This is a genomic window from Mycobacterium simiae, from assembly GCF_010727605.1.
GTDB classification, from domain to species: Bacteria; Actinomycetota; Actinomycetes; order Mycobacteriales; family Mycobacteriaceae; genus Mycobacterium; species Mycobacterium simiae.
This window is the reverse complement of sequence record NZ_AP022568.1, coordinates 3440004-3669817: the sequence shown is the minus strand read 5'-3', so window position 1 is coordinate 3669817 and position 229814 is coordinate 3440004. Positions and strand designations below refer to the sequence as shown.

At 65.6% G+C, this 229814-nt stretch carries 221 protein-coding genes, 1 tRNA gene, 5 pseudogenes and 1 riboswitch (3 of these 228 running past the window's edge); of the genes and pseudogenes, 113 read left to right on the top strand and 114 right to left on the bottom strand.

The annotated features are described in order from the left end of the window. Positions 1–7, bottom strand: partial view of a vWA domain-containing protein gene (locus tag G6N33_RS17280; protein ID WP_101528099.1) — the 5' portion only. 1988 nt of this gene lie to the left of the window's left edge; the window shows 7 of its 1995 coding nt (coding positions 1–7); it begins with the start codon at positions 5–7; the stop codon falls past the left edge of the window. Further along, a protein-coding gene (locus G6N33_RS17275; RefSeq protein WP_061556919.1) for an ATP-binding protein crosses the window boundary here: on the bottom strand, positions 1–1385 show its 5' portion. Its footprint begins 1 nt before the window's first position; only the first 1385 of its 1386 coding nucleotides appear in the window; it begins with the start codon at positions 1383–1385; the stop codon is cut by the window's left edge — 2 of its three bases fall inside, at positions 1–2. Before G6N33_RS17275 ends, G6N33_RS17280 begins: the two co-directional genes overlap by 8 nt. Positions 1386–1437: 52 nt before the next feature. Then, the gene (gene purH, locus G6N33_RS17270) at positions 1438–3033 is read right to left on the bottom strand and encodes a bifunctional phosphoribosylaminoimidazolecarboxamide formyltransferase/IMP cyclohydrolase (RefSeq protein WP_044508043.1); all 1596 of its coding nucleotides are present in this window, start codon (positions 3031–3033) and stop codon (positions 1438–1440) included. Next, entirely contained in the window at positions 3030–3677 is a 648-nt protein-coding gene (purN, locus tag G6N33_RS17265) for a phosphoribosylglycinamide formyltransferase (protein ID WP_044508045.1), read from the bottom strand. Before purN ends, purH begins: the two co-directional genes overlap by 4 nt. A gap of 83 nt (positions 3678–3760) precedes the next feature. Further along, the gene (locus G6N33_RS17260; protein ID WP_408632735.1) at positions 3761–5140 is read right to left on the bottom strand and encodes a cell division protein PerM; all 1380 of its coding nucleotides are present in this window, start codon (positions 5138–5140) and stop codon (positions 3761–3763) included. A gap of 48 nt (positions 5141–5188) precedes the next feature. Next, on the bottom strand, positions 5189–6043 hold the full coding sequence (locus G6N33_RS17255) for a DUF5336 domain-containing protein (protein WP_044508048.1): 855 nt from the start codon (positions 6041–6043) through the stop codon (positions 5189–5191). A gap of 284 nt (positions 6044–6327) precedes the next feature. Between G6N33_RS17255 and G6N33_RS17250 the strand changes: the two genes are divergently transcribed. Beyond that, positions 6328–7176 carry an LLM class F420-dependent oxidoreductase gene (locus tag G6N33_RS17250; RefSeq protein WP_101528098.1) on the top strand — a complete coding sequence of 283 codons (849 nt, stop codon included), beginning with the start codon at positions 6328–6330 and terminating at the stop codon, positions 7174–7176. 4 nt (positions 7177–7180) lie between these two features. On the opposite strand, the gene G6N33_RS17245 is transcribed toward G6N33_RS17250, so the two are convergent. From G6N33_RS17245 to sucC, 3 genes are read right to left on the bottom strand one after another with little or no spacing between them, the layout of a single operon-like run. Further along, a complete protein-coding gene (locus G6N33_RS17245) occupies positions 7181–8719 on the bottom strand; it encodes an acetyl-CoA acetyltransferase (RefSeq protein WP_044508050.1) in 1539 nt (512 codons plus the stop codon). A 60-nt stretch (positions 8720–8779) separates the two neighbouring features. After that, positions 8780–9682 (bottom strand): succinate--CoA ligase subunit alpha, encoded by a 903-nt coding sequence (sucD, locus tag G6N33_RS17240; RefSeq protein WP_044508052.1) that lies wholly within the window; start codon positions 9680–9682, stop codon positions 8780–8782. 12 nt (positions 9683–9694) lie between these two features. After that, positions 9695–10858, bottom strand: a complete 1164-nt coding sequence (gene sucC, locus G6N33_RS17235; protein WP_044508054.1) for an ADP-forming succinate--CoA ligase subunit beta — start codon at positions 10856–10858, stop codon at positions 9695–9697. 265 nt (positions 10859–11123) lie between these two features. Between sucC and G6N33_RS17230 the strand changes: the two genes are divergently transcribed. Together G6N33_RS17230 and G6N33_RS17225 are read left to right on the top strand one after the other, a co-directional pair. Then, positions 11124–12218 (top strand): M23 family metallopeptidase, encoded by a 1095-nt coding sequence (locus tag G6N33_RS17230; RefSeq protein WP_408632734.1) that lies wholly within the window; start codon positions 11124–11126, stop codon positions 12216–12218. A 1-nt stretch (position 12219) separates the two neighbouring features. After that, the gene (locus G6N33_RS17225; RefSeq protein ID WP_231382463.1) at positions 12220–12804 is read left to right on the top strand and encodes a hypothetical protein; all 585 of its coding nucleotides are present in this window, start codon (positions 12220–12222) and stop codon (positions 12802–12804) included. Here the strand turns inward: G6N33_RS17225 and pcrA are convergent. Then, entirely contained in the window at positions 12801–15170 is a 2370-nt protein-coding gene (pcrA, locus tag G6N33_RS17220) for a DNA helicase PcrA (RefSeq protein WP_044508059.1), read from the bottom strand. The two genes, G6N33_RS17225 and pcrA, sit on opposite strands and share 4 nt — an antisense overlap. Before the next feature lie 347 nt (positions 15171–15517). Here pcrA and G6N33_RS17215 point away from each other — a divergent pair, with 347 nt between their 5' ends. The 3 genes from G6N33_RS17215 to G6N33_RS17205 all read left to right on the top strand — a co-directional run bounded on the left by G6N33_RS17215 (position 15518) and on the right by G6N33_RS17205 (position 17823). Next, the gene (locus G6N33_RS17215) at positions 15518–15790 is read left to right on the top strand and encodes a chorismate mutase (RefSeq protein ID WP_044508060.1); all 273 of its coding nucleotides are present in this window, start codon (positions 15518–15520) and stop codon (positions 15788–15790) included. A 109-nt stretch (positions 15791–15899) separates the two neighbouring features. Further along, positions 15900–17564, top strand: coding sequence for a glucose-6-phosphate isomerase (pgi, locus tag G6N33_RS17210; RefSeq protein WP_044508062.1), 1665 nt, complete (start codon positions 15900–15902; stop codon positions 17562–17564). A gap of 118 nt (positions 17565–17682) precedes the next feature. Continuing rightward, positions 17683–17823 carry a hypothetical protein gene (locus G6N33_RS17205; protein WP_231382464.1) on the top strand — a complete coding sequence of 47 codons (141 nt, stop codon included), beginning with the start codon at positions 17683–17685 and terminating at the stop codon, positions 17821–17823. A 13-nt stretch (positions 17824–17836) separates the two neighbouring features. Here G6N33_RS17205 and G6N33_RS17200 read toward each other — a convergent pair whose 3' ends face one another. From G6N33_RS17200 to cobF, 4 genes and pseudogenes are all read right to left on the bottom strand, one after another. After that, on the bottom strand, positions 17837–18586 hold the full coding sequence (locus G6N33_RS17200) for an SDR family oxidoreductase (RefSeq protein ID WP_101528096.1): 750 nt from the start codon (positions 18584–18586) through the stop codon (positions 17837–17839). Positions 18587–18628: 42 nt separating this feature from the next. Then, a complete protein-coding gene (locus G6N33_RS27525; RefSeq protein WP_231382670.1) occupies positions 18629–19096 on the bottom strand; it encodes a zinc finger domain-containing protein in 468 nt (155 codons plus the stop codon). A gap of 201 nt (positions 19097–19297) precedes the next feature. Then, positions 19298–19492 (bottom strand): annotated as a pseudogene (locus tag G6N33_RS27520) (DNA-formamidopyrimidine glycosylase family protein); the annotation flags it as partial. Positions 19493–19538: 46 nt separating this feature from the next. After that, positions 19539–20288, bottom strand: a complete 750-nt coding sequence (gene cobF / locus G6N33_RS17190) for a precorrin-6A synthase (deacetylating) (RefSeq protein WP_044508067.1) — start codon at positions 20286–20288, stop codon at positions 19539–19541. A gap of 125 nt (positions 20289–20413) precedes the next feature. On the opposite strand from cobF, the gene G6N33_RS17185 reads away from it, so the two are divergent. The 4 genes from G6N33_RS17185 to G6N33_RS17170 all read left to right on the top strand — a co-directional run bounded on the left by G6N33_RS17185 (position 20414) and on the right by G6N33_RS17170 (position 24531). Beyond that, positions 20414–21319, top strand: a complete 906-nt coding sequence (locus G6N33_RS17185) for an AurF N-oxygenase family protein (RefSeq protein ID WP_044508069.1) — start codon at positions 20414–20416, stop codon at positions 21317–21319. A 197-nt stretch (positions 21320–21516) separates the two neighbouring features. Next, the gene (locus tag G6N33_RS17180; RefSeq protein WP_408632800.1) at positions 21517–22530 is read left to right on the top strand and encodes a DUF4873 domain-containing protein; all 1014 of its coding nucleotides are present in this window, start codon (positions 21517–21519) and stop codon (positions 22528–22530) included. A 257-nt stretch (positions 22531–22787) separates the two neighbouring features. Continuing rightward, the gene (locus G6N33_RS17175) at positions 22788–23561 is read left to right on the top strand and encodes an STAS domain-containing protein (RefSeq protein ID WP_231382465.1); all 774 of its coding nucleotides are present in this window, start codon (positions 22788–22790) and stop codon (positions 23559–23561) included. Between the two features lie 103 nt (positions 23562–23664). Further along, the gene (locus tag G6N33_RS17170) at positions 23665–24531 is read left to right on the top strand and encodes an LLM class flavin-dependent oxidoreductase (protein WP_044508073.1); all 867 of its coding nucleotides are present in this window, start codon (positions 23665–23667) and stop codon (positions 24529–24531) included. A gap of 13 nt (positions 24532–24544) precedes the next feature. On the opposite strand, the gene G6N33_RS17165 is transcribed toward G6N33_RS17170, so the two are convergent. Next, the gene (locus G6N33_RS17165) at positions 24545–25354 is read right to left on the bottom strand and encodes an enoyl-CoA hydratase/isomerase family protein (RefSeq protein WP_044508075.1); all 810 of its coding nucleotides are present in this window, start codon (positions 25352–25354) and stop codon (positions 24545–24547) included. A 75-nt stretch (positions 25355–25429) separates the two neighbouring features. Here G6N33_RS17165 and G6N33_RS17160 point away from each other — a divergent pair, with 75 nt between their 5' ends. Next, a complete protein-coding gene (locus tag G6N33_RS17160; protein WP_044508077.1) occupies positions 25430–26344 on the top strand; it encodes an SAM-dependent methyltransferase in 915 nt (304 codons plus the stop codon). A gap of 27 nt (positions 26345–26371) precedes the next feature. On the opposite strand, the gene G6N33_RS17155 is transcribed toward G6N33_RS17160, so the two are convergent. Together G6N33_RS17155 and G6N33_RS17150 are read right to left on the bottom strand one after the other, a co-directional pair. Then, on the bottom strand, positions 26372–28303 hold the full coding sequence (locus G6N33_RS17155; RefSeq protein ID WP_044508079.1) for a fumarylacetoacetate hydrolase family protein: 1932 nt from the start codon (positions 28301–28303) through the stop codon (positions 26372–26374). Continuing rightward, entirely contained in the window at positions 28300–30564 is a 2265-nt protein-coding gene (locus G6N33_RS17150) for an ATP-dependent DNA ligase (protein ID WP_044508081.1), read from the bottom strand. Before G6N33_RS17150 ends, G6N33_RS17155 begins: the two co-directional genes overlap by 4 nt. 129 nt (positions 30565–30693) lie before the next feature. On the opposite strand from G6N33_RS17150, the gene G6N33_RS17145 reads away from it, so the two are divergent. The 6 genes from G6N33_RS17145 (at position 30694) to ku (ending at position 37686) form a co-directional block, all read left to right on the top strand. Then, positions 30694–32220, top strand: a complete 1527-nt coding sequence (locus G6N33_RS17145; protein ID WP_044508082.1) for a mannitol dehydrogenase family protein — start codon at positions 30694–30696, stop codon at positions 32218–32220. Further along, positions 32217–33062, top strand: coding sequence for an HAD family hydrolase (locus G6N33_RS17140; RefSeq protein ID WP_044508084.1), 846 nt, complete (start codon positions 32217–32219; stop codon positions 33060–33062). Before G6N33_RS17145 ends, G6N33_RS17140 begins: the two co-directional genes overlap by 4 nt. Before the next feature lie 34 nt (positions 33063–33096). After that, on the top strand, positions 33097–34509 hold the full coding sequence (locus G6N33_RS17135; protein WP_044508086.1) for a mannitol dehydrogenase family protein: 1413 nt from the start codon (positions 33097–33099) through the stop codon (positions 34507–34509). Continuing rightward, positions 34506–35414, top strand: a complete 909-nt coding sequence (locus G6N33_RS17130) for a carbohydrate kinase family protein (RefSeq protein ID WP_044508088.1) — start codon at positions 34506–34508, stop codon at positions 35412–35414. Before G6N33_RS17135 ends, G6N33_RS17130 begins: the two co-directional genes overlap by 4 nt. A gap of 75 nt (positions 35415–35489) precedes the next feature. Continuing rightward, complete coding sequence (locus G6N33_RS17125; protein ID WP_231382467.1) at positions 35490–36566, top strand: GGDEF domain-containing protein; 1077 nt, start codon at positions 35490–35492, stop codon at positions 36564–36566. A gap of 184 nt (positions 36567–36750) precedes the next feature. Beyond that, entirely contained in the window at positions 36751–37686 is a 936-nt protein-coding gene (ku, locus tag G6N33_RS17120; protein ID WP_044508092.1) for a non-homologous end joining protein Ku, read from the top strand. 5 nt (positions 37687–37691) lie between these two features. On the opposite strand, the gene pstA is transcribed toward ku, so the two are convergent. Genes pstA through pstS form a run of 3 tightly spaced genes read right to left on the bottom strand, consistent with a single transcriptional unit; the run spans position 37692 to position 40709 of the window. Continuing rightward, entirely contained in the window at positions 37692–38540 is an 849-nt protein-coding gene (gene pstA / locus G6N33_RS17115) for a phosphate ABC transporter permease PstA (protein WP_101528116.1), read from the bottom strand. Between the two features lie 53 nt (positions 38541–38593). Then, positions 38594–39610 (bottom strand): phosphate ABC transporter permease subunit PstC, encoded by a 1017-nt coding sequence (gene pstC, locus G6N33_RS17110; RefSeq protein ID WP_081662067.1) that lies wholly within the window; start codon positions 39608–39610, stop codon positions 38594–38596. Further along, positions 39597–40709, bottom strand: coding sequence for a phosphate ABC transporter substrate-binding protein PstS (pstS, locus tag G6N33_RS17105; protein ID WP_044508096.1), 1113 nt, complete (start codon positions 40707–40709; stop codon positions 39597–39599). The genes pstC and pstS overlap by 14 nt, the downstream gene beginning before the upstream one ends. Positions 40710–41207: 498 nt before the next feature. Here pstS and G6N33_RS17100 point away from each other — a divergent pair, with 498 nt between their 5' ends. From G6N33_RS17100 to G6N33_RS17085, 4 genes are all read left to right on the top strand, one after another. After that, the gene (locus G6N33_RS17100; RefSeq protein WP_044508098.1) at positions 41208–41999 is read left to right on the top strand and encodes an SDR family oxidoreductase; all 792 of its coding nucleotides are present in this window, start codon (positions 41208–41210) and stop codon (positions 41997–41999) included. 24 nt (positions 42000–42023) lie between these two features. Then, positions 42024–43100 (top strand): NAD(P)H-dependent amine dehydrogenase family protein, encoded by a 1077-nt coding sequence (locus G6N33_RS17095; RefSeq protein WP_044508100.1) that lies wholly within the window; start codon positions 42024–42026, stop codon positions 43098–43100. A gap of 134 nt (positions 43101–43234) precedes the next feature. Beyond that, positions 43235–44464: an Nramp family divalent metal transporter gene (locus tag G6N33_RS17090; RefSeq protein WP_044508102.1), complete on the top strand. Its 1230-nt coding sequence runs from the start codon at positions 43235–43237 to the stop codon at positions 44462–44464. 459 nt (positions 44465–44923) lie between these two features. Beyond that, positions 44924–45244 carry a DUF732 domain-containing protein gene (locus G6N33_RS17085; protein WP_044508105.1) on the top strand — a complete coding sequence of 107 codons (321 nt, stop codon included), beginning with the start codon at positions 44924–44926 and terminating at the stop codon, positions 45242–45244. Positions 45245–45255: 11 nt separating this feature from the next. Here G6N33_RS17085 and G6N33_RS17080 read toward each other — a convergent pair whose 3' ends face one another. Then, positions 45256–45639 (bottom strand): hypothetical protein, encoded by a 384-nt coding sequence (locus G6N33_RS17080; RefSeq protein WP_044508107.1) that lies wholly within the window; start codon positions 45637–45639, stop codon positions 45256–45258. A 161-nt stretch (positions 45640–45800) separates the two neighbouring features. Here G6N33_RS17080 and G6N33_RS17075 point away from each other — a divergent pair, with 161 nt between their 5' ends. The 4 genes and pseudogenes from G6N33_RS17075 to G6N33_RS17060 form a co-directional block, all read left to right on the top strand. After that, entirely contained in the window at positions 45801–46865 is a 1065-nt protein-coding gene (locus G6N33_RS17075) for a poly-gamma-glutamate hydrolase family protein (protein ID WP_044508109.1), read from the top strand. A 23-nt stretch (positions 46866–46888) separates the two neighbouring features. Further along, on the top strand, positions 46889–47713 hold the full coding sequence (locus G6N33_RS17070) for an LLM class F420-dependent oxidoreductase (protein WP_081662068.1): 825 nt from the start codon (positions 46889–46891) through the stop codon (positions 47711–47713). 54 nt (positions 47714–47767) lie between these two features. Beyond that, a tRNA-Arg gene (locus G6N33_RS17065) sits at positions 47768–47843 on the top strand. Between the two features lie 110 nt (positions 47844–47953). After that, positions 47954–48142 (top strand): annotated as a pseudogene (locus tag G6N33_RS17060) (helix-turn-helix domain-containing protein); the annotation flags it as partial. 303 nt (positions 48143–48445) lie between these two features. Here G6N33_RS17060 and G6N33_RS17055 read toward each other — a convergent pair. The 5 genes from G6N33_RS17055 to G6N33_RS17035 all read right to left on the bottom strand — a co-directional run bounded on the left by G6N33_RS17055 (position 48446) and on the right by G6N33_RS17035 (position 52624). Then, complete coding sequence (locus tag G6N33_RS17055) at positions 48446–49312, bottom strand: NAD(P)-dependent oxidoreductase (protein WP_044508112.1); 867 nt, start codon at positions 49310–49312, stop codon at positions 48446–48448. Positions 49313–49357: 45 nt separating this feature from the next. Further along, entirely contained in the window at positions 49358–50533 is a 1176-nt protein-coding gene (locus G6N33_RS17050; protein ID WP_044508114.1) for a thiolase family protein, read from the bottom strand. After that, on the bottom strand, positions 50533–50949 hold the full coding sequence (locus G6N33_RS17045) for a Zn-ribbon domain-containing OB-fold protein (protein ID WP_044508115.1): 417 nt from the start codon (positions 50947–50949) through the stop codon (positions 50533–50535). The genes G6N33_RS17050 and G6N33_RS17045 overlap by 1 nt, the downstream gene beginning before the upstream one ends. A 31-nt stretch (positions 50950–50980) precedes the next feature. Beyond that, positions 50981–51778, bottom strand: a complete 798-nt coding sequence (locus G6N33_RS17040) for an SDR family NAD(P)-dependent oxidoreductase (protein ID WP_044512349.1) — start codon at positions 51776–51778, stop codon at positions 50981–50983. 120 nt (positions 51779–51898) lie between these two features. Then, on the bottom strand, positions 51899–52624 hold the full coding sequence (locus tag G6N33_RS17035; protein WP_049919360.1) for an SDR family NAD(P)-dependent oxidoreductase: 726 nt from the start codon (positions 52622–52624) through the stop codon (positions 51899–51901). 419 nt (positions 52625–53043) lie between these two features. Between G6N33_RS17035 and G6N33_RS17030 the strand changes: the two genes are divergently transcribed. Further along, complete coding sequence (locus G6N33_RS17030; RefSeq protein ID WP_044508119.1) at positions 53044–53655, top strand: TetR/AcrR family transcriptional regulator; 612 nt, start codon at positions 53044–53046, stop codon at positions 53653–53655. A gap of 21 nt (positions 53656–53676) precedes the next feature. Here G6N33_RS17030 and G6N33_RS17025 read toward each other — a convergent pair whose 3' ends face one another. From G6N33_RS17025 to G6N33_RS17015, 3 genes are all read right to left on the bottom strand, one after another. Next, on the bottom strand, positions 53677–54828 hold the full coding sequence (locus G6N33_RS17025) for a DUF427 domain-containing protein (RefSeq protein WP_231382469.1): 1152 nt from the start codon (positions 54826–54828) through the stop codon (positions 53677–53679). Between the two features lie 151 nt (positions 54829–54979). Further along, the gene (locus G6N33_RS17020) at positions 54980–55747 is read right to left on the bottom strand and encodes an SDR family oxidoreductase (protein WP_044508122.1); all 768 of its coding nucleotides are present in this window, start codon (positions 55745–55747) and stop codon (positions 54980–54982) included. A 99-nt stretch (positions 55748–55846) separates the two neighbouring features. Further along, on the bottom strand, positions 55847–56458 hold the full coding sequence (locus tag G6N33_RS17015; protein WP_044508124.1) for a TetR/AcrR family transcriptional regulator: 612 nt from the start codon (positions 56456–56458) through the stop codon (positions 55847–55849). Positions 56459–56571: 113 nt separating this feature from the next. On the opposite strand from G6N33_RS17015, the gene G6N33_RS17010 reads away from it, so the two are divergent. Beyond that, positions 56572–57420, top strand: a complete 849-nt coding sequence (locus G6N33_RS17010; RefSeq protein WP_231382470.1) for an SDR family NAD(P)-dependent oxidoreductase — start codon at positions 56572–56574, stop codon at positions 57418–57420. Between the two features lie 5 nt (positions 57421–57425). Here G6N33_RS17010 and G6N33_RS17005 read toward each other — a convergent pair whose 3' ends face one another. The 7 genes from G6N33_RS17005 to G6N33_RS16975 all read right to left on the bottom strand — a co-directional run bounded on the left by G6N33_RS17005 (position 57426) and on the right by G6N33_RS16975 (position 63906). After that, a complete protein-coding gene (locus G6N33_RS17005; protein ID WP_044508126.1) occupies positions 57426–58553 on the bottom strand; it encodes an acyl-CoA dehydrogenase family protein in 1128 nt (375 codons plus the stop codon). A 1-nt stretch (position 58554) separates the two neighbouring features. Then, a complete protein-coding gene (locus tag G6N33_RS17000) occupies positions 58555–59196 on the bottom strand; it encodes a nuclear transport factor 2 family protein (RefSeq protein ID WP_044508127.1) in 642 nt (213 codons plus the stop codon). Then, on the bottom strand, positions 59193–60833 hold the full coding sequence (locus tag G6N33_RS16995; RefSeq protein WP_101528095.1) for a class I adenylate-forming enzyme family protein: 1641 nt from the start codon (positions 60831–60833) through the stop codon (positions 59193–59195). The genes G6N33_RS17000 and G6N33_RS16995 overlap by 4 nt, the downstream gene beginning before the upstream one ends. 27 nt (positions 60834–60860) lie before the next feature. After that, positions 60861–61628, bottom strand: a complete 768-nt coding sequence (locus G6N33_RS16990; RefSeq protein WP_049919011.1) for an enoyl-CoA hydratase-related protein — start codon at positions 61626–61628, stop codon at positions 60861–60863. A 70-nt stretch (positions 61629–61698) separates the two neighbouring features. Further along, positions 61699–62382, bottom strand: a complete 684-nt coding sequence (locus G6N33_RS16985; RefSeq protein ID WP_231382672.1) for an SDR family NAD(P)-dependent oxidoreductase — start codon at positions 62380–62382, stop codon at positions 61699–61701. Between the two features lie 55 nt (positions 62383–62437). After that, positions 62438–63076, bottom strand: coding sequence for a TetR/AcrR family transcriptional regulator (locus tag G6N33_RS16980; RefSeq protein ID WP_044508131.1), 639 nt, complete (start codon positions 63074–63076; stop codon positions 62438–62440). A 2-nt stretch (positions 63077–63078) separates the two neighbouring features. Next, positions 63079–63906: a MaoC/PaaZ C-terminal domain-containing protein gene (locus tag G6N33_RS16975; RefSeq protein WP_044508133.1), complete on the bottom strand. Its 828-nt coding sequence runs from the start codon at positions 63904–63906 to the stop codon at positions 63079–63081. Positions 63907–64019: 113 nt separating this feature from the next. On the opposite strand from G6N33_RS16975, the gene G6N33_RS16970 reads away from it, so the two are divergent. The 10 genes from G6N33_RS16970 (at position 64020) to G6N33_RS16925 (ending at position 73446) form a co-directional block, all read left to right on the top strand. Beyond that, positions 64020–65081: an LLM class flavin-dependent oxidoreductase gene (locus G6N33_RS16970; protein WP_231382473.1), complete on the top strand. Its 1062-nt coding sequence runs from the start codon at positions 64020–64022 to the stop codon at positions 65079–65081. Then, entirely contained in the window at positions 65078–66577 is a 1500-nt protein-coding gene (locus G6N33_RS16965; protein ID WP_044508137.1) for a class I adenylate-forming enzyme family protein, read from the top strand. Before G6N33_RS16970 ends, G6N33_RS16965 begins: the two co-directional genes overlap by 4 nt. Further along, positions 66574–67740: an acetyl-CoA acetyltransferase gene (locus tag G6N33_RS16960; RefSeq protein ID WP_049919013.1), complete on the top strand. Its 1167-nt coding sequence runs from the start codon at positions 66574–66576 to the stop codon at positions 67738–67740. The genes G6N33_RS16965 and G6N33_RS16960 overlap by 4 nt, the downstream gene beginning before the upstream one ends. After that, a complete protein-coding gene (locus G6N33_RS16955; protein ID WP_044508141.1) occupies positions 67737–68132 on the top strand; it encodes a Zn-ribbon domain-containing OB-fold protein in 396 nt (131 codons plus the stop codon). The genes G6N33_RS16960 and G6N33_RS16955 overlap by 4 nt, the downstream gene beginning before the upstream one ends. Continuing rightward, positions 68129–68527 carry a nuclear transport factor 2 family protein gene (locus G6N33_RS16950; protein ID WP_044508142.1) on the top strand — a complete coding sequence of 133 codons (399 nt, stop codon included), beginning with the start codon at positions 68129–68131 and terminating at the stop codon, positions 68525–68527. Before G6N33_RS16955 ends, G6N33_RS16950 begins: the two co-directional genes overlap by 4 nt. Positions 68528–68787: 260 nt before the next feature. After that, on the top strand, positions 68788–70806 hold the full coding sequence (locus G6N33_RS16945) for an alpha-ketoacid dehydrogenase subunit alpha/beta (RefSeq protein ID WP_049919365.1): 2019 nt from the start codon (positions 68788–68790) through the stop codon (positions 70804–70806). Continuing rightward, positions 70803–71036 carry a lipoyl domain-containing protein gene (locus G6N33_RS16940; protein WP_044508146.1) on the top strand — a complete coding sequence of 78 codons (234 nt, stop codon included), beginning with the start codon at positions 70803–70805 and terminating at the stop codon, positions 71034–71036. Before G6N33_RS16945 ends, G6N33_RS16940 begins: the two co-directional genes overlap by 4 nt. Beyond that, complete coding sequence (locus G6N33_RS16935; protein WP_044508148.1) at positions 71033–71884, top strand: enoyl-CoA hydratase/isomerase family protein; 852 nt, start codon at positions 71033–71035, stop codon at positions 71882–71884. Before G6N33_RS16940 ends, G6N33_RS16935 begins: the two co-directional genes overlap by 4 nt. A 6-nt stretch (positions 71885–71890) precedes the next feature. After that, complete coding sequence (locus G6N33_RS16930; RefSeq protein WP_044508150.1) at positions 71891–72691, top strand: enoyl-CoA hydratase/isomerase family protein; 801 nt, start codon at positions 71891–71893, stop codon at positions 72689–72691. A 2-nt stretch (positions 72692–72693) separates the two neighbouring features. Next, positions 72694–73446: an enoyl-CoA hydratase/isomerase family protein gene (locus G6N33_RS16925; protein WP_231382474.1), complete on the top strand. Its 753-nt coding sequence runs from the start codon at positions 72694–72696 to the stop codon at positions 73444–73446. Between the two features lie 2 nt (positions 73447–73448). Here G6N33_RS16925 and G6N33_RS16920 read toward each other — a convergent pair whose 3' ends face one another. Both G6N33_RS16920 and G6N33_RS16915 read right to left on the bottom strand, forming a co-directional pair. Continuing rightward, positions 73449–74651 carry an acyl-CoA dehydrogenase family protein gene (locus tag G6N33_RS16920; RefSeq protein WP_044508155.1) on the bottom strand — a complete coding sequence of 401 codons (1203 nt, stop codon included), beginning with the start codon at positions 74649–74651 and terminating at the stop codon, positions 73449–73451. Between the two features lie 2 nt (positions 74652–74653). Continuing rightward, positions 74654–75466, bottom strand: a complete 813-nt coding sequence (locus tag G6N33_RS16915; RefSeq protein ID WP_044508157.1) for an enoyl-CoA hydratase-related protein — start codon at positions 75464–75466, stop codon at positions 74654–74656. Between the two features lie 101 nt (positions 75467–75567). Between G6N33_RS16915 and G6N33_RS16910 the strand changes: the two genes are divergently transcribed. Together G6N33_RS16910 and G6N33_RS16905 are read left to right on the top strand one after the other, a co-directional pair. Beyond that, a complete protein-coding gene (locus tag G6N33_RS16910) occupies positions 75568–76764 on the top strand; it encodes a cytochrome P450 (protein ID WP_044508159.1) in 1197 nt (398 codons plus the stop codon). Beyond that, positions 76761–77558, top strand: coding sequence for an enoyl-CoA hydratase/isomerase family protein (locus G6N33_RS16905; protein ID WP_044508161.1), 798 nt, complete (start codon positions 76761–76763; stop codon positions 77556–77558). The genes G6N33_RS16910 and G6N33_RS16905 overlap by 4 nt, the downstream gene beginning before the upstream one ends. Here the strand turns inward: G6N33_RS16905 and G6N33_RS27515 are convergent. Next, positions 77521–77736, bottom strand: a pseudogene (locus tag G6N33_RS27515) (SDR family oxidoreductase); the annotation flags it as partial. The gene G6N33_RS16905 and the pseudogene G6N33_RS27515 overlap by 38 nt on opposite strands. Positions 77737–77853: 117 nt before the next feature. Here G6N33_RS27515 and G6N33_RS16900 point away from each other — a divergent pair. From G6N33_RS16900 to G6N33_RS27510, 4 genes and pseudogenes are all read left to right on the top strand, one after another. Beyond that, complete coding sequence (locus G6N33_RS16900; protein WP_044508163.1) at positions 77854–78672, top strand: SDR family NAD(P)-dependent oxidoreductase; 819 nt, start codon at positions 77854–77856, stop codon at positions 78670–78672. Positions 78673–78674: 2 nt separating this feature from the next. Further along, complete coding sequence (locus tag G6N33_RS16895; protein WP_044508165.1) at positions 78675–79223, top strand: nuclear transport factor 2 family protein; 549 nt, start codon at positions 78675–78677, stop codon at positions 79221–79223. After that, positions 79220–80167 (top strand): SMP-30/gluconolactonase/LRE family protein, encoded by a 948-nt coding sequence (locus tag G6N33_RS16890; RefSeq protein WP_044512356.1) that lies wholly within the window; start codon positions 79220–79222, stop codon positions 80165–80167. The genes G6N33_RS16895 and G6N33_RS16890 overlap by 4 nt, the downstream gene beginning before the upstream one ends. 356 nt (positions 80168–80523) lie before the next feature. Then, a pseudogene (locus tag G6N33_RS27510) lies at positions 80524–80811 on the top strand (adenylate/guanylate cyclase domain-containing protein); the annotation flags it as partial. Positions 80812–80825: 14 nt separating this feature from the next. On the opposite strand, the gene G6N33_RS16880 reads toward G6N33_RS27510, so the two are convergent. Continuing rightward, positions 80826–82121 (bottom strand): amidohydrolase family protein, encoded by a 1296-nt coding sequence (locus G6N33_RS16880; RefSeq protein ID WP_044508167.1) that lies wholly within the window; start codon positions 82119–82121, stop codon positions 80826–80828. Positions 82122–82237: 116 nt separating this feature from the next. On the opposite strand from G6N33_RS16880, the gene G6N33_RS16875 reads away from it, so the two are divergent. After that, the gene (locus tag G6N33_RS16875; protein ID WP_044508169.1) at positions 82238–82456 is read left to right on the top strand and encodes a hypothetical protein; all 219 of its coding nucleotides are present in this window, start codon (positions 82238–82240) and stop codon (positions 82454–82456) included. Between the two features lie 10 nt (positions 82457–82466). Here G6N33_RS16875 and G6N33_RS16870 read toward each other — a convergent pair whose 3' ends face one another. From G6N33_RS16870 to G6N33_RS16845, 6 genes are read right to left on the bottom strand one after another with little or no spacing between them, the layout of a single operon-like run. Beyond that, entirely contained in the window at positions 82467–83606 is a 1140-nt protein-coding gene (locus G6N33_RS16870; protein ID WP_044508170.1) for an acyl-CoA dehydrogenase family protein, read from the bottom strand. Between the two features lie 2 nt (positions 83607–83608). After that, positions 83609–84652, bottom strand: coding sequence for an acyl-CoA dehydrogenase family protein (locus G6N33_RS16865; RefSeq protein ID WP_044508172.1), 1044 nt, complete (start codon positions 84650–84652; stop codon positions 83609–83611). Positions 84653–84654: 2 nt separating this feature from the next. Further along, a complete protein-coding gene (locus tag G6N33_RS16860; RefSeq protein WP_044508174.1) occupies positions 84655–85854 on the bottom strand; it encodes a cytochrome P450 in 1200 nt (399 codons plus the stop codon). A gap of 46 nt (positions 85855–85900) precedes the next feature. Beyond that, on the bottom strand, positions 85901–86350 hold the full coding sequence (locus G6N33_RS16855; RefSeq protein ID WP_044508176.1) for a VOC family protein: 450 nt from the start codon (positions 86348–86350) through the stop codon (positions 85901–85903). Then, positions 86347–87639, bottom strand: a complete 1293-nt coding sequence (locus G6N33_RS16850; protein ID WP_231382476.1) for a CoA transferase — start codon at positions 87637–87639, stop codon at positions 86347–86349. The genes G6N33_RS16855 and G6N33_RS16850 overlap by 4 nt, the downstream gene beginning before the upstream one ends. Then, positions 87546–88784, bottom strand: coding sequence for a CaiB/BaiF CoA transferase family protein (locus tag G6N33_RS16845; protein WP_081662070.1), 1239 nt, complete (start codon positions 88782–88784; stop codon positions 87546–87548). Before G6N33_RS16845 ends, G6N33_RS16850 begins: the two co-directional genes overlap by 94 nt. A gap of 105 nt (positions 88785–88889) precedes the next feature. Here G6N33_RS16845 and G6N33_RS16840 point away from each other — a divergent pair, with 105 nt between their 5' ends. The 4 genes from G6N33_RS16840 to G6N33_RS16825 are packed head-to-tail and all read left to right on the top strand — an operon-like array spanning position 88890 to position 93642. Beyond that, a complete protein-coding gene (locus tag G6N33_RS16840) occupies positions 88890–90095 on the top strand; it encodes a cytochrome P450 (RefSeq protein ID WP_044508179.1) in 1206 nt (401 codons plus the stop codon). 60 nt (positions 90096–90155) lie between these two features. After that, positions 90156–91376 carry a CaiB/BaiF CoA transferase family protein gene (locus G6N33_RS16835; RefSeq protein ID WP_044508182.1) on the top strand — a complete coding sequence of 407 codons (1221 nt, stop codon included), beginning with the start codon at positions 90156–90158 and terminating at the stop codon, positions 91374–91376. Positions 91377–91429: 53 nt separating this feature from the next. Then, on the top strand, positions 91430–92287 hold the full coding sequence (locus tag G6N33_RS16830) for a mycofactocin-coupled SDR family oxidoreductase (protein WP_044508184.1): 858 nt from the start codon (positions 91430–91432) through the stop codon (positions 92285–92287). A 14-nt stretch (positions 92288–92301) separates the two neighbouring features. Then, positions 92302–93642, top strand: a complete 1341-nt coding sequence (locus tag G6N33_RS16825; protein ID WP_044512361.1) for a phosphotransferase — start codon at positions 92302–92304, stop codon at positions 93640–93642. Between the two features lie 64 nt (positions 93643–93706). Here the strand turns inward: G6N33_RS16825 and G6N33_RS16820 are convergent, their stop codons facing one another. Genes G6N33_RS16820 through G6N33_RS16785 form a run of 8 tightly spaced genes read right to left on the bottom strand, consistent with a single transcriptional unit; the run spans position 93707 to position 102460 of the window. Then, entirely contained in the window at positions 93707–94921 is a 1215-nt protein-coding gene (locus G6N33_RS16820) for a cytochrome P450 (protein WP_044508186.1), read from the bottom strand. Between the two features lie 22 nt (positions 94922–94943). After that, complete coding sequence (locus tag G6N33_RS16815) at positions 94944–96062, bottom strand: thiolase family protein (RefSeq protein ID WP_044508188.1); 1119 nt, start codon at positions 96060–96062, stop codon at positions 94944–94946. Continuing rightward, entirely contained in the window at positions 96059–96289 is a 231-nt protein-coding gene (locus G6N33_RS16810) for a hypothetical protein (RefSeq protein WP_044508190.1), read from the bottom strand. Before G6N33_RS16810 ends, G6N33_RS16815 begins: the two co-directional genes overlap by 4 nt. After that, positions 96279–98378, bottom strand: a complete 2100-nt coding sequence (locus G6N33_RS16805) for a CoA transferase (RefSeq protein WP_101528094.1) — start codon at positions 98376–98378, stop codon at positions 96279–96281. Before G6N33_RS16805 ends, G6N33_RS16810 begins: the two co-directional genes overlap by 11 nt. Positions 98379–98410: 32 nt before the next feature. Then, the gene (locus tag G6N33_RS16800; protein ID WP_044508194.1) at positions 98411–99496 is read right to left on the bottom strand and encodes an acyl-CoA dehydrogenase family protein; all 1086 of its coding nucleotides are present in this window, start codon (positions 99494–99496) and stop codon (positions 98411–98413) included. Then, a complete protein-coding gene (locus G6N33_RS16795; RefSeq protein WP_044508196.1) occupies positions 99486–100679 on the bottom strand; it encodes an acyl-CoA dehydrogenase family protein in 1194 nt (397 codons plus the stop codon). The genes G6N33_RS16800 and G6N33_RS16795 overlap by 11 nt, the downstream gene beginning before the upstream one ends. Then, positions 100676–101986 (bottom strand): amidohydrolase family protein, encoded by a 1311-nt coding sequence (locus G6N33_RS16790; RefSeq protein WP_231382477.1) that lies wholly within the window; start codon positions 101984–101986, stop codon positions 100676–100678. Before G6N33_RS16790 ends, G6N33_RS16795 begins: the two co-directional genes overlap by 4 nt. Positions 101987–102028: 42 nt before the next feature. Further along, positions 102029–102460: an SRPBCC family protein gene (locus tag G6N33_RS16785; protein WP_044508198.1), complete on the bottom strand. Its 432-nt coding sequence runs from the start codon at positions 102458–102460 to the stop codon at positions 102029–102031. Between the two features lie 72 nt (positions 102461–102532). Between G6N33_RS16785 and G6N33_RS16780 the strand changes: the two genes are divergently transcribed. The 4 genes from G6N33_RS16780 (at position 102533) to G6N33_RS16765 (ending at position 107237) form a co-directional block, all read left to right on the top strand. Continuing rightward, positions 102533–103429 (top strand): enoyl-CoA hydratase/isomerase family protein, encoded by an 897-nt coding sequence (locus G6N33_RS16780; protein WP_044508200.1) that lies wholly within the window; start codon positions 102533–102535, stop codon positions 103427–103429. A 75-nt stretch (positions 103430–103504) separates the two neighbouring features. Continuing rightward, the gene (locus G6N33_RS16775) at positions 103505–104416 is read left to right on the top strand and encodes an SDR family NAD(P)-dependent oxidoreductase (protein WP_231382478.1); all 912 of its coding nucleotides are present in this window, start codon (positions 103505–103507) and stop codon (positions 104414–104416) included. Positions 104417–104436: 20 nt separating this feature from the next. Next, on the top strand, positions 104437–105876 hold the full coding sequence (locus tag G6N33_RS16770; RefSeq protein WP_044512366.1) for an aromatic ring-hydroxylating oxygenase subunit alpha: 1440 nt from the start codon (positions 104437–104439) through the stop codon (positions 105874–105876). A gap of 773 nt (positions 105877–106649) precedes the next feature. Beyond that, complete coding sequence (locus G6N33_RS16765; RefSeq protein WP_049919018.1) at positions 106650–107237, top strand: DUF732 domain-containing protein; 588 nt, start codon at positions 106650–106652, stop codon at positions 107235–107237. A gap of 71 nt (positions 107238–107308) precedes the next feature. Here the strand turns inward: G6N33_RS16765 and G6N33_RS16760 are convergent, their stop codons facing one another. Further along, positions 107309–107719 carry a cupin domain-containing protein gene (locus tag G6N33_RS16760; protein WP_044508205.1) on the bottom strand — a complete coding sequence of 137 codons (411 nt, stop codon included), beginning with the start codon at positions 107717–107719 and terminating at the stop codon, positions 107309–107311. Positions 107720–107734: 15 nt separating this feature from the next. After that, positions 107735–108502 (bottom strand): SDR family oxidoreductase, encoded by a 768-nt coding sequence (locus G6N33_RS16755; RefSeq protein WP_044508207.1) that lies wholly within the window; start codon positions 108500–108502, stop codon positions 107735–107737. A gap of 517 nt (positions 108503–109019) precedes the next feature. Between G6N33_RS16755 and G6N33_RS16750 the strand changes: the two genes are divergently transcribed. From G6N33_RS16750 to G6N33_RS16710, 9 genes are all read left to right on the top strand, one after another. Next, the gene (locus tag G6N33_RS16750) at positions 109020–109421 is read left to right on the top strand and encodes a GNAT family N-acetyltransferase (RefSeq protein WP_231382480.1); all 402 of its coding nucleotides are present in this window, start codon (positions 109020–109022) and stop codon (positions 109419–109421) included. Between the two features lie 58 nt (positions 109422–109479). Then, positions 109480–110952 carry an MFS transporter gene (locus G6N33_RS16745; RefSeq protein WP_231382481.1) on the top strand — a complete coding sequence of 491 codons (1473 nt, stop codon included), beginning with the start codon at positions 109480–109482 and terminating at the stop codon, positions 110950–110952. Between the two features lie 181 nt (positions 110953–111133). Further along, the gene (locus G6N33_RS16740; RefSeq protein WP_231382482.1) at positions 111134–111514 is read left to right on the top strand and encodes an MmpS family transport accessory protein; all 381 of its coding nucleotides are present in this window, start codon (positions 111134–111136) and stop codon (positions 111512–111514) included. Next, complete coding sequence (locus G6N33_RS16735) at positions 111511–114447, top strand: MMPL/RND family transporter (protein ID WP_044508213.1); 2937 nt, start codon at positions 111511–111513, stop codon at positions 114445–114447. Before G6N33_RS16740 ends, G6N33_RS16735 begins: the two co-directional genes overlap by 4 nt. Before the next feature lie 670 nt (positions 114448–115117). Further along, a complete protein-coding gene (locus G6N33_RS16730) occupies positions 115118–115888 on the top strand; it encodes an SDR family NAD(P)-dependent oxidoreductase (RefSeq protein WP_044508214.1) in 771 nt (256 codons plus the stop codon). A gap of 115 nt (positions 115889–116003) precedes the next feature. Next, positions 116004–116534, top strand: a complete 531-nt coding sequence (locus G6N33_RS16725; RefSeq protein WP_231382483.1) for a cupin domain-containing protein — start codon at positions 116004–116006, stop codon at positions 116532–116534. An 86-nt stretch (positions 116535–116620) separates the two neighbouring features. Continuing rightward, positions 116621–117508 carry an aldo/keto reductase gene (locus G6N33_RS16720; protein ID WP_044508216.1) on the top strand — a complete coding sequence of 296 codons (888 nt, stop codon included), beginning with the start codon at positions 116621–116623 and terminating at the stop codon, positions 117506–117508. A gap of 24 nt (positions 117509–117532) precedes the next feature. Continuing rightward, positions 117533–117928 (top strand): Rid family hydrolase, encoded by a 396-nt coding sequence (locus tag G6N33_RS16715; RefSeq protein WP_044508219.1) that lies wholly within the window; start codon positions 117533–117535, stop codon positions 117926–117928. Next, positions 117925–118590: a nitroreductase family protein gene (locus G6N33_RS16710; protein WP_044508221.1), complete on the top strand. Its 666-nt coding sequence runs from the start codon at positions 117925–117927 to the stop codon at positions 118588–118590. Before G6N33_RS16715 ends, G6N33_RS16710 begins: the two co-directional genes overlap by 4 nt. A 70-nt stretch (positions 118591–118660) precedes the next feature. Here the strand turns inward: G6N33_RS16710 and G6N33_RS16705 are convergent, their stop codons facing one another. The 6 genes from G6N33_RS16705 to G6N33_RS16680 form a co-directional block, all read right to left on the bottom strand. After that, on the bottom strand, positions 118661–119584 hold the full coding sequence (locus tag G6N33_RS16705) for an NADP-dependent oxidoreductase (protein WP_232069435.1): 924 nt from the start codon (positions 119582–119584) through the stop codon (positions 118661–118663). Between the two features lie 2 nt (positions 119585–119586). Beyond that, on the bottom strand, positions 119587–121020 hold the full coding sequence (locus tag G6N33_RS16700; RefSeq protein ID WP_044508223.1) for a dihydrolipoyl dehydrogenase family protein: 1434 nt from the start codon (positions 121018–121020) through the stop codon (positions 119587–119589). A 103-nt stretch (positions 121021–121123) separates the two neighbouring features. Continuing rightward, positions 121124–121609 carry a hypothetical protein gene (locus tag G6N33_RS16695; RefSeq protein ID WP_044508225.1) on the bottom strand — a complete coding sequence of 162 codons (486 nt, stop codon included), beginning with the start codon at positions 121607–121609 and terminating at the stop codon, positions 121124–121126. Positions 121610–121694: 85 nt separating this feature from the next. Continuing rightward, positions 121695–122117, bottom strand: a complete 423-nt coding sequence (locus tag G6N33_RS16690; protein ID WP_044508227.1) for a cupin domain-containing protein — start codon at positions 122115–122117, stop codon at positions 121695–121697. A gap of 27 nt (positions 122118–122144) precedes the next feature. Then, a complete protein-coding gene (locus G6N33_RS16685) occupies positions 122145–123065 on the bottom strand; it encodes an NADP-dependent oxidoreductase (protein WP_044508228.1) in 921 nt (306 codons plus the stop codon). A 492-nt stretch (positions 123066–123557) separates the two neighbouring features. Next, positions 123558–124043, bottom strand: coding sequence for a hypothetical protein (locus G6N33_RS16680; protein WP_044508231.1), 486 nt, complete (start codon positions 124041–124043; stop codon positions 123558–123560). A gap of 178 nt (positions 124044–124221) precedes the next feature. On the opposite strand from G6N33_RS16680, the gene G6N33_RS16675 reads away from it, so the two are divergent. The 3 genes from G6N33_RS16675 (at position 124222) to G6N33_RS16665 (ending at position 130424) form a co-directional block, all read left to right on the top strand. Beyond that, the gene (locus tag G6N33_RS16675; RefSeq protein ID WP_044508233.1) at positions 124222–124518 is read left to right on the top strand and encodes a hypothetical protein; all 297 of its coding nucleotides are present in this window, start codon (positions 124222–124224) and stop codon (positions 124516–124518) included. 258 nt (positions 124519–124776) lie between these two features. Next, positions 124777–127542 carry a helix-turn-helix transcriptional regulator gene (locus tag G6N33_RS16670; RefSeq protein ID WP_101528092.1) on the top strand — a complete coding sequence of 922 codons (2766 nt, stop codon included), beginning with the start codon at positions 124777–124779 and terminating at the stop codon, positions 127540–127542. A 74-nt stretch (positions 127543–127616) separates the two neighbouring features. After that, positions 127617–130424: a helix-turn-helix transcriptional regulator gene (locus G6N33_RS16665; protein ID WP_044508239.1), complete on the top strand. Its 2808-nt coding sequence runs from the start codon at positions 127617–127619 to the stop codon at positions 130422–130424. A 134-nt stretch (positions 130425–130558) separates the two neighbouring features. On the opposite strand, the gene G6N33_RS16660 is transcribed toward G6N33_RS16665, so the two are convergent. Beyond that, the gene (locus G6N33_RS16660; protein ID WP_155945905.1) at positions 130559–130807 is read right to left on the bottom strand and encodes a hypothetical protein; all 249 of its coding nucleotides are present in this window, start codon (positions 130805–130807) and stop codon (positions 130559–130561) included. Between the two features lie 402 nt (positions 130808–131209). Between G6N33_RS16660 and G6N33_RS16655 the strand changes: the two genes are divergently transcribed. From G6N33_RS16655 to G6N33_RS16635, 5 genes are all read left to right on the top strand, one after another. Further along, positions 131210–133486 carry a LuxR C-terminal-related transcriptional regulator gene (locus G6N33_RS16655; RefSeq protein WP_044508242.1) on the top strand — a complete coding sequence of 759 codons (2277 nt, stop codon included), beginning with the start codon at positions 131210–131212 and terminating at the stop codon, positions 133484–133486. 269 nt (positions 133487–133755) lie between these two features. Then, positions 133756–134286, top strand: coding sequence for a YkgB family protein (locus G6N33_RS16650; protein WP_081662344.1), 531 nt, complete (start codon positions 133756–133758; stop codon positions 134284–134286). Positions 134287–134792: 506 nt separating this feature from the next. After that, positions 134793–135056 (top strand): tryptophanase, encoded by a 264-nt coding sequence (locus G6N33_RS16645; protein ID WP_231382486.1) that lies wholly within the window; start codon positions 134793–134795, stop codon positions 135054–135056. Positions 135057–135098: 42 nt separating this feature from the next. Beyond that, complete coding sequence (locus tag G6N33_RS16640) at positions 135099–136334, top strand: thiolase family protein (protein WP_101528091.1); 1236 nt, start codon at positions 135099–135101, stop codon at positions 136332–136334. 386 nt (positions 136335–136720) lie between these two features. Next, on the top strand, positions 136721–137512 hold the full coding sequence (locus G6N33_RS16635; protein WP_155945906.1) for a hypothetical protein: 792 nt from the start codon (positions 136721–136723) through the stop codon (positions 137510–137512). A 91-nt stretch (positions 137513–137603) separates the two neighbouring features. Here the strand turns inward: G6N33_RS16635 and G6N33_RS16630 are convergent, their stop codons facing one another. The 9 genes from G6N33_RS16630 to G6N33_RS16590 form a co-directional block, all read right to left on the bottom strand. After that, positions 137604–138182, bottom strand: coding sequence for a DUF421 domain-containing protein (locus G6N33_RS16630; RefSeq protein WP_081662074.1), 579 nt, complete (start codon positions 138180–138182; stop codon positions 137604–137606). Positions 138183–138229: 47 nt separating this feature from the next. After that, positions 138230–138658: a Rid family hydrolase gene (locus tag G6N33_RS16625; RefSeq protein WP_044508247.1), complete on the bottom strand. Its 429-nt coding sequence runs from the start codon at positions 138656–138658 to the stop codon at positions 138230–138232. Between the two features lie 202 nt (positions 138659–138860). Beyond that, positions 138861–140228, bottom strand: a complete 1368-nt coding sequence (locus tag G6N33_RS16620; RefSeq protein ID WP_044508249.1) for an NAD(P)/FAD-dependent oxidoreductase — start codon at positions 140226–140228, stop codon at positions 138861–138863. A 75-nt stretch (positions 140229–140303) separates the two neighbouring features. Beyond that, on the bottom strand, positions 140304–140744 hold the full coding sequence (locus tag G6N33_RS16615) for a DUF5709 domain-containing protein (RefSeq protein ID WP_044508250.1): 441 nt from the start codon (positions 140742–140744) through the stop codon (positions 140304–140306). Continuing rightward, entirely contained in the window at positions 140744–142459 is a 1716-nt protein-coding gene (gene ctaD, locus G6N33_RS16610; RefSeq protein ID WP_044508252.1) for an aa3-type cytochrome oxidase subunit I, read from the bottom strand. Before ctaD ends, G6N33_RS16615 begins: the two co-directional genes overlap by 1 nt. Before the next feature lie 47 nt (positions 142460–142506). Then, positions 142507–143595, bottom strand: a complete 1089-nt coding sequence (tal, locus tag G6N33_RS16605; protein WP_101528090.1) for a transaldolase — start codon at positions 143593–143595, stop codon at positions 142507–142509. A 60-nt stretch (positions 143596–143655) separates the two neighbouring features. Then, positions 143656–144213, bottom strand: coding sequence for a peptide-methionine (S)-S-oxide reductase MsrA (gene msrA / locus G6N33_RS16600; RefSeq protein WP_044508256.1), 558 nt, complete (start codon positions 144211–144213; stop codon positions 143656–143658). After that, positions 144210–144671, bottom strand: coding sequence for a peptide-methionine (R)-S-oxide reductase MsrB (gene msrB, locus G6N33_RS16595; protein ID WP_044508257.1), 462 nt, complete (start codon positions 144669–144671; stop codon positions 144210–144212). The genes msrA and msrB overlap by 4 nt, the downstream gene beginning before the upstream one ends. A gap of 69 nt (positions 144672–144740) precedes the next feature. After that, the gene (locus G6N33_RS16590) at positions 144741–145511 is read right to left on the bottom strand and encodes an SDR family NAD(P)-dependent oxidoreductase (protein ID WP_044508258.1); all 771 of its coding nucleotides are present in this window, start codon (positions 145509–145511) and stop codon (positions 144741–144743) included. Positions 145512–145872: 361 nt separating this feature from the next. On the opposite strand from G6N33_RS16590, the gene G6N33_RS16585 reads away from it, so the two are divergent. The 5 genes from G6N33_RS16585 (at position 145873) to G6N33_RS16565 (ending at position 149081) form a co-directional block, all read left to right on the top strand. Then, positions 145873–146541, top strand: a complete 669-nt coding sequence (locus G6N33_RS16585; RefSeq protein WP_044508259.1) for a TetR/AcrR family transcriptional regulator — start codon at positions 145873–145875, stop codon at positions 146539–146541. Between the two features lie 149 nt (positions 146542–146690). Beyond that, positions 146691–147164, top strand: a complete 474-nt coding sequence (locus G6N33_RS16580; protein WP_155945907.1) for a hypothetical protein — start codon at positions 146691–146693, stop codon at positions 147162–147164. Between the two features lie 97 nt (positions 147165–147261). Then, positions 147262–147861 (top strand): GNAT family N-acetyltransferase, encoded by a 600-nt coding sequence (locus tag G6N33_RS16575; protein ID WP_044508264.1) that lies wholly within the window; start codon positions 147262–147264, stop codon positions 147859–147861. Between the two features lie 56 nt (positions 147862–147917). Continuing rightward, positions 147918–148607 (top strand): TetR/AcrR family transcriptional regulator, encoded by a 690-nt coding sequence (locus tag G6N33_RS16570; RefSeq protein ID WP_044508266.1) that lies wholly within the window; start codon positions 147918–147920, stop codon positions 148605–148607. A 120-nt stretch (positions 148608–148727) separates the two neighbouring features. Continuing rightward, a complete protein-coding gene (locus tag G6N33_RS16565; protein ID WP_044512380.1) occupies positions 148728–149081 on the top strand; it encodes a DUF732 domain-containing protein in 354 nt (117 codons plus the stop codon). 47 nt (positions 149082–149128) lie between these two features. Here the strand turns inward: G6N33_RS16565 and G6N33_RS16560 are convergent. Next, positions 149129–149317: pseudogene (locus G6N33_RS16560) on the bottom strand (globin domain-containing protein); the annotation flags it as partial. A gap of 456 nt (positions 149318–149773) precedes the next feature. Here G6N33_RS16560 and G6N33_RS16555 point away from each other — a divergent pair. Next, positions 149774–151000: a sensor domain-containing phosphodiesterase gene (locus tag G6N33_RS16555; protein ID WP_049919019.1), complete on the top strand. Its 1227-nt coding sequence runs from the start codon at positions 149774–149776 to the stop codon at positions 150998–151000. A 27-nt stretch (positions 151001–151027) separates the two neighbouring features. On the opposite strand, the gene G6N33_RS16550 is transcribed toward G6N33_RS16555, so the two are convergent. Further along, entirely contained in the window at positions 151028–152524 is a 1497-nt protein-coding gene (locus G6N33_RS16550; RefSeq protein WP_044508269.1) for a potassium/proton antiporter, read from the bottom strand. A 183-nt stretch (positions 152525–152707) separates the two neighbouring features. Between G6N33_RS16550 and G6N33_RS16545 the strand changes: the two genes are divergently transcribed. Further along, positions 152708–153406 carry a potassium channel family protein gene (locus G6N33_RS16545; protein WP_044508270.1) on the top strand — a complete coding sequence of 233 codons (699 nt, stop codon included), beginning with the start codon at positions 152708–152710 and terminating at the stop codon, positions 153404–153406. Between the two features lie 27 nt (positions 153407–153433). Here G6N33_RS16545 and G6N33_RS16540 read toward each other — a convergent pair whose 3' ends face one another. Beyond that, positions 153434–154918: a DUF4185 domain-containing protein gene (locus G6N33_RS16540; protein WP_408632733.1), complete on the bottom strand. Its 1485-nt coding sequence runs from the start codon at positions 154916–154918 to the stop codon at positions 153434–153436. A gap of 391 nt (positions 154919–155309) precedes the next feature. Between G6N33_RS16540 and G6N33_RS16535 the strand changes: the two genes are divergently transcribed. From G6N33_RS16535 to G6N33_RS16520, 4 genes are all read left to right on the top strand, one after another. Then, a complete protein-coding gene (locus G6N33_RS16535) occupies positions 155310–156683 on the top strand; it encodes an MFS transporter (RefSeq protein ID WP_044508272.1) in 1374 nt (457 codons plus the stop codon). 228 nt (positions 156684–156911) lie between these two features. Beyond that, positions 156912–158147 (top strand): acetyl-CoA acetyltransferase, encoded by a 1236-nt coding sequence (locus G6N33_RS16530; protein ID WP_044508274.1) that lies wholly within the window; start codon positions 156912–156914, stop codon positions 158145–158147. A 3-nt stretch (positions 158148–158150) separates the two neighbouring features. Next, positions 158151–159677 carry a carotenoid oxygenase family protein gene (locus G6N33_RS16525; RefSeq protein WP_044508275.1) on the top strand — a complete coding sequence of 509 codons (1527 nt, stop codon included), beginning with the start codon at positions 158151–158153 and terminating at the stop codon, positions 159675–159677. Positions 159678–159714: 37 nt separating this feature from the next. Beyond that, positions 159715–160200: a VOC family protein gene (locus G6N33_RS16520; protein WP_408632732.1), complete on the top strand. Its 486-nt coding sequence runs from the start codon at positions 159715–159717 to the stop codon at positions 160198–160200. A gap of 3 nt (positions 160201–160203) precedes the next feature. Here G6N33_RS16520 and G6N33_RS16515 read toward each other — a convergent pair whose 3' ends face one another. From G6N33_RS16515 to G6N33_RS16495, 5 genes are all read right to left on the bottom strand, one after another. After that, on the bottom strand, positions 160204–160638 hold the full coding sequence (locus G6N33_RS16515; RefSeq protein WP_044508280.1) for a membrane protein: 435 nt from the start codon (positions 160636–160638) through the stop codon (positions 160204–160206). Between the two features lie 76 nt (positions 160639–160714). Then, positions 160715–161188 carry a type II toxin-antitoxin system Rv0910 family toxin gene (locus G6N33_RS16510; RefSeq protein WP_044508282.1) on the bottom strand — a complete coding sequence of 158 codons (474 nt, stop codon included), beginning with the start codon at positions 161186–161188 and terminating at the stop codon, positions 160715–160717. Between the two features lie 4 nt (positions 161189–161192). Further along, positions 161193–161378: an antitoxin gene (locus tag G6N33_RS16505; protein WP_044508284.1), complete on the bottom strand. Its 186-nt coding sequence runs from the start codon at positions 161376–161378 to the stop codon at positions 161193–161195. A gap of 85 nt (positions 161379–161463) precedes the next feature. After that, positions 161464–163869: an HAD-IC family P-type ATPase gene (locus G6N33_RS16500; protein WP_044508286.1), complete on the bottom strand. Its 2406-nt coding sequence runs from the start codon at positions 163867–163869 to the stop codon at positions 161464–161466. Further along, positions 163866–165458: a serine hydrolase gene (locus G6N33_RS16495; RefSeq protein WP_044508287.1), complete on the bottom strand. Its 1593-nt coding sequence runs from the start codon at positions 165456–165458 to the stop codon at positions 163866–163868. Before G6N33_RS16495 ends, G6N33_RS16500 begins: the two co-directional genes overlap by 4 nt. A gap of 44 nt (positions 165459–165502) precedes the next feature. On the opposite strand from G6N33_RS16495, the gene mug reads away from it, so the two are divergent. Continuing rightward, complete coding sequence (gene mug / locus G6N33_RS16490) at positions 165503–166093, top strand: G/U mismatch-specific DNA glycosylase (protein WP_044508288.1); 591 nt, start codon at positions 165503–165505, stop codon at positions 166091–166093. On the opposite strand, the gene G6N33_RS16485 is transcribed toward mug, so the two are convergent. Then, the gene (locus tag G6N33_RS16485) at positions 166061–167179 is read right to left on the bottom strand and encodes an MBL fold metallo-hydrolase (RefSeq protein WP_044508289.1); all 1119 of its coding nucleotides are present in this window, start codon (positions 167177–167179) and stop codon (positions 166061–166063) included. The genes mug and G6N33_RS16485 overlap by 33 nt on opposite strands. A gap of 5 nt (positions 167180–167184) precedes the next feature. Then, positions 167185–167916 carry an enoyl-CoA hydratase gene (locus G6N33_RS16480; RefSeq protein ID WP_044508291.1) on the bottom strand — a complete coding sequence of 244 codons (732 nt, stop codon included), beginning with the start codon at positions 167914–167916 and terminating at the stop codon, positions 167185–167187. 26 nt (positions 167917–167942) lie between these two features. Here G6N33_RS16480 and G6N33_RS16475 point away from each other — a divergent pair, with 26 nt between their 5' ends. Beyond that, positions 167943–169445, top strand: a complete 1503-nt coding sequence (locus G6N33_RS16475) for an acetyl-coenzyme A carboxylase carboxyl transferase subunits beta/alpha (protein ID WP_044508293.1) — start codon at positions 167943–167945, stop codon at positions 169443–169445. Here G6N33_RS16475 and G6N33_RS16470 read toward each other — a convergent pair. After that, on the bottom strand, positions 169391–169969 hold the full coding sequence (locus tag G6N33_RS16470; RefSeq protein WP_101528089.1) for a TetR/AcrR family transcriptional regulator: 579 nt from the start codon (positions 169967–169969) through the stop codon (positions 169391–169393). The two genes, G6N33_RS16475 and G6N33_RS16470, sit on opposite strands and share 55 nt — an antisense overlap. A gap of 111 nt (positions 169970–170080) precedes the next feature. Here G6N33_RS16470 and G6N33_RS16465 point away from each other — a divergent pair, with 111 nt between their 5' ends. From G6N33_RS16465 to G6N33_RS16445, 5 genes are all read left to right on the top strand, one after another. Continuing rightward, a complete protein-coding gene (locus tag G6N33_RS16465) occupies positions 170081–171220 on the top strand; it encodes an FAD-dependent oxidoreductase (RefSeq protein ID WP_044508295.1) in 1140 nt (379 codons plus the stop codon). 172 nt (positions 171221–171392) lie between these two features. Then, positions 171393–172103 carry a two-component system response regulator PrrA gene (gene prrA / locus G6N33_RS16460; RefSeq protein WP_101528088.1) on the top strand — a complete coding sequence of 237 codons (711 nt, stop codon included), beginning with the start codon at positions 171393–171395 and terminating at the stop codon, positions 172101–172103. Positions 172104–172117: 14 nt separating this feature from the next. Further along, on the top strand, positions 172118–173458 hold the full coding sequence (locus G6N33_RS16455) for a sensor histidine kinase (protein WP_061557015.1): 1341 nt from the start codon (positions 172118–172120) through the stop codon (positions 173456–173458). Positions 173459–173541: 83 nt separating this feature from the next. After that, positions 173542–173805, top strand: coding sequence for a DUF2630 family protein (locus G6N33_RS16450; protein ID WP_044508297.1), 264 nt, complete (start codon positions 173542–173544; stop codon positions 173803–173805). 2 nt (positions 173806–173807) lie between these two features. Beyond that, positions 173808–175373 carry a phytoene desaturase family protein gene (locus tag G6N33_RS16445; protein WP_044508298.1) on the top strand — a complete coding sequence of 522 codons (1566 nt, stop codon included), beginning with the start codon at positions 173808–173810 and terminating at the stop codon, positions 175371–175373. Between the two features lie 5 nt (positions 175374–175378). Here G6N33_RS16445 and G6N33_RS16440 read toward each other — a convergent pair whose 3' ends face one another. Together G6N33_RS16440 and pdxH are read right to left on the bottom strand one after the other, a co-directional pair. Further along, positions 175379–176671, bottom strand: coding sequence for a citrate synthase (locus G6N33_RS16440; RefSeq protein ID WP_044508299.1), 1293 nt, complete (start codon positions 176669–176671; stop codon positions 175379–175381). A gap of 230 nt (positions 176672–176901) precedes the next feature. Further along, positions 176902–177528 (bottom strand): pyridoxamine 5'-phosphate oxidase, encoded by a 627-nt coding sequence (gene pdxH / locus G6N33_RS16435; protein WP_044508300.1) that lies wholly within the window; start codon positions 177526–177528, stop codon positions 176902–176904. Between the two features lie 116 nt (positions 177529–177644). Here pdxH and G6N33_RS16430 point away from each other — a divergent pair, with 116 nt between their 5' ends. Continuing rightward, on the top strand, positions 177645–178766 hold the full coding sequence (locus G6N33_RS16430) for a citrate synthase 2 (protein WP_044508301.1): 1122 nt from the start codon (positions 177645–177647) through the stop codon (positions 178764–178766). 123 nt (positions 178767–178889) lie between these two features. Continuing rightward, positions 178890–179348: a VOC family protein gene (locus tag G6N33_RS16425; RefSeq protein ID WP_044512385.1), complete on the top strand. Its 459-nt coding sequence runs from the start codon at positions 178890–178892 to the stop codon at positions 179346–179348. Here the strand turns inward: G6N33_RS16425 and G6N33_RS16420 are convergent. Next, entirely contained in the window at positions 179345–181027 is a 1683-nt protein-coding gene (locus G6N33_RS16420) for an FAD-dependent oxidoreductase (RefSeq protein ID WP_044508302.1), read from the bottom strand. The two genes, G6N33_RS16425 and G6N33_RS16420, sit on opposite strands and share 4 nt — an antisense overlap. A gap of 17 nt (positions 181028–181044) precedes the next feature. Further along, a complete protein-coding gene (locus G6N33_RS16415) occupies positions 181045–182070 on the bottom strand; it encodes an AurF N-oxygenase family protein (RefSeq protein ID WP_044508303.1) in 1026 nt (341 codons plus the stop codon). Positions 182071–182309: 239 nt separating this feature from the next. On the opposite strand from G6N33_RS16415, the gene serC reads away from it, so the two are divergent. Then, entirely contained in the window at positions 182310–183434 is a 1125-nt protein-coding gene (gene serC / locus G6N33_RS16410) for a phosphoserine transaminase (protein ID WP_408632731.1), read from the top strand. 134 nt (positions 183435–183568) lie between these two features. After that, positions 183569–184366: a septation protein SepH gene (gene sepH / locus G6N33_RS16405; RefSeq protein WP_044508304.1), complete on the top strand. Its 798-nt coding sequence runs from the start codon at positions 183569–183571 to the stop codon at positions 184364–184366. Here the strand turns inward: sepH and G6N33_RS16400 are convergent, their stop codons facing one another. The 3 genes from G6N33_RS16400 to G6N33_RS16390 are packed head-to-tail and all read right to left on the bottom strand — an operon-like array spanning position 184367 to position 185956. Then, entirely contained in the window at positions 184367–184654 is a 288-nt protein-coding gene (locus tag G6N33_RS16400) for a DUF2537 domain-containing protein (RefSeq protein WP_044508305.1), read from the bottom strand. A gap of 46 nt (positions 184655–184700) precedes the next feature. After that, complete coding sequence (locus G6N33_RS16395) at positions 184701–185528, bottom strand: TrmH family RNA methyltransferase (protein WP_044508306.1); 828 nt, start codon at positions 185526–185528, stop codon at positions 184701–184703. Further along, positions 185525–185956 (bottom strand): Rv0880 family HTH-type transcriptional regulator, encoded by a 432-nt coding sequence (locus G6N33_RS16390; RefSeq protein WP_044508307.1) that lies wholly within the window; start codon positions 185954–185956, stop codon positions 185525–185527. Before G6N33_RS16390 ends, G6N33_RS16395 begins: the two co-directional genes overlap by 4 nt. A gap of 126 nt (positions 185957–186082) precedes the next feature. On the opposite strand from G6N33_RS16390, the gene G6N33_RS16385 reads away from it, so the two are divergent. Next, positions 186083–186358 (top strand): DUF2530 domain-containing protein, encoded by a 276-nt coding sequence (locus G6N33_RS16385; protein ID WP_044508308.1) that lies wholly within the window; start codon positions 186083–186085, stop codon positions 186356–186358. Between the two features lie 33 nt (positions 186359–186391). Here G6N33_RS16385 and G6N33_RS16380 read toward each other — a convergent pair whose 3' ends face one another. After that, positions 186392–187348 (bottom strand): DUF3027 domain-containing protein, encoded by a 957-nt coding sequence (locus G6N33_RS16380; protein WP_101528087.1) that lies wholly within the window; start codon positions 187346–187348, stop codon positions 186392–186394. A 99-nt stretch (positions 187349–187447) separates the two neighbouring features. Here G6N33_RS16380 and G6N33_RS16375 point away from each other — a divergent pair, with 99 nt between their 5' ends. Beyond that, a complete protein-coding gene (locus tag G6N33_RS16375) occupies positions 187448–189100 on the top strand; it encodes an MFS transporter (protein WP_155945990.1) in 1653 nt (550 codons plus the stop codon). A 55-nt stretch (positions 189101–189155) separates the two neighbouring features. After that, positions 189156–189644, top strand: coding sequence for a DUF2771 domain-containing protein (locus G6N33_RS16370; protein ID WP_044508310.1), 489 nt, complete (start codon positions 189156–189158; stop codon positions 189642–189644). Positions 189645–189728: 84 nt separating this feature from the next. On the opposite strand, the gene G6N33_RS16365 is transcribed toward G6N33_RS16370, so the two are convergent. From G6N33_RS16365 to G6N33_RS16355, 3 genes are all read right to left on the bottom strand, one after another. Further along, positions 189729–190733 (bottom strand): glutathione S-transferase family protein, encoded by a 1005-nt coding sequence (locus G6N33_RS16365; protein WP_044508311.1) that lies wholly within the window; start codon positions 190731–190733, stop codon positions 189729–189731. 13 nt (positions 190734–190746) lie between these two features. Next, complete coding sequence (locus G6N33_RS16360; protein ID WP_044508312.1) at positions 190747–192732, bottom strand: acyl-CoA dehydrogenase family protein; 1986 nt, start codon at positions 192730–192732, stop codon at positions 190747–190749. A gap of 85 nt (positions 192733–192817) precedes the next feature. Beyond that, positions 192818–193228 carry a cold-shock protein gene (locus G6N33_RS16355; protein ID WP_044508313.1) on the bottom strand — a complete coding sequence of 137 codons (411 nt, stop codon included), beginning with the start codon at positions 193226–193228 and terminating at the stop codon, positions 192818–192820. Between the two features lie 163 nt (positions 193229–193391). Here G6N33_RS16355 and G6N33_RS16350 point away from each other — a divergent pair, with 163 nt between their 5' ends. The 4 genes from G6N33_RS16350 to G6N33_RS16335 all read left to right on the top strand — a co-directional run bounded on the left by G6N33_RS16350 (position 193392) and on the right by G6N33_RS16335 (position 196539). Further along, entirely contained in the window at positions 193392–193796 is a 405-nt protein-coding gene (locus tag G6N33_RS16350) for a YccF domain-containing protein (RefSeq protein ID WP_044508314.1), read from the top strand. Beyond that, complete coding sequence (gene moaA, locus G6N33_RS16345) at positions 193793–194884, top strand: GTP 3',8-cyclase MoaA (protein ID WP_044508315.1); 1092 nt, start codon at positions 193793–193795, stop codon at positions 194882–194884. Before G6N33_RS16350 ends, moaA begins: the two co-directional genes overlap by 4 nt. Continuing rightward, on the top strand, positions 194877–195164 hold the full coding sequence (locus G6N33_RS16340; protein WP_044512389.1) for a MoaD/ThiS family protein: 288 nt from the start codon (positions 194877–194879) through the stop codon (positions 195162–195164). Before moaA ends, G6N33_RS16340 begins: the two co-directional genes overlap by 8 nt. A 208-nt stretch (positions 195165–195372) precedes the next feature. Further along, positions 195373–195588: riboswitch (cyclic di-AMP (ydaO/yuaA leader) on the top strand. Between the two features lie 9 nt (positions 195589–195597). After that, positions 195598–196539: a transglycosylase family protein gene (locus G6N33_RS16335; protein ID WP_163771557.1), complete on the top strand. Its 942-nt coding sequence runs from the start codon at positions 195598–195600 to the stop codon at positions 196537–196539. A gap of 26 nt (positions 196540–196565) precedes the next feature. Here the strand turns inward: G6N33_RS16335 and G6N33_RS16330 are convergent, their stop codons facing one another. The 4 genes from G6N33_RS16330 to G6N33_RS16315 form a co-directional block, all read right to left on the bottom strand. Next, complete coding sequence (locus G6N33_RS16330) at positions 196566–196991, bottom strand: molybdenum cofactor biosynthesis protein MoaE (RefSeq protein ID WP_044508318.1); 426 nt, start codon at positions 196989–196991, stop codon at positions 196566–196568. Continuing rightward, a complete protein-coding gene (locus tag G6N33_RS16325; RefSeq protein WP_044508319.1) occupies positions 196988–197470 on the bottom strand; it encodes a MogA/MoaB family molybdenum cofactor biosynthesis protein in 483 nt (160 codons plus the stop codon). The genes G6N33_RS16330 and G6N33_RS16325 overlap by 4 nt, the downstream gene beginning before the upstream one ends. Then, positions 197467–197895, bottom strand: a complete 429-nt coding sequence (moaC, locus tag G6N33_RS16320; protein ID WP_044508320.1) for a cyclic pyranopterin monophosphate synthase MoaC — start codon at positions 197893–197895, stop codon at positions 197467–197469. The genes G6N33_RS16325 and moaC overlap by 4 nt, the downstream gene beginning before the upstream one ends. Before the next feature lie 113 nt (positions 197896–198008). After that, positions 198009–198209 carry a hypothetical protein gene (locus G6N33_RS16315; RefSeq protein ID WP_163771555.1) on the bottom strand — a complete coding sequence of 67 codons (201 nt, stop codon included), beginning with the start codon at positions 198207–198209 and terminating at the stop codon, positions 198009–198011. 123 nt (positions 198210–198332) lie between these two features. Here G6N33_RS16315 and G6N33_RS16310 point away from each other — a divergent pair, with 123 nt between their 5' ends. Together G6N33_RS16310 and G6N33_RS16305 are read left to right on the top strand one after the other, a co-directional pair. After that, on the top strand, positions 198333–200585 hold the full coding sequence (locus G6N33_RS16310) for a helicase-associated domain-containing protein (RefSeq protein WP_101528626.1): 2253 nt from the start codon (positions 198333–198335) through the stop codon (positions 200583–200585). A 9-nt stretch (positions 200586–200594) separates the two neighbouring features. Continuing rightward, positions 200595–202244 carry a DNA repair helicase XPB gene (locus tag G6N33_RS16305; protein ID WP_044508322.1) on the top strand — a complete coding sequence of 550 codons (1650 nt, stop codon included), beginning with the start codon at positions 200595–200597 and terminating at the stop codon, positions 202242–202244. A 76-nt stretch (positions 202245–202320) separates the two neighbouring features. Here G6N33_RS16305 and G6N33_RS16300 read toward each other — a convergent pair whose 3' ends face one another. Continuing rightward, positions 202321–203466: a thiolase family protein gene (locus G6N33_RS16300; protein WP_044508323.1), complete on the bottom strand. Its 1146-nt coding sequence runs from the start codon at positions 203464–203466 to the stop codon at positions 202321–202323. Positions 203467–203480: 14 nt separating this feature from the next. Beyond that, positions 203481–203906, bottom strand: coding sequence for a Zn-ribbon domain-containing OB-fold protein (locus tag G6N33_RS16295; protein ID WP_044508324.1), 426 nt, complete (start codon positions 203904–203906; stop codon positions 203481–203483). A gap of 243 nt (positions 203907–204149) precedes the next feature. Between G6N33_RS16295 and G6N33_RS16290 the strand changes: the two genes are divergently transcribed. From G6N33_RS16290 to G6N33_RS16275, 4 genes are read left to right on the top strand one after another with little or no spacing between them, the layout of a single operon-like run. Further along, entirely contained in the window at positions 204150–204956 is an 807-nt protein-coding gene (locus G6N33_RS16290) for an ABC transporter permease (protein ID WP_081662078.1), read from the top strand. Beyond that, entirely contained in the window at positions 204953–205690 is a 738-nt protein-coding gene (locus G6N33_RS16285) for an ABC transporter ATP-binding protein (protein ID WP_044508325.1), read from the top strand. Before G6N33_RS16290 ends, G6N33_RS16285 begins: the two co-directional genes overlap by 4 nt. Positions 205691–205695: 5 nt before the next feature. After that, positions 205696–206700 (top strand): ABC transporter substrate-binding protein, encoded by a 1005-nt coding sequence (locus tag G6N33_RS16280; protein ID WP_081662079.1) that lies wholly within the window; start codon positions 205696–205698, stop codon positions 206698–206700. A 21-nt stretch (positions 206701–206721) separates the two neighbouring features. Next, positions 206722–207015, top strand: a complete 294-nt coding sequence (locus G6N33_RS16275) for a putative quinol monooxygenase (protein ID WP_044508326.1) — start codon at positions 206722–206724, stop codon at positions 207013–207015. Between the two features lie 6 nt (positions 207016–207021). Here the strand turns inward: G6N33_RS16275 and G6N33_RS16270 are convergent, their stop codons facing one another. Then, on the bottom strand, positions 207022–208005 hold the full coding sequence (locus G6N33_RS16270) for an LLM class F420-dependent oxidoreductase (RefSeq protein ID WP_044508327.1): 984 nt from the start codon (positions 208003–208005) through the stop codon (positions 207022–207024). A gap of 100 nt (positions 208006–208105) precedes the next feature. Between G6N33_RS16270 and G6N33_RS16265 the strand changes: the two genes are divergently transcribed. The 4 genes from G6N33_RS16265 (at position 208106) to G6N33_RS16250 (ending at position 212845) form a co-directional block, all read left to right on the top strand. Further along, positions 208106–208348, top strand: a complete 243-nt coding sequence (locus tag G6N33_RS16265; RefSeq protein ID WP_155945908.1) for a hypothetical protein — start codon at positions 208106–208108, stop codon at positions 208346–208348. Positions 208349–208752: 404 nt separating this feature from the next. After that, positions 208753–209760, top strand: coding sequence for an AraC family transcriptional regulator (locus G6N33_RS16260; protein WP_044508329.1), 1008 nt, complete (start codon positions 208753–208755; stop codon positions 209758–209760). Positions 209761–210241: 481 nt separating this feature from the next. Further along, a complete protein-coding gene (locus G6N33_RS16255; protein WP_456299199.1) occupies positions 210242–211786 on the top strand; it encodes a GMC family oxidoreductase in 1545 nt (514 codons plus the stop codon). Positions 211787–211993: 207 nt separating this feature from the next. Then, positions 211994–212845: an alpha/beta fold hydrolase gene (locus G6N33_RS16250; protein ID WP_044508331.1), complete on the top strand. Its 852-nt coding sequence runs from the start codon at positions 211994–211996 to the stop codon at positions 212843–212845. Between the two features lie 241 nt (positions 212846–213086). Here G6N33_RS16250 and G6N33_RS16240 read toward each other — a convergent pair whose 3' ends face one another. Further along, on the bottom strand, positions 213087–215231 hold the full coding sequence (locus tag G6N33_RS16240) for a 3-hydroxyacyl-CoA dehydrogenase NAD-binding domain-containing protein (RefSeq protein WP_044508332.1): 2145 nt from the start codon (positions 215229–215231) through the stop codon (positions 213087–213089). Between the two features lie 9 nt (positions 215232–215240). Next, positions 215241–216452 carry an acetyl-CoA C-acetyltransferase gene (locus G6N33_RS16235; RefSeq protein WP_044508333.1) on the bottom strand — a complete coding sequence of 404 codons (1212 nt, stop codon included), beginning with the start codon at positions 216450–216452 and terminating at the stop codon, positions 215241–215243. Positions 216453–216752: 300 nt separating this feature from the next. Here G6N33_RS16235 and G6N33_RS16230 point away from each other — a divergent pair, with 300 nt between their 5' ends. Next, positions 216753–217943, top strand: coding sequence for a pyridoxal phosphate-dependent aminotransferase (locus G6N33_RS16230; protein ID WP_044508334.1), 1191 nt, complete (start codon positions 216753–216755; stop codon positions 217941–217943). On the opposite strand, the gene G6N33_RS16225 is transcribed toward G6N33_RS16230, so the two are convergent. Genes G6N33_RS16225 through G6N33_RS16210 form a run of 4 tightly spaced genes read right to left on the bottom strand, consistent with a single transcriptional unit; the run spans position 217912 to position 220502 of the window. Continuing rightward, on the bottom strand, positions 217912–218364 hold the full coding sequence (locus G6N33_RS16225; protein ID WP_044508335.1) for an SRPBCC family protein: 453 nt from the start codon (positions 218362–218364) through the stop codon (positions 217912–217914). The genes G6N33_RS16230 and G6N33_RS16225 overlap by 32 nt on opposite strands. Positions 218365–218405: 41 nt before the next feature. After that, on the bottom strand, positions 218406–218861 hold the full coding sequence (locus tag G6N33_RS16220) for an SRPBCC family protein (RefSeq protein ID WP_044508336.1): 456 nt from the start codon (positions 218859–218861) through the stop codon (positions 218406–218408). 58 nt (positions 218862–218919) lie between these two features. Continuing rightward, complete coding sequence (locus G6N33_RS16215; RefSeq protein WP_044508337.1) at positions 218920–220053, bottom strand: CaiB/BaiF CoA transferase family protein; 1134 nt, start codon at positions 220051–220053, stop codon at positions 218920–218922. A 5-nt stretch (positions 220054–220058) separates the two neighbouring features. Further along, positions 220059–220502 (bottom strand): SRPBCC family protein, encoded by a 444-nt coding sequence (locus tag G6N33_RS16210; protein ID WP_044508338.1) that lies wholly within the window; start codon positions 220500–220502, stop codon positions 220059–220061. Positions 220503–220566: 64 nt separating this feature from the next. On the opposite strand from G6N33_RS16210, the gene G6N33_RS16205 reads away from it, so the two are divergent. Then, positions 220567–222282: an alpha-keto acid decarboxylase family protein gene (locus G6N33_RS16205; RefSeq protein WP_044508339.1), complete on the top strand. Its 1716-nt coding sequence runs from the start codon at positions 220567–220569 to the stop codon at positions 222280–222282. A gap of 1 nt (position 222283) precedes the next feature. Here G6N33_RS16205 and G6N33_RS16200 read toward each other — a convergent pair whose 3' ends face one another. The 5 genes from G6N33_RS16200 to G6N33_RS16180 all read right to left on the bottom strand — a co-directional run bounded on the left by G6N33_RS16200 (position 222284) and on the right by G6N33_RS16180 (position 226328). Beyond that, the gene (locus G6N33_RS16200) at positions 222284–222463 is read right to left on the bottom strand and encodes a (2Fe-2S)-binding protein (protein ID WP_044508340.1); all 180 of its coding nucleotides are present in this window, start codon (positions 222461–222463) and stop codon (positions 222284–222286) included. Between the two features lie 16 nt (positions 222464–222479). Beyond that, a complete protein-coding gene (locus tag G6N33_RS16195; RefSeq protein ID WP_044508341.1) occupies positions 222480–223103 on the bottom strand; it encodes a hypothetical protein in 624 nt (207 codons plus the stop codon). Further along, positions 223100–224575 carry a FadD3 family acyl-CoA ligase gene (locus G6N33_RS16190; protein WP_081662080.1) on the bottom strand — a complete coding sequence of 492 codons (1476 nt, stop codon included), beginning with the start codon at positions 224573–224575 and terminating at the stop codon, positions 223100–223102. Before G6N33_RS16190 ends, G6N33_RS16195 begins: the two co-directional genes overlap by 4 nt. A gap of 53 nt (positions 224576–224628) precedes the next feature. Beyond that, positions 224629–225819, bottom strand: a complete 1191-nt coding sequence (locus tag G6N33_RS16185; protein WP_044508343.1) for an amidohydrolase family protein — start codon at positions 225817–225819, stop codon at positions 224629–224631. Positions 225820–225905: 86 nt separating this feature from the next. Continuing rightward, positions 225906–226328, bottom strand: a complete 423-nt coding sequence (locus G6N33_RS16180; RefSeq protein WP_044508344.1) for a lipoprotein LpqH — start codon at positions 226326–226328, stop codon at positions 225906–225908. Positions 226329–226435: 107 nt separating this feature from the next. Between G6N33_RS16180 and G6N33_RS16175 the strand changes: the two genes are divergently transcribed. Together G6N33_RS16175 and G6N33_RS16170 are read left to right on the top strand one after the other, a co-directional pair. Further along, positions 226436–227182 carry an enoyl-CoA hydratase/isomerase family protein gene (locus G6N33_RS16175; RefSeq protein WP_044508345.1) on the top strand — a complete coding sequence of 249 codons (747 nt, stop codon included), beginning with the start codon at positions 226436–226438 and terminating at the stop codon, positions 227180–227182. Positions 227183–227259: 77 nt separating this feature from the next. Beyond that, positions 227260–227616: a hypothetical protein gene (locus tag G6N33_RS16170; protein ID WP_408632799.1), complete on the top strand. Its 357-nt coding sequence runs from the start codon at positions 227260–227262 to the stop codon at positions 227614–227616. Here the strand turns inward: G6N33_RS16170 and G6N33_RS16165 are convergent. Next, positions 227532–228233, bottom strand: coding sequence for a TetR/AcrR family transcriptional regulator (locus tag G6N33_RS16165; RefSeq protein WP_044508347.1), 702 nt, complete (start codon positions 228231–228233; stop codon positions 227532–227534). The two genes, G6N33_RS16170 and G6N33_RS16165, sit on opposite strands and share 85 nt — an antisense overlap. Positions 228234–228418: 185 nt before the next feature. Here G6N33_RS16165 and G6N33_RS16160 point away from each other — a divergent pair, with 185 nt between their 5' ends. Continuing rightward, a complete protein-coding gene (locus G6N33_RS16160; protein ID WP_101528628.1) occupies positions 228419–229714 on the top strand; it encodes a cytochrome P450 in 1296 nt (431 codons plus the stop codon). 18 nt (positions 229715–229732) lie between these two features. On the opposite strand, the gene G6N33_RS16155 is transcribed toward G6N33_RS16160, so the two are convergent. Further along, positions 229733–229814: the 3' portion of a cytochrome C oxidase subunit IV family protein gene (locus G6N33_RS16155; RefSeq protein WP_044508350.1), read on the bottom strand. It continues 200 nt past the right edge of the window; the window shows 82 of its 282 coding nt (coding positions 201–282); the start codon falls outside the window, past its right edge — the gene reads right to left on this strand; its stop codon occupies positions 229733–229735.

Here is a 229814-nt window from a genome sequence, read left to right as displayed (position 1 = left end):
TAGCCATAAACCGTTTGGCCCTCCCCGGAGACCTTGTCGATGCGTTTGGCCAAATACAGCGCCTCCAACGCCAGCTCCAGCGCCGCGGCGCGTTCGCCCTCGGATTCGGCGTGCAGCCGGTCGGCGATCTCCTCTACGACGGGCAGTCCGGGAACCGCGGCGAGGACGTCCTTGGCCGAGATCCGTTCGCCCGTCGTCACCGCCGAGCCGCCCTCGACGGCCGCCACCAGGGAGCCGACGTCGATGCCGCCGAGCGCCCGGGACGCGGTGTCGGCGGTGGCGCGGCGCAACAGGTGCTCGAGCACCGCCTGTTCGCGGCCTTCTTCACCGGATTCGAATTCCAGCTTGCCGCGCAGCACGTCGATCACGGTGCCCAGGTCGACCACCCGCGCCACCGGGTCACTCTCGCCGAGTACGGCACCGCGGTGGCGGGCGGAGGCAGCGACCGTTTCGGCGGCGGCGATGGCGAACCGCGCCGACACCCCGGAGCGCTGATCGACCGAGTTGGATTCCCGCAAATAGCGGGCAAACCGGGCGATCACCTGCGTCAGGTAATCGGGGACCTGTGCGGTCAAGTGCGCTTCCTGCGTGATGACGCCCACTTCGGCGTCGAGCTCCAGCGGGTAGTGGGTGCGGATCTCGGCACCGAACCGGTCCTTGAGCGGGGTGATGATGCGGCCGCGGTTGGTGTAGTCCTCGGGGTTGGCGCTGGCGACCACCAGCACGTCGAGCGGCAGGCGCAGCGTGTAACCGCGGACCTGGATATCGCGCTCCTCCATGACGTTGAGCATGGACACCTGGATGCGCTCGGCCAGGTCGGGCAGTTCGTTGACCGCGACGATGCCGCGGTGCGCGCGAGGGATCAGCCCGTAGGCGATGGTCTCGGGGTCGCCGAGGCTGCGTCCCTCGGCCACCTTGATCGGGTCGATGTCGCCGACCAGATCGGCGACGCTGGTGTCGGGGGTGGCCAGCTTCTCGGTGTATCGCTCGCTGCGGTGCCGCCATTCCACCGGGAGGTCGTCGCCCAGGGTGGCGGCCCGCCGGATCGACTCCGGCGTGATCGGCGTGTAGGGGTGCTCACCCAGCTCGGCGCCCCCGATCACCGGTGTCCATTCGTCGAGCAAGCCGACCAGCGCGCGCAGCAGCCGCGTCTTGCCCTGTCCGCGCTCACCCAGCAGTACCACGTCGTGCCCGGCGATCAGCGCCCGCTCCAGCTGCGGCAGCACGGTGTCCTCGAAACCCAGGATCCCGGGCCAGATGTCGTCACCCTCGGCCAGCGCAGTCAGCAGATTTTCGCGTATTTCCTGCTTGACTCCACGTTCACGATGACCGCTGGCGCGCAGTTCACCGACGGTGCGGGGCAGATTGCTCGGTGATGTCACCACTCCAAGTTACGCGCCGTCCACCCGCGTCACCCAGTGAGCGGTTCCGTGAGCTTCAGTGAGCAAAGTGACGGGCCCCGGTGAGGTATACGGTGACGCCGGCCGCGGCGGCCGCCGCGGTCACCTCGTCATCGCGCACCGAGCCGCCGGGATGCACGATCGCCCTCACGCCGGCGCGTGCCAGCGTCTCCAGCCCGTCGGGGAACGGGAAGAACGCGTCGGACGCGGCGACCGCGCCACTGACTCGGTCGGTGCCGCCCGCATTTCCTCTTTCGACGGCCAGCCGGGCCGCGTCGACTCGGTTGACCTGCCCCATGCCCACACCGATCGTGGCGCCACCGGAGGCGATCACGATCGCGTTGGACTTCACCGCCCGGCAGGTACGCCACGCAAAGACCAGATCGCTCAGGGTGGCCGGGTCGGCGGGCGATCCGGTGGCCAATGTCCAGTTCACCGGGTTGTCGCCGTGCGCGTCGAGCTGGTCGCGCTGTTGCATTAACAGTCCCCCGCTGACCGGCCGCACCTCGGAGCCGCCGGCCAGCGGCTCGGAGGCGACCAGCACCCGGATGTTTTTCTTGCGGGTCAACACCTCGATGGCCTCGGGCGCATACGCCGGCGCCACGATCACCTCGGTGAAGATGGTGCTGACATACTCAGCCATCTCCAGGCTGACTTCGGTGTTGGCCGCGATCACGCCACCGAAGGCGCTGAGCGGATCGCACTCGTGGGCCTTGCGGTGTGCGTCGGCGACCGACACCGACGAGATCGCAATGCCGCACGGGTTGGCGTGTTTGATGATAGCCACACAGGTCTCTTCGTGATCGAACGCTGCGCGCCAGGCGGCGTCCGCATCGGTGAAGTTGTTGTAGGACATCTCTTTTCCGTGCAACTGTTCGGCCTGCGCCAGCCCCGGCCACGCGCCCGGATCGACGTAGAGTGCCGCCTGCTGGTGCGGGTTCTCGCCGTAGCGCAGGGTTGCCGAACGCCGCCAGCTGTGGCCAAGCCAGCGCGGAAAAGTCGTCTCCGGATGCTCGGGCGCCAGGGTGGTCTCCATCCAGCTCGCCACGGCGATGTCGTATTCGGCGGTGTGCGCAAAGGCCAGCGCCGCCAGCTTCTTACGCTCGGCGAGGGTGAATCCGCCGTTGCGCGTCGCGGCCAACACGCCGTCATACCCGAGCGGGTCGACCACCACCGCCACGCTGGGGTGGTTCTTCGCGGCCGCCCGCACCATCGACGGTCCGCCGATGTCGATCTGCTCGACGCATTCGTCGAGGCCCGCCCCCGAATCGACGGTCTGGGTGAACGGATACAGGTTGACCACGACCAGCTCGAAGGCCGCGATGCCCAGCTCCTCGAGCGCCGCGGCGTGCTCCGGCTTGCGCAGGTCGGCGAGCAGACCGGCGTGCACCCGCGGGTGCAGGGTCTTGACCCGGCCGTCAAGCACCTCCGGGAATCCGGTCAACTCCTCCACCGGAGTCACTGCAATCCCTTTGTCGGCAATGGCTTTCGCCGTGGACCCGGTGGAGACGATCTCGACACCCGCCGCGCTCAGCCCCTGGGCGAGTTCGACCAGGCCGGTCTTGTCGTACACGCTGATCAACGCGCGGCGAATCGCTCTCTTCGACTCGTCGGTGTGCACGGGGGTATTCATCCCAGGGTCGCCTTCCGTCCGATCGTGGCCGTTCTTTCGACCACCGTCACGCCGCGCGTCGCGATCGCGGCCACCACGTCCACCAGCAGCCGCCGCTCGACGACCTTGATGCGTTCGTGCAAAGTCTCCTCGGTGTCGCCGTCGAGCACCGCAATGGGTTCCTGCGCCAAAATCGGCCCGGTGTCCATGCCGGCGTCAACCAGGTGCACCGTACAGCCGGTGACCTTGACACCGTAAGCCAGCGCGTCGGGAACGGCATGAGCTCCCGCGAACGCAGGCAACAGCGCTGGATGCGTATTCAAAGTTCGTCCAAAGTATCGTGAAAGAAACTGCGGCCCAAGGATCTTCATGAATCCTGCCGAGACGATCAGATCGGGCGCATGCGCGGCGGTGGCCTCGGTGATGGCGGCGTCCCACGCTTCGCGGCTCGAAAAGTCGCCGAGCCGCACGGTGTAGGTGGGCACCGACGCGGCCGCGGCGATCTCGGCGGCCCGGCAATCGCGGTCCACGCCGACGGCGACGACGCGCGCCGGGAAATCATCGACGGCCGCGGCCAGCAGGGAACTCAGCAGCGATCCGGTGCCCGATGCCAGCACCACCAGTCGCGCCGGCGCACTGGGGGGTACGTGCAGCGGTTCGACCACATCGCGAGCCTACTAATGACCATGCCGGACCGACGATACGACCGGCCGGACGCCGGGTGGCCGGCCGCCGCGAGGCCGTTCAGCTAATCCTCGGTCTCGTGTTCGGCGATGCGCCGCTCGGAGTCGGCGGGTTGGTCGGATTCCGCGGGTTGGTCGGATTCTTCGGGCACCGGATCTTCGGCGTGGCCGGGCTCGTGAAAGTCGGGTTCTTGAAAGCCGGGCTCGTGAAAGTCGTGGGGCACCGATTCGTCGACGCCGGGCTCATCGAGGATGGGCTCCTCAACGGGAGACGCCGCCGGGCGCTTCTGTCTGGGACGGCGGGGCCGGCGCCTGATTCCGCCGGTCATCACCACCGTGATCGAGCCGATCACCGCGAACCAGAAGAAGGTGCCGATCCACAGCGCACCCTGGTCGACGCCCACCTCGCCGAAGTTGCCCAACCGCCCGCTGCCGCCCAGGGCCAAAAGCGACATCACCGAGGCGCCGGCCGCGGCGGCGGCGAGCAGCTTGAGCAGCGCGGGAACCGGAGGAAGGGGGTGCCGGGCGCATTGCTGACCGACGGCCACACCCGAGCACGCCCCCAGAATCAGCAGCGCCACCCACACCGGTCCCAACGGCGGCGTCGGGGCTGCCGCCAAGATGGGCAGCGCCGGGATGTCACCGCCGAACACGGTGAACGAGCTGAACGTCGCGAACCCGAGATGGGCGCTGGATCCGACCGCGACCGCCGACGTGCCGACGATGACGTTGGGTGCGTATAGCACCGCGAGCACAGTCAGGCTGAACTGCCCGAAGATGGAATCGGTGATGCCGAACAGGTCTTGCATCGTCGACCAGTGCACGACCAGCGATCCGGCGGTCACCAAGCCCGACAACCCAGTCAGCGCCAATACGCCGGCCGTGGCCGCACGCAATGAATCGCCCAGCCACCAGGGCAACGATGCCGCCGCCAGTGCCCGTCGACCGACCCGAGAACCCACCCCGATCGCCGCACCCGCAGCGTGCACCGCCAGGACACTGACGAACGCGCGCAGCGCGCTGGGCGTCTGCAGCTCAGTCAGCACCGTCGAGGCGTCGTGAATCACCGCCAGCGCGATCGCCGCTATCAACAGCGGCCCGCCCAGCGCGGACGCGACAACCCATCGGATCACCAGCCACGAGGAGTACCGGGTGGTGGCGCGCGCGGTGGTACGCGCGGTCGCCCAGACCATCAGCAGGATTGGCAGCAGCGGCAATACACCCAGCTCGCGGCCGCCAATCGAGATCGGTACCGCGTGCACGCCCAGCCAGATGCTGGCGATCGCCCCCAGCGCGCCGGTCATGTCGCTGTTGGCGATCAGCAGCTGCAATAAGGTGACCGCGGCGATGACCATCAGGGCCAGGACAGCCGGGCCGAACGCGACCCGGACGAGGTCCCGCGCCTGGCGGGCACCCGCTGCCCGGTTGTCCTCGCTTTCTGACACCGTTTTCACTTCTGGCGCACGGGCCCGACGAGGCGCGAGAGCCCTCGGTTAGGCCGGGGCCGGTCCAGAGGGAGACGAGGGCTGGTCGCCACCTTGTTCGGGCGTTCCGCCGGCAGCGGGCGGGGGGCTGAAGCTCGGGAACCCGGTCGGCGGCGTCGACGGACCCTGGTGGCCTGCCGCCGGCTGGGGCCCCGGCTGCGCGGATTGGGCGCCGAATCCACCGGTCGTCGGGATCGCACTCTGTGTCGGAGCGCTCGAGGAGTATCCGCCGTATTGCGACCCATAGCTTTGTGGGTTGTGCTGCTGCGGACCTTGTTGGCCGTAGTAGCCGCTGTGCTGCTGCTGTCCCCCGTACTGCTGGCCGTACTGACCGTATTGGCCGTACTGCGCGTACGGGTCGTACTTGGGCCGCGGCGGCGGCGGGGTGATGACGCCGGCGTCCAACAGCAGCACGACGATGGCGGCGATGGCCTGCAGGACACTGCAGGCGACCAGCGGCCACATGGCCCAGCCGACCGCGAATCCGGCCGGGGTGTTGATGACTTCCGAAATCGACAGCAGTGCCCCGAGCGTGGCGATGGCCGCGACAACGCCCGCGTAGTTCTTCGCCTTGGGCAACAGGCTCAGCGCCGCGAGCAGCGTGGCCAGGACGGCGACCAGGACCGCGGTGCCTGCGTCACCGGCGCGTCCACCGGAGGCCGGGCCGAGGTCGGCGCTGAGCACGAACGTGGGCCCGAAGTTCAGCAGGTACACCGCCAGACCGAGCACCACCACCGCGATGTTGACGTAGAGGGGAAGCTTGCTTTCCCCGTCGTCGGTTTTCGCGAACGACGGTGTGGCGCCTGGGTAGGAGCCGCCTGGCTGCGCTTGCGGATAGCCGGGATTCCCGGGCGAGTAGGTCATGACTCCTCCTGTTGCTTCCAGTGCCTTCAAGACCTCGTCGGGCGCGACGTCACTGCTGCAGTGCGACGCCGTGTCTGCAGGGCTCGCCCGTCGGTGACGCCAGGGCGTGCCCGCGTTTGCGTTACGCGCGACCGATCAACCACGCTAGCGCACGTTCGAGCGGGTGCGCGGGAGCGACCGGCCCCTAGGCGCGACCAGGAGCGATCGTCTCAGCGGCCCGTCTGCGGGTCGACGTAGCGGGGGCCGCTTGCTCCACAGAGGTAGAACACGTTCTAATTCTGTGCATGGATTACGGGCTCGTGCTTTTCACCAGTGATCGGGGCATCGCCCCGGCGGCCGCGGCCAAACTCGCCGACGACCATGGCTTCACAACGTTCTACGTGCCAGAACACACTCACATCCCGATCAAGCGCGAGGCGGCCCATCCCACGACGGGCGACGAATCGCTGCCCGACGACCGCTACATGCGCACGCTGGACCCGTGGGTCAGTCTGGGCGCGGCGTGCGCGGTCACCTCGCGGGTGCGACTGTCCACCGCGGTCGCGCTGCCCGTCGAGCACGACCCGATCACGCTGGCGAAAAGCATCGCCACCCTGGACCATCTGTCCGGCGGACGGGTCAGTGTGGGCGTCGGGTTCGGTTGGAACACCGACGAACTGGCCGACCACAACGTGCCGCCGGCGCGCCGGCGGACCATGCTGCGCGAGTACCTGGAAGCCATGCGGGCGCTGTGGACGCAGGAAGAAGCCCAATACGACGGCGAGTTCGTCAAGTTCGGTCCGAGCTGGGCCTGGCCGAAGCCGGTGCAGTCGCATATCCCGGTGCTGGTGGGTGCGGCGGGCACCGAGAAGAACTTCAAGTGGATCGCGCGCAGCGCCGATGGCTGGATCACCACGCCGCGTGACTTCAACATCGACGAGCCGGTGAAGTTGTTGCAGGACACGTGGGCCGCGGCCGGCCGCGACGGCGCCCCCCAGATCGTCGCGCTGGACTTCAAACCGGTGCCTGAAAAACTGGCACATTGGTCCGAACTCGGGGTGACCGAGGTGCTGTTCGGTCTGCCGGACAAGCCCGTAGACGAGGTCTCCGCCTACGTCGAGCGGCTGGCGGGCAAGCTGGCTGCCCTGGTGTAGACGCTCAGGCCAGCGCGGCCCGGTTGTTCTCCGCGTTGTCCTTGGCTGTCGACCGCACCACGATCGGCGCGCCGAGCGGCTCGCCGTCGCTGAGTAGCCCTACCAAATCGGGGTCCTCGGTCAACGCCAAGAAGCGGCTGCCGTCGTCGTCGAGGCGCCCGATGATGAGCCCGGTGCGTACCGGCCAGTCGTAGCGCACCGTATAGGTCTCGATGGTTGCCCGGCCGTCGGCCTTGACGGTCACCGGCATCTTGGGACGCGCAGCGACCTCGGCGCGCAGGGCGGCGCTGTTGTCGGGCTTGAAGTTGACCGGCGTGGTCGAGTACACGCCCACGGAGTACTTGCTCATGATCCCGCCATTGGCCGCGACCAGGCCGAATTGTCCTGGCAGGTCCCGCATTTCGCTGACCGTCTCGGCAATGGCGTGCAGTGAGTAGTTGTTGCCCGGTCCCCCGAAGTACGGCAGGCCGCCGGTGAGCGTCAGCCCGCGCGGGTCGTCGGTGGCCAAACCGATCCCGTCGCAGAAGTTGAACACCGGCACCGGGAAGCAGCTGTAGAGGTCGAAGGTGGCAATGTCGTCGATGCCGACACCGGCGCCCGCGAGCGCCTCGCGTACCGCCAGCACCGAGGCCGAGTTGTGGGTCAGGTCGAGGCGGTCCAGCAGCGGCTGGTCCACCATGTCGGCGTGGCCGTGCAGGTACACCCAACGCTCGTCGGGCACGCCCAGTCGGCGGGCGGCGGCCACCGACATCAGCAGCGCGGCCGCACCCTGGTTGACCTGGTCACGGGCCACCAGCAGTCGCGGGTAGGGATCGCAGATCATCCGGTTGGACGCGGTCACGGTGATCAGTTCGTCGACGGTGCGCTCCACCGGGGCCGACGCGAACGGGTTCTTCGCCGCCACCTTGGTGAACGGGGCGAAGAGCTCGCCCATCCGGCGGCGGTAGTCCGCGACGCTCAATCCCAGCCGGCTGCGGCGCGCATTTTCCAGCAGCGCGTACTGGGCGGGCGCCCCGACGAGGCCATGGGCGACGGTGTAGTCGTCGAACAGGCCCTCGTAGCCGAACCCCCGGTCCTCGAGGGAACCCTCGACCGTCTCGGAATGGTCCGGCTTCTCGCGGTCGGCGAAATACCGGATGCTGGAAGTGTTTTCGGAGCCGAAGATCATCACGACCTCCGCCCCGCCGGCGGCGATGACACCGGCGAACTCGGTGACCAGATGTTGTGGACCCTGACCGCCGATGGGCTCGAGAATCGCCCGCGCCGGCGCGGCACCGATGCGCTGAGCCACCGACCGTGGGTAGTTCGTCGACTTGCCCATCGGCGCCGGGGTGCGCCCGGACAGCTCGAACTGCCGGATCGCGGCGACGGTGTCGATGGCGGCGGCTACCGCGGTGACGTCCGCCCCGCAGTCATGCAGGGCAGCCCGGGCGGCCTCGGTCGCTAGCTCCACTGACGACATCCCGCGATAGCCGGAGTCCTCGATGCGCTCGGTGAACTGCCCCACCCCGACGACGACGGGGGTGTTCGGGTCGAGATTCATAGACCAACTATCTACCGCAGAGTCGGGGCCCCGGCCAAATCGAGGCCCCGCGCGGCGGGCCTACAGGTTCTGCAGGATTTCCCGGGCCAGCTCCGCGGTCTCCGACGGCGTCTTGCCCACCTTGACCCCCGCGGCCTCCAGCGCCTCCTTCTTGGCGGCGGCGGTGCCCGACGAGCCGGACACGATGGCGCCGGCGTGGCCCATCGTCTTGCCTTCCGGGGCGGTGAATCCCGCGACGTAGCCGACGACCGGCTTGGACACGTTGGCCTTGATGTACTCGGCGGCCCGCTCCTCGGCGTCACCGCCGATCTCACCGATCATCACGATGACCTTGGTGTCGGGGTCCTTTTCGAACGCCTCGATGGCGTCGATGTGCGTGGTCCCGATCACCGGGTCGCCACCGATACCGATCGAGGTGGAGAAGCCGAAATCGCGCAGTTCGTACATCATCTGGTAGGTCAGAGTGCCCGACTTGGACACCAGCCCGACTGGACCGGAGCCGCTGATGTTAGCCGGGGTGATGCCGGCCAACGCCTCGCCCGGCGTGATGATGCCGGGGCAGTTCGGCCCGATGATCCGTGTCTTCGGGCCCTTCTCGAGGTTGTAAGCCCAGGCATAGGCGCTGTCTTGCACCGGAATTCCTTCGGTGATGACCACCAGCAGCGGAATCTCGGCATCGATGGCCTCGATGATCGCGTCCTTGGCGAACTTCGGCGGCACAAAGACAACCGACACGTCGGCGCCGGTCTCCTTCATCGCCTCGGCAACCGAGCCGAACACCGGCAGCTCGACGTTCTTGCCGACCGGGTCCACGTGCGACACGGTGGTGCCCGCCTTGCGGGCGTTGACGCCGCCGACCACCTGGGTGCCGGCCTTGAGCATCAGTGCGGTGTGCTTGGTCCCTTCGCCGCCGGTGATGCCCTGGACGATGACCTTCGAGTCTTTGTTCAAAAAGATCGACATGGCTTGGCTCCCTTACTTGTTCGCCAGCTCGGCGGCTTTGTCGGCGCCAGCGTCCATGGTCTCGGCCTGGATCACCAGCGGGTGGTTGGCTTGGGCAAGGATTTGACGGCCCTCGTCGACGTTGTTGCCGTCGAGCCGCACCACGAGCGGCTTGTTGGCCTCGTCACCGAGCATGTTCAATGCGGTCACGATCCCGTTGGCGACGGCGTCGCAGCTGGTGATGCCGCCGAACACGTTGACGAAGACGCTTTTGACCTGCTTGTCGTTCAAAATCACGTCCAGCCCCGCGGCCATCACCTCCGCTGAAGCGCCGCCGCCGATGTCCAGGAAGTTGGCCGGCTTCACCCCGCCGTGCTTCTCACCGGCGTAGGCCACCACATCGAGCGTCGACATCACCAGACCCGCGCCGTTACCGATGATGCCGACCGAGCCGTCCAGCTTGACGTAGTTGAGGTCGTGCTCCTTGGCCTTGAGCTCCAGCGGGTCGGTGGCGTCGCGATCCTCGAACTCGGCGTGACCGGGCTGACGGAAGTCGGCGTTGGCGTCCAGGGTGACCTTGCCGTCCAGCGCCAGGATTTGGTCATCCGGGGTCCGCACCAGCGGGTTGACCTCAACCAGGGTGGCGTCCTCGGCGACGAAGAGCTCCCACAGTTTCTGGATGGTCACCGCGGCGGCGTCGAGCACCTCGGCCGGCAGGTGGCCCTGCTCGGCGATGGAGCGGGCGAATGCGAGGTCGACGCCCTTGACGGCGCTCACCGGAACCTTCGCCAACCGCTCGGGCTTGGTGGCGGCCACCTCTTCGATTTCCATACCGCCCTCGACGGAACACATCGCCAGGTAAGTGCGGTTGGCGCGATCGAGCAGGAACGAGACGTAGTACTCCTCGGCAATCTCACTGGCCTCGGCGACCAGCAACTTCTTCACGATGTGGCCCTTAATGTCCAGGCCGAGGATGTTCTTGGCGTGCTCGTAAGCGTCGTCGGGCGTCGCGGCGTATTTGACGCCGCCGGCCTTGCCCCGGCCGCCAACCTTGACCTGCGCCTTGACCATCACCGGCGCCCCGACTTCGGTCGCGATCTGCTTCGCACCCTCGGCGGTGTCGGTTACCCGCCCGGGCGAGGTAGGTACGTTGTGCTTAACGAACAGTTCTTTCGCTTGATACTCGAAAAGGTCCATGAACTCACTGTCTTCGCTCGAGTTGTTTGCAAGGCCTACAGCTGGGCGACGCCGGATTCGGCAACTCGCACGGTGGAACTTTATCCACCCCGTAAACGGGTCCCACCGCCGCATCCACCGATGTGGCTCAGGTCACGAGACGCCGGGTGGGCGTTAAACGTGATCCAGTTCACAATCCGGCTGCGAGGTTGCCAGCCGGTTCGCTCAACGGATACCGTCTCAGGGTCCAGATAACGTTATGGTCACGATACGAGGACATTCCAGGTTGTCCCAGCACAGTCTTGTTCGTTCTCCTGCGTCGTCGGGAGCTGGTCGTCACCACCGCGACCGCTGGACTCAACCTCACCGCAACGAAGTCACCGAGATCCTGCCGCTGGACGGCTTCGACTTCGACGACCTCGAATTCGTGGACTCAGTCGAGCTCGCCGAGCTGGACCTTAGTAACGACTCACCTTTTGACTACGAAGCCCGGGTGCTGTTGGCGCCGGAGCTCGACGACCTGCACGCAATCGACGACCTGACCCCGCTGCGACTGGTCGCCCCCACCTCCGCGGCCGGCGGCGGGGTCGCGCTGCGGATCGCCGACACATTCGACGTCGACTCGCGGCCCACCGACGTGGCGACAACGGACGTTTTCGGCGTGACGCGGCGCGGCGGGCAGCACCGCAAGCAGCCGACCAGCGCAGCCCGCGGCCGCCTGCTGATCTCGGCGATGGCCGCCGGTGCGGCGGCCGCCGCCGCGCACACCGCGACCAGCCACTCCGACACCACCAACGCCGAGACGGTGCTGACCGCCAACGCGTCGGCGCTGACCGGCGGGTCCAGCGGCAACCCCGCGCGGGGCGCGCAGGTGGTCGCCGTGCAGCCGACCGGCAGTGCCGCGCTGCACAATCAGGAACTCGCCAAGGGTGTTGCCTTCGCCAACGACCGCGCGCAGCGCGAGGCGCGACTGCAACAGCCCCTGTATGTAATGCCCACCCACGGGATCTTCACCTCGAACTTTGGCTATCGGTGGGGCGTCCTGCATGCCGGCATCGACCTGGCCAACGCGATCGGCACACCAATCCTCGCGGTGTCCGACGGCGTCGTGATCGACGCTGGTCCCACCGCTGGCTACGGCATGTGGGTCAAGCTGCGTCACGCCGACGGCACGGTCACCCTGTACGGCCACATCAATACCGCGCTGGTCAGTGTGGGCCAGCGGGTGATGGCCGGCGATCAGATCGCCACCATGGGCAACCGGGGCAACTCAACCGGTCCGCACCTGCACTTCGAGGTGCTGCAGGGCGGCACCGAGCGGATCGACCCGGTGCCTTGGTTGGCCAAGCGGGGACTTTTCGTCGGCAATTACGCTGGTTGAGGTGACTGCGCCAAACCACCCTGCGGCCTCCGAGCCGCCGTCTGAACCACGAACACGGATCATCAGGCGCGCCCCGACCGGGCCGCTGCCGACCATCCCGGAGTCGCCGACCACCCACATCCCGCGAGTAGTACCCGGCCAGCCAGACACCCGGGCGGCCGCGCGTGCCGACTCGGCGGGCGGTCCGGTCGATGACCCGGTGTCGCGGACAAGAATCGCCGCCTGTGCGGTCAGCATCGTGAGCGGCTGGGCCACGTCGGTGGTGGCCACCGATCTGATTGCCGGCTGGTGGCAAACCGATCGGCTGTTCTGCATTGCTGTCGCGTTCCTGGCGCTGGTATTCGCTTCGACCACGATTTCCGGCGTGATCATGCTGCTGCGGGAACGTCCGGTAGGACGCCACCTGATTACGGCGGGTGCGGTGGTCGCAATCCTGACCTACGGCGGCGTGTTCATTGCGGGAGCCCACGTCGCGTGGATCGTCTACACGCTGTGGGTGTTGCCGGTCGCGAGTGTGGTGCTCGCATTTTTTCCGGAAATCAGGGCGCGAGCAGGAAGAATCACCGGACGAGTGGGGCGTCGCTAGAGCTTGCTCAGCGGCGCGTGGTTGTGCATCAATTTGACCCGGCCAGAACTACCGAAGTCGATCAGCGACATCGCCGATTCGCCGACGCCGGAAACCTCTTCGACCCGGCCCAGCCCATACTTGTCGTGGGTCACCCGATCGCCGGGCGCCAATACCAGCAGTGGGCGCTTGCTCGCGCCGGAGCGGGTGGGCGCGACGCGCGGCGTCCCGAACCGTCCAGCCCCGCTCACCGGTGCGCTGTAGGACGGCGTCGGCGCGGTGCGCCGCCATTCGATCAGTTCTTGTGGGATCTCTTGCAGGAAGCGCGATTCCGGGTTGAGCATGGGTTGGCCCCAGGACGACCGCACGATCGCCCGGCTCACATACAGCCGCTGCCGGGCGCGGGTGATCCCCACATAGGCCAGCCGCCGCTCCTCGCAAAGTTCGGTGGGATCGTCGAGGGCCCGCATGTGCGGGAACATGCCGTCCTCCCAGCCGGTGACGAACACCACCGGGAATTCCAGCCCCTTCGCGGTGTGCAACGTCATCAGTGTCACCACGCCGGCCCCGTGTTCGGGAATCTCATCGGTGTCGGCGACCAGTGACACCCGCTCCAAAAATGCGGCCAGCACCCCCGTCTCGGGTACATCCTCATCCTCGGGCGCCTGCCCGGACTCGTCGAGCGCCGCATTGTTCGCCTGATCGATGCTGAATTCGTGTGCGACACTGACGAGTTCGTTCAGATTATCCAGGCGGGCCAATTCTTGCGGATCAGTCGAGGACTCCAGCTCCCGACGGTATCCGGTGCGCTCCAGCACCGACTCGACCAGATCGCCGAGGTCGTCGTCGAGGCGGCCGCGCAATTCGTCGAGTAGTTCGACGAAGCCCGAAATCGCCTTTACCGCGCGGGAATTGAGCATCGGCACTTTGCCTTCAGCGGCCGCCACCAGCGCGTCGGCGAAGCTGGCGCCGGTGTTTTCGGCGTAGACCGCCACGCACGCCTCGGCGCGATCACCGATCCCGCGCCGCGGGGTGTTCAGGATCCGCCGCATGCTGACCGCGTCGCCGGGATTGTCCAGCACCCGCAGGTAGGCGACGATGTCGCGGATCTCCTTGCGCTCGTAAAAGCGCACTCCCCCGACGACCTTGTAGGGAATGCCGGCGCGGATGAAGACTTCTTCCAGCGCCCGCGACGAGTTATTGGTGCGATAGAAGACCGCTACATCGTTATAGGTGATTTCGCCGCGTTCTGCGAGGGCGTCAATTTCTTCAGCGACGAACCGCGCTTCATCGTGTTCATTGTCGGCGACATAACCGACAATCAACTCGCCTTCGCCCGCATCGGTCCACAACCGCTTCTCGCGGCGTCCCGAGTTGCGGGCGATCACCGAATTGGCGGCCGACAGAATGTTCTGCGTCGAACGGTAATTCTGCTCGAGCAGAATAGTGGTGGCGTCGGGGTAGTCGCGTTCGAATTCTTCGATATTGCGAATGGTGGCGCCGCGGAACGCGTAGATCGATTGATCGGCGTCGCCGACCACGCACAATTCGGCCGGCGGGACCTCGTGGTCTGGCGCGTGATCTGGCGCGTCGGCCCTCGAGTCGGTGGACCGGCTGTCGGTGCGTCCGACCAGCTCCCGCACCAGGACGTACTGGGCGTGGTTGGTGTCCTGGTATTCGTCGACCAGGACGTGGCGGAAGCGGCGCCGGTAGTACTGGGCGATCTGCGGGAACGTCTGCAACACCGCGACGGTTTCACCGATCAGGTCGTCGAAGTCGAGCGCGTTGGCCGCCCGCAGGCGCCGCTGGTATTCGGCGTATACCGAGGCGACCGTGCGGGCCAAGTCGTCAGAATCATCTGTGAGATTGGACACGGCCCGGTCCGGATCGATCAACTCGTTTTTGAGGTTGGAGATCGCGACCGACAGCAGGCGCGGCGAGTACCGCTTGATGTCCAGACCCATGTCCCGGCCGATCATCTGCAGCAACCGCCGCGAGTCGTCGGCGTCGTAGATGGAGAAGTTGGAATTGAGCCCGTCGATCAGCGAGGCCTGGTTGCGCAGGATCCGCACACACGTCGAGTGGAACGTCGACACCCACATCGCGCGAGCGCGGTTACCGACCAGTCTGACCACGCGTTCCCGCATCTCGGCGGCGGCCTTGTTGGTGAAGGTGATGGCCAGGATCTGACCCACGCCGACCCCACGCGCGGCGATCAAGTAGCCGACGCGACGAGTCAACACCGCTGTCTTCCCGGAGCCCGCACCCGCCACGATCAGCAACGGCGAACCTTCGTGTACTACGGCTTGACGCTGTTGGGGATTGAGCCCCTCGAGCAGCTGCTCTACCTCAGCGCTGGTATCGGCGCCGGTTGCGTGCACAGTCATGTCTGTCTAAATTTACCGCTAACGTCCGACGACAAAGCTGCAGGCCGTGGCCGCCCGAGAAGGTGAGCCAGTCGAACTCGTCGTTTTGCTCCCGCGTGTCCGCCGCTGTGGCACACTCTTAGCATGGACAATGCACAGCTCCATCGCCGCCTCTCGATCCTCGAGTGGCGCCGCCGATTTCTCCATCGGTACCGTCCAGCGGTGCCCATGGTCTAGCTGTGATTGTTAGAGCCCTGCGGTCCGCCTTCGGATTCAGGGCTTGAACTTTTTACGAGCCGGATAACGTTTTCAAGCCGAATAACGAACAAGAGCCAAGAAGAACCGCAAAACAACACGGGGGTGTAGGGATGAGCGTCGAGATGATCGACATTGAACAGTTGGCGAACATTGAAGAGTTGCGCCTCGAGATCGACCGCCTGGACGCCGAGATCCTCGCCGCTGTCCGCAAGCGTGCCGAAGTCTCTCGGGAGATCGGCCGGGCCCGGATGGCTTCTGGCGGCACCCGTCTGGTGCACAGCCGGGAAATGAAGGTCATCCAGCGCTACAGCGAGCTGGGGCCGGAGGGCAAGGACTTGGCAATGCTGTTGCTGCGTTTGGGCCGCGGCCGCCTCGGACACTAAACCACCCTCGATATCCGGGATCTCGCACCGCGAATTCTGTTTTGCTGCGCCAAATCGGGCTGTCCGCCAGCGCTGGCTCGGCGGCGTGAGTCGGCACTAGGGTCGATTCATGACCTCCGTGCTCAACATCCCTGACATCACCGCCACACCGGCGTGGGACGCCCTACGTAGGCATCACGAACAGATCGGTAAAACCCACCTCCGCCAGTTTTTCGCCGAGGACCCGGATCGCGGCCGCGAACTCACTGTCACGGTCGGTGACCTGTACATCGACTACAGCAAGCACCGGATCACCCGCGAGACGCTGCGGCTGCTGCTGGACCTGGCCCGCGCGGCCAATCTCGAAGAGCGCCGGGATCAGATGTTTTCCGGGGTACACATCAACACCTCGGAGGATCGCGCGGTGCTGCACACCGCGCTGCGGCTGCCCCGCGATGCCGAGCTGATCGTCGACGGCCAAAACGTCGTCGCAGATGTGCACCAGGTGCTCGACGCGATGGGGGACTTCACCGACCGGTTGCGCAGCGGCGAATGGACGGGCGCCACCGGCGAGCGCATCCGCACCGTGGTCAACATCGGCATCGGCGGGTCCGACCTGGGGCCGGTGATGGTGTACCAGGCTTTGCGTCATTATGTGGACGCGGGGATCTCGGCCCGCTTCGTCTCCAACGTCGACCCCGCCGACCTGATCGCCAAACTGGCCGACTTAGATCCCGCCACAACGCTTTTCATCGTGGCCTCCAAGACGTTCTCCACGCTGGAGACGCTGACCAACGCGACGGCCGCACGCCGCTGGCTGACCGAGGCCCTCGGCGACGCCGCAGTCGCCAAGCACTTCGTGGCCGTATCGACCAACAAACGTCTGGTCGCCGACTTCGGCATCGACACCGACAACATGTTCGGTTTCTGGGATTGGGTGGGCGGACGCTACTCGGTCGACTCGGCGATCGGGCTGTCGCTGATGGCCACGATCGGCCGACAGGGTTTCGCGGATTTCCTGTCTGGTTTTCACATTGTCGACGAGCATTTCAAAACCGCTCCGCTGGAATCCAACGCCCCTGTCCTGCTTGGTCTTATCGGCCTCTGGTATTCCAATTTCATGGGCGCGCAATCCCGCGCCGTGCTGCCGTATTCCAACGACCTGGCCCGATTTGCCGCGTATTTGCAGCAGCTGACCATGGAGTCCAACGGCAAATCGACGCGCGCCGACGGCAAGCCCGTCACCACCGATACCGGTGAAATCTATTGGGGCGAGCCAGGAACCAACGGCCAACATGCCTTTTACCAGCTGTTGCATCAGGGCACCCGGCTGATACCGGCTGATTTCATCGGATTCAGCCAACCCACCGACGACCTGCCCACCGCCGAGGGCACCGGCAGCATGCACGATTTGTTGATGAGCAATTTCTTCGCGCAGACCCAAGTGCTGGCATTCGGCAAGACCGCCGAGGAAATCGCCGCCGAAGGCACCCCCGCCGCGGTGGTACCGCACAAGGTGATGCCCGGCAATCGACCGTCGACTTCGATTCTGGCCGACCGGCTTACGCCCTCGGTGCTGGGCCAGTTGACCGCGCTGTACGAGCACCAGGTCTTCACCGAGGGCGTGGTCTGGGGAATCGATTCGTTCGACCAATGGGGGGTGGAGCTGGGTAAGACGCAGGCCAAGGCCCTGCTGCCGGTACTGACCAGCGACACCTCCCCCGCGCCGCAGTCCGACAGCTCCACCGATGCCCTGGTCCGCCGCTACCGGACCGAGCGAGGCCGAGTGAGCTAGTCGCTCAACTAGTGTCGCTCAGCATGTCGGAGCCCACTCGCCGCACGACCGTGCGCCGGCATTCCACGGTGGCGGCCTGCGGGTCACACAGGTCAACCGCATTGGACGTTTGAACCTGGTGAGCCAGGCCAGCCGCGTCCCCGTGTTACGCGACCTCACCGACGCATACGTCATCGGATTGCTCAAGCTCCGCCTGGCGACCAACGGAAAACCCGAATCCACCTCCGACGCCGCGTATTACCCGCCTACCCGCCACTGACCTTGCCGGGGGCTCAGGCGAACGGCTTGGTCAGTCGCGGCGGCAACACCCGCATCAGCTGGACCAGCGGCGCCCACGGCCAGCGCGGCACCACCGCCCGACCGGGCTCGCGTTCGATGGCGGCAACCATGGCCTTGACGCCAGTTCCGTTGTCCACCATCAGCATTGTGCTCGTCGATTTGGCGGTCATCTCCGACTCGATATAGCCCGGTTCGATCACCGTGACCTTGATCGGCCCCTTGGCGTACTCGGCGCGCAGCGACTCGCCCAGCGACCGCAGTCCCGCCTTGCTCGCACAGTAGGCGGCCTTGACACCCGGGACGCCGGTGTTGCCGAGCACCGACGAAATGAGTACCAGGTGGCCCGCGCCGGCCTTGGCGAAAATTTCTAGCGCCGACTCGATCTGCACCAGCGCGGCCACCAGATTGGTCTCGATGGTCGCCCTGTTGGCCCACAACTTGCCGGAGCCCAACACCGCTCCCTTGCCGATGCCGGCGTTGACGATGAGGCGATCGATGCCGCCGAGCTCGTCGCGGAGCTCGGCGAACACCTTGGGCACCTGTTCGTGGTCGTTGACGTCCAACGCGGCCACCGCAATCTTGATGTTTGGATGCCGTTGCGAGAGCTCAGCTTTCAGCTCGTCGAGCCGATCGGTCCGACGAGCACACAGCGCCAGGTCGCGACCTCGGGCCGCGAAGGAATGCGCCATCCCGGCGCCCAGCCCGGAACTGGCACCGGTGATGAGGATCTTCTGGCGAATCATCCGGGCAGCATATCGACAGGTGTCAAGTCCAGCGACCCTCGGCTACTTGAGCAGCCGCGACATACGCCGATCGGCCAGGATCTTGCCGCCGGTCTGACACGTAGGGCAGTACTGAAAAGACTTGTCGGCGAACGAGACTTCCCGCACGGTGTCCCCGCAGATCGGGCAGGGCAGCCCGGCGCGCGCGTGCACCCGCAACCCGGAGCGCTTTTCGCCCTTGAGCATCGCGGCACCCTGGCCGACGGAGCGGTTCACCGCGTCGGTCAGCACCGCGATCATCGCATCGTGCAGTGTGCTGACCTGTTCGCCGGTGAGTTTGCCGGCGGTGGCGAACGGCGAGATCTTGGCAACGTGCAGGATCTCGTCGCTGTACGCGTTGCCGATGCCGGCGATCACCTTCTGGTCGGTGATCACGGTCTTGATCCGCCCGCTGTTGCCGGCCAGCAGCCCGCCCAGGTCCTCGGCGCTCAGGTCCAGGGCGTCGGGCCCCAGGGCGGCGATGCCGGCCACCTGTTCGGGGTCGCGAACCAGCCAGACCGCCAACCGCTTCTGAGTGCCTGCCTCGGTGAGGTCGAAGCCGGGCGCCTCGCCGGGCGCACCCAGGTGGACGCGCAGGGCAATGGGCCCCTTACCGGGACGCAACGGAGCCGCGGTCAACTTGTCCGACCAGCGCAGCCAGCCCGCCCGCGATAGGTGCGCGATCAAGAGCAGATCTCCGGCTTGCAAGCCCAGGTACTTGCCCCACCGGTTGGCCGCGGTAACGGTCAGACCGTGCAGGTCGCTGATCGGCGGATCGAAGGTTTTCAGCACCGACAGTGCCGCGACATCGACACGGCCGATGGCCGATCCGACGGCATGGCGCCGCAGGTGGTCGACCAGCGCTTCGATCTCGGGTAGTTCGGGCACACCTTCAGTTTGCCGATCGCGACTGCGCAGTGTCCATCGGCGCTGATCACGCACGCAGTAAATAGATATCCATGATCCAGCCGTGCCGGGCGCGGGCGTCCGCGCGCAACGCCGCGATGCGTGGTCCCGCCTCGCCGACGGTGCCCGCCACCAGCAGTTCGTCGTCGGTACCAAGGTAGGCACCCCACCAGATCCGGGTGTCGGGCGGACAGGTCGCAAACGCGCAGTCCGCGTCGAGCATCACCACCGCCGCGTCGGTCAGCCCGTGTACGCGCAACTGCCGGCCGGTGGTGATCAGAACAGGCTCACCGACGTCGTTGAGCGGGATGCGGTGGCGCGCCGTCAGTGCCTGAATGGCGGTGATGCCCGGGATGACGTCGAAGGTGAAGTCGACCTCGGCCGCGGCCGCTTCGAGAATCCGTAGCGTGCTGTCGTAAAGCGACGGATCGCCCCAGGCCAGAAAGGCACCCACGCCGTCGGGCCCCAGCTCGGTCGCGATGGCGGCGGCCCAGATGCGGGTCCGCGCCGCATGCCAGTCACGGACTGCGTCGCGGTAATCGGTCTGCCGGTCACCGGGGTTCACGCGCTTCGGGTCGGGCAATTCCACGAAGCGATAGCCCGGCTCGCGGATGAAGCGCCTGCAGATCTTTCGGCGCAGTCCCACCAGATCGCTTTTGTCCTCGCCCTTGTCCATCGCGAAGAACACCTGGGTGTCGTTGAGCGCCTCGATCGCCTGGATGGTCACATACTCGAGGTCCCCGGCGCCGATGCCGATCACGTGAATATGCCGACCCACGGCCGCCTCCTAATGGTTGCTGCTCACCACATTGCCGAATCGCAATCTCGAGCACCTAGCCGGGGCCAAAAGTACCCAGTACCATGGGTACCGTCTGGACTCACTTCGACGAGGAGGAGCGGCGTATGACCACCGCGGTGAGACCGAGTGGGCCGAGCCGGGAGGAGTTCTCGGAGCGGCTGCTCAAGGGCTCGGTGAAGAAGTCCTACGAACCGGTCGTCGACATCGACTGGGATGCCCCGCTGGATCCGGACAAGTTCTACCTTCCGCCCCGGCTCGTCTCGCTCTACGACACGCCAATGTGGGACGAGATGACCCGAGAGCAACAGATCGAGCTGTCGCGTCAGGAATTGGTCAACACCCTCTCGGCCGGAATCTGGTTCGAGAACATGCTCAATCAATCGTTGTTGCGCACGATCCTGCACGAGGACCCGACGAGCCGGTCGACGCATTACAAACTGACGGAGCTGGGCGACGAAACCCGGCACATGGTGATGTTCGGCAAGGCCATCGAGCGCATCGGCGCCAAGCCGGTACGCCCGCGTCTGTTACACAGGTGGATCATCAACAGCCTGCCGCTGGCTTTCCAGCGCGGTTCGATGTTGTGGATCGCCGCTTTGATCGGCGAGGAAATCTTTGATTCGCTGCAACGCCAGATGATGGACGATCCGGAATTACAGCCAATCATCCAGCGCCTCATGCGGATTCACGTCACCGAGGAGGCCCGGCATATCCAGTTCGCCCGCGACGGAGCCCGCAAGCGGGTTCAGACGATGCCGCGATTCAACAAATGGTTCATGGCGAACATCAACGGCCTCGGCGGATACTTTTTCCGTTTCCTATTCAGCAACCCGATTCCCTACGCCCGGACCGGACTGGACCCGCACCGGGCGCGAGCGATGGCGCGCCGCAGCCCGCACCGCCACGAGATACAACGGGCCGGGTTCGCCCCGCTTGCAGCCTTTTTGACCGAGATCGGACTGCTCGGCCCGATCGCACGTCGCAGCTGGAAGCGCACCAGGTTTCTGTGAGCTCGGCGCAGGTCATTGTCCTAGGCGCCGGCGCGCAGCAGATCGCGAATGAGCTGACCTCGGCCGGCATCGTCGACGTCGCGGTTCTGGATGCGGAGCCGACCTCCTCGGTATTCGACGAAGCGACTGACAGCTGGACCCTGAGTACAGCGGCCGGAGAGGTCCGGGCTGGTGTCGTCGTCACGACGGCGCCGCCATTGACGGCGTGGATCCCAGACATAGCCGGGCGCAACGACTTTCACGGCACATCATTTCACGCGGCGCAGTGGTGCGCCGATTTCGACCCAGCCGGCAAGCACATCGCGGTTATCGGCGCCGACTCGATCACCGCCGACCACCTCGAACGGCTTACCGCCGCGGCGGCGGTCACCGTGTTCGCACACCCGCCGCGGCGGATTGTCGCCGAGCTGGCATCACCGACCACCCGGGTGGCGCGCTGGCTGACCCGACGTACCCGTGCCGCACTCGGCACCACGCCGTTGCGTCCGGCGCTGGTGGCCGCGCCGATCAGCGCGATCACCCCGCGGGGCATCCGCACCGGCCTGGCCGCCCCGGGCGTCGAGCACCGCGTCGACGCCATCATCTTCGGCACCGGGTTCACCGTCTCTGACCAGGCCGGCGAACTCGTCGGTGCCGGTGGGGTTCGCATCGCGGCGAGCTGGCGCAACGGCGCGGAGCCCTTCCTCGGTATCGCCATCCACGGTTTCCCCAACTATTTTTGCCTCGCGCGACCCGAGATCGATACGCAGACTCGCTACATCGTCGAATGCGTGACGCTGATGAAACGCAGCGAGAGCACCCGCATCGAAGTTCTGGGCAGCAGCATGCAGGTGTTCAATGAGCGCGCCCACCTGCGGCCCGCGTTCCCGGCGAACCGCCTGGTCAAAGCGTTCGACTTGTCCTCTGCTGCCCCCACCGACCAGGAGGTCTACGACGGAGCGGCAACGCTGACGGTCGAGGGCGCCACGGTGCCGGTGCGTGTGCGACTCACCGGCCGGTTGGATCCGATCGACGGCCGCTACCACTGGCAGGGAACGCTGTTCGATTCCCCCACCCATCCCGTGCCCGACGAGCTGCTCAAGCAGAATCGCGCGGCTACGCTGACCGTCGGCGACCGGAGCGCGGCCGCGCGCATCGTCGAACGCACACCTTGGGGAACGCACTCGATTGCCGGTGTCGGCGCTCCCCCGTACGCCATGACCCACGCCTGAGCACTCCGACATCTGCGATCTGGTGGCATCCGGCCCCCGTGAACTAACGTGAGAAGTCTCTGCCGCCGGGGGGCGGTTCCGCATTTGATTTACCGGGCCGGAATTCGAGGAGCAGATGATTGAAAGCCGTATCGTGACCTTCACTTTCTATTCCGCACGCTAGGATTCGCGTGCCCTAACCGTGTTTAGGACACGCGCGTACAAATCGCTGCATCGCGCGATGCGATAAGCAGAGATAATGTCCAAGACGGAAAGGAGTGCCGAGCGTGAGTGCGGTAGCCGAGTCGCCAAGCTCGCTGGCCGTCGCGACCCGCACGGATGAGTCCGTTGCGGTGTTGACGGTCGGCGGTCTGCTCGACGCCAGCAACTCCGGGGCGTTGCGCGACAGCATCCGGAAGGCCACCCTGCAGAAGCCCTCGGCCGTGATCGTCAACATCAACGGTCTCAAGGTGCCCGCCGAATCGGCGTGGTCGGCCTTCATTAGCGCGCATTTGCAGCTCAGCACCGAAACGAGGCTTCCGATCGTGCTGGTCAGCGCCGATCGCACCGCCCGCGAGGCGATCACCCGCAGCGAGGTCGCCCGCTTCATGCCGGTGTATCCGACCGAGAAAAGCGCCATGAAAGCGCTCGGCCGGCTGATCCGGCAGGCCCTTCACCGCGCCGACGCCGAGCTGCCCGCGAACCTGACCAGCCTCCGAGAGTCGCGCAGGTTGGTGCGTGAGTGGCTAACCGTATGGAAGCAGCCCGGACTCATCCCAGTTGCCCTGGTGGTCGTCAACGTGTTCGTGGAGAACGTGCTCGAGCACACCGGAAGCATCCCGAAGATGCGCATCGAAACCGACGGCGTCACGGCCACCATTGCGGTATCCGACGAGAGCACCGCTGCTGCCGTACGGCTGCCATCGCCGGACAAAGGCATCGACGTGTCCGGGCTGGCGATCGTCGACGCGTTATCACGCGCCTGGGGCAGCACTCCGACTTCGTCGGGTAAGTCCGTTTGGGCCGTCATCGGCCCGGAAAATCAGCTTTAAGTCCGCTCCTTTCCCCTTCGTCTTATTGTGTGGGACCCCACTCGCGCGCCAAACTAGAACACGTTCTAGTCTCGTGTGACGGCCCCACAGGAAGGCGGATGACGTGCGATTCACCTACGCCGAGGCGATGACCGACTTCAGGTACTACATCCCGCTGGCCCAAGCGGCCGAGGCGGCCGGGTACCACGCGATGACGATCGCCGACAGCATCGCCTACCCCTTCGAATCCGACTCGAAGTATCCCTACACGCCCGACGGCAATCGCGAGTTCCTGGACGGCAAAGAGTTCATCGAGACCTTCGTTCTGACAAGCGCGTTGGGCGCCGTCACCACGAAGCTGCACTTCAATTTCTTCGTCCTCAAGCTGCCCATCCGGCCGCCGGCCTTGGTGGCCAAGCAAATCGGCTCGCTGGCCGCGATGACCAACAACCGGGTCGGTTTCGGCGTCGGCACCAGCCCATGGCCCGAGGACTACGAACTGCTCGGTGTCCCGTTCGGCAAACGCGGCAAGCGCATGGATGAATGCATCGAGATCATCCAGGGACTCACCACCGGCGACTACTTCGAGTTCCACGGCGAGTTCTACGACATTCCCAAGACGAAGATGACACCGGCGCCAACCGAGCCGATCCCGATCCTCATCGGCGGGCACGCCGACGCGGCGCTGCGCCGCGCGGCCCGACTGGACGGCTGGATGCACGGCGGCGGGGACCCCGAGGAACTCGACGAACTTCTCGTCAAGCTCAAACAATTCCGCGAGGAGGCGGGCAAGAGCGGGCCGTTCCAAATCCACGTCATCTCGGCCGACGCCTATACCGTGGACGGCATCAAGCGGCTCGAGGACAAGGGTGTCACCGACGCCATCGTCGGCTTCCGCATTCCCTACATCAAGGGCAAGGACACCGAGCCCCTGCAGGACAAGATCCGCAACCTTGAGATGTTCGCCGAGAATGTGATCGCGAAACTCTAAGCAACACAGGGTTTTACAGGGGATCCCAGCTGGGCGCGCGCTTCTCGCGGTGCGCGCGGGCCGCCTCGGCCGGGTTGTTGGTGAAGCCGCTGAGGATCTGAGTGCGGTTCTCCATCTCAATCGCATGCCGCAGGCTGGGTGCATCGAGTGCCGCGTTGAGACCGATTTTGGTCTGCCATACGCCGTAGGCGTTGTTGCCCGCGATCTCGCGGGCTTTGCGCAGCGCCGCCGCCATCAGCTCGTCCGGCGCGACCACCTCGTGCACCAGCTTGATGCGGTATGCCTCGTCCGCGTCGATGATGCGACCCGTCAGCATCAGCTCGCGCGCCACCCCGGCGCCGACGATTTTCGGCAGCAGATAGCTGGTGCCCATGTCCATCGACGAGAATCCGGCCTTGATGAACACCGAGCCGAACCGGGCCTGCTCGGAGGCCACCCTGATGTCGCTGACCAGCGTGAAGGCCAAACCCCCGCCGACGGCAACGCCGTTGACCGCCGCGATCACGGGGATGTCCAGTTCGTAGATTCGGGTGTAGAGGCCGGCCAGCCGGACCTGCGCGTCGTAGTTGACCTTGAACGGTGGCGTCGTCGGACTGGCCGGCCGGGTCCAGGCCTGGCCGGTGCCGCTCAGGTCGGCTCCCGCGCAGAATCCCCGGCCGGCGCCGGTGATGATCGCGACACGGTGTTGACCGCCGCTCAGCGTGTCGAGGGCGCCCTCAACGCCGTCGATCAGCGATCCGTCGATCGCGTTCAGACGCTCGGGCCGGTTCAAAGTGATGCAAGCGATGTTGTCCTCGACGGTTTCGAATTTCACTGCAGGCATATCGAAACCGTATGCGACGTCGTTGTTTACCGGTGAGGCATACCGTGTTATCGACTCGAGAACAAAGGAGAATCCATGCCACGAACCGAACGCGACACGTGGGATGCGGCCACCAGCGTCGGGGCCACCGCCACCATGGTTGCTGCCGCGCGGGCGGCCGCCACCAAACGTCCGCACCCGGTCATCAACGATCCGTTCGCCGAACCCCTGGTACGTGCCGTCGGCATCGATCTGTTCAACCGGTTGGCGGCGGGCGAACTGGACTTTGACAACGACCAGGAGTTGGGCCTGCCCCGGATGACCGACACGTTCGCCGCCCGCGCTCGATTCTTCGATGACTACTTCGCCCAGGTCACCGGGGCGGGCCTGCGGCAGGTCGTGATCGTCGCGGCCGGGTTGGACAGCCGCGCCTACCGACTCTCCTGGCCTGCCGGGACGACCGTGTACGAGATCGACCAGCCCGAGGTGATCGATTTCAAGACCGCGACACTGGCCGACATCGGCGCGACACCCGTCGTCGAGCATCGCCCGGTCGGCATCGACCTTCGCGACGACTGGCCGACTGCGCTGCGGGCCGCCGGGTTCGACGCCACCCGGCCCACCGCCTGGCTCGCCGAGGGCGTGCTCATCGGCTTTTTGCCGCCGCAGGCCGAAGTTCGGTTGCTGGACAACATCATTTCGCTGAGTGCTGCCGACAGCCGACTGGCCGCCGACTACGGATCGCTCACCGGAACCTCGGACGAGGCTCGGGAGCAGGCCGAGAAAATGTCCGAGGGTTGGCGACGCAATGGATTGGATCTCGACATCGCCGAACTGACCTACCCCGGTGAGCACACCGACGTCGCCGCGCATCTGAGTGACCGCGGGTGGGACGTGCTGCGGTTCCGGCTGCCGGAACTCTTCACCGCCGCCGGGCTGGCGGAGCTGGTGGCGGCCGATCAGCGGGGCGCAAGTGCCGCAATCAACTTTGTGACCGCCGTCCGCAGGTAGCCCACTGGCGCCCTCGACCGGCGCCGCTCAGCTGCGCTTGGCCAGCCATTCGGCCTGCATGACCAGCAATGCCATCGTCTCCAATTTCGGTGTCTGCGGGTCAAGTTCCCGGTAGCGCTGATAGACGTTGACCACCACTCGCTCGGCGTCTAGCCAGTCTGCATACTCACCCAAGTCGATGGCGTCGGCGGCCTCGGCCCACGACAGTCCGCGACGATGCGCGTCCTCGGCCTGTTCGGCGACATGCACGAGATAGCCACGGACCGCACGGATTCCATCGGGGTCGGTCACCGGGCCGGGTCCGGGCACCACCGTCGGCGCGTCCAACGCGATCATCGCGTCGCAGGCGGCAACCCAGTTCGCGATCGGCCCCGCCCACACGATCGGGGTGCAGCCGATGAACAGCAGATCCCCGCCGAACAGCACACCCGCATCCGGGACGTGCACCACGGAGTCGGCGGCCGTGTGCGCGGGCCCCAGGTTGCGCACATCGACGCGTCGGCCGCCGATCTCGAGCGACAGCTCGCGCTCGAACGTCTGATCGGCGTTGCGTAGCCGGATGCCACTGAAGTCGAAGGGCCCGAACCGTTCCCGCGTGTACGGCGTCGCGATGGGGCCGAGATTCCCGGTCTGCACCAGGGCCAGCATCGCCGGTGCCATCCCGTGTTCGATCTCCTCCGCGGTGCCACGGGCGGCGATGATCCGCACCGACGGATCCAGCAGCTGGTTACCGTGGGTATGGTCGCCGTTGGAATGGGTGATCACCGCGTCGGTGATCGGCGTCTGCGCGGTGATCGGCCCCATCGCGGTGAGCATTTCGCGGGTTAACGACAGGTCGAAGAGCGTATCGACGAGCAGCGCGGCGCCGTCACCGGCGATCAGCCCGGCGTTGCTCCAGCCGTAGCCTCCGTCCGGCAGCGTCCACGCCCACACCCGCTCGCCGACCCCGTGCAGGCCGCGCGTGTAGGGCACCCGAGCGGGTGCCCGATTGAACCGAGCCGGTGCGGGCGGTGCCGCCGGATTGGGCCGCGCGGCCAGGCGGTGCGGCGGGCTGCTCGCCCGAACCGTCTGCCGGGTCTCCCCCAATCCCTGCACCCGCAGTGTGACGACATCACCATCGCCAAGCCAGCCCGGGAAGGCCTCCGGTTCGGTGAGGCTGAGATGCTCGACGAGCGTGCAGGTGGGCACCGTGCCGGAGCCGATCACGTCACCGGGCACCAGTGGCACGCCGCGCGAGACATAGGAGATGACTTCGGCGAAACTCCAATCCATTTGCGCGGTCGATCCTGATCCGATCACTCTGTCGTTGACCAGTGCGCTCACCTGCAGGTCCAGCTTGCCGTCCCGGTGAAGCGGTCCGAGTTCGTCGGGCGTCACCAGGTAGGGGCCGAGGGTCACGCCACTGTCCTTGCCCTTGCCTTGCCCGATCGCCAACTGGCCTTCCAGCTGTTGCAGATCGCGTGCTGACCAGTCGTTGAAGATGGTGTAGCCGATGATCGCCTGCTCGGCTTCGGCCACGGTCAGGTCTTGGCCGCACGTTCCAATGATCGCGGCGATCTCCAACTCAAAGTCCTGCCACGCGCTCCCGGGCGCTGCCGACACATCGTCGTAGGGCCCGAAAACCGTTGCTGGACAGGCGAAATAGAATGCAGGGATGCGATACCAAGTATCGCTGAGTACCCGCGAGCCACCCATGGCGGCTTGACAGTTGCGCATGTGGTCCAGAAAGCACAGCGAATCCCGGATCGACGGCGGCCGCGGTATCGGGGCCAGCAGGGTGACGTCACGCAGCCGCACGGGAGCGGCACCCAGGGCCTGCTCGCCGGCCGCACGCAACCCGTCGCCGCCTCGGGCCACCAGGTCGAGCAGCGTCACTCCGGCCGGCGCCGGGTGGATCGCGTCACCGGACAGCACACCAGTCCGCTCGCCGTCCAGCCCTCGGAATGTCACCCATTTCATTCGCGCACCACCTCGCTAGGTTTCTTGTCCGGGCGCATCCCACGCCAACTCGGTTGGCGCAGCCGATTATCCGGGGTCCATTCGCTGTAGCGAACCTCGCCCACCAGAACCGGCTCGACGAAGGTCACGCCCTTGGCGTCGCGGGTCGGCAGTCGCGCGTCGAAGGGCGACTCGTCGGTATGCAGCGGTGCCAGCGCCTTTTTGAGGTTGGCCAGATCGCGTTCGGTGAAGCCGGTCCCTACTCGGCCAACGAAGCGCAGCCCACCTTCGCTGGGAATGCCTACCATCAGCGATCCGATGCCGCTGCTGCGCCCGCCTTCTCCGGCTTTCCAGCCGCCGATGACGACTTCCTGTGTGTTCCAATGCTTGTCTTTGATCCAGGACGCCGATCGTCGGCCAGGCTGATAGGTCGAGTCGCGCTTCTTGGCGACCACACCCTCCCAACCCTGGGCGAGGGAATGTTCAACAGCGTCGGCGCCGTCCCCCGGCAGCAACTCGGGAACTATGAGATTGCTTGCGCTGGATAGTGTTTCCAGCAGTTTCCGGCGGTCGGAGTACTTCGCCCGTAGCAGCGAACGGCCGTCGAGGTAGATCACGTCGAACGCCCAAAATTCGACGCGGCTGCTGCGGCCGCGGTTCTGCATCGCATGAAAACTGGGCACGCCGGATTTGTCCAGCACCACCGCCTCGCCGTCGAACACGACGTGATGGTCGGCCAAATCGTCTGCCAGCGACTGCAATTGGGGATATTCCCCGGTGACGTCGCGACCGCTTCGAGACCGCACCCGCACGGCGCCGTGATCCGTCTCGACCAGCAGCCGGTAACCGTCCCATTTGCCTTCGAAGGCCCATTGGCTTGCCTTGAGCTTCGCCACCGAGCCGTGCGTTGCGAACATCGGTGCAATCTCCTCGAACTCGAAGACATGCTGGTCCTTCATCCGGTGCGCCAGCCACTGGTCACCGTTGGTCTGGATCAGCGCGTACCGTCCCGAAATCCGGGTGCCGCGCAGATTCACGATGACCTCGTCGTCGCGGAACTTCTCGGCATCGTAGGTGCCGGCATCCCAAATGACGACCTTGCCCGCGCCGTACTCGCCGTTGGGGATGATGCCCTCAAAGGAGCCGTATTCGAGCGGATGGTCTTCGGTGTGGACCGCGAGGTGATTCACCGAGGTGGTCTCGGGCAGGTTCTTCGGCACCGCCCATGACACCAGCACCCCGTCGCGTTCCAACCGGAAATCGTAATGCAGCCGGCGGGCATGATGCTCCTGGATGACAAAGGTATTGCCTTGACCTGCAACAGGTTTGGCTTGGGGAACCGGTTCCGGGGTTTTCGACGCATCGCGCATGCTGCGGTATTTGGTCAGTCGGTCTGCGATCGGTGCTCCGATTTCTGAGGCATCTAGCGGTGCGAGCAGATCGCCGTCGCGAGCGACCCGGTCGAGCACCTCGTCGTAACGCAGTTGGCGCAGTTGCGGATCCTCGAGTTCCTCCCAGGTGCGCGGTGCGGCCACCGTCGGATGTTGGCGGCCGCGCAGCGAGTACGGCGCGATAGTGGTTTTCGAGCCGTTGTTCTGGCTCCAGTCCAGGAACACCTTGCCGGTACGCAGACTCTTGGTCATTGTCGAGGTCACCAGCTTGGGCATCGCCTTTTCCAGCTGCTGCGCAATGCGTTTCGCTAGCACGCTGGCACCGCCACTGCTCACCGGCTCGTCCAGCGGGGTGTAGAGATGCAATCCTTTGCTGCCGCTGGTCAACGGAAAGGTGGTCAACCCGATATCGGTGATCAGCTCCCGTACGGCGTGGGCGACCTCGCAGAGGTGCGTCATCGTCACGCCCTCGCCCGGATCTAGGTCGAAAACCAATCGTGTTGCCGGACCGGGCTTGCGCTCCTCGGCCTTACTTCGCGTCCACTGCGCGACGAACCGCCACTGCGGCACGTGCACCTCCAGGGCAGCCTGCTGGGCGATCCAGGCCAGGCCGTCCACGCTGTCGATGATCGGATACGTGGTGGTCCCGGATCGGTGCGTGACGCTGGCGCGGGTCAGCCAGTCCGGCGCCGACGATGCCAGTTGCTTTTCGAAAAACGAGTCCTCTTCGACGCCGTTGGGCCAACGTTTGCGGGTTGCGGCGCGGCCGGCGATGTGCGGAAGCATCACGTCGGCGATGCGGATGTAGTAGTCGAAAACGTCGCGCTTGGTGGTGCCGGTCGCCGGATACAGCACCTTGTCCGCGTTGGTGAGCTTCACCCGTGGTGCCATGGTGTCAACCTACGCGTTTCACCCGTGTTACGACCCTGACCTGTAGGTACGCGGTCGAGCCTATTTTTTCGCTGTGAGATCGACCACGACGCGTTTAGATCGACCCCCGACCCTGGGCACAGGAAGGCAATGTTTGATGTCATCCCCTCCCCCTGGCGTTCAAAAAGCAGCGTCCCTCTCAGCGAGGCGACCCTGCAATTACATGCAAACCGAGTCGACGTGCCCACGTACGACAGGTCGGCCCTGTACCGGGGGGTGGTGCACATCGGCGCCGGCAACTTCCACCGCGCGCACCAGGCCGTCTACTTTGACGACCTGGCCCGCTCGGGTATCTCAAATCGCTGGGGCGTCACCGGCGTAAGCCTGCACTCTCCCGACGTCAAGGATCTGCTGTCGGCCCAAGACGGGCTGTACACCGTGGTGCAGCGCGGTCACGACCGCCAGACCGCCCGCGTCGTCGGATCGATCGGCGCGGTTCACTACGCACCCAACGATGGCGCCGCGGTCCGCGCCGCCTTGGCCGATCCCCAAACCCGTATTGTCAGCCTGACCATCACCGACAACGGATACTTCCTGAACCCGGTCACCAACGAATTCGACGCCGATCACCCCGATGTGCGTGCCGATCTGATCACCTCCGGTGGCTATGCCACCGCGTGGGGCTATTTGGCCGATGCACTCGAGCGCCGCCGCCGCGCCGGCGTCGCGCCGTTCACCGTGCTGTGCTGCGACAACATCGCCGGCGACACCCAGCCGGCCAGGACGGCGCTGGTGTCCTTCGCCGCACTGAAGGATCCCCGGCTGGCCCGCTGGATCGACACCTATGTCGCGTTCCCGTCGACGATGGTCGACCGGATCACTCCCCAAACGTCGAAGTCGGAGCGCAAATTCGTGGAGCAAGCCTTCGGGGTCGCCGACAAGTGGCCGGTCGTCACCGAGCCACATCGCCAGTGGGTCATCGAGGACTCGTTCAGCAACGGACGGCCACCGCTGGAAGAGGTCGGCGCCGAATTCGTCGCCGACGTGCGCGACCACAAGTTGATCAAGACGCGGCTGCTCAACGGAACCCATATTGCGCTGGCCTGCCTGGCCACGCTGGCTGGCTACCAGCGCACCGACGAAGCGATGCGCGACGACGTCATCTTCGCCTACGTCGAGAAGCTGCTTGGCGACGAGGTTCAGCCACTGCTGCCCGCCGTCCCGGGGATGAATACGCCCGAATACCGGGGCACCTTGCTCGAGCGGCTCAGCAATCCGCGAATGAGCGACCAGCTGTCGCGGCTGGCCCGGCGCGGCACCAACAAGATCGCGACGTTTGTGCTGCCCTCGCTGCAGGAGGCGATCGCGCAGGGCCGGCCGCACACATTGCTGATGCTGGCCGTCGCCGGGTGGGCCCGCTACATGCGCGGGCACGACCTGAGGGGCCGCAAACTTCGCCTCGAGGACTCACAGGCCATCCCGGTGGCTAGGTTGGCCAACATGGCACGCCGCAACCCGGACCCGCTGCTGGGCCATGAGATGTTCGCCGAGTTGCGCGGGGTGCGCGGTTTCGCCGAGCGGCTGGGCGCCATGATCGCCGACATCGACGAGCGCGGGGTGGTGCCCACCCTGCGGGAGGCATTGCGCAATGGCGAGCGAGAGTTGGTGGCGCGATGAGCGACGGCCTGACCTTCGTACGGGCATTCGACCCGGCGCCCCTCACGACCCTGCTCTGCGACGCCGACGACAACCTATTTCCCTCGGAGCGGCCCGCATTTGAGGCATCGACCGAGGTGACGAACCGCTTCCTGGCCAGGTTCGGCGTCCGCGCACCGCTCAGCTCGGAGGAGTTGCGCAAGCGCGCGGTGGGGAAGAATTTCCGGACCACCGCCCTCGACCTGGCGGTGCAGTGCCAGGTGCCGCTGGAGCACGGTCTGGCCGAGGGGCGACCGGGAGCGGTGGTGGCGCCGGCCGGCGCCGACGCGTTGTCCGCCGAGGAGCTCGAGCGGTGGGTGCGCGACGAGCGGGAGCGGGTGACCGCGCATCTAGGGGTCACCCTGACGCCCGATCCGCAGGTGTTGGAGCCGCTGCGAGACCTGGCCGCGCAATACGCTCTGGCCGCCGTCAGCTCCAGCGCCACCAAGCGGCTACGCGCCTGCTTTGCCGCTACCGGCCTGGACGCGCTGATCCCCGAGGCGGCCACCTTCAGCGCCGAGGATTCGCTTCCAGTGCCGACCAGCAAGCCCGACCCGGCGGTGTATCTGCATGCGGGCCAGGTGCTCGGTGTCGATGCCCATCAGGGTCTGGCCATCGAGGATTCGGTTGCCGGCGTGACGTCCGCGGTCGCCGCCGGTTATGCCACCGTCGGTAATCTGATGTTTGTGCTGCCCGACGAACGGGATTGCCGCCGTGACGAATTGGTTGCGGCGGGCGCGGTCGCCATTACCGATTCGTGGCGCGCCCTGGCCGACGTCTTGCTTTTGTCGGTCACGCCGACCGGCAGTGCCCAACACCGTTAACGATCCGGGCCGTGACCCGGGGAGGAGTTAGCCAATGACGGCTGGCGCGGTCAGCCTGAACAATGCGGCACTTGGGCGGCTGCCCATCGAAGCACCTCGCTACGACCGCCGCAGCATCGGCGTCGGTATCGCCCACATCGGGGCCGGTCACTTTCACCGGGCCCATCAGGCGATGTACATCGAGCGGTTACTGCAGCAAGGCCTGGCGCCGGAATGGGGCATATGCGGCGTGGGCGTGATGCCCGCCGACTGGACGATGCGTGACGTCCTGCGCGATCAAGACGGGCTGTACACGCTGATCCTGGTCAAGCCCGACGGCAGCCGGGACGCGCAAGTGATCGGGTCGATCGTCGATTACCGCTACGGACCCGACGACCCGGAATCGGCATTGGAGGTACTCGCCGCGCCCACCACTCGGATCGTTTCGCTGACCATCACCGAGGGCGGTTACCGGGACCCGGACGGGCCCGCGTTCGCGTTGATCACCGAGGCCCTGCACCGGCGTTGGCACCGCGGAATCGCCGCACCGACGATCGTGTCGTGCGACAACATCGAGAACAACGGTGAGATCGCGCGGCGGGCGGTCCTAGCCAATGCCGAAAGCCGGGATCCGGAGCTGGCGCGCTGGATCGCCGACGAAGCCCGCTTCCCGAGTTCGATGGTGGACCGCATCACCCCGGCCACAACCGTGCAGATGGCCGAGGACGTGCGCCGCGATTTCGGTGTCAACGACCGGTGGCCGGTGGTGGCCGAACCGTTCGCCGCGTGGGTACTCGAAGACGAGTTCGCCGACGGCAGACCACCATTGGAGCAGGCCGGCGTTCTCCTGGTCGACGACGTCGCCCCCTACGAGCTGATGAAGCTGCGGCTGCTCAATGCGGGGCATCAGTGCCTGGCCTACTTCGCCCACCTGTGCGGGTACGAGTTCGTCCACGACGCGGCGCGCGATCCGTTGTTCGCCGATTTTCTGCTCGGCTACTTCGAAACCGAGGCCATCCCCACGCTGCCGCCAGTGCCCGGCATCGACCTGCACGACTACAGCCGCACGCTGATCGAGCGATTCACCAATGCCGGCGTCCGCGACACCGTGGCACGGCTGTGCGGCTACGCATCGGATCGCATTCCGAAATGGCTGGTGCCGGTGATCAACGACAACCTCGCCAACGAACGTCCGGTTCGGCTGGCGGCGGCGACGGTGGCCAGCTGGGCCCGCTACGCCGAGGGCATCGACGAGTGGGGTGAACCGTTCGAGGTGGTCGACCAGCTCGCGGACTCGCTGATCCCGATCGCCCGCACGCAATATGAGAACCCCACCGCCTTCATCGAAATCACGGCGGTGTTCGGGGATCTCGCTGCGCAGCCCGCCTTCGTCCAGGCCTACCGCTGGGCGCTGGAGTCGTTGCACGACAAGGGCGCTCGCGCGACCTTAGAGGCATTGGTGCGATGACCCGTGGTCTGGTGATCGGTGAGTCGCTCATCGACATCGTCGGTGACGACGAACATGTCGGTGGCAGTCCCCTCAACGTGGCGGTCGGTCTCGGCCGGCTGGGCCGCGACGTCGACTTCCTGACTCACATCGCCGACGACCCGCACGGCCGGCGCATCGTGAAATACCTGAAGGACTCTGGCGTGCAACTGGTTCCGGGAAGCGTAACCGCCGGGCGCACACCTACCGCGGTGGCCGAGATCGGCGCCGACGGATCCGCTACGTACACCTTCGATCTGCAGTGGCAGCTCTCCGGCACACCGGAAGTCCCGCCGCCGCTGTTCGTGCACACCGGGTCGATCGCCGCGGTGCGTGAGCCGGGCTGCCTGGCCGTCGCGGCGCTGCTCGACGCCTACCGGGTGTCGGCCACGGTCACGCTGGATCCAAACGTGCGGCCATCGCTAAGCGCCGACTCGAATCTGGTGCGCCGGCGCATCGAGCAACTCGTCGAACGCGCCGATATCGTCAAGGTCAGCGACGAGGACCTGGCCTGGATCGATCCCGAGCACCAAGCCGAGCAGACGGCGCGTGCCTGGCTGGCGCTGGGGCCTGCGGTGGTCGCAGTGACGATGGGCGACCGGGGCTGCCGCGCGTTTTGCGCCGCGGGTGAGGCACACGTGTCCGCCCGGCCCGTCCGGGTCGTCGACACCATCGGTGCCGGGGACGCGTTTATGGTCGGTCTGGTCGACGCGCTGTGGGACCTCAACCTGTTGGGCGGCGACCGACGGGCCGCCCTGAGCCGGATCCGGGTGGACGAGCTGACCTCGGCATTGCGGGCCGCCGGACTGGTGTCGGCGTTGACGGTTGGCCGCGCCGGCGCCGACCTGCCCGACCGGGCCGCCCTGCACGCCGAGCGGACGGCGTGACTCCCCGGCTACATTGACCCTGGATGCACCGGGGGAAACAGCGTCGGCGAACACCAGGAGGTGTGGGCGAGTCCCGTGGTCAAGCAGCCAGATCAATTCGACTGGATCAGCGCCTACCTGGACAGTCATGGCCTCCTGAACCCGTGGCGGCGAATCTCGGCCGTCTTCATTGCCTCCTTTGCGGCCTACCCGCTGATCATGTTGTGGAGTCCGGCCGGGCCGGTGAATCCGGTTGCGCGTGGGGTCACGATGGTGGCGGCAGGGTTCGGGCTAGCCGGCGCGGGCCTGCGGTGGAAACGTTGGCCCACGCGCCGCCAATCGAGCGGTTGGCTGCTCATCGCGATCGCCGGCATTGCGGCAGCTCTGTTCACGCTGTCCAACCCGTACGTGGCACTGATGGGCTGCACGACCTTTGCGATCCTGGGCGCCTACGTCGCCTACTTCCATGCCGTCGGTTATGTGCTGGTCAACCTCGCCGTGGCCCTGACGTGCGTGGTGGTGCTGTCGTATCGACTCGCCGTCGAAACCGGCGACGTTGCGCTCACCGCCGGCTCCCTGATCGTGGTGCTGGGCCTCGTCATCGGCGTTCCATTTGGCATGCACTCACTGGTGCACACGCTGCGGACCGATCTGCAGGGCTCCAATCGTGACCCGTTGACCGGCCTGTACAACCGGCGGTCCTTCAACAACTCGGCCTACGAACTGATCCGGATTCATCGCAACTCACCCGGCTCGTACTTGGTCGTCGCGCTGATCGACCTCGACGACTTCAAGCGACTGAACGACACCCACGGCCACGCGGCCGGTGATCAAGCGTTGGTAGCCGTTGCCACGGCGCTGCAGCAGAGTTGTCGCGCGACCGCGGTGATTGGTCGGGCCGGCGGCGAAGAATTCGTTGTCGCCGATATCGAAACCACACCGGTCCCCTCGGCCATGGCCGAACGGATCTGTCACGCGATAGCCGCGCTGCCTTTTGAGATCACCGCGAGTATCGGCACGTCGGGCGTCCCGCTCGGCACTGGACCTCTCACGACGGCCACGCAGCTCATCGATGACCTGATCAGAACCTCGGACGCCGCGATGTATCAGGCCAAACGCGCCGGTGGCAACCAGGCCCGGCACTATTTCGGCGAAGTGCCCGCGCTCGAGTGAGAAACCTTCGGTCGCCGGTGGTCGATCGGGTTGACCGTCAACAAGTTTCGCACGCGTGGACGCGGCTACTCTCGGCTCGTTCTCGGCTCGGTCTCGCCTCGAACTCGGCGCTAGCCCCGCCCTTGCCCTGTTCAGCGGGCCTGTCGGACTGTTTTGCCGGCAACGGTATGGGCATACTGGCTGCATGCGTTCCATCTGGAAGGGTTCGATCGCATTCGGGCTCGTCAACGTGCCGGTCAAGGTGTACAGCGCCACCGAGGACCACGACATCAAGTTCCATCAGGTGCACGCCAAGGACAACGGTCGCATTCGCTATCAACGAGTGTGCGAAGTGGACGGCGAGGTCGTCGAGTACCGCGACATCGCGCGGGCCTATCAATCCGATGACGGTCAGATGGTGATCATCACCGACGACGACATCTCCACCCTGCCCGAAGAACGCAGCCGCGAGATAGAAGTGCTCGAATTCGTCCCCGCCAGCGATGTCGACCCGATGCTGTTCGACCGCAGCTATTTCCTCGAGCCCGATTCGAAGTCCTCGAAATCCTATGTGCTGCTGGCAAAGACGCTCGCCGAAACGGATCGGATGGCCATCGTTCATTTCACACTGCGTAACAAGACGCGGCTTGCAGCGTTGCGGGTGAAGGATTTCGGCAAGCGCGACGTAATGGTGATCCACACCCTGTTGTGGCCGGACGAGATCCGCGACCCGGACTTTCCGGTGCTAGACAAGAAGGTCGAGATCAAGCCCGCGGAGCTCAAGATGGCCGGTCAGGTGGTGGAGTCGATGGCAGAAGACTTCAACCCGGACCGCTACCACGACACCTATCAGGAACAGCTGCACGAGTTGGTCCAGGCCAAACTCGAAGGCGGCGAGGCGTTTACCACCGAGGAGCAGCCCAAGGAGCTGGACGAAACCGAAGACGTCTCCGACCTCCTCGCCAAGCTGGAGGCCAGCGTGAAGGCCCGCTCCGGGAACGAGAAGGCGCCCGCCACGAAGACCGCCGCCAAAAAGGCACCCGCCAAAAAGACTGCCGCCAGAAAGACGACGGCCAAAAAGACTGCCGGAAAAAAGGCCCCGGCCAAGAAGTCGGCCGCAAGAGCGTCGTCACGCTCCTGACGCCGTTACGCCCGCCGCAAGTTGGCCAGAAAGCGGAACGCTGCCGCGGTGAGGTTGATCGCGGCCACCATGATGATCAGGGTCAGCGCCGCGCCCCAGATCCGCAGAAAACCCGCGTGCTGCGGATTGGTGAGTTCGGTGTAAATCAGCAGCGGCAGTGACGCCATGTTGCCGTGGAAGATATCGAGGTTGATCGACCGGCTGTATCCGACCAGGATCAGCACCGGCGCGGTCTCACCGATCACTCGGGCGACCGCCAATAGGACCCCGGAGATGATGCCCGGCATCGCAATCGGAAAGACGATCCGCACAATGGTTTTCCACTTGGCGACACCCAAGGCGTAACTGGCTTCGCGCAGTTCGTCAGGCACCAGCCGCAGCATCTCCTCGGTGGACCGCACCACGACCGGCAGCATCAACAGGACAAGTGCGAGCGACACGGCGAAGGCGCTCTGCTGAAATCCGAGAGTGGCGATCCACAGACTGAAGATGAACAGCGCCGCCACGATCGAGGGCACCCCGGCAAGCACGTCGACCATGAACGTGGTCACCCGCGCCAGCCGCCCCGACCCGTATTCGACCAAGAACACCGCCGTCATCAGGCCGAGCGGCACCGCCAGCACGGCAGCCACCCCCGCCTGAACCACCGTCCCGTATAAAGCGTGGTAGACCCCGCCGGCGAATTCCTCGGGCAATATCCCCCGCAGCGAGTGGGTCCACCAGCCCGGCTGCGTGACGGCGTATCCGCCCCGTGCGACGACCACCCAGAGCAACCAGATCAGCGGCACCAGGGCGACAGCGAAGGAGGCCAGGAAAAGCGTTGTCGCAACGTGGTTTTTGATCCGCCGCCCCATGCTCAGCGGTTGCAGGACCGTGAGCTTGACGGGTTGCCGCAGGCTGTCGATGCTCACGCGTTGACCTTCCCGCCGGCGACCGCGCGGGCCGCGGCGTTGACCACGAACGTCACGACGAACAACGCAAAGCCCGCGGCGATATAGGCCCCGGTCGGCAACGGTTCGCTGAATTCCGATGCTGCGGAGGCGATTTTCGAAGCAAACGTGTAACCGCCGTCGAACACCGACCAATTGCCCGGACGGGCCGCCGCGCGCAAGATAATCAGCACCGCAACGGTTTCGCCCAGTGCGCGACCGAGGCCCAGCATCGACGCGGCGACGACGCCGCTGCGGCCGTACGGCAGCACCGTCATGCGGATCACCTCCCACCGGGTGGCGCCGAGCGCCTGAGCCGCTTCCATCTGGATACGCGGAGTCTGTCGGAATACTTCCCGCGCAACCGAAGTGATGATGGGCAGGATCATCACCGACAGCACGATTCCGGCCGTGAAAATGGTGCCGCCCCCCGCCAGCGACACATTGCCGCTTTTGAACAGAAAGAGCCAGCCCAGATGGCGATTCAAGAATGCGGCGATCGGCTCGAGTTTGGGAGCTAGCACGAAGATTCCCCAGAGCCCGAAAATGATCGACGGTACCGCGGCCAGCAGATCGATTATGGCGGCAAACGGGCGGGCCAACCGCACCGGGGCGTATTGGGTGAGGAACACAGCTATCCCCACCGCAACCGGCACGGCCAGCACCAGGGCACTGACCGAACTGAGCACCGTCACCATCAGCAAGTCGCGGATGCCGAACGCCAACTTCGCGGCACTGCTGGTGTCGAAATCGGCGCTGGTGAAAAAGTTTGCGTGGTTGGCCCGCAGCGCGGGAATGGCGCGAACCAGCAGGAAGACCGCGATCAGTACGATCGCGGCCACGATCGTCGAGCCGGCGGCGATGGCGATCGACTTGAACACTTGATCGCCCCGCCGGACCGCACGCGCGTCAATCGCGGCCAGGGCATGCTCGGTCCCGGATGGATTGACGCGCGATCGTTCTGCCACTACCAGCTCGGGGTCACGAGATCGCATTCGCCGCGGCCGACAGTCTCGACCCGAACGAGTCCGGAATGGGAATGTATCCGTTGTCCGCCAGGCCGCTCTGGCCGGCGCCGATGGCGCTTTGCAGAAAGGCCTTCACCGCCGCGCCGACCTGGGCGTCGGGATACTTCGAGCAGACGATCTCGTAGGTCGCCAACACGATGGGATACGCGCCAGCCTGGCTGGGCCGGTAGAACGAGATCGTGTCGAGAACCAGGTCGTTGCCCTGCCCGGTGATCGCGGCTCCGGCGATGGTTTTGCCCACCGAGTCGGTGCTGATCGCGACCGGGTCCGGGCTGGCCGAGGTGACGATCTTGGCCATGTTCAGATGCTGCGCCTGGGCGAACGACCATTCGTTGTAGCTGATGGAGCCGTCGGTTCCCTTGACGGCCGCGCTGGTGCCGTCGTTGCCCTTGGCGCCCTCGCCCACGCCGCCGTTGAATTTCTTGCCGGCGCCTTTACCCCATGCGCCGTTAGAGGCGGCGTCGAGGTATTTCTGGAAGTTGTCGGTGGTACCGGACTCGTCGCTGCGAAAGACGACGTGAACCGGCTGGTTGGGCAAGGTCACCCCGGCGTTGAGCGCCTGGATCGCGCCGTCGTTCCACGAGGTGATGCTTCCGTTGAAGATCTTCGCCAACGTCGGGCCGTCAAGGTTCAGCGACGAGACCCCGCTGATGTTGTAGGTGACCGCGATCGGCCCGAACACGGTGGGCAGGTTCCAGGCCGGCGAACCGCAGCGCTGTTGCGCGGCCGCGTACTCGTCGTGACTCAGCGGTGAATCTGAGCCCCCGAAATCTGTTTGCTTGCCGGTGAATTCGTGAATGCCGGCACCCGACCCGTTCGGGGTGTAGTTCAGCGTCTGACCGGGGCAGGCCTGTTCGAACGCCTTGACGAACCGGGTCATCGCGTTGGCCTGGGCCGTCGACCCGCTCGCCTTCAACGTCTTGGCACCCCCGCAGGCCACCTTCCCCGACGGCGCACTCGTCGCCGAACTACCTCCGGACGCGTTGTTGTCGCTGCCACATCCCGAAATGACGAATGCCCCTGCCGTCAGGACGCCTACCAAGCCGCCAAACCGGTTGAGTTTCAAGTCAGTTCCTCACCTTTACGATTGAACGCCACGGCCCTGGCCGCAGCAGCCTACAAAATCAACCGTCTGAGTCGCGAACATGAAGCCACAGTACGAACAGGTTAACGCTCGGCAAAACTTGACGTGGTCGTCGCCCCTAGGCGAGCGCGCACCCGGCGCCAATCGCAGTCTGCGGACGACGGATGCCTGCCCGCGTCCGGGCAACGCACGATCGTGCGGAGACCTCGCCTCAAGTGCGAACATCGGTTGTCCGCCAGGCTCTTTAGCGACTTCTGACCATGGGTGCATCATTGTCGGCGCCGCTACCGGTCGCGCTGACAATGCCCGCCATTGCGCAGGACCTGAGCGGCCATTTCGCCCAGGCGTCCCAATAAGCGGAATCGGTCGGTGCATTGCGACCGGCATATGCCAAACTAGAACCTGTTTCAGAAATGCCCCAATCCGAGACGGATGGTCTTATTTCCGTTTCGGCCGACACCTCAACGAAGAGAGGCCGTAATGATCCTGGACAGGTTCCGTCTCGACGACAAAGTCGCTGTCATCACTGGTGGGGGCCGGGGACTGGGCGCGGCGATCGCGGTCGCGTTTGCCGAGGCGGGCGCCGACGTGCTCATCGCGTCGCGTACGGAATCTCAACTAGAGGCCGTTGCCGATCAGGTCCGGGCGGCAGGCCGCCGCGCCCACACGGTCGCCGCCGATCTGGCGCATCCGGAGTCCACCGCCAAGCTGGCGGAGCAAGCCGTGGAGGCGCTCGGGAGACTGGACATCGTCGTCAACAACGTTGGCGGGACCATGCCCAACACGCTGCTCACCACCTCGACGAAAGACCTCAAGGAGGCCTTCACCTTCAACGTCGCCACCGCCCATGCGCTGACCGTCGCGGCCGTGCCGCTGATCCTCGAGCATTCCGGCGAGGGCAGCATCATCAACATCACCTCAACAATGGGCCGGCTGGCCGGCCGCGGATTCGCCGCCTACGGCACCGCCAAGGCCGCGCTGTCGCACTACACGCGGTTGGCCGCGCTCGACCTGTGCCCCCGCATCAGGGTGAACGCCATCGCACCGGGGTCGATCCTCACTTCCGCGCTAGATGTGGTGGCCTCCAACGACGAGCTGCGCGAGCCGATGGAGAAGGTGACGCCCATGCGCCGTCTCGGCGATCCCGTCGACATTGCTGCTGCGGCAGTGTATTTGGCATCACCCGCCGGGAGCTTCCTAACCGGCAAGACACTCGAGGTCGACGGCGGTCTGACCTTCCCCAACCTCGACATCCCCGTCCCGGACCTGTGATCAGCCACCACCAAGGAGCCAGTCATGCCCATTCGCGTCGTCCAGTTGGGCACCGGCAACGTCGGTATCCACGCGCTGAAAGCCCTCATCAATAATCCCGCATTCGAGCTCGCCGGCGTCTGGGTGTCCTCAGCTGCCAAAGCAGGGAAGGATGCCGCAGAGCTTGTCGGACTCGCGGATTCAACCGGCGTGCTGGCCAGCACCGATCTGGATGCCGTGCTGGCCACCGCGCCGCAATGCGCGGTGTACAACGCGCTGGCCGATAATCGGTTGCCCGAAGCGCTCGAGGACTACCGCCGGGTGTTGGCCGCCGGGATCAACATCGTCGGCAGCGGCCCGGTCTTCTTGCAATATCCGTGGGATGTGATCCCGCAGGAGCTCATCCAGCCGCTGGAAGATGCTGCCCGCGAGGGCAATTCGAGCGTTTACGTCAACGGCATCGATCCGGGGTTTGCCAACGATCTGCTGCCGCTAGCGCTGGCGGGCACCTGTCAGAACATCCAACAGCTGCGGTGCATGGAGATCGTCGACTACGCGACCTACGACAGCGCCGCGGTCATGTTCGACGTCATGGGGTTCGGCAAGCCCATGGACGACATTCCGATGCTGTTGCAGCCCGGCGTGTTGAGCTTGGCGTGGGGATCGGTGGTCCGGCAGTTGGCGGCGGGACTGGGGATTCCGCTCGAGGCGGTCACCCAAGAATACGTCCGGGTGCCCGCACCCGAGGACTTCGACATCGCGTCTGGGCACATCGCCAAGGGCACCGCAGCAGCGCTGCGCTTCGAGGTGAAGGGCATGGTCGGCGACCGCCCCGTCGTCGTCCTGGAACACGTCACCCGCCTCCGCGAGGACCTGTGCCCCGAGTGGCCGCAACCCGCCCAGCCTGGCGGGTCCTACCGCGTCGAGATCACCGGTGAGCCTTCCTACGCCATGGACATTTGCCTGGGCAGTCGCAAGGGCGATCACAACCATGCCGGACTGGTTGCCACCGCGATGCGGGTGGTCAACGCAATCCCCGCGGTGGTGGCCGCCCCGCCGGGCATCGTGACCACGCTGGACCTCCCGCTCATCACCGGCAAGGGGCTGTACTTGCCAGAGTGATTCAGCCTGCGGCATGAATCGTGCCGGTTCGGGCGGCGGTAGCATCGGCGCCACCGAGGCCCGGCGTCCGCCCGCCAGCAGGTATCGGTTACCCTCACTTTTTTATTCGGTAACACGGATCGAAGGTCGGTCAGTTGACGCAGGACACCCGGGCCTCGTTCAAGACAAGCTGGTATCTGCTCGGGCCGGCGTTCGTTGCCGCCATCGCCTATGTCGATCCCGGCAACGTCGCGGCCAACGTCAGCTCCGGCGCACAGCTGGGTTATCTGCTGCTCTGGGTGATCCTCGCCGCCAACGTGATGGCCGGGTTGGTGCAGTATCTTTCGGCGAAGCTCGGCCTGGTGACGGGACGCTCGCTGCCCGCGGCGATCGGCAAGGACATGGGCCGCCCGTTGCGGCTGACCTTCTGGGCGCAAGCCGAAATCGTCGCCATAGCAACCGATGTCGCAGAGGTCATCGGCGGAGCGATCGCATTGCGGATCCTGTTCGGGCTGCCGTTGCCGCTCGGTGGGGTGATCACCGGGGTCGTCTCGATGGTGCTCTTGGCGATCAAAGACCGCCGCGGTCAGCTCATCTTCGAGCGTGTGATCACCGGCCTTTTGCTGATCATCGCGGTGGGATTCGCCGCCAGCTTCTTCGTCACCACCCCGCCGCCCGGCGAGATGCTCGGCGGCCTGCTCCCTCGGTTCCAGGGCACCGAAAGCGTGCTGCTGGCGGCCGCCATCCTGGGTGCCACGGTGATGCCGCACGCCGTGTACATGCACTCCGGGCTAGTGCTGGATCGCCACGGGCATCCCGAGCCGGGTCAAGAGCGGCGCTGGTTGTTGCGGGTGACCCGAGTGGACGTGGTGTTGGCGATGGCCGTCGCCGGGACGGTGAATGCGGCGATATTGTTGGTCGCCGCGATCAATCTGCGCGGACAACAAAACATCGCCTCGATCGACGCCGCATACAGCGCGATCCACGGCACTCTCGGCCCGACCATTGCGGTGCTGTTCGCGGTCGGCCTGCTCGCATCCGGCTTGGCATCCTCGTCGGTGGGCGCTTACGCCGGCGCCATGATTATGCAGGGCCTGCTGCATCGATCGATACCGATGATGGTGCGCCGATTGATCACACTGTGCCCGGCCGTCGCGCTCCTAGTCATCGGAGTCGACCCGACCCGGTCGTTGGTGATCTCCCAAGTCGTGCTGTCCTTCGGCATCCCGTTCGCGGTGCTGCCGCTGGTACGCCTCACCAGTAACCGCAAGCTGATGGGCGAGGACACCAACCACCCGATCACGACCGCCATCGGCTGGGCGGTCGCATTGCTGGTCACGCTGCTGAATGTGGTGCTGATCTACCTGACCGTGCAGGGTCAGTAGCAAACGTCACACGCGTGCTGAACGGAAGCCACGCTGCTAAGCGCTGCGGGACGTCGGTCCCAATGAGATGCTGCTTCGAACGCACCCAGAGCAAAGGAACCCCCCACCATGAAAACGCGAGTAGTGATGGCCGCGGTCGGCACGGCAAGCGCGGCGTTGGCCGCTGCCGTCATGTGGACCGCCCCGTCGGCCTCGGCCGAGACCCCCTACTGCAGTGGACTTGGCAACCCCCAGCAAGTCCACGAGTGCAATTGCGGATTCGACTTTGCCCCAGGCACTCAGGAACTTCACGATTGCTTGGCCGGAAACGCGGTCCCGGCGCCCAAACCGTAAAGCGGCCAGCGCGGCCAGTCGCCTTTCACAGGATTCGTCCAGCCGTCTTCGGTTCTTCATCTTTGCGCCGCATTGATCACGCACACTTAGCGGCCTTCACTGTGAAGACGGAAGGGAAACCGTCACATGCCTTCAGCCCGCTGGCCGGCCCGACTCGCCGCTCCCGTCCTGGTCGCCGCCGCCCTGGTGGCGACCGCCTCGATCGCGGCCGCGAACCCTGTTGATGATGCGTTTCTGGTCAAGGCGCGCGGCCTCGGGTTCAGCTGGCCGCCGAATGAGGACAACGACATGATCCTCATGGCGCACCATATTTGTTCGGATCGGTGGAATGCCTGGTCGTCCCAACAGATTGCGGACGACGTGCACAACACCTTGGGCCCACGCGGGGTTAATTTCGGGGACGTCGCGGCCCTGGTGAATCTCGCCGTCGCCACCTATTGCCCGTAGCGAGGACGCGGTCAGCCGACCTTGCTCCAAGTCCCGCAACCCCTGGTCACGAACGCGGTGTCCGTCGGCAGGATCGCGACCACTTGCTGGCCGTCGCCGACGCTGTTGTCGATCACATCGTTGGTGTTCAAGCTTTTCAGCCGGGCCCAGTAGCACGAAGTGCCGCCGGCGCTGCGATAGGTGCCCGGCGCGATGTCGGTGTTCACCAGGAACGTGCCGTTTGCGGGCATCGTCGTCTTGGGTCCCGGCGGAGGTGGCGGCGCCACGGTGACCGTGACGGTGTGAGTGACCGCCGGCACGGTGGACGTCACGGTGATGGCCGCCGGATGGCTCGGGCCGCCACAACCCGCAAGCGCGCCGAGAAGCCCGGCGATCGCGATGAGGTTCCCTCGCATGGAAAGCCATTGTCCCGCCGGTCTGCCCGGGCCGCCCGCACGGGGGCCTTTTCACGGGATTTGCTGTGCTATCCGGAGTTTCTCTGTGCGCCACCTTTTACATAGCTATGCGAAGCACATAGGCTCACCTCGTGCCCATTTGCCCGACGGTGAGCCGCTGAATGCGGGCGTGCCGCCATGCCTACTTCGCATATGGGTCGAACCTGTGCGTTAAACAGATGGCACGCCGGTGTCCCGATGCGACCAATCCGCGACCGGCGGTCCTGTCCGACCACGAGTGGCTGATCAACCAGCGCGGCGTGGCGACCGTCGAACCGATCGCCGGCACCGAGGTGCACGGCGTGCTCTGGGAGGTTTCGGATCACGACCTGACCGCCCTGGACAGCGCCGAGGGCGTTCCGGTGCGCTACCGACGAGACCGGCTGACTGTCCACAGCGACCACGGACCGTCACCGGCGTGGGTGTATATCGACCACCGCGTGACTCCCGGCCCGCCCCGTCCGGGCTACTTGCCGACGATCATCGACGGCGCGATCCAGCATGGGCTTCCACAGCGCTGGATCGACTATCTGCGGCGCTGGGATCCCGCGCGATGGCCACGTCCTGCCTCCGCTAGATCGGTGTCGGGGCTTGGGCCGCAATCATTTTCGGAACTGCTCAGCGCACCCGGGGTGATCGAGGAAAGTCGGCTTCGGTCGCGGTTCGGCTTCCTCGCCATCCATGGGGGCGGGCTGGAACAGATGACCGATGTCATCGCCGAACGCGCGGCCGAGGCCGCCGGCGCGTCGGTATACCTGTTGCGACATCCCGACCGCTACCCCCACCATTTGCCGTCGGCGCGGTTCGACCCGGCCGAGTCGGCGCGGCTTGCCGAGTTTCTCGACCACGTCGACGTCGCGGTCTCGCTGCACGGTTACGGCCGCATCGGGCGCAGCACGCAGCTGCTGGCCGGCGGCCGCAACCGCACGCTAGCCGCGCACCTGGCCCGGCACGTTCAGCTGAACGGGTATCAGGTGGTCACCGACCTCGACAACATCCCGGTGGAACTGCGGGGGTTGCATCCGGACAACCCGGTCAACCGGGTACGCGACGGCGGCACTCAGCTGGAGTTGTCGGTTCGCGTTCGAGGTCTCAGTCCGCGCAGTCCACTGCCGGGCGCTGATGGCCTGTCGTCGGTCACCTCCGCCCTGCTGCAGGGGTTGGTGGCCGCGGCTCGCTCCTGGTAAGTGGTTGGTCTTGGAAATGGAGGTTGCTGGTGGCCAAGGATTTTCGGTTCGGGATGAGCATGCGCTTCTACAAGTCGCGCGAGGCGCTGCTGGACAAGGCCAGGCGCGCTGAAGACGCAGGCTTCGACATCCTTTGTGTGCCTGATCATTTGGGCGCAGCGGCGCCGTTTCCCACGCTGACCGCGGTCGCGATGGCCACCACGAAGCTGCGGCTGAGCATGTACGTGCTCAATTCGGCGTTCTACAAGCCGGCGCTGCTCAGCCGGGACATGCAAGCTCTCGACCTGCTCAGCGACGGCCGCCTCGAAATCGGTCTGGGTACCGGCTACGTGCGAGAAGAGTTCGAAGCTGCGGAGATCCCGTATCCCAGCGCCGGCGCCCGGGTCGATTACCTCGAACACATGACGAAATATCTCAAGGAGCACCACCCGTCGACGCCGCTGATCATTGCCGGCAATGGCGATCGCGTGCTGACCATCGCGGCCCGCAACGCGGACATCATCGGATTGACGGGTTCCAAGGTGCGCGCCGTGGACGACCCGTTCGCCGAACGGGTCGATTTCGTGCGCAGCGCCGCCGGCGACCGCTTCGACTCGCTCGAGTTGAACTTGGCGATCACCGCAATGCCACGGGTCGGCGAGACCGAGCCGGACTTGAAGCTAGCCCGTAGCTACGCCCCAGAGCTGACCGACGAGGAGATCCTCTCCCAGCCCTCGGTGCTCAGCGGTTCGCCCCGCGAAATCGCTGACACATTGCTGGCATACCGGGAGAAGTACGGAGTGTCATCCTTCACCGTCCAAGACAACAACATCGACAACTTCGCCAAGGTTATCGCGGAACTGCGCTGACGAGGTGTGGCCGTCTGTCCCGGATTCACTGCCCCGGTATGCTCAGGCCCGTCCGCCCCCGTAGCTCAGGGGATAGAGCACGGCTCTCCTAAAGCCGGTGTCGCAGGTTCGAATCCTGCCGGGGGCACCAAAAGTGTGTATGACGGCGGCTGATAGTTGACATTTTGTCTTCGGGTGATGCCTGACAGTGTTTCGGTTGATGCTTGACAGTTGCTTCGGCTGATCCTTGACACTCCCTAGATGAGGGAGTTGAGCGTGGCTGAGCAGCGGTATCAGGCCGTGTTGGCAGTGATCAGTGACGGTCTGTCGATTTCGCAGGTCGCCGAGAAGGTTGGGGTGTCGCGTCAGACGCTGCACTCCTGGTTGGCCCGCTATGAGGCTGAAGGCCTGCAGGAGGGGTTGGCGGATCGGTCGCATCGGCCGGTGAGTTGACCGCATCAGATGCCGGCGGTGGTGGAGGGCGCGGTGTTGTACACCGTCGGCATATTTCTGGGAATCCGTACAGAACCGAATCAGCAGTTTCGGCCATGTGCCGCTGGTCGCGGGAGGGACGGGGTAGTGCCGGGATGCTAGCCAGCGCCGACGCGATGGCGTGATGGGCGTGCGGGAGCGCCTGTGGCACTGGCGGATTGCGTGACGGACGGTGGCTCAGTGGGATGGTGGCACTGCAGTGGCCAGCGGATGGTGAGAAAAGTGTCCGTTAGTGCCAGCGATGTCTGCCATGCTTCCCTGTCAACGAGATTCGGTCGCACTCGTGCGTGGAACCCCTAGGCCTTCGGCAAGGTTTTGCAAAGCGATCTTCGCCAGCGGCAGGTCCACTCCCACTTCCCCGCCGAGCCCCAGCGCCAGGCTGAGATCTTTTTCTCCCAAGTCGCGGGTGTGTAGGAAGGGCTGGTAGAGGAAGTGGTCCGGGGCGAGCGGCTTGCTCATGTCGTCGCGGAACATCATCGCTCCGGTGCCGCCGCTGTGTGCATCGGTATGGCGCACGACCCGGCTGAATGCTTGCACATCAAGACCTGCCAACTCGGCGAGTTTCATTGCTTCGCAGGCGGCCGCAAATGACGTGAAAGTCAGCATGTTGCGCGCCAGCTTCATTCGCGTCCCCGCGCCGGGTTCTCCAGCGTGAACCACCATGGATGCCCACTGCTTAAACGTCGGCTTGACGCGCTCGTAGACCTCGCGTTCGGCACCCACCATAACTGCCAGGTCACCCGTCTTCACCGCTTCCACACCGCCGCTGACCGGTGCATCGATGACGTGAATGCCATTGGGCTCCAGTTCCGCGGCCAGTTCTACTGCTGTCCGGTGGTCGATCGTGGAGTGGATCGCGATGACGGTACCGCGCTTGGCCCGCGGGGCAAGCCGCGCCACCACGTGGCGCACTTGCTCGTCGTTGAGCACCATCACACTGATGACGTCGGCGACCGCCACGTCGGCCAGGGCGTCGGCCACCTGCACTCGGCCGTCGGCGAATGACGTTGTGGCATCCGGCCGGACGTCGAAGACGATCAAGCCACCGGGCCAGTCAACCAACCGCTGGGCCATCGGCGCGCCCAAATTGCCCAGCCCGATGAAGGCGACCTTTGGATGTTCCGCCATGGAATCCTCCTCGGAGTTGCGTGATCATTGTGCACGACGGCATGCTCACGCCCGCCGCAGCAGCATTGCGGTGGTGCCGCTGTTGGCCGCTCCTACGCCAACCGCGGCCAGGGTCGCACCGTCGACCTGTCGCGCACCGGCCTCGCCACGAATCTGCAGGCAGGCTTCATGGAGATGTCCGAAACCGTGCAGGCGTCCGCCAGAGAGCTGCCCTCCCGCAGTGTTGATCGGGACGTGTCCGCCCAGCGAGATGCGGGCCGGGTCCGCGACCCACGCCCCGGATTCGCCGACCGGGCAGAAACCGAAGTCCTCCAGCCAGCAGAGCACGAACACACTGAACCCGTCATACAACGAGGCAACGTCGACGTCGTCCACCGTGAAATCGGTGCGCTCCCAGATCGTGGACCAGCGCGAACTAATCCGGGTGATGTCTTCCCCTGCCTCCCAGGTGAACCGGTCGTGGTGGGCACAGTCGAGGGCCTCGACAGCCACGCCGGGGTGATCCAGCGCCGCAACGTGCTCGGCACGCGAGACAACAAACGCGGTCGCCCCGTCGCAGGCGATGTCACAGTCGAACATGCACAACGGGTCTGAGACCATTCGCGCACTCAGGTACGCGTCCAAGTCGAGTGGCTCGCGATAGATCGCTGTGGGGTTGCGCGCGGCGTGCGCCCGCTGCGCGATGGCTATCGACGCGAGCTGCTCCCTGGTCAGGCCGTAGCGCAGCATCCGCGCGCGAATCTGCAGCGCCGCCAGGTTAGCCGCCGTCACGCCAAATGGCATCTGCCATCCCAACATTCCAGCGGGACGACTGCCCCCAGACCCGTAGCCCTTGCGCCGGCCGGCACCCTGAGCGGTGCCCTCCCAGATGCTGCGCCAACACAGGACGTGGTCGGCAAGCCCTCCCGAAATAGCGAGCATCGCGTCGACCACGGCGCCGAGCTGACCGGGGGACTCGACTCCCCCGGCGACCCACTTCGGCTTGATTCCCAGTGCGTCGTGGATGTCCCGCAACGACGCCCCGGAGAACCCGACGCCGGGTTGCGAAGCCCCGGGATAGGTTGTAAGGCCGTCGATGTCGGCCAGCGACAAGCCTGCGTCGGCAACCGCGGCCAGACACGCCTCGGCGGTGAGCTCGAGGGGGTCACGCCGCAACCGGCGGCCGATTGCCGACTGGCCGATGCCGCTGATGATGGCCCGGTCGGAAACCGCGTTATTCATCAGCGCTCCGGCTCGAACAATGGAATGAACACCTCGTCTTCGCCGTCTATGCATCGATCGAACGTGACCCGAACGGGCATATTAGGGGTTACTTCGGCGGGATGGACGTTCACCAGGTTGGTCAGCAGGCGCGCCCGCTTGTCCTCGGCCGGGTTGACGAATGCGATGAGATAGGGCGGCGTGAACCCCGGGAACCATTGGTGACGGTTCACTGTCCAGGATTCGACGAACCCGCGGCCGCTGAGGTCGACATACTCGGTGGCCGCGTGGTCAACAGGGCACAGCAGCGCGGGCGGGTGACATAGCCGCCCACAGCAGGTGCAGCGTTGCATGCGCAGCACTCCGTCGGCCCCAGAGGTCCAGAAGGGGCGATTCAGAGCGGTCAGCGCCGGCGCCGGCCGTGGATTTTCTGGCATGTGGGTCACTCGTATTGGATGGAATCGACTGCTAGCCAAACACTCCCGGTGATTGCGAGTAGTCCACCGTCGACAATTCGGTCATGCCACCATCGATGTGCAGCACCGTGCCCGTCACGAACGCCGCGTCATCCCCTGCCAAAAAGGCCACCGCGGGCGCGATCTCAACTGGACTGGCGCCCCGCTTCATCGGCGAGGCGGCGGCGGTTCGGGTGTAGTTGTCCCATTCGGTACCGATGAGCTTTTCCTGGGCATCGGTAAGGGCGAACGGGCACACCGCATTGACTCGGATGCGGTGGCGAGCCCACTCGTTGGCGGCCACCTTGGTCAGCGCCGCCACCGCGCCTTTGGCCGCCGAGTACGGAGCAGTGTAGGCGATGCCGGCGAGGGCAGAGCCCGAGACGAAGTTGATCACCGACGCTCGCCCCGACTCGCGAAGAAACGGAAAGCAGAGCTGCATGAACCGGAAGGTCGCCTTGGGCCCGGTGGCCTCCGAGAGTTCCCAATCCTTGTCGGTGACCAGTTCGAGCGCCTTCGGCATCGCGAAGAACTGGGCCGCGTTCACCAAGATGTCGATGCGGCCGCCCCCGGTTTCCGCCACCTCGTGCACGGCGGCTTCAATCGCATCGCGGTGGGCCACATTGGCCCTGATGAAGGAGGCCCGCCCGCAATTGCCACGAATGCGCTCGACGCGATCAAGGCCCTTCTCCTCGTTCAGGTCCACGATTGTGACCTGGGCGCCCAGACCGGCTAACTCCTCGGCAATGGCCCCTCCCAAACCCTGAGCTCCGCCGGTAACCAGCGCGCACCTGTCCTCCAGACGAGACAAGACCACTCCTTGCTGCGATGTAACAATGGAACACGAAGCGTTCAATTATTCAATAATGGCAGATCCGAGCGGCAATGCCTAGCGATGGTCGGGCGCGCGGACTGGTTCAGCGGATCACCGTTAACCGTTGCGCTGCCCTCCGGTCACAAAGATGTCCTGACCGGTGATCGCCGCAGCCGCATCCGAGGCGAGCCACAGCGATGTATCGGCGACCTCTTCCGGTAGGACCAGGCGGCCCAGGGCATTCGCCGATGCCAGACGCCGGCGAATGACATCGGGCGCTAGCCGCTGCTCGTGCGCGAGTCTCGCGATGTAACTGTCGACCAGTTCACCTGCGACAGTGCCGATGACCAGGGTATTGACCCGGATGCCCAATTCACCGACTTCGGTGGCGAGGGTTCGGCTCAGCGCGCTCAGACCCGATTTCGCTGCCGCGTAGTGCGCCTTGCGGGGCAGCGCTGAATTCGCGGCTAGTGACGACATGAACTGAATGTTTCCGCGGCGGGCATCGATCATGGCATGCTGAAGGACTTCTCGAGAGAGCAGCATCGGCGCCAAGAGATTGGTGTCAAGCACATCCTGCCAATTGGCCACCGTGGCATCGGCGACCGCCTGATCCACTCCGGGTACTCCGGCGTTGTTCACGAGGATGTCGAGGCGGCCGAATCGTGACATCGCTTTAGTAACCACTTCTCGGCACTGGTGCTCCACACGGATATCCGCAACCAGTTGCATTGCTTGGTGACCGTCGTTTGCCACCAATCTCGCCGTGTGAGCCAGTTCTTCGCCCCGGCGCGCAACCAGGATGACGGTCGCGCCGTACGCGGCATATCGGCGCGCCAGCACCCGTCCGATACCACCACTCGCACCGGTGATAAGTGCCACCAGCCCGCGCAGGCCGATGTGCGCTGTGCTCGCTGTCTGATGGGGAGTATCGATCATGTGATACGCCTAGTCGCCGAAATGCCGTGCAACAGGCGGAGTCACAAACAGGTGAGCGAAGGTCTCCAAGAGCAGTAGGTCAGCCTTTCCCCTGGCGGTGAGTCGCGAGTAGGCAGCCGACGTGTGATTACACATACACATAGTATGTATTGTTGTGTAACCAGCGACCAGGCTCAATGTGCTGCCGGCCCATCGGGCAACAGCTCTTCCAAGGGCCCAATCAACAAGTTCGCGGTCGACGCGGCGGTGACGACGACGGCTAATCCGCACGTCGCGTAGCATGAATAACCGGGATCACTGCCGTTGGGCGCGTAGGAGTGACAATGTTGACTGATCCAGTCACCGGCGAAGCGCAGGTCGCCGAGGAGTTCGACCGTCGCGACCAGATTCTCGACGCCGCAAACGAATGCTTCGCTCAGTTAGGCATTCAGCGCACTAGTGTGCAGGACGTTGCGCGCATGGCTAAGGTCTCTCGGGGCACCATCTACCGGTACTTTGTAGATCGCGATGTCCTGATCGAGGCGGCCATCGAGTATGGCGCCCAACGCTTCTACCGCGAGGTCGCCGCGGCAATGGCGAAGAAGTCAACGCTGGCCGAACAACTCGGCGCGATGGCCGAAACCCATGCGAAAATCCTGCTGGACCACCGGACTCGCAACCGGCTGATGGCCGACGATGCGGAGTTGATGCGCCACATGGTCGCCGATGGCGACGCCGCCGTCCGCCGCACCACCAAGTTTTTGGAACCTTATGTCCGCGATGCCCAGAAGCGCGGCGAGGTCGGCGCCGGAGTCGACGTGACGGCCGGCAGCGAATGGCTGGCCCGCATCATCTATTCCTTCTCGACTGTCAATCAGGGTCTGACCTTCGATATGACAAAGCCGGCCACGGTCCGCCGCTACGTCGAGAAGTTCGCGATCAACGGCCTGCGCTGACGCGGTCGAGCAGCATGTCCGTCACATAGCCGTTCGGCTATCGCGGCCCATCGCCGCGGGCTCGGTCGCGAACTCACGCACCATCGCCTGGATGGTGTACGACGCGGCGAGCCGTCCATCTCGCGCGAAGACCCGGCCATCGCCCTGCACAAGTCCGCGTCCCGACCAGAAGGCGTGGTTGGTGTACAGCAGCCAGTCTGCGACCCCGACGTCGTCGTGAAAAGCGATAGTCGCCTTCATGATCCCGGTCGACAGGGTGGCATGCGCGCGCGCCTCGCCCAACCCCGGATGCGGCAACATTCCGGCGGCGATCGTCCAATGTGTCGTCGACTGGGCAAGCAACGCGGCGTTCAGGTAGGGGGTCCGCGGCGTGTCGCGAAAACGGACCCAGGCGTTGATAATCGGCGGCCCTACCCGATCGGGATCCGGGTCATAGGCACCGTCGACCACCCGAATCTCGCGGCCGGTCATCCCAAAGCCGTGGAACGGCACCGCCGAATCGGGTCCTGGAACGTCCGGCATGGGCTCCACGGCCCGCATGACGTCGCCGGCTCCCGAGTCCGCGAGCACCAAGCCTGCGCTACGCAGCACCCCGTTCTGGCTGATGCGTATTTCGGCCAACGAAAACGACCTGCCCCGCCGTAGCACGTCGACGGACAGATCTACGGGCGCATCGAACGAGGCCGCTTTGACGAAGATCATCGACGCCGATGTAACCCGTTGCCCTGGAAGCGATTTCGATGCAGCGACGATGGCCTCGCCGAGCAGCTGGCCACCCTCGACGACGTTGCGATGAGTTGGCCCATGAGCTGGCCCGATGAACCGGTCATCGGTCACCTGCTCGACGTCGATGATCCTGCACAGCTCGGTGGCGTCTCCCCACAGTGGGAACGTCACCGCAACTGTCGAGCCGTCCGGCCAGTCTTCGACGACGACCACGCGCACAGCGTCGTCATAGAAACAGACGTGTCCCGCGATCGCCGCGACCTCCGGCAACGGGGTGCGGTAGCCCCACACGACGTTCTCGACACCGGAGCCCGGTTCGCTGAGGCTCCAATAACTTGCCCGGCCCTTGAAAGGACAGACGGTGCTGTGATCCGACGGGCGGAACAGCTCCCACCGCACATCTGACTCCGGAAAGTACAAGCGATCCTCGTGGTCGGTCTCGGTCACCACAAGGCACCGGTCGCTCTGGGCAACAAGCAAGTCGCCGAACCAAACCTGGCCTCGGCGAGGACAGGGGGTCGCATCAATCCGGTAGTCGGGGTAATCGGGCCAGGCCGACTCCACTTGCGTCGTCATCACTGCCCGCTGGTCTCCGGCCTCATACCGTCACCGTACGACGCGGCGATGACGGTGGACGGATCACGAGCTGCTCGAGGCCGACGGCGGGAAAGTTCAACGCGCTCGCGAATGTTCCTGCCAGCGTGTCGGCGACGTCGTCGGGCGACATCAATGTCTCCTGCAAGAGGCCGCGTGCGACCCAATCCTGCACAACCACGCCGAGCAGTTCGGGGTCGAACGCCGCGGTGAACTCCGTCGGAACGGTGCCGCCCACGGTGACACAGCAGTAGCGAAAGTGCGGATGCTCTGTGCGCCAGGCATTGAGGCTTTCGGACAACGCGGCCTTGCTCGAGGAATAGGCGCCCAGCGCGGTCCGGGGCTGTCCGACCGTTTCGGAGGACAGGGCGCTGATGATCGCGGCGGGCGCGAGCACCGGCAGACAGGACCTGATGACGTGGTGCACACCGACGACGTTGGTCTGCATCACGTCCATCCAATCGTCGATAGACGTGTCGGCCAACATTCTCAACGGCGCGTATCCCACCGAAATGAACAGCAGGTCGATCTCGCCGAAGCGCTGGCGGGCCATCTCGGCGAACCGTGCGCAATCGTCAGCGTCACGCACGTCCGCGTCGATGGCGGCACCGGAACCGGCTTCGGCAACGACCTCTTCGAGACGGTCTCGCCGGCGCGCCACGATGAGCAGGTCGGCGCCCTCCTTAGCGGCGCGGATGGCGAATGCCCGCCCGATTCCGGCCGATGCGCCCACCACGACGACCCGCTTGCCGGCTAACGTCCGTTCGCCCATGTGCCTGACCACCGATCGAGAAACCCTGCGTAAAAACCCGTCCGACATTGAGGAACAATAGTACATCGATTGTTCAATTGAGCGGCCTATGCAGGTTCTTCAGCGAAGCCCGTTGATGGCGAAAGCCTCCACGTAGCGCCGGACAGTGTCCGGCTTCGACATGTCGAACGTCTGGGCCTGGTTAACGGTGGAGAATGACCAGATGATGCGGGCCAGCCATTCGCTGGCCGCGGTGACGTCGACGCCGGTGCCCACCTCGCCGCGCTCGCGCGCGGCCCGCACATAGGGTTCGAGGAAATGGGTGGATCGCCGGACCGCCGTGTCACCGTCGGAGATCATGTGCCGCATCAGCTCGGCATCGTCGGCCATCAAACGGTTCCGCGTCCGATGGTCGAGGAGGATTCTGGCGTGAGTTTGCGCCATCGCCCCGACCTGCTCCGCCAGCGTGTTTTTCTTCGCCATCGCCGAAGCGACCTCGCGATAGAACCGCTGCGCGCCGAATTCGATCGCGGCATCGATGAGCACGTTGCGGTCTTCGAAGTACCGGTACACCGTGCCCCGTGACACGTTGGCTTTTCGGGCGACGTCCTGCACGCTCGTGCGCTGAATGCCGAGCTGAGTGAAGCATTCGTTGGCCGCCTCGAGAATCTGGTCGCGGCGATCGAACTCCCCCTCCGATTCGAGTTCGGCAGGGGCGGGTTTCGTCGACATGTCGCACTATGCTACGCGACAAATTCGGGCGTTGTGTTCCATCTATGGGTCGGCCGGTCACTGAACTGCGGCCAGGAGTAGTCATTGCAACACTTGGCGTACTGCTGTCTAGTATGGCTGTCGTCGGCGATGACGCCAGAAACGAGGGCAGCGTGGAACTTGGTGTGGCGGGGCGCAACTTCGTCCTCGTCGGCGGGACGACCGGTATCGGGTTCGCCGCCGCCCAGCAGCTCGCCGTCAACGGCGCCAACGTGGCGCTGCTGGCTCGTGACGGAGAGCGCGCCCGAGCGCGTGCCGAGCGACTGACCGCAGACTACGGGGTGGGCGCGGTCGGCATCGCCGTCGACGCCGCGGCCGCCGGTGATGGCGTGGGCCGCGCCGTCGACCGCGCGGCCGCAAGCCTGGGTCCGTTGCGCGGCCTGGCCGTGACCGCGGGACCGATGAACCAGCAGGGGCCGTTCCTCGAACACGGCGACGAGTCGTGGGACTGGTACTACCAGTTGATTCTGATGGGAACCGTGCGTTCCTGCCGCGCCGTCATCCCGCACCTGCAACGCAATGGCGGCGGAACCATCGTGACGACGGCCGCGTATTCCGTTCGTGCGCCGAAGGTCCTGATTCCGCCGTACAACGCTTTGAAGGCGGCGGTATTGACCTTGTCGAAGATTTTGGCGAAAACGCATGGCCCGGAGGGCATCAGGGTGAACACCGTGTGCCCCGGACTATTCGATACCGAGGTGAATGACTTCATCCGCGCCCGGCGGGCAGCGGAGTACGGGGTGGCGTTGGAGGACGCGGTTTACACTCACCTGGCAAGCAACCCGGACTGGAATATGCGTGTCGCCCTTGGCCGCGGCGGGCATCCCGAAGAAGCGGGCGAGCTGATCGCCTTTCTGCTCGGCGACAGGGCAGCTTTCATGACGGGCGCGGCCGTCAACATCGACGGGGGCACGGACTTCTAACCCTCTCAGAGCCCGATTTCGTCGGCGAGAAGTCCCCGGTGATAGGGGGCGTCGCCCAGCAGGCGCCCCGACGATTGAGCCCGCTTGAAATAGAGATGGGCGGGATGCTCCCAGGTGAATCCGATGCCACCGTGAATCTGGATATTGGCGGCGGCAGCGCGGGCATAGGCCTCGGAACTGCACGCCTTGGCCAACGATGCCACCGCCGGCAATTCGGGCGCGCGTTGGGCCGCAGCCCGCACCGCGTAATAGGCTGCGCCGCGGGCACATTCGATGTCCAGGAAGAGGTCGGCGCACTTGTGGCGGATGGCCTGGAATGAGCCGATGGGCTTGCCGAACTGTCTGCGGGCTTTCGCGTAAGCAACGGCCATCTCGAGGCAGCGTTGCGCGCCGCCGACCTGTTCTGCGGCCAGCGCGGCGCAGCCGAGTGCGAGGGTCGATCGCAACACCGCCTCCGCGCCGCCCTCGCGACCGACGAGCGACGCCGGCGTGGCGCTGAATTCGATACGGGCCTGTTTTCGGGTCTGGTCCAGGGTGGACAGCGCGCGCCGAGCAACGCGGTCGAAGCGGTCGACCGCGAACAGCGACAATCCGGAGTCAGTCTGGGCGGCTACCAACAGCACATCGGCGCTGCAGCCGTCGAGGACATAGGCTTTGGCTCCGTCCACCACCCACCCGTCGGCCGTTTTTCGGGCCCGCGATCGGATCGCGCCGGCCTCCCAGAGGCCCGACTCCTCGGTGACCGCGAGGCTGGCGATAGTCGCTCCGGACGCGATGCCCGGCAGGTATCGGCGCTGGGCCGCGTCGTCGCCGGAACCGAGGAGCGCGCTCGACGCCAGTACCGAAGATGCGAAGTACGGCGAGGGAACCAGCGCCCGCCCCAGCTCCTCGGCGACGACGCCGAGTTCGACGAAGGTGAAGCCTTGGCCGCCGAATTCTTCCGGGATCGCGAGCCCGACCAGGCCCAGTTCGTCGGACATCTGCGCCCACAACAGTGGGTCGTAGCCCAGCGGTGATTCCATGTGGCGGCGCACCTGCGCTTCGTCGGCCTTGCTCTCGAAGAAGCTGCGCACGACGCGGCGCAACTCGTTCTGCTCGTCCGTGAAACCGAATCCCAGCGCATTGCTTAACATTTCAAGACCTCGGGGCTCCGCGTCCCGTCGGGCTCACCCGCGGCGCGCCAGCGCCCCGGCGCAATGTGCGCAGCCACTCACCGACGGCGGCGGGGGCCGGGACCGGCGCGTCGAAGTGTCCGGGGTCGGCGGCCCAGAACTCTTCCCACGAGGGAAACGCGTCGTGAAACGAGCCGTCCTGGCCGGGGCTGCCGGGCCAGCGCACCTTCCGTGGGCCGACCGGCGGGTCGGTGATGTCGCTCCGGTACCAGAACAGCGGGGTGCGGCGCGCGAAATACCAGTGGCCGTCCCGCCGTTCGTAGCGGTCCAGGTAGGCCAGCATCTCGATAAACCACGCGGTCTCGGTTTCCAAGTCATTGCGCGAGTACACAAGTCCGCTCGCGGTATCGGCGCCGTGAACGTCGATAACATGACCGAGGACACCGTGCGCGCTGCCCAGCAGCGTCGGACGCACCTCTGCGTCGTACCATTGGCGCATCGCGTCGCGGCCGCGGCACTTGCCCGGCACCCCGACGTCGTCGACGAAAAGGTTTACCAGGGAATCGAAGTCACGCATGTCCAATGCCACCGCGTACCGCGCCGCCAGCTGACGAATTTCCTCGATGGCCTCCAGGCGGGCGATTCGCTCCTCCAGTCCGGTCACGCCAGCTCCCCCGACGTCAGTAACTTCACCAGGCGGGGCTTGTCGATCTTGTTCGTGGTGGTGTAGGGCAGCCGGTCGTCGTCGGGGAAAATCACCCAGCGTTTCGGAATCTTGTACGCGGCCAGTTCCTTTCGGCACGCTGCCGCGAGCTCGTCTTGCGACATGCGCCGCCCTTGATTGAGCACGACGACGGCGCAGACGAGCGCACCCTTGTCCGGGTCGGGAACGCCGACGACATAGGCGATCCGGACGCCGTCGACGCCGCCGATCACCGCCTCCACCTCCACGGGCGCGACGTTGGCGCCCGAGGTCTTGATCATGTCGTCGGTGCGTCCGGCGAAATACAGAAACCCGTCATCGTCTAGGTATCCGGCGTCCTTCGTGTGATACCAGCCGTCGGCGTCGAACAGGTCGCCGTGCTGCCGTCCGACCATGCCGCGCATCATGGCCGTTCCCCGCACGCAGATTTCCCCGACCGTCCCGTTGGGCACCGCTACGCCCGACTCGTCGACAACCTTGTGCTGATAGCCGGGTGCGGATATCCCGAGCGACCCGCGCTTGGTTTGCGGTACCGGTTCGTGTGGTGGCCACCAGGTGTGCGAACTGCACGTTTCGGTCATCCCCAACTGTGTGACCAGCAGCGACGGATTGGCCGCGCGCAGTTCCGGCGGTAACAGGACCTGGTGGTATCCCGCGCGCAGACTTGACAGATCTGTGGACGAGAAGTCGGGATGATTCGCCAGTGCCCGGCCCACGTGGGGGAATCCTGTTGCGTAGGTGGCCCGTTCGGATTCGAGCAGGCGCAGCACGTCGCCGGCGTCGAACTTGTGCTCGGTGAGAATAGTGGCACCGGTCTGCATCGGTCCGAGCAGACCGAAGACCAACCCGGCAACCCAGAAGAACACCATCGGGATATAGACCCGGTCGTCGGGCTTCCACTCGTGCTGCGTGGCGACGAAGCGAGAGTGTGTAATCGCGGTGCCGTGCGTGTGGATGACACCCTTGGGGTCCGACGTGCTTCCCGATGTGTAGATGACGACCAGGTCGTCGGAGGGGCGGACGGTGGATTCGCACGCGCGCAGAAACGCTTCGGGCACCGGGTCCGGCCATGCACTGGGCCATGGGCGCTCGGCGTTGCCGAGCCCAAAGATGTTGCGCAACTGCGGCAGCCGTTCGAGGATCAGCGGTGCGCGCGGGGACGAAAGCTCGCCCGTGGCATCGCCGACACGCGCCAGCATGTCCTTGCCGAGCATTGAGTCGACCGATAGCAGGGTGTGGATATCGGCGTCGCGAAGCAGCCACCTCAACTCCGGCGGCTGAAAGAAGGTGTTGATCGGCACGGCCACGGCGCCGATCCGCGTGGTCGCCAGGAAGGCGACCACGAAGTCGGGTCCGTTGGGCGCCAAGATTCCGATCCGAACGCCTCTGGTGATCCCCGCCGCAAGCAGCCGCCGCGCCATCTCGGCCGACCGAAAATCAGCCTGCGCGTACGTGATCCGCTCGATCGTCCCTCCACCGGCCGAGCTGACGACGAAGTCGTTGTCTCCGTAGGCCGCGACTAGGTTGGCCAGCATCGACGGGACGACGGGTGGGTACGGCAGCGGGTCATAGCTGAACGTTCGTGCGGATTCACCCATGGCGCGTCATTTCACAACTCATTCGACTCATTCCACGACCCACCGCGGTTCCCGCTTCTCCGCGAACGCGAGCATCCCTTCCCGGTAGTCCGGATGGGTCAGCTGGTGTTGCAGCACGTAGCGGTACGCGACGTCGTTGGCCGCGCGCAGCCCGACATCGAGGCTGCTCCACATCGCCTTGATCGACGCCTGGACCGTCGCCGGCGAGAGTTTCGCGATGTCCAAGGCGATTTCGCGCGCCCGCTGTTGCAGCCGGTTCGCGGGCACGACCTCGTTGATCAGGCCGATCTCGTAGCCCCGCCGCGCGCTGATGCGGCCCTGCTTGGTCATGAGACCCAGCTGCATCACCATCGACAGCGGCATTCTGCGCAGCAGCACCGCGGGCTCGAGCGCGAACACGTTTCCCACGGCCAAGTGCGTGTCGATCAGCTCGGCATGCTCGGCCGCGATGATGAGGTCGGCGTCGGCGACCTGGTGCAGGCCGCCGCCGACGACCATTCCGTTGAGGGCGCAGATGACCGGCTTCCACACATCGTGGTGCAGCCGCGAGCCGGGAACCTTGTTGCGGATGCCGCCCTCGGCCGTTGCCCGGATGTCCTGGCCCACGGAGAACGCGCGGTCTCCGGCTCCGGTGATGATGGCCACCCGGATGGTCGGGTCCTCACGCACCCGGGCCCACGCGATGCCGAGCTCGGTACGGGTCAGGTCGTCAGTGGCGTTGAGCCGCTCCGGTCGGTTGATCGTGATGGTGGCGACCTGCTCGCTGACGTCGAACAGGATTCTCTTCAGTTCCACGACATCCCCTGGCATCGATTCGTAGCAGTAAACACTACATCAGCATCTGTCTTGTCGTTCCGCATCGACATCATGGCATCCATTGCCCCCCGGACACCGAAATGAGCTGGCCGGTTACGTGTTTGGCCGCGGATGAGCACAGAAATGCCACCACGCCGGCCACGTCGTCCGGCTCACCGATGTTTCCGGTCAACGTTGTCCGGCGCATCTGTGCCAGCTCGTCCTCCGTCTTGCGTGACAACAGCCACGGCGTCGCGGTGGTGCCGACCACGACGGTGTTGACCCGGATGGCATGCGCACCGAGCTGAACGGCCATCAGCCGGCTCAGCCCTTCAACACCCGCTTTGGCGGCCGCATAGGCCGGCGGCCCGGTCCGCACCCCGTGGGCGGACACCGAGCTGACATTCACGATGACCCCGCCGCCGTGGGCGACCATCTGTCGGCCAGCGACCTGCGCCATCACGAAGGTGCCCTTGAGGTTGACCTCGACGATGCGGTCCCAGTCCTCGTCCGTTTGCTCGAGAAATGTTCCGGGCAGCGTCATACCCGCGTTGTTGACCAATGCCCGAACGGGCCCATACCGGTCAGCCAAGGTGCTCAGCGCGTCCTCGACCGCGTCACGGTCGGTGATCGATACGTTCATCGGGACGAGCAATCCCGATCTCGCGTCGTCTGAATCCTCCGCGCGCGCAACGGCCTTGGCGTTAACATCGATCGCGGATACCCGGTACCCGCCGCAAATCAAAGCGGCCACAATCGATTCGCCGATGCCTCGCGCTCCCCCGGTGACGACCGCGAGCGGACGAGAGTCACCCGACACGCTGCCCACTTCCCCGCCCTGGCCCGGAGGTCGTGCCGGTGCGCTCGATCGCGGCGATCGAGGGCCGCACCAGTTCGACGGATTCGGCCATCAGACACGACAAATCACCGTGACCGCCGGCGGCGACCCACGAATCGATCGCGGCGCGGTTGGCGGCGTTGATCAGCGTGGCGGCCAGCCGAGGCCGCAAGTCGGGTTGTGTGTCGCTGCCCAGCCAGCGCGCGACCTCGGCGGTGAGCTGATCGATCCAGTCCTCGTTGATCCGCAGCATGGTCGCGCGCAGCGCCGGCAGGCTGTGGTACATCCGCGCTCGGGCCAGGAACATTTCGGGCTGATCGACGATCGCCCGCGCCACGGCCATCGACGTCTCGGCGAGGGCTTCCCACAGTGAGTCCGATCGCACCGCGCGAAAGCGGCGGATCGCCTCCTGTAGCCGCTCGGCGTAGCCGTCGAACAGGATGTCTTCCTTGCTGGCGAAGTGATGGAAAAACGTGCGCGGAGCGACTCCGGCCGCCGCCGAAATCTTGTCGACGGTGGTCCCCTCGTAGCCCTGGGTGGTGAACAGCTCGATCGCCGCATGGATGAGTGCCTGTCGGTTGCGCAACCCGCGGGCCCGTCGTTGGTCCATGCTCATACCCCTGCCAGCGTGGCGGTTCCGGAACTCAGAGCGACGACGTCACCCTGCAGCGTTCGGAAACGCACCGAATCTTCGGTTCGCCAGATCTCTGTCCGCAGCGGGGCATCGAGCTTCACCTGCTTGGAGAATCGGCAGCCTAAGGATGCCAGCGACTGCGGGTCCCCGTCGCCGATCCGGTCGATCACCGCCCGGGCGGCGAATCCCAGCGTGCACAGCCCATGCAGGAAGACGTCGTCGAAGCCGTACTTGCGGGCCGCCTCCGGGTCAATGTGCAGCTGGTTGCGATCGCCCGAGAGCCGGTAGAGGGCGGCCTGCTCGGGTCGGACGACATCGTCGAACACAGCATCCGGCGGCCCGTCGGGGTCCGGTTCGGCCGCAGGTCCACGCTCGCCGCCGAACCCCCCTGCACCGAGGACCATGGTTTGAGACCTGGCGACGAACACGGTCCCGTCCGGGTCGGCGCCGCGGCTGGTCAACTCCACGGCGGCGTGTTTGCCCTTGTCCCACACGGCCGACACCTCGGCTCGCACCGACAGTTCCCCGCTGGCGCCCATCGGCCGGTGCAGTTCCAGCGACTGTGCGGAGTGCACGATCGGGTACGTGCCCAGGTCGAGCACACTGCGCAGGTCCTTGACGGCCCACCAGTTGGCCACCAGGGCAAACGTCGGAAGCACATCGGGACCGCAGGCCTCGTTGAGCAGCCTCAGCTCAGAAGGCGGGCGGGCGCCCACCCCCAACGCGTAGAGGATCACGTCGGTCTCGCCCCACCGGAAGGTGCACGGCGGCAAAGCGGTCCCGACGGCAGAGTCGGATAGCGTCATCGCGCCTCCCAACTAAACGGATTGACGATATCTGTCCAATCGTGCAGTATTGTCGCAGTCAGTGCAACTACTTTTACCGACTAACAGCGGGAGGGACCGACATGAAGTTCGGCGTGTTCATCCTCGGCGACAAGCCCAACCACCTCAGCGAGCGGGAGGTGCTGGCCAACGTGCTGGAGGAGGCGCGCTGGGCGGAGGAACTCGGTTACGACGAGATCTGGCTGGCCGAACACCACTTCTCGCCCTACGGCATGCTCCCGGACCTGCCGCAGGTGGCGACGGCCATCGCCGCGCAGACTGAACGCATCCGCATCGGTACCGCGTGCATGGTGGCGCCCTTCCACGAGCCGATTCAGCTGGCCGAACGGATCGCCTTAGTCGACGTCCTATCCGGCGGGCGCTTCGACGCCGGCTTCGGGCGCGGCTATCAGTCTCATGAGTTCAAGGGTTTCGGCATCTCGATGGACGAGGCCACCGGTCGATATCAGGAGTGCGTGGAGATCGTCAGTCGCCTTCTGACGGAAGAGAACGTCAGCTTCCACGGCAACTACTTCCAGCTGGAGGACGTCACGATTTACCCGCGGCCGGTGCAGCAGCCGATCCCCGTGTGGGGCACCGTGATGAAGACGCCGTCAAGTTTCGAGTGGCTGGCAGAGAAGGGTTTCGGGGCGATCATCGGCAATCCCTACCAGGTGGACCCCGATCTGCAGGGAGCGCTGGACATCTATCTGAAGGTGCAGTCCCAGAAGGGGCTTGACGCCGCCACGGGCAACGTGTGGGCGCTGTTGAACGCCTTTTGCCACCACGACGACGCGTTCGCCCGCAGCTACCCACGCGAGAGCGTCGAGTTGTCCATTCAGACCCATCGCAAGTATTCGAGCCCGTTCGAGCGCGGCGGTGAGATTCCGGCCGACTACAAGGCCTACTCGGACTGGTTCGAAAAACACGACAAGCAGAGCTATGAGCAGGTGTTGAATTCGCACCTCACGCTGATGGGTGACCCGGACCGCATCGTCGACAAGATGCGTACCGTCGTCGACATGGGCTGGCGCAACATCATTTTGCGCATGTCGCGCGGCGGCGCCATGGACCGCACAAAAGTGTATGAGTCGATGAAGTTGTTCGCCCAAGAGGTGATCCCTGCGGCGACCGAGCTCGCGGCAGCCGCGGCTTGAGCCAGCAACTCGCCGAGCGCATCCGCGCCGTGCTCACCCTCGACCCGCGGGCGCCCGCGATCGAGTATGAGGGCCGGTGGGTGGATTGGCAGGAATTGTCGGACATTGCCGCGGGCGTTCAAAGTTGTTTGGGAACAGCCGGTTTGGGTCCGGCTTCCCCCGTCGGCCTGGTGCTGCGCAATCATCCCGCGATGGTCGGAGCCCTGCTCGGCGTGTTGTTGGCCGGTGGTTGCGTGGTCACGATCAACCCGTCACAGGGCGACGCCGGGCTCCGTGCGGACATTGGCGACCTGCGGTTGCCTGCGATCGTGGCATTACAGACGGACTGGGAGCGCGACGGGGTCGCCGGCGCCGCCGCCGGCGCGCTGGGTATTCGGGCGTCGAGTGACCCGACCGGTGCCACCGTTGTTGATGGGCGGGGAAATCTCGGACCGGGCCCGTTCCGCCCGCCCGCCGAAGGCATCGCCGTCGAGATGCTGACGAGTGGCACCACGGGACCGCCCAAGCGAATACCGCTGTCCTACAGCTCCTTTGAGCACACTGTCGCGGCGGCGGGCGCACATTACAGTGTTAGACCCGGGCATGCCTCGGAGCTGCGACTGCGCTCGGGCGTCGCCATTGTCTCCTCTCCCCTGGTGCATATGTCAGGGTTGTTCCGCACTCTGCTCAACATCTGCGAGGGAAGAAAGATCGCGCTCCTGGAGCGATTCCGGGTCCCAGACTTGGTGGATTTGCTACTCCGGCACCGACCGAAGGCCGTGAGCCTGGTGCCGTCGGCGATGGCGATGGTGCTCGACGCGGGCGTGGACCCGGAGGCCTTTTCCAGCGTCGAGGTGGTGACCTCGGGAACCGCGCACCTGCCGGTCGACGTGCAGACGAGGTTCGAGTGTCGCTACGGCGTCGCGGTGCTGCCGTCTTACGGGGCAACGGAATTCGCCGGCGGCGTGGCCGGCTGGAACCTCGCGCTGCACCGGCAGTGGGCGAGCGCCAAACGCGGAAGTGTGGGCCGCCCGCAGCGCGGCCGGGAGATCCGTGTCATATCCCTCGAGGACGACACCGAAATGCCGGCCGGCAAGCAGGGCCGCATCGAGGTTCGCACCACGGGTGGGGATTGGGTGCGGACCACCGACCTCGGCCGGGTCGACACCGACGGTTTCGTGTTCATCGACGGGCGCATCGACGACGTCATCATTCGCGGGGGTTTCAAGGTCAATCCGTCCGAGATCGTCGGTGTGCTCCGGAGCCATCCGGCTGTCCGCGATGCCGGCGTGACCGGCCTGCCCGATGAACGGCTCGGCCAGGTGCCGGTCGCGGCGGTCGAGTTGACCGACGGCGCGCGCGCCACGCCGGAGGACCTGCTCGCCTACGTGCGTGAACGGGTGAGCCGTTACTACGTCCCTGCCCGGGTGGTCGTGGTCGAGGAGTTGCCCCGCACGCCGTCGCTCAAGGTCAGCCAACCAGCGCTGCGCGAACTCTTCGAAGGGACAGGAAGTTGACGACCCGAGGTGTGGCCGCGATTGTCGGTGTCGCCGACGAGGTTTCGCCGAGCGGGGTAATCGATGTGCCACTGCGCGAGCTCGAGGCGCGCGTGATCACCGCCGCCCTGGCCGATGCGGGGTTGTCGCTGCGCGATGTCGACGGGCTGTGCACCTGCACCGGCGGGACGCTCATGCATTCGGTGGAGCTGGGCGAGTACCTGGGGATAGCTCCGCGGTTCACCGACGCGACGCAGACCGGCGGCGCCAGCTACGGGTTGTACGTCGAGCACGCCGCCGCGGCGATCGCGGCCGGAAAGGTGGAGACGGTGGTGATCGTCTATGCGTCGACGCCGCGCGCCGCGCGCAAGCGTGGCGAAACGGGCCTCGGCGTCTTCGCCACTCCCGAGCGGCTGGAATGGGAGACGCCGTTCGGGGTGATGCTCCCCATCAGCGCGTACGCCCTGGCGGCCAACCGGCACATGGCGACGTACGGGACGACGCCCGAACAACTGGCGCAGATCGCCGTCGACACCCGGCGGTGGGCCGCGCTGAACGAGCGGGCTCACCTGCGCGAGGTGATCACCGTGCAGGACGTCCTGGACTCCGGCTTCATCGCAGAACCGGTGCACAAGCTTGAGTGCTGTCTGGTCACCGACGGCGCTGCGGCACTGGTGGTTACGAGCGCCGAGCGTGCCCGCGACCTGGACAAGCCGCCGGCCTTCGTCCTGGGTGCGGCGTCGGCGGCCTCGCACGCAATGATTTCCCAGATGCCCGACCTCACCGTCACCCCCGGGGCCTTCTCGGGGCCGGCCGCCTTCCGTGCCGCAGGCCTGACCCCGGCCGACATCGACGTGGTCGAGCTCTACGACTCGTTCACCATCACGGTGTTGTTGGCGCTCGAGGACCTGGGCTTCTGCCCGAAGGGCGAAGGCGGTCCGTTCGTCGTGGACGGCGCATTGGGACCCGGGGGTGCGCTGCCCGGTCAGACGTCCGGCGGTGGTCTCGCCTACACCCATCCCGGGGCGTTCGGGGCCTTCCTGCTCGTCGAGGCCACGCACCAGTTGCGTGGCGAGTGCGGTGAACGCCAGGTCCCAGACGCGAAAACCGCTGTCGCACACGGCACCGGCGGGGTTCTCTCGGCGACATCGACGGTGATTTTGGGAACCGAGGCAACGCTATGAGCGAAACCGTCCCGGTTCCCGCGCCCAGCCCGGCGTCCGCGCCCTTCTGGGACGCTACCCGGCGTCGCGAGTTGACCATCCAACGATGCGAGTCGTGCGCGCGGCTCGTCTGGTACCCACGGTTCGCTTGCCCGCACTGCGGCGGATCGTCGCTGCTGTGGGAGAAGTTGAGTGGTGACGGGGTCGTCTACGCGGTCAGCGTGCACCATCGGGCCGCGCTCCCGGCACTGGCCGACAAGGTGCCCTATTCGGTGGTCTTGGTCGATCTCGACGAAGGTGTCCGCCTGATGTCGAACGTGTTCGGTCCCGCTCCCGCTGTGGGTGACCGTGTCACCGTGGCGTGGGTACCGCTCGAAGACGGCCGCAATCTCGCGGTGTTCGAGCCGAAGTGAGTCGCGATACCGCGCTGCGCCGGTTCCGCGAAGAACTGGTGTTGCGGCACGTCGCCGCCGAGAATGCGCGAGACCTGGGGGCGGCGATGGCCACCTTCACCTATCCCCGCTACGAGATCATCCCTACCGGAATGGTTTTCGACGGTGACGAGGCGGTCCGCGCAATGTTGCTGCAGCAGTGGACGGATCTCCCCATGCTGCAGTACTCCGCCGAGGCGATCTACCACGGCGAAAACGGCCTGGTCGTGGAGACCCGAACAACCGCGCCCGGTACACCGATCGACATGTTGAGCGTCAACCTGTTCGGGTTCCGCGGGCCAGATCTGGTGCTGGAACGGTGTTATTTCGATCGGATGCTGCTCGCTGAACAGCTCGAGTCGACCCGCACGCCTTAGCCGCCTGCAGCGTCATCGCGCGGCGGAGAACGGGCCGGGAAACAGCGTGGCGAAGGTTGTCCCTGCGCAGGCAAATCGAGGGTCGGCGGCGCCGTGCACGTGAGTGGGCAGGCCATCAGCGGCCCGCAGAGCTGGTCGCTCGAGCATCGCGGTCGAAGTTCTCCTCAATCGCGCTTGAGTCGCCTATCGGACGACTGAACAAATATCGTCATATTGTATTGTATGCTCGTCGGCGGAGTGCGCATCGCAAAGGAGTGGTGATGGCCACGCAAGTAGACACCGGAACCCGGGCCATGAGTAGCGACCGTGCCGTCGAGTTGTATCGCCTGATGAGCAGGGTGCACCACAGCGACCAGCGCGTCCGAAAAGGCCTGTCTTCCGGCGAAATCGCAATGAGCTACTGGCCAGTCGACGGACAAGAGGCAATGTCGGCGGGGGCTGCACTCGCCCTGTCCGAGACGGATCAGCTGGTCACTACCTATCGTGGGCTTGGCGACGTGGTGGCCAAGGGCATCGACCTGCCCGGGTACTTCGCCGAGATCTTGGGCCGCGGCACCGGCCTGTCGAAGGGCAAGGCCGGCGCCATGGGCATCTACGACCCCGACCACGGGATCGCGTGGACGACCGGCATCGTCGGTGCGGGCCCGCTGATCGCGAACGGGATCGCATTGGCGGAGGCCATCAAGGGCAGTGACCGCGTGGTGCTGGTGAGCTTCGGCGACGGGGCGACCAGCATCGGCTACGTCCACGAGGCGATGAACATGGCGGCGCTGTGGGCGCTTCCGGTGGTGTTCTTCTGCCAGAACAACGCGTGGGCCGAATGCACGCCGGTGGCGGGTTATACCCGCTCGACGCGATTGTCAGACCGTGCCGCCGGGTACGCGATGCCTGGCGTCACGGTCGACGGCACGGACCCGCAAGCGGTTTACCGGGCCGTGACCGAGGCCGCCGAGCGCGCACGGTCGGGCGCCGGCCCGTCGTTCGTCGAAGCGGTCGCCTACCGCCTGCAGGGACACTACTTCGGCGACCAGATGCCCTATGCCGACCCGGACGAACTGGCGGCCAAGCGCGCCGACCCGCCCTTCGCCCGGTATCGGCGGCGGCTGACCGACGCGGGTCTGGCCGATCAGGCCGACCTCGATCGCATCGACGCGGATCTCATTGCCGAGATCGACACAGCCTTCACCGCCGCGCGGGACGCCGAGTTCCCCGACACCGACGAACTGACCCGCGACGTGTTCGCCGCGCACGGCGTCGAGATCGCGGCACCGGTGACCGACCGTGCCGCGATTCCGGAGGGCGAAACGGAGACCCTCGGCCTCGTGCAGGCGATTCACCGCACTCTGGACCGCGCGTTGGCGGCCGACGATTCGGTCGTGCTACTCGGCGAGGACATCGCCGACCCGTCGGGCGGCATGTTCAAGATCACCGCCGGGTTGTCCACCAAGTACGGCGCCCACCGGGTACGCGACACTCCGATTGCCGAGTCCTCGATCATCGGCGCTGCAGTGGGCGCGGCCCTGGGCGGGCTCCGCCCCGTGGCGGAGCTCATGTTCGTGGACTTCCTGGGTGTGGCAATGGACCAGATCGCCAATCACGCCGCGAAGATCCGCTACATGTCCGGCGGCCGACAGGGCGCACCGCTCGTCATCCGCGCGATGGTGGGCACGGCGGCCGGCCCGCAACACTCCCAAGCGTTCGAGGCCTGGGCGATGCACACACCGGGCATCAAGGTGGTGTGGCCCAGCACCGCCGCCGACGCGGTCGGGCTGCTCAATGCCTGCCTGGCAGAGCAGGATCCATGCCTGTTCATCGAGTCGATGAAGCTTTACTACGGCGGTGGCAAGGGGCCCGTGCCGACGGCCGACTACGTGATCCCGCTCGGCCAGGCCGACGTCAAACGCGCCGGCACCGACGTCACAATATGCACCTACGGCAGTCTGGTGCACGCCGCGCTCGATGCCGCCGACCAGCTTGCCGCCGAGGATGTTTCGGTAGAGGTGGTTGACCTGCGCAGCCTGGTGCCGTTGGATCTGGGGACGGTCCTCGACTCGGTACGTAAGACCCGTCGCCTGGTGGTGGCCCACGAGTCCGTCGGCTTCTGCGGGCCCGGCGCCGAAATCGCAGCGGCGGTCGGCACAGAGCTTTTTGGCGTGCTGGTGAGCCCGATTCAGCGCGTAGCGGGAGCGTACACGCCCGTGCCTCGGGCAGCGACATTGGAAGCCGCCTGCCGTCCGGACGCCGCGCGGCTTGTCGAAGCGGTCAGGAGAATCGCGTGACGGAGGTGCGGATGCCGAAACCGGGCGACGCGATCACCGAGGCCGAGGTCACCGAACTCTACGTAGCGGACGGTGCCCACGTCTCCGAGGGGGATCCCCTGTACCAGATCGCCACCGACAAAGTCGAAATGGACATCGAAGCACCGGCCAGTGGCATCGTCACATGGAAGATCAGCGGCGGGACGACCTATGACGTCGGTGAACTGCTCGCCGTGATCGAGGCGCGGTGAACGCTTTACCGGATTCCGTCGACGTCGACCTCTGCGCCCCCGAGCTCGAAGGCAGGATCGACGGCGACACCCTGACCGTCACCATCAACCGACCGGAGAAGAAGAACGCCGTCACCGCCGACGGCTATCACGGGATCAAACGGGCAGCGATGATCGTCGCCGACGAGCCGGACCTGAACTTCCTGGTGATTACCGGGATGGGCGACGTGTTCTGCGCGGGCGGTGACATGAACGCGCTGCAGAATCAAGACCGCGGGTGGGACGCGTTCACCGAGTCCTACGACGGCACACCGTTCGAAACGCTGGGCAAGATACCGAAACTCGTCGTCTGCGCCGTCAACGGCATTGCCATGGGCGGCGGCTTGGTGATGACGTTGTTCGCCGATCTGGTCGTCGCTTCCGATCGCGCGCGGTTCCGCGTCCCGGACCTTACCCGCGGCGTATATGAGGCGTTCGTCGCCGCGCGCCTGCCGCAGCGGCTGGGTACTCTGCGCGCCAATCACCTGATCTACGGCAATGATTGGATCGAAGCGCAGGAGGCCGAGCGTCTCGGGCTGGTCGGCAAGGTCGTTGCGCACGACGCCCTGCGGTCGGAGGTCGATGCGCTGCTTGAGAGAGTCCGGAAGACGGGCCCGGCCGCGCGTGCGGCCGTCAAACGCGAAATGGCGCGCGCGCTGCCGCCCGTCGACGTGACGGGCTACTGGTCCTCAATAGGAACCGCTGAACAGATCGAGGCCTTTACGGCGTTCCTACAGAAGCGATCTCCGGATTGGGCGGTCAATCATGACCGAGACGCGTTCGTCCAAACCAGACGATCGGCGTGGCTGGCGCCGCGCGAGGACGGCTGACCGCCCATGACCGAGCTACCGCAGGGCACGTCGGAACTGACCGGGTGCGAGGAGATCCTCGTGGCCTCCGACGGTCCCGTCCGGATCGTGACGCTGAACAACCCTGACGACGCCAACGCGGTCAACAACACGATGCACACGGCATTTACGAGACTGTGGGCGACGCTGGCCGAGGATCCCGAAGCGCGCGCGGTGTTGATTACCGGCACGGGCGATTACTTCTCTGCCGGCGGCAATTTGGTGGAGTGGCTGGAAACTCACGTTAACAACCCGGTGACCCGACGTGCCGGGATGCGGGACGCCCGGCGCATCGTGCGCGACATGATCGACTTTCCGCTGCCCGTCGTCGCGGCGGTCAACGGGCCCGCGGTCGGCTTTGGATGCAGCATCGCGGTGTTGTGCGACATCGTCTTGATGTCCGATCGGGCCTTTTTCGCCGACACTCATGTCGCCAGTGGCCTGGTCGCCGGCGATGGTGGCTCGGTGCTCTGGCCGCTGCTGATGAGCCTGTTGAAGGCCAAGGAGTATTTGATGCTCGGCGAACGCATCAAGGCCGATAAGGCGGTCGAGTTGGGCTTGGCCAACCGGGTTGTTCTGCATTCGGATATCAAGCAGGAGGGTCTGTCGATTGCCCACCGCCTCGCCGCGTTGCCGCCCCGGGCCGTGCAGGATACGAAACGGACGCTGAACTTGCATGCCCAGCGCGCGATCACCGGCATCCTCGAATACGGGATCTCAGCCGAGACAGAGTGTTTCACCACGCCCGAGCATCGGGCCGCCATCGACAAGTTCCTCGGCCGACAGTGACAGTGAGCGATCCACTGATTCGCCGCGAAGACCGCGACGGCGTAGCCCTGGTGCTGCTCAACCGGCCGCGACAGCGCAACGCCCTGCGCTACGAGTCGTGGACCGAACTGTCGGAGGTGCTTCACCGAGTCGTCGCGGATGACCTTCGTGGCGTTGTGTTGGCGGGCGCGGACGGCTTCTTCTGTGCGGGTGGCGATTTGAAGACCGGGCCGGCACACGGCACTGGCCCGCTGGGCCCGGCCGGGCGTGTCGAACATGCCCAACGCGTGCTGGAGCAACTCAAAGCGGTGCCGGTGCCGACCATTGCCGCGATCGAGGGAGCGGCCGTCGGCCTCGGTTGGAGCCTGGCGCTGTCGTGCGACTTGGTCGTGTGCGCGTCCGACGCGTACTTCGCCGCGCCGTTCGTGGCTCGCGCTGTGGTTCCCGACGGCGGGTTGGCGTGGCGCCTGACGCAGCAGTTGGGGAAGCATCGCGCCGCGTCGTTGCTGCTGCGCGGGGTCCGCCTGTCAGCGGCTGAGGCCGAGCGGCTGGGGCTGGTCACCGACGTGGTGGCGCCGGGATCGGCGATGGTGCGTGCGCAGGCCATCGCCCTCCAGCTGGCGCAAGCCGAAACCGGGGCGGTCGAAATGACCAAACGGCTGATCAATTCCGCTGAGGCCGCGCAACTCGCCGCCTTTCATCCGCTCGAGCTGGCGATGGCGACGGTGGCGCAGCAGCGTTCGGCGGCCGCCAAAGGACGAGCCGCCTACTCCTGACGTCAGCGCGGCATGCCCAAACCGACAGTCGAGATCAGGTCGCGTTGGATCTCGCTGGTGCCACCACCGATCGTGTGGAGCACCGACAGCAAGAGACCTTCGGAGAAGTGCCCGTCGAGCACGGCGCGGGGATCGTCCGGCATGAGTTCGCCTGCCGGACCCAGGATCTGGGCCCCGAGGCCGCGAAGTTCCGCGGTCAGTTCGGAGTGATACAGCTTCGACAACGACGGCAGCGCGGGATCCAGCGCGCCGGCAGCCTGTTGGTGCGCCACCCGGTACGACAGGGCGCGGCCCACCTCAACGCGTTCGACGGCGCGGGCCAACGCGATGCGGTTGGCCGGATCGGACAGCGGGTCGTGCGTTGAGCCCCTCTGCGCATGGCACCAGTCGATGAGCTCATCGAGATAGCGCTGCGCCTGGGCCGCCCTGGTGACATTTGACCGCTCGGCGTCGAGCAGCGCCTTCCCGACCGTCCACCCCTCCCCCTCGGCCCCGACGAGGTTGGCCGCCGGCACCCGTACACCGTCGAAGAATTCCTCCGCGAACGTCGGATACCCGGTCATGGACCGAATGGGCCGGCGCGTGATCCCCGGACTCTCCAGGTCCACGAGGAAGAACGAGATTCCGGCTTGGCGTCTGTCCGCCACCGGCGAGGTGCGGGCCAGGACGAAAATCCAGTCCGCTAGCATGCCGTTGCTGGTCCAAGTCTTTTGTCCGTCGAGGACGTACTCATCGCCATCTCGTCGAGCCGTCATGCGCAGCGACGCCAGGTCCGAGCCGGCCTCCGGCTCCGAATAACCCTGTGCCCACATCCGTTCCGAGCGCGCAATGGCGGGCAGATGCTCCGCCTTTTGTTCGGCCGTGCCGTATTTGAACAACACCGGTGCCAGCATGTTGACGCCGTTGGTGTTCACCAGCGGCGCGCCTGCATAAGCGAGTTCCTCCCGAATGACCACCTGTTCGACGATCCCGCGTCCGCCGCCTTCGTACTCGGCGGGCCAGTGCGGCACGAACCATCCCTGCTCGTGCAACTTTCTGCAGAACGCGATGGCACGCTCGTGGGCGTCGCGCGGCAAGTAGTCGGGATTCGCGGCGCTGCGGCGGAATTCGTCGGCGAGGTTGTGTAACAGCCACTCACGGACGCAGGCCCGCAGTGACTCGGTGCTTTCGTCACCGCCAAATTGGATGATGGGCTTGCGCGGCATGGCTAGATGCGCTCGGTGGGTTTGGAGCCCTTCTTCATCAGCTCCGCCATGAATTGCTGGAACTCCTTGCTGCCGGTCACCATCGCCTGCAGGTCGTTGGTGGCCTGCTGATGGGTGCGGAACCCCATCGTCTCCCACGCGCGGATGACGCCGGACTTGACGGCCTGCAACGTGATCAGCGGCGCCTTGGCGATTTGTGCGGCCAGTTCCTCCACCGTGGCCTCCAGCTGGTCGGCGGGGACTACGCGGTTCACCAGACCGAACTCGAGCGCTTCCGCCGCGCTCAACCGCTGAGCGGTGTACAGGTATTCGGCGGCTCGCTTGTAGTTCATGAAGACCCATGGCTCGAACATGGTCTCGGCGCCCGGCAGGCCGAACCCCGGCACCAGAGGCATCTGAAACCACGCGTCCTCCGAACACACGGTGATCTCGGGGATCAGCGCCCAGGTGGTACCCCCGCCGATCGCGTACCCGTGCACCTGGGCGATCACCGGCTTGGGAAATTCCCACAACTTCAGCACCGGCCACAGGAACAACTGTGCGGCGGAACGCCACACCTTTCCGGACGCTTGCAGCTCCGCCATGAACTCCGGATACGCACCGGTGGGGATGTGGCCGGAGCAGAACCCCTTACCGTTAGCCTTGATGATGACGACCTTGATGTCATAGTCGTACTGCGCGTCGTCAAGCGCCTCGTTGACGCTGTGGACCATTTCCGAGCTCTGGGCGTTGGCGGCGTCCGGGTTGTTGAGGATGATCCGCGCGATTGGGCCGTCCTTCTGGTAGATCACGTGCTCGAGTTCTCGCGTTTCCATCGTTCGTCCTCCTCAACACCGGGCAGATGATCACCACGCCGTCAGCATGGTGCAACTATACAGATAATGTATTAGTGTTCTTTGGCGAAGGGACGGTGCCGATGACGACGATCGAGTTACGTTGGGATCCGTTCGACCGCGCGTTGCACCAGAATCCGTACGGGGTCTGGAAACGACTGCGCGACGAGGCGCCAACTTACTACAACGACCAGTACGGCTTCTACGCCTTGAGCCGGTTCGCTGACGTGATCGAAGCGTCGCTGGATACCGAGACGTTTTCCTCGTCGCACGGGATCACCCTCGACGCGATCACCAACGAGCCGTGGCCGTCGCCCCGGCCGATGATCATGATGGATCCGCCCGACCACACCGCACTGCGAAAGATGGTCAATCGCACGTTCTTTCGCGCCCAGATCGCCCAGCTTGAAGACAGGGTTCGCTCGTTGTGCTGCGCCTACTTGGATGCGTTCGTCGGCACCGACGGCTTTGACTACGTTCGCGACTTCTCGATGAAGCTACCGGTGATGGTGATCAGCTCACTGCTGGGTTTCCCCGAGGAAGACCACGACAACCTGCGCGAGTGGTCGGATGCCCAGCTACACCGCGACGAGGGCACGACCCAGCTGAGTGAAGAGGGCCAGCGGGCCAACGCGAAGCTGCTGGGCTACTACGCCGACCAGATTCAGCAACGGCGGGCCGCACCGACCGACGACATCGTCGGCAGCCTGATGACATCCGACCTGGCACAGGCGGGCCGCGAGACCCGTCGTCTCGACGATGGTGAAGTGTTGATGTTCATCGCGATGATCAACGTCGCCGGCAACGAGACGGTTGCGCGTCTGCTGGGGTGGGCCGCGCTGACACTGGCGCAGTACCCCGACCAGCGGGCCAAGCTGGTCGACCGCCCCGACCTGATCGGCAACGCCGTCGAGGAACTGCTGCGTTACGATGCGCCGTCGCCCGTACAGGGCCGCTACACGAGACGCGACGTCTCCTACCACGGCACGCTCATCCCGGCGGGCTCGCGCGTTGCCCTGCTGACCGGTTCGGCGGGCCGCGACGAACGCCAATACGAGAATCCCGACGTCCTCGACGTCGAGCGCGCGGGGATACGCCACATCAGCTTCGGCCACGGCTCACACTTCTGTCTGGGCGCGGCGCTGGCCCGGCTGGAAGCCCGGGTCGCTCTTGAAGAGACATTGAAGCGGTTCCCTGCCTGGGATGTCGACGAAGGCGCAGTGACATACGTACACACCAATTCCGTGCGCGGCCCCGCCAGCGTGCCGATGCGGCTGTGACTCCCGGCCTTTCAGTCCGCACCGAAGGCGCGGTGCTCTGGTTGGTCTTGGACCGCCCCGAGGCCGGCAATTCGGTGACGCGGGCGGTGCAGCAGGCACTCATCGAAAACCTGCGGTCGGCCTCCGACGAGCCAGGTGTCAGGGCAGTGGTCCTCACCGGCCGCGGTGACAAGCATTTCTGTACTGGACCGAATCTGCGCGACCCCGGAATGCAGCCCAAGAAAGATCGGGTGGCGGGCGACGCCGCCCGCATCTTGCGTACCGGGTCCCAGGCGGTGGTGTCCGCGTTGCTCGACTGCGAGAAGCCCGTCGTATGCGCGCTCAACGGGATCGCCGCCGGCGTGGGCGCCAGCATGGTGCTGGCCTGCGACCTCATCGTGGCCTCCGAAAGTGCCCGCATCATCGCGCTTTTCGCCAGGCGCGGGCTCGCACCCGACGGGGGCGCCGCCTATCTGCTGGCGCGCAAGGTCCCGTTCAACGTCGCAAAGCAGCTGCTGTTTTTCGCCGAGGAGCTGTCCGCGGCGGAGGCCGAGCGCATCGGTCTGATCAACAAGGTGGTGGCCGCCGACGACCTGGAAACCGAGGCGGCCGCCTGGGCCCAACGGCTCGCGAGCGGGCCGACCCGGGCGCTGGCGGCGGCCAAGGCGATGTTGAACCAGGCGTTCGACGTCGACCGCGATGCCGCTTTCCGCACCGAGGCGCTGTTGGTGGAGCAGGTCGCCGCGACCGACGACGTCGCCGAGGGCATGACGTCCTTCACCGAGCGACGCGACCCGAAGTTTCGCGGCCGCTGATTGGTGTTTCCGATCGGTACAGACCCAGTTTCAGACCCGCACCCGCGTCGACGAACAATTGCTGTCCGGTGATGTCACGCTACTCGTCGGAGACAAGGTACACCACGAGATAGGACACATCCTCCGGCTCGATCCAGGCGACGGGCATCCCCCGCAGCACGGGGAAGACGATCTCGGCGTAACACGAAGGCTGCGACACTCGATTGGATAATAGAACACTCAGTGTTAATCTGTCTCTCGCTGCAATCTGCTGGATGTCCCTTCCCAACGCGGTCCGATGGGCGAGGAGAAGCGAATGACGCTGCACCGGAACGCCGCATCGCTGGACGGCCGGGTCGCCGTCGTCACGGGCGGAGGCGGTGGGATCGGCAGCGCCATCGCCGCGGCCTTCGCCGAATTCGGCGCACGCGTGGCCATCTGGGAAAAGCACCAGCAGACTGCCACGGCGGTGGCCGCGCGCGTCGGCGGGCTCGCGTGCGTCACCGATGTACGCGACGCCGAACAGGTCGACGCAGCGCTGGCCACGACCGTCGACGCACTGGGGGTGCCGATCATCTTGGTCAACAATGCCGGCGGGGTCTTCTGGTCGGGCCTGCTGGACACTTCCCTCAATGGCTGGGACGCCCTGATCCGGAGCAATTTGACCCAGGTCCTGCTCTGTACGCAGCGCGTCGCACGGGCCATGGTGGAGGCGGGACAAGGCGGCAGCGTCATCAACATCAGCACGATCGAGGCGGTACGGGCCGCACCCGGGTTCGCCGCCTATGCCGCGGCCAAGGCGGGGGTGGTGAACTTCACCAAGACCGCCGCGCTCGAACTGGCGCCGCACAACATCCGGGTCAACGGGCTCGCGCCCGACTTCACACTCACCGAGAGCCTGGCAAAGATGGCGCCCAACGGCACCGAGAACGCCAAACTCATGGTGCCGATGGGTCGGGCCGGCCACGTCGACGAAATGGCCGGAGCCGCAATGTTCCTCGCCAGCGACCTTAGCGCGTACGTGACCGGGCAGACACTGCACATCGACGGCGGAACTTCGGCGGCCGGCGGCTGGTGTCACCATCCGCAATCGGGGCGCTACATACTCGGCCCGACGACCCCGGTTCCCAAGTAACGATGCACGACACTGAAATCCGGGATCTGTTGGCGAAGGAGGAGATTCGTCAGCTGCCCTACCGCTACGCCGCCGCGATCGAAGCACGCGATGTCGACGCGATGGTCGATCTGTTCGTCCCGCACGCCCGGTTCGGCAGCCGCGGTGAGGGGCGTGAGGTGCTGCGCGGGATGATGTCGGCTAGCGTCGACGCGAGCGTGTTCGCCGTCATCCTTGTCGCTAACCACCTTGTCGAGCTGGACACCGAGCACCGCGCCCACGGGCAGGTCTGGGCCCAGTGCTTCGCCCAGACCCACGCCGACGGGTTCGTCGAACAGCTCATCAAGTACGAGGACCGCTACGAACTGTACGGCGGGCGCTGGCTTTTCCTGCACCGAAGGCATCGCCTGTTCTACGGCGTGAGCCGCCGGACGTCGCCCCTGACACAGCAGGCCGCCTACTGGCCACGAAACCAAACTGGGGTGGGTGACCTGCCGCTGACCGACCCGGTCTTCGCGACTTGGTGGCACAGGAACGCGGCGACGCGAACCGAACGGGAACGGCCGCCGTGAGCGCCGCCCGTTGCTTGGCCGAGGGGCTGGCCTTCCCCGAAAGCCCGGTCGTCTTGGACGACGGTTCGGTCATGGTGTCGGAGATGGCTGCCGGCCGGCTCACTCGCGTCAGCCCGGACGGCGCCGCCGAGACAGTCGCCGAGACAGGCGGTGGCCCCAACGGGGTGGCTCGACTTCCCGACGGTCGGCTGGTGGTCTGCCAGAACGGCGGGTCCACCTTCGGGCTCGGGCCGTGGCCGTACGACTTCGCCAGCTGCGCAACGCTTTTCCGGCCGGTGGGGCCGCACGACCACCCCATCGTTCCCGCGCTGCAGCTGGTCGAAGCCGACGGCCACGTCAGCACCCTATTCACCGAATTCGTCACGCCCTCCGGCGGCACGCTGGCGCTGATGCGGCCCAGCGACATCTGCATTGACCACGAAGGTGGCTTCTATGTCACCGACGGCGGAGCCACACGCAACCACAATCGCGACTTGACGGGACTGCTCTACGGCACCGTCGACGGTGGGCTTCGGGAGATCGTCTACCCGCTCGAGATGCCCAACGGCGTGGCCCTGTCCCCGGATGGGACGGTGCTCTACGTTGCGGAGACGCGCACGCGGCGGGTCTGGGAATTCACGCTCGACGGGCCGGGAACGGTGTCCAGCGCGCGCGGGCTTGCAACAGTGCCCAGCGGTGGCCCGTTAAATATCGGTGGGGCGGACGGACTCTGCGTCGATGCGGCCGGCCGGATCCTCGTCGCCACTCTCGGGACGGGCGGTGTCACCGTCTTCTCCCCGACCGGCGAACTGTTGGGCGCGATTCCGGCCGACGACCCGATGACCACCAACGTCGCTGTGAGCGCCGATGGCGACACGTTGTTCATGACGCTCGCCTCATCGGGGCGACTCATGATGGTGGAGAACTGGCGGGAACGCTTGGGCGCTGCCCCGGCGTCGCCGTGAAGATGGCCCGGCGGCGGCTGCGCTCGCCGTTCGCTCCCGCCGGAAGACCACTGCTGATATCCGGCGCACTCATCCCAACACTTGTCGGCGCGGCGGTGATCGCCGCGCTGGCCCTGTGGGGCCTACCCACCGGCACGGCGCTCGCCCAACCACGCGTGCTGCGGTTCAACATCGTAACGGCGCTGTGCTATTGCACCGTCAGCCTGCCCTCCGCGGTGATCTCCGGCTACCTATGGATGAGCCTGCCGGCGGGTGCGAGCGATGCCACCGCACGGCGCGTCGTCTTGGCCATACCGGGGAGAATGGCCGTCCTCCACGGGACGGTGTGGTCCATGGCCAGCGTGGTTTTCGTGCCCGTTTTCGACGCTTCCGAGCTGGGACTGCTGCAGGCCGGCTTCAACACGATGGCGGCCGGGCTGCGGGAACGGGAGCGATTGCGCGACCTGTTCGGCCGCCACGTCGGCCGTGAGATGGCCCGCCGGGCGGAGCAACTCGCCGGCACGGGTGACCGGATCGAGTTCGGCGGGGTCAATCGCAATGTCGCGGCACTGTTCGTGGATCTGGTGGGCTCGACACGACTGGCCATCACCGTGGAGCCCCATGAATTGCTCGCTACGCTCAACGAGTTTTTCACGGTGGTGGTGACACGCGAGCCGGCTCAAACCTTGTGCGACTTTTGCTCTTCCATCTTGTTCAGGAAGGCCTCCAAGCCGATGCCGCCGTGGCCGGCCATGACCTCGTCGTAGTCGTACTGTGGCGGGTTGCCGCCGTTGGGACGCCATCCGGCATCCGCGGTGCACGACTTGAAGCCGTCCCCCGGGAACGCGTACCAGCGCCGCGTGTTGAGTTCGACGATCTTGGCGGCCTCCTCGTCGGGCACGTCGGCGAGCATCTGCTCGGCGCGCGCACGGCTCTTGGGCCAGAACGAGTCCGAGTGCGGGTAGTCGCATTCCCAGGTGATGTTGTCGATGCCAATCTGGTGGCGCATCGACATGCCGACTTCGTCTTCGATGAAGCATCCGGAGATGTTGCGGCGGAACAATTCCGACGGCGCGACCGTGGGATGGATGTTCTGGTAGAACTTGTGCTTGCGCCAGACGTAGTCCGCGCGCTCGACGAGGTACGGCATCCAGCCGACGCCGCCTTCGGAGAACGCGACTTTGAGGTTCGGGTGCTTGTGGAACACCGGCGAGAAGATGAGCTCGGTCGCCGCAGCCATCGACGTGGTGCCCATCAATGTGATCATCACCGCGAACGGCGCTTCGGGCGCGGTCTGGGGTGGGAATCCGCCACTGCCGAAATGCATCACCGCGGTCAGGTTGGTCTCTTCGAGCGCCGACCACACCGGCTCCCAGTACCCGGTGTGGTAGCTGGGCAGCTTCAGGTTGGTCGGGTTGTCCGGCAGCCCGATCGCCCGCGCCCCCTTGGCCGCAACCCGCTCGATTTCGGCGACGATCAGGGCCGGGTCCCACAGCGGTGTGATCGCCATCGGGATGAACCGGGCGGGGTCGGTGGCGCACCACTCGTCGAGCGAGAAGTCGTTCCACGCCCGCACGGACAGGTGCGCGAGTTCCTTGTCCTCGCCTTCCAGGAAAACTGTGCCACAGAAGCGCGGGAAGGACGGAAAGCAGAGCATGGCGTGCACGCCGTCGATGTCCATGTCCGCCAGTCGGGCTTTCGGGTCATAGCACCCGGGGATCATGTCGGCATAACGGATCGGATCGACGCCGAACTCCTCCGGCGACTTGCCGGCGACCGCGTTCAGCCCGATGTTCGGATACGGCCTGCCCTCGTAAACCCACTGCTGCACCGGCGGGGCTCCGTCGCGCGGAAAATCGACGATGCGGGGACCGTCGTCGAGGAATTTCTTCGGCAGCCTGTCCGCCCAGACCTGCGGTGGCTCGATCAGGTGGTCGTCAACGGACAGAAGCTTCATCGAAGGTTGCAGCGGCATTGTGGGCGTCGATTCTCGAAGTCGTGCGATACAGTACAAGTGAACAGATTATGACTAGTTGACTATAGCGCCGATCGGGGCCAGAGCTCAACGAACACGGCGCATCAAGGAGACCCATGACACCACCCGACCCCCTACAGTCGCGCATCCCGCACGACGACTGGTCGGATCAGGACCTGCTCACCAAAGGTGAGGCGGCCGAACGCCTTACCGCCGAAATAGCCGAGGTCACTGCCAAACTGACCGCATCGAACAACGAAGACCAAACCCTGGCGCGACGACTCAGGGGGCTCCGGGCGGCCTACCAGCACCTGACCGGAGGCCCGCTGGGCTGACCGGGACCACTCAGGCCCGCGGCAAGCCCAGCACCCGTTGCGCGACGATGTTGCGCTGGATTTGAGCGGTTCCGCCGTAGATGCCGGCGGCGCGCGACCACACGTAGATGTCCCATTCCAGGCCTTCGGTAAGCAGCGGGCCACTGGTCGACAGGTCCATCATGGCGTGGGCGACGAACTGGTCGGCCCGCGTCATGAGCAGTTTGTCGACCGATCCCTCTGGCCCGGGAAGCTTGCCGTTTTGGCGCCCCGTGAGAGATCTCATGACCTTGACCTGCAGCGCGCGCAGCTCCACGTAGGCCTGCCCGAGCCGGGCTCGAGCCGTCGGGGAGTCCTCGAGCCAGCCGACGCGAACGTCGTTCTCGAGGCGCCGTAGCTGCGTGGTGAGCCGACCGATCCAGTTGATGTCGCTGGGACCGCGCTCGAAGGCAAGCAACTGGTTGGCGATGGACCAGCCCTCCCCGCGCTTGCCGAGCAGGTTGCCTGCGGGGACGTCGACGTTGTCGAAGGTGATCTCGGTGAACTCGCGGTTGCGCGCGGCGTTGACGATCGGTCGCACCTCGATACCGGGCGTCGACATCGGCACCAGCAATACGGAGATGCCCGCGTGCTTCGGCGCGTCCGGCTCGGTGCGGCACAGTAGGAAGCACCAGTCGGCGACGGCACCGAAGCTCGTCCAGATCTTGCGGCCGTTGACGCGAAACATCTCACGCGCGCCGGTGTCCATGAAATCGGCCCGGGTCTTCAGCCCGGCGAGATCGGATCCGGCCTCGGGTTCGGAGAATCCCTGGCACCAGCGCACGCGGCCAGACAAGAGGCCGGGCAGCAGCGTGTCGCGCTGCTCGTTCGTCCCGAACAGCCGCAACGCGTTGCTGAGGTGACCGACGCCCTCGATCGGCGCGGCGCCGGCCCGCCCGAGCTCTTCGTTGAGGATCGCCTCGTAGACCGGCGCCTTACCATGCCCGCCGTATTCGACGGGGAAGGACAACCCGATGTAGCCGGCCTCGTAAAGGGTCTGATGCCAGGCGTTTTGCGCGTCCGCACGGGCGGCCGGGTCCTCGGGGATCGCGGCGTCGGCGGCGTGGTCGGACAGCCACTGCCTGAGCTCGGCGCGGAACCGCGCTTCGGGCGCGCTGTCGTTGAAGTCCATCGCTAAGCGAGCTCCCGATTCGCCAGCCGCATCGCGGCGATGGCCTCGTAGTGCACTGCCTCGTCGCCGAACAATCGCCGGTCCAACAGAGTCCGGCGCAGCCGCAGGTGAGAAGCATGCTCCCAGGTGATCGCGATGCCACCGAAGACCTGAACCGTGGCCTCCACCACCTCCCGGCCCGCGGCGGAGGCGTATGCCTTGGCCGTCATCGCCGCCAGGCGGGCCTCGTCGGCCGGCAAGTGGTCGATCGCCCACGCGGCGTGCCAGAGGCAACTCCGGGCGCCTTCCAGTTGCACCAGGGCATCGGCGAGCAGATGTCCCACGGCCTGAAACGAGCCGATCTTGACCCCGAATTGAGCCCGCTCACCCGCGTAGCGGACCGCGTCGTCCAGAGCACCCCGCATGAGGCCGACCAGGTCGGCAGCGACGGCGGTCATCGCCAACGACTCCACCCGCCGCCATCGTTCGTCATCAATGGGCTCGCCGGTCACCACCGCCGGGGCGGCCGAATCGGCTGGCAAGCAACGAAATTCGCGAGTCAGGTCCAGCGCCCGGTGGTCGGCGCCGCCCAGCGGTGCGCACACAAGCCGGCGCTGCCCGTCGGTGCGGGCGGCCAGTAGTCCATGGGTGGCGCCCGCGGCGTCGAATGCCACGCCCGGTCCGCGAGCCGAGCCGAAACCCGTCAGGTCGGGACCCAGCACCGGCGCCAGCCGCAGGCTTCCTTCCGCAACGAGCTCCAGTGCCTCCTCGGCTCCGGCCGCCTCCAGGAGTTCGGTGGCCAGCACCGCCTGGCCCGCCACCGGCACGGCGCTGAGGGTTCTGGCGAGTTCTTCGATGACGATGACGGTTTCGACGCCGCTCGCCTCGAGTCCACACAGGCGCGGCGAACGCAGCGTTGGCACACCGAGATCCACCAGGCGGCGCCACTGGGCGTCGAGCGCCTCGCCGGTTGGGATCTCGTCCGCACTGGTGACACCCACGCTCTCCCCCAGCTGCGCGGCGGTGTCGCGGAGCAGCTGCTGCTCATCGGTGAAGGCGATCTCCATGGTCAGCGCAGGGTCATCTCCACGCTGGTGTATCCGCGCACCGTCGCGGTGAGCACGCGTTCGCGCGCCCCGATGGCGTAGTCGGGGAACCTGTCGGCGATGTAGTCGAACACCAGCTGCGCCTCCCGGCGCGCCAACCATTGCCCGAGACAGATATGAATTCCCCATCCGAAGTACACGTCGGTGCCCCGCGGCCTTCCGATGATGAAGCGGTCGGGATCGTCGTAGCGCCGTTCGTCCCGGTTGGCGCTACCCAGCAGCAGCAGCACCCAGTCGCCGGCCTGCATCGTGACGCCGTGACGCTCGATGGGCCGGGTCAAGGTGCGCGCCACCCAGTGGCTCGGGGTGTCGTAGCGAAGCGCCTCGTTGACCGCGGCGGGAATAGCAGTGCGGTCCTTGACGATTCGATGCCACTGTTCAGGATGTTCCGCGAGCGCGACCAGGCCGTTGGAGATCAGCTTCTGCGTGGTTTCCGAGCCGGCAGCCGACAGGAGATTGCAGAACATCAGCACCTCGTGCGCGGTCAGGCAGCGGTGGCGGCCGGCTTCGGGATCCTCAAAGCTGGCTTGCAGCACGATGCTGATCAAGTCGTCGGCCGGGTCGGTGCGGCGCCGCTCGATCAGGTCACCGATGTACTGGCTGATCAGGCGGTTGGCCTCGATGGCTTGGGCCGGGACTGCGACTTGCCCTTCCTCCCGGGTGAGGAAGGCCTCCCACCAGACGCGTAACTGCGCGCGGTCGCTGTGCGGCACGCCGAGGAGATCACCGATCACATCCGTGGGGACCGAGAACGCGAAGGCCTCCATCGCGTCGACGGTGGTACCCGGTCGCAGCCGGCCAAGGTGGGTGTTGACCACCGCGCGCAGGGCGGATTCCATGGCGGCGACCGCTTTTGGCGTGAAGAAACCCTTGAGGACCCCGCGAATGCGGTCGTGGCGCGGCGGGTCCATCGAGATCACCGAGTACTTGCGGCCGTCGTTGTCCGGGTTCTCCGGTGCCGGACCGCGTTTGGACGAGAACGTCTCCCAATCCCGAAGAGCCTGCGACACGTCGTCGAACCTGGACAAGACCCACCAGCGATTCTCCGGATCCCGGTAAACCGGCGCCTCGTCACGCAATCTCCGGTACACCGGGTATGGATCGTCGAAGATCGCCTTGGAGAATGGCGAATACATCAACTCGCTGGTCGCTGGCACAGCCATGACTCTATCATCGCGATGAACAATCGGACGTTGAGTGACTAACTGCTCAGTCGCTGGACGGGGTGCGTTCGATCAACTCGATCCAGTTGCCGTCGGGGTCGGTCGCCATCAGCCCCCGGTTGCCGCCCGCGAAAGTCACCGTTCGTTCCGGTCGAACCTGGCCACCCAAGCGCTCGATACCTGCGACGAATGCGTCCGGGTCGTCGACGCGGAACGATAGGTGCGTGAATCCCACCGCGTTCATCCGGCGGGGCCGGTGCTTCTCTCGCGCGCCCGGCACCGGATAACTGAGCAACTCGAGGCGAAATCCGTCGCGTTGCAGATAGACCAGGTCGAGAACCAGCCCGGGCACGCCGAGCAGCCGCGCCGTCTCGGGCCCGTCGACCCGCAGCCGACCACACTCGTCGAATCCCAATGCCAAGCAATAGAACTGGACCGACTTTTCGAGATCGCTGACACACAGCCCGATATGGGTGAGGCGGTCACCGGAGCTCATGCGGAGTCGTCGGTAAGTTCGTCGAGCAGCCCGTTGTGTTCCCCGAGCAAGGGTGGCCGCAGCGGGCCGCCCGCCGGATTGGCACTGAAAAGGTATGGCGTGCCCGGATAGCGGAAGATCTCCCCCAGTTCCGCGTGGTGGACCGGCACGTGAAACCCGCGGGCAGCGACGTGGTCGTCCTCGAAGGCCTCGTCGGGTGACAGCACCGCTCCGGCGGGGAATCCGCGTCGCTGACTTTCCAGGAAGTACTCGTCGGCCGCCATCCGGGAAGCGATCAGGGTGATCGCGTCGCGGGCCGCCATCAGTATCGCGGTGGTCTCGTCGTCGGCACCGATCATCGCAATGTCGACCGGCTCGTCGCGAGAAGCGGCCATTTCCAAGAACACTGCCTCGGGAAGCTCGTCGGTCAGACCGAGGTCCGCAAGCCAGTGCAGCAGGTTCGCGAATTCGGGCGGCTTGCGAGGCAGCACGCCGGTGGTGGCGTAGCCGCCGTCCGCGCACCGGACCTGGGTAGGTTGGCTGCGCGTGAAGTACGCGTGACGGCCGGTCTGGCGGACGCACGTCTCGTTGTTGACCAGCCAGTGGTAGGTCGTCTGTTCGCAGCTGACGTTGCACGCCGCGTTGACGCTGACCTCGACCAGCTGACCCTGGCCGGTCTGGTCGCGATGCGCAAGGGCCACCAGCGTTCCGATCGCGCAATACAGGCCGGCGATGTTGGCCGACTGCTCGCCCGCGCCGCGGATCGGCGGCAAGGAGTGGTCGTCGTAGCCGCAGTTCCAGACCGGACCCCCGCCGGCCAGCATGGTGAGGTCGGTGACCGGCTGGTCGGCCCGCATGCTGTCCAGCCCAAAAGGGGTGACCGCTACCCAGATCAGGGCCGGGTGTCGGGCATCACCGATCGGGCCGCCCCCGGAGATCACGATGTCGGCGCTAGCGATCAGGCGCTCCAGTGCGCTGACACCCTCCGCGGTGTCGAGATTGACGGTCACCGACCGCTTGCCCACGTTGCCGCTCCACCATCGCAGACTGGTGTCCGGGCCGATGTTGTTGTGCGCGAACGGCGGTCGCGACCGGTGTGAGGAACCGGCGGGAGGCTCGATGACGACCACCTCGGCGCCGAGTTCGGCGAGCAGCCGTCCCCCGACGGGGGTGAACTGGCCACTGATCTCGACGACGCGGAGCCCGCTCAGCGCGTTCAGATCACACCCTGCTTCGTCAAGTCGTCCAACTCCTGATCGCTGCGCCCGAGCAGCCCGCCGAGCACGCTCCGGTTGTGTTCGCCCAGGCACGGCGCGGCCCGCGAAATACTCCACGGCGAGGCCGACATTCGCAGCGGAAGGCCCTCCACGCGCACCGTCCCGATTTCGGGATGCGTCACGGTCGGGAAGAGTCCCCATTCGGCGAGGTCCGGGTCTTCGTCGATCCGTTCCCGGGGCGACTTGACGACGCTCGCGGGAACGCCGGCCGCGCCGAGTTCGCGTGACAGAGTGTCCGCTTCGCGGGTCCGGGTGCGTGCGCTGACGAGTTCGTCGAGTGCGTCGGCACCGAGCAACCGCTGCTCGAGTGTGGCGAACCGATCGTCCGTCAGTCGCGGCTGGTCGAGGACTTTGGACAGCAGCGCGACATCCCGTTCGTCGCGGCAGGCGATGGCTATCCACCGATCCTCGCCTAGGCACGGATAGATGCCGTGCGGGGCCATCTCGCCGAAGTCGGCGTGGTTACCGTCCGGGAGCCCCGGCCGGCGGGCGGGCCGCCGGTTGACGGTCCAATCCAGCACTTCGGTGGGCAGCATCGCGATACCGGCCGGCACCGTGGCCAAATCGATGTGCTGGCCCTCGCCGGTACGTTCGCGCTGATGCAGGGCCGCCAGTATCGCCACGGTCATGTAGTAGGCGGCGATGTGGTCCATGTAGGAGTAGCCCCACCCCGCCGGCTCGTGGTCGGGCAGCCCGGCGGTGAAGGTCAACCCGCTCAGCGCCTGAACAATCGGACCCCAGGTCTTGAAGTCCCGGTACGGCCCGGTGTGGCCGAACCCACAGTTGGAGACGTAGATGATGTCCGGCTTGATCCGGCGCAGCTCGTCGTAGCCGAATCCCATCCGGTCCAGCACGCCGGCGGCGAAATTCTCGCAGACGATGTCGGAGACGACGATCAGTTCACGCAGCAGCTCTTTGCCGGCCGAGAGACGCAGGTTGATGGTAACCCCGAGCTTGCCGACGTTGTGGTTGTTGAAGCCGGCGCCCAGATTCACGCCCCGACGCTCGTCGACGAACGGGCCCACGCCGCGCAGCGCGTCCCACATCCCGCGCGTTGCGGGGTCTTCGACGCGAATGACCTCGGCGCCGAACGCCGCCAGGATCTTCGTCGCCCCCGCGCCGGCCAGTTGACCACCCAGATCGCACACGCGAAGGTGGGATAAACCAGCGGTCACCATGCAACAATAGAACATCATTTGTTCTGCTGCCAACGCCGCTCCGGCTCGCCGTGCCAGCGGAGGGCCACTCGCAGATTGACAATTGATGTTCTATTGTTCAGTTCTATGGTGACGATCACAGCGGCCCGCTTCGACGAGCCGGCGTTCTACCTCGGCGACCCGAACGGCGCGTTCGCGCAGCTGCGCGAGCACGACCCCGTGCATTGGTACGACGAGGGGAAATTCTGGGTCATTACCAAATACGAAGATATCAAGGGCATCTCGGCTCGACCCGAGAAGTTTAGGTCCGAGCGCATTGGGATCATGATGGATCTGATCGCGCACCGGGAGGGCCGGGACCCTCAGGGGTACGGCAACCGCGGCATCATGTTCATGGATCCGCCGGTGCACCGGGTGCACCGCAAGGCTGTCGGTGTGCGGTTCACACCGGCCGCGGTCGCCAAGATGGAGGCTCGGGTACGCCAGGTCGTCAACGATGTGCTCGACGACCTGCCGGACGGAGAATTCGACTGGATTCAACGGGTGGCCGAGCCCATCCCGGTGTACGTCTTCGCGTACCTGCTGGGAGTGCCCGAAGAAGACTGGCCCAAGGTCGCGGGCTGGGCGACCACCATCGCCAACGTCGGTGGTGGGGCCGCAAGCGATGAGGACTACGCGTTCATCTTCGAACACATCGGGCCCTATCTGATGGGCCTCGTCGCCGAACGCAAGGAGCGTCCTCAGGACGATCTGCTCACGATGCTCTCCCAGGTGACCGTTGACGGAGAACCCTTCAACGACATGCAGGTGATGATCTACGCGCTCACCTTGCTCGCCGCCGGCAGTGAGACGACACAGAGCCTGATCGCGGGAATCGCCGACTGTCTCGACACCCATCCCGACCAGTCGGCGGTGTTGTTCGCCGATCCCGGGCTCAGCGGCAACGCCGTCGAGGAGGTGCTGCGTTACTGGACGCCGGTGATGAGCATGGCCCGGCAGGCGGCGCGCGACGTTCGGCTACGCGGTGCGGAGGTCAAGGAAGGCGACGGGGTGCTGCTCGCCTACGCGTCCGCGAACCGCGACGAGGAGCACTGGGGCCCGACCGCCGAACAGTTCGACATCCACCGGCAGGACGCCGCCAATCACCTCGGCTTCGGAGTCGGCGAGCACTTCTGCATGGGCGCCGCCCTGGCTCGACGCGAAGCCCGTCTGCTGCTGGAGGAAGTAGCGCGGCGCGCCAAGGGGATTCACGTGGCCGGTGAGCGAGTGCCCCGCGTGTCGACATTGGTGCACACCCACGACCACCTGCCCGTCACGCTGGACTATCGCTGACATGGCAGCCAGGCCAGCTTGCCGCGCGCGCCAACCATCGTCTTGCCGGTAAGGATGCGCATGAACAATCCGATGGCGGGCGTACGCGTCCTCGAGGTTGCCCAGTGGACCTTCGTGCCGGCTGCCGGCGCGGTGCTGGCGGACTGGGGCGCTGACGTACTGAAGATCGAACATCCGCGCACCGGCGATGCCCAGCGGGGCCTACGTCAGCTCGGCAACGTACAGATCGCCGGCGATCGCAACCCCGTCATGGAGCACGCAAATCGCGGCAAACGGTCTATCGCCCTTGATATCTCGACACCGGCCGGCCATGAATTGCTGATGGACATTGCCCGCACGAGCGACGTGTTCCTGACGAACTTCTTGCCCGACGCCCGCGCCAAACTACGGATCGACGTCGATGACGTGCGGACGGCGAATCCCGACATCGTCTATGTGCGGGGCAGCGCATACGGGACGCTCGGCGACGAGGCAGGCATCGGTGGCTACGACATGACGGGCTTCTGGAGCCGAGCCGGTAGCGCGGCAAGCGTCACCCCGCCCGATATGGCTGGCGTCGTCGCACAACCCGGACCGGCGTACGGAGATTCCCTGGGTGGCATGACCATTGCCGGCGGAATCGCCGCGGCGCTGTTCGGACGTGAACGAACCGGTGAGGCCAAGGTGGTGGATGTTTCGCTGCTCGGAGTGGGGGTGTGGGCGATGGGCGTGGCCGTCAACGCTGCGCTGATCTCCGGACAGCCGTGGCAGGCAAACCCGGCCGGCGCCAACGTCGCCGCGCACAATCCGCTGGTGGGCTTCTACCGCACCGGCGACGGCCGTTACCTGGGATTGTCGATGATGCAAGGGTTCCGCTACTGGGCAGACTTCTGTGTGCGGGTCGGGCTCGCCGAACTTGCCACCGACGAACGCTTTGCCAGCCATGAGCTGCTAACCCGCAATGCGGCGCAGGCGACTGCGATCCTGCGTGAGGTGCTCGGGAGCCAAACGCTCGAGCACTGGCGCAAAGCACTGGCCGGTTTCGAAGGGCAATGGGCGCCCATACAGGACACGATGGATGTCGCGGCCGATGAGCAGGTCAGGGCGAACGGCGTCATCGTGCCCATCCAAGGCAGCGGCGGTTCCCTCGAATTAGTCTCGAGCCCTGTACTTTTCGATCAGACGCCGTTCGCTCTCGGCCCGACGCCGGAATTCGCGGAACATACCGAAGCGCTGTTACTCGAACTGGGCAAGGACTGGGACGACATCATTGTCCTCAAGGACAGCGGAACCATCGCGTGACCAAGACGACCTTCATGGCCTGACGGCGAAAGAGCCCACGACGGAGGAAGCACATGAATCGAGTCAGCGGCAAAGTAGCGGTCGTCACGGGCGCCGCGCGCGGACAAGGGCGCAGTCACGCAGTCCATCTCGCCGACGAGGGCGCCGACATCATCGCCGTTGACATCTGCGACGACATCGCGACCAACGACTACCCGATGGCACGCAAGAGCGACCTCGACGAGACGGCGAAGTTGGTGGAGAAGGCTGGCCGACGTGTCGTCACCGCTGTGGCCGATGTGCGGGATCGGGCGACCCTGAAGAAGGCGATCGACGACGGCGTCGCCGAACTGGGCGGTCTGCATGTCGTCGTCGCCAACGCCGGCATCTGCCCGCACGGAGAGCACAAAGGGTATCCGGCATTCCGCGACGTGTTCGACGTAAATTTTCTCGGCGTTGTTAACACCGTTAACGCCGCGTTTGACCATCTGAACACCGGTGCGTCGATCGTCGCCACCGGCTCGATCGCCGGACTGGTCTCCCAACACGATATGTTCAACGGTGGCGGCAACCCGGGCCCCGGCGGACTCGGGTATGGCTTGGCCAAGAAGTTCGTCCGCGACTGGGTCAAATCGATGGCGATGACACTGGCGGCGCGCGAGATACGCGTTAACGCCGTGCACCCGACGAACGTCAACACCGCGATGATGAACAATCCGATGATGTACAAGACGTTTCGTCCCGACCTCGAGGCTCCGACTCACGACGATGCCTTTGTGGTCTACCCGATACTCCAGGCAATGCCGGTGCCCTGGGTGCAGCCCGAGGACGTCTCGCACGCCGTGGTCTACCTCGCCTCCGACGAGTCGCGTTACGTCACTGGACTGCAGATGTTCATCGACGGCGGCGCCGCGCTGAAAATGGGTTTCTGACCCCCTGGATGACCATGACACCTGATGAGGCGGTACGTGGCTGGCTGGAGAGTCACATCGGGCCCGTACGAACCTTCGAGCGCCAACCACGTTGGCGCCCGGCCTGGTTCGCCGACGTCGAACGCGACAGCACAATTGTGGCGCTTTATGTGCGTGGCGACCGCGAGGGCATGGAGTTCTCGTTCTCCACCCATCGCGAAGCGGACGTCCTTGAAGTCCTGAAAAACCAAGGAATCCCTGTTCCACACATCTACGGTCGGATTGACGCACCACCGGCCATCGTGATGGATCGCCTGCCTGGCTCCACCAATCTGTCAACCTCGCCGAGCGCAACAGAGCGCAACTCGGTCATCGACGAATACATGGAAATCCTTGCGCAGATCCATCAGCTGGATCCAGGTGAATTCTCCGCCATCGGACTTAAGTTGCCCAAAGACCCTCAGCAGCACGCGTTGTCGAGCTTCGAAGGGTCCGTCGCGCGGTATCGGTCTACAAAAAGGCGCCCAGAGCCGTTTCTGGAATTCGGCATCGGCTGGATCCGCCGCCACGTTCCGGCGCATCGGTTCGACCCTCGCTTCGTCCTGGGCGATCCCGGACAGTTCATGTTCGCCGATGGACGCGTGACCGGACTGCTCGACGTCGAACTGGCCTACCTCGGCGACACCGCGCACGACCTCGCAGGACTGCGCCTGCGCGACATCTCCGAGCCCTTCGGCGACCTCGAGCGCGCATTTCGGCGCTACGAGGAGGTCTCCGGCGTGCAACTGGACCTGCCTGTGGTCGAGTTCCACACCGCGCAGTTCTCGCTCACCACGCCTCTCTCGTTAGTCATGATCTTGCACAACCCTTTTCCGATGAGTGACTTGCTGCAATATGAGGAGTGGTTTCAGCAATGCTCGCTCAACGCCGTCGAAGCAATGGCCGCGGTCGAGGGCGTCACCCTCGACGATTACCGACTTCCGCAGGCGGCAGATGTCCGGCACGGCGACCTTGTCGACGCATTGGCGCCCATCATCGAGGAGTTGCCCGCCGAGACCGAAGTTGAGCGCTTTCGTCGGCATCAGACCGCGCAAACCGCACGCTACATTGCCGACATCTGCCGACACGGTCCCGCAATCGAATCCGAAGACCTCGACGATCTCAACCGCCTGCTCGGCTCCCGATACCCCGACTGGCGTGCAGGGGATGAGGCGCTGGAGGCATTCGCCTTGCGCGCATCAGAAAACATGGACGCCGAACTCATTCGGCTGTTCCACCGCCGCATCATGCGGCAAATGCGTTTACTGGAACCAGTTCTCAATCGCGGTGGCGGTGTGCAGCCGCTGATCCCACTGGCGCAGTTACTACGCCGCTGAAGCCCGGGTGATTCGTCGGCCCGGGACAAATCACGCGGACAGCGGCGCCATCGGCTGAAAGCCGCTAACGGGCGGCCAACTCGAGACGCTCCCGTCGCCGGACCAGGATGCTGGGCAACCAATCTCCGACGTCAATCGCCTCAACCCAAGTCGTGCGCTGCAGCAGCATCCCCAACACAATTCGGGCCTCCAGGCGGGCCAAGGCGGCTCCCACGCAGAAGTGTGCGCCCCTACCGAAGGTCACGTGGCCCTTGGCGTTACCGCGGTCGAGGCGAAATTCGTTGGGCGCCTCGAAGTGAACGGGGTCGCGATTGGCGGCTCCCCACATCAACAACAGGTGAGCGTTGGCGGGCACCTCGACTCCATCGAGCTTGGTGTCGCGTATCACGTGGCGGTAGTGGCCACGAAACGGCGCCTCGTACCGCAGTACCTCTTCGATGAAGGCCCCCAGCAGTTCGGGATTATCACGGACCTGCTTCTGGATTTCCGGGCGATCGGTGAGAATCCACGCCGCGCTTCCCAGTAGTGATGCTGTGGATTCGCCGGCGGCGCTGAAGAGCGTGAGCATTATCGTCAGCGCTGGGTGCTGCTCCAGCTCACCGGACCTACATCGTTGGGCCAGGTCCACCATCAGCCCGTGTTCGGCTTCGGCACTTGGGTTTTCGAAATGCTCCACAACATAGCCGGCCAGTTCCAGCGCCGCGGACCGGGCCGCTTCGAGCTGCGTGGGCGTGACGATCCCGTCGAGCAGTGTCGTGGTGGCGTAGCCGAGCCGAATAAGCTTGTCGACGTCGCCGTCGGGCAGGCCTAGCAGCCTGGCCACCACCATCATCGGAAGCCGGTTGGCCATCGCGCTCATCCATTCAATCCGGTCGCCACGCAGATGCTCGTTCCACAATCGTTCCGCGGTATGGGCGGCGAACTCCTCGATGACTCGGACCCGCTTGGCAGACAAGTGCGGTAGCAAGATCTTTCGGTGCATGGCGTGCACCGGATCGTCCGCGGTGGCCAAGGCGTGAGAAGGGTCCCCCGGCGGAGCCATCTCGAACGGGGTGACCGTCCCGTCATCGTGATAGACCATGGTCGCGGTGAGGTTCGAAGAAAAATCGTCGACCCGTTCGACGGCCTCCAGCACGGCGTCCCACCCGCACACCGCGTAGAACGCCGAACTCCCGATGCGATGCACCGGCGCCGCGGCACGCATCTGCTCATACAGCGGATACGGATCCTGCAGCGCATCGGCACCGAAGAACTGGACGGGATCATCAAGAACCGTCATCGATCCCCCTCGCTCCCCACGATCACCGGCCCAGCACAGCCACGACGCAGGACCCGCCGCCGCCCATCGCCTGCGCCAGCCCGACGCGGGGATCGGCGACTTGCCGCGAATCCGCCTCTCCGCGAAGCTGAACTACCACCTCGGCGACCTGGGCCAGTCCGGTCGCACCGAAAGCGTGACCGCGAGCAAGGCAGCCGCCATCGGTGTTGGTCGGCAGCCTGCCTTGGGATCCCAAGCCGCCTGTCTGGGCGAGCTCGGCCACCTCCCGGACGTCGACGAGGCCGAGCGCGATCAGCGCGGTGACCTCCTCGCTGGCGCACATGTCATGCAGGGAGACGACTCCGACGTCGAGCGGGGCGGCCTGCGCCGCTTCGAACGCGCGCCGAGCGGTCAGCGTGATCTGTGACGGCGGGCCGACACAGGGACCGGCCAACGGCCAGCCCGCGTCTTCGGGCCAGCTGGTCTGCTCGATGGCATTGATCGCAACGGACCGAGGGCGGCGTTCGGAGGTCACGACGATCGCCGCGCCGCCATCGACGGACGCGTGACACATCATTTTGGTGAGCGGCTCGGCCACCATCCGCGCCGCCATCACCTGCTCCACCGTCACATCGTCGTCGTTGCGCCGCGCCGCCAGCGGATTGCACCGCGCCTGGTTGTACGACTTGGCCGCGACGGCCCCGAAAACCTCTGGGCCGCAACCTGTCTCATATAACCACCGATTCGCCTCGATCGCGTAATGGAGCTGCGGCGGAAAGCGGTCCCAGAAGTCGACCGCCGCCGGTACCACACCGCCGGGTTCCAGCGCCGTGGTCTTCTCGTAGCCGATCGCCAGCGCGGTGTCGCAGCGACCGGAGGCCACTGCCCACACGGCGTGCCGCAAGGCGACCATGCCCCCCGCTGAGGCGCTCTCGATGGCGGTCACCGGAACACCGGTGCGACCCAAGCGAAGTGCCACCTTGAGGCCGGTCTGGGGCGGCGCCATCGAGGATGAGGTAAACACCTCGCCCACGGCGCCATAGCCGATACCCGCATCGGCGAGTGCTGCCTCGGCGGCCTCGAAGCCGAGCGTCGCCAACGCCTTGTCGGCGCGTTTACCGAACGGTGTGATCCCGATGCCGGCGATGTGCGTCCCTGTCATCCCGAGTGCGCCTCGAACAGGACGATGATGTTGTCCTCCAACGTCTTCTCGACGACTCGGCCGACGGTGCCGGGCGCCGGGCGAGGCCCGAATACCAACACTTGCAGCCGCCCGTCGGAGGTGTCGACCCAGGCGACGCTGTAGCCGTCCTGACCGTACCCGGGGATCGGTGACTTCCCGGGCACGAAGGTCGACGCCCACACGGTCGCGGGGCGATCAGCTGACATTGGTCATGCCTCCTTCGTGCGCGTTCGCGTTGCCCAGTGCCGGCGGCGGCATGAGCGGGACAGGTCCTCGACCGACGAACCGCCATGGCAACCCGACGAGGCGGGCGGTACCGATGTCCGGGTCTGGGTGAGCGATCTCGGGGAAGAATCCGCGGATCGCCAGATGCGGATCCGAAATCAGGTCCTCGGCCCGTTGCACCGCTGCGGCGCGCAAGCCCGACGCGCTCAGACGCGCGGAGACATCGTCGGCCGACGCGCCGGCAACCAGGCCAGCCAGCTTCTCGATCACCGTGGGATGCCGCGAATCATCGGATACTGCAAGGATTTCTGCCAGGCGTGTCCACTCATCGGGCTCCGCGATTTCAACGGCGACCCAGCGACCGTCGGCCGCCGGATGAACGCCGCGATGCGAGGAGTCGCCGATGTCGCAGCTATCCGGAGCGGCGGCCGCGGCGACGAACTCGGCCACGGTGGACGCGACGACCTCGGCCATGGAGAGATCGATGACGGCACCGGTGTCACGCGCCGGCCCGACGGCCCACGCGGCGACCACGGCGGCGGCCACGACCGAGGACAGCGGGTCGGCGATCACGGTGCCGAGCCGCGCCGGTGATCCATCCGGTTCGACGGTCAGTCCGGCCAGCCCGCCGTAAGCCTGAACGTTGTTGGCGTAGACCCGATATCCGGCCATGGGGCCTTCCGAGCCGAAGCCGGAGACGCGAACGGCGAGCCTGCCCGAGCTGGCCACCGCCGAGGGCTCCACGTTGAGTCTGGCGAGTCGCCCGCTGCCGATGTTCTCGATGAGGACGTCGGCGTCGGACAGCGCCGCGGTGACGTCGTCCACCGCACGGGCCGGGTCGATCAGCAGGCTCTGCTTGGAGTGATTGGCCACCGCGAAATACGCACCGCGGTCGACGCCGGGCTTACCCCGGGCAAAGGGCCCCGTACGCCGGTAGATGTCGAGGCGCTGAGGATCTTCGAGCCGCAAGACCCTGGCGCCCATCGCGCCGAGCAGCGCACCGACGATCGGCCCGGCCAAGACGTGGGTCAGCTCGGCGACCCGCAAGTCACTCAGGCGGCCGGTGCGACTGTGATCCGACCGGTATCCGACGTGAGTGAGCCACGGCGACTCAAGCACGCGGAGTTCGACACCGCAGAGCTGCGTCGTCGAGAGAGCGCCGCGGAAGGCGAATTGCGGTGATGTCAGGATTTCCTCGGGGGCATTCACCGGTGTCGACGGCACGCCGTGGGCCTGCAGCGTGGCCGCGCATTCTTCCTTGTCGTGCGTTGCCGCCCATGCTGTGACGTGTCGGTTGATCAGATCGGCGTGGTCGATGCGGGCCTGGCGTTCGTCGAGACCGGTCGCCCAGGCCGGATGATCGAGTGCCGCAAGCAATCCCCGCCACTGGTGGTTCTCGACCGCGGTGATGCGGACCATACCGTCGCGGCAGGGAAACAGTCCCGACGGCGCGACGTAACGTCCGCTGCCGGCCCTTCCCGGGCACCCATGGAGCACGTGTGCGCATTCCGGCAGCGCCGCGGTGAACGCCACTGCCTCCTGCACCGACACGTCGACGAGCACCGGGCCGGGGCCGTCGTTGCGCCGATCGAGGCCGTGCAGCGCCGCCAGGGCGGTGACGGCTCCCGCCGCCTTCAGCGCCACATAGCCCGGTGCCGGTACCGGTGCCCCGTCGGACCCCTCGATCGTGGCGAGCAGACCACCGGCCGCCTGAGCGACGAGCTCGCCGCCGGGCTGCGGCGACCGCGGCCCGTCGAGTCCGAACGGGCTGACCGTGGCGACGACCGCGTTCTGTGCAACCGGTGGCGTGACTGCCCGGCCCTGGTCGACGATCACGATGTCGTGTTCCTCGATCAATGCCGAGAGGTCCGTCGGTGGTTGGACGATCCGCTTGCCGCGGTCAAGAGTGAGGTCCACGGCCGCAACCGGTCCGGTGGGGGTCCCGATCACCGGCCCAGCCCGATGAGGTGCGCCGGCACCGACCACCTTCGTCGCTTCCGCACCGAGGCTGGCCAGCAACGCAGTGGCGACCGAACCGGCGATCCCATCGCCGAGTTGAAGCACCCGCACACCCGTCAGGAAAGGCGTATCGCCCCTTCGGTTCACGTCACACGCTCCCGGCTCTCGGTTTCCGGGTAACGCGCGGTCAGCCACCGCGTGGCCACGTCTCGGTGGTAGGCGCGGGCGCCCAGATTGGCCGCCGCGCTCGCCGCGCGGCGCAGGTGGATGTGCGCGTCGTGCTCCCAGGTGTAGGCGATTCCCCCGAACACCTGGGTGGCACCCTCCGGCACCGCCCGTAGCGCGTCGATGCCCCAGTAGGCGGCGAGCGATACCAGGGCCGCGGCATCGGGATGCTGCTGCTCGCAGGCGTCGGCGGCCCGGTTGACGAGCGCACGCCCGACTTCGATCGCGCACCGCTGGTCGACTAGACGGTGTTTGATCGCCTGGAAGGCGCCGATCGGGCGGCCGAAGGCGACGCGTAGCTTCGCGTATTCGGTTGCGGCGTCATTGGCGGCCGACGTGATGCCAACCAGTTCGGCCACCTGAGCAACACAACTCCGCAGACCCGCCTCGCGGTGGCGACGTGCGGCGCACTCGCCCGACTCGATGACCCGAATCGGTGTGTTGTTCAAGGTGATTCGCGCCGCAGGGTTGTGGTCGAGCGGGGTCACTTGTTCGCAGAGCACGCCCGGCGCGGTGGGTTCGACCGCCCCCAGAACCGTGGCATCCCCCGTGCCCGCGCAGACCAGCAGCCTGGTCGCGACCGCGCCGTACGGCACGAGCGGCCATACCCCCGAGACGCCCGTCGCGGCGTGTTCACCGCGCTCGAGCAGCAACAGGCTGACGCCGTCGGCGCAGCGGTCCTCGCACCAGGCTGCAGCCGCCGCGGCGGTAAGCGGGACGGGTGCCGATGCCGCGCCGGCGGCCTCGGCCAGGACGCAGAGATCGCGAAGGCCACCCCCTCCTCCGCCGGCGGTCTGGCCCACCAAGACGTCGGCCCATCCCGCTTCGGTGATGGTCTGCCATAGCTTCGGCTCGAACACCCCACCCGGGCCGTCAAGCAAAGCCCGAAACGCCCGTGGGGACCATGCCCTTCGCAGGATGTCATCGGCCGACGCGCGCAGCCGCGCCAATTCCTCTGCGCTCCGGGCGATGTCGCTCAACGAAGGCAGGCCGTCAGGGGTCACGGGGCAACCCCAACAGCTTCTCGGCGATAACGTTGCGCTGGATCTCCGATGTCCCCGCGCCGAACGTCGCGGCCCGCATCAGCAGGTAGCTCTGTGCGACGTTGCCGTTCTTCGTTGCCCCCATCGAGCCACGCTCCAGGGTTCCGGCCGGTCCGGCGAGGTCAAGCCCGAAGTTGGCCATCGCCTGGTCGACCTCCGAGGTCAGCAACTTGGCCACCGACGCTTCGGGTCCGGGACTGACACCGCGGACGCCGGCGGCCGTTGCCTGCGCCGCAATTTGACGCAACGCCTCTACCCGCGCGGCGAAATCGACGATTCGATCCGCCACGTAGCCGTCGTCGCGGCCCTGGCGCCCTAGCGCTCCGTGTTCCTGCGCCATCCGCACCAGGATTCCCAACCGCCGCTCGATGCGGTGCGTGCGGCTCTGGCCTACGCGCTCGTAGCCCAGCGTGGATTTGGCCACCTGCCAACCGCCGTGCAGCGGCCCGAGCACGTTGGCGAGCGGCACTCGCGCCGCATCGAAGAACACCTCATTGAACTCGGCCTGTCCGGTGATCTGGCGGATCGGGCGCACTTCGATCCCGCTCGTGTTCAGGGGCACCAGGAGGTAGCTGATCCCTTGGTGTTTGTCCGAGGTCGGATCGGTACGCGCCAGGATGTAGATCCAGTCGGCGTACTGTGCCTTGGACGTCCAGATTTTCTGGCCGTTGATGATCAGCTCGTCGTCGCACAATTCGGCCCTAGTCTTCAGAGCGGCGAGATCGCTTCCGGCGTCGGGCTCGCTGAATCCCTGACACCAGACTTCCTCGCCCGACAAGATTCTCGGCAGATAGCGTCGGCGTTGCTCGTCGGTACCCCACTGAATGATGGTGGGGCCAAGCTGGTTGACGGCGCTGCGGTTGATGGGCTCGGGTGCGTGCGCGGCGGCCATCTCGGCATTGAAGATGAGCTGCTGCACCGGGGTGACTCCGCGACCGCCGAACTGCACAGGCCAGGAGATCGCCGCCAGGCCGGCCTCATGAAGCCGACTCTGCCACAGCCGCATTCGCTGCAACCGGTCGCCCTCGGAGCGCCCGGCGCCGTGAACGTCGGCCGTCAGTGCGGATGCCAGGAAGGCGCGGACCTCGTCGCGGAACTGTCGATCGGTCTCGGTGAGGACGACCCCATAATCCGGTTCGGTCACGCCCCACCACGAAGGATCGATGCCATCCGCACCTTCATGTCGCCGTAGGTGATCGCGGTGGCGCCAGCTTTCGGGGCGCGGCCGGCATCCACCTTGGGCGCCGACAAATCGAGGTCAGCGATCCGTCTCCGCAGCGCCGCGACGGTGCAGTTTTCCCTGCCCCGTCGCTCGACGCCGTTGTACCCGAAGGCGCGGGCGGCATTACGCCAGGTGATGGCCTCCACCTCGTCGAGTGTGCAGCCCTCCAACTGGGCGGCGAGCTGCTCGGGCGCATCCGGCCAGCTGCTGTCCGAATGCGGGTAGTCCATCTCCCAGCAGATGGTCTCCACTCCGATGTGCTCGCGCATCTCGATGCCGACCCGGTCGCGGATGAAGCACGACATGAAATTGCGCCGGTACACGTCGGTCGGGGTCAGTCCGTCACCGAGGTCGTCCCCCGTCCAGGCCCGCTGGCGCGAGTAGATGTCCTCGAATCGCTCCAGCAGGAATGGAATCCACCCGATGCCGCCCTCCGACAACGAAAACTTGATGGACGGGAATTTCCGCACAATTGGCGAGAACAACAGGTCGGCCACGAACCGCTGGGTGTCGATCGGCAGCATCGAGTTATAGGCCAGATAGGTGGTCAGCTCGGACGGCACGGGCAACCCGCCGCCCGTGCCGATGTGGATGTTCACTACCGTGTTCTCGTCGCAGATCGCGTCCCACAGCGGATCCCAGTGCGGGTCCTGCCACGGTGGCTGCCCATAACTTCCGATGTGCTGCGGAGCCGTCACCGCGCGACAGCCCCGTCCCGCCAGGCGCCGCACTTCGGCCGCGGCCAGGGCCGGGTCCCACAACGGCAGGATTCCCATCGGGATGAACCGGTCGGGGTGCCGGCCGCACCAGTCCTCGATGTGCCAGTCGTTATAAGCGCGCACCATCGCCTCGGACACGTCGCGGTCTCCGCGGTACGTGAACAGCGCGCCAGAGATGGTGGGGAACGACGGAAAGCACAGGGAGGCAAGCACACCGGAGGCGTCCATGTCGTTCACCCGTGCGTCGACGTCGTAGCACCCGGCCCGCATGTCAGTGAATCGCGACGGCTCGAATCCCCACTCGTCGTTGGGCCGGCCCGCAACCGCGTTGAGCCCGATGTTCGGCAGCTGCAGACCGTCGTACACCCAGAAACAGACGCCGTCGGCGTCCTCGACGATGCGCGGCGCGTCGTCGGCGAAGCGACTGGGCACTCGGCCGACAAACATGTCTGGCGGTTCTACGGTGTGGTCGTCGACGCTGATCATTACCAGATCGAGAGGATCAATCACTTGACGAATTCTAAACTAATGGACACTCTCTGTCTAAGTGTTCTATCTGCTTTCGCGCGCCAGGGCGAAGTCCTGAACCCAGTCCGCCATCAAGGCGTAGACGGACTCCATGGCATCGCGTGCGGCGGCATCATCGCCGATGGGCTCGTAGTCGATGTCCCAGACCACGATCGCTTCCCTGGCGGCATCCGCGCCCTCGGAGACGGTGTTCACCGCCACGAACCGGCTGACGGGCATCGGATTGTTGACGATCTCATAAGACAGCGCGCGCTCGTCGGGCTTGATCCAGATGAGAGTCTCGATGACCGGCTTCTCAGTGCTCGCGGCGATGAACCGCCGCATGCCGGGCCCCTCGCCCTCCACCCTGACATCGCTGGGTCCGGGGATCCAATCGACGTTGCCGAAGTCGGCAAGAACGGCCCACACCGCGTCCGGTGACGCGGCCAGCCGCTTGGTAACCGTGAATGTTGGCATCCGCTGACCGTATCACCATGTAACAGTTGATCGGCTAGTGTACTTATGTACTGTCGACGCGAAGGAGGGCGGATGGGCACCGACGCCGCCGCTGAAGGCCAATTCGAGGTCGATGAGAACTGGGTCCGGTATGAGGTTGTCGAACCGCACATCGCGCAGATCACCATCAACCGGCCAGAACGGCGCAACGCGATCCTGTCACCCGGAATGCATCACCTCTTCAAGGAATGGCTGGACCGCGCCGAAGACGACGACGAAGTCAAGGTCGTCGTGCTACTGGCCGAAGGCAAGGACTTCTGTAGCGGCGATGACGTGCGCCGACTCCCGGTGGAAGAAGCGGGGCTGCGCAAGGGCGAGCGATTGCCGCAGACGGCGCGCCTGGGCAACGCCCGACGCCTGCACCGGCACCTGACCAATTGGCTGGAGTTTCCGAAGACGGTGATCGCCGGCTGCCAGGGTGCCACGCTGGGCGCCGGGATGAATCTGGCCCTGGCCGCCGACATTCTGGTCGTCTCCGATGACATGTACCTTGCCCGCCCTCAGGCGCGCATCGGGTTCGCGGGCTTTTCCACGGCCATGCCGCTCGCGCTGCTCAAGCTGGGACCCAACCGCGGCTATGAGGCGATGATCACCGGCCGCAAGGTGACCGCAAACGAGCTGCACGAGTGGGGGGTAGCCGCCTCGGTGGTGCCCGCCGAGCGGCTCCGTGACGAAGCGTTGCGGTATGCCCGTGCAATCGCCCACCACTCGGCCGACGGCCTGATGGTGGGAAAGCACGCTCTGATCGCGTTCTGGCACGCCGTCGGGATGGCGCAGTTCGGAGACTGGGTTCCGATGGGCCACACCGTATTCAGCAACCTCATGTGGCGCGGTGACGAGTTCAACTTCATGAAGGAACGTGGCGCCCGCGGCAGCCGGGAGGCGATGGCTGAGTTGGAACGCCGCTATGCGGAGTGGGGGTTCGAGTAGCCCGACTAAACAACTATACAGATATTGTATTGGTGTTCTGTATGCTCGTACTAGCGTGAGGCCACGAGGAGCTGAATGACGATGGGTGTGTTGGACGGACGGACCGCGTTGGTAACAGGTGCCGGGCGGGGGATCGGCGCCGCGGTGGCCGAGGGCTTGGCAGCCGAGGGCGCGACGGTCCTGGTCTCCGACGCAGGCGTCGGCGTCGACGGGACCGGACACGACTCCGGTCCGGCCGAGAGCGTCGCGGCGGCGATAACCAGCCGTGGTGGCAAGGCCTTCGCCGATACCACCGACATCACCGACTTCGCCGCGTGCGCGGATCTCATCGGCCGCGCCGCAGAGACACTCGGAGGCTTAGACGTCGTGGTGAACGCCGCGGGAATCCTTCGGGACGGCATGGTCTTCAAAATGAGCGAGCAGGACTGGGACGCGGTGGTGTCTGTGCACCTCAAAGGCACGTTCAACGTCACCCGCCACGCGGCCGCCTGGTGGCGGGAGAACCGGGGCGGGCAGTACCGGCTAATCACCTTCACATCGATGTCGGGGTTGCAGGGTGCGCCGAGTCAGCCGAATTACGCCGCGGCCAAGATGGGCATCGTCGGCCTGACCTTTTCGTGCGCCAACGCACTGCGCAACTACGGGGTGCGCTGCAACTCCATCGCTCCGATCGCGGGCACCCGGATGACGCAGGGCATCAAGGGCGGCGGCAGCATGGATTACTCGGACTCGAACGTCCGCCTGTCGCCAAAGAATTGCGTGCCGCCGGTCGTGTATCTGGCCAGCGAGCAGTCCGACTGGCTCAATCGTCGCGTGATCTTCGCCGGCAACGGCCGGATCAGCCTGATGTCCAATCCGGTCGTCGAACGGGAGATCGTGTCGACGTCTGGGACGTGGGACATCCCAACCGCGTTCGCCGAGATCGAGTCGTCGTTCAAGGAAGCCGTGCTGTATCCCAACATCTTTGACAAGCCACCGTCCAGCTGAGCCCGCCGAAGAGTGTGACAATGACCGAGCTTGCCACCGAACAGGTGCCCCAAAAGTTCGCTTGCGGTGAGGCTTTCGTGCCCAAAAGCCGCTACATCGACCCAGAATTCCTCAACCTCGAGCTGGAGCGATTGTTCCCCCGGGTGTGGCAGCCCGCGTGTCGCGAAGAAGAAGTCCCGGCTGCCGGCTGCTTCTACGAGTACACGATCGGCCGGCAGTCAATTGCCGTGGTGCGCCAAAAGGACGGTAGCGTCAAGGCATTCCACAACACTTGTGCCCACCGCGGCATGAAAGTTGTCCGCGGCGGCGGATGTGCGGCCGACAAAGAGTTGCGCTGTGAGTTTCACGGCTGGCGCTACGAGTTGGATGGCCGATCCTCCTTCGTTCCGTGTCGCGACGAGTTCGCTCCGCGTCCACGCCAACAGTGGGGCCTGCGTCCGGTCGCAGCCGGAATCTGGGGCGGCTGGGTATTCGTCAGCATGGCCGACGATCCGCCGGATCTCCTCGAGTGGCTGGACCCGCTTCCGACCGCGCTGGCACCGTTCCGGTTACAGGACATGCGCTACCGCTGGCGCAAGCGCACATTCTTGCCGGCGAACTGGAAGACCGTCATCGACGCTTTCATCGAGGGCTACCACACACCCGGCACCCATCCGCAGACCATGCGGTCGGCGCAAGGCCCGCGGCCGTCGGCGGAGCCCGCATCGCCGCAGGAGTACGTCTACGCCCCTTACACTCCGACGATCACCTATAAAAATCATTCCCGCTTCGTCTATACGCAGCGGCCCGAGCACGCGAGACGCGACAAGGGCCGCCAGGAACAGTCGGCGCGACCCGAGGTATTCGCGAATTCGATGAAGTACCAATACTTGGAGGTCGGATCGCTGGTCACCGAACGTGACTATCGGGCCGCGCAGAAGCTGGCCGCAATGGAACCCAGCGACGTCCCACCCTTTGTCCTGTACCACCAGCTGTGCGAGGAACTCGCACGTGCCGAAGGTGTGGACTTCCCCCGGATGTCAATGGAGCAGTACTTCGCCGGGAACGGCGACTGGCACATGTTTCCGACCATGGTCATCCTGGTCGAGAAGTCCTGCCTGCTGGGATACCGCATGCTGCCCGACGCGGAGGACCCGAATCGGTGCATGTTCGAAATGTTCTCTCTTGAACATTTTGCGCCCGGCGAGGTGCCCGAGACGCAATGGCAGGTCTTCGAGCGCTGGCAGGACCACGACGGTTGGGGCGAGCTGCCCTCACAAGACCTGAGAAACATCGGCGCTATCCATGCCGGCATGCACTCAGCCGGGTTTGACGGACTCTGGCTCAATACCGCCCAAGAGATGTCCATACGCAATGAGCACCTGATCGCCGACAGGTTTCTTTTCGGTGCGGACCGCGACGGCGATGTGGGTCATCGCAATCAGAAGGGCGGTTCGTCCACGTCGACATCGGAGACGTGATAGGGGTTCTCGTCGCAGGCCGGGTAGACAGCGTCGCCATCCCAGTACGGCTCGCCCCCCTCCACCGGCAAATGCGGTTCTTGCCGCGGCGGCAGCGTCCCGGTCCGCGTCCGATGATCCAGACCGCTTCCCACGCCTCGTCGATGGTGTCGCGCAGGTGGATGGACGTCATCGAGGTACTGGCATGCCAAGCATGTATGACTTCGGCTGATGTTTGACATTCCGGATTCAGGTGATGCCTCAGGAGCGTTTCGGTTGATGCATGACCGTTACTTCGATTGATTCTTGAGGACGCTCCCCTGATACGGGAGCAGCAACTTCCGCGATGCCGGATATCGAATGTGACTTTGTCTCAAGGCATTTGACGTGGGTGCACACGCAGGCCCAAGGTAACGCACATGGGAGGTACAGGTACCTCTCAACCAAAACGCAGCCTGCCGTAAGTTCCCGCGAGCATCATAAATCTCACGTTGAACAAAAGAGGCGTAGCGAGCCGGTCGCCACGTCATTGTGGCAACTATCGGTCGCGCACTCGCCCAGACTCTGGCCCAAAACAGGTGGCGGACGGTGCTAATGCCAACGAACCATGCTCGTACCGCGGTCGCTGAGTTCCGCACTGGCACCGCCCTAGTGGCCATGACTTTGGACACGGCCCCCACCCCGAACTCCGACCTGGAATCGGACTCGAGGTGCGTCGGCATCCTCTCAGGTAATGGCCCTAGGAGAATGGAAACCCTTCTATGTTCAATGGCACCATCACTCGAGCCGGCTGCATGGCTACCGCCGTTGCGGTGCTGACCGGCGCCGCAATCCTGCATAGCGGCACAGCCGCAGCCAAGGCAAGCCAGGACGACCAGTTTCTGGCGTTGCTCAATCAAGAGGGCATTGCGCCTGTTTCGGGTGTGCCCGCACTTATCGCCACAGCCCACCAGATCTGCGGGTTACTCGGCGGGGGCATGTCACCGGATGCGATAGTACGGGCGCTGGTGAACAACGCCGATGCCGTGACGCCGGGAGCCGACCCCGGCAGGCTCACACGGAGCGAGACCCTTTTCCTCAAAGCGGCGGTGCGAGCCTACTGCCCGGGCAGCCCAGTGGGGTCGAACGGGCAGCACCGGTTTGTCCTTGCCTCGTTTTCGGACGGGGTTCAGGAACCCGCACCAGGTCCGCTCCCACGCGTGCCTAACGCAGATACGCTGATCGCACCACACGTGATGGCACCCGCACACGCGCCAAAGAATGCCCCCCGGGTCGTCGGACCCCCGCCTGGAGGGCGCGGCGACGGCGGTAATGGCGATGGCGCCGGCGGCGCGACACTGAAGCCCCCCGCCGAGCCGGGCATCATCACGCTCGCGCCATGAGCCCGAAACGCAGTGCACGATACTGAGGTTGTCGATCTCGGAACTACGCTTGCTGCATGCGATTCCGGCCCTTACGAGTCGCTGTTGACGCGCAGTCCCTTTCGCTTCTCGAGCTCGTCTGCGGCAACCCATTCGCGTATCGGCTGCCCCTGCGCACAGACCAATGTAAGGACGAAGCGGCAGGGAATGTCAGTGCGGTTGTTGGCGTCCTGATAGTGGATCACGTCGCCGCCCGGACCCCAGAATGCCTCACCCGCGCAGAGGACGCGCGGTGCTTCACCCTCGACCTCGAACAACATCTCGCCGTCGATCATGTAACCGAATCCCGGACCGCCCGGGAGGCGATGCGGCGGGTATCCAGGTGCGCCCGGCGGATGGTTGACGAGGACAGTGAGCACATGGGCGTCGTTGGGAACCACCGGTAATCGTACGTTCTGCAGCACGGTCATTGTCGATGTCGATAGTGATTCCGAGTCAGCCATATTTTGCAAAGCATCTCATGCTTCAGCGGCGTGACGGCCGGAGAATGCGTCGATCCATTCCGAGTACCGGGTGCCGAAAATGGTGGCGTTGTTGGCAGGAGCGAGGGTGTGATCGTCGATCGTGGCACCGAAGTAAGGTGCGTGCGCGTCGGTCACGACCCGGCGATGATCCCCAGCTGCGGCAAGCCCCGCGCGGACGAAGTCGTCCATCCCGATCGCTTCGGGTCCGGCAATCTCCACTACCCCGTTGATGGGGGGCTGCACCGCGGCGCGGGCCACCGCGGTGGCGACATCGTCGGCGGCGATGGGACGAAACAACGCGTGCGGTAACGTGACCACATCTGCATCTGTCGCGGAATCGGCCAAGCCTAACGCGAACTCGTAGAACGGCGTTGCCCGCACGATCGAATAGGGTCGACCCGAATCCCTGATCAGGTTCTCCTGAGCCGCTTTCGCGGTGTTGTACCCACTGTCGGGCATCCGCTGCGAACCCACGACGGACAACGCGACGTGATGGCTTACTCCCGCTTCCCGTTCGGCAGCGAGCAGATTTCGGGTCGTGGTGGTGAAGAAATGCATCACGGGTTCGTCGTCGAACACTGGTGAGTCGGCAACGTCGACAAGGACATCCGCGTCCACGACGGTGTTGGCGAGGCCCTCACCGGTCAGCGCATCGACACCTGATCGCCGCGATGCGGGAATGACGTCGTGTCCCAGCGCGCTGAGCTTCGACACCACTTTCGAGCCGATCAGCCCACGACCACCAATGACTACGATCTTCATCATCAACCTTCCGGAGTTGCGTTTGACGGGACGCTTCTACTCCGCGGCTCCGCTTTCGGCCAGTCTCACGCGCCAGCCCCTTGTCGAGCGATTGTTACACGGCTAATTGGGGTCGTCAACCCACTGATGCCGAGTACGTCGCCCTCGTCGCCGCAGACATCACTGCCCGAGCGTTGGCCAACCGGATTGTTAACCCGCAATTTCCTTGTGAAAAGTGTTGTGACAGAACATTCTCAATGGGGCACCGCTGGCGCATCGCGCGCTACCTCCCAGCCGTGAGCCGACGATCCCAGGCATCGGCGGCTAGCCGGTGCCATCTCTGGGGTCCTAGACCCAGTCGGGCCGAAGCACGTATTCTGGGGTTTATGACCCAGGCCGATGCACCCACGCCGATGCACAGCACCTCGTCCTCGCGACCGGTGGCCAGGCAACGCGCGAGCCGCGAGCCCAGTGGACGGTCGCCCAGATGGGCTGGCGCTTTGATGCCTGCCGCGCCGCCGAGAAAGGGATATTGACTGTGAGTGAATCGCCAACGCCAACGCCAATGGGCAGTATCGAACGCAATGCCCACGATGGACTCCAGACGATAGTTAGCGACAACGCTCAAGAAGGCCGGTTCGAAGCAGCTGTAGGCGACACGGTGATCGGCCAGCAGCCCTACCGTCGCTACCGCGGACACATCGTGTTGATGGCTACCGAAGTTGATCCGCAGTGGCGTGACCGGGGTGTCTCCTCGGCGATGATCGGCGGTGTGCTCGAACTGGTCCGTCGGGCCGGGCACACGGTCGTTCCGCGGTGCAAGCTCACCGGCGACTACATCCTGCGTCATCCCGAATACCGGGACCTGGTGCCCGACCAGTACCAGGAATTGCTGCGCCCGATCTCGCGGCCCGCCGCCTCGGACAGCCCACACGAATGATCGGCACTCCCAACGGATCCGGTACCCAGCCGTCGTCACGGGTCGAAAGGTCCGCGCGGTGACGTTGCGCGACGCGCCACCGACCAGTCGCGCGATGGTGGTCGCGGTGATGGTGTCGATGGTCGCTTTTCTCGACTCCACCGTAATCAACCTGGCGTTGCCCGCCATCGAGCACGACCTCGGCGGCGGCTTGGCGTTGCAGCAGTGGATCGTCAACGGCTACCTGCTGGCCATGGCGGCCGCGATTCTGCCCGGCGGGTCGATCTCGGACTTGTTCGGCCGCGTTGCGGTGATGCGGTTCGGGCTGCTGACGTTCGGGGCCGGCTCGGTGGTGGCGGCGGCCGCCGCCGCACCGGCGATGCTGATCAGCGCACGCCTCATTCAGGGCCTGGGTGCAGCCTTCTTGGTGCCGGGGTCCCTGGCGCTGATCAACACGGTCTTCGACAGAGCACGCCAATCCGCGGCGATCGGCGTCTGGTCGGGGTGGACGGGAACCGCCTTTGCGTTGGGTCCGCTATTGGGCGGATTGTGCGTCGATTTCTTGGGCTGGCGCTGGATTTTCGTCCTGTCCGCGATCCCCATGGCACTCGGGTATGCGCTGACGTTCTGGCTATGCCCCATGTCAGGGCGGGTCGAAGGCGCCCGTGTCGATGTCGTCGGGGTGAGCCTGTCGGCGGTGGGGCTGGCCGCGACCGTGTATGCGCTAATTGAAGCGCGACGCTATGGCTGGACCGACCCCATCGTCATCACGCCATCGATGATCGGGACGACCGCACTGGCCGCCTTCGTGCACTGGCAGCAGCGCAGCGGCAACCCGATGCTTCCATTGCCGCTGTTCATCTTTCGCAACTTCGCCGCCGCCAACCTCGTCACCGCCTCCGTCTACGGCGCGTTGACGCTAGCGTCGCTGGCCATCGCCCTGTACACCCAAGAAATCGGCGGCTACTCCGCCACCGCGGCCGGACTGGCCACGCTGCCGATCCCCGCGCTGTCGTTCATGTTCGCCCGTCATGTGGGTCGCATCGCCGCGCGGGTGGGACCACGGGCGTTCCTGATCGCCGGTCCTGCCCTTGCGGGGCTTGGCCTGCTGCTCATCCGCCCCAAAACTCAAGGATTCCATGCGATCACCGACCTGATCCCCGGGATGACCGTACTGGCCATCGGCCTGGTCGCGACAGTCACGCCGCTGATGTCGGTGACGCTGGCGTCGGTGCCGACCGAACACAGCGGGCTAGCGTCGGCGATCAACAACGCCGTCTCGCGGCTGGCCGCGCTGATCTCGATCGGGTCGTTGGGCCTGATCACCGCGGGGACGGCAACCGCGACCGGATTTGCCCACGCCTTAGCCGTCAGCGCGGCACTGTTCGCCCTGGGCGCGTTGAGCGCCGCGCTGTTCATAACCAACCCCGCCGCGGGTTACCCGCCCGTTCCGTGCGACGTCGCCGCCCTGTGCCGTGACCGACCGAATGCCCAACCCTCGCTTGGCAGTAGACCGCGACCGCCTGATAAGGATGGTGTCCATGGCAGGTGACTTCCGCGGTTGCAATCCGTCAGTCCACCGCGCTGCGCGGGAATTAACTCGACCGCAATCGCGTTTGCGCAACGGTGCCGGACACGATGAAATGCCCTAATATCAGGCCTTCGAGCACTCCCCAGCAGGAGGCACGGTGTTTACGCTTCTGAAACGTGGATGGGTGCCACTGGTGGTAGCCGTGGCGCTGATCATCGGCGGTGTTGCCGTGGACCGGCTGCATGGCGTCTTCCCGGGCGCCGGCTTGCCCAAGCCCGACCGCCGGGATGCGACGCCGCCTTATGCGGCTAAGACCGCCGTCTACGAAATCCTGGGACCGGCCGGGACTACGGGCGTCGTCAACTGGATGGATGCCGACGCCCAACCGCAGAAAGCCAACTTCAGCACCTTGCCGTGGTCGCAGACGATAGTCGCGGAAATGCCGGGCATCTTCGCCTATGTCGTCGCACAGGGCGACGCCCCCTCCATCGGATGCCGAATCACCGTTGACGGCAAGCTTGTCGATCAACAACAGTCGAACGGACGCAACGCCCAGGTCTCCTGCTTGGACAAGTCCGCGTGACCGACAATACGAGCGACACCGACGAAATCCCTGTCCCTCGGCGCACCGAAGTCGAGCGCAAACCGCGGATTGCTCGCGGCATCCGCGTGCTGGCACTGCCGATCGTCGTGATCTGGCTGCTAGTCGCCGTGGGCGTGAACATCTTCGTCCCCCAGCTGGAGGCGGTCGCCGAGGACGTTTCGGTGCCCCTGTCGCCGTCCGACGCGCCTTCGGTGACCGGGATGAAGCACATCGGGGAGAAGTTCAAGGAGTACGACTCCGACAACCTTGTGCTGGTGACCCTGGTCGGTGATAAGCCCCTCGGCCCAGACGCTCACCGGTATTACGACGAGCTGGTCAAGAAGCTGAAGCAGGACACCAAGCACGTCGAGCATGCGCTCGACTTCTGGGGTCAGCGATTTACCGCGTCGGGTGTCGAGAGCTATGACCACAAGTCGGCCTACGTCCAGGTCAACCTGCGCGGTGACCAGGGCGGCGCCGTCGGGGACAAGTCCGTTGACTCCGTTCGCCAGATCGTCGCGGACTCGCAGCCGCCGCCAGGGGTGAAGGCCTACGTCGCTGGTCAGGGAGCCCTGACCGACGACACGATCGTGGTGGGCAATGAAAGCCTGTTCAAGATGACGATCATCACCATCATCATCATCGCGATCATGCTGGCGTTCGTCTATCGGTCCGTCGGCACCGTGCTGCTGACGATGGTCATCCTGTTCGTCGGGCTGGCCACCGGCCGCGGCGTCGTGGCGCTGCTGGGAAGCACCGGCATCATGGGACTGTCGACCTTTGCCGTCAACCTGCTCACGGCACTGGCCATCGCGGCCGGGACCGACTACGCCATCTTCATGGTGGGCCGCTATCAGGAGGGTCGCGAGCGGGGACTAGACCGTGAGGCTGCTTACTACGACACCTTCGCCGGCGTCTCCAAGGTGGTCCTTGGTTCGGGTTTGACGATCGTCGGGGCGTTGGCCTGTCTGCATTTCACGCGGCTGCCCTACTTCAGTTCGCTGGCGTTTCCGTGCGCCATCGGTCTGCTGGTTGTGGTGGCCGCCGGAGTGACCCTGACGCCGGCGCTGATCGCGTTCGCGAGCGGCTTTGGGCTGTTCGACCCGAAGCGAAAGTTCAACTACACCCGGTGGCGCCGCCTGGCGACGGCCATCGTGCGGTGGCCGGCACCCATCCTCGCTACCTCCGTCATCCTGGCGATCGTCGGCGCTCTGGGATTGTCGGGCTTCAACCCGCGCTACAACGACCTGTACTACCTACCGAAGAGCGCGGCCTCAGTCCAGGCGTACGACGCGGCCGATAAACACTTCACACAGGCTCGGCTGAACCCGGACCTGCTGATGATCGAGTCGGACCATGATCTGCGCAATCCGACCGACATGCTGGTACTGGACAAGATCGCCGGAGCCATCTTCCGGGTGCCCGGCATCGAACGGGTGCAGAGCATCACCAGACCTCTTGGACCGCCGATTCAAGATGGATCCGTTCCGTTCCAGCTCAGTGTGCAAACCGCGCCGATCCGCAGCAACCTGAACTACCTTAAGGACCGTGTCGCCGACATCAAAAAGATCACCGGTTTCCTCGACACTCAGATCACGCTCTTGGAACGCCAGTACGCGATAACCCAGAAGCTCGCGGATGCCGCGGACGACAGCTCGAAAACCACTGGCGAGACAGCGGCCATCACGGACGAAATCCGGGACCACATAGCGGATTTCGACGACTTCTGGAGACCGATTCGCAGTTACTTCTACTGGGAGAAGCACTGCTACGACATCCCGATCTGCTGGTCGCTACGAAGCCTGTTCGACGCGCTCGACGGTTTCGATCAACTGGCCGAAAAGTTTCACGCTCTCACCAGCGACCTCAATAACACGGCCACTGCGACACGCGAATTGCTGGCGATCATCCCCGAGAATATCGCTGTCACAAAGGCGATCCGCGACACGACGCTGAACATCTACAGCACGTTCGACAACCTCGTCGATCAGTTCGACCGGCTGACCGACACGAACGCTGTGATGGGCAAATCCTTCAACGACTCTCAGATCGAGAGCGTGTTCTATTTGCCGCCCGAAATCTTCCAAAACCCGGACTTTCAACTGGGGTTGAGCTTGATGGTGTCGCCGGACGGCAAGGCCGCGCGCTTCATCATCACCCACTCGGTGGATCCGGCGACGACGGAGGGAATTGCGTCCGTCGACAAGGAGCGCAACGCGGCCAAGGAGGCATTGAAACTCACCTCGCTGCAAAACGCCGACATCTACCTCGGGGGCACGGCCGCGACGTTCTACGACATCGCCAACGGCGCCAAGTACGACCTGTTGATCGCCGCGGTTGCCTCGATCGTGCTCATCTTCATCATCATGGTGATCGTCACCCGCGCGTTGGTCGCTGCGGGCGTCATCGTCGGCACGATCGTGATGTCGCTGGGGGCGGCCTTCGGGTTCTCGACACTTATCTGGCAGCATCTGCTTAACTTCCAATTGCACTGGGTGGCAACGGAATTCGCCCTTATCGTCCTTTTGGCGGTGGGTTCGGACTACAACTTGATGTTGGTGTCCCGAATCGAGGAGGAGCTCGGCGCCGGTCTGAAAACGGGACTCATCCGCGGAATGGGCCTCACCGGCCCGGTGGTGACCGCGGCAGGTCTGGTATTCGCCGTCACCATGGCCACGATGATCACCAGCGACCTCCGCGCGATCGGTCAGTTCGGCACGACGATCGGGCTCGGGCTGATGTTCGACACCTTCGTCGTGCGATCGCTCATCACGCCGTCGATCATGACGGTGATGGGACGCTGGTTCTGGTGGCCCAAGCGGGTACGGGTCCGCCCGGCCAGCCAGATGCTTCGGTCCGTGGGACCGCGCCCGCTGGTTCGAGCACTCCTGTACCAGCCGCGGCACCCGGCCCCCCTGGATCAGCAGACCTAGCACCCCCGAACAGTGCGCGGATTGGCCAGAAACGTGCGTGAAATGAACTGGGAAACCGCGCTTGCTGTTCCCTTCTGACCATGGAAGGAACGTGCGCTTCCCGCTCACCGCACACGACCGCTGGTGCGGGCCGAACACCGGGTGGCACGGCTCGAGAAGAAGTCCGTCGGCGATGCGGCCTACGTTGGGCGCTTGGGTGCCTTCGCGGCCTCGCGCCGAGCCTTGTCCTTCGCGTGGGCCGAGCAGCAATGCCCCATCGCACAATGGAACTGGTCGCTGCACTCATGCGAACAGTAGACCGATGCAACCGGAAGCCACTCCGGATCGGACACGGCACGCCGCCGATCGTGCACATCGAATGTGTGGCCGCAGTGGATGCAGGTCCTGATCTTGGTTTTGGTCTTAACCATAGGGGTCAGGGTACGCCCGATGATCGTTAGCTGCGGGGTGACTTAGCGGGCGGATCCACCCCGCGGCGTACCACTCACCCGGGTGAATCGGCGATCGGGGTGATGACAGCTCACCCCGTGTGGCCGCAGTGTCAGTACCACCCGCGCCGGCCGCAATTGTCACCCCTTGGGCAGGACATTCAGCTAAGGGAGTCATGTGTTGTCGATACGAAAAACGGCGGTCCGCTCGAAGCCGTCGGGAGAACCAGAAAGGGACCCGAATGCACTTTGAGGCCAAGAAGGTCATTGTTGTCGGCGGCAGCGCCGGCATCGGCCGGCAGGCCGCAGCCGACGTCGTTGCGCACGGCGGCAGCGCGGTGATCATCGGGCGCTCGAAAGAGCGCGTCGACGACACCGTCGCCGAGCTGACCAGACGGTCGGGCCAAGCCTGGGGCATCGCCGCTGAATTGACGGATCGCGCCGCCATCGCCGACGTGCGGCGCGCGCTTTCCGACCAGCACAGCGACGCGACACTGTTGGTTAACGCGGCCGGAATCTTCACGCCCAGGCCATTTCTGGAGTACGACCAGCAGTTCTACGACTCGTTCATGGAACTCAACTACGCCTTGTTCTTCCTGACGCAGACCGTCGTCGCCGGGATGATCTCTCGCGGAGCGGGCGGGTCCATCGTCAACATCGGCAGCATGTGGGCACATCAGGCCATCGGCCGTACCCCATCGACGGGTCACTCGATGCAGAAAGCAGGGCTACATGCGCTCACCCACAACTTGGCTATCGAGCTTGCCGGGCACAACATCCGCGTCAACGCGATCGCACCCGCGGCGGTCAAAACCCCTGCCCTTGAGCGATGGGTCCCGAAGGACGAAATCGATGCCACGCTAGACAGTTTCGCTCCGCTTCATCCACTGGGGCGCGTCGGCACCCCAACAGATATCGCCAACGCGATCAGCTATCTGCTCTCCGACCGGGCAAGCTGGGTCACCGGCGCGATTCTCAACGTCGACGGCGGCTTCATGGCTGGCCGAAACTAGCCCGGAGGGCCCACCGGGAGCGGGCCGAAAACTATTGGCACGACAGACAATCGGACGTACGTCGGATTAAACCGACGATCCGTTGAAATGAACGAAAGTTGAAAGGGGCCATTAAATGACAGACGACATCTTCAGGCCAGGTGGCCCGCCGGCCGCATCTGTCGGCCGCACCGAAGGCAAGTCGGTGTTCCTCGGGACCGTCGGTGTCCGGCACATCGTCGACAAGGTTCAGGCGGAAGGCCGCTTCTCAGTCCTCGAGCACCCGATGTCACCCCGAGCGCTCGCCGCGCCTCTGCACCGCCATCACCAGGAAGATGAATACAGCTGGATCATCGAGGGCCGCGTAGGCGCCTTACTTGGTGACGAGGTGCTCTACGGCGGGCCTGGCGACTTCATTTTCAAGCCACGGGGCCAATGGCACACGTTCTGGAACGCGGGCGACGGGCCCGCGCGCATCCTGGAAATCATCTCGCCTGCCGGATTTGAGCAATTCTTCGACGAGCTTTCCGGCCTCGGCGGCGTGGACAGAATACCGAAAGAGGACTTGGACGAACTCTGTGCGCGCTACGACCTGGAGATGGACATCGACAGTGTCCCCGCACTCTGCAGGCGCTTCGACCTGAAGTTTCCCGGCGAACCGATTTGATGGCGAGCCAATCGATTCGCGTTCTCACCCCGGCGCCGACGGCAACGACACGGGGCGGATTCACGAGACAGGGAAGAGGTCGCTGGATGCGAACTGATCACCCGACCGCGGCAGCCGCAGGCAGCCTGGAACTCGGCGGCCGCTTCGCCGTCAACCGCCTGGGCTTCGGGACGATGCGGCTCACTGGGCCGGGCAATTGGGGTCCGCCCCGCGACCATCAACAGGCGGTGGCGGTGCTGCGCCGCGCGGTCGACCTAGGGGTCACGTTTATTGACACCGCGGACTCCTACGGCCCGTTCATCGCCGAGGACTTGATTCGCACAGCCCTGCACCCCTACCCCATCCACCTCGTTGTGGCCACCAAGGCCGGATGCCTGCGGACCCGCCCCGACGCGACGAACACACCGTCACCCGCATCCTGGACGGCACTGGGCAAACCCGAGTTTCTGCGCCACCAGGTCGAAATGAGCCTGCGCAGGCTGAACGTTGACTGCATCCAGCTGCTTCAGCTACACCGCATCGATCCCGACTATCCCCTGGCCGACCAAGTTGGTGAGCTCGCCGACTTGAAGGCCGAGGGCAAGATCAGACTGATCGGCCTGTCCGAGGTCAGCGTCGATCAGCTCGAGGCAGCGTTGACGATCACCCCGATCGCCTCCGTGCAAAACATGTACAACCTCATGGCACGCGACGCCGAGCCGCTCGTGGACGCCTGCACCCAGCGCGGTATTGCGTTCATTCCGTGGTTTCCGCTGGGCGCCGGTCCGCTGGCCGCCCCCGACGGACCGTTGCGCAAGATCGCGGCCGCGCACCAGGCCAGCCCATCCCAGTTGGCACTCGCCTGGCTGCTCGCGCGCTCACCGATCATGCTGCCTATCCCCGGCACTTCCTCGATACAGCACCTCGACGAAAACATCGCTGCAGCAACGGTTTCACTCAGCGACGATGACCTCAAAACGCTCAACACCCTTTAACTGACACCACCAAGGAGTATCGAGATGACCACCACCACCAACAGGATTTACACCGGAGTGGGCGCCCACATCGCGCCCACATACGCCGATGCTATTGCCATATCCACGGGCGGCACACAGATTTTCGTCTCCGGAACGCCCGGGCTGCGCGAAGACGGCACCGTACCCGAGGACTTCGCTGAGCAAGCCCGGCAGTGCTGGGCCAACGTCGAAGCAGCCCTCCGCAAGGCCGGCGCGAAGCTAACCGACATCGTCTACATGCGCCAATGGCTCACCAGCCGCGACAATGTCGCCGCCTATATGGCAGTAAGCAAAGACATCATCCGCCACCAGCCCGCAGCCATGCTCGCCATCATCGATGGGTTGGTATGGCCCAACATTGGCGTAGAAGTCGAAGTGGTCGCTGTCTTACCGGCATGAGCGACTACCCGGTCATCGATCTGTCCGTCGACGCGCTGCTGACCACCACGCGTTCGGTGCGCAAACGTCTCGATCTGACCAAACCTGTTCCGCCGGGCCTGATCCGCGAATGCCTGGAGATCGCGGTGCAGGCGCCGACGTCGTCCAACCTGCAGAACTGGGGCTTCATCGTGGTCACCGACACCGCGCAGCGTCGCGCGATCGCCGAGGTGTACCGCCGCACCTGGGACGTCATCGTCACGTCTCCTTTCGCGGTCGCCAACCGGTTCAGGCATGACCCGGTGCGCAATCGCCAGCAGCGCAAGGTGTCCGACAGTGCGTCCTATCTTGCTGAGCACATCGGGGAAGTCCCCGTCTTGGTGATCCCATGCGTCGAGCTCATCGACGGGGACGTCACGCTGACGGGTGAGAACTCGAATAAGTATTGGGCTTCGATCATGCCGGCCGCGTGGAATTACATGCTCGCCGCGCGGTCGCGGGGCTTGGGCACCACCTGGACCGGGGTGACCGTGCTGGCCGACGAGGAGATGCGGGCGATACTTGCCTTGCCGGACAACATCTATCACGCCACTACCATCCCAACGGCCTACTACACCGGCACGACATTTCGCCGCGCCAAGCGGCTTCCGCTCGACGACGTGTTGCATCACGACCGCTGGTGAGCGACCAGCTCACTGCTGATCTCTGTCGCGTCGCACCGGCGGGGTGGCCACAAAGCGATCGCCGAACACGTCAATTCTTGACGACGATTCCGCTCGGCGCGCGGCCTGCGACCACTTGGGCGAGGGCCTGGCCCGCCCGATTCAGCCCGCAGGAACGCGGGGGCGGCATGCTCAACCGCCGGGAATCCAGCAGCGCGGTCAGACGGGCGAGTTGCGCGCCGTCGGATCGGACGTACACCGCGGTGACGTTGATGCCGCGCGTGGGTGCCGGCGGGTCGGGGGTGATGGTCGCCAGCCGACCACCATCGGCGAGCACGGTCATCGCCACAGCGGCGCCGCCAGGAGCGGCGTTGGCGACGGCGTCAATAGATCTCTTTGCCAATGACTTTGCGCGTTGCGGCCACAATGGGTCGTGGTAGTCGAGCACATCGCGGGCGCCATACCCGCGGACTCGGTTTGCGTTTCGGGGGCCAGCGGTGGCGAGCACATCGACACCGCGCAGGACGGCCAGCTGCACAATGAGCCCGCCGGTAATGCCGCCCGCACCGTGAACCAGCAGCGTCTGTCCACCGTGCCGGGCCAGCAGTGCATCGATCACCTGCTCGGCGGTCAACGCCGGTACCGGAAAGGCGGCTGCAGTCGCCCAGGAAATCGCGGCCGGTTTGTGCGCGAGCGACTCCACTGGGGCGATAACAAGTGGTGCCCAGCTGCCTTGGTAGCGCACCGGCACCGGGTGGCACAGCACCTCATCGCCCACCGTAAATCCGCTCGCTTCGGCGCCGACGGCTTCGATGATCCCGGCAACCTCGACCCCGAGCGCCAGCGGTGGCCGTAAGCCAACATCCCAACCCCCGGTACGAATGATGTTGTCCCAATTGCCAATCCCAGCACTGCGCATGTCGATGAGGACCTCGTCGGGCGCCAGCGGTCGGGGCTCGTTCACCTCGATCATCTCCACCTCGCCGCCCAACCTTCGAATCCCCGCTACCAGCATGGTTATCGGGCCAGCTCGGATTCTTCGGCAAGTAGCGGATCCCACACCTGGTTGACGGTGGGGTGCGGCGCGACAGCATGGCGCAGCAAAGTGGTGGGAACCTTCGCGAGGATCGCCAGGGTGGCGGCTTGTGCCAGTTCGGAGAACTCCGGCCCGACAAATGTCGCTCCGAGCAGCCTGTTGTTGTCGGCGTCGATGACCAACTTCGCCCATCCGTCGAAGCCGTCCCGGTACAAGGCCAGGAATGACAGTGCGCCCGGGTAGTGGGCGGTTCGCGTTCGCACCGCGAAACCTTCCGCGCGAGCCTGACTTTCCGTGCGCCCCACCCTGACTACTTGCGGCTCGGTGAAGATCACCTGCGCCACGTTGCCGGCGTCGCGGGCCGCCAGCTCGTCTTCTCTTAGTTCTCGCCCGGCGGTGCGGGCCGCGATGATCTCGGCCACGAGACGCCCGTGGTAGGTCGAGATGTGCGATAGCCGAGCACGCCCTGTGGTGTCGCCCAGCGCGTAGAGCCAGCGGCCCGTGACGCCGACCGCCTGCAGGTGGTCGTTCACGGAAATGGGCTCGCCGTCAGCCAGGCCAACGGTTCCCAGTCCAAGGTTGTCGGTGTTGATCAGCCGCCCGGCGGCCAGGACGATCTCGTCTACCTCGATGGTCTGATCCTGAAAAGTTGCGCTGACCGGGCCGCCCGCCACCGGCCTGTCCACCGCCGACAACTCCGTGTGGAAGTGAATCATGACACCCTTGCTTCGCAATGACTGCGCAACCAGCTCGCCGACTTCGGGTTCGCAGTTGCGAAGCAGAGTGCTCCCGCGCACCAGAAGTGTTACCGCCGAGCCCAAACCGGCTAGGATCGTCGCGAACTCGACGCTGACCGGACCAGCACCCACCACCACGGCGCGACGCGGAACTCGGGTCATGGTCGTCAAGTCTCGATTGGTCCACGGGCGGGCATCCGCCAACCCAGGGACCTCCGGCACGTAAGGACGGGTACCGGTAGCCATCACGACCGCGTGGCGTGCCTGCAAGACGACTTCGGTGCTGTCGGGGTGCGTGACCAGCACCCTGCGCTGGCCGCTTAACCGACCGAACCCACGAAACACTGCTACACCGGCCTGCCGCAACGAGGCCAATCGGTCTTCATCCGAGAGATGCTCGATGATGGAGTCGCGCTTGGCCAACACGGCGGCAACGTCTGGTCGCTGATCCGAAAGCGTCTGCCGCACACCCGGAACCGACCTCGCGAGGTTGAAGACCTCGATCGGCCGGAGCAAGGTTTTACTCGGGTTGCAGCCAAAGTAATGGCACTCCCCACCGAGTAGACGATTCTCGACGAGCGCTACCGCGAGGCCTGTCGCCGCAAGCTTGCGCACGGCCGCCACGCCCCCCACCCCGGCACCCACCACAACCACATCGAAGTGTCTGCTGGCTTTCATTGACCATCGCTTCCGACGAGCGACCCGCCGCTTGGGTCGGCGGGGTCGGCGAACACCATGACGGTGACAACACGATCGGCGATCCCGACCGGCAGCGGTGCCATCAACCCACCCGCGGCCGTTCGGCATGCCCCGTCCGGATGAGGCCGCGGCGGTGCGTCAAATCCGTACTCGGCTGGGCCGACGTCGTGTCAAGCACTGCGTAGGCCGCGGCTGCGCTCGCCGCGGAGAAGACGCTGTAGCTGAGGGGCGATTCGATTCCGAGCGATACAGCCATGGCGGTCCCGAAGACCACGAGCACTAAACACGTTGCCGCGCCGACCAGTTGTGGCCACCAGCCGGCCAAGAGCAACACGGCCAGCGTCACTTCGGCGACGGTGGCGCCCCACACAACGACGGTCAACAGCCAACCCGAGGCACACGGAACGAGCTGATGGGCATAGTCGGCGAAGGCACCCATGCTCCCCCAGCTGCCCTGCCCGAATGGCTCCCAGCCGCCAAACCGGTCGGCGACGGCGGACAGAAAGGCCGCCGCGAGCGATATTCGCAGCGCTAGCCGGACAATCCCGACTAAGGCGGGCGTTCGCATGGACTCCTCCCAAAAATGGTTCTCGTGAAGGACTCGACGATCGAGGGTGCGAATTCTGCACACCCTCGATGCCGGGATCTTTTTGTCAGTCGTCCATGGTGAGCGGGCCGTCTCCGGTATCGATCAGGAATACCGCGAGTAGTTCGGCCGGCTCAGTGACGCTGGCATTTTCACTCACCGTGTGGTGCGCGCCAGGGGCTTCACTCCAGGTCTCACCGGCGTGATAGACGCGGGCGGGCTCACCTTCGAGTTGGCTGCGGATCGCGCCGGAGATCACATACGCCATGATGAATGCCGATGCCGCGTGGTGGTGAGATTGGCTCTTGGCTCCGGGCGGATAGTGGACCGTCACCGCTTCCAGCGACTTGCCCGGAACATTACTCGGCTGATTGAAAACAGTTCGGACAACCGGGTTTTGACCCGAATTCTGCGGCGTCGGCTCGCCGCGGGCCGGTGGCGCCAGCATCACGGCAACGCTCAGCGCAGCGAGTGGCATTTTCAGGAACATGTGTTGGCAGCCTTACGGGAGACGTTTTCAGTCTGCGGCCACGCGCAGGATCGTCTTGCCGGGGATGCGCTTGCCGGGTGCGAATGCATTGGCAGCTTCGGCGAGTGGCAGCACGGCACCGACCACCGGTGTGAGGCGGCCATCGCGGACCCGCGCGGCGAGCTCGGCGAGCTGCGCGCGGTCAGTTTCGACTAGGAAGAAGATTGCCCGCCCATCGCGAGGCAGGGTCTTCGGCGGCTCGGCGATGGTGACCAGCGTTCCGCCGGCCCGGACCAGTTCCGCCGAGCGGGCCAGGATATCTCCCCCGATCACGTCGAACACCACATCGACTTCGCCTGCCGTTTCGAGCTGTTCGCGATCCAAGTCGAGGAAGGTGTGGACGCCGAGCTCCACGGCCCGGTCCCGGTCTGCGGTTCGGCCGGTACCGATGACGCGCGCACCGACCTCGCGAGCGAGCTGTACCGCGATTGACCCGACCCCGCCCACGGCGCCGTGGATCAGCACGGTTTGTCCGGCGGCGAGGCGGCCGTGTTCGAACAGGCCCTGCCAGGCAGCCAACCCGGAAATCGGCAGCGCCGCGGCGACTGTGTGGTCGATGTCCATCGGCAGCGGCGCGAGATTGCGGGCTTCCATCGCGGTGTACTCCGCAAGGGAACCATTGCGGGCCCAGTCAACGAGCCCGAACACCCGCTGACCGATGGTCAAAAGGGTAGTGCCGTAACCCAACTCAACCACGACACCCGATAGCTCGTGGCCTGGCACGCTCGGCGTCCGGTCACGGCCGGCCCGGTCGATCCAGGTGTGCGGCCAGTCAAGCTCGCCACGTGTGAAACCGGCGGCATGCACCCGCACCACGACCTCGTTGTCGGCCGGCTGTGGGTAGGGCAGGTCCGTCAACGTCAGGCCGGCGACACCGGCGTCACGATCGGAAACAGTGATGGCTTGCATTACAGGTCCTTCCTGCTGGGGGTTGTCGCCGGTGGGTCAGCCTCGGGCTGCGGCGCTACGCTGACGAGCTCGAGGCCCAGGTCACGGACGCGGTCGAGAAGTCCGTAAAGCTGTGACTGATCGCGGATTTCACCAGTGAACCCCGTTTCGGTCGTACCGGCCTCAAGGCGCATTCCTTCCAATGCGGACCCGATCCGCTCGGTCACGCGGCCTCGGATGCAGATCCGGTAATTCGTCGGCTCCACTCGACCCTCCGCTCGCCAGCTGCTGATTAGCGTTCACCGACGCGGGGTGAGTAGGCATCACCCGCAGAGCAAACTCACCCGGGTGAGCGCGGCCGCATCATTGGGGCCTATCAAGGCCGCATCACGGGTGCGGTTGGCTCGTGATGGCAACGACTGAACCGCTCGCCGGTCCCCATCCGGTGGCGTCGCGGATGCACCGCCCGATCTGGCGCGGCGAGCGGGTGGCTCGGGGACCATCGGCGCGCCGTCACAATCCCGGGCGTTCATTCGCAAGTGGGCGCACCGAGAACACGCCGCGCAAGTATCCAGTGGGACGCCCGCAGGTGGCGCACATCGGGTGAGTGCCGCACCGCAGCGCCCCCTCTCGTTTGTCCGCCACGTAGCTCGCCACCGCCCAACGCACCGTCGCCAGGCAGGCGCGACACAGCGTCTCGATGAGGTCGCCGTCTGGGCTCAGCCCCATCTGGTCACATCCGTCGATGGCGTGTATTTCTGCCATCGCCACCGCCGGCTCCCCGCATGCGGTGCCGGTCGACACCCGTTGGGCACTGCAGACGGGTCGCAGCGCACGAAGTTGGTCCTCGATCGCCGGAGCCGTGGGGATTCGGGCAACGCCCTTCCGGTGCACCCAACGCCGGGCGAATGCGGCAGCGCCCCACATTCGCTGCAGCAGACTTGGTGTTCGCGTAGTACCCGCCTCGTATTCGACTCGTTGACCTTGGCGATGCTTCATTTTGGTGTCTCCCGCTCGTCGTGACGGCCTTCTGCGGTCATCACTGCGCTCGCCCCGAGGCCAGCTCGTCCACCGTTGCCGCGGGTCCGTTGTCGCTCATGCGGCCACGGAGGCAGATCAGGGAAACGGTCAGCTCCATTCACCGTCCACGCGCGATGGGTTAGGCCACGATCTACAAATGGGGGATGAGTGGTCATCACCCAGCGAACACATTCACCCGGGTGGTTCGCCGAACGATGCCGGCATCTCTTGCGGATCGGCAAACGACGACTCGCGGTTATCCGCGCCTGCGAAGCAGATTTTTGCCGATGCCCCCAACGCCGGAAATCACCTCGGCAAGGTGGACAGCCTCGGCTGGCGTGACGACCTCGGCGACCACAAGCGCGCGCATGGCAAATTGCTGGCCGACGGGCAATGCGCGACGTGGTTAAGTCACACGTCCACGGCCGGCCTCAATGGAGGTACCGTTTGCTGAACTCGGCTCTCGAGTCCCGATCGGCCGACGTCAGCGTGAGGTCGGCGGGGCCCCGTTGGGCTGCCGACCAGGCATCGGGTTAGCGCCGCCGCGCAATCTGAGAGTAAACTCCGAAGAGCGTCAAGCCAGCGAATTTTGCCACGTATGTTGCCACGGATAAACCCGATACCGCCGGACGCCCCGATGCGCCGGGTCCGTCACGAGGCCTCGTCGGCACCGCGGGCTCAGAGCCGACGGTCCCCATGAGCTTCGGGGCAGATGCGCATACCACCGATTCGCGGACGGGCCCACGAGCTAAAAGTGATCGGCGCACTGGTCACCGCACTCGCACAGGGGCGCGGCGGCGCACTGGTCATCGAGGGCCCGCCCGGCATTGGGAAGAGTCGATTGTTGACCGAGGTGGTGGCGCTGGCCGACAAGTGCGGGGTGCGTACCTTGTTCGGCGAGGCGTTCGAGTATCAGCGGACGGTGCCGTTCTTCTCGCTGTTCATGGCGACCCTGCGGGCCGATCCCCCGGTTGGTGATGCCGAAGCGTTGCGCCGCGTGGGAACCTCGGCCGATCTGCGTTACTGGGTGGTGCGCGATCTGCAGGCCGCCATCCGCGCGGCCGCATCCCAACAACCATTGGCGATCCTCCTCGAGGACATGCACTGGGCCGACGACGCCACTCTGCTGGCCTTGCGATCGCTGGCCACGGCGCGGCCCGCAGCCCCGGTGTTGTGGGTGTTGACCGCGCGCACCGGCGCTGGCGGGCCGGCGGTGCACGAGACGTTGTCGGTGCTGCAGCGCGCGAACGCCACATTCGTGCGATTGACGGCCATCGCGGCCGATGCGGTCGCCGACATGGTGCAAGACGCCGTGCGGGCGAAAGCCGATGTGACGTTGCTGAATCTGGCCGCTAAAGCGCACGGCAACCCGTTCCTGCTGACGGAGCTGCTGCGAGGGCTGGACGAGGAGGATCGCCTCAACCTCGCCGGCGGCCGTGCGATGGCCACCGGAGACGGGTTGCCACGACGTCTGGGCGCAACCATGCAGCAACGGCTCGACCTGCTCTCCGATGCGGCATCGGAGGTCGTACGGGTGGCGGCAGTGCTGCCGGACCGCTTTTCGGCCGGGTTGCTGGCCACGATGTTGGACCGCCAGCCGGCGTCGTTGCTGTCGGCGCTCGAGGAGGCGGTGCGCGCGGACCTGCTGGCAGAAGATGGCGAGCGGCTGAAGTTTCGTCACGATCTGCTGCGTGAGGCGACCCGGCATTCGTTGCCGCAGTCGCTGCGGCGGGCGATGGAGCGGCAATCGGCAACCATCATGCTGGGCATGGGTGCGGCCCCCGCCGAGGTGGCCACCCAGCTGGCGCGGAGCGCCGAGCCGGGAGACCAGGAAGCCGTCCGTGTGCTGCGGCAGGCCGCTCAGTCGTTAAGCCGCGGCGATGCCGGCGCGGCCGCGGACCTGTGCAAGCGCGCCTTGGAGCTGTTGCCCGTTGATGACGATGAGCGCGGACCGCTGGCTGCCGAGACGGTGGAGTTACTCAACCGGGCCAGCCGCTACCGCGAGGCCCAGGAACTGGCCGTCGCGGCGCTGTCGGCGGCGGCGTCGGCCGAGGAGGAGGCCGAAATCCGCCTTCGGCTGCCGACGATCAATATGTACAGCGTCCAGCGGCGGGTGGCGGAGAATCGGCGAGCGCTTCAGCTGGCCGGCATCAGCGACGTCACCCGGTCGCGGCACCTGGCCTTGCTGGCATACAACCTGCTCTACGACCAACACGGCGGCCAACTTCACCGCGTGGCCGACGAGGCCGCCGCAGCTGCGGCAGCCAGCGGTGATCTCGAGTCCAAGATCGTTGCCGAGGTCACCCTCGCTTGTCTGGACTGCGCGGCGGGGTATGCGGGCCGCGCCCTACTCCGCCTCGAGCAGGCAGGCGTACTCGCGCGCGCAAGTGATGCGACACCGGCCCATGACCTGCTCGCCGCGCACCACGCAAACATGCTGGCAGTCATCGGCCGGTTGGACGACGCGGCCGCCCACATCGCCGACGGAACACAGCAGGCCCGGCGGGAACGCAACGCGATGGCCCTTGACATCTGGGCCGACATCGACGCGTGGGTCCATCTCGCCGCGGGCCGGTTGTCCGCCGCTCGTGCGGTCGAGTCGCGATTGCAAACACAGCGGACAGGAACAACCGACCTGGACATGATCCGGATGGCGGTGCTGGCCGAAGTGGCGGTGCATACCGATGACCGAAACTTGTTGCAGCAGATGATCAATGACGCCCGCAACGCCTATCCAACCGGAGCCTCTGCAGTGCGTCGGGCGGCGGCGCAAGTACTCGCATTGGCCGCGTGGCAGCGTGACGACGTCCACGATGCGATGCGCTGGCTCGGCGGCGTCACCCTACTCGGGACACCACTCACGCCGGAGGTCTTTGATCTAGTGGTCCTGGGTGCCCGGGTTGCGGCGACCGCCGGTGACGCCGGCCTACGTGCACGTGTCCTACAAGCCGCCGAGGCGCTGGAGCAGGAGCGGCCACCGGTGCCGCTGTTCGCCGCGGTCGCCGGATATGCCCGCGGGATCCTCGAGCGTGACGGCGCGGCACTGGCAGCCGCGGCGAGCGCGCTTCGCGCGACCCAGCGACCCCTCCTTTATGCAAGCGCCGCCGAGGACGCCGGCGTTGAATTCGCACGCACCGACCGGGTAGAGCAGGCGGTCGGGCAACTCAACGCCGCCTTCGACACCTACGCCGAGTGCGAGGCCGTCGCCGATGCCCGCCGGGCCGGCCGCATGCTGCGCCGACTAGGCGTGGAACGGCGCATCGTCACACACCCGCGGGCAAAAACGGGCTGGGACAGCCTCACGGCTTCCGAGCTCACCGTCGTCCAGCTGATCGCCGACGGCGCGACCAACCGCGACGTCGCACAGCAACTACACCTCTCCCCCCACACCGTGAAAACACATCTGCACAACGCCTTCACCAAACTCGGCATCACCTCCCGCGCCCAATTGGCCCAGCTCATGCGCGGTGCGGATTGATGCAGCAAATCGAGTGAGGCGCTGCCCTAGAATAGCGGCACTGATGTCCGGTAAACGGTAGACAGGACACCCGGATGCGGCCTCCAACAGGCCTATTTGATGTGGGCGGCGAGCGTCTGATCACTCCGCCGATTCGAGGGCGGGCAGCCGAGCTGAACGTGATCAGCGCATCGGTTGCCGCGGCGGCTCAGGGGCGCGGGGGCGTGCTGGTGATCGAGGGCCCGCCCGGCATCGGCAAAAGTCGGTTGCTCACCGAGGTGTTGGCGCTGGCCGACAAGTGCGGGGTACGCACCCTGTTCGGGGAGGCCTTCGAGTATCAGCAAACAGTGCCCTTCTTCTCGCTGTTCATGGCGACCCTGCACGCCGATCCTCCGGTCGGCGACGCCGAAGCGCTGCGCCGGTTGGGCGGCTCGGCGGATCTGACCTACTGGGTGGTGCACGACCTGCACGAGGCGATCCATGCGGCGGCCGCGGAAACCCCACTGGCGATTGTGCTGGAGGACATCCACTGGGCCGACAACGGCACCGCGTTGGCGCTGCGGTCACTCACCGCAGGCCGCCCGGATGTGGCGGTGCTGTGGGTGTTGACCGCGCGGACCGGTGCTGGCGGGCCCGCGGTGCACGAGACGTTGTCGGTGCTGCAGCGCGCGAACGCCACATTCGTGCGATTGACGGCCATGGCACCGGACGCCGTCGCCGACATGGTGCAAGACGCGGTGCGGGCGAAAGCCGATGTGTCGCTGCTGAATCTGGCCGCTAAAGCGCACGGGAATCCCTTTCTGGTCAGCGAACTCGTCGGCGGACTCGGTGAGGAGGGCCGACTCAATCTGTCCGGCGGCCGTGCGATCGTCACCGGAGAGGGGCTGCCACGACGTCTGGGCGCAACCATGCAGCAACGGCTCGACCTGCTCTCCGATGCGGCATCGGAGGTCGTACGGGTGGCGGCAGTGCTGCCGGACCGGTTCTCGGCCGGGCTATTGGCGGCGATGCTGGAGCGCTCGCCGACATCGTTGCTGTCGGCACTCGAAGATGCGGTACGAGCGGATCTTTTCATCGAAGACGGTGAGCAGCTTCGGTTTCGGCATGACCTACTGCGTGAGGCGACCCGGCAGTCGTTGCCGCAGTCGCTGCGGCGGGCGATGGAGCGACAGTCGGCGTCGGTGATGCTGGGCATGGGCGCGGCCCCTGCCGAGGTGGCCACCCAGCTGGCACGAAGCGCCGAGCCCGGAGATAGGGAAGCGATCGACGCACTGCGCGAAGCCGCGCAGGCGGTGGGCCGCGGCGATGCCAGCGCGGCCGCGGACTTGAGCAAGCGCGCGTTGCAGCTATTGCCCGCCGACGACGCCGAGCACGGCTTACTGGTCGCGGAAACGGTCGGGTGGCTGAACCGGGCCAGCCGCTACGGCGAGGCCGAAGTTTTGGCCGACGTGGCGCTGGCGGAGGCGGCGTCGCCTGAAGTAGAGGCCGAGATCCGACTGCGGCTCCCGGTGCACACCAAGCACACCGATCAGCGGCGCGTGGCGGAAAATCGGCGGGCGCTCGAATTGAGTGGCATCAGCGAAGTCACCCGGTCGCGGCACCTGGCGTGGCTGGCGTACAACCTGGTGTTCGACGAAGGCGGGCAACGGCGCGCGGCCGCCGACGAGGCCGCCGCGGCCGCGGTAGTCACCGGCGATCTCGAGGCCAAGATCATGGCCGGCGTCACCCACGCGTTGCTCGACGCCGGTGAGGGGTACACCGCCCGCGCGCTACACCGTTTCGAAGAGCTTGCCCCACTCGCACACACCAATGAAACCGCGTTGGCGCATGCCTACGCCGGAATGTACAACGCGAACCTGCTGGCAGTGGTCGGCCGGTTGGAGGACGCGACGGCCCGGGTCACCGACGGCATAGAGCAAGCCCGCAAAGAAGGCAACGCTATGGCCCTGGCGCTGTGGGCCGTCTTCAGTGGGCTTGTCGACCTCGCGGCGGGACGGCTGTCGGCCGCTCGCGGTGCAACCGAATCGCTTCCTCCGCCGCAGCAGACGGGGGCAACCGAGCATGACGTCCTTCGCATGGTCATCCTCGCCGAGGTGGCAGCGCACACCGATGACCGAAATTTGTTACAGCAGATGGTCAACGACGCGCGCGCAGCCCACTCCACTGGCTCCGCCGGCATCCGTCGTGGGTCGGCGTACGTACTCGCGAGGGCGGCATGGCAGCGTGACGACATTCATGATGCGATGCGCTGGCTCGGCGACGTCATCCTGTTGGCGACACCATTTTTCCCTCATGCGTTAGCCCGGCTGATCTTGGGCGCGCAGGTAGCCGCGGCCGCGGGTGATGCCGGTTTGCGCGCACGTGTCCTGCAAGCCACTGAGGTGCTTGAACGTGATCGGCCCACGGTGCCGCTGTTCGCGGCGGTAGCCGGCTATGCCCGCGGAATCCTCGAACACGATGCCCAGGCCTTGGTAGCGGCCGCGGAGTCGCTTCGCTCGTCTTCGCGGCCACTTCTTTTCGCCAGTGCCGCCGAGGACGCCGGCGGTGAGCTGAGCCGCGCACAGCGCGACGCTGAGGCACTTGACCAACTCAATGCGGCATTCGACACCTACATCGAGTGCGGGGCGATCGCCGATGCCCGCCGAGTCGGGCGCACGCTGCGCCGACTGGGCGTGGAACGACGGATCGTGACACGGCCGCGGGCGACCAAAGGCTGGGACAGCCTCACCGCTTCGGAACTCACCGTTGTCCAGCTGATCGCCGACGGCGCGACCAACCGCGACGTCGCACAGCAACTACACCTCTCCCCCCACACCGTGAAAACACATCTGCACAACGCCTTCACCAAACTCGGCATCACCTCCCGCGCCCAATTGGCGCAACTCATGCACAACCCAGACTGACGAGTCCGTCAAATATCAAGTCCGCTAGGCATACGCCGAGCCGTCCCTAAAGATCATCCGCTGGGCGATGGTGACTGCCATGCCCACGCTGCGAACGTAGTTATCGCACTCTCGATCGCCGGCCCCGTGGCCCGTCAACCCGGCACCGGTGCCGGACAGCAGAGCAGAGGAATCGAGAAGACGATGTTGAGCACAGTTTTGGGAATGTTGACGATGATGCCGGTGGTGTTCGGCGTCTGCGGATACGTATTGGTTTCCCGACGCCCATGAGTCGGCGACAACAGCCGTTGGGCGTCCCCACGACGTTTCAGGTCGAGACGACGTTTCTGGCTGAGACGACGTTTCTCGCTCGGACGACGTTTCTCGCTCAGCCGCTGTGTCACCTCCCGTTGAGACGATAGCTCTTTGACCGCGGCGGTGTCATGACTCGCACGAACGAACCACATCGATGCAACGAGGGGAGAAACGCGGTGAGCGGGCAGAGCGTGGGCGCGGTTGGTGAGAAACCCATTAGACCATCTGCCGAATGTGGGTCTTCCACCCCAGATGGACACGGTAAAGGGGTACCAGCTGCGCTCGCGCAAGACCCATCTGATTCAATGGGCGTACCGATGCCCAATCGCGCCAAGACAATTGGACGTCCTGGCCGATCGCCGCGGAGAAACAACCCGACCGACCCTGCAGGAAGAGCCTGGGCCGCCGAGAACCCGGCACCCACCCAGGATTCGGCAACATCGAAAGTTCCTGCTCGGCCGCTGAATTCGAAGGATTCGCGGAGTTCGGATATGACCGACTCAGATAGACACGGCGACAACGGAATTCGAGAGTCTGCCGCCCGAGCAGTTCTACTCGCTACCAAGCTGCACGTCCCTGCCATTGGCTCACAGCTCGTTCGCCGCGCCGCCCTGCTCGACGTGCTGTCGGCCGGGCGCCGACGTAAAGTCACATTGCTCAGTGCACCGGCGGGCTGGGGCAAGACGACATTGTTGGCGCAGTGGGCCTTAGATGCGGGCGACGACGAGCGGTTCGGTTGGCTGACGCTCGATGCCTCCGACAACGACCCGGTATGGTTTTGGATGTATGCGGTCGCCGCGCTGCAGAAGATCAGTCCCAAGGTCGGGATTCGCGCGGTTGAACTCCTCGCGATGGGCGCCGACCCGGCGCAGGTCGTTCTGCCCACGCTGCTCAATGATCTCGATACGATCCCCCACCCGATGGCGCTCATCCTGGATGACTACCACCTAGTGGTGAGCAAAGCGGTTCATGAGCAGCTGGCCTTCTTCATCAGCCGGATTCCCGCGAATTTTCACTTGGTGTTAGCGACCCGATCGGATCCGCTACTGCCATTAGCGCGACTGAGGGCCAGCGGCGAGCTTGCCGAAGTGCGTACCGACGATTTACGTTTCGAAGCAATCGAGGCAGACCAGCTGCTGAACGATGTTCTCGGCTTGGAACTGCCCCAGGGAGATATCCAGCTGTTGCACAAGCGAACCGAAGGGTGGGCCGCCGGGCTTTACCTCGCCGCGCTCTCGGTCGCCGGGCGCGCGGATGTTTCAGGGTTCATCAGAACCTTCGCAGGCGATAACCGCCATATCGTCGATTATTTGATGGCCGAAGTGATCGATGGTCAGCCGCCGGAATTGCGCAGCTTCCTGTTGCGCACGTCGGTTTTGGGACGGCTCAGCGGCCCGTTGTGTGACGCAATACTGCAAACGAGCGGTTCGGCGGCGGTGTTGGAGGAGATGGAGCGCGAAAACTTGTTCGTGGCGCCACTGGACATGTCGCGTCACTGGTATCGCTACCACCAACTGTTCGCAGAGCTGCTGCGCACCGAGTTGCGCCGCACCGAGCCCGATCTCGTCGGTGATCTGCACCGGCGAGCCGCAGCCTGGTTCGAAGCCGAGGGCCTCGTCGATGAGGCGGTTCGTCACCTGGTCGCTGGCGGTGACATCGCCCGCAGCGCAGATCTGATCGCCTCGGACTGGGTTACCGAGTTCAACGGGTCCGGGCTATCGACGATCTCCGCTCTGCTCGATTTGCTTCCCGAGGAGACGGTTTTGCAGGATCCGAGGCTGAGCATGGCGCGTGCGTGGCTCGCGCTGAGCGTTGGCCAACTCGATGACGCTGCGGAGTGGATCGAGGCCGTCGAGGCCGGCTCCGCCGGTGACACCGCAGGCGATGACGCCGCCAGCGCGCAGACCGTCGTCTTGCGCGCGATTCACTCGTTCAAGACGGCCGAACTCGCCCAGGCCTTGGAGACGGCACGTCGGGCGATCACCCTCGATCTCGGCGAGGCCCCGCTGGGCAGATCAAGCGCCTACTGCATTTACGGTTCCACTCTGTACTTTTCGGGTTCTATCGATGAGGCTCAGGCTGCCTTCCGGCGGACCGTAACGCTCGCCGAGAAGGTGGGCGATCGTCGCAGCCGCATGTACGCGTTGGGCAGCCTGGCACTCATCTCGGCTGAGCACGGTCAGATCGCGGACGCCGAACGTCAGATCCGCCGGGCTTCCGGCAGCACCAAAGATTTGGCGGATGGGGAACATCTGGTGGACGTGATGGTTTCGCTTGCCACAGCCACACTACTGCGCATGCGCGGTGACGCGGTGGCAGCAGCGGCAGCCGCAGAAATGGCAGTGAGGTCGGCGCGCCAAGGCGGAGCAGTCCTTGAGGTAGTCAAAGCGCTATTGGTCAGGTCGGAAATCTTCGAGGACGTCGGTGACCATCAGGCAGCCAAAGCCATCCTCGCAGAGGCCGCCACCCTGGTGCGAGCCTGCGCGAATGCCAGCGTCGCATCGACGCTGCTGGATTCGGTCGAGCCGAACGCGGGCGTTGCGGTGACTGCCCGCAACGACGGGTGTGCGGTCGGTGAGGAACTGACGCCCAAGGAGCTCGAGGTGCTGCGCTTGCTCGCCACCCGGTTGTCGCGACGTGAAATCGGTGCGCGACTCTACATTTCACTCAATACCGTGAAAACCCACCAGCGCGCTGTCTACCGCAAGCTCGGCGTTGCACACCGCGGCGCGGCGGTCAGCCGGGCACGAGAACTCGGCCTGCTGTAATTCGGTTGCTGCACTACCAGAGGTGGCTGACGGCGAATCGCGTTGCCAGGCCGTCAGATGCTGACCGGTGACCGTACCGACCAAGTTCACCCGGGTGAATAGTACCCGGGGATGAGGACAGTTGGGTCCTTGGACAGCGATAGTGGTCGTGAGCTGAGCCGCGACCGCAGCCGCGTGGGTCACACCTGGTGTAACTGCCCGAGAAGGCAAGCAGCGCGGGTGCGGCGATGGCCGAGCACCGAAACGACACCTGCCGAACGGAGACCGCCATGTCACACAATGAGGCGACGGCGACGATGATTGATAGTCCGGAAAAGTCTTTGACAACCAACGTCGCGCCTTTGGTCGCAAGGTATGGTTTGGTGATAGTCCTGGTTTGGTTCGGCGCCATGAAATTCACTCACTATGAATCACAAGGCATTTCACATTGGGTGGCTAACAGCCCCTTCCTGGGTTGGGTCTACAGCACCATGTCCATCGACGCCTTTGGTCGATTGAACGGAACGGTAGAATTGGTCACCGCGGCACTACTAGCCGCCAAGCCATGGTTGCCAAAGGCGTCGGTGGTGGGCGGGGTGTTCGCCTCACTATTCTTCCTCACCACGCTGAGCTTCATGATCACGACACCGGGCACCGGTGAGGCGTCGGCTGGCGGCTTTCCTGTTTTGTCCGCCGATGGGGAGTTCTTGATGAAGGACATCGCGCTCCTCGGTCTGGCGTTGTGGCTGCTGGTGGACGCGATTGACGCAGCCCGCAGACAGGCGACGCTGCGCGCGATATTTCGCGAGAGCACCGACTGAATCCCCGGTGACCGCGCGGCATCCGATCGGTGATCGGGTGCAACTACATCTTGTTCGGTCACGAATCGTCGCGCCCCAGCAGTAGTCGCGTGAATCACCCGGGCGAAAAGACGTCCAGGGTGGCGACAATTCACCCCATGCAGGCGCAGCCTCACTGGACGAGCAGATATCGGTGGACTCCGGAGCATGTGACAGTACGTAGTCCCATTCCGCGCTACGAGTTGAACCGATCAAGATGACAGCCATGAGACCATGGCCCAGCACGGCAAGGAACCGGGATGGAACCAGGACATGCCTACAGGGTTAGCGACCAGATAGCGGGTGGCGGTGGCACTACCGCCGTGCGGCCCCCGTCCCGGAACGATGCCGTCGGCGGGAACGGCACTGCAGCCATCGACCGGGCCGTGCGGCGTTCGCTGCCGGCGATGGCACTAACCTTCGCGAGTCGCGCTTCGATCTCGCCATCGCGCCACCGCCACGACCGGTCGACAATTTCCGACAAAGACATGGCGTGGTCACTGGTCGAAGCGGTGAAATCGTATCTGACCGGCTACGAACGTACCGTTGTCTTCGTCGAACTCGGTTGCGAAGAAAGCCTTCTCGCGATCAAACACATCTTCGCCGCGATCCTGTCCAACCGGATTGCGCTGCCGCAAGCCACACTGTCAAAGCTGACCAGCTGGCTGAGCGGCTATGCCGGCAGCCCAGAGGAGCCACAGTTGCACATGATGCTGGCCGTCATCCGATTGCAGCAATGCGATGCGATTTAGCCCAGTCAAAGTCTTCGACCTGACGTATTCCAAAGCGCCGCAATGACCGAGGCTTACGTTTTGGGAGGCACACGAACCCCGTTCACCCGCTACGGGGGCACGCTGTCGGGTATTCGGACCGATGACTTGCTGGGAATGACGATGAAGGGCGCCTGCGATCGGCTGGGTGTGCCCCTCGACGCCGTAGAAGATATCGTCGCCGGCTGCGTGAACCCTGCGCACGAGGGCATGGGCGACATCGCCCGATGGGCAGCGTTGGCCGCCGGATTTCCCGACACCGCAGCCGGTGTCACCGTGAACCGATTTTGTGGATCGTCATTGAGCGCGGCGGTGAGCATCAGTCACGCGATCAAGGCCGGCGATCTCGGCCTGGGCATCGCCTGCGGGGTCGAGTCGATGTCTCGATCGGGCTGGGCACTGCCAAAGGGTGACGCCGCGTTCAGCCCCCGAGGGCCGATTCTCATGCTCGACACCATGTGGAGCGGCGCCGGAGGCCCACCCAACCCGGTACTGGTAGCCCGCAATGCCTACCTGAGCATGATCGAGACCGCGCAAAACGTGGCCGACCGGTACTCACTGACGCGCGAGGAGATCGACGCCTTCGCACTGCGATCCCAGCAACGGGCCAAGAACGCACGAGATCGAGGTCGACTCGCCAAAGAGATCATGCCCGTACCTATTCCGGGCGATAAGAGGACACCTACCCGGCTGGCAGAACACGACGAGTTCATCCGCGATACCAGCACCGAAGCGCTGGCCGCTTTACCGGCCCAGCCCGGCACCACCCAGATGACGGCAGGCAACTCCTCACCGTTGAGCGATGGTGCCAGTGCTGTCGTCATCGCTTCCGGCGAGCGAGCCGACGAACTCGGTATCCAGCCGTTAGCCCGGGTGGTATCGAGTGCGGTGTATGGCATCGACCCCCTCATTATGGGCGTGGCCCCCGCATGGGCAATCCCGGCCGCGATCCACCGGGCAGGACTTGCTCCCGGGCAGATTGACGTGTGGGAGGTGCACGAAGCGTTCAGCGCACAAGCCCTGGGCGTGCTGCGGGAACTACCAAACCAGCTACACGGTTTCGTGGTACCCGATGACAAGCTGACTCCTAACGGTGGCGCGGTCGCGATCGGCCACCCCTTCGGGGCTACGGGAACTCGTTATCTGCTGACGCTGGCGACCGAGTTGCGTGAACGAGGCGCCCGTTATGGGGTCATCGGGGTGTGCATCGGCTCAGGCCAGGCGGTAGCGGTGGTCCTGGAAGGCGTTGGCACAAGCTAGCTTTGACCCGGAACGTTTCGACCTCACCGTCGTCGGGCCTACCCGCGTTGGCCATCACCCGGGTGAATAGCACGCGCGGGTGATGACACCTCACCCGAGTGTGCGGCACGCTCATTAGTCAACGCCCGTAGCTGAACAGCCACGTCGAACGACTCACAAAGGGGTATGAACCGGTGAACCCCAGAACGGCGCTGCTACTTTGCGATAGGCGCTCGGTCCCCCGGCTTCGGGTTGATGCGCGGGCTCAGGCCCGGTCGTTGCTCGAGTTCAACCGAGCTCCGATCTCGCTGGGCTTGTACCCAATACTTCGTGATCACCGGCGCCGCGTCTTCTTCACGGGAATGGGCGCATCGCATATCGCGGCCTTGCCGAGTTGGCGGCGGCTCGTGGCGGCGGGCGAAGCGGCTTGGTGGATCGATACGAAGGATCTGTTGGAGGATCCGCAACAACTCACGTCCGACTCGCTGCTGGTCGTCACATCGCGGTCGGGTTGCAGCGCACGGGTGCGAGCTTTGACCTATGAGCTCGGCCGCACCGTGACACCGGCAGCGGTGGTCGCCATTACCGATGACATGGCCAGTCCCCTGGCCGCTGTCTGTGACTGTGAAGTTCTGCTACGTAGCGGGGCATCGGGAAGTCCGACAGGGTTTTTGAACGCGCTGATAGCCCACGACTACGTCGCCTCGATGATCCTCAATGAAGACAATGACGATGTCGCCGCTACCGCGGATATTGTCGCGACAGCGACCTTGCCGAGAGAACTTCGCAAAGTCGCCGCAGGCGTGGCCGCCCAGCAGGGTTCGCGCCTGGCCTACATCGGATTCAATGAGCATGCCGCCGTCGCTCTGTACGCGGCATTGCTGACGAATGACATGACGGGGGTCGACGCCCAGGGACACATCGGGGAGCGGAGTCTGCCCAGCGTCGTGCGCCGCGCAAACGCCCAACTCACCGCGATCCTTTTTGGTTCGGGTCGTCCCGGTGATGCCGCCTTGTCCGCACTGGCGGACGATCTTCTGAAGAAGGGATCAAACGTGGTAGTCGTCGGCGCCGCCGATGTCCCCGGTTCAATTCATATCCCGACTCCCACGGCACACGCGGTCGCTGACGTCGCGCGCAATGTCATGGTCATTGAGCACTTTGTGTCGGCCTTGGCCTCTCAACGCGCCGAATCCTAGGCGTCTCCCAGGCGTCTCTGCGTTCGTGGCGTACGGCCTGTTTCAGGGCCCAGTGTGTTGGATCATGCCGCTTGGCACGGTCGGCCGAGTGCTAGGGGCCGAGTTGATGACCGCCGCATTGCCGGCTTTCAGGCCCATGCGGGCGCACTTTGCGAGGTGCATCCAGACAGTCGCTTTCGTCGTCGGTTTCCAGCCGTTCCAGGATCGAGATGACCCCTTTGGCTTCGAAAATGGCGAGGTGAACACGGTCGGGGCTCTCGTGTCCGTGCTCTCGCAGTACCGCCTCGAGGTCGGCGGTGGTCAGACCGCACCGACGCAGGTTACGCCGATCGAGGTTTCCGTCCCGGATCAGCACTCTCAGCGGCGGGTCGATGAAGCGCCGAATCGCCGGAATGAAGCGCAATCTCGCTAATACGGCGTGGGCGACAAGCAGACAAACGAGCGCCGTCGTCGCGCTGAGCCACGAGGTGTCGCTGGCGGTCGCGGCCCGTCCGACGATGGCGCCCGTGGCCACTGCAGCGATCCAGTCGAACGGCGCGAATTCGGCGAGGGTGCGACGCTCCATGAATCGGAATAGGACCGCAGCGGTGAGGAACAGCGCAGCGGCTTTGACGGCGGCGTCGATCGCGGCGGGCGCGTCACCAACCAGGGCATGGAATATTCGGTCCACGCGTGTCTCCGTCCGGGGCCCACGGCGCGGCCCGGCGCTGCCGACGTCTACTTGCCGCCGGATCCGACGATAGCGACGACTTCGATCTCGACACGCTGCTCAGGCAGTGCCAGCGCCTTGACCCCCACCGCGGTCCACAGTGGCACATTCTCGCCGAACCGCTCGCGGAACTGGTCGACCATTGCCGACATATGTTCCTCGCCAATGCAGTCGTCACCGGCCGACACATGATAGGAGTGGACGCTCACGACGTCGCTGAAGCTGGCTCCCGCTTCGGCGAGCGTCTTTTCGACGTTGTCGCACGCCTTGACGATCTCCTCCTGCAGGGAAGTGGTCGACATAGTGAAGTCCGCCTCCCAGCCACCTTGACCGGAGATCTCGACGCGGTCACCCATGCGCAAGGCTTGCCGGTATCGGTTGCGGGTACGGGCGATCTCGCCGTATCCGGGGGTATCAAAAAATTCGAGCGTGGCCATCTGCGGGTTCCTCTCATCATTGATCGGTTGAGCTAAAGTCGTTGCGCCTGAACACCTGTCCCGAAGACTGGTCGGACCGTGCCTGCGGGTGAAGCTGTTTGGATCAACGACCACTATTCGCCCGCCGGGGGTGAGACGTCTTCATCCGCCCGCTCATTTCACCCGGGCGAGGACCCAGCGAGGGACGCCGCATTCGGTGACTCTATTCTGCCCCTGCAGCCTTTGGTAACTGGATGGCTTCGCCGGCCATGAGTTGGGTATCGGGACCGCAAACGAAACCCATTGACAACACGGTGCGGGTGAAGAAGACATCCGTGAAATATGCGATTGCGACCGCCCAGCGGTTGACGAGCCGGGGAATCGCGTAGAGGTGGTAGGCGCGGGTGACAATCTTGGCGGGATAACCGGACAGGTGCACTCCGAGCGGGTTGGCGACGGCGTAGCGCGGCCCCAGGTCGACGACCAAACCCTTGTCGCTATGGCGGTAGGCCTTCGGTTTGCCGTAGCCGAGACTCGCGGCGACGTTGCGGGCCAACGTCCTACCTTGCCGGACCGCGTGCTGGGCGGTGGGCGGGGCGATCCTGCCCGGCTGAGTCAGGTCGGGAACGGCGGCAGCGTCGCCCGCGGCGAACACATCCGCGTGACCTGGGACCTGCAAATCGGTCTGCACCTTGAGCCGACCCCGCTCGGTTCCCAGGCCCAGCGTGGCAATCAGCGGTGATGGTGTCACGCCCGCCACCCACGCTACCGTGTAAGTGTCGACACGCGAATCATCGCTGAGCACAACATGGTCAGCGTGTACCTCCGTCACGGTCGTGCGCAACCGCACGTCGATCCCGCGAGAGCGCAGAACGCGCATCGCCGCGTCGCCGAGCTTTGCACCCAGCTCCGGCATGACGCGGTCGGCCAAATCCAGCAGGACAAACCGCACCGAGGTCCGGTCAAAGCCCATCTGTTTTGCCGCCGCGTCGGCAAGCGCGCGCAATTGCGCCGTCAGTTCGGAACCCGAATACGACGCTCCGACAACAACAATCGTGCGTCGCGCCGCCGCGCGCGCCGCGTCTTCGTCGACCTGAGCCAGCTCCAACTGCTCGATCACCCGATCACGCAGGTACAGCGCCTCGGCCGTCGACTTCAGCCCGTGCGCGTAGTCGGTCAATCCCGGCGTATCGAATAGTCGGGTCACCGAGCCCGGCGTCAAGACCAGCCGATCCCAGGACAGCGTGCCCACCCCGCCCTCGGGATCGGTGAACGAGAGCACATGCCGATCGAGGTCAACGCGATCGACACGGCCACGCACCACCCGCACGCCCCTGAGCGTTCCGGCTAGCGGGACACAGACAAACCGCGGGTCGACCAGCCCACCGGCGACGTCAGCCAGCAATGGGGAGTACTGCAAGTAATCGACCGGGGAAATGATCGTCACCGTCACGTGGGAGGCCCGCGCCCTGTCTAACGATCGAGTCAGTCGACGCGCGCATTCGAAAGCGGCGAATCCGCTGCCAACGATGACAACCGAGGTGGCAGGTTTGCTCTTATGCGGCTGGCGGAAACGGGGAACCGTGTTCAATTCGGTGCTCCAGTCTGTATTTAGGGTCCACAGGGGGCCGGGGCGACGATGGCTGACGCGCCATCGAGAGTGCTACTACTCGCCGTCGCCGGTGTCTTCGGCGACGACGATGTGCATTGCGGCCTCCTCGGCCGAGGCGGCGCCCCCGTCAATGCCGACGTCGCGGGCGAGATAATCCAACCCTGGATATGCGGGGTCGATGTCCACCGCGACAAGCCGGCCTGCGCGCATGTCGCCGACCTGATCGTCGATTGGGTCACCGGCGCTGTCGGCGCTATCGCCGATTCCATCGCCGTCGTCCTGATCGGTCACCTCGGGCACCTCACGGGCCAGTCGGCGAGCCAGACTTTCATGGGTACGCGCTTCCCAGGCGGTCAGGCCCCACGCCCACAATTCACGCGGGCGCTCCGGGGGTGAGTAGCCCTCATCGAAATCGATGCCGGTCTGTTCGGAGTCCAAACTCTCTTCTGGTCCGAGCAGATGAGCCTGCACATCGTCGAATTCGGAAATCCCCATCAGTGCCGCCTCCGCTTCTTCTCTCGTCCCCGTTGAACATGTGCCTCGTTGCGCATCCGGTTGACCATGTGCGGATAGTGCAACTCGAAGGCGGGCCGCTCGGAGCGGATGCGGGGCAGTTCGGTGAAGTTATGCCGCGGGGGCGGGCTGCTGGTGGCCCACTCCAAGGAGTTGCCATAACCCCACGGGTCGTCGGCGGTGACTGGCTCGCCATAGCGCCAGCTGCGGAACACATTCCACACAAACGGCAGCATCGAAGCCCCTAGGGTGAACGCCCCGATCGTCGAGATGATGTTGAGGCCCTGGAAGCCGTCGGTCGGCAGGTAGTCGGCGTAGCGTCGCGGCATACCCTCGTTGCCCAGCACGTGTTGTACCAAAAACGTTGTGTGGAAACCGATTAGCGTCAACCAGAAGTGCAGCTTGCCCAGGCGTTCATCAAGGAGCCGCCCAGTCATCTTGGGAAACCAGAAGTACACCCCCGCGTACGTCGCGAACACGATGGTGCCGAACAGCACGTAATGGAAGTGAGCCACCACAAAATATGTGTCGGTGACGTGGAAGTCCACCGGCGGGCTGGCCAGTAGCACGCCCGACAGGCCGCCGAGCAGAAAGGTCACCAAAAACCCCACCGCGAACAGCATCGGAGTTTCGAAGGTCAGCTGTCCGCGCCACATGGTCCCGATCCAGTTGACGAACTTGATCCCGGTGGGGACGGCGATCATGTAGGTCATGAACGAAAAGAACGGCAGCAACACGGCACCGGTGGCATACAGATGGTGGGCCCACACCGCGATCGATAGCGCCCCGATGCTGATGGTGGCGTACACCATGGTGGAGTAACCAAACATCGGTTTGCGCGAGAACACCGGGATGACTTCGGAAATAATCCCGAAGAAGGGCAGCGCGATGATGTAGACCTCGGGGTGCCCGAAGAACCAGAACATATGCTCCCACAACAAGACTCCACCGTTGGCGGGGTCGAACACATGCGCCCCGAGGTGACGGTCGGCGGCCAACCCAAACAGCGCGGCCGTCAGCAGCGGGAAGGCCACCAGCACCATGATGCTGGTGACCAGGATGTTCCAGGTGAAAATCGGCATCCGAAACATCGTCATGCCGGGCGCCCGCAAGCACACCACGGTGGTGATCATGTTGACACCGCCCAGGATGGTACCCAACCCGCCGACGATGAGGCCGAGGATCCATAAGTCGCCTCCCGGTCCCGGGGAATGCACGGCGTTGGAAAGCGGATTGTAGGCAGTCCAACCGAAGTCGGCGGGGCCGCCGGGCGCGATGAAGCCCCCTAGGGCGATCAATGCACCGAACACAAAGAGCCAGAACGAGACTGCGTTGAGTCGCGGGAAGGCGACGTCGGGGGCCCCGATTTGCAGGGGCAGCACCAGGTTGGCGAATCCGAAGACGATCGGAGTCGCATAAAACAGCAGCATGACCGTGCCGTGCATGGTGAACAGCTGGTTGTATTGCTCGTTGGACAGGAACTGCAACCCGGGCGCAGCTAGCTCGGCACGGATCAGCAGGGCCATGAATCCGCCGATGAAAAAGAACGCGAAACACGCGACGATGTACATCGTTCCGATCGTCTTGTGATCGGTGGTCGTGATCAGCCGGTAGATCAAGGTACCCGCGGGGCCGGCACGCTCCGGAAATGGCCGGCTGGCCCGCAGCTCCTGCAACGGGGGTGCCGATGTGGACATTGGCTGGATCTCCTAGATGAGTGAAACTCGAACTGCCGCTTGGTTCGTCAACGTCGAACAGCGCGCGACCAGGACGCCTGAAACTTGGACACGCCTTCGTGTTCGAGTACGGCGAACACGTCTGGCATATCGATGCCCACCGCGGCCAGTCGGTCGAACACTTCCCGCGCCTGTGCGGCCGTCCCGGACAGCGTGTCACCGGTGATGACGGCGTGGTCGGCCGCCGCCTCCAGGGTCGGCTGGGCAATGGTGCTGACCGTATTGGCGGCCACCAGCTCGGTGACGTACAGCGTGTCGGGGTAACCCGGATTCTTTACGCCGGTGGAGGCCCACAGCGGGCGTTGCACGCGCGCACCCGCCGCGCGCAGTGCCGCGTATCGCGGCGCTGTATCGAAGACTTGCCGGTAGGCCTCGTAGGCCAATCTCGCGTTGGCGATACCGGCCTGTCCTCGTAGCCTGAGCGCCGCGTCGGTGCCGATCTCCTCGAGTCGTCTGTCAACCTCGACATCCAGGCGGGACACGAAAAGTGATGCGACTGAATGTATCTGGGAAATGTCTACCCCGCCCCGCCGAGCGGTTTCCAGACCGGCTAGGTAGGCGTCCATCACCGCCCGGTGGCGTTCGACAGAAAAGATCAGGGTCACGTTGACGCAGATACCTGTGGCCAGCGCGGCGGTGATCGCGGGCAACCCGGCCGCAGTGGCCGGTATCTTGACGAAAACGTTGGGTCGGTCGACGACCTTGGTCAACTCGATGGCCTGCGACACGGTCGCATCGGTGTCGTCGGCCAACGTCGGGTCGACTTCGATGGAGACTCTTCCGTCGACGCAGTCGGAGTCCTCCCACTGCGGGCGCAGCACGTCGCAGGCCGCCCGAACATCGTCGGTGATCGCCGTACGGACCGCGGTTTCGGTATCGATACCGCGGGCCGTCAGCTCGGCGATCTGGTTATCGTAGGCGCGCCCGTGGGTGAGTGCGCGCTCAAAGATGGACGGATTGGTGGTCACCCCGACAACGCTTCTCGTGTCGATGAGTCGCCGTAGCTTGCCGGATTGCAGCAGGGTGCGGGACAAGTCATCGAGCCAGATCGACACCCCCGCAGCGGAGAGTGCGGCCAGATTGAGATTCTGCGTCATCGGGTCGCCGCCAATCGTCGTCGAAGAACGCCCCCGTCCGGCGTGGCCGAACCGACGTCGTTACTGGGAGGGCTTGGCATGCTGCGCCGTGACTGCCGGTGTGTCGACACCGCCGTCGCGGTTGCGCAACGACCATTCCGGCCGGATGTAGTGGCAGGTGTAGCCGGATGGGTAGCGTTGCAGATACTTCTGGTGTTCGGGTTCGGCCTCCCAGAACTCGCCGGCCGGATTGACCTCCGTGACGACGGGGCCAGGCCATCGCCCTGAAGCCTCGACGTCGGCGATGGTGTCCGCTGCGATTTGCTTTTGCTCCTCGTCGAGATAATAAATAGCCGACCGGTAACTGCTTCCGACATCGTTGCCCTGACGATCCTTGGTGGTCGGGTTGTGGATCTGGAAGAAGAATTCCAGCAGCGCCCGATAATCGGTCTCGTCTGGGTCATAGGTGATTTCGAGTGCCTCGGCGTGGCCGGGATGATTGCGGTAGGTGGGATGCGTGTTCCTGCCGCCGGTGTAGCCGACTCGGGTCGACACGACCCCGGGTCGCTCACGGAATAGCTCTTCCATACCCCAAAAGCACCCACCCGCGAGAATGGCGACCTTGTTGTGGCCGTTCATGACTGCTGCCCGTCCTTGGCGAACAAGTGCAGAAAGCGCCCATAGCCCTGGGCTTCCAGGTCGTCGCGGTGGATGAATCGCAACGACGCCGAGTTGATGCAGTAACGCAATCCCCCGGCTTCTGTTGGGCCGTCCGGGAAGACGTGCCCGAGGTGACTGTCCGCGTGGACCGAGCGCACCTCTACCCGATCCATGAAGTGGCTGCGATCTTGCCGCTCGACAACGCTATCCGCGCCGATGGGCCTGGTGAAGCTGGGCCAGCCACTTCCGCTATCGAATTTGTCCACCGAAGCGAAAAGCGGTTCGCCGGAGACAATGTCGACGTATATACCGGGCTCATGGTTGTCGCAGTACTCACCTGTGAAAGGAAGCTCCGTCCCGTTCTCCTGGGTGACGTGGTACTGCGCGGTGCTAAGCGATTCGACCGCGGCGGGATCCCTGCGGTATTGGTGTGACACCTGATCTCCTTCGTTGACGCACGTTTATGCCGATGCCATTGGCATTTCGGCGCGTTTGACGTCGTTTGACTAGTTGCGTCCAGCCATCACGCCGCCGTCGACGTTGAGGATCGCGCCGGTAACCCAACTTGCCTCGTCGGAGAGCAGGTAAGTTACTGCGTTGGCCACGTCGGCCGCAGTGCCGACACGTCCCAGCGGATGAATCGGCGCGAAAGTCTGTAATGTGGCGTCGATCTCGTCCTTCGGGATGAAGCCCTCGTAGAGCGGTGTCTTCACGACGGCTGGGGCTACCGCGTTGACCCGGATCTGGTGGGTGGCGAGTTCGATGGCCAGGTTATGGGTGAGGGCATGCAGGCCGGCCTTTTGCATCGAATACGCCGAGGATGGTGTCGCACCGATCGCTTGGTGCGCCCACATGCTGCCGATATTGACGATCGCCCCGCCCTGCGCCTTGGCGATCATGCCGCGAACCACGGTCTGGGTCAGGAAGAACAGAGCGTAGTTGAGCTCCATGTACGAGTCGTAAACCCGCTCGTCGCACTCGAGAAATGGCTTGGGGATGAAGAATCCGGCCGCATTGACCAGTAGCGTCGCATCGGCGTGCTGTTCGGCGAGTGTCCGCTGAACGTCGGCGACCGCGCCGCGGTCGGTCAACTCGGCGGTGATCCCCCAAGCTTGACCGCCTCCGCTGTTCAATTCGGCGACGGTATCGTCGACCCGCTGCTTCGACCGGCCGATTATCACCGCACTGCCGCCGTGCCGCACGACGTCAGCAGCGACCTGTCGGCCCATTCCGGCGCTGCCCCCAACGACGATGACCTTCTTGGAACCGAAGTGCATGGCGAGATCCTTCCGCTGCTCATTCTCGGGCGACTCCCGCCGGGCCCGTTGCCCGGCAGCACAGTTGAGGCCCCGCCGACACCCGCTGTGGCACGCACGCCGACGTTGAACTGGCGCCAGTCTGCTGATGGCTGGGGTGAGCCGTCATCACCCCGGCGCGATTTCACCCCGGGTGAGACCCGGCGCCGGACGCTAGGCCGTGGCATACGTCGCAGTTGCCAGGAGATTGGGGTGTCCTGCCCAACACAGGAAACGAGGCCGAAGATGGTCGGGTAGCGTCATGTTCTGACATGTCGTTGCCGGTACAATCGCTAGCCAATTAGTTGGCGCACCGCCTTCAAACTCTCTGCGATGGTTGGACATGACTGATGACGCCGCAGCCGGACTAACCCCCCGGGGCCGGGCCACCTATGCGCGGATCGTTGGCACAGCCGCCGATCTGGTCTACAAACACGGGCTCCGCAACACCGTCGAGAGCGATGTGCGCAAGGCGGCCTCCGTGAGCGGGTCGCAAATGACCCATTACCTCAAAGACAGGCATTCCATGGTCCGCGCCATCATCGCTTGGCGACGTAATGAAATGGTCACGTTTCACACCTCGGGGGAGCTGTCCACGTTGGACAGTTTCGCGGCCCTGCAGAAATGGGCGGACCTCAACGTCCAGAAACAAATCGACCTGAACTGCGTGGGCGGATGTGCATTTGGTTCGCTGGTAGGCGAGCTAATCCCACCCGAGGACGACATCCGCAGCGACATCAGCGCCGTCTATGAGGAATGGATCGCACTGTTCCGCACCGCCTTGGCCCGCATGCGCAAGCGCGGCGAGCTGCGCGCCGACGCCGACCCGCTACACCTTGCTCGGGCGCTGGTTGCCGCGCACCAAGGCGGATCGCTGCTCAGCCAGACGACTGACTCCATCAATCCGCTGCGCGACGCACTCAATGCCGCTGTCGACTACGTCCGTTCGTTCGCGACCCAACCGTCGACCGCGGCGGCCCGCCGGACGACAAGAGCGGATCGCGCGCGCTGACTGGCGAGCGAGGATCGCTTGCAACGCTGCCAATAGCCTCTCGCCGCGCCCGACAGTGTTGACGACCGAACCGACCAGTTTTATTCTGGGGTATCTACCCCAGTATGAATGCCACCCGTGATCGCCGCGCTGAAGACGAGGCGGTTGTCGTGGGCACCATTCCCAAACCAAGGCCGTCACCGATGATTATGCCCACTGCGCTGGTATTGCGGCGCGCGACGGCGATGATGGCCGCCATCGGGCGGCAGCCGAGGTCCACTGCGCTGGTGTCCATCACGGTCGCGGCTCAGGTGCTGGGTGACATCACCTTACTCCTGGCCAGTTGCCAAGAGATCTCCCTGAGCGATGTCAACGATTCGCACCAGCGCGGTCTTGAGATGGACACTCACCCCGTCCGCCTCGATGCTCTCAGTGGCGATCCCAGGGTTGTGATTCGTGTCAACGGGATCGATCAACCGGCAGCCCTGTCGCTGCAAGTCCGCCTGGAAGCGACGGCCCTTACCGGCGAATTCAGTGTTGCGCTGCTTCACAACTTCGGTGGAATTACCTTGACCGCACAAGCACCGGTGGCCAACCTCCGACTTCCGCTGAGGCGCCTGCACGCCAATTCGGGAGGCTGGTGAACCCGCGTCTCGCCGTCCGCCGGTTACACCAAACACCACAACCTTGCAATGCTGCCGCTTAGTGGGCCAAATGCCCCAGAAAACCACAGGAGGCGACATGGACGGGCATCGCCACGTCGAGTGGGACCCTGACACGCGCCACATCTATACGAGCCGACTTCTATTGCGCCCGTGGCAACTCGAGGACGCCATCGCCGGCTATCGGATATACGGCGCGCCGGAGGTTTCACGCTGGTTATCTCCCGCCCTGCCGCCGGTCACCGACGAAGCACACATGCGCCGACTGCTCGCCACATGGATCACCCAGAGCGACGCAGCGGGCCTGCCCCTGGGTCGCTGGGCAATCACCGACCGCGCTTGCGGTGACCTGATCGGTGGAGTCGCGCTGCTGCCGCTTCCGCCTGGCTGTACCGATATCGAGATCGGATGGCAGGTCGCACCCACGCGGTGGGGTTACGGCTATGGTGCGGAAGCCGGTCATGCCGTGGCCCATCAAGCATTCACAAATGTGGGTATCAGCGAAGTCTTCGCGGTCGTGCGGCCCGGGAACCACCGCGGAGTGGCAACAGCGCGGCGCGTAGGGATGGAATGGGTCGGCGAGACCGACAAGTACTACCAGCTGTTCCTGGAGATTTACCGCCTCAGCAAGGCCGACTTGGATTTACCGGAGCCGGCCTGTGCACCGGCCTCGGCTTAAGCCGACCCTACTGGGGCGTGGGCCCCATACTGGCGTTAAGCCGGTAATCTGATCGCATGTCTCACCAGGACGCCTCGGAGCTGCCGGTGACACGTCGCGGACGAGCAACGCGCGACCGCATTATCAGCTGTGCCGCGGAGCTGTTTGTCACCGAAGGGGTTTCCGCGGTCAGTCAGGATCGGGTACGGCAAGCCGCCTCGGTCAGCGGCTCACAACTGTCGCACTACTTTGTTGACAAGGCCGCGCTGGTACGAGCCGTAATCGCTCGGCAGACCGAGGTGCTGCTCGACTTTCATCGACAGGCCGCATTGAACAACCTGGACACCTTCGAGGACTTCGAGAAGTGGGTCGAGCTCACCTTGATGTCGAGTCGGCGGCAAAATCGCCGCCGAGCGTTACCGACATTCGGAATGCTGGCCGGCCAACTGGGAAAGCAGGATGAGCAGACGCGTGAACTGCTGGCCGATGGTTACCGGCAGTGGACGGCGCTCTTACGCCGCGGCTTGACGCGAATGAAAAAGAACGGGTTGCTCGTCGAGTCCGCCAATCCCGGCGTTCTGGCCAACGTATTGGTGACCGCTCATGAGGGCGGCGGCCTGATGACTCGCGCGTACGGCAAGACCTGGCCGGATCGCGACGCGCTGACCTTCGCAGTGAACTACTTGCGCCAGTTCGCCAGCCGCCCCCGTGACCGCCGCGCAGCGCAGCCACGACCGACGGCTCGGCTCGCGCCCAGCGGTCGATGAACTCTCGCGGGTTCGTCGAGCGCCGGCCCGCCCGCTGACGCACACTGACGGCATCGCCATATCGAAAGAAGGCGCCAGACCGAGAGAAATCGTCACACCGAAAGAGAAGGAGTGCAGCCGATGCAGGCTAAGCTCTCAGGCCGCTGGCTGGCCGTACCAATGCTGGTTGGTGCCGCCCTCGTCGGTGGTACCGCGACCGCGACCGCAACTCCGCAAGATGACGCCTACCTTGCCCAGCTGCGGGCGGTCGGCCTAATCTGGCCGCCCCGGACCGAGGAGGCGCTCATCGGGGAGGCCCACCTCATTTGCTACGACCTCTCCTGGGGTTGGACACCACAGCAGATCGCCGACGACGTGCACGCCCACTTGAACAAGCGGGGCGTGACGTTGTTGGACGTCGGAACCATGGTCAACGCGGCGCACTCGACTTACTGCCCGGGCAACGTGTGCGACGCGCCTTCCCTGTGCACCTAAGCGGCTGGCTCCGGCTAACCGCCCGAGGTGAGCTCGTCGGCCAGCGGGGCGACCGAGAAGAACTCGACCTGCCTGCCTTTCAGGCGGTTCATGTTGATTCCGGTGAAGAAGCCGCACAGTTCGTCGTCAGCGAGCACCAGGGCATAAAAGTCGTCGACGACACCCTCGATGGCCTCGTACCCGCCGATCTCGGCGTAAATGCTTGATGAGCTGTCAGTCACCTGAGCGATATTCAAGGTTGGTTTGGCGATGCGCTGCGACAGAGATGCTCCGAGCTGATAGCTTCTGCCCCAGCCGTCGGCTCCTCTTTGCCGACGAAATCCGCTGCGCCGACGCCGGTTAACGGGCAGCGCCGGCCGACCCGGGGACGCGGCGCGTCGGGATTACCACCGCGTTCCCGGGCGCGTTCGGCCTGACATGTCCCAGCAATCGCTATCAAACCCGTTGCAGTTCGGGCTTTTGCGGTAACCGATGCCACCGCCCACGATGCCGACGCGCCGCACGCGGAAATGGCCCATCCGCCCGACACCGGCCGCCGCCGTCGGCAACAGGAACGCCTACGCCAGCGGGGTACCGCGGTGGCCGGGCGCCGGAAATCGGGTGGTAGCCCTACGAAATACCCGTCGGACCAGTTACCGTGAATCCATGCGCGCCCGATTTTTGTCTCAGTAGTCCGTGATCGAGCGTCGGCTATGACTCGCGTGCTTGATGAAGCCGTCGCCGGTAAAGGGCTGGTCGCAGCATTCCAACGGGTAGTGGCGTTACCTAGCGAAACAGTGGTCGGCTACGAAGCGCTGGCGCGTTGGCCGGCGCTGAACAATCCCGCTCCGGCCGACATCTTCGCGCGCGCTGGCCAGACCGGCCGCTTGAATACCCTTGACCGCGCGTGCATTCGAGCCGCGGCACGCGGGGCGCTGCAAGGCAGCTCCACGCCTGGAATGCTGCTCTTGGTCAATTGCGAACCTGCGACCAGATATGTCCACCCCGACGAGGACCACGAGCTGATGCACGCGGCCTCGCGTTTCCGGGTCACCTTCGAAATCACCGAACGGGGCTTGCTGCTCAATCCGCGTGCCCTGCTTCGCAAGGTCGCCGCGCTACGTTCGCTCGGATTCGCGATCGCGCTCGACGATATCGGCTCACACCCCGATTCGCTGGCGCTGCTCGACCTACTAGCCCCCGAGATCATGAAACTCGACATGGGACTGATCCAGCGCCAACCGGATCGGATGCAGGCCCGCACCGTCGCAGCTATCACGGCACACCACGAACGGACCGGCGCCATCATTTGCGCGGAAGGCATCGAAACCGACGATCATCTCGAACAGGCTTTGGCGTACGGCGCCACGCTCGGTCAGGGCATCCGGTTCGGCGCCCCCGGGAAACTTCCGATCGCACCACGCGCGTTCGCGTGGCCCATGACAACAACTGAGCCGCCCACGAAAATCGACCCGGCGAGCCTGGGCCTGGCCGCGTCCGTTCCGACGACACGCATCGTCCGCAAACAGACCATCACCGAGTTCGGCCGACATCTCGCCCGGATGGCCATCAGAGCCGAAACCCCACCAATCGTTCTGGTGGCGCTGAAAGACTCGGACGAGGTTCGGCAGCAAGCTAGACGAAAGCTCGCGGCGATTGCCGAAAGATCGCCGCTGGTAGCCATTTTCGGCAAAGACCTGCCGTCGGATCTGGCCCCCCGCATCAGGCAGGTGCTCCTTGACCCCGACGATCCATTGGCATACGAGTCGACCGTGCTGGTGCTCGGCCCCGACACCGCCGCGGCGCTCGTCGCGCGCGAGCGGGCGTATCCCGCGTGCGGCCCGGGCGGTGACGACGATCGGCGCTACGAAATGTCGATCACCTTCGATCGCGCCCGGGTCGCCGCGCTGGCACGGGTCTTGCTTGACCGCCTCACTTGAGACCTTTTGCTGCCCCGGCCACCCGCGCTATTCGACTTCTCCGTACTCGTCGAACCAGTAGGCGAGTTTGCCACGCCGGCTCACCGCGCGGAGCCTGGATTCGGCCGCGGCCCGCGTTTTGCTGGTGGTGACGATCAGCAATTCGTCACCGGTCACGATGCGTGTATCGGGAATCGGGACGAAGGTATGGCCATCACGAATGATCAGCGTGATCACCGCGGGATCAGGCAACCGGAGTTCGAGGATGGTGACATTGTGCAGCCGCGACGGCGCCTGCACGGTCATCGTCAACAGCTCCGCGTCCAGCATGTCCAGGGGCGCCGCCTCGACCTGGATTTCCCGGGTCGCTTCCCGCGAGATCAGTCCCAGCCGCTGCGCCACCGGGCGCAGGCTCGGACCCTGCACCAGGGTGAATACCACCACCAGCAAGAAGACGATATTCAGCAGCCGGTAGCTGCCGGCCACCCCGGCGACGACCGGGAAGGTCGCCAACACGATCGGGACCGCGCCCCGCAGGCCAGCCCACGAGAGGAAAATCTGCTCACGCCAGGGAATGCGGAACCACACGAGTGAGCCGATCACCGAGAGCGGCCGGGCGACCAGCAGTAGGACCGTCCCGACGACGATTGCCGGGACCACGTCGTCCGTCAGGTCACTGGGGTTGACCAGCAGACCCAGCAGCACGAACAGTCCGATCTGCGCCAGCCAGCCGACCCCTTCGGCGAACGACCGGGTTGCCGAACGGTGTGGGAGCCCCGAGTTGGCCAGCACCACCGCGGACAGATATGCGGCGATGAATCCGCTCGTGTGGGCCTCGCCGGCGGCAGCGAAGGCAACGAGTCCCAAGCCGAACGTCGCGATCGGGTACAACCCGGATGCCGGCAGCGCGATGCGCCGCAGCGCGAAAGCGCCCAGGTACCCCACGGCCACCCCAGCCGCCGCACCGCCGAACAGCTCCTTGACCAGGTCGACCACTGCACCCTGCGGTTCGAACACGAAGGGCACCACACTGAACAGCAGCACCAGAATCACACCGGGGGCGTCGTTGAACCCGGACTCGGCCTCCAGCAGTCCGGCGACCCGACGGGGAAGCGGGAGCACCCGCAGGACGGAGAAGACCGCCGCGGCGTCGGTCGAGGACACGATGGCTCCCAGCAACAAGGCGAGCTGCCAGTCGACGCCGAGCAGCAGGTAGGCCAAACAGCCCGTAACCATCGTGCTGATGACGACGCCGACCGTGGCCAACGCGACCGCGGGTGCCAGGACCTTGCGAATGTCACTGAAGCGGGTCGTCAAACCGCCTTCGATCAGGATCAGGGCCAGCGCCGCGGTGCCGACGTTACGGGCCAGTTCCACGTCATCGAACTGAAGACCTAGCGCATCCTCGCCGAGTACCACTCCGACAAGCAGGAAGAAAAGCAGACTGGGAAACCCGACCCGGCTTGCCACGCGAGTGCCGACGATGCTGGCCAGCAGGACCAGGCCACCGATCAGCAACGCCAGATACAGCTGCTGCAAGCTCATTACATTCCCGTTCGGACACGTCCCGGCAGCGGTCGCCGGATCAGCACTCAGCTACGACAAGGGGCCGCGATTGGCGTGCTGCCAGTAAATCAGTACCGCCTCGACGTTCGCTCACCCCGGCCGGGGAAGGACGCGGGCGCTACCCCGTCGATGAGACAAAATGACTGGGTGGCTAAGCGAAAAATGCGAATCGGGATTGCCGGTGCGGGCAAGATCGGCCGTTCGGTCGCGGGCGAATTGTTGGACAACGGCCACAAGATTTTGTTGATTGAACGCGAGCGAAGCAACTTCGAACCGAACACCGTTCCCGGCGCGGACTGGTTGAATGCCGACGCCTGCGAGTTGAGCGCGTTGCAGGAGGCGGGCCTGCAGACATGTGATGTGGTGATCGCCGCGACCGGGGACGACAAATCCAATCTGGTGGTCGGACTGCTGGCCAAAGTCGAATTCGGGGTGCCCCGGGTAGTGGCGCGCATCAACGACGTCCGCAACGCGTGGCTGTTCACTCAGACCTGGGGCATCGACGTCGCGGTATCGACGCCGGACGCGATGGTCGCCGGAATCGAGGGCGCCATCGACGTCGGACACCTGGTGCGATTGATGGCACTGCACGAAGGGCGCGCGGCCCTGACGAAACTGACGCTGCCCGAAGGTAATCCGCTGGTCGGTCAGCAAATGCGCGAATTGGAGCTGCCAGAAAACACCGTCCTGGTCACCGTGCTTCGAGGCGACGAGGTGATAGTTCCGCAACCCGGTGATGTGCTGCAAGCCGGCGACGAGATGTTGTTCGTCAGCGACGACGCCCTGGAACTGTCCAGAAAGGCCGACAAGGACGGGCCGTTGTGGGGCGCGATCCGCAGGGCCTGGCGGGCCGACACCTGAGGTGAAGCCTGGTGCTCGAGGTGGCTACTACGGCAACACCGTATGCATCAACATCACGTCGTATGCCGACCACAGCGACAGGTTGAAGTACAGGTCCCGACCCGACGACCACGGATGGATCATCGGCGCGTAGATACCGCCGGGCATCTGGAACGACGAGACCAGCGGTTGCTCGTCACTCCACGGTCCCGAGGGCGTCGGCGCGGTCCGGGCCACGACGTCGTTGCTGCCTCCGTTGGTGTAGAGCACCAGATACTGCTTGAGGTAGTTGTTGTATTGAGCCGACATCTCGCCCACCGGTCCCGGCCACAGCGGGGTTGCCGCGCCCGGATTCGCCGGCACCCAGCGTCCGCCGTTGTCGCCGTTCCAGTATTGGTATTTGGTGAGGTCCGGCAGCTGATTCGGCGGAACACGCGACAGGAACACCGCGCCACCACGACCCGACGGCGTTCCGAAGTTGTACAGATAGCCGTCCTGCCCCTTCATGAACGCGCCCATCTGGAAGTTCTCGTTGCCCGGGGTGAACCCGACGCCGGGCACCGTGTCGGGCGCGGCGGTGCGGATGGAGCCGGGGAAGATCCCCCAGTTCTGGCCGTTGTCGTTGGACCTGGCGATCGCGGAGTAGTTCGTCGACCATTCGCCGTCGCGGCCCCAGTGCCGAATCGACATATAGCTCATGTACTGCGTTCGCCCGATGGCAATGGCCGACGTAGGAATGATTCCCGTCTCGTGGGTCGCCTTGTGAATCGTGTTGACGACCTGCTTGGAAAGGCCGTTGGTCCAAACCGGTGAGCCGGAATAGTTGTTGTTGGGCACCCCGTCGGCAATGTGGATTCCCTGCGACAGGTCATGATCATTGCTGCGGAACAGCACGTTGTACCGCCATTGCTGGCCGCGTACCTTGCAGTAGCCGAAGGTGTCACCGAAAGCCATCAACGCCTGGCGATTGGCGGGATCGCCGTTGTCCCAGATGATCCCGAGGTCAGTCCCGGAAATACCGAAGCGCTGTAGCGTCTTGTTCGGACCGTTCGGCCCGGTAACCCAGTCGACCAGCGACGTCGGTGAGCCCGCAATTTGCGCCGGTGGTGGCGGCGCGGCGTCGGGCGCCGGTTGCGGTGCAGGCTGGGCCCCCGGCGGGGCGGCGTTCGGCCGCAACGGCGTGGCATTCGGCGATTGCGGCAGGCCGGGCGTGGGCGGATTCGGTGCGGGCGGCGGCACGACGCCGGCCTGCGGAACCATCGGCGCGGAGTACCGCTGCGCGCCGGTGCTGGGTTTGAGCAACGAGGAGATCAGCGGCCCCAATTTGGGCAGCGGCGCTTGGTCATTCGCGTGGGACGGCCTTCGCCCGGTCGGTGGTTGGACGACCGGCTGCGGGGCAGGCATGGCCGGCGGCGCAGCGGGAGGGTCGACATTGGCCTCCGCCGCACCGCACGGCGTGGCATTTGCTGACGGCGCGGGTCCTGCCGCGACGATGTAGGCAATAGCGGCCACCGGCACCACCGCTAGCGACATGGTCCGAAGAATCCCCGACAAAGTCATACCCTTCCAGTAGCGAAACGCCACATTGACGTTCGCGTTGGCTCATGTGACGATAGTGATCAACGGGACTTGTGGGACCACTCATCAGCTAATAGGTATGCATCCGTGACCGTGTCGAAACCGAGGCTTCCGACGCTGCCACGTCAGATTTGCTAGGCCCTTCGTCGAGCCCCGGTCTGTCGCACCCAGTCAGCGGCCCGACGGCAGGGCGACACCGCAAAGACAAGCACCGTAGTCACCCTTTGCGCGCTGCCGCCCCCCGGGCAGTTTGCCGCTTAGGCTGTGATCCGCCGCACCCCCAATCGCTCCTGGGTCAGCACGGTCCGGGCGCCCCGGGTGGACGGTCCGCCAAGGAGGACGACCGGTGAGCATCGATAACACCCTGCGGCCGAACCGATCCGGACGTGCCTATCTTCGCCGAGTCGTCGCCGCATCCATGGCAGGCACCATCGTCGAGTGGTACGAATTTTTCCTCTATGGCACCGCCGCCACGCTGGTGTTCGGGAAGGTCTTCTTCGCCAAGGGCGGCACCGACCTCGACGCCATCTTCGCTGCGTTCGTGACCTACGCGGTGGGCTTCGCAGCGCGCCCGCTGGGCGGCATCGTGTTCGGCCAACTCGGAGATCGATACGGGCGCAAGAAGCTGCTGCAGCTGAGCCTGGTCTTGGTGGGCGTCGCGACGTTCCTGATGGGCTGTCTGCCGACCTTCGCTCAGATCGGATACTGGGCGCCGACGCTGTTGGTGGTGTTGCGGTTCATTCAGGGTTTCGCCGTCGGCGGTGAATGGGGCGGCGCCGTGCTGTTGGTGGCCGAGCACAGCCGCAACGCCAGCCGCGGCTTCTGGGCGAGTTGGCCGCAATCCGGTGTGCCGGGCGGGAACCTGTTGGCCACCGCGGTGCTGCTAGTACTCACGTCGACGCTGTCGGACGCGGCGTTCCTCGGCTGGGGCTGGCGGGTGGCCTTCTGGTTGTCCGCGGTGGTGGTAGTGATCGGTTACTACATCCGGACCAAGGTCACCGACGCGCCGATCTTCTTGGCGGCTCAGCAAGAAGCGGAGCGCACGAAAGACGAGCAGGTAGGGGTGGTCCAGGCGATAAAGCGTTATCCCCGGGGCATTTTGACTGCCATGGGACTACGGGTGGGCGAGAACATCATGTACTACCTGGTGGTCACCTTCTCGATCACCTACCTCAAGGTGCACGTACACGCGGACACCAAAACCATTTTGTGGTGGTTGCTGGCCGCAAACGCGGTGCACTTCGCGGTCATTCCGCTGTTCGGTAGCTTCAGCGACCGATTCGGCAGGCGCCCAGTCTATTTCGCCGGTTCGCTGGCCGCCGGAACATGGGGATTCTTCGCCTTCCCGATGATGAACAGCGGAAACAATGCGATCATCATGTCCGCGGTCGTCATCGGCTTGGTGTTCCACGGGCTCATGTACGCGGTCCAGCCGGCGATCATGGCCGAGATGTTCCCGACTCGAATGCGCTATTCCGGAATTTCGCTGGGCTACCAGGTCACGTCGATCGTGGCCGGATCGCTGGCACCGATCATCGCGGTCCGCCTGCTCGAGATTTACCAGTCCTCGGTGCCGATCGCCTGGTATCTGGCGGCGGCCGCCGCGGTGAGTGCCGTGGCGGCACTGGCCGCCCGCGAGACGAAGGGCGTCGATCTGGCCGACCTGGACCGCGTCGGCGCCCACGGCGCCCAGCCGCTGGTGGTCGAAGGCGCCGTCTAGCCGGATGCCGCGCTGAACAGGCAAAAACGCCGGTCGCGTCGACGGGGCGACGAAATAGCCTCGGCATCAATGTGGTGTCGCCACGTTTGCCTGCCCGCACGGATGGTAATGCCCCAACAGGGTGGACGTGCTCGGCCGGCCGGGGCGTCCATCTAGGTCCCGTCGGTTCAGCCCGAGAGCCGACGGGTCCGCTATTTTCGGGTCGCCGCAGGAGTAGCGTGCGCTGGTATGGACAGCCCAGCATCGGTGTGGATTCTCGGCGGCTACCAAAGTGATTTTGCGCGCAACCTCGCCAGAGAGGGACGCGATTTTGCCGCGCTGACCGCGGAGGTAGTGGACGGCACCGTCGCCGCCGCCAAGCTGGACGCCGCCGACATCGGCGTCGTCCACGTCGCGAATGCTTTCGGCGAGCCCTTTGCCGGCCAGGGTCACCTCGGGGCGATGCCGGCTACGGTGTGTGACGGACTGTGGGACACCCCGGCGGCACGGCACGAAGCCGCGTGCGCGTCCGGCAGCGTCGCGGCCCTCGCGGCGATGGCCGATCTGCGGTCAGGGGCGTACGACGCCGCGCTGGTGCTGGGCATCGAGCTGGAAAAGACGGTGCCCGGCGACACCGCCGCGCAGCATCTGGGTGCCGCGGCGTGGACCGGACACGAAGGCGCCGGCGCCCGCTACCCTTGGCCGTCGATGTTCTCCCAAGTCGCCGACGAGTACGACCGCCGCTACGGCTTGGACGACACCCACCTGCGTGCGATTGCACAACTGAACTTCGCTAACGCCCGACGCAACCCCAACGCCCAAACCCGCGGCTGGACGGTCCCCGACCCGATCACCGACGACGACGTGACCAACCCGATCACCGAAGGCCGGCTGCGGCGCCTTGACTGCAGCCAAATGACCGACGGCGGTGTGGGTTTGGTGTTCGTCAACGACGGCTACCTACAGGACCACCCCGCCGCGCGCCCGATCGCCCGCATCGCGGGCTGGGGACATCGCACCGTCGGGCTCGGGCTGCAACAGAAGCTGGACCGCGCCAAGTCCGACGACCGAGACCCCTACCTGTTGCCACATGTGCGGTCAGCGGCGCTCGACGCGATGCGTCGCGCCCAGGTGACCCTCGACGACACCGACGGTTTCGAGGTCCACGACTGCTTCACGCCCAGCGAGTACCTCGCCATCGACCACATCGGCCTGACCGGCCCGGGCGAGTCGTGGAAGGCGATCGAAAACGGGGAGATCGAAATCGGCGGCCGGCTGCCGATCAACCCGAGTGGCGGGCTGATCGGCGGCGGCCATCCCGTCGGGGCCACCGGCGTGCGGATGCTGCTCGATGCGGCAAAACAGGTCAGCGGCGGCGCCGGCGAGTATCAGGTCGACGATGCAAAGACGTTCGGCACATTGAATTTCGGCGGCAGTACCGCAACGACGATCAGTTTCGTCGTCGCGAGCACGCAAGGTAGGTGACGCATGGCTATCCGCAGCGACGTGGCTGCCGTGGGCAAGTTCCTGTCGACGCTGCCCGAAGACGACGACCACCCGTACCGCACCGGCCCATGGCGGCCGCAGACCACGGAGTGGGATGCTGACAACTTGGTCGCAGTAGAGGGTGAGATTCCCGTCGACCTGGATGGCGTCTACCTTCGCAACACCGAGAACCCGCTGCACCCGGCGTTGCAGACCTATCATCCGTTCGACGGCGACGGCATGATCCACATAGTCGGCTTCCGCGACGGAAAAGCCTTCTACCGCAACCGCTTTATTCGCACTGACGGTTTTCTCGCCGAGAACGACGCCGGCCGGCCGCTGTGGCCTGGGCTGGCCGAACCCGTGCAGTTAGCGGTGCGCGAGCACGGCTGGGGTGCGCGCACCCGGATGAAGGACGCGTCGAGCACCGACGTCGTCGTGCACCGCGGCACCGCCCTGACCAGTTTCTACCAATGCGGCGACCTGTACCGGGTAGACCCGTATTCGGCGGACAACTTGGGCAAGGAAAGCTGGAATGGACGCTTCCCCACCAACTGGGGTGTGTCCGCGCATCCGAAGGTCGACAACGAAACCGGAGAGCTGCTGTTCTTCAACTACAGCAAGCAAGACCCGTACATGCGCTACGGCGTCGTCGACGAAAACAACGAGCTGGCCCACTACGTCGACATCCCGCTACCCGGCCCACGTCTCCCGCACGACATGGCATTCACCAAAAACTATGCCATCCTCAATGATTTCCCATTGTTCTGGGACCCGCGCCTGCTGGAGCGCGACGTACACCTGCCCCGCTTCTATCCCGACCTCCCGTCGCGCTTCGCGGTGGTCCCGCGTCGGGGCTCGTCCACCGACATCCGCTGGTTCGAGGCTGACCCCACCTTCGTACTGCACTTCACCAACGCCTATGAGGACGGCGACGAGATCGTGTTGGACGGTTTCTTCGAGAGCGATCCACAGCCGCTGGACACTGGAGGAACGAAGTGGGAGAAGCTGTTTCGCTTCCTCGCACTGGATCGGCTGCAGGCACGGCTGCACCGGTGGCGCTTCAATCTGGTCACCGGCGCGGTCAAAGAGGAACAGCTGTCGGACTCGATCACCGAATTCGGCACCATCAACTCCGACTACGCGGGCGGCAGCTATCGCTACACCTACGCCGCGACCGGCAAGCCGGGCTGGTTCTTGTTCGACGGACTGGTCAAACACGATGTGCGCACCGGCGGCCAGGAGGGCTTCTCGTTCGGCGACGGCGTGTACGGCAGTGAGACCGCAATGGCACCGCGGGTGGGCGCGGCCGGCGAGGACGACGGCTATCTGGTCACCCTGACCACCGACATGAACACCGACGCCTCCTATTGCGTGGTATTCGACGCCGCCGGGATCGCCGACGGGCCGGTGTGCAAACTCCAACTGCCCGAACGCATTTCCAGCGGTACCCATTCGACGTGGGCACCGGGTGAAAAGTTGCGGCGCTGGCGCACCAGCGACTCGGCGGCCGCCGCGATAGCGCTGTGAACCCCGTGTTCGACCGCTACGTCACCATTACATGGCGATGAACTCCCCCGAATCCCGACGGAGTACGCATTGGCCCATACACTTGGCGCCGATCGGTGCGATTCGCTTTGCCCGCCGATCGGCGAATTTCGAAGAGACAGTGCGGTTTTACCGTGAACTGGTCGGGTTGCCGCTATTCGAGACGTTCGAGGGCAGCTACGGCAGCAACGGCGCGATCTTCGGTTTGCCCAGCTGGAACCTGACGATGGAGATCGTGGAGGCCCTCGACGACGGGGTCGCGGTCGACGCCCACGAGCAGTTGTGCCTGTACTTCCCGAATCGGCAGGCTCAGCAGGCCGCGATCGCGCGCCTGCAGGCCGCAGGAGCACCGCAAGCGCAGCAACACCCGTACTGGGCGGCGACGGGTGCCGTCACTTTCCGCGACCCCGACGGCCGGGAGGTGGTGTTCGCGCCTTTCGTGTTCGGGGTCAACGAGCCGAGTGACAGCGCGGTGTCCGGCAAACATGAATTTCCGGGCGGCTGAGCCTCACCGGCCGGCACGACTGGACACAAGGGCCACGATCAGCGACGCCACCGAAGCCACCACCGCACAGACCGCCGCGACCCCGCCGACATAGAGACCATATTCCGCCGACACTGGCGAGTGGACGTTGAGCTTGTAGTACCACGCCACCAGAGCCGCGATCAGCAGCGAAATGACCAGCGCCGCAACCGAAGCAAGCCGAACCGACAAGCCGCGGCCCAGCATCGCACCGGACACCAGCAACATCGAGGCCAGCAAGGTGATGAGCTGGCCCGCCCCGAAGCCCGTGGGCAGTTGGAGGCTGCCGTGTCTACCCCCGATTGCGCTGGCCCAGCCGCCGCCACCGGCCGAGGTGGTGAGCCAGGGCAGCCAAACGCTGGCGGCGACCACCAAGGCAAACAGCGCCACCAACCATCCGGGGCGCAGGCGGCGGGTCATGGTGCGACCTTAATAGGCCGTCAGACCGGCCATCGTGCGCCACGCAGACCCGGGTGGGCGCAAGCCCGGCGCTGGGTCAGTGGCCGAGGCCGCGCGCTCCGTTCATGCCGGGGTCGGCGCCGGTGAACACGGTGACGAATCTTTCCAGCGACTCGTCGATGTCACTGCGCAGCGCGGCGGCGACGATCATGCCGATAGGCCCGAACAGCGCCGGGCCGCCGAGATGCACGTCGAAGCTGACCACCGAGCCGTCGCCTTTTGGCTTGACCTTCGCCAGCAGCTTGACCCTGACACCACCGACACCGTCGCCGTTGAGGGTCATCGCCTCCGGCGGCTTGTAGTGCACAATCGTCCACTTGATCCGGTTGAGCATGCCTTTGACCTCGACGATCGATTCGATCACCGTGCCTTTTTGCAGGTCGTCGGGCAGCTTGCTGCGCCAGACCCGGTGAATGCTCAGCCAATCCTTGTAGCGGGACAGGTCGGAGGCGTGCTTCCACGCCTCCTCTGGTGACAGGGGGACGTCGATGGATCCGGAGAGTTTCGCCATGTGCCTAGTTGTGCTGGTCGCCCTTGGCGGAGTCGGCCGCCTTCTTGGCCTCCTCCTGCACCTTGTGGATGGTGTCGGAATATTTGCCCTGCGTCTTGTCGTCGACGAACTCGCCGGCCTTGTCGATCGCTGTCTCGACCTCGTCGGCATGCTGCGCCAACAGGTCTTTCGCCTTGTCCAGGAATCCCATTTGTTATCCCTTCCCCGCGGATCAGCCGGGGCCGCCGGCGATCCTTCTTGCTGGCAGAACCCTACTTGGCGAGGTCGGTGTGGCCCTAATCACCCCGGTCTGCCGCCGGCTGCCACAGTTGCGGCTGGATTCGCAAAATCCTGGCCCGGATCCACCAGGTCGCCTCGATGGCCGCGGCGCCCACAGCCCCAATCCCCAATGCGGTGGCAGTCACCCCCGGATTCGACGGGTCCAGCAGAAACTTCTGTTGTGCCAGCGGGATGCTGAAAATCGCAATGTAGGCCAACCCGCTGCCGGCCACCAGCGCCACCCGCCACCATTGGTAGGGACGCGCGACCACGGCCAGCACCCATAGCCCGGTCACCAGCAGCGTGATCAGTGCTGCCGTCGACGCTTGGTCCTGTTCGGCGAAGCTCACGTGCCGGCCCTGGTAGGCCACCAGATAGGAGACGAAAGTTGCGGTGCCGACTATCAATCCGGACGGCACCGCCGAGCTCAGCACGCGCCGGACGAAGTGGGGGTGGGCACGCTCGTTGTTGGGCGCCAGCGACAGGATGAACGACGGAATTCCGATGGTGAACCACGCGGCGATGGTGACGTGGATTGGCTGGAACGGGTAGAGCAGCGGGTCGGCCCGCAGCGGTGTGGACAACAAGCATTCAAGACCGACCAACAGCGCCAACAACACCGAGTACACCGTCTTGGTCAAGAACAGATTGGCAACGCGCTCGATGTTGCCGATCACCCGCCGACCCTCGGCCACCACGTAGGGAAGCGTGGCAAACTTATTGTCCAACAACACTATCTGGGCTACTGCTCGCGAAGCCGGGCTACCGGAGCCCATCGCCACGCCGATGTCGGCATCCTTGAGTGCCAGCACGTCGTTGACGCCGTCGCCGGTCATCGCCACGGTGTGCCCATGCGCTTGCAGGGCATGCACAATGGCGCGCTTCTGATCCGGGCGCACCCGCCCGAAGGTGGTGTAGGTGTCCAGCGTGTCGGCCAAGCCGTCGGGGTCCGCGGGCAGTTTGCGCGCGTCCAGCGCCTCCCCGTGCAGGCCGAGTTCGGCCGCGACGGCACCGACCGACACCGCGTTGTCTCCGGAGACCACCTTTACCGAAACATGCTGGGCTGCAAAGAACTCCAGTGTGGCGCGGGCGTCTGCCCGAACCTTTTGCTCCAACACCACCAGCGCGGCCGGGGTCACCCGCCCGGGCGCGGCCGGGTCCCCCACTGCGACGTCGGCGGCACCGAGCAGCAGCACCCGCAATCCACGGGCCCCGATCTGTTCGGCCTGCGCGGCCGCCGATGTCGCCGGGTCGAGCAGCACATCGGGTGCACCGATCACCCAGTTGCCGTGCTCGCCGAAGGACACCCCGCTCCACTTGGTGGCCGACTTGAACGGCGCCCGCGCCGTCACGGTCCAGCTGGGCGGCCGGCTGAAGGCGTCGGCGATCGCTTGCATGCTCGCGTTACGGTGTGCGTCGGCCGCGGCCACTGCGGCCAGCGCATCGGCCACCGCGGCCGGACGATCACCGGCGAGTTCGACGACCTCGGCGACCCGCATACCGCTTTCGGTCAGGGTGCCGGTCTTGTCGGCACACACCGTGTCGACGCGGGCCAATCCCTCGATGGCCGGCAGTTCCTGTACCAAACAACGACGTTGGCCAAGTCTGACGACCCCGACCGCGAACGCGATCGATGTCATCAGCACCAGCCCCTCGGGCACCATCGGCACCAGCGCGCCCACCGTGCGCAACACCGCCTGGCGCCAGTCCGCGTGGGTGGTGAACAACTGCGTGTAGATCGTCAGCAAGCCGGCCGGCACCAGGAGGTAGGTGATGAACTGCAGGATTCGGTTGATACCGTTGCGCAGTTCGGATTTCACCAGAGTGAACTTGCTGGCCTCCGCTGCGAGCTTGGCCGCATAGGCCGCCGCGCCCACCCTGGTGGCGCGGTAGGCGCCGGCGCCGGCGACGACGAAACTTCCCGACATCACCGCATCGCCGGGATGCTTGCCGATCGGGTCGGCCTCCCCGGTCAGCAGCGATTCGTCGACTTCCAGGTTGTCCCCCTCGACCACCTGTCCGTCAACCACGATCTGGTCTCCCGGGCCCAGTTCGATGATGTCGTCGAGTACCACCTCGGCGGGCGACAGTGTGCGCGTACCGGATTGTCTGCGCACCAACGGTTTTGCCTGGCCAACGATGGCCAGCGCGTCCAGCGTCTGCTTGGCGCGTATCTCCTGGACCATGCCGATGACGCTGTTCGCGACGATGAGCAGCCCGAACAAGCCGTTGATGAGCGAACCCGTCGCCACCACGATCATCAGCAGTACACCCAGGATCGCGTTGATCCGGGTGAACACGTTGGCGCGCACGATATCCCCGATGCTGCGGGTGGCGCGCGGCGGAAGCGCGTTGCTCTGCCCGTCGGACACCCGCTGCGCCACCTCGGCATCGGTGAGGCCTGCGGCGGCGGGGCGAGTCATCGGGTGAACGTTCCCAGCTTGTCGGTGTCGTAGTACTCGAGGTTCAGGCTGGCCCCGGGGAACCCGGAAAACACGGCCTTGGAAATCGTTCCAGGCGGCGCGTTTTCGTCTGTTATCGAGAAGGTGAAGGTGTCGCCATCCCAGTGATTGAGGGGGAACGTCCGATTCTTCGGTCCCAGCGCGAGCTCGAGGTGCCCGTTGTTCTCGGTGACGACGGCCGGTCCCCAGTAGTCGTTGGCGTAAACGCCGAGGTAGTCGATGAGCGGTCGGGCCGGGGTGGGGTTGGCGGGTGGCTGCTTGCCGACCAGCGAGCCCTGCGGGTTGTTTATCCAGCCGAGGGCGTGGTTGTACAGCGCCGGCCAGTCCGCCCGGAGTTGGCCGTATTGCACCAGGTCCATGAACTCGGCGGTCAGCGCCTCTGGAATACCGTACGGCGCCCCATTCGTCAGCGCGATGATGCCGATGTCTTCCGACGGCAGCGCTACGAAGTTGGTCGCCGCGCCCGACGAGAAGCCACCGGAGTGGCTGTACTGGGTGCGCCCCGACGAGGTCACCGTGGCGTTGAAGGCGTGACCGTAAGTGCCGGCGCGGGCTTTTGGCGACGATGCGGGCATCGAGACGACCTGCGGAGTGATCGCGGGCAGCAGCGCTTCCGGTGCGGTGATCCGCTGACCGTGGTACGTGCCGTCGGCCATCACCATGGCCAGCCAGCGCGCCATGTCGTTGATCGACGAACTCACCCCGCCGGCGGGCGTCTGCGCGTCGGGATCACGCTGGAAGCGCGGCTCCCATCTGTCGCCGGCCTTGACATGCAGCACCGCACGGTTGGGCCTGGCCAGATAGTCGGCGTATTTGGAACTCGTCGACGCCATCCCCAGCGGGCGGTACAGCACCTCTTCGGACAGGTCTTCCCAGGACTTACCCGCGGCACCGGCCACCGCTTCGGCGGCGGCGGTCAAGCCGAAATTGGTGTAGGCGTAGCTGCTTCGAAAAGCCGCCAGCGGCAAGAACTTCAATCGCTCCAGCACGTGCCGCCGGTCGTAGCCCAGATCCTCCAACTTGTCACCGGCATGGTCGGGCAGCCCGGAGCGATGCGAATACAGATCGGCAACGGTCACATGGCTGGTGACGTAGGGATCGGACAGCCCGAACCACGGCAGTTCGGCCGCGACGGGGGTGTCCCACGAGATGAGGTTGCCGGTCACTGCATGCGCAACCACCGTCGCGCCCACCGACTTCGACACCGACGCCAGCTGGAACACTGTGTCGGCGTCGACCCGGTTATCCTTGCCGTTGCCCTTGCTGGCGTCCTTGACGCCGAAACCCTTTGCGTACACCGCTTTACCACCCCGGACAACGGCGACCGACATTCCGGGGACGCCGGTGCTGCGCATCAGGTCACCGACCAAGCCATCAACCTTGGCGATGGCATCGTCAATACGCCCGGGCGGTATGTCCAGACCGGACACCTCGTTGGGGGGCGCCTGGGACAGTGCGGACGGCGGACTCGACACGGGCCGTCCGGCCCCGCATCCCACCAGCGCCGATACCATCGCCATGACGACGGCAAACGCAGCGCGTTTCGTCATGTTCGCAGACTCTAGCGCGCCGCACCTACGATGGACGCGCTCTGGTGGCGCGCCACCTCACCGCAGCCAGGAGCATCGATTTGGTCGGATACCGCCCGGATGTCCTCGCCCGAGGTCTCGATGTGGTCTTCTGCGGCATCAACCCGGCGTCGACGGCTGCCGTCGACGGCCACAACTTCTCCAACCGCAGCAACCGATTCTGGTCGGTCCTGCAACTGGCCGGTTTCACCGACACCCGATTGCTACCGGCAGATGAACGCCGCCTGCTCGACTACGGGTGCGGCATCACGGCGGTCGTCGACCGGCCGACCAGGCGGGCAAGCGATGTGTCCGCGGCGGAATTTAGGCGCGCGCGGCCCGAATTCGAAGCGAAGATGCGACGCTATTCGCCACGGGCGATCGCGTTCCTCGGCAAACGTGCCGTGACCGCAATGACCGGAGACCCGGGAATCGGCTGGGGCCGCTACGCCCCCGGGTTTGCCGGCACCAATGCCTGGGTGCTGCCAAACCCGAGCGGCCTCAACAGAGCCTTTGCGCTCGACGATCTCGTCCGTGCTTACACCGAATTACGCTGCGCATTAGAACAATCCGGTCCGCGGCGGTTACATCCGCCACCACGGGTCCAGCCGCGCTGACCCGGCGACATCGATGCGCTGCCCGGGGGCGGGGACAGCGACCCTGACATCGGCGCTTTGCGCGGCCGCGAGCAGCCGTTCGACCGGCTCGGCCCACGGATGCGGCGCCAGCCGGAAGGTGCCCCAATGGATGGGCATCATCAGCCCGGATCGGGCGGCGGTGAGATCCCGGTGGGCCCGCACCGCTTCCTCAGGATTCATGTGGATGTCCGGCCACGCGGGGTTGTAGGCGCCGATCGGCAACAGGGTCACGTCGAACGGTCCATGGTCAACGCCGATCTGCTCGAAGCTCTTCGTGTACCCGGTGTCCCCGCCGAAGTAGACGCGACGGGTGGGACCCATGATTGCCCAGGAGGCCCACAGGGTGGTGTTGCGGTCGGTGAATCGACCCGAAAAGTGCCGCGCGGGAAGACAAATCAGCGACAGTTCGTCGATATCGCCGCTTCCGTGCCAGTCGAGCTCGACGATACGACGCCCGGGGACGCCCCACGCGCGCAAGTGGGCGCCTACGCCGAGCGGCACGAAAAACGGGGCCCGCTGGGTGCGGGCCAGCGCCAAGACCGTGTCCATGTCCAGATGGTCGTAGTGGTCATGGCTGATCACCACGGCGTCGACCGCGGGCAACGCCTCGAGTGCCACCGGCGGCGGGTGCAGCCGCTCGGGGCCGACCAGGTGCGACGGCGAGCACCGATGACTCCACACCGGATCGGTGAGAATGCGGTAACCGTCGATCTCCAGCAACGCCGTAGAGTGGCCGAGCCAGCTGACCGCCAGACGGCTGGGGTCGGGGTCGAAGGTGCCCGGCGCCGCCAACGGGATCAAGCCGGACGGCCGACTGCGACCCCGCGCGCCGAGGAACTCCCACGCGATCAGCGCAAGTTGCTCGCGGTTCACGTTGTCCTTCGACGGGGCCTCCAGGTTGACGAACACCCCGTCGCGGCAATGGGGCGAATGCCGGGTGACCGCCCGAATCGACGATGGATCGGCCCCCAGGGCGCCCGGCGCTCCGCGCAGCGCACGCAGCGCCCACCCGCCCGCGGCAAGCGTGAGCGTGCCGGCGGCCAAGCGCAGAGCTGCGGGCGCCATCGCGGTCAGGCCCCCTGAAACCTCGGTGGTCGCTTCTCAACCCGGGCAACCTGCGCTTCGATCACGTCCTGACTGGCCCAGGCCTTGTCGAACAGTTCCTTGTGCACCGGCCAGGCCTCCTCGATCGCGCCGTCGTCGTTGAGTACCCGTTTGGCGTGCTGGATAGCCAGCGGCGCCAACCCAGCGATCTCGGTGCCCCACGCTTGGGCGTCTTCCAGTGTTCCGATCCGGTTAGCCATTCCCGTCTGCAGTGCCGTTTCGGCGGTCAACTTCTCGGCGGCCAGCAACATCGCCCGGGCCCGGCCATGCCCGACCAGCGATGACAGCCGCCGGATGCTCCAGTTATCAAGGGCAAGACCGTATTTCGACGTTGGGAACTGAAAAAATGCGTCCGGCGCGACGACACGGAGATCGCACTGCATGGCGAGCTGCAGGCCCGCGCCGATGGCGGGGCCGTTGATGGCGCCGATTATCGGGATAGGAGCCGCGTCGAGAGCCTTGTGCAGCTCGATCAGTCGGTCCGGGTAGTCCGCGGCGAAGGCATCGCCGGACAGGTCCGCGCCCGCACAGAACACCGTGCCCTGGCCGGTGAGAACGACCGCTCGGGTGGACCCCTCACTGGCCTTCAGCACGGCCTCACGCAGTTCGTCGACCAGTTGCGAATTGAGGGCGTTGCGACGCTCCGGGCGCTGCAACTCGATGGTCATAACGGCTTCTGCCTGGGTGATACCGATCATAGCGCCACCCTATATAGCCTCATGGCGTGAGTCGCATCAAGACCAAACAACTACGTGATGCGGTGCTGGACGACGGCTCCTTCGTGAGCTGGGACAGTGCACCGCTCGAAATACCAATCAGCGAGGCCTATGCACAGGAGCTCGCCGGCGCCCGAGCCGCCACCGGCCTCGACGAAGCCGTATTGACCGGCGAGGGGCGCATATTCGGGCGTCGAGTGGCACTGGTGGTGTGTGAGTTCGGATTTCTCGGCGGGTCGATCGGCGTCGCTGCGGCCGAGCGGATCACCAACGCGGTCCAGCGGGCCACTGCCGAACGTCTTCCGTTGCTAGCCTCGCCGAGTTCCGGCGGTACTCGGATGCAGGAGGGCACCGTCGCGTTCCTGCAGATGGTGAAAATCGCCGCGGCAGTCACCCTGCACAAGCAAGCACACCTGCCGTATCTCGTCTACCTGAGAAACCCCACCACCGGTGGGGTTTTCGCGTCCTGGGGGTCGCTGGGGCACGTGACCGTGGCGGAGCCCGGCGCGCTGATTGGCTTCCTGGGACCGCGGGTGTACCAGCAGCTCTACGGTGAGCCCTTTCCCAAGGGCATACAGACCGCGGAGAATTTGCACCGCCACGGCGTGATCGATGGCGTGGTGTCCATTGACGAACTGCGCCACACGACGGACCGTGCGCTGAAGGTCATCGCCGATGCCCCGGAGACGCTCCTCGCACCCCAGCACGGCGAGTCGATTCCCGATGTGCCGGCGTGGGATTCGGTGATCGCGTCGCGGCGTCCGGACCGTCCGGGCGTCGGGCATTTGCTACGGCACGGCGCCACCGACCGGGTGTTGTTGTCGGGCACCGGCAGCGGGGAGGCGGCCACTACGCTGTTGGCGCTGGCCAGGTTCGCCGGTCAACCGGCGGTGGTCCTCGGTCAGCAGCGTGTCACCGGTGGGCTCGTCGGGCCCGCATCGTTGCGGGAGGCCCGCCGCGGCATGGCGCTGGCCGCCGAGCTGCGGCTGCCGCTGGTGCTGGTGATCGACACCGCCGGCCCGGCACTGTCCGCCGAAGCCGAGCAGGGCGGGCTGGCCGGTCAGATCGCCCGATGCGTCGCCGAATTGGTGACGTTGAACACGCCGACGGTGTCCGTGCTGCTCGGCCAGGGCAGCGGCGGGCCGGCGTTGGCGATGGTGCCCGCCGACCGCGTGCTGGCCGCTCTGAACGGTTGGCTGGCTCCGCTGCCGCCGGAGGGCGCGAGCGCGATCGTCTTCCGCGACACGGCACATGCTCCCGAACTCGCTGCGGCCCAAGGTATTCGATCCGCCGATTTGCTGCGCTCGGGAATCATCGATGCCATCGTGCCCGAGCATCCCGACGCGGCCGAGGAACCGATCGAGTTCTCGCAGCGGCTGTCGCGCGCGATCGCCACGGAGGTCAAGGCGCTGCGCGATATCCCCGGCGAGGAGCGGATGGCCGCGCGATTGCGGCGCTATCGCAACATCGGGTTGCCCGCCGCATCGTCGTCCTCCGGCGCCCCGAGGTAACGCTGGATCGTCGGGCCGAGCCACTCCACGACCTCGTCGTCGCTCAGCTCGACGACCGGCGGGAGCCGTAACACGAACCGGCACAGGGCCATACCGAGGATTTGGGTCGCGACCAGCCCGGCCCGGGTGGCGGCCTGCGCTTCGGGCACCAGCGACGCGGCCAGTGGTTGGATTTGCGCCTGAAAGATTTCCTGCATACGTTGCGCGGCGTCGCTGTTGGTGGCACTCGAGCGCAGCAGGATGACCAACGCATCGTCCTGCCAGCGTTGAAGAAAGTGCCGGACCAGCGATAGTCCGAGCTGAGTCGGGTCGAGTGCGGTGACGTCGGGAACGCCCAGGTCGAACTCCGCCGCGGCCGCGAACAGTTTGTCTTTGCTGCCGTAGTAGCGCATCACCATCGCCGGGTCGACCCCGGCGTCGGCGGCGATGCCGCGGATGGTGGCCCCCTGGAAGCCGGCCGACCCGAATCGCTCCCGGGCCGCCGCCAGGATTGCCGCCTTGGTCCGCGCTGAGCTTCGTCTCATGTCAACAATTGTAGGCCAACATGTGTTGACATTCGTTCCCCGGAGCTTCAGTATGGCGTTATGCCAACAAGCGTTGACTAATACACGGAACTCCGAGAGAGGAGCCGAACCATGAACGACACCGACGTCCTGGTGATAGGTGCCGGGCCCACCGGCCTGACCCTCGCGGCGTCGCTGATCGACCGCGGCCTGCGCGCGGTCGTGGTCGACAAGCAGGCCGAGGGTGCGAACACCTCGCGAGCCGCCGCCGTCAACGCACGCACACTGGAGGCACTCGAACATCTCGACGTGTCTCGACGCATGGTGAAAGCCGGGTTGATCGCACCGCGCTTCACCATCAGGCAGGGCCGGCAGATCCTGATTCCGGTCGACTTCGGCGGACTGCCGACCGATCATCCCTACACCCTGATGCTGTCGCAGGCCGAGACCGAGCGGCTACTGCTGGAGCGACTGCACGAACTGGGCGGTGCGGTGATCCGGCCGAAGGTCCTGAGTCACTTCGCTCAGGATGCCGACGGCGTAACGGCCGCCTTCGCCGACGGCGACCACATTCGGGCCGGCTACCTCGTCGGGGCCGACGGCATGCACAGCACCGTCCGCGGTCAGGCCGGGATCGGCTTCAGGGGCGGCGAATTCGGCGAATCCTTCACGCTGGCTGATGTGCGGCTCGCCGGCGACGCGCCCCGCGACGAAGTGGTCCTGTTCTACGCCAGGGACGGCTTGACGGTGCTGGCGCCATTGCCGGGCAACATCTTTCGCGTCGTCGCGCCGACGGCGGAAGCACCGCAAGTGCCGTCGCTCGAGTTCGTCCAGTCACTGTTGGACACCCGGGGGTTCGGCCCGGGCGCCACAGTGGTCACCGAGCTGCTCTGGGGAACTCGATTCCGCATTCACCACCGCGTCGCGGACAGCTATCGAAGCGGCCGCGTGCTGCTCGCCGGCGACGCCGCCCACGTGCACAGCCCCGCCGGCGGCCAGGGCATGAACCTCGGAATCATCGACGGGATCTGTCTGGCGACAGCCGTTTCGGAGGCCGTGACACGAGGATCCGGCACCGCCTTGGACCGCTATTGCTCGCTCCAGCGGGACCGAGCCGAACAGGTTTTGCGGCTCACCGGTCGGCTCACCCGCGTCTCGACACTGCCGCGGCCGTTACGTCCGGTCCGTAACGCGGGGATGCGCCTGGCCGCACGGCTGCCCGCGGTGCGCCGGCAACTGGCGCTGCAGTTGAGCGGCCTGAGCAGCCGTTAACGGCTGATCTCAACGCCTCGGTCCCGGTTGGCTCCACGATGATGGGCGGGCTTTGCGTCCGACGCCCCGACGCTGCCCTGAGAGTCGATGGTGCCGGCTTGCCGAGGTCACCGGCGGCCTGACCGCGCCGACCCGGTCGGCATCCCGCAGCCGACGCCAACAATCCGGCAAAATGGGCGACATGGACTCTGGTGTCACCTCACCTCGGGTTTTGGTCGTTGACGACGACTCCGACGTGCTCGCCTCCCTGGAACGCGGGCTGCGCCTGTCCGGGTTCGAGGTATCGACCGCGGTCGACGGCGCCGAAGCCTTGCGCAGCGCCACCGAGACCCGGCCGGACGCGATCGTGCTCGATATCAACATGCCCGTGCTGGACGGTGTCAGCGTCGTCACGGCACTGCGGGCGATGGACAACGACGTGCCGGTCTGCGTGCTGTCGGCGCGCAGCTCGGTCGACGACCGGGTGGCCGGGCTGGAGGCTGGCGCCGACGACTACTTGGTCAAACCCTTCGTGTTGGCCGAGCTGGTCGCGCGGGTCAAGGCGCTGTTGCGCCGTCGCGGTTCCACCGCGACGTCTTCCTCGGAGACCATCACGGTCGGGCCGCTCGAAGTGGACATTCCCGGCCGGCGCGCCCGCGTCAACGGCGTCGACGTTGACCTGACCAAGCGCGAGTTCGACCTGCTGGCGGTGCTGGCCGAGCACAAGACCGCCGTGCTGTCCCGTGCACAGCTGCTGGAGCTGGTGTGGGGGTACGACTTCGCCGCCGACACCAACGTGGTCGACGTCTTCATTGGCTACCTGCGCCGCAAGCTGGAGGCCAACGGCGGCCCCAGACTGCTGCACACCGTCCGCGGCGTGGGGTTCGTGCTGCGCATGCAGTAGGTGCGGCCACCACCATGAAATTCCTGTCGCGGATCTCGGCCCGTACACCCTCGCTGCGGACCCGGGTGGTACTTGCGACAGCCATCGGCGCGGCGATTCCGGTGCTCATCGTCGGCGCGGTCGTCTGGGTCGGCATCACCAACGACCGCAAGGAACGGCTGGACCGCCGGCTCGATGAGGCCGCCGGATTCGCGCTGCCGTTTTTGCCCCGCGGCCTCGAGGAGATTCCGCGTTCGCCCAACGACCGCGACGCCATCATGACGATTCGGCGCGGCAGCCTGGTCAAGTCGAATTCCGACGTGACGCTCCCCCAGCTGGACGTCGACTACGCCGACACCTATGTCCATGGCGTGCGCTACCGGGTGCGCACCGTGGAGATCCCGGGACCGGAGCCGACCTCGCTGGCGGTGGGCGCGACCTACGACGCCACCCTCGCCGAGACCAACAACCTGCATCGCCGGGTGCTGCTGATCTGTGGGTTCGCCATCTTCGCGTCGACGGTTTTCGCCTGGCTGCTGGCCTCTTTCGCGGTGCGCCCGTTCAAACAGCTGGCCCAGCAGACCCGATTGATCGATACCGGTGACGAGGCACCGCGGGTGGAGGTGCACGGCGCCACCGAGGCCGTCGAAATCGCCGAGGCCATGCGCGGCATGTTGCAGCGCATCTGGGATGAGCAGAACCGAACCAAGGAGGCGCTGTCCTCGGCCCGCGACTTCGCCGCCGTGTCCTCACACGAGCTGCGCACCCCACTGACCGCGATGCGCACCAACCTCGAGGTGCTGTCGACCTTGGACCTCCCGGATGATCAGCGCAAAGAGGTGCTCAACGACGTCATCCGCACCCAGTCCCGGATCGAGGCCACGCTGACCGCACTGGAACGGTTGGCGCAAGGCGAGCTGTCCACCGCCGACGACCATGTGCCCGTCGACATCACCGAGCTGCTGGATCGCGCCGCCCACGATGCGATGCGGATCTATCCCGGGCTGGAAGTGTCGCTGGTCCCCTCCCCCACCTGCATCATCGTCGGCTTGCCGGCCGGGCTGCGCCTGGCCGTAGACAACGCGATCGCCAACGCCGTCAAGCACGGCGGCGCCACCCGTGTCCAGCTCTCGGCGGTCAGTTCGCGCGCCGGAGTGGAGATCGCCATCGACGACAACGGCAGCGGAGTGCCCGAGAGTGAACGCCACGTGGTGTTCGAGCGGTTCTCCCGCGGGTCGACGGCATCGCACTCCGGGTCGGGGCTGGGTCTGGCGCTGGTCGCCCAGCAAGCCAACCTGCACGGCGGCACGGCCTCGCTAGCGGACAGCCCGCTGGGCGGTGCCCGGCTACTGCTGCGACTGCCCGCCCCCTGCTGACGCAGTCGTCGTCGACCGACAAATCTCGATTGCCCGATAGCCCGGCCCCGGGTGCGAACCCGTGCATCGGGCACACTGGAGCGATGAGCGATGGCACTCAACCGACCGATAGCGATACCCTCGCGCGCATTCGCTCCCTGGTCGCCGAGGAAAAGGAGCTACGGGCGCAGCTGCAGCACCGCGACATCAGCGAGTCCGAGGAAAACGATCGGCTGCGGCGGGTCGAGGTCGAACTCGACCAGTGTTGGGATCTGCTGCGGCAGCGGCGTGCACTGCGCGAAACCGGTGGTGACCCGCGAGAGGCCTCGGTGCGTCCCGGCGATCAGGTCGAGGGCTACCTGAATTAGCGATGCCCCTCGATGACGCGGCCGACTGTGACGCAGTTGTCGTGGGTGGCGGCCACAACGGCCTGGTCGCGGCCGGCTACCTGGCCCGCGCCGGCCTGCGTGTGCGGCTGCTGGAACGGCTGGGCCAGGTCGGAGGCGCTGCAGTCTCCGCGCAGGCCTTCGCGGGGGTCGACGCCCGGGTCTCGCGGTACTCCTACCTGGTCAGCCTGCTGCCGACCCGCATCGTCGCGGATTTGGGCGCCGCGATACGGCTGGCCCCGCGGCGGTTTTCGTCGTATACCCCCAACCCCGCGAACGGCGGTCGCACCGGTCTGGTGATCGGACCGCACGACAGTTCGTTCGGCGCGATCGGGGCCGCGGCCGACAAAGACCGGTTCCCAGCGTTCTACCGGCGTTGCCGGCTGGTGACCGAACGGCTCTGGCCGACGCTGCTGGAACCGTTGCGCACTCGCGAGCACGCGCGCCGACTCGTCCTGGACGCCAACGAGCCCGAGGCGGCCGCGGCGTGGCAGGCGATGATCGAGGAACCGATCGGGCATGCCATCGCCGACGCGGTGCACGACGACCTGGTCCGAGGGGTGATCGCCACCGATGCGCTGATCGGCACCTTCGCCCGTCTCGACGAGCCTTCGCTGCGGCAGAACATCTGCTTCCTGTATCACTTGATCGGCGGTGATTGGGACGTCCCGATCGGCGGAATGGGTGCGGTGACCGCCGCCCTGGCCGCGGCGGCGGTGCGCCACGGGGCCGAAATAACCACTGGCGCAGAGGTTTTCCACATTCAGCCGGACGGCTTGGTGTGCTTCCGGCGCGACGACGAAGAACAGCGGCTGCGCGCCCGGTTCGTACTGGCCGGCGTGACACCGGCGGTCCTGGCCGGACTTCTCGGCGAAACACCGCCGCCGCTGGCCCCGGGAGCCCAGGTGAAGGTGAACATGGTGCTACGGCGCCTGCCCCGGCTGCGCGACCCGGGGGTGCGCCCCGGGCAGGCCTTCGCCGGGACTTTTCACGTCAACGAGACGTGGCGACAACTGGACGCGGCCTACGCGCGAGCCGACGCCGCGGAACTACCAAATCCGTTGCCGTGCGAGGCGTATTGCCATTCGCTGACCGACCCGAGCATCCTGTCGGATGGCCTGCGGGCATCGGGCGCCCAGACGATGACGGTGTTCAGCCTGCACACACCCCACTCGCTGCTCACCGCCGACCCACCGATATCCGGCGACCAGCTCACCGAGGCGGTACTGGCATCGCTGAATTCTGTTCTGGCCGAACCGATTCAGGACGTGTTGACCAACGACGCGCACGGCCGGCCGTGCATCGAGACAACGACCACCGAAGACCTGGAGCGCTCGCTGGCGATGACGGGCGGCAACATCTTTCACGGCGCGTTGTCCTGGCCGTTCGCCGACGAAACCGATGCGCTGGACACCGCGGCCCGGCGGTGGGGCGTGGCCACCGCCCATCAGCGAATCATGTTGTGCGGCGCAGGCACTCGCCGCGGTGGCGGCGTGTCAGGCATCGGCGGACACAACGCCGCAATGGCAGTGCTGGCCGCGCTCGGGTAGGCGCGCTACCGCCCGTCGATACCGACGTAGTCGCGTTCGTTGTAGCCGGTGTAGATCTGGCGCGGACGGCCGATCTTGCTGTCGCCCTCGTCGTGCATCTCACGCCAGTGTGCGATCCAGCCGGGCAGTCGGCCCAGCGCGAACAGCACCGTGAACATCCGCACCGGGAAGCCCAGCGCCCGGTAGATCAGCCCGGTGTAGAAATCGACGTTCGGGTACAGCTTGCGCTCGATGAAGTAGTCATCGGTCAGCGCGGCCTCTTCGAGCTGCTTGGCGATGTCCAGCAGCGGGTCGCCACCCAGCTTGGCCAGAATCTTGTCGGCCTGCTCCTTGACGATCCGGGCACGTGGGTCGTAGTTCTTGTAGACCCGGTGGCCGAAGCCCATCAGTTTGACGCCCTCTTCCCGGTTCTTCACCTTGCGGACGAACTCGCTGACGTCGTCGCCGCTTTCGCGGATCTGGGAGAGCATCTCGAGCACCGCCTGGTTGGCGCCACCGTGCAGCGGCCCCCACAGCGCGTTGATGCCACCGGAGATCGAGGTGAACAGGTTGGCCTGGGAGGAGCCCACCAGCCGAACCGTCGACGTTGAGCAGTTCTGCTCGTGGTCGGCGTGCAGGATCAGCAACATGTCCAGGGCCCGCACCACCTCGGGGTCAGCCTGATACGGCTCGGCGGGCAGCCCGAATGTCATCCGCAGGAAGTTTTCGACCAGCGACAGCGAGTTGTCGGGGTAGAGGAACGGCTGCCCGACGGACTTCTTGTAGGCGTACGCGGCGATCGTCGGCAGCTTGGCCAGCAGCCGGATCGTCGACAGCTCCACGTCCTCGCTGTCCATCGGGTCGAGCGAATCCGGGTAGTACGCGGACAGCGCGTTGACGGCGCTAGACAGCACCGGCATCGGGTGTGCGTTGCGCGGAAAGCCGTCGAAGAACCGCTTCAGATCCTCGTGCAGCATCGTGTGCAGCTGGATGCGCTTGGTGAAGTCGGCCAATTGTTCGCTGGTCGGCAGCTCGCCGTAGATCAGCAGATACGAGACCTCGATGAAGGTTGACTTCTCGGCGAGCTGGTCAATCGGATACCCGCGGTAACGCAGGATCCCCGCGTCGCCGTCGATGTAGGTGATCGAGCTCTTGCACGCGGCCGTGTTCACGAATCCGTTGTCGAAGGTCGTGTAGCCGGTCTTCGACAACAGCGGGCCGAGAGCAATACCGTCGGCTCCTTCGGTGGCGTTGACGATCTGCAGGTCGATCTCACCGCCCGGGTACTTCAAACTTGCGGTGTCGTCGCTGTCGGCCACGAGAACCCCTTTGCGCTCTGGCTGGTATGGCTGCCCCTGACTAGGTGCGTATAGCTGAAGGTAGTCGTTATCGCGGCGGCGCGCCCGCCCGGGGTCGCCTCTATTGAGTCGGCGGCTCACCGCCGGGTAAACCCGGCGTTATCGTGCGGTGTTGATGGTCGTGGCACCCCGGGTAATCGGCGATTGCGGGTGCGGCAGTGAGGCGATTATCACTCCGGAGGCGGTATGGGCTAGGGCTGAAGACGCTCGACGTTCCCGCCGACGACCCGAATCCGGTTGTGCAACCGATTTTCCCGCCCCTGCCAGAATTCGACCACGTCGGGCGCGATCAGATATCCGCCCCAGTTCGGCGGCACCGGGACCTGTTCGGAGTCGGCGAAGCGGTTGGTCACCTCGGCGAGCTGCTCGACCAGCGCCGCCCGCGACGCGATCGGTTGCGACTGGTGTGACGCCCACGCTCCCAGCTGCGAGCCGCGCGGCCGCTTGGACCAGTAATCCTCGGTGGCCTTGCGGTCAACCTTGGTCACCGCGCCGCGAATGTGCACCTGCCGGCCCAGCAGATACCAGGGGAAGGTCGCCGATGCATACGGCGTGCGCGCCAGTTCCAGGCCTTTGGCCGAATCGTAGTTGGTGAAGAAGGTGATCCCAGCATCGTCGACGCTCTTGCACAGCACGGTGCGGCTGACCGGCCGGCCGCCGGCGACGGTTGCTAGCACCATGGCGTTGGGTTCGGCGACGCCGAACCGCTCGGCGTCGTCAATCCAGGTGCGCAACAACGCAAGCCATCCGTTGTCGAGCCACGAAGCGTCGAGATCCGAACTACCGTCCCGTTCTGCCGAGCCGTACTCGACGCGCATCCGCTGCAAGTGATCCTGGTCGGTTACGGGGTCTGGGCCTGCCACCGGGACAACGCTACCGGCGCTTGCTACCGGCCGGTAGCATCGGCCCGGAGGCGGAGTGCGAGAATTTTGCTATGACTGTGGTCCCGCAAGATTTCGTCCCCGGCCTCGAAGGTGTGGTCGCATTCACCACCGAGATCGCGGAGCCGGATAAAGACGGTGGCGCCCTGCGGTACCGCGGGGTGGACATCGAAGACCTGGTGAATCAACAGGTCACCTTCGGTGATGTCTGGGCGCTATTGGTCGACGGTAGATTCGGCCACGGTTTGCCGCCCGCCGAGCCATTCCCACTGCCGATTCACACCGGCGATGTGCGCGTCGACGTGCAGGCGGGCCTGGCCATGCTGGCCCCCATCTGGGGTTACCAGCCGCTGCTCGACACCGACGAAGGCACCGCCCGCGACCAGCTGGCCCGTGCCTCGGTGATGGCGCTGTCGTACGTTGCGCAGTCCGCTCGCGGCATCTATCAGCCGGCCGTTCCGCAACGGGTGATCGACGAATGTCGAACGGTGACAGCACGTTTCATGACCCGTTGGCAAGGTGAACCCGACCCTCGGCATATCGAGGCCATCGACGCCTACTGGGTGTCGGCCGCCGAACACGGCATGAACGCCTCGACCTTCACCGCGCGGGTCATCGCATCGACCGGCGCCGACGTCGCCGCTTCACTGTCCGGGGCGATCGGGGCGATGAGTGGGCCGCTGCACGGCGGCGCGCCGGCCCGCGTACTGCCCATGCTCGAAGAGGTGGAGCGCACCGGCGATGCGCGGGGCCTGGTGAAGAAGATCCTGGACAGCGGCGACAAGTTGATGGGGTTCGGGCACCGCGTCTACCGGGCGGAGGATCCGCGGGCCCGGGTCTTACGTGCGACCGCCGAGCGACTGCGCGCACCGCGCCACGAGGTCGCGGTCGCGTTGGAGCAGGCCGCCCTGGCCGAGCTGCGCGAGCGTCGCCCGGATCGAGCCATCGAGACGAACGTCGAGTTCTGGGCCGCGGTGATCCTCGACTTCGCCCAGGTACCGGCGAATATGATGCCGGCGATGTTCACCTGTGGACGCACCGCGGGGTGGTGCGCCCACATCCTCGAGCAGAAGCGGCTGGGCAAGCTGGTGCGCCCGTCGGCGATCTACGTAGGCCCAGGCCCACGCAGGCCCGAATCGGTCGAGGGTTGGGACCGGATTCTCAGCCACGCCTGACTTTTGTCGGCGCCCGGAGTTTGAATGGGGTTTCGCCACGATGAGTTTGTGTCGCGAGTGCAGTCAGTAACAGTGGGCCAGTCGTCGGGACTGGTCACGGACACCGACAGCAAGGAGATCCCCATGGCCATCAACGTCGAACCTGCTTTGTCCCCACATCTGGTGGTCGGTGACGCGGCCGCCGCGATCGACTTCTACGTCAAGGCCTTTGGAGCCGAGGAGATCGGGCGGGTGCCGCGCCCGGACGGCAAGCTGGTGCACGCCGCGGTGCGTATCAACGGTTTCCTGGTGATGCTCAACGACGACTTCCCGGAGATGTGTGGCGGCAAGTCGATGACGCCGACGTCGTTGGGGGGCACCCCGGTGACGATCCACTTGACGGTCACCGATGTCGAGGCCAAGTTCCAGCGGGCCGTGGACGCGGGCGCCACCGTGGTGACCCCGTTGGCCGACCAGTTCTGGGGGGACCGCTACGGCATGGTCGCGGACCCGTTCGGGCACCAGTGGTCGTTGGGGCAGCCGATACGCGAGGTCAGCATCGAGGAGATCCAGTCCGCGATGGCCGCGCAGGCCAGCGGCTAGCCGAGCAGACGCGCCAGCAGCCGGCGTCGCGGCGCCGGCTGCGCGCTCGCCGCGGCCGCGAGCATGTCGGCGATATCGGTGAACTTGTTGCGCGGCCGTCCTTCGTCGCCGCCGCGCGCGATCTCCGCGGCGTCGATGGCACCCCACCCCGCGGAGTCGACGACGTCGGGCTGCCGGCTGCGCACCAACTCGTCCAGGGCTGCCTGCTTACCCGGTGGATCGGTCAGTGCTCCAGCGTTGAAATCGGCGACGAGCGCCTGCACGGTCTGCAACGAGCACGACTTGTTGGTGCCGATGAATCCGGTCGGCCCGCGCTTGATCCACCCGGCGACGTAAGCCCCGGGAACCGGCCGACCGGACTCGGGGTTGACGACGCGGCCGTTTTCGTTCGGGACGACGGCGGCATTTTCGTCGAAGGGCAGGTCGCGAATCTTCTTGCCGCGGTACCCAATCGACGTGAGCACCAGGCCGGCGTCGATGGAACGAAGCTCGTCGGTGCCGGTCACGGTGAACTCCACGCCGGTGGCGCGCCGCTCGCCCAGCACCTGCCGGGGTGTGAGGTGATAGGCCAGCCGGATCCGCGGTCGGGCCCCGCCAGCCGAGCTGTCGCCGAGCTTGGTCAAGATCTCCAGCTTGTTGCGGGTCAGCGTGTCCGTGGTTGTCGCGAGGTCACGGGCCACCAGGGCGTGATCGCCGGGGTCCAGCACGACCTCGGATGTTGTTGTGAGACCGATTAATTCGGGAAGCGTGAATGCCGAGTACGCCGGGCCGCGCCGAGCGGCGACGACGACCTCGCGCACCGTGGAGTTGCGGAACACTTCCAGCGCCCGATCGGAGATGTCGGTGCGGGCCAACTCGTCAGGGTCAGTGGTGAGCACCCGGGCGACGTCGAGGGCGACGTTGCCGTTGCCGACGACCACGACTCTTTCGTGGCTGAGATCGACCGGCAGATGCGCAAACTCGGGATGGCCGTTGATCCACGCGACTAGCTCGGTGGCGGTACCGGTTCCCGGCATTCCCATGCCGTCGATGTCTAGCCGCCGGTCGTCGGGCGCACCGACCGCGTACAGCACCGCGTGGTGGTGGGCAAGCAGATCGGCATGGCTCAGGTGCTTGCCGACTTCGACGTTGAGATAGAAGTTGAAGTGGCGATGACGGGAGACCCGGTCGAACAGCTTAGTGATCGTTTTGGTGTTCTGGTGGTCGGGAGCGACCCCCGCGCGCACCAAACCATATGGCGTGGGCAGCTTTTCGAAGACGTTGACACGCACGCCGTGCTGGGTCAGCAGTTCGTCGGCGGCATACATCGCTGCCGGGCCGGAGCCGACGATGGCCACCGTCAGCGGCCGGTGGCGCAGGTGCACCTTGGGGGCCGGCAGCACCGGCGCCAGCTTCGAGGTCGGCGGCAGCTTCACGGCGGCCGGCCGCTCCGGATAGAACGCGGAATTGATTTCGACGAACGGCAATTGCTTGGCGTCCAGCCGATTGTCCGGCACGATCGCGCCGACCGGGCACGCGCTCACGCAGGCGCCACAGTCCACGCAGGCGTCCGGATCGATGTGGAGCATTTCGGCCGTGGCGAAGCCCGGCTCGTCCGGTGACGGGTGAATGCAGTTCACCGGGCAGGCGAAAACACAGGACCCGTCGTTACAGCACGACTGGGTGATTACGTGCGGCATAGCGGAACTCGCGGTCCTCAGGCGGCCGGCACGGCAGCCAGGTGCTGCCGTTGCGGCTCGCTGCGGTAGCGCGAGGGCTTTCCGTTGATCCTGCACAGGCGCCACATCAGCCGTGCCGACCAGTTGTCCATCAGGCCGGTGTCATAGGCCAGCATCCGCACGTCACCGAACATGTCCGAAAGCCATTTGCGCGACTCCGGCGAGCGGAAGAAGAGCTCCTTTTTGACCTCGCGCGGAATGTCGAATTCGCGCCAGAACTGCTTGGGCGGCACCACGATTGCCCGGCACAACACCTTCATGGTCAGCGGTAGGTACAAAGCGGTGAAAAATCGCTGTCGCTTGGTCAACTCCGGTAGGCGCCGGCGCAAGAACTCGTGCGCGAAGGAGATGTGCCGCGCCTCCTCGGCGACGTGGATCGCCATTACCCGCTCCATGATCGGATGCAGCGACTTGCCTTCCCGCAGCACATTTTTCTGGGTGTGGTCGATGGGTTCCTCACCCGCGAGTACTCCGATGAAGAAAGCCACCGGCAGCGGTCCGGCCACCAGTGGAACCAGCGGCGATATCCACTTGAGCAGCCGCGGCATGCCCGGCACGTCGGCGCCGATCCGATTGACCATCTCTTGGAACATCATGGTGTGGTTGCACTCTTCGACCGATTCGTGCAAGCAGTACCGGTATTCCGGCGATCCGTTGGGCACCCAGAACGTGTAGTTCATCAGTCCCCTGATCAGGATGGACTCGAAGTGCAGGCCGACCTTGGCCACGTTGGCCTGCCGCCACATTCCGATCTTGATCTTTCGCTCTTCCGACTGGCCCTGATACCACGGGTGGCGGCCCAACGGATCGGTTGCCGGGAGGATCCACCGGGGATCGTTCTCGGTGACGGCGAACTCAGGCGATTCCCAATCGATATCGGTGTACGGGTTGAAGTTTCGCCGCACCGACCCCTCAGACAGTGTGGCGAGCATGTTCACGTACTCCGCGTCGTGGCGCACCTCCATCTTGCGGTGCCAACGTCGAACCATTCGCGTCCTAGCCATATCCCAGCCTCCCCAACGAGGTTTACATCTGGACGTGCAATGTCCAAACGGTACCGCAGGTACCGGGAATTAGCTAGGGTGTTGGCGCTCAGTGTTGCCTGACCGGGGGTCACCGCAGTGATGTGGTCCAGCTCACAATTTGTGTGCGCCGCAAGAGCAGTACTCGCAGGTGGATAGCCCCTGCGGCGCGAGAACAAACAGGCCGCCGCATCGCCCTGCCAGGTGCGCTCACTACCCTGATGACCATGGCTGACCAGCTCCAGATCCCCGCAGACATCAAACCGCGCGACGGCCGCTTCGGTTGCGGCCCGTCCAAGGTCCGGCCCGAACAATTGCAGGCGTTGAGCACCACCGCCGCGGCCCTGTTCGGCACCTCGCACCGGCAGGCGCCGGTCAAGAACTTGGTGGGCCGGGTCCGCAAAGGGGTGGCCGAGCTGTTCTCGGTGCCGGACGGCTATGAGGTCATTCTGGGCAACGGCGGCGCGACGGCGTTCTGGGACGCCGCTGCCTTCGGGCTCATCGACAAGCGGTCGCTGCACCTGACCTACGGGGAGTTCAGCTCGAAGTTCGCCTCCGCGGTCGCCAACAACCCGTTCGTCGGCGACCCGGTCGTGGTCAAGGCCGACCCCGGCAGCGCGCCGGAACCGCAGACCGACCCATCGGTGGACGTGATCGCGTGGGCACACAACGAGACGTCGACCGGGGTGGCGGTCCCGATCCGTCGGCCGGCCGGGTCGGGTGACGCTCTGGTCCTCATCGACGCGACCTCGGGCGCCGGTGGGCTGCCCGTCGACATCGCCGACACCGATGCCTACTACTTCTCACCGCAGAAGAACTTCGCCAGCGACGGCGGCCTGTGGCTGGCGATCATGAGCCCCGCCGCGCTGGCCCGGGTCGAAGCCATCGCGGCGTCGGGCCGCTGGGTTCCGGACTTCCTGTCGCTGCCGATCGCGATCGACAACAGCCTCAAGGATCAGACGTACAACACCCCCGCGATCGCCACCCTGGCCCTGATGGCCGAGCAACTCGACTGGATGCTTGCCAACGGCGGACTGGACTGGGCGGTCAAGCGGACGGCGGATTCGTCGCAACGGCTGTACTCGTGGGCGCAGGAACGGCCGTACACCACGCCGTTCGTCGCCGATCCGGCATTGCGCTCCCAGGTGGTGGGCACCATCGATTTCGTCGACGACGTCGATGCGGCCGCCGTGGCCAAGACTTTGCGGGCGAACGGCATCGTCGACACCGAGCCGTACCGCAAACTCGGCCGCAACCAGTTACGGGTCGCGATGTTCCCGGCGGTCGACCCCGACGACATCAGCGCGTTGACCCAGTGCGTCGACTGGGTCGTCGAGCGTCTCTAGCGTTTCGCCCGCCATCGACGCGCAACCGCCCAGCGTGTCAGCACAGTTGTGGGCGTTAGCTGGACTAGAGTGCGGCAGAGTGACGGGTCCGGAGAAATTCAAGCTGACCTGCGCAAAGCCTGCGAGGAGAAGCCATGCGGGAACTCAAAGTGGTTGGGCTCGACGCCGACAGCAAATACATCATCTGCCAAGGTGATGATCCCGCGGAACAATTCAAGCTGGCGGCCAACGACCGGCTCCGGGATCTGCTGGGAAAGGAATCGGCCCTGCCTGAGCAGCCGCACCTCGATATCGAGGTCACCAACATGCTGAGCCCCAAGGAGATTCAAGCCAAGATCCGCGCCGGCGCTTCGGTCGAGCAGGTTGCCGCCGCCTCCGGGTCCGACATCTCTCGGGTGCGTCGCTTCGCCCACCCGGTACTGCTCGAACGGTTCCGCGCCGCCGAGCTGGCAACCGCCGCGCATCCCATGCTCGCCGACGGACCCGCGGTCATGACGCTGCTGGAGACCGTCAGCGCCGCAATGGTGACCCGCGGCCTGGACCCCACCGGCCTCAGCTGGGACGCATGGCGCAACGAAGACAACCGGTGGACCGTGCAACTGGCGTACAAAGTCGGCCGTTCGGACAACCTCGCGCACTTCCACTTCACTCCGGGCGCGCACGGCGGCACGGTCACCGCCATCGACGACGGGGCCAGTGAGCTGATCGACCCCGACTTCGAGCGACCGCTGCGGCCGCTCGCGCCCGTGGCCCACGTCGAGTTCACCGAGCCCTCCGCGCCCGCTGCGGCGCAGCCGGCGAAGGAGCGAGTGCAGCAGCCACCGGAGGAACCGCAGCAGCGGCAGCAGCCGGTACACAGCCGTCGCGGCAGGCCGGTCATTCCGGCGTGGGAGGACGTGCTGCTCGGCGTGCGCTCGGGCGGACAGCGCTAGTCAGGTCAGGGTCCGCGCGAGCAGCGCCACCCACGCGACCGTCACACCGACCGCCGCGCCCAGCACGAACCAGCGCAGCACCGGCGTGCGCCGCCAGCCCCACAGCGTCGGCGCCAGCCCCCCGGCCGCCACCGCGTTGAGCCCCACCGCGAGCAGCACATGCACCCGGATCAACCCGAGGCTCAGCACCACAATCGCCACGCCGGTCACCGCGGCGACGAACCCCGCCACCGTCAAACCCGTTGCCCAGGGCACGGAGTGGACCCGTGGGCCGAGTTTGTCGCTCACTCGGCGAGCCTAACCCGGCGGTCCGGCCGGGCCGCGGCCCACATCGTCACCGGGCGGCCCGCTCGTAGAAGGCCAGTGCGGCGGCGGTGGCGACGTTCAGCGAGTCGGTGCCCCGCGACATCGGAATACGCACCCGCACATCAGCCAACCGCAGCGTGGCCGGGGTCAGCCCGGGCCCCTCGGCACCCACCAAGACGGCGATGCGGTCCTCGCGCGCGGCCGACATCGCCTCCACTAGTGGGCGGGCGCTGCCGTCCGGAGTCATTGCCAGCAGCCAAAATCCGCGGTCGTGCAGCTTGACGAGGTCCGCAGGCCAGTCGGCGGAGCGTGCGTAGGGCACCAGCAGGGCGTGTCCCATCGACACTCGGACCGCGCGGCGGTAGAGCGGGTCGGCGCAACCGCTACCGAACACCACCGCGTCCACGCCCAGACCCGCCGCGTTGCGGAAGATCGACCCCAGGTTCTCGTGGTCGTTGACCCCTTCGAGCACGGCAATGGTCCGAGCGTGTTCGACTAGCTGCGCAACGCTCGGTTCGGGCACCCGCCGCGCGACGCCCAGCACCCCGCGATTGAGGTGAAACCCGACCACCCGCGCCATCACCTCCGCGGAAGTGCGGTAGAACGGCGCCGCCAGACCCTCAGCGCGGACCAGGTCGTCCTTGAGCTCCTCGAGCCGGCGATCGGTGCCGAGGAAGGCATGCGGGGTGAACCGCGAGGCCAGCATGCGCTGCACCACCAGCACCCCTTCGGCGATCACCAGGCCCTTGCCCGTCGGCAGATCGGGGCGCCGGTCGATGCTGTTCAGGTCGCGGAAATCGTCGAGCCGTGGGTCGTCGGGATCGTTGACGTCCTGGACATCCAGGCCAGCGCTCACGGGCTTTCGTCGACCAGCGCCAGCATCAGGTCGGCCGCCTCGCGAAGGGTGGCGCGCTTGTCGCTGTCCAGCGTCGCGAGTTGTTCGGCCAACCACTCCTGCCGGGCGCGCCGTGCCGCTTTGACCAATTCGGCGCCGGCCTCGGACACCGAGACCAGCACCTGCCGACCGTCGACGGGATGCGGCGTGCGATCCACGAAGCCTTCATCGGCCAGGGATGCGATCACCCTGGTCATTGACGGCGGGCGGACGCGTTCGCGAATCGCCAAGGCGCCCGGCGTCATCGCGCCCTCATTGGCCAAAGTCGTCAATGCCGACAGCTGAGATAGCGAGACCGGAGCGGATGGATTTCGAAACCGCAGTTGGCGCGCCAGCCGCAGGACCGCCAGTGACAGATCGGCCGCCAGCCGCGCATCGCTGTCAGGCATGGCGCGAGGTTACATCGGAACGCAAGAATTCGGGTTGAGAAACGTCGAAGGGTGGCGTATCACGCATTGGCCGGGACCGCGACGTCCGCGCCGGGCTCGCACAGACACCTGGGTAGATTGATCGCGATGAGCGCCGAATCCGGCCCGAGCCCGCAGCCGCCGTCGCTGCCACCCGCGCTGCTTCGGGTATGGCCGTTCATCATCGTCGGCGCCTTGGGCTGGCTGAGCGTCGCGGTCGCCGCGTTCCTTGTTCCCTCGCTCGAGAATTGGCGTCCGGTGGCACTGGCCGGGCTGGGTACCGGCGTGGTGGGCACGTCGATCTTCTTGCTACAGCTCGCCGGAGCGCGCCGTGGCGAACGCGGCGCGCAGACCGGCCTGGAGACGTTTCTGGACCGGAACTAATGGTGCCGGCTGCGGGCCGCCACCGCAAAACGGCTAGTCGGTTGACTCCGTGATGGATTCGGAGGTGTCCCCGGGCTCCGACCCGGACGCCTCCGGCGGCACAAGCGTGGCCTCGGGTGATTCCTCGGACCGGTCTGCGGCCTCGGACGCCTCTACCGCCGGCTCGCGCACCTCGCCCGGCTCCGACGGTTCGGCGGGCGGCTCCATGATGTCGAGGACACCGTCGTCGTACGGCTCGTACATCGGCGATCCGCTTCCGGCCGGAGCCGGCGTGTCGGAGTGTGCGCCGCACCCGTAGTGCTTGTCGACCACGTGCCCGTCGGCCGACAGCTCGTTGCCGCACACCCCGAACATCGCACCCAACGATCCCGCCAGCGGCAGGAAGAAGCCGCAGTCGCGGCATACGCGTTTGGTCGACCTCGCCATCGCCGAGTCCGGACCGTAGTCGCCGGTATGCCATCGCTCGGCGGCCTCCGCCCGGCCCCACAGACCCATCACCCACCGCCGGCCCAGTCCGACTTCGGCCGCGGTCTCATCGACCTGGGGGTCACCGCTGGAGGTGTAGCCCGGCACCAGCCGCTCGTCGTTAGCGGCCGGCGGCAGCAGGTCGCCCGGACTCAAATCGCCGTGCCGCACTCGCTGCTCCCACGGCACCCACTCCGGCGCCAGCAACGCCGTCGGCCCGGGGACCAGCACTACCTCGCTGATCGTGGCCTGCTCGGCGCCGGGATAGGCGGCAACGACGGCGGCCCACTGCCACCCGTTGTAACCGGGCAGGTGCGCCAGGAACCGGTGCGTCGCGGTGTTCGGGTCCTCGTAGCTGACGCCCAGGTAATCTCCCACCGCGTCCGGGCCGCTGAACTCCACGACGGCCGCCCTGGCCAGGTCGACCGCACCCCGCAGCACCGCCGCCAACTCTTCGGGCCAGTCGGTCACGGTTGCCACGGCGGATTCCTCGGCGGGCCCGGTCGTGCTTTCGTCTCCATGCATTGCGTCTCCAATACTAGGTTGGCGAGCCACGCCCGGTTGACCCTCGCCATGAGACAGAATTGATTCGTGTCTGGACAGCGGCGTGATGATGCGGGTCGGTTGGGCCCCTACCAGGGCCGCCGCACCCGCACCGGGGTGTCGAATGAGCATCCAGGCATGGCCAATTACCCCGCCGACGACGCAGCCCGACGCACCCGCCGCCCGCCACCTCCGCCCAGCGCCAATCGCTATCTGCCGCCGCTGGGCCGGCATAAGGAACCGGACCGCAGCACCCCACCGCCGCGTCGTCCCCCGTCCGGGGAACGAATCACCGTCACCCGCGCCGCAGCGCTGCGCAGCCGCGAGATGGGTTCGCGGATGTACTGGATGGTGCAGCGGGCCGCCACTGCCGACGGCGCCGACAAGTCCGGTCTTACGGCGCTGACCTGGCCCGTGGTCGCGAACTCCGCGGTCGACTCGGCGATGGCGGTGGCGCTGGCCAATACCCTCTTCTTCGCCGCGGCCAGCGGGGAAAGCAAATCCAGGGTCGCACTGTACTTGTTGATCACCATCGCGCCGTTCGCGGTGATCGCCCCGTTGATCGGCCCGGCGCTGGATCGGCTGCAGCACGGCCGCCGCGTCGCGCTGGCTATGTCGTTTGGGCTGCGTACCGCGCTGGCGGTGCTGCTGATCATGAACTACGACGGCGGGAGCGGCAGCTTCCCCTCCTGGGTGCTCTATCCGTGTGCGCTGGCCATGATGGTGTTCTCCAAGTCCTTCAGCGTGCTGCGCAGTGCGGTGACACCGCGGGTCATGCCGCCGACGATCGACCTGGTCCGGGTCAACGCCCGGCTGACCATGTTCGGTCTGCTCGGCGGCACCATCGTCGGCGGTGCAATCGCGGGCGGCGTCGAGTTCCTCGGCACGCACCTGCTCAAACTGCCCGGGGCATTGTTCGTCGTCGTCGCGGTCACGGTCGCCGGCGCCATGCTGTCGATGCGAATTCCGCGGTGGGTGGAGGTGACCGCGGGTGAGGTTCCCGCCACCCTGAGTTACCACCAGGACAGCGAGCCGCAACGGCATCGCTGGCATCGGGAAGTCAAAAAGGTCGGCGGGGCGTTACGACAACCGCTGGGCCGCAACATCATCACGTCGCTGTGGGGCAACTGCACCATCAAGGTGATGGTCGGTTTTTTGTTTCTGTATCCCGCGTTCGTCGCCAAGGCGCACGACGCCAATGGGTGGATCCAGCTCGCGATGCTGGGGATCATCGGGGCGGCGGCCGGGATCGGTAACTTCGTCGGCAACTTCATCAGCGCCCGGCTGAAACTGGGCCGTCCCGCAGTGCTCGTCGTCCGCTGCACGGTGGCGGTATGCGCGGTGGCGCTGACCGCCTCGGTGGCCGGCACCCTGATGGCGGCCACGATCGCCACCCTGGTCACCTCGGGGGCCAGCGCGATTGCGAAGGCATCGCTGGACGCTTCGCTGCAGGACGACCTGCCGGAGGAATCCCGGGCGTCGGGCTTTGGCCGCTCCGAATCGACGCTGCAGTTGGCCTGGGTGCTGGGCGGTGCGCTGGGTGTTCTGGTGTACACCGAGCTGTGGGTAGGCTTCACGGCCGTCAGCGCGATATTGATTCTGGGGTTGGCGCAGACGGTGGTCAGCTTCCGCGGCAACTCGTTGATCCCGGGCCTTGGAGGTAACCGGCCGGTGATGGTCGAACAGGAAGGCATGCGCCGGGACACCGGCATGACCGCGGCGGCGCCGCAGTGAGATCCATACTGAGACCCACAGTGAGACCCGCAGTGAGACCCGCAGTGAGACCAGAGTGAGACGCGGCGTGGCCGCGGCGCTCGCGGTGGTGGTGCTGTTGCTGGCTGCCGGCGCCGGCCTCGGCACCTGGTGGCTGCTGCGCAAGCCCGGCCCGCAGGCACCCGAGATCAGCGCATATTCGCACGGGCAGCTGGTCCGCGTCGGACCCTACCTGTACTGCAATGTGCTCAACCTCAACGACTGTCAGCAACCGCAGGCGCAGGGCGAGCTGCACGTCAGCGATCGCTACCCGGTGCAGCTCTCGGTGCCGGCGGCGATTTCGCGAGCGCCGTGGCGACTGTTGCAGGTGTATGAGGATCCGGCCAACACCGCCACCACCATGTTCCGCCCCAACACCCGGTTCGCGGTCACCATTCCGTCGGTCGACGCCCAGCGCGGGCGGCTGACTGGGATCGTGGTGCAGTTGCTGACATTGGTGGTCGACCCGTCGGGCGAACTGCGCGATGTTCCGCACGCCGAATGGTCGCTGCGGACGGTCTTTTGACTTCCCCGTATGGCCGTTGAGACGCCATCACGCCGCATCGGTTGCGGCCCTACTGGCTGTTGGTTGTCCGACGGGTTGGCCGACCTAAGCGCCGTGGCCGGCCGGGACCCGTTCACCCTCGGGCGGCGGGCCGGGCGGGCTTCCGTCACCGAAAGGCCTGCCTCCCAACGCTTCCCGGCCATGCGCCGAAAGCCAGCCGGTCAGGTCCGGGCCCTTGGGCACAATCCCGGTCGGATTGATGTCGGCATGGACGACGTAGTAGTGCTGTTTGATCTGGACGAAGTCGGTGGTATCACCGAAACCCGGCGTCTGGAACAGATCTCGCGCGTAAGCCCACAACACCGGCATCTCGGACAGCTTGCTGCGGTTGCACTTGAAGTGGCCGTGGTAAACCGGGTCGAAACGGGCCAAAGTGGTGAACAGTCGCACATCGGCTTCGGTGATGGTGTCGCCTACTAGGTATCGCTGGTTTGACAGGCGATCGCTCACCCAGTCCAGGGCGGTGAATAGCCGGTCATAGGCCGCCTCGTAAGCCTCCTGCGAACCGGCGAATCCGCATCGATAGACGCCGTTGTTGATTTCGGTGTAGACCCGCCTGTTCACCTCGTCGATCTCGGCACGCAAGTGTTCCGGGTAGAGCTGGGGCGCACCTTCGCGGTGGTAGGCCACCCATTCGGTGGACAGATCCAGCGTCATCTGTGCGAAGTCGTTGGTGACCACCGCGCCGGTGGGCACGTCGACGATTGCCGGCACGGTGATCCCTTTGGAATAGCCTGGGACCCGTTTGAAGTAGGCATCTTGCAGCCGTGGGATCTTCAGAACGGGGTCGACACCGCCGGGGTCGAGATCGAAGGTCCAGCTGCGTTCGTCGTGCGTGGGGCCGCAAAACCCAATGGAAAGAACATCTTCCAGGCCTAGCAGGCGCCGCACGATGATAGCGCGGTTGGCCCACGGGCAGGCGCGGGCGACCACCAGCCGATACCTGCCCGGCTCCACCGGATAGCCGTCGCGGCCGTCGGCGGTGATGCGGGTGGTGATGTAGTTGGTGTCACGGGTGAATTCGCCGGCGCCGGCAACGTAGGTGGCCATAGGCCCAATTGTGCTACTGGGCCATCGCGCTCGTCGATGCCGATGCCGATGTCGATGTCGATGTCGATGTCGATGCCGTCAGGAACCGTCGAGCCAGGTTGGCCTCGGCCGACGCGCCCGCGTCCCAGTGCGCGATCCACGGCCCGGTCCCCTCCGACTGGTCGACGATCCCGTCCTCCAGCCAGCTGTACCTGCCCTGCAGCACCTCTCGGGTCAGTTTCACATCACCGTCATCGGTGTTGGTCCACAACGCATCGAACAGCGCTTGGATCCGCAAAGTTGCCTGCCGACAAAACATTTCGGCCAGCGCGTAAGCCTGCTCGCCCTGCGTCGGATCGGCCACACGCTGGCCCTCGGCGCGCACGCATACCGCAGACATCGCGAACAGCTCGGCGCCGATGTCGACGACGCGTCCCAGGAATCCTTGTTTTTGCTCGAGCTTGGCCTGCCAGCGCGCCATCCCGTAAAAGGTATTGCGGGCCAGTTTGCGGGTACAACGCTCGATGAAGCGCAGATGCGCCGCCAGGGGGCCGAACTCGCTGTAGGCCCGGGGCCGCTGCCCTTCACCAAAGGCCAGCTGGGGCAACCACTTTGCGTAGAACCCGCTCGCGCCGACAGCAGCCGCCGCCTTTTCGCGCCACCCAGTATCGGGTTTCGCCAGGTCGCCGGCCGCGTCGAGGTGCGCATCGACGGCCTCCCGAGCGATCAGCAGTCTCATGATCTCGCTGGACCCCTCGAAGATGCGGTTGATCCGCAGGTCGCGCAGCACCTGTTCGGCAGGTACGGCCCGTTCGCCGCGCGCGGCGAGCGATTCCGCCGTCTCATAGCCACGTCCGCCGCGGATCTGCACGAGTTCGTCGGCGATGACGCAGGCCATTTCGCTGGACCATAGTTTGGCCAGCGCCGCCTCGATACGGATGTCGTTGCGGCCCTCGTCGGCCATCTGCCCCGACAGTTCGAGGACGGCCTCCAGCGCGTAGTTGGTGGCGGCGATGAACGAGATCTTGCGGGCCACGGCTTCGTGTTCAGCCAACGGCTTGCCCCATTGCACCCGCTCGCCGGACCATTCGCGCACGATCTTCAACGCCCACTTCGACGACCCTGTCGCGTTCGCCGGTATCGATAAGCGCCCGGCATTCAGCGTTGTCAGCGCGATCTTCAACCCGTCGCCTTCGCGTCCGATCAGGTTCTCGCTGGGTACCCGCACGCTGTGCAGCCGGGTGACGCCGTTCTCGATGCCGCGCAATCCCATAAAGGAGTTGCGCCGTTCCACCGTGATACCGGGCGAATCCGCCTCGACCACAAATGCGCTGATTCCGCCGCGGTGCCCCTCGCTCTTGGGTACCCGCGCCATCACCACCAGCAGTTCGGCGACGACGCCGTTGGTGGTCCACAGCTTCACGCCCTCGAGTTGATAGGCGAGCCCGTCCTCGACCGGCGTCGCCGTCGAGGCCAACCGCGCGGGGTCGGAACCGACGTCGGGTTCGGTGAGCAGAAACGCCGAGATCGCACCGGCGGCACACCGCGGCAAGAACCGCCGCTTCTGCTCGTCGCTGCCGGCCAGCTTCAGCGGCTCGGGCACCCCGATCGATTGATGGGCCGACAGCAACGCGCCAAGACTGGGGTGCACGGACGAAATCATCATCAGGGCCCGGTTGTAGGCCACCTGCGACATGTTCAGCCCGCCGTACTCGGAGGGGATCTTCATCCCGAAGCAGCCCAATTCAGCCAGTCCCTTGACGTACTCATCGGGAATCCGCGCGTGACGCTCGATGACACTGCCCTCGACCGTTTTCAGGAAGTCCCGCAGCTTGGCCAGGAACTCGCGAGTACGTGCCTCGTTCTCGTCGGACGGTTTGGGGAACGGATGGATGCGCTCTAGCGGAAAATGACCGAGAAATAGCTCCTTGGCGAAGGACGGTTTGTCCCAACCACTTTCCCGGGACTCTTCGGCCAGTGCTCTTGCTTGCTCTTCGGTGACCTGCGCTTGCTGTGCCATCGCAGCCTCCTCGCTACATGACTGTCGCGAGACAGTGAGTACCCAAACTGGCGCGTGGTACTCGGCGATCCGCTCAGGCGTGGCGTCAGGCGTCGAGCTCGCGGGCTACCGCCTTGACCACCTCGGAGACTCGGCGCGCCACCTTGCGGTCGGGATACCGGCCCTTGCGCAGCTCGGGCTGCACGGTGCTCTCCAACAAGGTGATCATGTCCTCGACCATGCCGTGCAGCTCGTCGGGGCTGTGCTTGTGCTCGACCGGGGTCTGCTCGCGGCGAGCCCGGGCGAGGCTGGGCGGCGGATCGATCAGCTTGAGGCTCAACGCTTGCGGGCCGCGTCGCCCGGAGGCCACGCCGAACTCCACCCGCTGCCCAGTCTTGAGCCCCTCGACCCCCTCGGGCAACGCCGACGAGCGGACGTACACGTCCTCCCCGTCTTCCTGTGACAGGAAGCCGAATCCCTTTTCGGCGTCGTACCACTTAACCTTGCCGGTCGGCACTGGTCTCACCTGCTTGTCTGACGAAATAGCTAGGAATGGACACACAAGAAGCGCCCCGCAAGTGCAGGACGCGATGCGGATTCAGATCCTACTCGGGTGGTTGCCCGGCCAGCATCCCCGTTTCCTCCTAACTCGCTACGCTGGCAGTACCGCGGGAGGTGAAATGCGCCTGGTTCTCAACGTCATCTGGCTCGTATTCGGTGGTCTTTGGATGGCCCTCGGATATCTGGCTGCGGCGCTCATCAGCTTCTTGCTCATCATCACGATTCCGTTCGGATTCGCGTCGCTACGGATCGCCTCCTATGCGTTGTGGCCGTTCGGCCGGACCATCGTCGACAAGCCGACCGCCGGAACCGGCGCCCTGATCGGGAACATCATCTGGGTGCTGCTCTTCGGTATTTGGCTGGCGATCGGCCATTTGCTCAGCGCGGCGGCCATGGCGGTCACGATCATTGGCATTCCGCTGGCGCTGGCCAACCTCAAACTCATTCCGGTGTCGCTGATGCCGCTGGGTAAGGAGATCGTTCCGGTCGGCGCGCCGACCCAATTTTCCGGAGTGCCCGCATGACACCGACCGCACTCGGGCTGCCGAGGATGCCCAGCGTCGCGACGGCCCGGCCCCCTGGCACGGTCGCCGACGAGATGCCGACCGAGGGCCCGCTGCGCGACACCTACGGCCGGGCCGCAACCGATCTGCGGGTATCGCTGACCGATCGTTGCAATCTTCGGTGCAATTACTGCATGCCGGCCGAGGGCCTGAACTGGCTGCCCGGTGACCAGCTGCTGCGCTCAGACGAGTTGTCCAGGCTGATGCGCATTGCCGTCACCCGGCTGGGCATCACCAGCGTGCGCTTCACCGGCGGTGAGCCGCTCCTGTCGCGCCACCTCGAAGAGGTGGTCGCGGCGGCGGCCGAACTGCGGCCCCGGCCGCAGATTTCGCTGACCACCAACGGCGTCGGCCTCGCCCGGCGGGCGGCCGGCCTCGCCGCGGCAGGGCTGAACCGCGTGAATGTCTCACTGGACAGCGTGAACCGGGATCGCTTCAAGGCGATCACCCGTCGCGACCGGCTCGCCGACGTGGTAGCCGGCCTGGTGGCCGCCAAGGAGGCCGGTCTGACGCCGGTCAAGGTGAATGCCGTGCTGGATCCCGCCTCCGGCCGTGCAGACGTCGTCGAGCTGTTGGGGTTCTGTCTCGAGCACGGCTACCAGTTGCGGGTGATCGAGCAGATGCCGCTGGACGCCGGGCATCGATGGCGGCGCGAGTCGGCGCTGACCGCCGACGAGGTGCTGGCCGCGTTGCGGCCGCACTTCCGGCTGCGTCCAGACCCGGCGCCACGTGGTTCGGCGCCTGCCGAGTTGTGGCTGGTCGATACGGGGCCGGGCACGCCGAGCGGAAAGTTCGGGGTGATCGCCTCGGTGTCGCACGCCTTCTGCTCGGCCTGTGACCGCACGCGGCTAACGGCCGACGGGCAGATCCGAAGTTGCCTGTTCGCCACCGACGAGACCGACCTGCGCGGGCTGCTGCGCGCCGGCGCCGGCGACGATGCGATCGAGACAGCGTGGCGCGCCGCGATGTGGGGCAAGCCCGCCGGACACGGAATCAACGACCCGAACTTCGTCCAGCCGGACCGCCCGATGAGTGCGATCGGTGGCTGAGTCTCGCGTCAACACCGAAGACACCGCGGGCATCGCGGTGACGGTTCGCTACTTCGCCGCCGCGCGCGCCGCCGCGGGCGTCGAAACGGAAACCGTCGTTCTTCGCCCGGGCACCACGGTGGCCGAGTTGGTTCAAAGACTCGCCGCTTCGGGTACCCGACTTGCAACCGTGTTGAGCCGATGCTCCTATCTCTGCGACGGCATCGCGGTACGGGACGCAACCAAACCGTTGCGGGCAGGTAACACGATCGACGTGTTACCCCCGTTCGCGGGCGGTTGATTCTGTGAGATAGCTCACGTCACGGAATGATAACGGCGCGGACACGGCCCGATATCGAGCCGTGGTGACCAGCGCAAATCCTTGATGTTCCTGCATCTTTCGCGGACGGCCGCGCCGGAAACGCCGAGTCGCGCAGAAAGTGACGCGGTCGACAGAACCGGTTACCGTCTCCGGAGGCTCGCCAAGCTGAACCGATGGCGGTCCTCTCTCACCCATAGCGCCGAGCTCCATCCAGTGGGTGAGGGCCCCCGGAATGTGGATGGAGGCGGGGGACCCACCGGTCCGCCGGATCCGGAGTCGCATGCGACTCCTTGGGGTGAAGCTGGCGTCGACTCTTCGGAGATGACTGAAGACGACGTCGGCCGGGTGGCCTCTCCAACCCGAACCCGACAGCTGACCTCGCAGGCGCGTGCAGAGAGGAATTTCGGCGCGTATGAGCGGACGTCACCGCAAACCCACGACATCCAACCTTCAGGTCGCCAAGATCGCCTTTACCGGGGCGGTTCTTGGTGGCGGCAGCATCGCCCTGGCGGGTCAAGCGGCTGCGGCCACGGACAGCGAGTGGGATCAGGTAGCCCGGTGCGAATCGGGTGGCAACTGGGGCATCAACACCGGCAACGGTTACTACGGTGGCGTTCAGTTCAATGCCAGCACGTGGGCTTCACACGGTGGTCGCGAGTACGCCCCGTCGGCCCAACTGGCCACCCGGGAACAGCAGATCGCGGTCGCCGAGCGCGTGCTGGCGACGCAGGGTCGTGGCGCTTGGCCGGTATGCGGTGGGCCGCTGTCGGCGCCTACCCCGCGGGAAGTCCTTCCCACCCCGGCGGGCTTGGACGTCCCAGGCCTCAATGGCGACCCCGGACCGCTAGCCCCGCCGCCGCCCGCCGACGCGCCCCCGCCCGCGGACGCTCCTGCGCCACCGCCGCCCGCCGACGCGCCCCCGCCCGCCCCGGTGCAGCTGGCGTCCTTCGACCAGCCGGCTCCGCCGCCCGCGGATCTACCGCCGGCCCCGCCCGCCGACGCCCCGCCACCCGCCGACGCGGTGCCGCCCCCACCGGCAGATCTTCCACCCCCGCCGGCCGAACTTCCCCCGCCGGCCGAACTTCCGCCGCCCGCAGACATTCCGCCGCCCGCGGATGCCCTGCCGCCCGCTCCGCCGGCCGACGCCCCGCCCCCGGCTGACGCGCCGCCGCCCGCGGATGCGCCCCCGCCCGCCCCGGACGCGCCGGCCCCCGTCGACACCGACACTCCTCCGGCACCCCAGCAGGCCCTGAAGGTCGGCTACACACAGCGGGTGTGGGACGCGATCCGCGCCGAAAACGTCGACGGCAACGCCGCACTTGACTCACTGGCGCTGTCGGCGCCGGTCAACTAACCGCCGCGCTGCGGGTCGGATTGGCGTCAGGCCGACCCCACCCATTCCTCTGTTCCGTCGTCGAAAAACTGGTGTTTCCAGACCGGTAGGCGCGCCTTGATCGTGTCGACCAGCGCGGCGCAGGTTGCGAACGCTTCCTGCCGGTGATCGGCGGCCACCGCCGCCACCAACGCGGCCTCCCCGATGTGCAGCGTGCCGATCCGGTGGCTGGCCGCGACCGCACGCACGCCGGCTGACTTCTCGGCGACCTCGGCCACTACCTCCGCCATGACCTGGGCAGCCGAGGGGTGGGCAGAATATTCGAGCCGCACGACCCGGCGTCCCTCGTCGTGGTCGCGAATCATGCCCACGAACCCGACGATGGCACCGGCCGACCGATGGCCCACCAGTTCTTCATGCTCATCCAGGGAGATGGACTGCTCGGTCATCGCCGCGCGCAACACGACCGTCATTGTTTGTGGTCTTTACCAGCGATCTGGTCAAGGGCATGGTCGAGAACGTCAGCAAGCACACCCAGCCCGTCCCGTACACCACCGGGCGAACCCGGCAGGTTGATGATGAGAGTGCGACCGGCCACCCCGCACACCCCGCGTGAGAGCACCGACGTCGGGACTTTGGGCAAGCCGGAGTGCCGAATGGCGTCGGCCAGGCCGGGAATCAGATAGTCCACCACCGCAACGGTCTGATCCGGGGTGGCATCGGTCGGGGAGATACCGGTACCGCCGGAGGTCAGGATGACGTCGACATCGTCGTCGAGCGCGGCGCGCAGCGCCTCACCGACCGGCTTCCCGTCCGCGACCACTTCCGGCTCTGGGACCGAAAACCCCTGCTGTGAAAGCCATTCCGCGAGGATTGGGCCGCATTTGTCCGAGTACACCCCGCTGGAGGCTCGGGTCGAGGCGATGATCACCCGGGCGGTCCGCGGGCTCATGCCCGCACCCAATTTCCGGACTTGCCACCCTCTTTGCGAAGCACCCGGACGTCATCGATACAGGCCGCCCGATCAACCGCCTTGATCATGTCGTAGAGCGTAAGCGCGGCCACGCTCACCGCCGTCAGCGCCTCCATCTCGACACCCGTACGGTCGGTGCTGTGGACCGTCGCGACGATGTCGATGTCTGACTCGCCCACGCTGAATTCGATGTCGACCCCGGTGAGAGCGAGCTGGTGGCACAGCGGGATCAGATCGCTGGTGCGCTTGGCGGCCAGGATTCCGGCCACCCGCGCCGTCGCGAGGGCGTCGCCCTTGGGTAGCCCCCCGCTGGAGATCAGGTCCACCACATGCGCGGAGGTGCGCAACACACCCGCGGCGACCGCGGTGCGCTTGGTGGTCGGCTTTTCGGTCACATCGACCATGTGTGCGGCGCCTCGCTCGTCGAGGTGCGAGAGCGCGTCTGGGCGTGGTTGCGCCGACTGCTCGGCCTGCGCGGGTCTGGACGTCCCGGATGACCCGGCCATGCCGCGCCTACCTACCGATTGATGACTGTGACCGGGTGGACGTATGGCAGATGATCGGGGTCGACAGGGAAGACCAGGTCGCCAAACGGCGAGAGCGCGCCCGTGCGATCGGTCACCAGCTCACTTACCGCGTGGTCGTCGGGGTCCGTCGTCGGCCAGCCGTTGTCGACGTACCTGCTCTTGCCCACCTTGTCTTCAGCACTGTTAGCCACGTCGTACATTCTGACAGGTCGCGTGCGGGCGCGTGACGCTAGTCGGGATCGTTCTCGCCGGTAACCCCAGCGTGCGTGCTCGCCGCCAACCGGGATCCGCGAGCTGCTTTACGCTGGTCAGCGATGACCGACAACACCCCGGATATCCCGCTGGGGTCCTGGCTGGCCGACTTGCCCGACGAGCGGCTGATCCGACTGCTGGAACTCCGGCCAGACCTTGCCCAGCCGCCCCCTGGCAGCATTGCGGCCCTGGCCGCGCGTGCCGGGGCCCGGCAGTCGGTCAAGGCCGCCACCGACGAGTTGGATTTCCTGCGGTTGGCGGTGCTCGACGCGTTGCTGGTGCTACATGCGGACACCGCCGCGGTGCCGACCGCCAAACTGTTGGCGCTTCTCGACGGCCGCGCACCCGAGGACGGGGTCCTCGAGGCGCTCGAGGATCTCAGGCAGCGCGCCCTGGTATGGGGTGACAGCGCGATCCGGTTGTCCGCCGAGACCGGCACCGCGTTGCCCTGGCATCCCGGACAGGTGACGCTCGAGGACAATTCCCGCACCGTCGAGCAGATCGCGGAGCTGATCGACGGGCTGACCGAGGCGCAGCGCGACGTCCTGGACAAGCTGCTCGAAGGCTCTCCGATGGGCCGTACCCGCGACGCCGCTCCCGGCGCACCGGCCGATCGACCGGTGCCGCAATTGTTGGCGATGGGCCTGCTGCGGCGCGTCGACGCCGAGACGGTGATCCTGCCCCGCCATGTCGGGCAGGTGCTGCGCGGCGAGCAGCCCGGTCCGATGCAGCTGACGGCGCCCGACCCCGTGGTGTCGACGACCACGGCCGAGGATGTTGACGCCGCGGCGGCCGGAGCCGTTCTCGACCTGCTGCGCGAGGTCGACGTGTTACTGGACAGCCTTGGCACTACGCCGGTTCCCGAGCTGCGCAGCGGCGGCCTTGGCGTACGCGAGGTCAAGCGGCTGGCCAAGACCACCGGCATCGACGAGCCGCGGTTGGGGTTGGTGCTTGAGGTCGCCGCCGCCGCCGGACTGATCGCCAGCGGCCGGCCCGATCCGGAGCCCGAAAGCGGTGACGGCCTCTACTGGGCGCCGACGGTGGCCGCCGACCGCTTCGCCGCGATGTCCGCCGCCGAGCGCTGGCACCTGCTGGCCGGCGCATGGCTTGAGCTACCGGGGCGTCCCGCGCTGATCGGCGATCGTGGCCCCGACGGCAAACCGTATGCGGCCCTGTCTGATTCGCTCTATTCGACGGCCGCTCCGCTGGACCGGCGGTTGCTGCTGGGCTTGCTCGCCAGCCTGCCGGCCGGCGCCGGGGTCGATGCGGGCACCGCCTCTGCGGCGCTGATCTGGTGCCGCCCCCGGTGGACCCGGCGCCTGCAACCCGGCCCCGTCGCCGACCTGCTGGCGGAGAGCCACGCGCTGGGGCTGGTCGGCCGCGGCGCGATCAGCACTCCCGGGCGGGCGCTGCTCGAGGAGTCCGTTGACTTCTCCGCCACGGTTGTCGCGATGGCGCGGGCGCTGCCCGAACCGATCGACCACTTCCTGATGCAGGCTGACCTGACCGTCGTGGTGCCGGGGCCGTTGCAACGCGATCTCGCCGACGAACTGGCGACGGTGGCCACCGTCGAATCGGCCGGGGCGGCGATGGTCTACCGGATAAGCGAGCAGTCCATCCGGCATGCTCTCGACGTCGGCAAGACCCGGGACTGGATGCACGCGTTCTTTGCGAGTCACTCTAAAACGCCTGTACCGCAAGGTCTTACCTACCTGATCGACGACGTGGCCCGCCGCCACGGTCAGCTCCGGATCGGGATGGCCGCGTCGTTTGTGCGTTGCGAGGACCCGGCCCTGCTGGCTCAGGCCGTGGCCGCGGGTGAGGATCTGCAGCTGCGGGCCCTGGCACCGACGGTCGCCGTCTCGCCCGCGGCGATCGGCGAAGTGCTCAACGCGCTGCGGGCCGCGGGCTTTGCCCCCGCAGCCGAAGACTCCACCGGTGCCATCGTCGACGTCCGGCCGTTGCGAGCCCGGGTGCCGACCCCGCAGCAACGCCGGCTCTATCGGGCGTCGCCGCGGCCCAATGGCGAGACACTGACCGCCGTCGTCTCGGTGCTGCGCAAGGTGACCACCGCTCCGTTCGGCAACAGCCGCGTCGAGCCGGCCGCCGCGATGGCGCTGCTGCAAGACGCGGCCAAAAACCAAGACACGCTGGTGATCGGGTATCTCGACGCGGCCGGCGTGGCCACCCAGCGGATGGTGTCGCCGATCGCGGTACGCGGTGGCCAGCTGGTGGCCTTCGATTCGGCGTCGGGGCGGCTGCGCGATTTCGCGATTCACCGCATCACATCGGTCGTGTCGGACGTCGACGGATAATGGATTGTTATGACTGACGGACCGTTGATTGTGCAGTCCGACAAGACGGTGCTGCTGGAAGTGGACCACGAGCAGGCCGACGCGGCGCGCGCCGCGATCGCGCCGTTCGCCGAGCTCGAGCGCGCACCCGAGCACGTGCACACCTACCGCATCACCCCGCTGGCGCTATGGAACGCCCGCGCGGCGGGCCACGACGCTGAACAGGTGGTCGACGCGCTGGTCAGTTTTTCCCGATACGCGGTGCCGCAGCCGTTGCTGGTCGACATCGTCGACACCATGGCCCGCTACGGGCGACTGCAACTGGTCAAGCACCCGGCCCACGGCCTGACCCTGGTAAGCGTGGATCGCGCGGTGCTCGAGGAAGTGTTGCGCAACAAGAAGATTGCGCCGATGCTGGGCGCACGCATCGACGACGATACCGTTGTCGTGCACGGCAGCGAACGCGGCCGGCTCAAGCAGATGCTGTTGAAGATCGGTTGGCCGGCAGAGGATTTGGCCGGCTACGTGGACGGCGAGGCCCATCCGATCAGCCTCGACCAGGACGACTGGGAGCTACGCGATTACCAGCGGCTGGCCGCGGATTCGTTTTGGGCGGGCGGATCCGGCGTGGTGGTGCTGCCCTGTGGCGCCGGCAAGACGTTGGTCGGCGCCGCCGCGATGGCGAAAGCCAGTGCGACGACGCTGATCCTGGTGACCAACATCGTGTCGGCGCGGCAATGGAAACGGGAGCTCATCGCGCGGACCTCGCTGACCGAGGAAGAGATCGGTGAATACTCCGGCGAGCGCAAGGAAATCCGGCCGGTCACCATCTCGACCTACCAGATGATCACCCGGCGCAGTAAGGGCGAATACCGCCACCTGGAACTCTTCGACAGCCGGGACTGGGGGTTGATCGTCTATGACGAGGTGCATTTGTTGCCAGCACCCGTCTTTCGGATGACCGCGGACCTGCAATCCAAGCGTCGCCTCGGCCTGACCGCCACGCTGATACGCGAGGACGGCCGTGAGGGTGACGTGTTCTCGCTGATCGGGCCGAAACGCTACGACGCCCCCTGGAAGGACATCGAGGCGCAGGGCTGGATCGCCCCGGCGGAATGCGTCGAAGTTCGGGTCACCATGACCGACAACGAGCGCATGATGTACGCCACCGCCGAACCCGAAGAGCGCTACAAGCTCTGCTCGACGGTGCACACGAAAATCGCTGTGGTCAAGTCAATTCTGGAGAAGCACCCCGGCGAGCAGACCCTGGTGATCGGCGCCTACCTCGATCAGCTCGACGAGCTCGGCGCCGTACTCAATGCCCCGGTGATCCAGGGCTCGACCAAGACCAAGGAACGCGAGGCGTTGTTCGAGAGCTTCCGCAGCGGCGAGATATCCACGTTGGTGGTGTCCAAGGTCGCCAACTTTTCGATCGACTTGCCCGAAGCGTCGGTGGCGGTGCAGGTTTCGGGAACGTTCGGCTCACGCCAAGAGGAGGCCCAACGGCTGGGCCGGCTGCTACGACCCAAGGCCGACGGCGGCGGGGCCATCTTCTACTCCGTCGTGGCCCGCGACAGCCTAGACGCCGACTACGCCGCGCACCGGCAGCGCTTCCTGGCCGAGCAGGGCTACGGTTACATCATCCGCGATGCCGACGACCTGCTGGGTCCGGCGATTTGATGACGAGACGGGGCAGGCTCGCGACACCGGATTACGCGGGGTCGCCCAGCGCGCACTGACCCCGCGGCGGGGTTGCTCAGAGCGAAAGGATCGTGGCCGACGCGGTACCTGGAGCGCCGTACACCTGCGCAAGGCCGACCCGCGGGCTGCCCGGAACCTGACGCTCCCCCGCCTCGCCGCGCAGCTGACGGACCAGCTCGTGCACTTGCCGCAGACCCGACGCTCCGATCGGCTCGCCGTTGGCGATCAGGCCTCCGTCGGTGTTCACCGGAATCGAGCCGTGGATCTCGGTGGCACCGTCGGCCAGCAACTTCTCCTGCTCACCGTCGGCGCACAGACCGGTCTCGGCCATGTGGATGACCTCGGCACCCGCGTCGGTGTCCTGTAGCTGTGCGATGTCGACGTCCTCGGGGCCGATGCCCGCGGCTTCGTAGGCGGCCTCGGCGGCATACACGGTCGGCGCGGAGTCCTCGTCCAGCGGCGCCGACGTGGCGTGCACTTCGTAGGCGCCGAATCGGCGGGTGCGGATCTCGCTGGCCCGGACGTAGACCGGCTTGTCGGTGAACTTATGCGCGATGTCGGCACGGCACATGACGACGGCCGCGGCGCCCTCGTCGGGCGCGCAGAACATGTACTGCGTCAACGGATAGTTCAGCACGGCCGAGTTCAGGATCTCCTCGACGGAGATCTCCTTGCGCCGGAAGGCATTCGGATTCAGTGCGCCGTTTCGGAAGTTCTTGTTGGCCACCCGCGCCAGCGTCTCCTGCGAGATGTTGTGGTCGTGCAGGTACTTGTTGGCCTTCATGCCGAAAAACTTGGTGGTGACGAACTGCCCATTTTGGGCGTACCACTGCGGCAGCGCCAGCTTGGCGGGATCGTCAGTGAAGGCGCCGCGCGGATGCTTGTCCAAGCCGATCGCGATGCCAATGTCGTACTTGCCCAGCCGGATGGTGTCGGCGGTCTGTTGAATGGCGCTGGCCGCGGTGGCGCAGGCGTTGAACACATTGGTGAAGGTAATGCCGGTCAGCCCGACCAGGCGCGTCACGGCGTCGGGGTTTGATACCTCGTAGCTGCCGCCGAAGCCGAACTGGATGTCCTTCCATGCCACGCCGGCGTCGGTGAGCGCGAGCTGGATGGCTTCGGCGCCCATTTGCATCGCGGTCTTCTCAAACCTGCCGAAGGGGTGCAGGCCGACACCGATGATGGCTACATCGTTGGTCATTGGCGACTCTCTTTCTAGACCGGCCGAAACGCAAAGGTGATGATGTCGTTGCCGTCCGCGTCGGTGGTGAACGGCACCATGGTCAGCTCGACCTGCTGTCCAAACTTCAGCTTGGCCGGGTCGTTCTCGGTCAGCCGGCCCTCGACGCGGATCACCGCCTCGTCGCCCAAACCGAGCTGCACCAGGCCGACACCGAAGGGCACGAAGTCCTTCCCGGTCGGTCCCGCGTACGGGGCCCCCGGCGGGAAACCCTGCGTCGTCCAGGCCACCAGGGTCCCGGTGCGCGGCAGCAGCACCTCACTCATCCCACCGCCGCTGCAGCGCGGGCACCGGTCCTGCACCGGGAAGGCGGTGGCGCCGCAGGCACCGCACCGGCTGCCGATCAGCTGCGGGCTCTCCTCGGGCCAGGTTGAGATCTCCGGGGCGAGTGCCTTCTGCATCGAACGATCCTCCGACGATTGAACAGAACTTGACCAGAACGCTGAACAGAACTTTGCTCACTGAACCGTATAACAGCCTTCCGAAAAGTGGAAACGGCATTCTCCGTGCCCTGCCGCGAACACCGCCGCCGTCATTGACGTCGCATTCCCGTCACCCGGAGCCAAACCCTTACCCCGCGCCACGTCGCGGCCTAGCGTCGGGCCCGGGCCAATACCCACCTTCCCCCCGAGGTTTTACAAACAATGGTGAGCATCCCCACCGAGACGGTCGCCGCGCCGCCGGCGGTCGGTCCACCGCGCAGGCAGCGCCGGTGGACGGTGCTGCGGATCTTGTCGCCCGTACTGCTGTTGGTGTTGTGGCAATTCTTCAGCGCCACCGGGCTCATCCCCCAGGACGTCCTGCCGGCCCCGCAACTGATCTTCGACGCCGGCCTGCAGCTCGTCCGCAACGGCAAGCTCGCCGAGGCGCTCGAGGTATCCGGGCTGCGTGTCGTCGAAGGCCTGTTGCTCGGCGGTGTGATCGGGGTGGCGCTGGGGGTGGCGGTGGGGCTGTCGCGCTGGTTCGAGGCGACGCTGGATCCGCCCCTTCAGATGGTGCGGGCGCTGCCCCATCTTGGTTTGATCCCGCTGTTTATCCTGTGGTTCGGCATCGGCGAGCTGCCCAAGGTGCTACTGGTCGCGTTGGGAGTCAGTTTCCCGCTGTACCTGAACACGGTCTCGGCGATCAAGCAGGTCGATCCGAAACTGCTGGAAACCGCTGACGTTCTTGGCTTTTCGCTGAGCCAACGACTGCGCACCATCATCTTGCCGAGCGCGGCACCGCAGGTGCTGGTCGGGCTGCGACAGTCGCTGGCCATTGCGTGGCTGACGCTCATCGTCGCCGAACAGATCAACGCGGACAAAGGCATCGGGTTTCTGATCAACAACGCCCGCGACTTCCTGCGCATCGACATCATCATCTTCTGCTTGGTCGTCTACGCGTTGCTCGGCATTGGCACCGACGCCGTCGTCCGGGTGCTCGAACAGCGAGCATTGAGGTATCGCACATGACAGTGACATCCGAACGACAGACCACGGTCGTCGGGAAACTCAACCACATCGACAAGTGGTATGGCACCCGCAAGGTGCTCGACGGCATATCCCTCGAGATCCGCGCCCACGAGATCGTCGCACTGGTGGGCCGCAGCGGTTGCGGCAAATCGACGGTACTGCGGGTGCTGGCCGGGCTTTCGCCCGACCACACCGGCGAGCGGGAGGTCGCCGGTGCACCGGCGGTCGCCTTTCAGGAGCCTCGACTGTTCCCGTGGCGCGACGTGCTCACCAATGTGCAGTACGGGCTCTACCGCGCACGGCTCTCCCCGGACGCCGTACGCGCCCGGTCCGAGCGGGCGCTGGGCGAGATCGGGCTGACCGACCACGCCAAGGCGTGGCCGCCGACGCTGTCGGGCGGTCAGGCACAACGAGTTTCGTTGGCGAGGGCATTGGTCGCCGAGCCCCAGCTGCTGTTGCTGGACGAGCCGTTCGGTGCGCTCGATGCGCTCACCCGGCTTTCCATGCGCGCGCTGCTGCTCGACTTGTGGCGCGCCCACGGATTCGGCGTGCTGCTCGTCACGCACGACGTTGACGAGGCCATCGAGCTGGCTGACCGGGTGTTGGTCCTCGAGGACGGCCGGATTGCTCACTCCCTGGAGATCGAGGCCCCGCGGCCGACCGCGTCGCAGCGCACCGCCCAGCACGATCGTTACCGCGCAGAGCTCCTCGACAAGCTCGGCGTTCGGCATTGACAGCCTTGCACCGCTTGGCCTTTCGCGTCGGTCTCGTGCTGGTGCTTGCGGCCGGCGCACCGGCGTGCGTGTCACGGTCGTCGGGGCCGCAACTGATCGGGGTGCCCGCGGCGGTGCCGCTGTCCGAGCTTTCCGACGTCACCCTGCGAGTCGGTGACCAGAAGGGTGGGACCGAGGCGCTGCTGCGCGCGGCCAATGCCCTGGACAATTTGCCGTACCAGATCTCGTTTTCGACGTTCACCTCAGGCCCGCCGCAAATCGAGGCGTTGACCGCCGGCAAAATCGATTTTGCGATCACCGGGAACACACCGCCGGTTTTCGGCGCGGCGGCCAACTCGAAGACGCGGGTGGTGGCGGCATGGGATGGCGCAGCGCCGGGCGAGCAAATCCTGGTGCGGGCAAGTTCGCCGATCACCACGATCCGCGATCTGGCCAGCAAGACGATCCTGGTTGCTAAGGGCAGCGCCGCGCACGCCAATGTGCTTGAGCACCTCGCCGATAACGGCCTCAAACCCAAGGACGTCAACCTGGTGTTCCTGCAGCCCGCCGACGCGCTGTCGGCCTTCGCCAACGGACAGGGCGACGCCTGGGTCATTTGGGAGCCTTACACCGCGCAGGCCGAGCTCACCTTGAAGGTGCGCAACCTCGGGAACGCCGAAAACGGCTACTGGTTCGGCAGTGCTTCGACACGGGCACTGACCGACCCGAAACGCAACTCCGCGTTGGCCGATCTTTTGATCCGCTATGAACGCGCGGCCCGGTGGGCGCGCGAAAACCCGTCACAGTGGGCGGCCAAGTACGGCAAAGCCGTCGGTCTCAAACCCGAAATCGCCGCGCTCGCGCAGAGTCGGCAGGTGCGGCGGCCGATTCCCCTTGACGATAAGGTGGTCAGCGCCGAACAACGGTTGGCCGACCTGTTCGCGGCCGCCGATCAAATTCCCGAGGCGCCCGACATTGCCAAGTGGGTTGACCGTAGGTTCAACAGCGTGCTCGCGGCCAGCGGCGCGTAGGGACGATACGAGGAGACGGCAGTGACGGTCACCGTGATACTTGAGCTCAACTTCAAGCCCGACGAGGTCGCCGCAGGGCGCGAACTGATGGGGCGGGCGCTGCAAGACACCCGAGCTTTCAACGGAAACGTCCGGACCGACGTGCTCATCGACGAGGACGACGAAGCGCACTGGCTGATCTACGAAATCTGGGAAACCGTCGAGGACGACGAGGCCTACCGCAGCTTTCGCGCCGGCGAAGGCAAGCTGACCCAGCTACCTCCCCTGCTGGCCAGCCCACCGGTCAAGAAGCGGTACCTCACCAGCGACGTCTGAGCACCGCTAGCTCAGGGCGGGAATCACTTCACGTTCGAACAACTCGATGCCCGAGCGGTCATAGGCCGCCTCGGGGAAGTATACGATCGCGTACTCACAGCCGAGATCACGGATTTTGGTCAACCGCTCGATTACCTGCTCCGTAGTGCCCGACGCAGCGTCCGGCATGCTTGACGTCATCGAATCCGCCAGCGACTCAGGGACATACCCGGCCAACCGGTCGCGTACGCGGCGCTGCCGGTCTTTGACCTCGGCGTCGGAGGTGCCCACGATCGCGGTGAAGTTGGACGAGCGGACGATGGCGTCGAAGTCGGTCCCTGCCTCGCGGCAATGCGCGGCGAGCACCTCGGATTTGTGGGTGAACGCTTCGGGTTCGGCGGTGAAGTTGGTGTACTGGGCATATTGTGCCGCAATGCGCAGCGTCACCTTCTCCCCGCCACCGGCGATCCACAACGGAATTCCGTTGTCCTGCAAAGGCTTGGGCTCGACGATCGCTCCGTCGACCTGGTAGTGCTTGCCGTCGAAGCTGACGTTGCCGTTGCGCCAGGCGTCCCGCATGATCTGCACGCCCTCGTCCAGCCGGCCCAGCCGCACCCCGGCCGACGGGAATCCGTACCCATATGCCCGCCATTCGTGTTCGTACCAACCGCCGCCGATGCCCATCTGGATGCGACCGCCGGAGATGATGTCGACGGTGGCCGCCACCTTGGCCAGATACACCGGGTTGCGATAGCTCATCGCCGTGCACATCTGTCCGAGCTTGATTCGCGACGTGGTCGCGGCGTAGGCCGACATCAACGACCACGCCTCGTGTGTCGCCTCGGCGCTGGGCATCGGCACGGTGTGGAAGTGGTCGTAGACCCACAGCGAGTCCCACGCGCTGCCGTCGGCGTAGACGGCCAGGTCCCGCATCACCGCCCAATGTTTCGCGGGGTCGATGCCTACCAGATCCATCCGCCAGCCCTGCGGAATGAAAAGTCCAAAGCGCATAGTGAGCGACTCTAGCTCTCGGCGGTGCGAGCCGGAACCTCATAGCTGATGGATATGGAGGACCCAGCTGGCACACGACAGCCGAGCGATAAATGAATGCATGGCAAACAGATTGATTCCCGTGGCATTGGCGGCGGCCGCGGCCGTTGCGGCGCTTGCCGTGTGTAGCGGCGCGCCGCCGGGCGGACCCACGACGGTGGCCGCGTCCGGACCGCCCGGCGCGCGCATCATCACCGTCGACAACGGCGACGAAAACTTCGTGAACGACAATGGCCAGACGTCCGGCGACATCTTCCAGCAGAACGCCCAGGACCAGAGCACCGCGAGCGGAGCAGGTACGTAACGCAGCCTCAGACGCCAAATGTGGCCAGCGCGGCTCGACCGAGGTCGCGCGCAACCCCTCATACGGGGTGACCGGAAATTGCAGGCAGCAGTCCTGCAGACCAGGAACGCCAGCACCGCGCGGGTGGCCTGCGCGAGCGTCGGTCGTGGCCCGAATGTCAACTTGCCCGACCGATCGCGCCATGCCAGCACATTGTCAATGAGCCGGAGATCGGCCAGCATCGTCAATGCGGCGAGTACCAGCACGATGTACTCCCCCGCAAGCGGTGGCGCCGGATCGCCGCCGCGCTGTAGGCGAACAGCCGAGCGCCACCTGGCTTCCTTGCTCGCGGGCCGCTAGCACCTAGGGCCGTAACCTGGAGCAAGGGTGTTTTGGGACTGACCGACGGGGGCTTGGCGACATCGATGCATGAACTGGTACGGGCTTCGGCGCTGACGAACTTTGGTGCGCTGGTCGAGGAGCTGGGCGGATCGCCGGCCGCTCTTTTGCGCGCCGTTCAGCTAGCCGGCGCCCGGCCGGATGATCCTGATTCGTTCATTCCCCTGCCTAGCTTGTCCGAACTATTGGAGCTCACCGCTCGCAAACTCGACCGTCCCGACTTTGGGCTGCTGCTTGCCAGCAGGCAGCGGGTCGAGATTCTCGGTCCGCTCGCGCTGATTGCCCGTCACTCCGCCAGCGCATTGGCCGCGGTACACGACCTTGCCTATTTCATGCCCTCCTACGCGCCGGCGCTGAAGTTCGACCTCACCGATATCGGCGACGGGCTCAGTCGATATCACCTCTGGATCCAAATTCCGATGGCGCGGTCAGCACAGCTACTCGAGCTTGGGATGGGCATCTCCTATTCGAATTTCAAGCTTGTGGCCGGCTCCGACTTCCGCCCGGTTGATGTTGCTTTTCCCCATGCGGCACAAGCAGACCGGGCGGTCTATCGAGCGTATTTCGGGTGTCCCGTGCGGTTGGAGGCGGACTTCTGCGGTTTCGACCTGCGAACCGACGAGCTACGGCGGCCGCGTCCCAACACCGATCGCGAACTGCGGCGGATAATCGCCCGCTACTTGGAAGACACGACGTCGAACACCGAGGACGGGCTGGTACCTCAGGTTCGTTTGCTGATCTCGAGGATGCTCCCGGTGGGTCAAGCGAGCTGGCAGAACGTCTCGACGCACCTCGGATACAGCGGGCGGACGCTGCAACGCCGACTTGCCGCCGAGGGCACCTCGTTTGAGGCCCTACTCGACGAGGTACGACGCGAGCGCGCCCAGCATTATCTTTCCAACACCACCCTGTCGTTCGGCGAAATCGCTGCAATGCTGGGTTATTCACAACAAAGTTGTTTCGCCCGCTCCGCGAAGCGCTGGTTCGGCACGTCACCACGTGAGTTCCGTCGCTCCGGTGCCGCGACTGCGTAAGGCCACGCGGTCGCGCTAGCCAAACAGCTTGCGTTCCGCAGAACATCCGTTTCCTGGCACGTCGAATGCCGACGCGGCCGCTGTCATGAAATGTCAAATAAGTGTCGCGAGATGTCCAGCCCGCCGTCGCGACCCGACATAACTTGGTCGACGTAGATACCAGCGACGGAAGGTTTCGTGACATGAACACATCGCCCCAGACGCTCCCAACGCGGACACACCTGATCGGCATGCTGATGGGGTTCACGGTGGTGACAGTGGCCACCCCCGCTCTCATCGGCGCGGCGTTTACCGCGAACCCCCTTCTGGCACTGGCAATCTTGCCGACGCTCTTGATCGCCGTCGTCGTGAACCGGTTGCTCGCAGGACGCGAGTTTGTTGAACCTCGCCTCGAGGTAACTGAGCGAGACACTAGGATATGAACAGCGCCAACCAGTTTGACAGTGATTTCGCGGTCCGGGCGCGGGAAAACCAGGCCCGGTTGGCCGCTCAGCTGCAATCCGGGTACGACTTTGTCGTTTGTGGTGCCGGCAGCGCGGGATCGGTTGTCGCACGGCGCATCGCCGAAAACTCCTCGGCCACAGTCCTGCTGTTGGAGGCAGGCCTAGCCGCAGATGCCGCGAGTGTTCGCCAGCCAAGCCTGTGGCTGACCAACTTGGGCACCGAGCGCGACTGGGCGTTCGTCGCCGAGCCCAGCCCACATGTCAACAGCCGACGACTGCCGATGTCGATGGGCAAGGGCTTGGGCGGCGGGTCGTCCATCAACGCGATGATGTGGGTGCACGGACATCGCAGCGACTGGGACTTCTATGCCTGCGAGTCGGGGAATTCGGCGTGGAGCTATGACGCCGTCGTCGAGATCTTCCGGCGGATCGAAGACTGGCACGGTGTTTCCGACGTGGAGAGCCGCGGTCACGGCGGACCGCTTCATGTCGCACCCATCCCGGATCCCAGCCCCTGCGCGTCAGCCGCGCTTAGAGCCGCCAGCAGTATTGGCGTACCGACGTTTGCGAGCGTGAACGGTCCGATGATGGAATCCAACGGCGGCGCGGCACTCAACGAAATGCGAATCAAACACGGCCAGCGCGAATCTGTGTTCGACTCCTACGTTTATCCCTACCTGGACCATCCGAATCTCACCGTGCTCAGTGGCGCGACAGTCCGCCGATTGCTGTTCGACGGGCGGCGTGCGTCCGGTGTGGAATTCTCATACCAAGACCGGTTGCAACGGGTCCGCGTGAACGCCGAGATTGTCCTGTCTCTGGGCGCGATCAACACGCCGAAGGTACTCATGCATTCCGGCATCGGTAACGAGAAACAGCTGCGGCACTTCGGTATTCCCGTTGTTGAGAACCTCCCCGGCGTGGGGATGAACTTTCAGGACCACATCGGCTTCACTTGCGTGTGGGAGTTACCCGCCCCACGGAAAGTCACTTGGCTACCTGAGGCCAGTATCTACTGGAGAAGCATTCCGCGCGTCGAACACCCAGATTTGTTTGCGACATTCGGCGTGGCGCCCCTGGCGAGTCCGGAAGTGGCTCTTCGCTATACGCTGCCACAGGCGGGATGGAATCTATTCGGTGCGCTGGCCCGGCCGATGAGTCGCGGCACAGTGCAGTTGACAGGACCCGAGCCCACCGATCCCGTGCGGGTGGATGCCAATGTCCTATCGCATCCTGATGACATGGCTACCGCGAGGTGCTGTGTAGGCGCGCTAAGAGAGATCGGTAATGCATTGGAAATGCGGCCTTTCGTCAAACGGGAAGTGCTGCCGGGCAAGCTGACTGACGCCGAGCTGGACGACTTCCTGCGTGACGCCGCGATGACATATTGGCACCACAGCGGAACGGCAAAGATGGGACGCGACCGGATGTCGGTGGTGGACGGAGATCTCGGGGTCTATGGGGTTGATGGGTTGCGTGTTGCCGACGCCTCGATACTGCCACGGGTGACAACGGGTAACACCATGGCTCCTTGCGTGATTATCGGTGAGCGCGCGGGCGAGATCACTGCGTCCAGATACTGACCACGTCCCGCTCGATGTGGTCGCACGAGTGAGGGGCGGCCATCCACCTTCGATCGCACGCGCTTCCTCACCGAACTCGGTGCCGTGGTCGATTCGCTTGGGCTGCAACGGTTCTACCTCTTCGGTCATTCCTGGGCGGAATGCTCGCACAACGCTGCACTGATCGCGATGTGGCGCTTCACGATGCGCGACTGAGAAAGGGAACGTATGAGCACGCCAACGGTAATGACCGTCGACGGCAGGCACACCAGAGTTCGCATCGACGGCGACCCGGAAACTCCAGCCGTGCTGCTGCTCCACGGACTCGGCCGCAGCCTCGAAGACTGGGCACCGCAGTTCCCACGGTTGGCCGCATACCGCACCATCGCCCTCGACCTGCCCGGGTTGGGCTTCTCTGCCCGTCGCGCCGGACCCATGTCGGTGCTCGCGCTTGCGCAGGGTGTGACCAGCGCGCTCGACGTCCTCGGAGAGCAGCGTCCGGTGCACGTCGTCGGCAACTCACTTGGCGGAGCTGTCGCCCTGCAGTTGCTCGCGTTGCAACCCGCGCGCGTGGCCAGCCTGGCACTCATCAATAGCGCAGGGTTCGGCTCAGAGGTCAGTTGGCCGGTTCGAATGCTCGCCACTCCCGGTATTGGCAGCTTCATTGCACGGCATCCCACCCGTGCCAGCGCACGACTCGTCGAACGGACGATTTACGCCGATCGGTCCCTTGCGACTCAGGAACGCATCGATCACGCCCTGACGCAGGCCCGCGAACCCGCAGCCGGGCCGACACTGCACGAGTTAGCGCGCGCTGTCGCCTCTATCAGAGGCGTCCGGCACCGATTGCGGCACGAACTGCTGGCGGAAGCCACCGGCCATCCCCGCCCGACTTTGATCGTGTGGGGAGATCGCGACCGCGTTCTACCGGTACATCATCTCGAGGCGGCTCGCCGCTACCTTCCGCACGCGCAGACACATGTATTCAGCGGCATCGGACACATGCCGCAGATCGAGTGCCCCGACGAGTTCGCAGAACTGCTAACCGGTTTCATCTCATCGCTGCCAGTCGGCAGCTGAATGGGCCGCGGTGGCGACGCGCCCCCGCGGCCGGCGGGATGGGCCCTTGATCTCGGTTGCGGTACCGGGGATTCGTCGATCTACCTTGCCCAACACGGGTGGAAAACGCGATTGTCACCACGTCGAGCACCTCGTGGCTGCCGCTGACGTCCGTCGGGCAGCTGCGCACTCCCCGGTCGGTGGAAGCCAAATCCCCGACCGGGGAGCAGGTGAGAACACGCGCTAAAGCCGCAAACCCGCGCTACGTCAGCGACTCCGGCGGCAGGAAGCGGTCGCCGTACTTGGCCGCAAGCTCATGGGCCCGGGCCACAAACGCTTCCTTGCCGGTACCGCCCGCGCCGGAGTAGCCGACGATGAACTGCGCGCTACCACCGGTGTATGGCGGGAACCCGATGCCCATGATCGAGCCGATGTTGGCATCGGCCGTGGAGGTCAGCACGCCCTCGTCGAGGCATTTCTGAGTCTCCAGCGCCTCGGCGAACAGCATGCGGTCGATCATGTCCTGCAGCGGCGGCTGCGAGCTGCCCGACTTGAACGTCTCGCGCAGTCCCGGCCACAGCCGGGTGCGCTTGCCGTCGACGTACTCGTAGAAGCCCGCGCCCTTCAACCGGGACGGCCGGCCGATCTCGATCATCTTCTCGACGACGGCCTCGGCCGGGTGCGGCTCGTAGGTGCCGCCCGCGTCCTCCACACCCTTACGGGTGGCCGCCGCGATCTTGTGCATTAGCTCCAGGTTGAGCTCGTCGGACAGCTGCAGCGGCGGCGCCGGGTAGCCGGCCTGCGAACCGGCGTGCTCGATGCTGGCGGGCTCCACACCCTCGCCCAGCATCGCCAGCGCCTCGTTGACGAACGTGCCGATGACTCGGCTGGTGAAAAAGCCGCGACTGTCGTTGACGACGATCGGGGTCTTGCCGATGGCCAGTGTGTAGTCGAACACGCGGGCCAACGCCTCATCGGAAGTCTTTTCGCCCCTGATGATTTCAACCAGCGGCATCTTGTCGACGGGCGAGAAGAAGTGGATCCCGATGAAGTCCTCCTGGCGCTTCACACCGGTGGCCAGACCGGTGATCGGCAACGTCGAGGTGTTCGACCCGAGTAGCGCATTGGGTTCGACGATGTCCTCGATCTCCTGGAAAACCTTGTGCTTGAGGTCCTGGTTCTCGAAGACGGCTTCGATCACGAAGTCGACGCCCTTGAAATCGGCGGGGTCGGCGGTGGGCTTGATGCGGTCCAGCAGCGCCTTGCTCTTCTCTTCGGTGGTCTTGCCTCGCTGAAGTGCTTTGGACTCAAGCTTTTCCGAGTAGTTCTTGCCCTTTTCGGCGGCCTCGATCGTGACGTCCTTGAGCACCACGTCGAAGCCGGCCTTGGCCGAGACGTAGGCGATACCGGCGCCCATCATGCCCGCGCCCAGCACGCCGATCTTGTTGATCTTGACCGGTTCGATGCCGTCGGGGCGCGAGCCGCCGCCGTTGATGTGCTGCAGATCGAAGAAGAACGCCTGGATCATGTTCTTGGCGACCTGGCCGGTGACCAGCTGGGTGAAGTAGCGGCTTTCGATGCGGGTGGCGGTGTCGAAGTCGACCTGCGCACCCTCGACCGCCGCGTCCAGGATCGCTCGCGGTGCCGGCATCGGCGCACCCTTGAGCTGCTTCTTGAGCAGGGCCGGGAACGACGGCAGGATACCGGCCAGCGCGGGGCTGGACGGCGTGCCGCCCGGCATCTTGTAACCCTTTTTGTCCCAAGGCTGTTCGTGCGAGTCGGGGTTGGCCTTGATCCACGCCTTGGCGGCGGGGACAAGTTCTTCGACCGAGCCGACGAGCTCGTCGACCAGACCGATCTCCTTGGCCTTGGCCGGTTTGAAGCGAGTGCCCTGCGACAGGATGTTCATGAACGCGTTCTGGATGCCGAACATCCGCACCGTGCGGGTTACCCCGCCGCCGCCGGGCAGCAGACCCAGCGTCACCTCGGGCAGTCCCAGCTGGCTGCCCTTGACGTCGGCGGCGATGCGGTGATGACACGCCAGGGCGATCTCCAGTCCGCCGCCCAGCGCGGCGCCGTTGATCGCGGCCACCACCGGCTTGCCCAGCGTTTCGAGGGTGCGCAGGTCGCGCTTGATGTCCTCGACCTCGGTGAAGACGTCGCCGGCGTTCTCGGGGCCGGCGTTGATCATCGCCTTGAGGTCTCCGCCGGCGAAGAACGTCTTCTTCGCGCTGGTGATCACCACGCCGGTGATCGAGTCCTTTTCTGCGACAAGCCGTTCGACGGCCTTGTGCATCGACTCCTTGTAGTGCTCGTTCATCACGTTGGCCGACCCGGTGGGGTCGTCAAGGGTCAGGGTGACGATGCCGTCGGCATCCTTGTCCCACTGAATAGTGTTCTCAGACATGCCTTTTCCTCAGACTCGCTCGATGATGGTCGCGACGCCCATGCCGCCGCCGATGCACAGCGTGATCAACGCGCGACGGGCGTTGCGACGCTCGAGCTCGTCGACCATGGTGCCGGTGATCATGGCGCCGGTGGCGCCCAGCGGGTGGCCCATCGCGATGGCGCCACCGTTGACGTTGAGTTTCTCGTCCGGGATGTGCAGGTCCTTCTGGAACTTCAGCACCACCGACGCGAAGGCCTCGTTCAGCTCGAACAGGTCGATGTCGTCGACGGTCAGGCCGGCGCGGTCGAGTACCTTCTGGGTGGCCGGGGTGGGGCCGGTCAACATGATGACCGGGTCAGAGCCGCTGGTGGCGGTGGCGACGATGCGCGCCCGCGGGGTCAGGCCCTGCGACTTGCCTGCGGCTTCGGAGCCGACCAGCACCAGCGCGGCGCCGTCGACGATGCCGGAGCTGTTGCCGCCGGTGTGGACGTGGTTGATCTTCTCGACATAGTGGTACTTCGTCAGCGCCACATCGTCGAAGCCGCCCATCTCACCGATGCCGTCGAACGCGGTCTTCAGTTTGGCCAGCCCCTCCATGGTGGTGTCGGGCCGCATGTGCTCGTCGTGGTCGAGGATGACCAGACCGTTCTGGTCGCGCACCGGCACCACCGACTTGGCGAAGTAGCCGCCCGACCACGCCGCGGCGGCCTTCTGCTGGCTGCGCAGCGCGTAGGCGTCGACATCCTCGCGGGAGAAGCCCTCGATGGTGGCGATCAGGTCGGCGCCGATGCCCTGCGGCACGAAGCCGATCTGGTAGTTGGTCTCCGGGTCGGTCGCCCAGGCGCCGCCGTCGGAGCCCATCGGGACGCGACTCATCGATTCGACGCCGCCGGCCAACACCAGGTCGTCCCAGCCGGACCGTACCTTCTGGGCAGCGGTGTTCACGGCCTCGAGGCCGGATGCGCAGAACCGATTGAGCTGCACGCCGCCGGTCGTCTCGGGCAGACCGGCCGCCAGCACCGCGGTGCGGGCGATGTCGCCGCCCTGATCACCGACCGGCGACACAACCCCGAGGATCATGTCGCTGATCAGGTTCTCATCCAGATCGGGGAACCGCCGGCGCAGCTCCTCGACCAGGCCGACGACCAGGTTGAGGGGCTTGACCTCGTTCAGCGATCCGTTGCGCTGTTTGCCGCGGGGGGTGCGGATGGCCTCGTAGATGAAGGCTTCTTCGGACATGTCGACTTCCTGTTCGCAAATGGGGTTTCGGGTCCGTCTAAGAAGCACCCTAACAGGGCTTCCCGGCCAACCTGTTGGTTGGTTCGGTCGCGGCAGGTCAAACGGCAGCCGGCGCTTCGACCGTGCACGGGCGCGTTGGCTGCACGCCCGGCGACGACACGCCAGGCAGCCTCTCAGCGGCACAATCAGCGCCCTTCTGCATACTCCCCCGCTGGGGTCGCGTTCGACAACGCGCGTTGCGTTGGCCGGACACACCAGGTACCACATTCGCCGAGCCCACTGCGCCTAAGCTCAACGACCATGACGGTGTCGCGACTGCGGCCCTATGCGACCACGATCTTTGCCGAGATGTCCGCGCTGGCCGCGCGGATCGGGGCGGTGAACCTGGGTCAGGGCTTTCCCGACGAGGACGGACCTGCATCGCTGTTGAAGGCCGCCCAGGAGGCCATCGCCGATGGTGCCAACCAGTACCCGCCCGGGATCGGCATCGCTGCCCTGCGGCACGCGATCGCGGCTCAGCGCAAGCGGCTGTTCGATGTCGAGTACGACCCCGACACCGAAATACTTGTGACCGCTGGGGCGACCGAGGCCATCGCCTCGGCGGTGATCGGTTTGGTCGAGCCCGGGTCCGAGGTGCTGCTGATCGAGCCGTTCTACGACTCCTACTCGCCGGTGGTGGCGATGGCCGGCTGCCGTCGGGTCCCCGTACCGATGGTCGGCGACGGCCTCGGCTTCGCGTTGGACATCGACGCCCTCCGGCGCGCGGTCACCCCCGCGACGCGGGCGCTGATCCTCAACTCACCGCACAACCCCACCGGCGCCGTGCTGAGTGCGATCGAACTGGCGGCCATCGCCGAGATCGCGACGGCCGCGGACCTTTTGGTGATTACCGACGAGGTGTATGAGCACTTGGTTTTCGACGGGTATCGCCACCTGCCGCTGGCCGGATTCGACGGCATGGCGCAGCGCACCATCACAATCTCCAGCGCGGGCAAGATGTTCAGCTGCACCGGCTGGAAGATCGGATGGGCTTGCGGCCCGGCTGAACTCATCGCCGGACTGCGGGCAGCCAAGCAGTATCTGACCTACGTCGGCGGTGCGCCATTCCAGCCGGCGGTGGCGCTGGCGCTGGACACCGAGGACGCGTGGGTGGCCGAACTCCGGCGCTCGCTGCAGGCCCGGCGCGACCGGCTCGCCACGGGCCTGTCCGACATCGGCTTCACGGTGCACGACAGCCACGGCACCTACTTCCTATGCGCCGATCCGCGCCCACTCGGATACGACGACAGCACGGAGTTCTGCGCGGTCTTGCCGGAAACGGTTGGGGTGGCGGCTATTCCAATGTCAGCCTTCTGCGATCCGGCGGCGCCGCACGCCGATCTCTGGAATCATCTGGTGCGCTTCACATTCTGCAAACGCGATGACACCCTCGAAGAGGCGCTCCGGCGACTGGCGGCGCTCAAGACCGCTGAGAGCCCGTCTCTCCCATAACGCGTTTGCGCAGTCCGTCCAGCGCGGCGGACAGGATCTTGGTGCCCGCCGACCTGACCCAGAAGCGGGGCAGGGGGACCCGGAGCTCGATGGTGAGGGTGAAGCGCACCCGGGTCTTGTCGTCGCCCTCGCGTTCCAGGTTGTACTCGCCGTGCTGAGCGTGCTGCTGGGCGGTCCTCTGGGCATCCCAGACCATCCAGTCGGCGCCCCAGTGGTATTCGACGATTTCAGTGTCGGCGATACCGCTCACCCGGATCGTCATTCGCACGTGGTGTGGCCGGCCGTCAGGATACCGGTCGATGACCTCGACCCGCTTGTGTAACGGCGACCACGAGGGCACGGCATCCATGTCGGCCAGCGCCTCCATGATCACGTCCGGGGGCGCCTCAATGACAATTTCTGACGATGCGCGTATGGCCACCGCCTACAAATTAGCAACCGCGAGCCATTTCGAACCGGGAATTACGGTGCCGACTCCGGATCACCGCGACCGGCGACCAGTTCACGCAGACCCTTCACCGAGGACTCCAGCACGCTCAGCATTGCGCGCCGGACGACGAAGGCGGGAATCGGTCCGGCCGGCTCGACCGTGATATCGAAACGTACTCGCGTCTTGTCGACGCCTTCCGGCTTCAGGTTATATTCCACGTGCTGGCCGTGCTGTTGGGCCGTTCCTTTGACGTCGTACACCACCCAGTCCGGGCCCCAGTGATATTCCAGCACCTCTTTGTCGACGAGGCCGAAAATCCTGATGGTGGTTTTCACATGGTGCGCGCGGCCGTCGGGGTACCGATCGACGACTTCGATCCGCTTATGCAGCGGCGACCAGGATTCCAGCACGCTGACATCCTCGAGCGCCCCCATGACCACGTCCAGCGGCGCATCAACCACAAATTCACGTGATGCCTTTACAGCCACTGACCTCAACCTAGCAACACCGCCGGACAGGCGAAACGTGTTCGAAGTAACTAACCGGCTACCAATTGATTTCGTCAATCGCTGTGGTGGCGGCCGGCGGCGGCCCGACGGGCCCAGCGGGAGTTCGCGAGAAACGTGGAGCGGGAGCGGCCTGTTCGACACCATGGGCGGTGATCACCGTCGACCGAGCGGTCAAGTGGTCGTCGGCGGCGGCCTCGCTCCACGACAGAACCGGACTCACGCAGGCATCGGTGCCGGCGAAAACCTGGGCCCATTCGTCTCGTGTCCGGCCGGCGAACCGTTCCGCGAAGATCTCGTACATCTGCTGGTACGAACCGATTTCGAGCTGGCTGGGCACCTCGTCCGCGGTCAGGCCGAGCCCATCGAGTAACGCCGCGAAGAATTGCGGTTCGATGGCCCCGACGGCCATGTACTTGCCGTCTGCGGTTTCATAGCAGCGATAGAAGGGGGCGCCGCCGTCGAGTAGGAACGATTCGCGTTTCTCCCGCAGCCGTCCAATTCCCTTCATGGTCCACATCATTTGGGCGAGCAGGCTGACCCCGTCGACCATCGCGGCGTCGACGACCTGGCCGATGCCCGAGCGTTCCCGTTCGTAGAGCGCGGCGACGATGCCCAGCAGCACGAGCATCGAACCTCCGCCGAAATCGGCGACCAGGTTCAGCGGCGGCAGTGGCGGCCGGTCGGCATAACCCAGCGCCGAGAGCGCGCCGGTGCGTGACAGATAGTTGATGTCGTGACCCGCGGTCAGTGCCAGCGGGCCGTCCTGTCCCCAGCCGGTGATGCGTGCGTAGATCAGCCGCGGGTTGACCGCCGCGCAGTCGTCGGGCCCGATGCCAAGGCGCTCGCAGGTGCCGGGCCGGAAGCAGTCGAGGAACACATCGGCCTTGGCGGCGAGCGCCAGCAGCGCACCCGGTTCGGCCTTGACGTCCAGGTCGACGATTCGCTTGCCGCGGTGCAGCAGGTCGCGGTCTTCGGCGGGCATGGGCGCGGTCGGTCGGTGGTGACCCGCCTCCCCGGGCTGCGCCGCGTTCGCGATCGGAGACGCGGTCGGTCGGCGCACCCGCACCACATCGGCGCCCAGGTCGGCAAGCACCATTCCCGCGTGTGGTCCCGGCCCGATGCCGCCAAGCTCGACGACCTTGATTCCGGCTAACGGCCCCGCGCCGACCACGGCGGCTATTTGCCCTTCTTCACCTGCAGCACCCGCTTGCGCAGCCCCTCGGTGCCGGTGTCGATGGTGCCCTTGACGGCGCGTTTCAACACGAACCCGGGCAAAGGGACTACCGGATCGACGCTGATGTCGAACTTGACCCTGGTGGCGTCACCGTCCGGCGTCAATGTGTAGGACGCGTCCTGGGAGCGCTGTTGGCTGGAGCTGACCAGCGTCCAGCTCACCTTGTTCTCGCCCCAGGTGTAGGCGATCACTTGTTCGTCGGTAATGCCCGCCGCCTTGACTTTCATCTTGACCTTGGCGGGTCGGCCGCCGGCGTCCCGCTCGAGAACTTCGGCGCTCTGGTGGGCCGGCGACCACTCGGTCACTGTGTCGAGATCGGCGATGACGTCGAGGATCTCCTGGGGACTGGCTTCGATCACAACTTCGCGGGTTTCGTTGATCGCCATGGCCGCACGATAGCGAAACGGTGTCCGGCCCGGAGCGGTTTCGACTGAGCGTACCGTCGATCTCGTGACAGACAGCACGCTCGGCACGGGGCCTGTCCCCGCGGATTCCGCATACACCGTCGGCGATTATTTGTTAGACCGTCTCGCTGAATTTGGCGTCTCCGAGATCTTCGGGGTCCCGGGTGACTACAACCTGGAATTCCTCGACCACATCGTCGCGCACCCCACCATTCGCTGGGTGGGCAACGCCAACGAGCTCAACGCCGGCTACGCGGCCGATGGGTATGGGCGGATGCGCGGAATGTCGGCCGTCGTAACGACTTTCGGCGTAGGCGAGCTCTCGGCAACCAATGCCATCGCCGGCAGCTACGCCGAGCACGTGCCCGTCGTCCACATCGTCGGCGGCCCCTCCAAAGACGCCCAGGGCACCAGGCGGGCGCTGCACCATTCGCTCGGCGACGGCGACTTCGAGCACTTCTTCCGCATCAGTCGCGAAATCACCTGCGCACAAGCCAATCTCATGCCGGCCACAGCCTGTCGGGAGATCGACCGGGTGCTCTCGGAGGTGCGCGAGCAAAAACGGCCCGGCTACATCCTGATGTCCACCGACGTCGCCCGCTTCCCCACCGAAAAACCCGACGCCCCACTGCCCCGGTACACCGGCGGCACCAGCCCACGGGCGTTGTCGATGTTCGTCGAGGCGGCCACCGCGCTCATCGGCGACCACCGGCTGACGGTGCTGGCCGATCTGCTGGTGCACCGCCTACAAGTGGTCAAGGAACTCGAGGCGCTGTTGACCGCCGATGTGGTGCCCTACGCCACGCTGATGTGGGGTAAGAGCCTGCTCGACGAGAGCTCCCCCAATTTCTTAGGCATCTATGCCGGCGCCGCCAGCGCTCCGCGGGTACGCGCCGCGATCGAAGATGCACCGGTGCTAGTCACCGCCGGCGTGGTGTTCACCGACATGGTCAGCGGCTTTTTCAGTCAGCACATCGACGCGGCCCGCACCATCGATGTCGGGCAGTACCAGAGCAGTGTGGCCGGTCAGGTCTTCGCACCGCTCGAGATGGGAGCCGCGCTCAGCGCGCTGGCCGAGATCCTGACGCGGCGCGGCATCAGCTCGGCACCGGTGGCGGGAGCCGACGACCACGAACCCGTCACCGAGGCTGAACCGCCCGCATCCGACCGTGAGCTAACCCAGGCGATGGTCTGGAATCGGCTGTGTCAGGCGCTTACCCCGGGCAACGTGGTGCTCGCCGACCAGGGCACCTCGTTCTACGGCATGGCCGATCACCGGCTACCGCGGGGCGTCATGTTCATCGGCCAACCCCTTTGGGGCTCAATCGGTTACACGCTGCCGGCGGCGCTCGGTGCGGGGGTGGCACACCCGGACCGCAGAACCGTGTTGTTGATCGGCGACGGTGCCGCACAACTGACCGTGCAGGAACTGGGCACCTTCTTCCGCCAGGGACTGGCCCCGGTGATCGTGGTGGTCAACAACGACGGCTACACGGTCGAGCGGGCGATCCATGGCGAAGCCGCCCCATACAACGACATCGTCAGCTGGAACTGGACCGACATCCCCAACGCGCTGGGGGTGACCGACCACCTGGCATTCCGGGCCCAAACCTACGGCGAGCTCGACGATGCCCTGACCGCGGCGGCACAGCATCAGGACCGCATGGTGCTCGTCGAGGTCGTCCTGCCACGCCTCGAGATCCCGCCCCTGCTTGTCGAACTCGTCCAGCCGTTGTCACCGGATGGCAGTCGGCGCAGGTAGCTCACGCAGACGTTCGATTCGGTTTCGATGATTGGAGAATCGCCTGGATGGTGCGGCGGCAGCGCCCGCAGTCGGCGCCCGCCCCGCAGGCCTTGGCGACCTCGTTGGACGTGGCCGCCCCGGCCTCGACGGCGTCGCACACGGTATGGCTGGTGACCCCGTTGCACAGGCAGACGAACATCGAGCGGCCGGTTCGCTTAGTTCTCGATGCGCATCATGTTCGAGAATCGACCGACGAACAGCGGCGGGTACGGACCGACTCCCGCCCCTGACATCCATTGGGCCGCGGCATCGGGATGCTCGATCCACTGCCGGGCGCTCCTCTCGTCGGGGAACTCCTGCAGGATCAACACCTCTTGGCTGTCGTCGAAAGCACGGAATACCCAAGTCTTTCGGATGCCCGCGGCGGTGAACCTGTCCATCGCCCGGCGGACGCCGGCGGTCAGCGTCGCGACGTCGTCCACCGACGCGATGGCGGCCACCACCACCCCCGGTACGGTGGCCGTTTCCGAAGGTGCCGGAAGGAACCTGTCGACGATCTCCCCGGCGAAGACCGCCGGAATGTCCTGGACACCGGCCTCGTCGAACCAATTGAAGAAGACCCGCGATCGCAGCAGTTCCACGATCGGCTCGCGACTGTGCACACCGATCATCACCAGCACCCGGCCGTATTCATGCGTCGATGTGTAGACCAGTACGTGGTGCGCACCGATATCGGCAAGCGCCGCCTTGTTGCGCTCGAGGAGCGGCCACACCTTGGTCGGATCGGGGACGCGATAGTCGGACGCAATCACCATCGAGTGAATGTCGCCGTTGTTCATCGGAGTCGGTCCTTCATCACCTTCCCCGTCGCGTTGAGTGGAAGTGAATCAAGGAACTGTACCGCGCGCGGCACCTTGTACCCGGCCATCCGGTCACGGCACCAATCGATCAGCTCGGCGGCGGTCACCTCGGCTTTGCGGACCACGAACGCCTTGCCCACCTGGCCCATCCGGTCATCGGGGATTCCGATGACCGCCACCTGCGCGACGGCCGGGTGGTTGAGCAAGTAGCCTTCGATCTCGGCCGGATAGGCGTTGAATCCGCCGACGATGAACATGTCCTTTTTGCGTCCGACGATGCGGAGGCGACCCGAGCCGTCCAAGTCGCCCAGGTCTCCGGTGTGCAGCCAGCCTTCGGCGTCGATCGCCTCCGCGGTGGCCGCGGGGTCGTCCAAATACCCCTGCATCACGCCGTAACCGCGCACCAGCACCTCGCCGTCCTCGGCGATGCGCACCTCGACCCCCTCGCACGGCACACCTGCGGTCGTTGCCACGTCCTCGAACGAGTCGCCGGGCAGCGACAGGGTGACGTTGCCGGCCTCGGTGAGGCCGTATCCGGTCATCAAGGTCTGAAACGGCAGTTCGTCATGGATTCGGCGGACCAACTCCACCGGGATGTCGGCCGCACCGGTCACGCCAGCGCGCAACGTCGACAGCTTGGACTTGTCTTCGACGGTGAGCAGCGAGTGGTAGAGCGTCGGAGGCCCGGGAAGCATCGTGATGCGTTCGTGTGCAATGAGTTCCACCACAGTGTCGACGTCGAACACCGGGACCGGCAGCATCGTCGCACCGCGCAGGAAGGACGTGATGAGTCCCGCCTTGAGGCCGAAGGTGTGGAAGTACGGGTTGATCTGAAGGTAGCGGTCGCCCTCGCGCAGGTCCGCGAGTGTCGCCCATTCCTGGTACATGCGCAGCGTCTGATGATGATTCATCATCGCGCCCTTCGGGCGGCCGGTGGTGCCCGACGTGAAGATGATGTCCGAGATGTCGTCGCCGCTCACCGCCCGCTCGAAAGGCGAACCGCTGGAAAGAAAGTCAGACTTCAGGTCGATGACGGGAATCCCCGCGGGAGCGGCGTAGTCCTGCCCGAGAAACCCCTTCTGCACCAGGACGGCCTTGACTCCGCTGCGGGCGATGATGTCGCCGGCTTCTTCGGCCTTGAATCGGGTGTTGACCGGTACCAGCACGCCGCCGGCGGTGAGCAACCCGAACGCCGCGATGATCCACTCCGCCGAATTGGGCGCCCAAATGGCGACCCGATTTCCCTGTCGGACACCGAGGTTTGCGAAAGCGCCTGCGGCGCAACGGATCCTTTCGACAATTTCAGCAAATGTGAAGCGCAGCGAACCGTCGACGACTGCTTCCGCGTCGCCGAAGCGGTCCGCCGCGCTCAAGACCATCTCGGGGATGGTCTCCCATTCAGGTTCGATTGGCCGGTTCTCCCCCGCAAGCGGGCGGTGTCCCCACCTCATCGCGCTGTGCGCTCTGCATCGTCACCGCCCGGGCTGACTGGCCGGCGTGTGGGTCACACCGTGACGAGTCGACCAAGGTTGCCGCCCATGATCTTCGCCTGGTCGTCGACCGACAGGTGCGACAGTGCGTTGACGTAAAAGGTCGGCTCCGCCAGCCCTTCCGGATGCGGCCAGTCCGAGCCGTACAGCACCTGGTCCACGCCGACGAGGTTGACCAGATCGTCGATGCCGTCTTCGAAGAACGGGCTGACGTAGATGCGGTTCTTGACCATCTCGACAGGGTCGCTCGGGAAAGCTTCGGGCGCCTTGCGGAAGACCTCGGCCAGGCCGTCGAGCAGCGGCGTCATCCACTTCGATCCGGCCTCGACGATCGCGACCTTCAGCTTGGGGTGTCGGTAGAGCGCGCCGTGAATCACCCACGAAGCCACCGAGTCCTGGATCGGACGCCATTCGTTGAGGATGCCCATCGCATTGGTTTGGAAGGGCAGCATCTCCTGGTCGGCGCCGTCCCACTCGGAGGTGTATCGGGAGTAGCCGCTGTCGCTGGAGTGCATGCCGACCAGCACGTCGTGCTCGACGACCCGCTCCCAGAACGGGTCGAACTCGGGCAGCGCGAACGACCGTGGCCCACGGAAGCCGGGGACAGGCGCCGGGCGAACCAAGATGGCGCGGGCGCCACGCTGGACCGCCCACTCCAGTTCCTCGATTGCCTTCTCGACGATCGGCAGGGTGATGACCGGCGTGGTGAAGATTCGGTTCTGGTAGTTGAAGCCCCAGACCTCGTCGAGCCACTGGTTCAGCGCGTGGATCAGGATGTGGATGGCGACCGGGTCGTCGCGCAACCGCTCCTCGATCAGGCTGGCCAACGTTGGGAACATCAGGGTGCGGTCCAGGCCCAGCTCGTTCATCTTCTCCAGCCGCGGGCCGGGTTCGAAGAACGCCGGGATGGCGCGCATCGGCTCGCCGAACAGCTCGCGCTTGCTCTTGCCCTCGGGGTTGCCGTACTTGAAGTACTCCTCCCAGGCGCCCGGCCGGGCGACCACCTCGAAGGTGGGGTTGGGAATGTAGTTGCTGATCACGCCGCGCAGGGCGATCTTGGTGCGCCCGTTGATCTGCACGTACTGGACGAAGTCCTTGTACTCCTTGGGCAGGAACTTGGTCAGCGCCTCCGGCGGCTCGTAGAGATGATTATCCGCGTCAAAGATTGGAAACGGGACGTCTTCCCGATGCGACAACTGGCCCATGAGATCCTCCTTTGCAATTTGTGAGAATACTATTCTCTTGCAGGTCGTCGCCGCAACAAGCCCTTCGGGCGGCGGGGACCACTGGGTCAGCAGGTGACGACGATCTTGAAGGGCGCCGAAGCGGCTTCGTTCGGCTTGTCGGTCTTGAATCCGTTCGCGGTGCCCGTGACGGTGAATCTGTCGCCGGACATGCTCGTGTCCGCCTGCTCGCCGTCGCCCCGGGCGTACATTCCGTTGAACCCGCCGAGATTTCGGATGTGCACCGACTCCGTCGACGCTGGTTGCGCTCCCATGTCGACGATCAGACTGGCTCCGGAAAAGTTGCCGCCGATGTCGATCGTTCGCGTCCATTCCCGCTGGCTGCATTTCACGATGTGGAAATTCGCATCGGTGCCGTTGACGGTAATGGACGCCGTGCCGGAGAGCGGGGTTGACGGTCGCGAGGTGCATGCACCGAGGCCGGCCACAGCGAGTGCGACGGCGGTGGCCGCGACGAATCGGTTCTGCACTGCAGCACCCCTAACGTTGTTCACCGGCACCCGCTCAGCCTGCAGCGATGATGCTATTCTCGCCGCACGAGAATGCCAATATCGACGCTCTCCGAGGAGCAACGAACATGCTGGATTTGGAGCTCGACAATGGGTTGGCGGTACTCACCATCGACCGCCCCCACGCGCGCAATGCCATCGCGCTCGACACCATGGACCAGCTGGAGAAGGCACTCGACGCTGCTTCCGGCGCCCGAGCCCTGGTGATCAGAGGCGCCGGCGACAAGGCTTTCGTGTCCGGCGGTGACCTCAAGGAACTCAGCGCGTTGCGCACCGAAGAGGAAGCCGCAGCGATGGCGAAGCGGATGCGGTCCATCTGTGACCAATTGGCGGACTTCCCGGCTCCGGTGATCGCCGCACTGAACGGCCACGCGTTTGGCGGTGGCGCCGAAGTGGCCGTGGCTGCCGACATCCGCGTCGCCGCAAGCGATGTCAACATCGCGTTCAACCAGGTGACCCTGGAGATCATGCCGGCGTGGGGCGGTGCCGAGCGGCTGGCCGCGCTCGTCGGCAAGAGTCGAGCACTGCTGTTGGCGGGCAGCGGCAAAACGATCGACGCCACGGAGGCCGAGCGCATGGGGTTGTTCGACGTGGTGTTGCCGCGCGCCTCATTCGAGGAAGGCTGGCGGGCGCTCGCCACGTCGATGGCCCGGCAGCCGGCCGCCGAGATAAAACGAGTAATCAAAGGTGTTTCGCCGGACGAGGCGATAGCATCCTTTGCACGACTGTGGGTTGCCGATGCGCACTGGCAGGCCGCAGAGCGGGTAACGAACCGAAACGCCAAACCGCGCCCGGCGGCCGGAGGAGCCATATGAGGACCAGCGTGCAAAGGCTGCGGACATTCGGGGCGGCCCTCAGCGTGGCCGGGCTGTTGGTCAGCGCCGGTCTGCCGATGAGCACCGGACAGGCCCACGCCGACCCGGTCATGCATCACGTCAAGTATGCCGTCACCGCGGAGAAACCGTTCTACGCCGACATTTATTACCTGGACCACCAGCCGGACAAATTTGCTGATTACAGCCACAACCCCTACTCGTTCACACCGCACGTCAACGTCGATCTCGTCCCGGGCAAGCCGTGGACCTACGACCTGGACATGACCAACCCGGACGCGTACGCGATGGTCGTGGCGAGCACCGGAACCGAGCCCGGCACGCCGGGACTTCACTGCGTATTGGCGGTGGACGGCGTCGTCGTCGTGTCCAAGGACGGACTCAAAGGTGTGCTGTGCTCACTGCGGAACTGGTGAACCACCCACGCCTCCGGTATTCCGGGAATCGGCTGCGGCTCGCCCTCCAGCCGGCGCAGGTAACTTTCGACTAACTGCCGGGTTTCGGCGTGCCCGGCGGAGATGCCGACCGCCTGCTCGAGCACCAGAAATCTCGACAGGCTCGACATCAGCACGGTGAACACCACCGGCGGCATGTCCTTGTTGTCCACGCCGTAACGCTGCAGCGCGGCCGTCACGGCTTGGCGTTGCTCTTCGCGGAATCGTTCTGCGTAGTAAGCGATTTCGGCGCGCATATCCTTGCGGTGATTGGCCAGCGCCATGAATTCCATGGAAATGCGGGTGAACGCGGGATCGGTCCCGAATCGCCACACCGCCCACAGCGGCTGCGGCGACTTCATCAGCTTGGCATGCACTTCGAGCGCCTCTTCGGCGCGCCTCCGGAACACCTCGAGAAACAGTTCCTCCATGGTGCGGAAGTAATAGTGCACCAACTGAGGCTTGAGCCCGGCCTTGTTTGCCAGACGGCGCGACGTGACCGCGGCGTAGCCCTCCTCGATCATCAATCGTTCGGCCGCGTCGAGCAGCAGGACGCGGTTCTTGGCGTCCGGCGCGCCGATCCTGCGGGCCGATGTCATACCGCTGCTCCCTGCTCTTCACGCTCACCTGCCGACGTCGGGAATCGTATCGCGGCCCGGCGTTGTGACCTTGACCACGACATTACCGTCGTGCTAAGCAGGTGCTCAGCAGTATTTCGAAATCGCGGGCGGCTCGCCCATGCCGTCAACGTTGCGCGGTAACTCAGCCCAGGAGATGCAATTCGATGACCGACTTTGACTCGATCGACTTCTTCACCGATCCGTCGCTGGTCCCAGATCCGCACCCCTACTTCGACTACTTGCGCAGCCAGAACCCGGTGTTGCGGCTGCCGCACCACGGCGTCGTCGCGGTCACCGGCTATGCCGAAGCCACCGAGATCTACAAAGACCCCGAGACGTTCTCAAACATCGTCGCACTCGGTGGGCCGTTCCCGCCCCTGCCGTTCACGCCCGAGGGGGGCGACATCGGGGCGCTGATCGATGAGCACCGCAGCTACTTCCCGATGAACGAGCACATGGTCACGATGGACCCGCCCGATCACACCAAGGCGCGCTCGGTGCTCGCCAAACTGCTGACTCCGAGCCGGTTGAAACAGAACGAGGAATTCATGTGGCGCCTCGCTGACCGCCAGCTCGACGAGTTTCTGCACAACGGCGAGTGTGAATTCATCGCCGAATACTCCAAGCCGTTCGCCACCTTGGTGATCGCCGACCTGCTCGGCGTGCCGGAGGAGGACCACAAGGAATTCCGTTCGGTTCTCGGCGCCGACCGTCCCGGCGCGCGCGTGGGGGCTCTTGATCACGAATCGGTCGGGATCAACCCGCTGGAGTGGCTCGACGACAAGTTTTGCAACTACATCGAAGATCGCCGGCGCGAACCGCGCGGCGACGTGCTGACCCACCTCGCCGAAGCAAAGTACCCGGACGGGTCGACGCCCGCGGTGATCGAGGTGGTCCGTTCGGCCACTTTCCTTTTCGCCGCCGGCCAGGAAACGACGGCCAAGCTGCTCAGCGCGGCGCTGCAGGCGCTTGGCGACCGGCCCGAGGTGCAACAGCAGTTGCGGGAGGACCGCAGCCTGATCCCCGGATTCATCGAGGAATCGCTGCGGATGGAGAGCCCGGTCAAGAGCGACTCCCGGCTGGTCGTCAGGGACACCAACATCGGTGGCGTGGACCTGCCCGCCGGGACCGTGGTGATGGTGCTGCCGGGTGCGGCCAACCGCGATCCCCGTCGGTTCGAGAACCCGCACCAATTCGACCTGCGCCGCAAGAACGTTCGCGAACATATGGCCTTCGCCCGCGGTGTGCACTCGTGTCCGGGTGGGCCGCTGGCGCGCGTGGAAGGCCGAGTCTCCATCGAGCGCATCCTGGATCGGATGCCGCATATTGAGATCAACGAAGCCCATCACGGGCCGGCTACCGAGCGGCGTTACACCTATGAGCCGACATACATCCTGCGTGGATTGAGTGAACTGCACCTGTCGTTCACGACCGCCGATTCGGTTGCGGCGGTGGGCTAACACCGCGGTCTGCGACCGCTAGCGGCTCTGCATCCCGACGAAGTAGCAGCCCAGCAGCGCGACGGCGATGATCACCACCCAGGCGTCGGTGAGTCGGCAC

Coding starts and splice junctions, on each gene's coding strand:
- purH (WP_044508043.1), bottom strand. CDS start 3,033: ATGAATACCCCCGTGCACACCGACGAGTCGAAGAGAGCGATTCGCCGC.
- G6N33_RS17255 (WP_044508048.1), bottom strand. CDS start 6,043: ATGACCTACTCGCCCGGGAATCCCGGCTATCCGCAAGCGCAGCCAGGC.
- G6N33_RS17250 (WP_101528098.1), top strand. CDS start 6,328: ATGGATTACGGGCTCGTGCTTTTCACCAGTGATCGGGGCATCGCCCCG.
- G6N33_RS17245 (WP_044508050.1), bottom strand. CDS start 8,719: ATGAATCTCGACCCGAACACCCCCGTCGTCGTCGGGGTGGGGCAGTTC.
- sucD (WP_044508052.1), bottom strand. CDS start 9,682: ATGTCGATCTTTTTGAACAAAGACTCGAAGGTCATCGTCCAGGGCATC.
- sucC (WP_044508054.1), bottom strand. CDS start 10,858: ATGGACCTTTTCGAGTATCAAGCGAAAGAACTGTTCGTTAAGCACAAC.
- pcrA (WP_044508059.1), bottom strand. CDS start 15,170: ATGACTGTGCACGCAACCGGCGCCGATACCAGCGCTGAGGTAGAGCAG.
- G6N33_RS17215 (WP_044508060.1), top strand. CDS start 15,518: ATGAGCGTCGAGATGATCGACATTGAACAGTTGGCGAACATTGAAGAG.
- pgi (WP_044508062.1), top strand. CDS start 15,900: ATGACCTCCGTGCTCAACATCCCTGACATCACCGCCACACCGGCGTGG.
- G6N33_RS17200 (WP_101528096.1), bottom strand. CDS start 18,586: ATGATTCGCCAGAAGATCCTCATCACCGGTGCCAGTTCCGGGCTGGGC.
- G6N33_RS17185 (WP_044508069.1), top strand. CDS start 20,414: ATGACCACCGCGGTGAGACCGAGTGGGCCGAGCCGGGAGGAGTTCTCG.
- G6N33_RS17165 (WP_044508075.1), bottom strand. CDS start 25,354: ATGCCTGCAGTGAAATTCGAAACCGTCGAGGACAACATCGCTTGCATC.
- G6N33_RS17160 (WP_044508077.1), top strand. CDS start 25,430: ATGCCACGAACCGAACGCGACACGTGGGATGCGGCCACCAGCGTCGGG.
- G6N33_RS17155 (WP_044508079.1), bottom strand. CDS start 28,303: ATGAAATGGGTGACATTCCGAGGGCTGGACGGCGAGCGGACTGGTGTG.
- G6N33_RS17150 (WP_044508081.1), bottom strand. CDS start 30,564: ATGGCACCACGGGTGAAGCTCACCAACGCGGACAAGGTGCTGTATCCG.
- G6N33_RS17145 (WP_044508082.1), top strand. CDS start 30,694: ATGTTTGATGTCATCCCCTCCCCCTGGCGTTCAAAAAGCAGCGTCCCT.
- G6N33_RS17140 (WP_044508084.1), top strand. CDS start 32,217: ATGAGCGACGGCCTGACCTTCGTACGGGCATTCGACCCGGCGCCCCTC.
- G6N33_RS17135 (WP_044508086.1), top strand. CDS start 33,097: ATGACGGCTGGCGCGGTCAGCCTGAACAATGCGGCACTTGGGCGGCTG.
- G6N33_RS17130 (WP_044508088.1), top strand. CDS start 34,506: ATGACCCGTGGTCTGGTGATCGGTGAGTCGCTCATCGACATCGTCGGT.
- ku (WP_044508092.1), top strand. CDS start 36,751: ATGCGTTCCATCTGGAAGGGTTCGATCGCATTCGGGCTCGTCAACGTG.
- pstA (WP_101528116.1), bottom strand. CDS start 38,540: ATGGGGCGGCGGATCAAAAACCACGTTGCGACAACGCTTTTCCTGGCC.
- pstC (WP_081662067.1), bottom strand. CDS start 39,610: ATGCGATCTCGTGACCCCGAGCTGGTAGTGGCAGAACGATCGCGCGTC.
- G6N33_RS17100 (WP_044508098.1), top strand. CDS start 41,208: ATGATCCTGGACAGGTTCCGTCTCGACGACAAAGTCGCTGTCATCACT.
- G6N33_RS17095 (WP_044508100.1), top strand. CDS start 42,024: ATGCCCATTCGCGTCGTCCAGTTGGGCACCGGCAACGTCGGTATCCAC.
- G6N33_RS17085 (WP_044508105.1), top strand. CDS start 44,924: ATGCCTTCAGCCCGCTGGCCGGCCCGACTCGCCGCTCCCGTCCTGGTC.
- G6N33_RS17080 (WP_044508107.1), bottom strand. CDS start 45,639: ATGCGAGGGAACCTCATCGCGATCGCCGGGCTTCTCGGCGCGCTTGCG.
- G6N33_RS17075 (WP_044508109.1), top strand. CDS start 45,801: ATGCGGGCGTGCCGCCATGCCTACTTCGCATATGGGTCGAACCTGTGC.
- G6N33_RS17055 (WP_044508112.1), bottom strand. CDS start 49,312: ATGGCGGAACATCCAAAGGTCGCCTTCATCGGGCTGGGCAATTTGGGC.
- G6N33_RS17050 (WP_044508114.1), bottom strand. CDS start 50,533: ATGAATAACGCGGTTTCCGACCGGGCCATCATCAGCGGCATCGGCCAG.
- G6N33_RS17045 (WP_044508115.1), bottom strand. CDS start 50,949: ATGCCAGAAAATCCACGGCCGGCGCCGGCGCTGACCGCTCTGAATCGC.
- G6N33_RS17030 (WP_044508119.1), top strand. CDS start 53,044: ATGTTGACTGATCCAGTCACCGGCGAAGCGCAGGTCGCCGAGGAGTTC.
- G6N33_RS17020 (WP_044508122.1), bottom strand. CDS start 55,747: ATGGGCGAACGGACGTTAGCCGGCAAGCGGGTCGTCGTGGTGGGCGCA.
- G6N33_RS17015 (WP_044508124.1), bottom strand. CDS start 56,458: ATGTCGACGAAACCCGCCCCTGCCGAACTCGAATCGGAGGGGGAGTTC.
- G6N33_RS17010 (WP_231382470.1), top strand. CDS start 56,572: ATGGCTGTCGTCGGCGATGACGCCAGAAACGAGGGCAGCGTGGAACTT.
- G6N33_RS17005 (WP_044508126.1), bottom strand. CDS start 58,553: ATGTTAAGCAATGCGCTGGGATTCGGTTTCACGGACGAGCAGAACGAG.
- G6N33_RS16995 (WP_101528095.1), bottom strand. CDS start 60,833: ATGGGTGAATCCGCACGAACGTTCAGCTATGACCCGCTGCCGTACCCA.
- G6N33_RS16980 (WP_044508131.1), bottom strand. CDS start 63,076: ATGGACCAACGACGGGCCCGCGGGTTGCGCAACCGACAGGCACTCATC.
- G6N33_RS16975 (WP_044508133.1), bottom strand. CDS start 63,906: ATGACGCTATCCGACTCTGCCGTCGGGACCGCTTTGCCGCCGTGCACC.
- G6N33_RS16955 (WP_044508141.1), top strand. CDS start 67,737: ATGAGCGAAACCGTCCCGGTTCCCGCGCCCAGCCCGGCGTCCGCGCCC.
- G6N33_RS16945 (WP_049919365.1), top strand. CDS start 68,788: ATGGCCACGCAAGTAGACACCGGAACCCGGGCCATGAGTAGCGACCGT.
- G6N33_RS16930 (WP_044508150.1), top strand. CDS start 71,891: ATGACCGAGCTACCGCAGGGCACGTCGGAACTGACCGGGTGCGAGGAG.
- G6N33_RS16920 (WP_044508155.1), bottom strand. CDS start 74,651: ATGCCGCGCAAGCCCATCATCCAATTTGGCGGTGACGAAAGCACCGAG.
- G6N33_RS16915 (WP_044508157.1), bottom strand. CDS start 75,466: ATGGAAACGCGAGAACTCGAGCACGTGATCTACCAGAAGGACGGCCCA.
- G6N33_RS16910 (WP_044508159.1), top strand. CDS start 75,568: ATGACGACGATCGAGTTACGTTGGGATCCGTTCGACCGCGCGTTGCAC.
- G6N33_RS16900 (WP_044508163.1), top strand. CDS start 77,854: ATGACGCTGCACCGGAACGCCGCATCGCTGGACGGCCGGGTCGCCGTC.
- G6N33_RS16895 (WP_044508165.1), top strand. CDS start 78,675: ATGCACGACACTGAAATCCGGGATCTGTTGGCGAAGGAGGAGATTCGT.
- G6N33_RS16880 (WP_044508167.1), bottom strand. CDS start 82,121: ATGCCGCTGCAACCTTCGATGAAGCTTCTGTCCGTTGACGACCACCTG.
- G6N33_RS16875 (WP_044508169.1), top strand. CDS start 82,238: ATGACACCACCCGACCCCCTACAGTCGCGCATCCCGCACGACGACTGG.
- G6N33_RS16870 (WP_044508170.1), bottom strand. CDS start 83,606: ATGGACTTCAACGACAGCGCGCCCGAAGCGCGGTTCCGCGCCGAGCTC.
- G6N33_RS16865 (WP_044508172.1), bottom strand. CDS start 84,652: ATGGAGATCGCCTTCACCGATGAGCAGCAGCTGCTCCGCGACACCGCC.
- G6N33_RS16860 (WP_044508174.1), bottom strand. CDS start 85,854: ATGGCTGTGCCAGCGACCAGCGAGTTGATGTATTCGCCATTCTCCAAG.
- G6N33_RS16855 (WP_044508176.1), bottom strand. CDS start 86,350: ATGAGCTCCGGTGACCGCCTCACCCATATCGGGCTGTGTGTCAGCGAT.
- G6N33_RS16845 (WP_081662070.1), bottom strand. CDS start 88,784: ATGGTGACCGCTGGTTTATCCCACCTTCGCGTGTGCGATCTGGGTGGT.
- G6N33_RS16840 (WP_044508179.1), top strand. CDS start 88,890: ATGGTGACGATCACAGCGGCCCGCTTCGACGAGCCGGCGTTCTACCTC.
- G6N33_RS16835 (WP_044508182.1), top strand. CDS start 90,156: ATGAACAATCCGATGGCGGGCGTACGCGTCCTCGAGGTTGCCCAGTGG.
- G6N33_RS16830 (WP_044508184.1), top strand. CDS start 91,430: ATGAATCGAGTCAGCGGCAAAGTAGCGGTCGTCACGGGCGCCGCGCGC.
- G6N33_RS16825 (WP_044512361.1), top strand. CDS start 92,302: ATGACACCTGATGAGGCGGTACGTGGCTGGCTGGAGAGTCACATCGGG.
- G6N33_RS16820 (WP_044508186.1), bottom strand. CDS start 94,921: ATGACGGTTCTTGATGATCCCGTCCAGTTCTTCGGTGCCGATGCGCTG.
- G6N33_RS16815 (WP_044508188.1), bottom strand. CDS start 96,062: ATGACAGGGACGCACATCGCCGGCATCGGGATCACACCGTTCGGTAAA.
- G6N33_RS16810 (WP_044508190.1), bottom strand. CDS start 96,289: ATGTCAGCTGATCGCCCCGCGACCGTGTGGGCGTCGACCTTCGTGCCC.
- G6N33_RS16785 (WP_044508198.1), bottom strand. CDS start 102,460: ATGCCAACATTCACGGTTACCAAGCGGCTGGCCGCGTCACCGGACGCG.
- G6N33_RS16780 (WP_044508200.1), top strand. CDS start 102,533: ATGGGCACCGACGCCGCCGCTGAAGGCCAATTCGAGGTCGATGAGAAC.
- G6N33_RS16775 (WP_231382478.1), top strand. CDS start 103,505: ATGACGATGGGTGTGTTGGACGGACGGACCGCGTTGGTAACAGGTGCC.
- G6N33_RS16770 (WP_044512366.1), top strand. CDS start 104,437: ATGACCGAGCTTGCCACCGAACAGGTGCCCCAAAAGTTCGCTTGCGGT.
- G6N33_RS16765 (WP_049919018.1), top strand. CDS start 106,650: ATGGCTACCGCCGTTGCGGTGCTGACCGGCGCCGCAATCCTGCATAGC.
- G6N33_RS16760 (WP_044508205.1), bottom strand. CDS start 107,719: ATGGCTGACTCGGAATCACTATCGACATCGACAATGACCGTGCTGCAG.
- G6N33_RS16755 (WP_044508207.1), bottom strand. CDS start 108,502: ATGAAGATCGTAGTCATTGGTGGTCGTGGGCTGATCGGCTCGAAAGTG.
- G6N33_RS16730 (WP_044508214.1), top strand. CDS start 115,118: ATGCACTTTGAGGCCAAGAAGGTCATTGTTGTCGGCGGCAGCGCCGGC.
- G6N33_RS16725 (WP_231382483.1), top strand. CDS start 116,004: ATGACAGACGACATCTTCAGGCCAGGTGGCCCGCCGGCCGCATCTGTC.
- G6N33_RS16720 (WP_044508216.1), top strand. CDS start 116,621: ATGCGAACTGATCACCCGACCGCGGCAGCCGCAGGCAGCCTGGAACTC.
- G6N33_RS16715 (WP_044508219.1), top strand. CDS start 117,533: ATGACCACCACCACCAACAGGATTTACACCGGAGTGGGCGCCCACATC.
- G6N33_RS16710 (WP_044508221.1), top strand. CDS start 117,925: ATGAGCGACTACCCGGTCATCGATCTGTCCGTCGACGCGCTGCTGACC.
- G6N33_RS16705 (WP_232069435.1), bottom strand. CDS start 119,584: ATGCTGGTAGCGGGGATTCGAAGGTTGGGCGGCGAGGTGGAGATGATC.
- G6N33_RS16700 (WP_044508223.1), bottom strand. CDS start 121,020: ATGAAAGCCAGCAGACACTTCGATGTGGTTGTGGTGGGTGCCGGGGTG.
- G6N33_RS16695 (WP_044508225.1), bottom strand. CDS start 121,609: ATGCGAACGCCCGCCTTAGTCGGGATTGTCCGGCTAGCGCTGCGAATA.
- G6N33_RS16690 (WP_044508227.1), bottom strand. CDS start 122,117: ATGTTCCTGAAAATGCCACTCGCTGCGCTGAGCGTTGCCGTGATGCTG.
- G6N33_RS16685 (WP_044508228.1), bottom strand. CDS start 123,065: ATGCAAGCCATCACTGTTTCCGATCGTGACGCCGGTGTCGCCGGCCTG.
- G6N33_RS16680 (WP_044508231.1), bottom strand. CDS start 124,043: ATGAAGCATCGCCAAGGTCAACGAGTCGAATACGAGGCGGGTACTACG.
- G6N33_RS16675 (WP_044508233.1), top strand. CDS start 124,222: ATGGGGGATGAGTGGTCATCACCCAGCGAACACATTCACCCGGGTGGT.
- G6N33_RS16670 (WP_101528092.1), top strand. CDS start 124,777: ATGCGCATACCACCGATTCGCGGACGGGCCCACGAGCTAAAAGTGATC.
- G6N33_RS16665 (WP_044508239.1), top strand. CDS start 127,617: ATGCGGCCTCCAACAGGCCTATTTGATGTGGGCGGCGAGCGTCTGATC.
- G6N33_RS16655 (WP_044508242.1), top strand. CDS start 131,210: ATGACCGACTCAGATAGACACGGCGACAACGGAATTCGAGAGTCTGCC.
- G6N33_RS16650 (WP_081662344.1), top strand. CDS start 133,756: ATGTCACACAATGAGGCGACGGCGACGATGATTGATAGTCCGGAAAAG.
- G6N33_RS16645 (WP_231382486.1), top strand. CDS start 134,793: ATGGCGTGGTCACTGGTCGAAGCGGTGAAATCGTATCTGACCGGCTAC.
- G6N33_RS16640 (WP_101528091.1), top strand. CDS start 135,099: ATGACCGAGGCTTACGTTTTGGGAGGCACACGAACCCCGTTCACCCGC.
- G6N33_RS16625 (WP_044508247.1), bottom strand. CDS start 138,658: ATGGCCACGCTCGAATTTTTTGATACCCCCGGATACGGCGAGATCGCC.
- G6N33_RS16615 (WP_044508250.1), bottom strand. CDS start 140,744: ATGGGGATTTCCGAATTCGACGATGTGCAGGCTCATCTGCTCGGACCA.
- ctaD (WP_044508252.1), bottom strand. CDS start 142,459: ATGTCCACATCGGCACCCCCGTTGCAGGAGCTGCGGGCCAGCCGGCCA.
- tal (WP_101528090.1), bottom strand. CDS start 143,595: ATGACGCAGAATCTCAATCTGGCCGCACTCTCCGCTGCGGGGGTGTCG.
- msrA (WP_044508256.1), bottom strand. CDS start 144,213: ATGAACGGCCACAACAAGGTCGCCATTCTCGCGGGTGGGTGCTTTTGG.
- G6N33_RS16590 (WP_044508258.1), bottom strand. CDS start 145,511: ATGCACTTCGGTTCCAAGAAGGTCATCGTCGTTGGGGGCAGCGCCGGA.
- G6N33_RS16585 (WP_044508259.1), top strand. CDS start 145,873: ATGACTGATGACGCCGCAGCCGGACTAACCCCCCGGGGCCGGGCCACC.
- G6N33_RS16575 (WP_044508264.1), top strand. CDS start 147,262: ATGGACGGGCATCGCCACGTCGAGTGGGACCCTGACACGCGCCACATC.
- G6N33_RS16570 (WP_044508266.1), top strand. CDS start 147,918: ATGTCTCACCAGGACGCCTCGGAGCTGCCGGTGACACGTCGCGGACGA.
- G6N33_RS16565 (WP_044512380.1), top strand. CDS start 148,728: ATGCAGGCTAAGCTCTCAGGCCGCTGGCTGGCCGTACCAATGCTGGTT.
- G6N33_RS16555 (WP_049919019.1), top strand. CDS start 149,774: ATGACTCGCGTGCTTGATGAAGCCGTCGCCGGTAAAGGGCTGGTCGCA.
- G6N33_RS16550 (WP_044508269.1), bottom strand. CDS start 152,524: ATGAGCTTGCAGCAGCTGTATCTGGCGTTGCTGATCGGTGGCCTGGTC.
- G6N33_RS16545 (WP_044508270.1), top strand. CDS start 152,708: ATGCGAATCGGGATTGCCGGTGCGGGCAAGATCGGCCGTTCGGTCGCG.
- G6N33_RS16540 (WP_408632733.1), bottom strand. CDS start 154,918: ATGTCGCTAGCGGTGGTGCCGGTGGCCGCTATTGCCTACATCGTCGCG.
- G6N33_RS16530 (WP_044508274.1), top strand. CDS start 156,912: ATGGACAGCCCAGCATCGGTGTGGATTCTCGGCGGCTACCAAAGTGAT.
- G6N33_RS16525 (WP_044508275.1), top strand. CDS start 158,151: ATGGCTATCCGCAGCGACGTGGCTGCCGTGGGCAAGTTCCTGTCGACG.
- G6N33_RS16520 (WP_408632732.1), top strand. CDS start 159,715: ATGAACTCCCCCGAATCCCGACGGAGTACGCATTGGCCCATACACTTG.
- G6N33_RS16515 (WP_044508280.1), bottom strand. CDS start 160,638: ATGACCCGCCGCCTGCGCCCCGGATGGTTGGTGGCGCTGTTTGCCTTG.
- G6N33_RS16510 (WP_044508282.1), bottom strand. CDS start 161,188: ATGGCGAAACTCTCCGGATCCATCGACGTCCCCCTGTCACCAGAGGAG.
- G6N33_RS16505 (WP_044508284.1), bottom strand. CDS start 161,378: ATGGGATTCCTGGACAAGGCGAAAGACCTGTTGGCGCAGCATGCCGAC.
- G6N33_RS16500 (WP_044508286.1), bottom strand. CDS start 163,869: ATGACTCGCCCCGCCGCCGCAGGCCTCACCGATGCCGAGGTGGCGCAG.
- G6N33_RS16495 (WP_044508287.1), bottom strand. CDS start 165,458: ATGACGAAACGCGCTGCGTTTGCCGTCGTCATGGCGATGGTATCGGCG.
- G6N33_RS16485 (WP_044508289.1), bottom strand. CDS start 167,179: ATGGCGCCCGCAGCTCTGCGCTTGGCCGCCGGCACGCTCACGCTTGCC.
- G6N33_RS16480 (WP_044508291.1), bottom strand. CDS start 167,916: ATGATCGGTATCACCCAGGCAGAAGCCGTTATGACCATCGAGTTGCAG.
- G6N33_RS16470 (WP_101528089.1), bottom strand. CDS start 169,969: ATGAGACGAAGCTCAGCGCGGACCAAGGCGGCAATCCTGGCGGCGGCC.
- G6N33_RS16465 (WP_044508295.1), top strand. CDS start 170,081: ATGAACGACACCGACGTCCTGGTGATAGGTGCCGGGCCCACCGGCCTG.
- prrA (WP_101528088.1), top strand. CDS start 171,393: ATGGGCGACATGGACTCTGGTGTCACCTCACCTCGGGTTTTGGTCGTT.
- G6N33_RS16455 (WP_061557015.1), top strand. CDS start 172,118: ATGAAATTCCTGTCGCGGATCTCGGCCCGTACACCCTCGCTGCGGACC.
- G6N33_RS16450 (WP_044508297.1), top strand. CDS start 173,542: ATGAGCGATGGCACTCAACCGACCGATAGCGATACCCTCGCGCGCATT.
- G6N33_RS16445 (WP_044508298.1), top strand. CDS start 173,808: ATGCCCCTCGATGACGCGGCCGACTGTGACGCAGTTGTCGTGGGTGGC.
- pdxH (WP_044508300.1), bottom strand. CDS start 177,528: ATGCGCGTCGAGTACGGCTCGGCAGAACGGGACGGTAGTTCGGATCTC.
- G6N33_RS16430 (WP_044508301.1), top strand. CDS start 177,645: ATGACTGTGGTCCCGCAAGATTTCGTCCCCGGCCTCGAAGGTGTGGTC.
- G6N33_RS16425 (WP_044512385.1), top strand. CDS start 178,890: ATGGCCATCAACGTCGAACCTGCTTTGTCCCCACATCTGGTGGTCGGT.
- G6N33_RS16420 (WP_044508302.1), bottom strand. CDS start 181,027: ATGCCGCACGTAATCACCCAGTCGTGCTGTAACGACGGGTCCTGTGTT.
- G6N33_RS16415 (WP_044508303.1), bottom strand. CDS start 182,070: ATGGCTAGGACGCGAATGGTTCGACGTTGGCACCGCAAGATGGAGGTG.
- serC (WP_408632731.1), top strand. CDS start 182,310: ATGACCATGGCTGACCAGCTCCAGATCCCCGCAGACATCAAACCGCGC.
- sepH (WP_044508304.1), top strand. CDS start 183,569: ATGCGGGAACTCAAAGTGGTTGGGCTCGACGCCGACAGCAAATACATC.
- G6N33_RS16390 (WP_044508307.1), bottom strand. CDS start 185,956: ATGCCTGACAGCGATGCGCGGCTGGCGGCCGATCTGTCACTGGCGGTC.
- G6N33_RS16385 (WP_044508308.1), top strand. CDS start 186,083: ATGAGCGCCGAATCCGGCCCGAGCCCGCAGCCGCCGTCGCTGCCACCC.
- G6N33_RS16380 (WP_101528087.1), bottom strand. CDS start 187,348: ATGCATGGAGACGAAAGCACGACCGGGCCCGCCGAGGAATCCGCCGTG.
- G6N33_RS16365 (WP_044508311.1), bottom strand. CDS start 190,733: ATGGCCACCTACGTTGCCGGCGCCGGCGAATTCACCCGTGACACCAAC.
- G6N33_RS16360 (WP_044508312.1), bottom strand. CDS start 192,732: ATGGCACAGCAAGCGCAGGTCACCGAAGAGCAAGCAAGAGCACTGGCC.
- G6N33_RS16350 (WP_044508314.1), top strand. CDS start 193,392: ATGCGCCTGGTTCTCAACGTCATCTGGCTCGTATTCGGTGGTCTTTGG.
- moaA (WP_044508315.1), top strand. CDS start 193,793: ATGACACCGACCGCACTCGGGCTGCCGAGGATGCCCAGCGTCGCGACG.
- G6N33_RS16335 (WP_163771557.1), top strand. CDS start 195,598: ATGAGCGGACGTCACCGCAAACCCACGACATCCAACCTTCAGGTCGCC.
- G6N33_RS16330 (WP_044508318.1), bottom strand. CDS start 196,991: ATGACGGTCGTGTTGCGCGCGGCGATGACCGAGCAGTCCATCTCCCTG.
- G6N33_RS16325 (WP_044508319.1), bottom strand. CDS start 197,470: ATGAGCCCGCGGACCGCCCGGGTGATCATCGCCTCGACCCGAGCCTCC.
- moaC (WP_044508320.1), bottom strand. CDS start 197,895: ATGGTCGATGTGACCGAAAAGCCGACCACCAAGCGCACCGCGGTCGCC.
- G6N33_RS16310 (WP_101528626.1), top strand. CDS start 198,333: ATGACCGACAACACCCCGGATATCCCGCTGGGGTCCTGGCTGGCCGAC.
- G6N33_RS16305 (WP_044508322.1), top strand. CDS start 200,595: ATGACTGACGGACCGTTGATTGTGCAGTCCGACAAGACGGTGCTGCTG.
- G6N33_RS16300 (WP_044508323.1), bottom strand. CDS start 203,466: ATGACCAACGATGTAGCCATCATCGGTGTCGGCCTGCACCCCTTCGGC.
- G6N33_RS16295 (WP_044508324.1), bottom strand. CDS start 203,906: ATGCAGAAGGCACTCGCCCCGGAGATCTCAACCTGGCCCGAGGAGAGC.
- G6N33_RS16290 (WP_081662078.1), top strand. CDS start 204,150: ATGGTGAGCATCCCCACCGAGACGGTCGCCGCGCCGCCGGCGGTCGGT.
- G6N33_RS16285 (WP_044508325.1), top strand. CDS start 204,953: ATGACAGTGACATCCGAACGACAGACCACGGTCGTCGGGAAACTCAAC.
- G6N33_RS16270 (WP_044508327.1), bottom strand. CDS start 208,005: ATGCGCTTTGGACTTTTCATTCCGCAGGGCTGGCGGATGGATCTGGTA.
- G6N33_RS16265 (WP_155945908.1), top strand. CDS start 208,106: ATGGCAAACAGATTGATTCCCGTGGCATTGGCGGCGGCCGCGGCCGTT.
- G6N33_RS16260 (WP_044508329.1), top strand. CDS start 208,753: ATGCATGAACTGGTACGGGCTTCGGCGCTGACGAACTTTGGTGCGCTG.
- G6N33_RS16250 (WP_044508331.1), top strand. CDS start 211,994: ATGAGCACGCCAACGGTAATGACCGTCGACGGCAGGCACACCAGAGTT.
- G6N33_RS16240 (WP_044508332.1), bottom strand. CDS start 215,231: ATGTCTGAGAACACTATTCAGTGGGACAAGGATGCCGACGGCATCGTC.
- G6N33_RS16235 (WP_044508333.1), bottom strand. CDS start 216,452: ATGTCCGAAGAAGCCTTCATCTACGAGGCCATCCGCACCCCCCGCGGC.
- G6N33_RS16230 (WP_044508334.1), top strand. CDS start 216,753: ATGACGGTGTCGCGACTGCGGCCCTATGCGACCACGATCTTTGCCGAG.
- G6N33_RS16210 (WP_044508338.1), bottom strand. CDS start 220,502: ATGGCGATCAACGAAACCCGCGAAGTTGTGATCGAAGCCAGTCCCCAG.
- G6N33_RS16200 (WP_044508340.1), bottom strand. CDS start 222,463: ATGTTCGTCTGCCTGTGCAACGGGGTCACCAGCCATACCGTGTGCGAC.
- G6N33_RS16195 (WP_044508341.1), bottom strand. CDS start 223,103: ATGAACAACGGCGACATTCACTCGATGGTGATTGCGTCCGACTATCGC.
- G6N33_RS16190 (WP_081662080.1), bottom strand. CDS start 224,575: ATGAGGTGGGGACACCGCCCGCTTGCGGGGGAGAACCGGCCAATCGAA.
- G6N33_RS16185 (WP_044508343.1), bottom strand. CDS start 225,819: ATGGGCCAGTTGTCGCATCGGGAAGACGTCCCGTTTCCAATCTTTGAC.
- G6N33_RS16175 (WP_044508345.1), top strand. CDS start 226,436: ATGCTGGATTTGGAGCTCGACAATGGGTTGGCGGTACTCACCATCGAC.
- G6N33_RS16170 (WP_408632799.1), top strand. CDS start 227,260: ATGAGCACCGGACAGGCCCACGCCGACCCGGTCATGCATCACGTCAAG.
- G6N33_RS16165 (WP_044508347.1), bottom strand. CDS start 228,233: ATGACATCGGCCCGCAGGATCGGCGCGCCGGACGCCAAGAACCGCGTC.
- G6N33_RS16160 (WP_101528628.1), top strand. CDS start 228,419: ATGACCGACTTTGACTCGATCGACTTCTTCACCGATCCGTCGCTGGTC.